Origin of the sequence: Bifidobacterium canis, assembly GCF_009727065.1 — a bacterium.
Lineage (GTDB): Bacteria > Actinomycetota > Actinomycetes > Actinomycetales > Bifidobacteriaceae > Bifidobacterium > Bifidobacterium canis.
The window spans coordinates 1-169,346 of record NZ_WNLP01000004.1 but is presented as its reverse complement, the minus strand read 5'-3'; the positions used below and the strand labels follow the sequence as shown (position 1 = coordinate 169,346).

Below are 169,346 nucleotides of genomic sequence, written 5' to 3'. Positions count from 1 at the left end.
CTCCGCCCGCATATCCCGTCGCTCCTGCAACGGCTACAGAGTATTTCGGCATGTCATCTCCTACCGCATATTGGTATGCATCATATGCATGTGCCATCACTGTACCAAATATACAGTACATTGCATAAACATGCATGTCTATATACCGATACGGTGATGGGCACATGCTACAAATACGCTGGGATTTCAGGCGCTGACTGAATCTCCTCCACTGTTGCCTAGATTCATGGAGTCCAGCATTTGATTCAAATATTCATTAGGTGACACACCTGAGATCAGCAAATACAGCCATGCGATGGTGAAGAGCACGTTGATGACCACTGCGGCGACCGCCAGACCGTAGCCTTTCATGTGGTAGACCTTGGTGCGTCGCATGCTCAGCCAACCGAATATTGCCGGCAACACGGGCAACGGGAAGATCAACGCGAACACGAATGCGATGATGGCGCCCGGATCCCAGTGACCATACAGCGGGTTCTGCGCTGGATCGTCGGGATTCATCGCGTTGAGATTGTTGATGAGGTTCGGATCGTTGAAGTTGAATTGCTGCTGGCCGTTCGGCTGCTGGCTGCTCTGCTGATTCGGTTGACCTTGCTGACCGTACCCGTATGGCTGGTATGGCATGCCGTTGGGTTGGCCCGGCTGATTGCGCGTCTGGTATGGCGCACCCTGCTGAGTATTTCGGGCGTTGTTCGCATTGTGCTGACTGCGCGTTTGCCCGCGTTCCGCTTCGGCGCGAGCAGCGGCTTCGCCAAGCGCGTCATCCGCATCGGGATGCCCGAAAATATATGGGTCATAGGTGGATGGGTATTGGTTGTCCATTGCGCCGTATTCCAAACCGTTGGATGGCTTGGTGCTCGTGGGCACGTCATCAAAGCTCCCGTCGAGCACGAGCCCTTTCACATCGTCCTGCGCAGCATCAGGCGCATTTGAAGACGCCGGCGATGCCTGAGTGGACTGAGCAGCATGGCGCTGATCGTCGTCCGGCGTGTGTGGCGCGGTGTTGTTCGTGTCATGCTGCTCTTGTTCACTCATATGCAGTTCCTACCTTGTTGCTCATCCAATGTCTTATTATCGCAATGGATTTTCCTGGGATTTCATTCCCCGATCCAGCTGATGGCTGCTATGCGCGCAATTGCGCTCCCAGTGCCGCGGCTTGGCTGACGATGCGTGCTCGGATCGCCTCGCTGTCTTGCGATGTCAAGGTGCGGTCCGGTGCGCGGAAGGTCACTGCGTAAGCGAGTGACTTCTTATTATCGCCAACCTGTTCGCCGGTAAACACGTCGAACAGTTCAATGGTTTCAAGCATATCGCCCGCCGCCTTGCGAATGGCCTCGGTCAGTTCGTGGGCCGTAACGCTTGTTGGCACGGTGAACGCGAGATCCTGCTTGACCGGAGGGAACGTTGAAATCGGCTTGGCCTGAACCGGCTTGTTGCTCAACGTGCCGAACAACGCGGTCAGGTCGATTTCGAATGCCGCGCTGTGGTGCGGGAAGCCCAATGCGTCATCGACCTTCGGATGCAATTCACCAACCATGCCGACCTGCATGTCACCGGCCATGATGCGAGCGGAACGCCCCGGATGCCATGCCGCTTCGAACTCCTCCGGCTTCGACTGGTCGAGCTCGATGCTGGCGCCAATACGCCCTGCGATGCGGCGCACCGCTTCGACGGCATCCGTCCAATCAACGGCTCGACGGTCACCGAGCCAACCGTCATCCTGCGCATTTCCCGTGAGAATGGCTGCGACATGCAATGGCTGGTCAGGCAGGCCTGCGTCCAAAGCCGCAAGTTGCTCGTCGCTCGGCTTCACCGCGCCAGGCAGAGCGGGAACGGCCGGCGCATTCGGGTCGGCGAGATACACATGACCGATCTCGTAGCAGCTCACGTTGTCAATGCCGCGGTGAATATTGCGCTGAATCGTCGTGGCGAGCGTCAGCAGCAGTTCACGGCGCAGGAACGGACGATCGCCCGCCAGTGGGTTGACGATCTCCACGCTGACCTTCTCAATCGCCTCCGAATCGATCTGGAAGTTCTTGTAGTCCGCATTCCCGACGAACGGGTAGCTCAATGTCTCCACAAGACCGTATTCGGCGAGCTCGTCGGCCACCTGGCGCTTGTGCAGTTGGTCGGCGGTCAAACCGACGTGGCCTTCGACCGGGGCGTGAGGCACGCGAATCGGAATGCGGTCATAGCCGTAAATGCGTGCGACTTCTTCAACCAAGTCGCATGCCTGCGTCAGATCTGGACGCCAGCTCGGCGCGGTGACGGAGAATTCGCCGTTGCCGCCTCCGGCGACACTGCAACCGATGTCGGTCAGAATGTCGCTGATCTCATTGATGTCGAGATCGAGATTGGTGAGACGCTTTACTTCGCTCGCCTTGAAGACGATCGGGCGGATGCGCTGCACGTTGTTGACGTCGCGTGGCGTGTCGCTTGGCTGAGCTTGACCGTATTTCTCGAGCAGATCGACGGCCATCTGCGCTGCGGCCGGCTGGATCTGGGTGTCGACGCCGCGTTCGAAACGGCGAGACGCTTCCGATGGGATCTTGTGACGACGTGCCGAACGTGCGATGGTCACCTGATCGAAGTGCGCGGCTTCCAGCAAGATGTTGGTCGTCTCATCGGTCACTTCGCCGTATTGGCCGCCCATGACTCCGGCGAGGCCGAGAATACGCGAGCCCTGCTCGCCGTTCGGGGAATCGGTGATGAGCAGATCCTCCGGATCGAGGTCGTGCTTCTTGCCATCGAGTGTCACCAACGTTTCTCCCGCACGGGCGCGGCGCACCACGATCGGGCCGCTGATCTTATCGAGATCGTAGGCGTGCATCGGCTGGCCCAAGTCAAGCATCACATAGTTGGTCACGTCAACCGGCAGGCTCAACGAACGCATGCCTGCGCGGGAAAGACGGTGACGCATCCAATTCGGCGTCGGGCTGCCCGGGTGGTAGCCATGCAGTGCGCGTGCATAGTAGCGGTCGCAACCGACCACACCGTGAATCGGATTGTCGTCGTCGATGATCACATCGATGTCGTGCGAGCCGCCGGCCTGCTCTTCCAGCTGTGGGGCGCGATCGTTGAGATCGGTCACCGGATCGGTGAAAGCCGCACCGGTGGAATTGTGGAATTCGCGGGCGATGCCGCGATACGAGAACGCATAGCCGCGATCAGGGGTCACGTTGATTTCGAGAATCGGCTCGTCCAAGTGCAGCAGGTGCATGGCGTCGTCGCCTGGCTTCAACGCTTCGTATTCCTCCGGAGTGAAACCGTATTCGCGGAGCAGAATGATACCGTCGTGGCTGTCGCCAAGCCCGAGTTCACGTTCCGACGCGCACATGCCGTCGGAGATATGACCGTAGGTTTTACGGGGCTCGATTTTGAAATCACCTGGCAGAACGGCGCCCGGCAATGTGACGACCACTTTCTCGCCGGCCTTCATGTTAGGAGCACCGCAGATGATGCCACGTGGCACCTTGTTGCCCTTCTCGTCGACGGCGTTGTATTTGTCGCCGACATCGATGTGACACCAATTGATGGTCTTGCCGTTCTTCTGTGGCTCAGGCGTCGCATCGACGACATAGCCGACGACGATCGGGCCGGTGACGTCGCTCTTGTGGATCTCTTCCTCTTCGAGTCCGACGCGCACCAGATCGCGTGCCAGCTCCTCATAGGTCATGTTCTCGGGGACTTCGACGTGCTCGCGCAGCCATCCCATATCAACCATTGGCATCGGGTATCACTCCCCCATCACAAACTGTTCGCTGAATCGCACGTCGCCTTCCACGAGGTCGTGCATGTCGTTGATGTCGTGGCGCAGCAGCAGCGTGCGCTCGACGCCGACTCCGAAGGCGAAGCCGGTGTATATGTCAGGGTCGATGCCCGCGGAACGCAGCACGTTCGGGTTCACCATGCCGCAACCGCCCCATTCGATCCAACCCGGGCCACCCTTCTTGTCGGGGAACCATAGATCCAGTTCCGCGCTCGGTTCGGTGAATGGGAAGTAGCTTGGGCGCAGTCGGCTCTTGGCCTCCGGGCCGAACATGGCGACGGCCAGCTTGTCGAGCACGCCTTTGAGGTCGGCCATCGTCAGGCCTTTGTCTACGGCCAAGGCCTCCACCTGGTGGAAGACCGGCGTATGGGTGGCGTCGAGCTCATCGGTGCGGAACACGCGTCCGGGGCAGGCGATGTACAGCGGCACGCCATGCGAGATGAGGCCACGCACCTGATCGGAGGAGGTCTGCGTGCGCATCACCATGTTGGAGCCCACGAAGCCCGCGGCGTCCTTGGCCTGATTGCCTTTGACGTAGAAGGTGTCTTGCATCTGGCGGGCAGGATGGTCGGGGCCGAAGTTCAGTGCATCGAAGTCGAACCATTCGGTCTCCACTTCCGGACCGTCGGAGATCTGCCATCCCATGCCCACGAAGAAGTCTTCAACATCTTCCATGAGCTTCGGCAGCGGGTGGCGAGCACCGAGCGGCTTACGAGTGACAGGCAACGTCATATCAACGGTTTCAGCGGCGAGTTCCCGCGCCTCTTCCTCGGCTTTGACCTGCGCTTCCTTCGTGCCATACGCACGACCGAAGTCGGCGCGCAGCTTGCCCATCACCTTGCCAGCTTCCTTCTTGCTTTCCTTGGGAAGCGAGCCGATGGCTTTGCTGGCCAACGTCATGGGCGACCCTGCGCCTGCGTATTTGGATTTAATGGCCTTCAACTCCTCCATCGAGGAGGCTTGTTCGATAGCGGCGATGCCTTCGGCAACCGAACTGGCCACCGCATCGGCATCAAATGTCATGCCTTCTGCCACGAGAACCCTTTCTGAAGATGAATCACGCAAAATACGCGTCATTTCAACGTTTTACCGACTTTCCATTGTTTCAACACGACTCGACATAGCAATGCTCATCAACATGACGGAAGCGCTTGTGGCGAGGTTCAATGATTCGGCTTTTCCGTAGATCGGAATCGAAACGACCATATCACATTCGTCAAGCAGCCCTGTTTCCAGTCCTCGCGCCTCGTTGCCGAACAGCACCGCTTTCCCTCCGGCCAGCAACTGGCGGTCACGTTCGAGTTCGGGCAGGCTCACCGGCGGCAGTTTCTGCGTGCCATACACGTCCGCGGCGATGATCGACGTCTTCTTCTCATGGCACAGTTCGAAGAACTCGTCTTCGCTCAACGTGAGCACCGGCAAATGGAACAGCGAGCCGGTTGTCGAACGAATCACCTTCGGATTGAACACGTCGACGCAATCGCCGACGAGAATCACCATGTCGCAGCCAGCCGCGTCCGCGCTGCGGATCACCGTGCCCGCGTTGCCCGGGTCGCGCACCTGCCAGAACGCCGCGATGAACGGGTGCGGCGTCTGCGGTACACGTTCGAGACGTTCACGGCACGCGCGCAGATCAGCCACCGCTATGATGCCCTGCGCGTCCTTGCTCATCTTGTGCTCGACGTCACGCGTCATCTTGTGCACATAGATGTTCTCCCGCATGGCCTGCGCCGCGAGCTTGCCGAGCGTCGCCGTGCTGATCGGCGAATCCGGTTCGTCACCGTCGGCGCTCACATACACGTCGCGCACGATCTGCGGCTGCCATGTCAACGCCTCGCGCACGGCCTGCGGTCCTTCTATCAAAAACTGCGAGTTCTTCTCGCGGTGCTTGCGATTCGCCAGCTCCGCCACGCGGCGCACGCGCTCCGCCCGCACATTGCTCATCACTTGCTGTTCGATTGGCATGTCTTCCAGCCTAGCGTGCCTATGGCACAGCACACTCGTCGCATCTCAAGCACGAGTATTTCAGCAAATTCTCAGAATTTGTCTATGTGGTCTGGAGGAACTTCACAATAACCTCTTCAGTTTTCTCCAGCATGATCTCCGGGTTCGCGAACATTCGCCCAATATGCTGGTCATTCATGCGCGGGCGATATGCGCGCGTCATAGTTGAGTATTTTTCTACAAAAGGAGTCTCATGTTCATTGTGAGGAACGCCTTGAAGAACCTGTGGCGAAACAAAGGGCGCAACATTCTGATCATCATCGTTGTGGCCATCATCTCCGCAGCTTCAACAATAAGCTTTGCCATTGTGCAGGCGGCGCAGCATGCGCGAAGCTCGGCGTTGCAGAACACGCAGATCACCGCGCAAATCTCGTTGAACCGCAATGCGCTCATCGCATCGTCGAGCAAATCATCGGATTCGTCGAGCGACAAACCCGATATGAGCGCCGTCAATAAAGCGATGCAGGAGAAGCAACTGACGCTCGCCGATTATCAGAAATACGCGAAATCAGAATATGGTGTCGCTTCGTCGTATTACATCGAGACGAGTTCCGCCGCCGAAGTGAGCGGCAGCATCAGCACGATCGACTCGTCGAGCAGCTCTTCCAACAACTCCTCGAGCAGTGGCTCGTCGAAGAGTTCGGACTCCTCGAATAATTCAGATAAGTCAGGGTCTGGCGAACAGGGAGGCAAAGGTCCCGGCGGTGACGGCGGCGGCATGATGATGACGTCCGGCGACTTCTCACTGGTCGCGTTCTCTTCCGACGAAGCGATTGCGAACGCACCGAATGGAACGTTCACGATGTCGTCCGGCCAGGTGTTCGGCTATTCGCAGACCGACGATAACGAAGTGCTCATTTCGAAGACGCTCGCCGACGCGAACAATCTCAAGGTCGGCAGTACGTTCAAAATCGCGAATGTGAGCGACTCCAGCAAAACGTACACGCTGAAGGTCGTCGGCATCTACGAGAACTCCTCGGACTCGTCGTCTTCGCAGGCGGGCGGTCCGATGGCTTCGGCCGCGAACGATTCGGCGAACGCGATCTACATGTCGGTCGCCACGTTGAAGAAGCTCGGTCTCGACAGCACGAAGACGCTCACCGTCACCGATTCGCAGGGTAATTCGCGCACTACGCAGGCCGCTCAGCTGAGCTACACCTATGTGTTCTCCGGCAAGTCGGATTACGACAAGTTCGTCGCAGACGTCAAGGCGGCTGGATTGAGCAGCGACTACACGGTGTCTTCGATGGACGTCGAGCAATATGAGCAGTCCCTCGTTCCTTTCGACAATCTGGCGAAGTTCGCGAAAACGCTGCTGATAGTCGTGCTGTCGGTGGGCGCGGTAGTGCTGATCATTCTGACTATTTTCAATATTCGCGAGCGCAAATATGAGATCGGCGTGCTCACTGCCATCGGTGTGAAGAAAGTCAAGGTGGCGGCGCAGTTCGCCGTCGAGCTACTCACTGTGGTGTTCGTCGGACTGATCATCGGCACTGGCATTGGTGCAGCGACGTCCGTGCCGGTTTCCAATTCGCTGCTGTCGTCTCAGGTGGCGTCTCAGCAGACGCAGATGGAGCAGCAGCGAGCGCAGTTCGGTCGTGACATGCAGGGCGGCCCTGGTTCGCAGGATTCCTCGTCGAGTTCTTCCTCCGACTCCTCATCGAACTCGTCTCAGAAGGATTCGAAGAGCACGCAGGCGGCTCCTCAGGAACCGGGCGGTTTGCGCGGCGGCATGCAGAAGGCGTCGTCGATGATCTCTCAGGTGAACGCGACGGTGAACTGGGCGACGATAGGCATCATGCTGCTCATCGGTTTGGCGCTCACGCTGTTGGCGTCTCTGACCGCCGCGGTGTTCGTGATGAGATACGAGCCGTTGCAGATTCTCGCTGATCGTTCGTGATATTCGTTATGCAAAGGAACATGTGATATGACCACTACAGAGAAAACCGATGTCGATATTGTTCAGACCGAGCATGCGCAGACCGGAACTCCTATTCTGCGTCTCGACGATGTGAGTTATGCGTATGCGAAGAAAGGTCGCAACGTCATCTCGCATATCTCCCGCGATTTCTACAGTGGTAAGGTGACGGCGATCGTCGGCCCTTCGGGTGCTGGCAAAACCACGTTGCTGTCGTTGATCAGTGGGTTGACCACGCCGACCGAAGGCAAGGTGCTGTTTGAGAACAGCGATCTGGCGAAGATGGATAGATACAGGTACCGGAGCCGTGACATCGGCGTGATTTTCCAGAGCTTCAATCTGCTGCCCGGTTTGACGGTGCTGGAGAACATCATGCTGACGATGGACGCGTCGGGAAAGAAATTCGACCGTCCGAAGAAGGAGATCGCGTTGGATTTGCTCAAGCAGGTGAATCTGCCGGAACGATATGCGAACGAGCGGATTCTTCATCTGTCGGGTGGTGAGCAGCAGCGCGTGGCTATTGCGCGCGCGTTGAGCGCGGATCCGCGCATCATCATCGCCGACGAGCCGACCGGTAATCTCGATCCCGCCACTCAGGAAGACATCATGCGCATCTTCCTCGATTTGGCGCATAAGCAGAATAGGTGCGTGATTATCGTGACGCATTCCCCGCAGATCGCCGAGCGTTCCGACAGCGTGTTCAAACTTGTGCGGGACGAGCATGCCGGTGGCGCGAAGGGAGAATAATTCTCCGTAATGTATGTTTCTCCCAGATACGGGCTTTTGTACGAGAGGAATATACAGTGCGGAGAATTATTCTCTGATTTATTTTAGTGAAGGTTTACTCATACTCACTGATATTGAGATTGTGAGCATAGGTGTGCGGATTATATGCAAGGTGGGTGCTGTGCGGTTATATGCTGCATGCTAGTTGCCCATGAAGCTGAATGTTCCCGCGAAACCGGCACTCACCAACGCAATGACCGGCATGAGCAGGCAGATTACGAGGAATACCCAGTCGCGCGCGTGCACGGTGCTGACGCGCGCGTGACTGCGGGGTGCGTCGGATCCAAATCCGCGCGCCTGCATCGCCACCGCCAATGTGGTGGAGCGTCGAATAGACAGCACCAATAACGCGAATGCCTGCGGGAAGAACGATGCCACGGCGTTGTCGTCGCCCAAGCCGCGTGAACGTCGTGATGCGGTCAGCGCGGCCCAATCGTCTTGCAGCACGGAGAACAGGCGCATACCTGCGAGACCGCCGTACACGAATCTGTCGGGCAAGTGGAGAATCTGGCTGAATCCGTCAGCCAAGTCGGTGGCGTCGATGCCGAGCACCGCTATGATCGCCGGAATGCCAATCGCGAGGATGCGCAGTCCCGTGGCCAACGCGAGTTCGGCGGAACGGTCGGTGATGTTGATCCAACCCCACTGCCACCACGTGTCTCCTCCGGCTTTGCCGTAGAGCAGCACGGCCAGCGCGGAGCCGGGAGCGCCGATGAAGATCGGCCATGTGGAGCGCACGATGCGCCATGGTGTGAAGCCTATGGCCATGAGCACGATGAATTCCAAACCAAGCGCCACGGCCGCCGACACCCAGTCGAGGCTGAGCAGCAATGGCAGCGAGGCGAGGAACGCGCCGAACAACCGATACACCGGATTGATGGAGGCGAGGTAGCGCGAGCGGCTCGCCGGCTTGATCACATCCTCACGTTCATTCACACGGCTCACCGGCACGAGCGTGGCTTCGCCGGCATCTGGAGCCAGCAATTGCGCAGCCACGGTTTCAGCCGTGTTATCGGCAAAATCACGCGGATGTTCGGTCGGCACCAGTTCGATCACGCGAGCGCCCAATGCCGTCACCAGTTCGCGATCGTGCGTGACGACGATGATGCTCACGCCGTCGGAGCGCAGATCGTGGATCAGGTGCACGATCTGCATCCATGTGCGGCGATCCTGCCCGAACGTCGGTTCGTCGAGGATCAGCACGCGTGGCATGGAAGCCAACGCGGCCGCCACGGTGAGCCGGCGTTTCTCGCCGCCTGACAACGTGTATGGGTTCATGTGCGCATACTGGTTGAGGTGGAAACGTCGTAGCAGGTCCATGCCGCGTTCGCGCGCCTTGGCCTCTTCCACGCCGGTGCGCAGCGGTCCGAGCATCACCTCATCGATGACGCTGGAGCAGGCGAATTGGTGTTCCGGGTTCTGGAACACGTAGGAAATTCGGGAGGCGAGCTGGCGGGAGGTCCAATCGATCGGCCACACCTTGGTGAGTGGCGCGGCGAGCTCGTCGGAGGCGACCACTTCCCCGTTCACCGGCTGGAGCAATCCCGCCAGTGTGAGCGACAGCGTGGATTTTCCGGCGCCGTTGGCGCCGACGAGCGCGGTGATCTGCCCGGGGTGGAAGTCGATCGAGATATGCTCCGCGATCGCCGTCCCGTTTCTGCCGATGCCGAGTTCCTTGGTCTGCAGCACGGTTTGCGGCAGACCGGTTTCGGCCGGGTAATCGGGTTCGTCGGCGGTGTGAATGCGCTGAATCTCGTCTTCCGGCGCGCGGAATCGTTGCGGAACCCAGATGCCCAGTTCGTTGAAGTCGATGTTTCGGTCGGTGAACACCTGTTCCGGAGTGCCATCGGCCACGATCACGGTGTTGCGGAAACGGTCGCGGTTGATCTCGTCGTCAAAGCCGTTCTGGTTGATCTTGCGAACATCGTTGTCGGTTTCGAGTCCGAGCACCACCACGCGGTCGATCATGTCGATCCACCGATCGGCCCGGTGCTCCACGAGCACCATCGTCGCTTTCGTCTGGTCGAGCACGTCATGCACTGCGCGCACCACCTGCACCACGCCGTCGGGGTCGAGATTCGCCGTCGGTTCGTCGAGCAGCAGCACGTCCGGCTGCATGGCGAGCGCTCCGGCGAGCGCGAGACGTTGCATCTGCCCTCCGGAGAGGTGCATGACGGAACGGTCGAGCTGCACTCCCGCCATGCCCACGGCGTCGAGTGCCGCGTTGACGCGTTGCCAGGCGATGTCGCGTGGAACGTCGAGGTTTTCGGGGCCGAACACCACGTTATCTCCCAGGCGTTGGAAGATGGCCTGAGCGTCGGGGTCTTGCAGCACGAGTCCGATTCTGCCGCGTGCCTGATGCACGTCGACGTCATCGACGGTGATGCGACCTTCCGTGATGCCGCCGTCGGCGTCTTCCACGGCAACCTGGTGTTGTGGCGTGCCGGCCTGTTCGCCTGCCATGTCTCCGAGCAGGCCGGCTGCGCCTTCGAGTATCGTCGATTTGCCGATGCCCGATGCGCCGAGGAGCAGCACATGTTCGCCGGGGCGAATGGTGAGGTTCAGCCCGCGAACGGCGAAATGGTTGCGGGAGGCGTGCCTGTAGCCCCAATGTTCGAATCGCAATGTGGCATTGCGTTCCTTGTGAACACTGTGATCGCCTTCCTGATCGCCGTGGTCTTCGCTGTGCACTGGGTGTTGTGCATGTGCCGACTTCACCATTGGCTCCTTTGATATGGCTTGTATGTGGCTTGACTGCGTTTGCTCTTGACTGTGGTTGCGGGGTATGTGCGGTCAGCGCTTGACGCGTTTGACCTGCCTGCCGGAGGCGAACTGGTCGAGGGCGCCGGTTTTGGCGATGCCGATGTAGAGGTACCACATGGCCAAGCCCGCGATGAGCGCACCGGAGATGACGGTGGTGATCAGGTAGACGATGCCGTATGAGCCGGTGAGGTCGATGGCCTGCAGGTGGGTGAAGAACGAGTAGCCCCAGCAACCGAGGCCACTCAATGCGCCAGACAGCACGGTGACGCCCAGATTCCATTTCTTGTAGGCGAAGATCATGAATGCGATCTCAGCGAACAGGCCTTGCACCAGCGCCATCAGGAAGGTTTCGACACCGCCCCACATGTTGCCGATGAGCGCTTCGAGCACGCCTGCGACGATTTCGGCGTACAGTGCCGCGCCCGGCTTGCGTACGATGATCGCGGCCAACGGGCCGGCGAAGAGCCACAAACCGTTGATGATTCCCGCGAAGCCTGGCACCACGCTTTCGAGCAGGCTCCATGGCACTGTGCTGATGAACGAGACGAACCAGTAGATGAGCGACGATGCGACGCCGATAACCGATGCGACGGCGATATCTACCACGCGCCATTTGAGGATTGGTTTTGCTTCGACGATGGAAGCTGACATGATGTGCCTTTCTGTCTTCTCTTTGATTTCAGGCACGGGAAGAACGACGTCCGTGCGCCGGCATTGTCCGGATTCACGTTCAATCGGTCGAGGTTTGCCCTCTCTCAGCCGATGCAAGCACCAGCCCCCGTGTCGGTTCCTGATTCTATGGCATGCCGATGACCGCATGCGGGTCGAAGACGCAGGCGCATAACTCCGAGATCAGCAATTCAAGCGGTTTGTCAACGCTGCTTGAACAGTTTGAACAGTTGCGACTGGCGTATGGCCGTTCCGCTGATGATGGATGCCAGCAACGCTCCCGCGAACACGGCAAGGGGTGCTCTTGACGCCGAGGCTATGACGGCGGCGGCATCCGCGGGTGCCATACGCAGGCAATAGGCGTTGATGAGGGCGAATGCACTGAGCGACCCCAAGCCCGCCCATATGATCGTTTCGATGCCGATGGTGAGCAGTTGCGCGCCTTTGGTTTCTCCAGAGTGGAGTGCTCCGGCGTATTCGAGTCTGCGCCTGCGCACGGCGAAGATTCCGATGATGACGCCGAGCATCAGTGCCAAGTATGGGATCCATCGGGTGATGCGCGCCATGTATGCGGCATTCGCGTTGTAGTGCGCATCGAAACCCTTGTTGATCGACATGATGCCGGCACGCTCGTCGCTGCCGTTGCTATTCAACGTCGCATACAGCAACTGGCTGTTGGCTTCCGAACGTGGCCATTGCCGCACCCAGCACTCGGAGAACGTTTTCGCCGACGCCGGTTGCGGAATGAGGAACGTGTAGGCGAAGCGAGTGTCACGCCCGTCGTTGGGCCAGTCGTATATGCCGCTGACAGTGGAGGAACCGTGATCCGTGTGCAGCAAGCTTCCCACGGATAAGCCGAAATCCGTGGCGACATCGGTGGGCACCCAGATGCCGGATGTGTCTACAGTGGCGTCACCTTCATTGGATGCGACAAGCGCGAGCATTCCGGCGGTCACCTCATAGGTCTGCAACGTCTTGCCCGGAGTCGACACCGGAGCCACTTCCGCACCGGCGCGCACTGCGCCGGATTGCTGCAACGCGCCGCCGGTAGACGTGGCGAGCCGATCGCAGGCTGCACCATCCACTTCGGCTCCCACCACCATGTCTACGTCCGCCATCGCCTGCACACGGGTCAGCGCTTCCCGTTCCATGGCGATGACGCTATATGCCTCATAGCCTCCGAACAGCACACCGCACAGCAACACTCCCAGGAACAGTATGAACGCGTGTGCCGTGCCGCTGCCGATGTTTCTCAGGCTCTCCGAAAGAATTGAACGCAATCTCATTCGACCACCTCGCCTTCCACAGGCGCGTATTCGGCCAAGTCGATCACACGGGAGCAGGCGGCACGCGTGTCCGGATCATGCGTGGCGACAAGTACGATCATGCCCTGACCGGCGAGATTACCGAGCACGTGACTGACCGAATGAGCGGTTCGCGTATCCAACTGGGCGGTCGGCTCATCCACCAGCAACATGTCGGGGTGTGAACAGACGGCACGGGCGAGCATCAAGCGTTGCGCCTCACCGCCAGACAAGTCGCTGAAGCGCCTATCGGAGGCGTACTGCAGGTCGAACAATCCCATCGCTTCCAACGCCTGCGGTTCGGCTTCACGCCGTGTCAGACCCTTCGCCAGCAATGGGAGCACCACGTGGTCGAGCGCCGATCGTTCCGGCACGCCATATGGGTTCTGGAACACCCATCCGGTGCGCGTGATCCCCAAACGTTCCACCGTTCCCCGGTATGGCTTCTCCCATCCGGCCAGAATCGACAACAGCGTGGATTTGCCGCAGCCTGATGGCCCGCAGACCGCCACCGTGCTCCCAGGCTGCACAGTGAAGTTCAGGTGTTCGAACAGCACATCCGTTCCGGGGAATCGATGTGCGAGGTCATGCACCACGAGTTCCATCATGCGCCGCATTTCAGATCGTTGAGCCTGCTGCCGATGAGCACCGTGCGCACCTGTTCCGGCTCCCCCGAGTCCGGTTTCACCAAACTGGCGCCGAGTTCGCCGCTGATGATCTCCACCGGTATGACGGAGGCTGTGCCCTGACCATCCACGGCGATGCATCCGCTCGTCCCCTGCACGCCGAACACGGCTGCAGCCGGCACTCGCAACACTTGAATCGCCTCGTTGAGGGAAAGCTGCGCATCCAATCCAGCGACCCTCTCCTCCGGCGTTTTGCTCTGGTATTCCTGTGTTTGCGCGATTTTGTTCAACACCGCCGAATCGGTGATTTCCGTGGATTTCGCCGGCAGAGGCGACGAGACGCCGAACACGGTGATCGTGCGCTCCTTGTCTGATGGCTGCCCTCCACGGATCGCCAGTTTCACCAGTCCGCCCGGCACTTTGCCCAACGTGGTGCCGGCGCTCACGTTCGATCCTTGCGTGGCTGTCCACCCGCTCACCTGAACCACGTCTTCGGGAATCCACATCGTGTCTGTCAGCGCCAGCTCGCCTTTGCTGGTGTTGCCGGAATCGTTCATGAGCTGCTGCCAGCCGTTGGCGGTGTTCCAGTTGAATGTGTCGGAGTCGGGGACGCTGTTGTACCCGAGCGCGTTCAGCATATTGTTGAGCGAACGCACATCTTCCCCCTTATCCCCGTTTTCAGATCACGGTACAGCGGCGTCTGCGTATGTATGGCGATCACCGTGCGATCGTTGACCTGGTACGCGCGGGTTCCCGACCGCAGCTGGGTGTCTGTCCAATTGGCCGTGACGATGCCGCTGGCGTTACCCAGAAGCTCTCTGTCGGAGGAGATGGTGGGCACCACATTGACCTGCTGCTGCCCGGAATACGACTGCACGCTCGCCGGCGCCGACTGCGCCTGCTTTGCAGTGCCGAGTATGCTCGGCGCCCGATCCGGCAGCCACAGCGCGCATGCCCCGACGCTCAATGCCGCCGTCACCACGATGGCCAGCAGCACCCATGTGATCGCCGTCGCCCGCGAGCGCCTCCGCTTCTTCGCTTGCCGTGCCATCCGCCCTTCTCCTTCATCCGTCCGCCTCCCCGTTGAGACGCATGTGTTATCAGCATGCCAGATATTCGAAGAGGTGCCAACCGTTCTACACAACATGCGTATTCCTGTGCATGTTGTGTAGAACGGTTGGCACCTCACAGTATCACCTGTCAACATGGAGGAACACCAGAAGAGATTCCATAACGAGGGCGTTCCAGCATGGAGGGGCGGGTGAACTTCCTCCGTACAAGGGGCAACCACGATACCGAGATCACATTTTCGGTTGATATCACTTGCGAGGAGTCACCATGAAGAATGTTCACAAAGCATTATCACTGCTCGCGGCCATCGCCTGCATCATCGGCATGACGGGCTGCTCGACGAACACCACGGAGACCAGCGATGAGGCCGGCACTGCGGATCAAAGTAAGTTCGCAAGCAGTATGACCGACCTCATCGACTCATATCTCAGTGACAGTCAATACGACGAATCCCAGAAAGAGGTCCTCCGCGCAGCGCTTCAGCACGAGGGAGAGATCCCATATGCGTCATATAGCAAAGCGTGGGAGTCCTATCGGCAATGTTTGGTTGACAAGGGGTACACCAAGCCTCCGCAAAACCTCACCAACGGCATTTATTTCGCACCGGCATACGTCTCATCCGAGGGTATGTCGGATGCTCAGAATCGCAAACTGTACGACGATATCGACGCATGCCGAACGTCACGGGTGGCTGCCGTCGATCATGTATATCGCACGCAGTTGGGAAACCCCGAGTTCTATGGAGATCCGGAAGTGGCGTTGGTCGACTGCCTGCATCGCAAGAATCTGGTATCGCGCAGCTATACGGTGGAGCAATACCGAGAAGAATATGATGCGTATGCGAACAGTGCGACCGAAGACGCCACTCTTGACAACAGCTTCAGCTTCGATTTCAACAACAGCGACGCACTCACCTGCGTTGCGACGAACATCCCCTCGTTGTTGCAGCCTCGATTGGAGATCTGGAAGCCGCTTGGATGATCCCGTTTAGTCGTTCTGCGCAAGTTTGTCGAGCAGAAGGGCTTCCGCCACGACGTCGTTCTTCAATCCCGACACGCTCACCGACTCGTTCGGGCTGTGCGCATTGGAGATCGGGTCTTCAGGGCCTGTGACGAGCACTTGGGCGTGCGGGAAGATCTTCTGCAGCTCGGGGATGAACGGAATGGAGCCGCCTTCGCCCTTGTTCACAGGGTCGACGCCAAAGGCTTCCTTCAATGATTCCAGAGCATCCTGCGTGGCTGTGCAGTTCGGATCCATCGCCCAGCCCATGCCCGCTTCGAGTGGCTCCACGTGCACTTGGGCGCCGAACGGGGCGTTCGATTCGAAGAAGTCAACCATCGCATTCATCGCCTCATGCGGGTCCTGCAATGGGCTGACGCGCAGGCTCACGCGGAACGTCGTCTCAGGACTAATCACGTTGAAAGAACCTTCCACGGGGTGCGCATCGAAGCCGATCACCGTGGCGCTTGGCTTCGTCCACAGGCGCGAAGCCAACGAACCGGTGCCTGCGAGCTTGTATGAGTCAACGACGCCCGCGGCAGCGCGCATGCTCACCTCGTCGAGATCCCGCTGCAAGCCGCCGATCGGCTCGCCTGCCTTCAGCCCTGGAATGTTCAACTCGCCTTGCTCGTCATACATCTTCGCGATGAGCATCGCAGCCGTCGTGTTCGCGTCGAGGATCGGGCCACCGTATTGGCCGGAATGCACCGGATGCTCCAGCACTTTCACGTGCACGTCGCAGGTGGCGTTACCGCGCAGGCTTGTGGTCAGCGACGGCACGTCAGGCGCCCAGTTGCCGGAGTCGGCGACGATGATCACGTCGGATTCGAATTCGTCGTGATGCGCTTCGATGAACGGAATGAAGCTGGCGGAGCCCATCTCCTCCTCGCCCTCGATGAACACTTTGATGTTCACGCGAAGCTGGTCGCCCAACGCCTTGAGCGCGCCGTAGTGGATGGCGATGCCGCCCGCGTCGTCGCATGCGCCGCGTCCGAAAAGACGGTCACCTTGCTGCGTGCCTTCGAACGGCTTCGTGTTCCACTCGTTCTCGTCAGGCACTGGCTGCACATCATGGTGCGCGTACAGCAGCACGGTCGGCGCGTTCTCATCCACAACCGTCGAACCGATGACCTCCCACGCGCTCGGATTGCCTTGGGCGTCATGCGCCTGCACCACTTGCGCGTCAACACCCACCTCGCGCAGCTTGTCGGCAACGTATTGCGCCGAGGCGCGCATGTGCTCCCCCGAGATTCCGTTGGCGGAGATGGGTCGCAACGCGATCCTGTCTTTTACGACGTCCAAAATCGAATCCCAGTCGGCGTTCACACGTGCGCGGATCTGGTCAGCGGACAGCAGCATGGGCATACCCTTTCCTAAGTCTTCACAAAAAACGTTCCAAACGGCCATTGTAACCCGTTTTTGCGCTGCTTCGCGTCTAGAGTTGCCCGTAATCTAACGGGCATGGCTTTGTTCAAGAAGAAAGATCAGGATTCCGCACAGGAGACGGAGCAGCCCGAGCAGAATTCCACTGTCGGCAAGGGGCGTCCAACACCCAAACGCAAGGATGCGCAGGCCAAGAATCTACGTCCGTTGGTTCCGGAGAACACACGTGAGCAGCGTAAGCTCGCCAAGCAGAGGCTGCGTGAGCGCGAGAATCGCGAATATGAGGCGATGCGCACCGGCGATATCAACAACATGCCGAAGGCTGAACGTCTGCCGTGGCGTGTGTATACGCGCGACTACATCGATGCCCGTTTCAACATCGGCGAGTTCTTCATTCCGGTGGCGCTCATCATGCTGTGCGCCTCCGTCGTGTTCACCGTGATCTTCCCTTCACCGCTCGTGTCGATCATCATCATGACACTGCTATATCTGTATTTGTTCGCGATCGTCGTCGACGAAGTGATCATGTGGCGCAAACTCAAGCGACTGCTGATCGCCAAGTTCGGCGAACAGTCCGTGGCGAAGGGCATGCGCACCGGTTCATATGCGTGGAGCCGTTCCATTCAGTTCCGCCGTTGGCGCCTGCCGAAGCCTCGCTATAAGAAGCGCGGTAATTACCCGAAGTAAATCTTCGAATATGCTCACAGATTGAGGGAACGCCTGCCGCGTTCCCTTTTATTTATATTGTTTGTATTCATTTGTCACAGATACTCATAGTGCGCGCTGCAATGCTCCGCGCTGTTGCGAGTAGTCTGGGATTTGTGCGGCACAACTGGATTCACAGCGAATTCTTGGGAGTCGAGCTGCCGACATGGGTAAGCTCAAGGAGTCGATATGGCAACTGAACAATATGATGCGGCGATCATCGGAGCAGGTCCGGGAGGATACGCGGCCGCGTTGCGTCTTGCGGAACTCGGCAAATCCGTGCTGCTCGTCGAGCGAGACAGCGTAGTCGGTGGCACGTGCCTGAACCGCGGGTGCATCCCGTCCAAGGCGCTCATCACTGCCACCCGCACGCTCGACACGATACGACGCGGCGAAGAGGTCGGCATCGTCTCCGCCGTGCAGGAAATAGATTTCGGCAAACTCACCGATTTTAGAGACAACACCGTGGCGACGATGCGTGACGGTCTGCTCGGCCTGCTCACCTACCGAGGCGTGCATATGGTGCAAGGCGAAGCATCCATAGGCGAGGACGGTCTGCTGCACATCGCCCCTTCACAGGATCAAAACACGGTGCGTACGCGCGGTGACGATGGTGAACTGGCTGATGGCGAGCAGTCGATGACGGTGCAAGCCGGCGACATCATCATCGCCACCGGTTCACGCCCGCGTCCGCTTCCCGCGGCGCCGTTCAGCCATGCGATCATCGATTCGACCGCGGCGTTGAACCTCACCTCGTTCCCGCATAGCGCGATCATCGTCGGCTCTGGCGCGACGGCGTTGGAGTTCGCGTCGATGTGGAATTCGGCGGGCACCGACGTCACGTTGATTCTTCGCAACGACATCGTGCTGTCGCATTCCGACAAGCGCGCCGCGAAGATCCTGTTCCGCGAATTGAAGCGACAGGGCATCACCATCATTCCGAAGGCCACGATCACCAGTGTCGACACCGGCGTGAACCTCGGTGCCACGGTGCACTACACCGACGCCGCCGGCGACGCCCAGCAGGTGTTCGCCGAATGGATGCTCGTCGCCGTGGGGCGCATGCCGAACACCGATGAGCCATGGTTCGCGCAGGCGGGCATCGATCTCGATGACGCTGGCATGGTGAAGACGGATGCCTATGGGCGTACAAACCGTGAGCATGTGTGGGCGTTGGGCGACATCACCGTCGGGCATCAGCTCGCCCACCGCGCCTACCAGCAGGGGTATGTGGTCGCCGAGTCGATAGCCGGGTTGAATCCGAAGCCGGTCGACGAACGCACCATTCCCTCCGTCGTGTTTTCCAATCCCGAATTCGCGTCGGTCGGCTACACACTTCGTGAGGCGAAGGAGAACGACCAGTTCACCAATGTGCAGGAGACGCTGATCCCGGTCATGTCGAACGCCCGTATGCTGATGAGCGGTGCTGCCGGCTCCGTTTCGGTGGTCAGTGGCGCCGATGCGAACGATCCGAATGCCATCACACACGTGCTCGGCGTGCATATCGTCGCGCCTGATGCGAGCGATCTGATCGCGGAGGCGCAGCAGATCATCGGCAATGACGTGCCGCTTAGTGACGCCGCCCGCAACATACACCCGCATCCGACGTTCAGCGAGATGCTCGGTGAAACGTTGCTCAAAGCGGATGGCAGGCCGCTGCACAATCGCTAGATGATTTGCGCGTGCGACAGCGCTTGCTGATACAGTAATGAACAGTAATTATTGACCAGCTTCGAGCCTAGTTGAGTTTAGAGAGGAATTCATGGCTGAGAAAGAGAAGTCAGAGAAGCCGAAAAAGCGCGGCATGTTCCGCCAGTTGATCACGATCTTCAAGTTCACGTATGCGGAAGACAAGGCGCTGCCGTGGCTGACCGGTGGCGCGTTCCTCGCGCCGGTCATCGTCGCCGTCATCTGTGGCATCGTGTTCCATTGGGGTTGGCTCACATGGATTCTGACGGTTATTCTCGCGTTGACGATCGGCCTGCTGCTGTTCACGATCGTGCTCACCCGTCGTGCCGACAACGTTGGCTACAAGCGCATGGAAGGTCAGCCGGGTGCGGCCATCAGCATTCTTGGCAACATGAACCGTGCCGGATTCGATTTTCCGCAGGAGCCTGTATGGGTTGATCCTCGCACCCGTGATGCGATCTGGCGCGGCACCGGCTATCAGGGCATTTACCTGATCGGCGAAGGCAATTACGGTCGTGTGATGCAGGCGATGGATCGTCAGGAGCGTCAGATCAAGGGCGTGACCGCCGGATCTCATATTCCGATCTACCGCATTGCGGTCGGCGACGGCCCGAAGCAGGTGAAGCTGCGCGATCTGCGCAATACGGTGATCAAAGAGAAATCGTATGTGCCGAATGATTATTCGAACGCGTTGATGCGCAAGATCCGCCCGCGTCGGCGTTTCGCGCTCACCAAGCAGCAGCTGACGACGTTGAACGAACGTCTGCACACGCTGCAGCGCCGCAGCGGCATGGGCATTCCGAAGGGTGTCGATCCGACACGCGCTCACAAAGTGAGCCGCCGCGCGATGCGTGGTCGCTGACCCATCCAGCTTTCAAGGGGGTTCCGAGCAATCGGAACCCCCTTGTTGTATTCCCACATATTCCCCTTGTATTTGCATTCACACTGCGTGAACAGGTATTCGACGCATGAAACATGTTGTTAACTCAAATTTCGAGTGGGTGAAATCCTTCGTCCTATGCTGATACATCGTAAGCAACATTTTGAAAGGAGCGGTCCCGTGACCCCACTCAAAACCAAGGCAGACGCCGAAGCTCTCATCAATCAGGAAGGCATCGAATACGTTTCCGTGCGCTTCACCGATCTGATTGGCGTTCAGCAGCACTTCACGGTTCCTGCCAGCGAATTCCTCAAGGACGCGTTCGATGAGGGCATGCCATTCGACGGCTCCTCCATCGAAGGTTTCCAGGCCATCAACGAATCCGACATGAAGCTGGTTCCAGACATCGAGACCGCGTTCGTCGACCCGTTCCGCAAGCACAAGACGCTGGATGTCGCCTTCTCGATCGTCGACCCACTCACCGACGAACCGTATTCGCGTGATCCACGCCAGGTGGCAGCCAAGGCCGAAGCCTACCTGAAGGCCACCGGCATCGCCGACACCGCTTCCTTCGCTCCTGAAGCCGAGTTCTTCATCTTCGACAAGGTTCGTTTCGGCAACGACATGCGTGGCTCCTTCTACGAGGTTGATTCCATCGAAGCCCCGTGGAACTCCGGCATCGACGTCGAAGACGACGGCACGCCGAACATTGGTTTCAAGAACCGCGTCAAGCGCGGCTACTTCCCTGTTCCGCCAGCCGATCACACGCAGGATCTGCGTGACGACATGGTTGCCAACCTGCAGAAGGTCGGTCTGATTCTCGAGCGCGCCCACCATGAGGTTGCGGGCGCCGGCCAGCAGGAAATCAACTACCGCTTCAACTCGCTGCAGCATGCAGGCGACGATCTGATGAAATACAAGTACGTCATCCACGAGACCGCTGCACTCGCAGGCAAGGCGGCGACCTTCATGCCGAAGCCGATCGCAGGCGACAACGGCACCGGCATGCACTGCCACCAGTCCCTGTGGAAGGACGGCAAGCCGCTGTTCTACGATGAGAAGAACTACGGTGGTCTGTCTGACATGGCCCGTTGGTACATCGGCGGTCTGATCAAGCACTCCTCCTCGGTGCTCGCATTCACGAACCCGTCGCTCAACTCGTACCACCGCCTGGTTCCGGGCTTCGAAGCTCCGGTCAACCTCGTCTATTCGGCACGCAACCGTTCCGCCGCTATCCGCATTCCACTGGCCGGCACCTCCCCTGCCGCCAAGCGCATCGAATTCCGTGCACCGGATCCGTCGTGCAATCCATTCCTCGCCTTCTCCGCACAGCTCATGGCTGGTCTCGACGGCATTCTCAACCACATCGAGCCGCCGGAGCCGGTCGACAAGGATCTCTATGAGCTTCCTCCGGAGGAGCATGCGGGCATCAAGCAGGTTCCAAGCTCGCTCGACGAGGCTCTGAATGCCCTCGAGGAGGATCACGACTTCCTGACCGCCGGCGACGTGTTCACCGAGGACCTGATCAACACGTGGATTGACCTCAAGCGCGGTGAGATCGACCAGGCTCGTCTGCAGCCGACTCCGCTTGAGTATGAGCTCTACTTCCACATCTGATCTCAACGGTCTGCAAGGTTGACACACTGCAGGCAATGTAGATAAGACTGCAAGACGGTGGGAACAACGAATATTGTTCCCACCGTCTTTTGTTGTACGCGTGATCTATCTGCGTAATGCCTTACGCCTCGTAATATGCGTTGCCCCACACTTCACGCTGCCGGTAGTCTCTCAACGCGTCCACATCAAGCTCGCCATAGTAGATGCCGGGCTTCTCCCCCGCCTCCATGACGAGCATGTCGTCATTCGCATCGTTGAACGCGATGCCATTGAACAGCGTGGAGTGCCCGTTGCAATCCGGCTTGCCTTCCGGATAGTTGCATGTGGCGATCGCCGCCATGCTCTCGAAAGCACGCGCCCGCAATTGGCTGAGCCTGTTGACCTCCATAGGGCAGGCGTTCGGCACGAGCATCAGTTCGGCGCCTTTAAGCATGAGCGTGCGGGCGGATTCGGGGAATTCGCGGTCGAAGCAGATCATGCAGCCCACGCGCACGTCGCCTTTGGCAGTGTGCAATGTGGTCACGGGGAATCTGGTGCCGGCCGTCAGCATGCGCTCATCACCGAACGTGCAGATATGCACTTTCGAATAGTCGAGCACACGTTCGCCCTGCTGGTCGAACAAGGTCACGGTATTGAAATATTTGCCCTGCTCTTCTTTCAAGTAGGTGATCGCGACCGCCATATGCAGTTCGCGTGCCAAGCTTGCGAACCGTGCCACGAACGCGCCGTCGCCGGAGACGGCGAGCGCGCGCAACGCTTCCTCGGATTGCGGAATCTCGTACCCGTCGTTCCACATTTCCGGAAACACGATCAGATCCGCGCCATGTGCTGCGGCGTCACGGCATGCCTGCTCGCCCAAGGCAAGCTGGTCGCTCTGTGGCAGCAACTGGGCGAATGCGATCGTAAGCGGTGCCTTCATATGCTGTTCCTCCTATGCTTGCGCTGGCGTTTCGATCGCCGCGATGAAATCGTCGTCATGACTGACCACGATCAGCGCGCCGCCGTAGTTGGCGAGCGCGCGTGCCAATGCCTGTTTCGAAGAGATGTCAAGATGGTTGGTGGGTTCGTCCATGATGATGAAGTCGATGTCGTCCACCGTGGCCATGGCGAGCAATAATTTGCGCAATTCTCCCGGCGATGGCGCTTGCCCGGCGAGCAGTTTGTCCGGGTCGGCGTTGAGCTGCGCGTAGGCGGAGAGCACGGTGGCGCGATCTTCGCTCGGCAGCGTGTGCAGACGTGTGAGAGCGTCGTCGGCGTCGCGTTGCGTGGTGTCCTGCCGGATGATGAGCGCGCGGGCGAGCGGGTTGATGTGTTCGGCGAGCGCAGCGATGACCGTGCTTTTGCCGAGCCCGTTGTCGCCGGTCAGTCCGATGTGCGAGGTCGGTCCCACGCTGAGTGTGGGGATGCGTATCGCCGTGATGCTCTGGTCTTCCGGCCCGGTGATGGTCCAGGCGTTGCCGGAGATGGTCAGTTCGCTGGTCACGTCGTCCGGCTGCGCGTCGTCGCTCACTTGCGTGCTGCCGGGCCGCAATAGTCCTGCGTCAAGATGGGCGACTTCGTTCAGGTGCGCGTTGACCGGGCGTGTCCAGAAGTCGCCCTCATACCGTTTGGCTGCCGTGGCGATGCCTTGCTGGGCGGCTTGCGCTTGGCTGAGTCGGCCGTTGAGCTGTGCGAGGCTGGATGAGACACCGCTGTCGAGACTGGTGGATTTGGCCATTTTGCGGGCATTGCGCGCATCGTGGTCTTTGGCGTCGATGTGCGCGTTGCCGGCGCGCGCGGCTTCGCGCACCTTGTCTATGCGCTGGGCTTGCACGGCACGCAGCCTGTTCGTTTCCGCTTTCGCACGCGCAAGTTCACGTGAACTGTCTGCATTGCGTTGCGTCATCTGTGCGAAGGCTTCGCTGTAGTTGCCTTGGTATGGCACGGCGACGGTGATGTTATGCCCGTCCACGTGCTGCCGTTCGAAGCTCAGGCAGCGCGTGCAGGTGGCGTCTATCAGTGTCACATCGTGTGAGATCACGATGCCGACGCCGGAGTATGCGCGCATTGCGTCGATGATCGCCGCCCTGGTGTGCGCGTCGACGTGGTTGGTGGGCTCGTCGAGAATCAGCACGTCGGGGTCGCGTTGCAGCGCGCAGGCGATTTGCACACGCTTCGCCTGCCCGCCGGAGAGTGTGTCGAAACGGTAGAGCCACGAATCGTCTATGCCGAGCAAGCGGCGTATTTTCAATGCTTCCGGTGACCAGTCGGCGGCGAAATCGTCGAGATTGGCGGGTGGCTCGTCGAGTTGCTGCACACAGATCGAGATGATGAGACTGCTCGGTTTTGGCGTAATCGTACCGCGTTGCAGTGGCAGTTGCCCGCAGATGAGTTTGACGAGTGTCGTTTTGCCGATGCCGTTGTCGCCTATGATCGCCGTCCAACCTGGCGCGAATGTGGCGTTGATGTCGGTGAACAATGGTTCGGTGGCGTTGTCGTAAGTGAAACCGAGATGAGAAATGGTCAGTTGCATGAAGTCTCTCCTAGCTGATCAGTGATTATTGCCGCTGTCATTGCTGCTGATTACTGAATACGCGCATGGTTACAAAGCATGCGCTTGGCCGGATGTAGCTCGTCGGCGCGCGAAAACGCGCGCACTGTGTTCGTGTACGAGAATCCGACCTGCTAGTTACGCAATGGACTTCTTTCCTTCCGTGTCGCGGCGCTTGGCATATGGGCTCCGCGTTCAAATGACTTGTGCCAATATAACACGCTCCGGCTCATATTTCAAAAGATGGGGCGCTGCTGTGCTCTGGCGCGTTCGCATGGTTTGCAGTACGGTGGATTTTTGTTGCGTATTTGAACACAGCGTGAGGGTGACTATGAGCGAGCAGAAGCAGATCGAAGCGATTGAGTCGGCACTATGGGATCGTCTGGGTCACGTGATCGACCCCGAACTGGGACGCTCGATCACCGATCTGGGCATGATCTCCGACGTGCATGTCACGCAAACCGACACTGATACGTTCGACGTGTCAGTTCAGGTGGAGCTGACTGTTCCCGGTTGCCCGCTCTCGGATCAGATCGCCGCGCAGATCGACGACGCCGTGGCCTCCTACCCGGATGCGACGCTCACGCCGAGCATCACGGTGGGCGCGATGAGCGAAACCAAACTGCACGATCTGGTGGCCGACTTGAAGGCTCAACGTCGCCAGAACCCGTTCAACAAGCCCGGCATCAAGACGCGCGTGTTCGCCGTCGCCTCCGGCAAAGGCGGCGTGGGCAAATCGTCGATCAGCGCGAATCTGGCCGCCACATTCGCCGCGCTTGGCTACGACACGGCGGCGATCGACGCCGACATCTACGGTTTCTCGCTACCCCGGCTGTTCGGCGTGCATTCGCAGCCGACGAATCTGAACGGCATGCTGATGCCGGTGACCGCGTGGGGCGTCAAACTGATGTCGATCGGCATGTTCGCCGGCGCCGATCGTGCGATTCTGTGGCGCGGCCCACGGTTGCAACGTTCGCTTGAACAGTTCCTCGCCGACGTGTGGTGGGGGGATCCCGATGTGCTGGTGCTCGACTTGGCTCCCGGCACCGGCGACATGGCGATCTCCGTGGCGCAGGCGTTGCCGAACGCCGAGCTCGTGGTGGTGACGACACCGCAACCATCCGCTTCCGACATCGCCGTGCGTTCCGGCTTGGTCGCTTTGCAAGTGCCGATGCGTGTGCGCGGCGTTGTGGAGAACATGAGTTATTACGAGCACAAAGGTGAGCGTTTGGAGATCTTCGGCGCAGGCGGCGGCCAGCGTGTCAGCGACCAGCTCACACGGGCGCTTGGCTATGATGTGCCTCTTATGGCGCAACTGCCGTTGGATCCGAATGTGCGCGAAACCTGTGAGGCCGGACGCCCCGCAGTGTTGAACGAAGATGGGTCGCTGCGCGACGATGGTCTGGGTCAGACGTTCCGCGCTCTGGCTGAGCACCTCATGGAGCAGCCTGACCGCCGATAAGCCACGCAGATACTGAATACAACTTGCACTCAATAACTTGGGGCGTGCGAAAACCACGTTTCGCACGCCCCACTATGTTGCACACGCTACAACACCGCGATACTTCTATTGGATGTCTCCGGTGGCGAGCAGGTTGCCGAACTGCTGCTCGTCGAGAATCGGAATGCCCAGCTCCTCGGCTTTCGTGGCCTTGGAGCCCGGATTGGCTCCGACGACAACCCAGTCGGTTTTCTTGCTCACCGAACCAGAGGCCTTGCCGCCGCGACGTTCGATGGCCTCTTTCGCCGATTCCCTCGAATAATGCTCGAGCGTGCCGGTGACCACAACGGTTTTGCCTTCCAATGTCTGCGGCAGATCGTCGGCTTGTGCTTCCATGCCGACTCCGGCCGCCTTCCACGCGTCAAGCACGTTGCCACGCCAATTGCCCGGCATGCGCGCCTCGTCGAACCATTGGGCGATCGATTCGGCGATCTCCGAACCGATGCCACCCACCTGCTCAAAATCCTCGGCGCTCGCTTCGGCGATCGCGTCCAAGGTCTTGAAATGCTTGGCGAGCGCATATGCCGTCGGTGGGCCTACGTGTCGGATCGACAATGCCACCAGCACGCGGCTCAGATCGGTGTGTTTGGCCTTGTCGATCTCGTCGAGCATCTTGCGCGTGTTCTCGGATGGCGTGAGAATGACCGGACGATCGTCTTTGCCGGTGTGTGAAACGACGATCGCATCGTCGGGAACCGTGTAGCCGACGCGCTCGCCGTTCTCCTTGCGGATCGGCGCGGGCTTCGGGCCGGTCCAGAACGCCGGTTCACGATGCCACAGGCCGGATCCTCCCATGTTGTGGCGCACTTTGCGTTTCTTGCCTTGTGCATCCTCGTGCGTGCGCACTTCGATGATCGGCGCCTCACGCCACACATACACGTCTTTGAGATCGGCTGCCGTCAGGCCGAACACGTTCGCCTCACTGGTCAGCACCGGTTGTTGCGCTGGCGGCAGTTCCAGCCCGTCGGGGGCGATGTATGGTTCGGGCTCCTCCCCCGGTTTGACGGTTATCTCGCGAATGTTCGGCGCATACGCCTCCACCGAATCCGGTCGGTTGTCTTCCGGATTCGTCAGGGCGATGGCGCTTTGATCACCCAAATGCTCGATGTCGAATGCCTTGCGTGCCGCCAGATTGATGATGCGTTCCGACAATTGCGCCGGGCAGCTTTCGGAATTCGGGCAACGCAGGTCTTTGTCGCCCTCTTTCTCAGGACGCAAAGGTGTGCCGCATGACGGGCAGTGGGTGGGCATCACGAATTCACGCAATTCGCTTTCATGCCCCACGCGTTTTTCGACCACGGGGCCGACGAGTTCAGGGATCACGTCGCCTGCCTTGCGCACCACCACGGTGTCGCCGATCAGAATGCCTTTGCGTTTGACCTCGTATGCGTTGTGCAATGTGGTGCGGGAGACGGTGGAACCGGCCACATACACCGGTCGCAGTATCGCGACGGGCGTCACGCGTCCGGTGCGCCCCACCTGCACGGCGATGTTGAGCAGTTTCGTGTTGACTTCCTCCGGCGGGTACTTGTAGGCGATCGCCCAACGTGGCGCACGCGATGTGGCGCCCAAGCGGCGTTGCAGCGCGAGATCATCCACTTTGACGACGATGCCGTCCAACGCGTGTTCGATGTCGCCGCGATGCTCGCCGTAGTATTCGATCATGTCGATGATCTGGTTGAAATTCGTGACTTCACGGTTGTGCGGGGAGATCGGCACGCCCCACTTCTGATACATTTCGTAGGCTTCGGACTGGTCGTTCACCTCGTCGGCCACGTCGACAGGCTTGCCGGGCCCCCACTGCAGTTCGCCGATGCCGTGCGCGTAGAAGCTCAAATGACGTTGCGCCGTGATGCGCGGATCCTTCTGACGCAACGATCCCGCGGCGGCGTTGCGCGGATTCGCGAATGGTGGCTTGCCCACGTCTTCGTTCGCCTCGTTCAACGCATGGAAGTCGTCCCAGCGCATGAACACCTCGCCGCGGATCTCGACCATCTGCGGAATATCGCCTTCAGGCCCGGAGAGGTTCGATGGGATCGAGCGGATCGTGCGCACGTTCATCGTGATGTCTTCGCCGGTCACGCCGTCGCCACGTGTCAGTCCTTGCACGAGCACGCCGTTGCGGTAAATGAGGTTCAACGCCAGACCGTCGATCTTCACTTCGCAGGTCATCGGCAACGGTTTGCCCTCCGGCCATTCCAGGTCGCGGCGCACACCGTCGTACCAGTCACGCAGCTCCTCATACGAGAACACGTCGTCGAGGCTCATCATCTGGGATGGGTGGCGCACGGCGGTGAACTCGTTCGAGAACGTGCCGCCGACGCGATGCGTGGGCGACTGCGGGGTGTCAAGCTGAGGGAACTCGGATTCGAGCCGTTGCAGGCAACGCATGCGCGCATCATAGGCGGCATCCGAGGAGACGGGCGCGTCTTTCACATAGTAGGCGATCTGATCGGTCTCCACCCATGCGGCAAGCCTCGACCACAGTCGCACCGCTTGTTCTACGTTGAGCTTCGTCACATCCAGATCGTCAAGATCCATCGCATCGCTGTCATCGTCCCGCAATGAATCGATCCAGGCATCCGAACCGATCGGATACCTGTCGAGCTGCTCATCGGCCATCGTCGTGCTCATACACGCCCTTTCATCACATGCCTCACAAAACTGTTTTCAGTGTATACGCTGTGCACGCACTGCTATATGCTCAGCGAGCGGAGGAACTGCATGGCGTTCATGCCAACGGCTCCCCCGCCGAGCGCATACCAGCTCACGTTGAGCGCCTGCGCCACCGGGAACACCTTGGCGTTCGTCGCGATATAGGCTGCGTCGCGAATGATCGGCGCACATTCCACCTGCGGCCACACCGGCACGCCATTGCGTGTCAACACGTCGACGGCCTGCGCCGCGGTCTGCGGAAGCTCAAGCCCCTGCGACAGTGCGAGCCTGCGGAACCTGTCGAGCTCCGCACGTTGCGAGTCGGGAACATTCAGCGTCAGCGAAACGCTGAGCAAGCCCGCGGAAATGGCGAGCATCGTCTCATCATGCATCCAGCAGGCGCATGCGAGATAGAAGTATGCCGTCGACGCGTCCACCGGATCGGCGGCGACGCGCAACGCGTTCAGGGCAGCGGCTTTCACCGAAGCCCAATCTTCCTGACCGAAGAAGCGTATGGCCTGCTGAATATGCACGCTGGCGGTGGCGGGAGCATACGAGACCAGCCTGTTGAGATGCTCGTTCGCCCTCTCGTTCTTTCCGAGCCTGAACAGCACCTCGCTGATGTCAAGATGCGCTTGGAACAGCGAGTCCGGAATGAGCGTCACATGTTCGTCTGGCGTGGCGAACAGTTTGTTGTACACCACCCTGTCGGTGTATGAGGTGAAATAACGTGGCACGCGATCACCTTGCGCGAACATGGAGTCAAGCTCGTCGATCGTCTGTTCAATGTGTGCAACGGCACCTTCCTCATCGCCGTTGAACGCCATGTCTTGCGCTTTGCGTCGCGCCTCGTCGAGCGTTGAGTCAACAGTGCTGGTGATCTGCGGGATGGGTGTTCCATCGATGATCGCCGTGGTGATCTGCGTCGCTTGGCGCTCGAGTTCGGGGTCGGCGCTCGATTCGATCAGTTCCATGGCATGAGTGGCCTTCTGGTCTGCACGCATGCTCTCGTCATCCTGCATCTGGCGTATGAGGTCCAATGTGCCGGCGAAGAGCTCGTCGCGAGAAATCGACAATCCGCGCACGTTGGAAGCGCCGAGGAACCTGCGTCCGATGGCGTTGAGCGGTTCGTCCCGATGCTCGGGAATCGTATATGAGTCCCCTGCCATGAACCGCCCGTCTTCCAATGTGAACGTCGGTTCGATCGGGCGCAGCCCCTCATGTTCGTCGAAATCGAATGTGGCGTCAAACGCCCGATACACGTCGAACGGGTTCGAGCATGCGTGTGCGCGCATGTAGTCGAGGAACGCGTCTCGCTCGAAAGTCACGGTCAGCAGGTGCTTCATCGACGGGTTTTCCTGCAGCTTGTTCAGCTGCTCCTGCACGTCGATGCCCGAATTCGCGTGATCTGCGTCAACGCCATCCTCGCTCGTGGTCTTGGCGCCATCCTGGGCGAGCAGGTCGCGCAGCTCCTGATCGAGATCCGGTTCCTGCCCGTCGCCTCCAGCGTGATCGTCCTGCTGCGATTCGAATTCGACACCGTTTTTCTTCGAGGTCTTCGCAGTCGACTGCGAAGCGTATTCGATCGGGTTCGTCAGATCGGTGAACTGGTGCAAGGCGTTGTCCATCAACGTTTTGATGGCATTGTCGCGTTCGAACACCGCCTCTTCCAGACCTATCGAATCGGCGCGCAGCGAAACGCGCTGCACATGCTCGTCGGTGGCGAATGCGAGTGCCGTGAAGATCAACCCTACCTGCAGATTGTATTGCGCGCTGATCCGAGCTCGTTGCGCGTCATCGAGCGGCTGCATGCGCCCACTCGCGTTGTCGTACCGGCTTTCCGGCATCAGGGCGCGGCTTGCCGTGGTGAAGGCGAACGCCACGTCGCCTTGCTCGAGGTTGGAGCGGAACACGGTGTCGAATCGGTATGGCAGTCGTAGCGCGTAGATCGAATTCGCCAATGCGTGGCGGTATGTCCATTCGTCTTCGTCGCCGGACGCGCCGTGCCATGTTGCGACGGCGTTCGGCGATTGAGCCGCCCCCTCGTTGAGCGTCGACACCGCCATCGCCTTGCCGAAGGCCATGTAGTCATCAATGCGGAACGCGTTCGGTTCGTCGAGAATATGCACGGGTTGCAACGGTGGGATGGCAGACAATGAGGGGTTGGTGAGCAGTCGTTCGTCGATGCGTGCGACCTGTGCCAGGCTCACATCGTCTTCGATGGGCAGCATGCCTTGACCGGCGTCGTATTCAAGCCATTCGTCGATGAGCAGGAAACGGTTGATGGTGCCTTCGAGCTGCAGGCTGAGCAGCATGTCGTCATACGACATGCGATTCTCCCAGAGCAGGAATCTGGAATGCGAGCCCGGAGCTTCAATCATGTAGAGCGGCTCGCTGCCATGGTCGGCTTCCAACCCCGACAAATCGTGCATCGCACTGATCTGCTGCATCGATTCGGCGAAATAGCGTTCGAGTCCCGACACGTGCATGCCCAGCTCATCGGCACGTTGCGTCTGTGCGATGCTGGCGCGGATGGCGGCCAGCGGTGAGAGTTTGCGAAAGTTCGTCAATATGTTGCGAGCGCCGAATCCTTGCACGCCGCCGTTGGCGATCGTGGTCAAATAGAGTTGGAAGAACGCGATCGTCACGAAATCTCGATACGTCAGATCACCTTGCTGCTCTTCGGAAAGATCGATGCGAGAGTTCACGAACGCGTATCTGTTCGATGATTTGAGGAAGTTGGCGAGCCATGTCATGCCGCCGTTCCCGTCTTTGCCGTAGATGTCGCCCACCAAGCTGTGACCGGTGCCACGCGTCGACGCGGCACGGTGATCGTGCGAGCCGTCGTGGTCGGCGGAATCCTTGGCGAGCAGAATCGAACTCACGTCGAAATGCATGTCTGGTTCGCGCATCTGCACATTGGCGAACAGGTCGCCGGTGATATACACGTCACCGGAGTCGTCGGCTATGGCGAGTGTGGCGAAGCGCTGGCGTGGCATAAAATAGCCGAGCGCGAATCTGCGGACTCCGGGCATCTGCACCCAACCCACCTTGCTGAACGGCAGGTTCGTCAATCGCATCGGCAGCGCTTTGCGGTGCATCAACGGGTTGAGCGTCACCACTTCCGGCGATGGCATTTGCGTGCCGAGCACAGGGTTCGCCGGCGCTGGCTCGAACATGTTGCGTGCAGAAAACGCCGAGGCAGCGATGCTTTGCGCAGTGCCTGAGATCTGGCGCGCATAGTTCCACGCCATTTGCCCGGCGCCGCGCATCGCCGCGGGAATGCCGTGCCTGAACCTGTTGAAGAAGTCCGGATTCGTTCTTGCCATGCTCTCCAATCTACACGTGTTCGCGCGACTTGGGCACATATTACCCGCATGACATTAGAATGAGCACGGTGAGAACACGCACAGCAAACAATCGACGTACCCACCCGCTCGCCGCCGCTTTCGTGGCGGCGCTCATCATCGTGTTGGTGGAGTGCTTCTTCTTCAATGCCGCGAGTTTCGCGTCGCGTTCCGCGAGCCCCACGCAGGCGGGGTTGAAGTTCGGCCCCGGCCTGGAGCAGACGGGCGATGGCCTGTTGCGCGTCAGCGATGCGACGCAGGCATACATCGATGTTTCTTCGAACGGTTCCTCGGATTATGCGCACGTCGATATGATGTCGGCGGGTGAATATCGGAAGACGCTGCCCACGTTGACGCAGGAGCAGCGCAACGAGCAGGTGCGTGAATCGGTGCATGTGCGTCTCGATGACGGCTCGGTGCACAACGTCGATGTGCTGGTGCCGCGCAGCGCATACCTGAGCATGTCTTCGACGAGTGGTGGCACCGTGCGGCTGTGGGTGGAGGAACCGGTTGACTCGTTCATTCCGATCACCGGCCTGGAGGCTAACGTACGCGTGCCATTCCAGTGGAATTGGGGGCAGGTCGCGGTGATGGCGCTGCTCGCCGCCGTGCTGATCGCCTTCGCTCCACGTTCGAGACTGTGGCGCGTTGAACTGAACACGAAGGCGAAATCGCAGCGCGCCGCGTTCTTCATTGTCATGGCGGTGCTCGGCGTGTATACGGCGGTTCAGATTTTCTGGCAGATCGCCGGCGCCGCTCCTATGGCTTTTCACACGGCAGGCAGGTATTCCTACGATTACGACCAATACGACCATGTGGCACAGGCTCTGCTCAACGGTCATGTGTGGCTTGATCTGCCGGTTCCTCAGGAGTTCAGCCAGCTGGCGAACCCGTATGACACCGCGTCGCGCGACGAGTTGCTCAACCAAGGCGTGACCCATATTTACTGGGATTATGCATATCATGACGGGCACTGGTATTCGTACTTCGGCGTTCTGCCCGCATTGTTGCTGTTCCTGCCATACCGTGCCGTCACGTCGCTGTTCGTGCCCGGTGGACTGATGCTGCCGAATGCGAGCGCGGAACTGCTGCTGATGTCCGGTGCCGCCGTGTTCGCCTGCCTGCTCGTCGTACGCGTGCTCAAGCTCACGGTCCCGAAGGTGAGCGTCGCCACCACCTCGTTGTTGTGCTGCGCGTTCGTCATCGGCTCGAACATGCCGTATTTCTGGCATCGCACGAATTTCTATTCGATTCCGTTCTCGTCTTCCATGCTGCTCATATTCCTCGGATTATGGCTGTGGCTGGGTGCGGGAACGGCGAACAAACGTTCCTGTTCGGTAGGCGGTGCTCCGGCGGTGAGCCTGCGCCATGTGGCTGCGGGGGCGCTGTGCATTGCGGCCACCGCCGGATGCCGTCCGACGTTCGCGTTGACAGCGGTGCTGGCGTTTGCGATCTTCGCCCCGCAGATCGGCGCCGTATTCCGCCGTTCGACGTGGCGCTCGCCGGATGCTCGGCGGTCGGCGTGCAAGTTCATCGCCGCCATGCTCATTCCCGCCATTGTGATCATGGTGCCTGTTGTGGGTTACAACTATTTGAGATTCGGCTCGTTCACTGATTTCGGCAACGCGTACCAGATCACCGTCGCCGACATGACTGATTTCCACACATCGCCGAAAAACATGCCTTATGCAGTGTTCTATTACCTGTTCCTGCCGTTGACGTTCAGCTCACGATTCCCGTTCCTGCAATTGACTCCCGCACCCACGCCAACGTGGTTCTTCACCGAGACCACGCCCGGTGGCTTGTTCGTGATGACGCCTCTTGCGGTGCTTGCGTTGGCTGTGCCGTTCCTGCGCAAGCCGATCGGCCGACTGTGGGCCACGTTGACGTCCGCGTTGGCGCTTGGCGTGCTGCTGCTCGTGTTCGACGCGTATGTCGGCGGGTTCGCCTGGCGGTATTTCGCTGATTTCGCATGGTGCTTCATGCTTGGTGCGATCGTTGTGACGGCTTTGATCGTGCAGCGGGCGCGTCACACCACGGTGGTCAGGGTGGTGTTCGTCGCCGTGATGCTTTATGTGGTGATCGTGTGTGTCGCCTCGCATTTCGTCGTCGGACGCGACGATGCGCTTGTCAACAATTTCCCGTCGATGTTCGTGGCCGTCGATTCGTGGTTCTCGCTGCTGCCGTGAGATGGCACTGCGTCGCTTATGGCTGATTGCCTGTTTCCGACGCGTTCCAACGTTTCGGTGCGTACAATGAGCATATGGGTTTGTTCGCATCGCTGTTCAAAGCGGCCAGACCGGTGACGGCGCCGCAGCAGGTCGAGTTTCATTGTGATTCGGTGGGGTACGCTTTCGACCCGCAGAGTATCGGCGTGACCCATATCACCGCCGACATCTCCTGCGATCAAGGCAATGTGGCGATCATCGGGCTCAATGGTTCGGGGAAATCCACGCTGATCGGATTGCTGAACGGCGAACTTCTTCCCACAAGCGGGCATGTGTTCGTCAGTGCGGAGGGCAAACGGTTCGAAGCAGCGCATGGTGGGCGCTCGCAGATTCGTGCCATCGTCGGCACGGTGCAGCGTGAGGCTGATCTCGATAAGCTCAAGCATTCCGTCAGCGTCGAGGAGTCGATGATCGATCTGCTGAAAAATACAGGTTGTCGACTGTGCAGCGGCGGGCCATCACCGGTGACGCTTTGGCGAAATTCGCGCTTGAACCGTGTGCCCACGCCCCTCTCGACGAACTGGATGGCGAGCAATTGCATTTGTTCGCGATCGCACGCGCGTACGCGACCAATCCCGGCATGCTGCTCGCCGATGAACCGATGCGTGGACTCGATGAGATCAGTTCACGGCATGTGGCGCATCGCTTGTTCAACTGCGGCAAACCCGTGGTGTTCGCCACACATAACGTCGATCTCATTCGCAACGACGAATTCAACATCACACGCGTGCTGGTGATGGACGACGGCACGATCGCCTTCGACGGCACACCGGAGCGCGCATCCGAATTCTATGCGCAGTTGATCCGCAGCAAATACCGTCAGATCTCATCGACGAAGTGACGGACCGCTTCGAGCACCACTCGCACGTTCTCGTCGAACTGTTCGGGTTCCGGCAACAGTGATATGGCGAGGTAGCCGTTCGATTCCATGTCGAAGAAGTAGCCGGGCTGCCCCGTGTAGCCGTACTGGTTGATCAAGTAGGTCACGAAATCGTTCTCATCGATGAACGACGGCATACGCAGCAGCACGTTCCAACCGCCTTCCGCCCGCAGCACGTTGACCACGCCGAGATCATCGGCTTCGAGCATCGCATGCAAACTGTCGAGGTTGCGGCTGATGCGCTGCTGCACCAGGTCGTGCTGTGTGTTCAGTTCCGCGAGCATGTCTGGCATGCGTTCGGCGATGAATTCGCTCATCGGCAGGAAGTCGTCGGCGATCACATCGAGCCTGCGCTGGGCTTCCTCCACGTCTTGGCTTGGCCCCGACACTTCGATCCACCCGACCTTGGCGTGCGGCGCCGCGAGACGTTTCGAGAAGCCGTCGAGCGCAAACGTGAGCACCTGCCGTTCACCGGCGAAGCGCCTGTTGCCTTCGAACGGTTCCAACGCGTAGTCGAAGAACACCTCGTCGGCGATGATGGCGATGTCATAACGGCGGCACAGTTCAACGATGCGCTCGCGCTCCTCCGGCTTGACGTATTGCCCGGTCGGATTGTTGGGGTTGATCACGATGAGCGCCTTGATCTTCGAATCGCCATGTGCGTCATCGGCTAGCATACGTTCGATCTGCGCCACGTCCATGGTCCAGGAACCGTCGAAACGCAGATGATAGGTTTCCACGTTGACGCCGCTGAACTGCGCGATCGATTTGATGAGCGGATACCCGGGTTTCGGCGCGAGCACCGCGTCACCCGGATCGCACAGCAGCGCCATCAGCCATGCGTATGCCTGTGATGTGGAACTCAGCAAGTAGAGTCGGCTCGGGTCGGGGCATCCGATGACCTGCGCAAGCTGCTCGCGAGCCGTTTCCTGACCTCTGGGCTGGGCCAAGTAGCGCGTCGGCAACACCTGTGGTGCCAGACCATGTGATGTCGGATTCGAATCGTTGAGTTTGACCAACGACCGTCCCTGCATCTTCGCCTCCCGCTCCCCTCTGGCTATCGGGTTCGGTTCACTGACATCGATTCGATCTGAAAACGCACAAAGGTATTGTAGGGCCGCATACGGAGAACGGGTGCCACAGATTATCTGTGGCACCCGTTGCGAATGCTGCGCGACGCGACTTGCGCCGCTTGGAGTCTGACTACTTGTTGGCCTGCTGGCTCGCGTAGTATGCCGCGCCGACGATGCCGGCCTCGTTGTGCAGCTTGGCTGCGACGATCGGCGTCTTGATGTCGATGTACGGCAGGAACTTCTCGGAAACACGGCTCACGCCGCCGCCGACCACGAACAGCTCAGGGCTGAAATAGAGCTCCATCAAGCTGTAGTACTTGGTCAGGCGCTTCGCCCACTTCTTGTAGCCCATGTCGAGCTTCTCGCGAACCGACGAGGCAGCATATTTCTCGGCGTCGCCCTTGCCCTTGGCGAGCTGGATATGGCCGAGCTCGGTGTTCGGGATCAGCACGCCGTTGTAGATGAGCGCAGTGCCGATGCCGGTGCCGAGCGTCGTGGCGATCACCAGACCGTCCTGCCCTTTTGCCGCACCGTATGCCTGCTCTGCGAGTCCCGCCGCGTCAGCGTCATTGACGACGGTCACCGGACGGCCGCATGCCTCCGAGAATACCTCGGTCACGTCGACGCCAATCCAGGACTGGTCGAGGTTGGCCATGTAGTCGAGCTTCTTGCCCGGCTTGATCGGAGCAGGGAACGCAATGCCGACCGGAACGTCTGCCGGGACTTCGAAATGCTCGAGCTGCTGACGGACGATGTCGCCCACCGCCTTGGGGGTCGAATGCTCTGGGGTGAGGATCTTGAGGCGCGGCTCCGCGAATTCGCCCTTCTCCAAATTAACAGGAGCTGCCTTGATGCCAGACCCTCCAATATCAACGCCGAATGCTTGCGCGGTATCAATCATTGCAATCTCCCTTGCCGTCGTGTTCAGGGGTGCGTTCTCGCCCTCCCCGAATGCCTGTTGTTTTCTGGTCGCCGTAGCGGACATGCGGAACAGTTGTGCCTCGTGCTCCGAGAAGAATGTTCGAACACCCCTCTCGATGACATTCATATGCCGCTATGCATACGTTTGCACATTATACACTGACATACGTCTCTTTGCACGCCATTCGCTCCCGAGCATCATATTAGTACAACGCTTTAACAAACTAGGTTGGGTAGTGTCGGTGCGAGATCATCCATATTGCGGTTCACCCACCCCGTTATCGAGCCGATCGACTATAGATGGAGATGCAAGTTTCAGGGAAGGTGCAATTCCTTACTGGCGGTAGCGCATGGCCTTGCGCCCTATGCGGAGCCCGCAACCCGCGAAAGCGGTGGATCTGGTGCGATTCCAGGGCCAACGGTATAGTCCGGATGAAAGAAACGAGAACACCATGAGTGTATCTTCTACGCCATCGAATCAGCATGGCAATTCCTCCCATTCCACAGGTTCAGGTGATCACGGTCGCTGGTCCACACGTCGCATCGCCATGTATGCGCTGTTCGTCGCATTGGCGATGGCGGTGAGCTTCATCGAGATTCCGCTGATGCCCGCGGCACCGTGGCTCAAATACGACCCTTCGGGCATCGTGTGCATTCTCGCCGCGTTCGCATTCGGCCCATCGGGTGCCGCCATCGTCAGCGTCCTGGGGTTCGTGCCGCATCTGTTCGTCAATCCTCTTGGTGCGCTGATGGCGATTCTCGTGGCACTCGGCGCCTCGCTTCCGGTGGCGTTCATCTTCCGCAAGCATCCCACGCGCGCCGGCGCGGTGACCGGCATTCTCGTCGGTGCGGTCGTCGCCTTGGCCGCCGCCATCATCGGCAACCTGTTCATCACGCCGCTGTATGCACATATGACGATGCAGCAGGTCGCCATGCTGATCGTGCCCGTGCTGCTGCCGTTCAATCTGATCAAATTCGCCATCAACGGCATCGTGAGCTTCCTGTGCTACAAGCCGATATGCTCCCTGCTGAACCGTCAGGGCTGAGCGAATATGACCGATCCCATCGAATTGCATGGTGTGCGCTTCAGCTACGACGGCGGAAGCACATGGGCGCTCGATGACGTCGATCTGACGATTCACGCCGGCGAACGCGTCTGCCTCGTAGGGCCGAACGGTTCGGGCAAATCCACGTTGTCTCGCGTGATCGCCGGCCTTCGTGCTCCCGATGAGGGAACCGTCCGGCTGATGGGGCTCGACGTGTTCAGCACGCAGCACGGGGCGAATGCCGAACTGTATGCCCAGGCGCGACGTTCCATCGGCGCGGTGTTCCAGAATCCCGAAGATCAGATCGTCACGACGGTGGTCGGCGATGACGTCGCGTTCGGCCCGGAGAATCTCAACGTGCCGTCGGAGCGGATCGGCGAACGCGTGCGGGAATCGTTGACGTCGGTGGCCATGGATCATTGCGTCGACGCCGACCCGACTCAGATGAGCGGTGGCGAACAGCAGCGCATCGCCATCGCCGGCATGCTGGCGATGCATAGCGACGTGTTGGTGCTCGACGAGCCGACCGCGATGCTCGACCCGCGTTCCCGACAAGATGTGCTCGACCTGCTCGACCGCATTCAGCAGGCCGGCACCACGGTGGTGATCGTCACCCATCTTCCCGACGATCTCGTGCATGCGGATCGCGTCATTCAGCTTGATCATGGTCGAATAATCGGCGAACACCCCGGCAAGCAGCTTGCTGAACATGGTCATGGCGAACCAGCCGACCTTGAGCAGGTCACCGACGTCGCCACGTTTGCCGACGCGTTCAATCAACGTCACGGCATCGCTCGGGCGCCGCATGATCCCGTCGTCACGTTCGATCATGTCTCGTTCCGCTACTCGTCCGAGGAAGCCAATGTGATCGACGATCTGAGTCTCGGTATCAACCGCGGTTCGGTCACGGCGATCGTCGGCGAGAACGGTGCCGGGAAAACGACGTTCGTCAAACTGCTGTGCGCGCTGTTGCGCCCGCACAGCGGCAGCATCACTGTCGACGGTCTTGATATCACACGGGCGAAGCGGAGGCAGCGCAAACGTCTGCGCAGCATCGTCGGGCTTGTCATGCAACGTCCCGAACGTCAACTGTTTGCCGACAGCGTTGCCGAAGACGTCGCATTCGGCCCGAAGAATCAAGGTCTTGATGAGGCGCATGTTCGTGAACGCGTGCAATGGGCGCTTGAGATCACCGGCACGCAGCATCTGCGTGAACGCAATCCGTTCACGTTGTCGGGCGGCCAGCAACGGCTTGTCGCCATCGCCGGCATCATCGCATGCAAGCCATCGGTTCTTGTGCTCGACGAACCGTGCGCGGGGCTCGACGATGCCGCAACCGCCCGCATCGAGCGGCTACTTCGCGACCTGAACGGGCAAGGGGTCACGATCGTGTTGATCTCGCACGATCTGAGTCAGGTCGAACGCTTGGCCGACCGTGTGATCGCATTCGGAGCCACGGGTGCTCCGCGTGGCCGGAATAAGCGAAGTGAGGGCATCGTAAGCGAATCTGACGCGGAACACGAGCCGGTCTCCACAACCGACCCACGGCATTCCTGGGTGTCGTCGCTGGATCCACGGGTGAAGATCGTGTGCCTGCTGGTGATCATGTGTTCGGCGTTCGCGATGTCGAGTTGGCTGCAATTGGCCATCGGTCTTGCCGCAACCGCCGCACTAACGCTGGCGAGCAGGATCGGCTGGCGCAGGCTCTGGTTGGCGACGCACGGTTTCATCATCATGTTCACGCTCATGGGCGCGCTCAACATCGCGTTCGTCCACACCGGCGAACCATTGTGGCATTTGGGTGCGTTCACCATCACCACCGGCGGGTTGTCGACGGCGGGCATCTATATTCTGCGCTTCCTCATCGTCGTGGTGCTTGGCGCGCTTCTGCTGCAAACGACGACGCCAACGGGGTTGACGAACGCGTTCGCATCCCTGCTCTCCCCCCTGCGCCGCCTGCATTGGCATACGCAGGAGACTGCGCTCGTGCTGTCGCTAGCGTTGCGTTTTCTGCCTACGCTCGGCTCGGAGGCGTTGGCTATACGCGACGCCCAGGCCGCACGAGGAGGCTCGATCGAATCGGGCACGCCGATGAAGCGTGCGGCGGCGATGTGCGCGATCATCATCCCGATGTTCGCCGGCGCGATCCGCCACGCCGACAACCTTTCGCTGGCGTTGCAGGCGCGCGGCTATCAGTCCGACGCGCCGCGGTCGCAATGGCATGTCATGCACGTGCGCCGTCGTGACTATGTGCTGATCGCGTTCACCGTCGCCACGATGCTTGGAATTTTTCTTCCCACAATGTTCACAATGTGAGTCATGTTCGCGATCCGCAGATATTTTCATGGAAAATATTCACAGCGACCGGCGTCGCGCACGGTGACACAATCACCGCAGCAGATGCCGATGACGAAGAAAAGGGTCATGTGAACAGCAGTGACGAACGCGGTTCGACCCATGTCAGCATGTCTGACCACACGGTTCGTCCCACAAGGACCACCATGCCGTTCAACGGTGCGACATGAGTCGTATTCCGGCCATCATCACGATGGCCGGATTTTTATTCCCCACTGCTAGTTCAGCTCGCCTCCAGATGTTCTCATACAGCGCGATACCGCACATCACCCAACAGCGCGCATTACGATGGAGGAAGCATTCATATTCGCTACAGAAACGAGGAACCATGGGATTGCAAGACGGTGAACATACGATCGCATTGAACAACGACGTCATGATGCCGCAGATCGGCCTTGGCGTCTGGCGTGCCGAGGAGGGCGAGCAGACCGTCAACGCAGTGACCACCGCATTGGAGAACGGCTATCGCCTCATCGACACCGCGGCTTTCTACAAGAACGAGAAGTCGGTTGGCGAAGGCATCGCGCGCAGCGGTCTGCCACGCGACCAGATCTTCGTGACGACGAAGGTGTGGAACGACGACATTCGCGCCGAGAAAACCCCTGAAGCCTTCGAGCACAGTCTCGATCTGCTCGGCCTCGACTACATCGACCTGTATCTGCTGCATTGGCCGGTCAAGGGCTGGCAGAAGGCATGGGACGATCTTCAGGAGCTGTACCGCCAGCATCGTGTGCGTGCGATCGGCGTATGCAATTTCGAAGAGGATCATCTCGACGAACTGCTTGCGAACTCCGACGTCAAGCCGGTCGTCAACCAGATTGAGTCCTCCCCCGAGTTCAACAACCAGCAGCTCATCGACTTCTGCCATGGCAAAGACATCGCAGTCGAAGCTTGGAAGCCACTCGGCGGTCAGGGCAGCGACCTGCTCAACAACCGTGAGCTCTTCGACATCGGCGACAAATACGGCAAGTCCCCTGCACAGGTCGTGATCCGCTGGCATCTGCAGCGCAATGTGATCCCGTTGCCGAAGTCGGTGCATGCCACCCGCATCATCCAGAACATCAATGTGTTCGATTTCGAGCTGAGCGACGAAGATATGCAGCGCATCAATGCGATGAACACCGGCAAGCGCAACGGCGCGGACCCGCACCACATCGACTTCTGACGCGCGCCTGTGCCTGCACGATGACCGCGCGCTCGGCTAGCATGGTGGCTGTTATTTCTATTGGTGAACATACGGCATAAGGACAATCATGGCTTTGACGAAACAGCAGATCAAGCAACTGCGCGCTCTGGCGAACCCACTCAACCCGCTCGTGCAGATCGGCAAGAACGATGTGACCGATAATGTGGTCAAGCAGGCGGATGAGACGATCGAGAAACGCGAACTGATCAAATGCCAGGTGCTCGACGGCGCAGGAGTTGACGCAAAGGAGGCGGCACAGGCGCTCGCAGACAAACTGGGTGCCGAAGTCGTGCAGGTGATCGGCAATCGTGCCGTGCTCTACCGTCGTTCGCATCGCGATGACGTCGAGCATATTCGACTCGTACGCGAGTAAGCAATCGCAAATATAAGCGGCGGATGCCAGACCGAATATCGTCTGGTATCCGCCGCTTTCCGTTGTACATAAGACTTCGAGCCACCAACTGCATCACTGCTGTGGCAGCGCCGACCATTCGGGCTTCCATGTCATCTGCTTGTCGTAGGCACTCGCCCAGAACATGTATTCGTATTCGACGCCGCGCACGAACGACTCGATGAGCTCGCGTTTGCGTTCTTCACTCACCTCTTGCACCATCGACTCGATATGTTCGATCAGCCACACAGCCGACTGCCAGAATTCATCGGTGGAATACATGTCGATCCACTCTTTATATGGATTACCGCTCAGCGTGTCCGCGAATTCACGTGCGAGGCGCTGCCCATAGTCGGCGTACACCCATGCGCATGGAAGCACCGCGATCAGAATGTCGAGCAGATCACCGGTGTAGGCGACCGTCATCATATTCGTCGTGTATGCGCGAGCGAACGCTGATTGCCTGCCATTCAGCACCATCTGTTCGCTCAATCCGAAGGATGCCAAATAGTCGCGATGTACTTCGGTCTCCACGTGCAGAATCTGGTTCTGCACCTGCGCCATGAACGCCATGACCTCACGATCGTTCGTTTTCGTGACGGCGAGCGCGTGCACTTTCGCGTAATCGCCCAAATAGAGTTCGTCTTGCATCAGGTAGAACGCGAATTTCGAACGGTCAAGCGTGCCGGCACCGAGTTCGCGAATGAACGGCTGTTCGTAGCCTTCTTGCCAGACGAGATCGGCGGCGTCTCTCATACGGCGTGCGAATGGCGGCAGATCGGTCAATGTGATTGCTTGAGTCATATGTCTCCCTACGTAGGTGTTAACCAACAGGTTCAAAGGGTCAGGCGTTTGCCTTCTCAACTCGGGTGAGTTCCCCTGCACTGCTCATTGTGACATGCCTGAGCGACGTAGCATAACCGCTGATTGTCAGTTACACTTAACTGACATGAGACTGATAGGCAATATTCTTTGGCTGGTTCTGGGCGGTCTGGGGATCGCGTTCGGCTGGCTGGTGGTGGGCTTGGTGTGCTGCATCACGATCGTCGGCATTCCGGTGGGTGTGCAGGCGTTCAAGATGGCGTCGCTCACGTTGACGCCGTTCGGCAAGCAAGTCGTGTATTCGAATTCGGTCGGATCGGTGTTGCTCAACATCATCTGGGTGATCGTCGTTGGCCTGTGGATGGCGATCGCCTATCTGATCGCCGGTGTGCTCAACTGCATCACGGTGATCGGCGTGCCGTTCGGCATCCAATCGTTCAAAATGGCGAAGCTTGCTCTCTGGCCATTCGGCACCACCATCTACTGATTCGCATCGTCTGGTAATACAAAACGGGTCTGCATTCACATGTGAATGCAGACCCGTTTTGGTACGCGGCGAGGCAACACAATGTTCGATCAGTAGCCGTGTGAGTGCAGGTAGGCGTCGTCGAAGCCGAAGTAGTGCCCGAGTTCATGCAGCACCGTTTTGCGGATCTGCGCGACCATCTGTTCGTGTGTGGAGCAGATTCGCTCATGCGGGCCTTTGAAGATCGTGATGCGGTCGGGCAGCACTCCTGCATAGCCGGTGGTGCGCTGGGGCAACGGGATGCCTTGGTAGAGTCCGAGCAGCTCACCGTTGCCGTGGGTCATGTTCACGTATTCCTTGTCGGTCGGCTCGTGCGCCACGGTGATCGCGATGTTCGACAACGCCTGTTTGAACCGTTGGGGAACGGTTGCCAGCGCCTCGGTCACGGTTCGCTCGAATTCAGCGTCAGACATGTGCATCAAGGGCGCTCCTCCAGTTCGACGATCCGGTTCTCGGCCTCGCGCAAACGGTTACGCAAGGCGGATTCGATGTCGATGCCATTCCTGTTCGCTTCGCGCACGATGTTGAGAATACGATCGGCGTAGGCGTCTTCAGGGTTAGCCTGTGCCATGTCGAATGCTTGTTCGAGTTCGGCGGAGTGCTCCGACTTTGCGACGCGCGAGACCACCTTCGCGCTACGAGGCAATGCTCCTTGCGCTTTCGAGATGCCGTCGAGCACCGACTTGCGGTGCTTCTCGCGCTGCTTCATCTTCTCCCACAGTTTGAGCGTATCTTCGCCGCTGAGCAGGGTTTCCTGACCGTCGGGTGCGAACACTTGCGGGTGTCGGGTGATGAGTTTGTCGACCAGCCTGTTGCACACTTCGTCGAGGTCGAACGGGTCGTCAGGATCCTGCGAGCATAGTTGCGCTTGGAAAATCGACTGCAGCAGCATGTCGCCGAGTTCCTCGCGCATGTTCTCGCGGTCGCCGTTCTCCAGCGCGTCGATGTATTCGTAGGTTTCTTCGAGCAGTGGTTTGATCAGCGACTTGTTCGTCTGCTTGCCATCCCACGGGCAGCCATCCGGTCCGGTGAGTATGGCGACGAGCGCTTTGACGCGGTCAAGGGCGCTCGGTGCCTCGTTCACCGGATCGAGTTTGGAGCAGTGCTCGAATCCTTCGGGAATATGGTAATCGTCGTGGGCGGCTTGCGTCATGGCGTGCCCGTCAGCGTCCCAGAGGGTTCACGCCGCCGTTCGCCGGCGACACCTGATTGTCGAACATCAGCGCATGCAGATGGTTGTCGATATTGTCGGCTTCATCATGCACTTCTTTGTCTTCCTGCGGTGTGCGCGGCGCCATAGGCATCTCCTCGCGGCGTGCCATGCCGTTCTCCTCATAGAACGAGTAGTTGCAGCCGGTGTCGGTATACAGGAAGTAGTTCTCGACGTCGTTGGCCTTGAATTCGTCGAGAATCCAGTTGAACAGGTGGGTTCCGATGCCTTTGCCGCGCATGTCTTCGCGCACGAGGAACAAAATGATCTCGCCATCGTAGGCATGGCCTTCCTTCTTGGCCTGATCGATCATGCGGCGATTGGTTTTCTCGGCGTCGAGCATCTCCTGCAATGCCTTGTGTGCCGACTTGTTGAAGAACAGCGGACCCATGATTCGCATCACGTTGCGGTGGTGCTTGTTCAGACCCATGCGGGTCTCCTGGGAGTCGATGCGGCCAAGTACCACACCAACCACTTCATCGTCGCACACAGCCACTTCCGCGGTTGTCGTGCGTGCCAGGCTGTGTTCAAGATCGATTTGCGCGAGCTTCATGCCCAGCTCGTCGTTGATATCTTCGGTTTGCTTGTGCCACGCGTCGCACAGCATCTTCGTCAATGCGGGATAATCGTCGCGTTGCAATGTCCTATAGCTGATCGAATCACTCATAGCTCCAATAGTATCGCAGGCGACGGGCGCGACGCACAGCTTGCGTCTATTGGCGTATGCGGCGACGCCTGCGCTCGTGCCGTTCATCCTGCAATGTGCGCAGGCGATTCAGCAGCTTGAGCAACGTGCCGTTCTCCAAGCACTCGGCAAGGTAGCCGTCACTGCGGCGCTCACGGTAGACGATCATCGAGATCAGCGCAGACACGAGATCGGCCTTAAGCATGTCGATATTGAGAATCTCCAACGGCACGTCGGCGTCAAGCCCGTAGCTGCGCAATGTTTTGAGAAAATCCGGCGATCCATGCGTCAGCACCGCGTCGATGAAGCTCAGCATGAGCTGCTCGTAGATCACGTACGACATGCTGCGCATCGTCATGCCCGGCATGGTCATGAACTCGGTGTGATACAGCTCGCGTGGGTCGCCGCTCAGCGGATCGATGAACACGGTGAGCCAGTCATAATCATCGTCGTTGTCGTGTTCGCGCAGCACGTCGAGCATATTTGCGTAATGACTGAATTGCGAATCCTCGATGGACGTCACTTCGCGGTGCGACACATCCGCTGTTTCCGCATCGAGGTCGATCGAGAAGCGGAACTGCCGGGCGAGCTGCACAATCGTCGCGACTTCATGCGAGCATACGCGTTTGCGTTGCGCATAGTCACACGTGCACATCATGCGCGAGACGAGGTTGTGCCTGATGACGAGATCGACCTGCTGATCTTGCGCGCCGTCACGCACTACACCGTGGAAAATGCCGAACGGCACGAAATCGACGCGCTTCACCGCACCGGCTTCCCACAGCTCTTTTCCAGCGAGCAGTTCGTCGAGCCGTATGAATCGCGCGAGTTCGGCAAGTGGGCGATGCACCATCATCGAATTGTCTACAAGGCGCAGGCGAGCTCGTGTGCCCTCCATCAACAACGCGCGCGTATCGTCACTGATGTCGAGATGCTGACGAGCCTGTTTCACCTCATCAGTGTCGGAACCCTGATGCCGGAGCGGATCGTGGTTGTCTTCGATCACACGGCGCATGTCTGCGTTGAGAATCTCCGTGCCGGGAACGCGATGCCATGCCCCCACCAAGCGAAGAACCTTCGAATTCTCATACAGCACGATGAAATTACGCCCGATCGACGCCTGCCACCATTCGTCGAGCGCCGCGTTCTGCTGGTCTCGCAACGCGTCTTTGACCACTTTCCAGCTCGGCAGATGCTGCGTGTCGGTGCCGAACAATTCCGCCACATCGCTTTTGAAAGGCTCCGAATACATGATGCCGCCGGTGACGCCAGACGACATCAGCGCATGAAACGAATGGTATGTGAGCGGAACGGATTCGATTGCGCACTGTTCATACACAGTGCCCGGCCCGTAGGTGATCAGAGGGTCATCGCCGCGCTTGCCTCCCGTCATCGTCGGGTATTCGCAGAGCACGAGCGCGCCGCAGGTCTCGCATTGTTCGAAGATGCGCCCGCCGGGAAGCGTCACGCCGACGTTGAATTCGCAGTCATAGTTGCAGTGCGCAAGTGACGAGGATGGAATGAAACCGAACATGTTCGGGCCGCTGTGCCCAAGGCCGTGGAGTTGCGCGCCGCAGATGCACTGTCTTCGGACCATGCCTACCTCTTTCCCCGTTCCTCTCCCAATCCCTGCGTCGGTTTCGCGAGAATTCTAAGAATGCTCGCGTATCTGGACTTTGGCGTGAACCGAGCCTGTGTAAGTTATACAGGAGGAACCTTTGCTAGGCCATATGCGGATTATTCCGTTTTGCCTACCTCGCAGTTTAGTTCGCTGTCAGCGAATCAGCAAACTGTTTCGACACGATGTGAGTTTTCTATTCACCTTTTGCGCATTGTTCGACTCGACATGAACAACTTACTTGAGCACGAATGCGAACGGTACGCTCATAGAAACATAGAAACACCTTGTAATCAATTTGTATTCGCAATCGTGTAATTCCTTTAGTTATGAATAGTGAAGTTCACGCAGCACCGCTCGACAGCATGCCGAGCGAAGACGAAGTAGCCAATGCGGGCATCGTCAAGGAATACACAACCCCTCTCAAGCATGAGATCGACCCGGATATCAATCTGTTCGATTTCCTCGAAGGGCGTGTAGAGCGCAACCCCGACGGTTCGATGGTGCAATACAAAGATGATGACGGCGTGTGGCAGACGTTCACGGCGACACAGTTCCGCGACAAGGTGGTGGAGATAGCCAAAGGTCTGATCGGCTGGGGTGCGCGCCCTGGCGAATCCATCGCGATCATCGCGCACACGCGTTGGGAATGGGTGGCGCTCGATCTGGCGATCATGTCGATCGGCTGCGTCACCGTGCCAGTGTATGAAACGAATTCGGCGTCGCAGATCCGCACAGTGTTCAACGACGCCGAAGTGGTGCTCGCCTTCGCCGAAGATGATGCCCAGCGCGACAAGCTCGACACCGTGGCCGACGAGATCCCCTCGCTGCGCGCCACGCTCGTCATCGACTCCGACGCCATCGACGCGATCGTTGCGTTCGGCGAGAACGTGTCGCAGGAACAGTTCGAGGAGCACCGGAAGGCCACACACGGCGATGCGTTGGCGACGATTATCTACACCTCCGGCTCCACCGGCACCCCGAAGGGCGTGGAGATCAGCCACATGAACATGGCCGCCGAATGCATGGACGCGCTGCAATACATGCCACGTGCCATCAACATCCCCGACCGCCGACTGCTGCTCTTCCTGCCGCTGTCGCACGTGTTCGCCAGGTTCATGGCGATCGTGGCGTTCGCCGGCACATTGACGCTTGGCTTGACGAGCAACATGAAGACGATCATCAAAGACTTCGAGGAGTTCGGCCCGACGCTGCTGCTCGCCGTGCCGCGCGTGTTCGAGAAGGTGTATAACGCGGCATCACAGCGTGCAGGCACCGGTCTCGCCGGCCGCATGTTCGCCCGCGGCGTCGTGGCTGCGCGTGACTGGTCGAAGGCGGAGCAGTCGCGTCAGGGCATTCCGCTGGGTGTGCGCATCCGCCACTCGTTCTACAACGCGATCGTCTACAAGAAGATTCGCACGGTGTTCGGCCCGAACGCCGATTTCGCCATCACCGGCGGCGCTCCGATGGATCCGGGTCTCGCCCACTTCTACAACGGCATCGGCATGCCGCTGCTCGAGGGCTACGGCATGACGGAGACGAGCGGACCGGTGTGTGTGTCGTTGCCAGAAAACAACCGCATCGGCACGATCGGCCAGCCACTGTGCGGCACGACGGCCGGTATTGCCGCCGACGGCGAGCTGTGCTTCAAGGGGCGTGATATCTGTTTGGGATACCACAACCAGCCGGAGGTCACCAAGCAGCAGATCGTCGATGGGTGGATTCACACCGGTGATCTCGGCGATATCGACGACGACGGCTTCATTCGTCTGACGGGTCGTAAAAAGACATGATCATCACGGCCGGCGGCAAGAACGTCTCCCCCGGTCATTTGGAGACGACGGTCATGACTTCGCCGGTTGTGGCGCAGTGCCTGGTGATCGGCGACCGCAAGCCGTTCGTCGCAGCGCTTATCACGCTGGATCTTGAGGATGCGAACGCCTGGCTCACCTCGCAAGGTGCCAAACCCGCAGCCGACCTCGAGGAACTGTCGAAGAACCCGATCGTCGCAGCTGAGGTGGAACGCATCGTCAACAAGGCAAACGAGGGCGTTTCCCGCGCCGAATCGATTCGCAAGTTCGAGATTCTGCCCGACGAGTTCACTTCGGAGAACGGCATGTTGACACCGAGCCTCAAAACGCGCCGCAAGCAGATCGTCGACCACTACCAGAAGCTCATCGACACGGTGATCTACGTGCCGCGCAAGAAGAGCCGCCAGTAGTCAGCTACCATTCACTATAAGGCGATGGGTGGGGTGCATGCTCGAGCATGCACCCCACCCCATCGCCTTATCTGTTTATGCTGCTTTCGCAGTGGTGAATATCAAGCAGCATTTACAGCGTGGAACGTCGCGCGTTCATGCGGAAAGCGGCGAACAGCGCGCACCACGACGCCACCACTATGCATAGCATCACACCGAACGTCCACGCTCCGCCGACAGCCGTCGCATGTATGAATGTCGGCGTGCCTTCAGAGCCTGAGCCAGCTTGGGCGATGGCGAAGATCGTGGAGAACAGCGTGGTTCCCGCAGCACCGCCGAACTGGAGTGCGGTGTTGAACACGGCGTTGCCATCTGGCGCGAATTCCTTATGAATGCTGGCTATCGCATCGGTCATGATGTTCGAGAAGCCCAAAGCGTACCCGACGCCGAACACGAAATAGAACGACGCCAATGTAGCGGGCGTCAACTTCATTGAGAACGTGAGCAGTAGCACGAGGGCGAGGATGCAGCAGCTGAATGCGCCGAGAATCGGGCGTGGGGCGCCGTAACGGTCGTAGAGCATACCACCGGCGGGTGCGAAGAACGCTCCGATCAACGCGCCGGGCAACACCAGTAGTCCTGCGGTTAGAGCGGTGGTGTTCAACGACAATTGCGCCAGATTCGTGATCACATAGCCGAACCCGATGCCGACCATCGGCAGCAACGTGTAGGCGAGCAGATGCAGCACAACGCTACGGTCTTTGAGCCAGCCCAAGCGAATGAGCGGAGAGAACGATCTGCGTGACGACCACACGAAGAACACGAGTGCGGCGATTCCTGCCGCAAGACTCACTACGGCGATAACAGTGGGAGCGAGCCAAGCGCCACCGGAGACCGCGTTGCTCACGGCCACGCCGCCTTGGTTGAGGGCGAGGATGAGTCCGGCCAATCCGATGATGATGGCGATGAACTGCAGAGGGTTGAGGCTCACGTCTTCCGTCGGGCGTGTTTGCGTGATGCACGTGAGACCGATGGGAAGCGAGATGAGCAGCACGATCGGTATGACGATCATGAAGATGCTGCGCCAAGGCATCACGCTGGCGATGGCGCCGCCAACCGTGGGCCCGATGGCCGGGGCGACGGTGATGACGAGCGAGCCGACGCCCATGAGACGCCCGACTTTGGAACGTGGAGACTGTTCCAAAATGATGTTGATCATCAACGGCGTCGCGATACCCGAGCCAACGCCTTGAATCACGCGTGCCAGCAGAATGACAGGGAAGCTCGTACCGAAAATCATGATGAGCGAGCCGACGACGGCCAGCACGACGGCAGCCACGAACACCGATTTCATCGTGAAGCGGCGTTTGAGGTATGAGGAGATCGGCATCGTGACGCCGACCACGAGCAGATAGATAGTGGTGATCCACTGCACCGTGGCGGTGTTCACCGAGAACTCGGTCATGAGTTCGGGGAACAGCACCGTCATCACCGTTTCGGTGAGAATACCTATGAACGCCAGAGACCCCACAGAAACGATGGAACCGATGAGCTTCGGCGGTATCCGGTCGTCATTGTTCGTCGTGTGCGTCTGCCGTGTGTTCTGATGCGCCTCCTGCGTCATGGGGCCCTTTCGTATTCGAGCGTCGAGTTTCACCGGTGTGCTCGGTTTGCGTGTCACTCTTTCCGCCGGTGCCTCCCTGATCCGTCCGTTCGGATTCCTGATGTTCGTTTGGCATGGGCTGGCCGTGAATGATGGCGCGTATCCGGTCGAGCCGCGGCCCTATTTCCCGTTCGTAGCCGCGACTGTTGGGATAATAGTATTGGCGTCCGACGAGCTCATCGGGCATGTATTGCTGTTCGGCGATCGCGTTCGGGTAGTCATGCGCGTATTTGTAGCCTTCGTGGTTGCCCCATGATTTCATCAATGCAGTTGGGGCGTTGCGTATCGGCAACGGCACCTGCCCGATATGCCCTGCATAGACGTCGGCGAGCGCTTGGTTGATCGCCATGTAGCTGGCGTTCGATTTGGGTGCAGTGGCGACGGCGATCGTCGCTTCGGCCAGAATGATGCGCGCTTCGGGCATGCCGATCATCTGCACGGCTTGGGCTGCGGCGACGGTGGTTTGCAGTATTTGCGGCGCGGCCATGCCCACTTCCTCGGCGGCAGCGATCATGATGCGGCGGGCGATGAACCGTGGGTCTTCGCCTGCGCGGATCATGCGTGCCAAGTAGTGCAGTGCGGCGTCCACGTCGGAGCCTCGCATCGATTTGATGAACGCCGAGATCACGTCATAGTGGTCGTCGCCGTCTTTGTCGTAGCGCACGTTCGCCACGTCCATCACCGTGGAAACCGTTTGCGTGCTCACCGTGTCGGAAGCGGTGTCGTTTTCCCTCTGTTCGCCGAGCGCGCCGGCTGCCGCTTCCAGGATCGTCAGTGATTTTCGTGCGTCTCCTCCGGAGAGTCTGATGATCTCGTCGATCGCCGCGTCGTCGACGTTCACCTTGCCGTCGAGCCCGCGCGGTCGGTGATGGCGCGTTCGAGCACGGTGCGCAGTTCGTCGGGTTCCAGCGAATCGAGTTTGACGACCACGGAACGGCTGAGCAGTGGTTTGATCACGGAGAAGCTCGGGTTTTCGGTGGTGGCGGCGATGAATGTGACGTCTCGGTTCTCCACGCTGGGTAGCAGCGCGTCTTGCTGCGACTTGGAGAACCGGTGCACTTCGTCGATGAACAGCACAGTCTCTTTTCCTTGGCTCACCAATCGTTCATGTGCACGGCGTAGCACTTCGCGCAGGTCTTTGACACCGGAGGTGACTGCGGAAAGCTCCTCGTATTCTCTGCCTGACTGTTTGGCGACGATGTGCGCGAGCGTCGTCTTGCCCACTCCGGGAGGGCCGAACAGGATCACCGAACTCGGTGCGGTCAGTGAGCCTCGTGATGCAGGGTCGGCGAGTCTACGCAGCGGCGAACCGGCAGTGAGCGCATGGCTCTGCCCCACCACTTCGTCGAGCGTTCTCGGCCGCATGCGCACCGCCAACGGTCGCACCATGCTTTCCGGCGCGTCGCTGGCGGAGAAAAGATCGTTCATGTCGTCGCTCATAGTGCCCAGTGTAGCCAATTGCAACGTTTCGAACAAACGTTCGATATTGGAGTGTCGTGTGTATCTGCGTTCGCTGCCGCGCCTTATATCTGCGCATATCTATCGAATCGTTCGACTAGCCTTACAAGAGGAGTACTACGGGTGCATGGAGTGGAAACGAATATGGCAATGGAAGATGAGCGCACATCATTGATGAGACTGGTGCCGTCGCGCGGTGAGGATGATCTCGCTCTTGACGCCGACGACATTTATGAGCGGTTCTTCGACTGGGTTGTTGAGGAGCGGGGCATCGAACCGTGGCCTCATCAGGAGGAGGCTGTGCTCGATCTGCTGGCCGGCGATCATGTGATTTTGAACACGCCGACCGGCTCGGGCAAGTCGCTGGTGGCGTTGGGCATGCATTTCGCGGCGATGTGCACAGGACGCCGGTCGTACTACACGGCGCCGATCAAGGCGTTGGTCTCCGAAAAGTTCTTCGAGCTGGTGAATGTGTTCGGCCGCGACAACGTGGGCATGATCACCGGAGACACGCACATCAATGCCGACGCGCCGATCATCTGCTGCACCGCCGAGATTCTTGCGAATCAGGCGTTGCGCGAGGGCAGGCATGCCGATATCGGCTGTGTGGCGATGGACGAGTTCCACTATTACGGTGACCCGGAGCGCGGCTGGGCGTGGCAGGTGCCGTTGCTCACGCTGCCGCAGACTCAGTTCCTGCTGATGAGCGCCACGCTCGGCAACGTCGATCAGATCGCAGACTCTCTGGAACGGCAAACCGATGCGGACGTCGACGTGATCGCCGACGCGCAGCGCCCTGTTCCGCTCTCCTACCGCTACACGACCGACCCGCTGGAGAAGACGGTAGAGTTGGCGATCGCCAATGCTCAAACGCCGATCTACATCGTGCACTTCTCGCAGGATGCCGCGCTCGACACCGCACAGTCGCTGTCGAGCGCCGGCGTCTCCACGCGCGAGCAACGCGAGGCGATTGCCAAGGCGATGGCGGGCACGAAGTTCACGACCGGTTTCGGCAAGATTCTGCAACGCTTGCTGCGCACCGGCGTGGGCATTCATCACGCAGGCATGCTACCGCGCTACCGCCGTTTGGTGGAGCAACTCGCACAACAGGGGTTGTTGCCGGTGATCTGTGGCACCGACACGTTGGGTGTGGGCATCAACGTGCCGATTCATTCGGTGGTGCTCACCCAGTTGACGAAATTCGACGGCACGCATATGCGCAGGTTGCGCGCGCGTGAGTTCCACCAGATCGCCGGGCGGGCCGGTCGCAGCGGTTTCGATACCGAGGGGTTGGTGATCGCCGAGGCTCCTGAATTCGAGATCGAGAACGCGCGCGCCGTGGCCAAGGCGGGCAATGATCCGAAGAAGCTCAAGAAGATCAAGCGCAAGAAGCCGCCTGAGGGGTTCGTGACGTGGAATGAGTCGACGTTCGCGAAGCTCATTGACAAGGCTCCGGAAACGCTGGTTCCGCATATGAAGATCACGCATTCGATGGTGCTTAACGAGGTGGCGCAAGGCGGTGACGCGCGTGCCCGCATCGAGCGGCTCATTGAAGACAGCGCGCAGACCGAAGAGCAGAAAGACACGTTGCGCACGCGCGCCGATGAGATTTTCCAGACGTTAATCGACACCGATGTGATCGAGATCGAAACCGATGAGGATGGTCGCCGGCACTATTACACGACGGTTGATCTGCCGGAAGATTTCGCGCTTGACCAGCCGTTGAGCCCGTTCCTGATCGCCGCACTTGAGCTGCTCGACCCGCAGTCCCCCACCTATGCGTTGGATGTGATCTCGATGGCTGAGGCGACTCTTGAGGATCCGAAGCAGATTCTGCGTGCACAGGAACGTCAGGCTCGCGACAAGGCGATGGAGCAGATGAAGGCCGATGGCGTGGATTATGACGAGCGCATGGATCGCTTGCAAGAGATCACATACCCGAAACCGTTGGAGGAATTGCTCACGCAGGCGTTCGACCAGTATCGCCGTGACGTGCCGTGGGCGAATGATTATTGGATCAATCCGAAATCCGTTGTGCGTGACATGGTGGAAACCGCGTCTGATTTCAACAGTTACATCGCCCGTTACAATGTGGCGCGATCCGAAGGCACGCTGTTGCGCTACCTCTCGGACGCCTACCGTGTGCTGTCGCGCACGGTGCCGCCGGAGAAACGCGATGACGAGCTCGATGACGTGATCTCATGGCTGCGTGTGCTGGTGCGGTCGATTGACTCGAGCTTGGTTGACGAATGGGAGAACACGGGCTCACGCTCGCAGGAGGCCGCGAACCTCGCCGCCCCACAGGTAAAGCAGGCTGTTGTGGAGGATCGCCGTGGTCTGATCGTGCTCATTCGCAACGCGATGTTCCGCCGTGTGCAACTGATGGATCTCGACCAGCCGGAGGAGCTTGGCAAACTCGACAAACCGTGGCATTACGACGTGCACACGTGGGAGAATGTGCTCGACGACTACTACGACGAGCATGAGTATGTGAACACCGATATGCAGGCGCGTAGTGGTGAATATTTCATACTTGACACACGACACGAAGAGGATCGTCACGAGTGGACGGTTCGCCAGATCATCGACGATTCGGACGGTGACCACGATTGGGCGATCACCGCTACCGTCGATTTGGATGCCACGCAAAGTGAGGGCGAGGTCATCTTCACTGAGTATTCGGTCAAGAACGTCGTGGACGACGATTAATCAGTGCTCGTTGCCTTCGGCGTTGAGCCGTCTCAACGCTTCGTCACGGTCGGCGTCGAGAGGCGGCCACGTCTGGTTGAAGTTCTTCATCGTGGTGCGAAGGAGCTCGGAAACCGCCATGCGTGAATACCAGCGGTTGTCGGCGGGAATCAGATACCACGGAGCCGCTGATGTGCTCGTTTTCTCGAACACTTCCTGCCATGCCTCCATGTAGTCATCCCACCGTTCTCGGGCGTCCAGATCGGAGGGGTCGAACTTCCAGTAGCGCGTCGGATCGTCGAGGCGTTTGAGGAAGTGCTGACGTTGCGCCTGTTTGCTGGAAACGAGGAAGATCTTGATGATCGCGCATCCTGAGGAGGCTACTTCGGCTTCGAAGTCGTTGATCTGGGCGTAGCGCGCCTTCCACACATCCTCCGGATAAGTGCCATTGATGCGTGGCATCACGATGTCTTCGTATTGCGAACGGTCGAAAATCGAGATCCAGCCCTTTGACGGCAGCTCCTTGCGGATGCGCCACAAGTAGTCGTGCTCGAGTTCTTCGGCGGTCGGCTTACCGAATCCGTGGTAGTGGATGCCCATCGGATCCACTTGGCTGAACACGTGGCGTACTATACCGCCTTTGCCTGAAGCGTCCATGCCTTGCAAAATGATCAGCACGCGATGCGGGTCGCCGTGTATGCCATTCGCATACATGAGACGCTGATAGTTGGCGATTTCGGCGCTGCTGTTCGCGATGAACTTCTCACCGTCATCCTGGTCACCATCGAAACCGGGGCGTGATGCCGGGTCGATGTCGGTGAGACGGGTGTGCGAGTGGAATCTCAACAATTGAGCCGGTGGCAACGACCATACGGCACTGAGTTCCTCACTGCTCTTGGCCTCCTTCGCCAGCCGTTTCGCCACCTTCTTCGCTTTGCGATCTTCTTTTGCGGCGTCATCGCCGTTCTTGCGCGCGGATTTCTTCTTATCACTTGCCATAGTTGCCATTCTATGACAGCCGCATATGTTCACCCAGATCATATTCGTGCAAACAACAGCATTTCAACGTATATGGGTAGGGGCCACACCAAACGGTGTGACCCCTACCTGCGCATACTGCACGTCAACGCATGTGGTTGCCGACCAACTACTGTTTGTCGGAATCGTTGTTCCTATGCGGATGATGCAGATGATGCTCCGTGCGGCGGCGCTGGCTTTGCGGCTGGGTTTCGTCATAGCCCTGCACATACCTGGTGCGGCGCCATTCGTGGATCCTCGCATTCGTGCCACGGTGATGCACGTGGTAGATGCGCTGCGTGCCACCGAGCGGTCGACCTTCCTTCGCGACCGCGATCTGGTTGACGTTCGACGGATCCATGATGGCGATAGGCGCCACAGGTTCGGCCTCGGTCGGAGCCAAGGTGCGCTGCTGCATGCGCTTCGGCAGCCATTCCGCCAGGCGTGAGAGCAACCAGCAGAAGATGAAGTAGATCACTGCGGCCACCACGAGCGTCTGCAGAATGTTGAAATACATCGAGCCGAGTCGACGTGACTCCTGCAGCAGGTCGGTGTACATGATGATCGAACCCAGCGCGGTGTCTTTGAGCACCACGACGAGCTGGGTCACTGCAGCTGGCAGCATGGCGTAGATGGCCTGCGGCACTTCCACGCTCATCAGCGACTGCGTGCGGGTCATGCCCAATGCCACGGCCGCTTCATGCTGTCCGCCCGGCAGGTTGCCGACGCCGGAGCGGATGAGCTCGGCCACAACGGAACCGTTGTAGAGCACGAGCGAAAGCACGACCGACCAGTAGGCGGGGCTCGGCATATCAAGGAAGGCGAACGCACGCCAGAAGAAGATCATCATGATGAGCACTGGCACGGCTCGGCAGAATTCGATGACGACGGCGCACACCGTGGGAATGAGATGCCCTGGCAATAGGCGGCCGATGCCGAAGATCAGGCCGAAGACCACTGCTCCGATGACGGCGAGGAAGGTGGCGCGCAATGTGGCCCAGAGTCCTGGCAGGTAGAAGTCCGACCAGGCTTCGCCGTCCAATGCCGGCTTCCAAAGTTCCCAACTAAGCTGGTTCTCGCCGTTCGGTGGATTGTGCAGTCGCAGCAAAATCAGCAGCAACAGCACGATGAATACCGCTGTGGCGATCCAGTTGATGATGCGGATTCGACGGCGGCCTTTCGGACCCGGTTCGTCGAACAGCAATGAGCTTTCATTCGATTGTTCCATGCGTCACCTCCTGACCGCGAGCTTGTTCGACAGATATGTGGTCAAAATACCGATCGGGATGATCAGGATCACGTAGCCGAATGCGAAGATCAGGAAGATCTGAATGATCACGTCCGGTCGGAATTCGATCATCTCGCTCATCAATGATGACGTTTCGGTGGCCACCGATGCCGCGGCCGCGACGGTGGAGTTCTTGAGCAACGCGATCAACGTGTTGCCAAGAGGTGCCACGGATCCGCGGATGGCTTGCGGCAGAATGATGAGCCGTGCCGATTGCATGAAGTTGAGCCCCATTGCACGGGCGGCTTCCGCCTGCCCTTTCGGCACGGTGTTGATGCCGGAGCGCAACGATTCCTCCACGAAGGCGGCCGTATACAGGCTCAGACCGGTGACCGCGAGCCAGAAGAAGTTCGTCTGGAAGTTGTCGGAGAAACTCAGCTTGAGCTGGGCGAACGCGCCGAGCACCATGAACACCATGATGATCGTCAACGGCATGTTTTGAACAGCTCCACGTAACCGGCAGAAACCTTGCGCAGCGACGAGATCGGCGAAATGCGCATCATGACCAGAATGAGTCCGAGCACGCCGGAGAACAGGGCGGACCATAGCGTCAGCTCGATGTTCACGAGGAACGCGGCGGGAACGTTATAGGTGTGGAACAGTGAGATGAAGCCTTCCATATCACTCTCCCTCGTTCGGCGTCGGAGGATTGTACTTCGAATCCGGCTTGTAGTCGGTGCCTTCGGTGTTCTTCTCGATGGCACGCTCCCATTCGCCGCTCTTGATCATGTCTTCGATCGCATCATTGATCTTCGTGGCGAATTCCTTGCTGTCCGCATCTTTCTTGATGCCCACGCCATATGGTTCCTGTGTGAACGGTTTGCCGATCACACGCAGCTTGCCTCGCGATGCCGCTGCCAAGCCTGCCAGAATGATGTCGTCGGTGGTCACCGCGTCAACGATGCCGGAGAGCAGTGCCGTCGCGCATTCCGCGTAGCCCGGCTGCTCCATGAGCTGCACTTCTTTGGCGAACTTCTCTTTGACGACTTTCGCGGAGGTCGAACCGGTAACCGAGCACAGGCGTTTGCCATTGAGATCCTCAGGGCCGTTAATGCCGGTCTCGTCTTTGCGAACCATCAGATCTTGGCCCGCAATGAAATATGGTCCGGCGAAGTCCACTGCCTTCTTGCGTTCGTCGGTGATCGAATACGATGCGAGGATCATGTCGACGTCACCGTTTTGCAGCATGGCTTCACGCTGCTTCGACGGAGCCTCCTTGAATTCAATCTGCGCATCCGTGTATCCGAGCTGGTTGGCGATGTAACGTGCCACGTCGACGTCGAAGCCCTCATAGGTGCCCGACTTCTTGAAGCCAAGACCCGGCTGGTCGAATTTGATGCCTATTTTGATTTTCTGCTCATCCGAAGATGAGGTCGATCCACAGGCCGCCACGCCTAATGTGGCGCTTACGGCGCATACCATTGCGACGGCTCTGCGCAGCAGCCTTCTCGTTGAATGTTTCTTCATGCTTCTTCTTTGTCTCTCTTATATGTGACCCATTCAGTGTGTGAGGATCTTCGACAGGAACTCCTGTGCACGTTCGGTCTGCGGGTGTTCGAAGAATTCGTCGGGGTTGCCGCGTTCGAGAATCTGGCCATCGGCCATGAACACGATCTTGTCTGCCGCCTTGCGTGCGAAGCCCATCTCGTGCGTCACGCACAGCATCGTCATGCCTTCCTGTGCGAGCTCCACCATGACGTCGAGCACTTCGTTGACCATCTCCGGATCGAGTGCCGACGTCGGTTCGTCGAACAGCATGACCTTGGGGTGCATGGCGAGCGCACGCGCGATGGCGACGCGCTGCTGCTGACCGCCTGACAGCTGGGATGGCATCTTCATGGCCTGCGAGTCCACGCCGACGCGTGCGAGCAGGTCCATGGCCTCTTTTTCGGCTTGGTCTTTGTTCATGTGGCGCACTTTGATCGGTGCGAGCGTCACATTGTCGAGAATCGTCTTGTTGGCGAACAGGTTGAACGATTGGAACACCATGCCCACTTCGGCGCGCAATTGCGCAAGGCCTTTGCCTTCCTGCGGCAGAGGGGTGCCGTCGATGCGGATCTCGCCTGAGTCGATTGTTTCCAAGCGGTTGATTGTGCGGCACATCGTTGACTTGCCGGAGCCGGATGGTCCGACGATGACGAGCACTTCGCCCTTGCTGACTTTGAGGTTGATGTCTTTGAGCACGTGGAGGTTGCCATAGTATTTCTCCACATGCTCAAGTTCGACCAGATATCTGGCCTCGTCGCCTTCCGGCGACAGGTTCTTCGCAATGTTGTTTTCGCTCATAGCGGCATAGTTTATTCGGGCGGGTGTAACGAGCGCTTATCGTCTTACGCTGATCACTGAAAAATCCACACGTTTTTCAAAAAATGTCGGCTTTGCATGCTGACAGCGGACTCTTCATACCCTTCTATGGCTTCTACGGTTTCCTGCCGCTATGCCAATGGTTCACATCTCTTCGTGCTGTGCGGAGAGGAAGGCCACCGCCTCGCCGATGGCGCGCATGCGATCGGCCCCGTTGAACTTATGGTCAAGGTTCGTGTACAGGCTCACCGAGCAGTTGGCCATCGCGTTGCCGTAGTTGCGTGCGCAATTGGCGTCGATCACCGTATCCTGCTCCCCCTGAATGGCGAGGGCGGGTCCTTTGAACATCGCGGCGGTTTCATAGATCGGCACCGTTTTGGCGATGCGGGCATATTTGCCGTCGACCTCATGCTTGCCGTCTGCGAGGGTAATGTGGTTTGGAATGCGGTATGGGTCGAATGGCACGCCGAGCACGCGACCACGCAGCGCATCGTCTTTGATCGATGATGCCGGTGACAGCATAACCAGCGAGTGAAGCTCATCGGCGAACATGCCTGCCGTCATTCCTGCGATGACGCTGCCTTGGGAGTGGCCGAGCAGAGATATTTCGGTCGGTTCGAAGCGGTCGCGCACGAAATCCAGCACCGCGATGGCGTCTTCCACCTGGTTGTAGATGTCGGAATTCGCGAATGCGCCATCGCTGTGGCCGCGCCCGTTGAAGTCGAATCGCACGCATGTGAATCCGGCGTCGACGAGCTGATCGCTTATTTGCTGCATCAAGCTATCAGGCTCATACCCCAAGTCTGCCATGAAGCCATGCATGGCGATCACCACCGGCCCTGCCGGAGCATCTTGCGGGGATTCGATGCGGCCGCTCAGCTTCAATCCGTCGCGTACAACCGTGATATCTTCAACATGCTTCTGCGTTGCCATGACGTCTCCTCCATCTTGCAATGCGTTCGACTTCAGTTCCTGTTTCATCGTAGTGCCCGAATTGTGAAATCCGTTGATTCATGCTGACGGCTATAACATAGTGGCCGTATCTGCATGAGATACGGCCACTATGTCTAAACGGTCTGAACAGCTATGCGCGTCGATTGCATATCGAGACGCAGATCATGCTCACATGATGGCGTTGAGCCATTGTTCCTTGGTCGCCTTTTCTGCTTCCAGCTTGGCTTTCTTCTTCGGGTCGCTTTCGTTGGCGATCTGTTCGTCGAGTGCGGTCAGCTGTGCTTTGAGCTGGACTTCGAAGCTGGACTTGCGGGCATCCGCCTCTGGATCGGTCTGCTTCCAGGCGGCGTCTTCCACGGCCTTGATCTGCTTGTCGACGTTGTCGAGGCGGCTTTCGATGCGGCGCATGTCTTCACGAGGCACATAGCCGATCTGATCCCATTCCTCTTGAATCTCGGCGAGCTTGGCGCGTGCCTGCTTGGCTTCGTCTTCGGTCTTCACCGGCACCAAGGCCTCAGCCTTGACCAGCAGCGCCTCCTTCTTGGCGAGATTGTCTTTCTCCGCGGAGTTGATCTGGTCGCGATCCGCCTGGCGTGCGTTGAAGAACGTGTCGGCGGCTGCGCGGAACTGAGCCCACAGAGCGTCGTCTTCGTTGCGGCCTGCGCGTCCCGCCTTCTTCCAACGATCCATCAGCTCGTTGAACTTGTGCGAGGTTTCGCCCCATGCGGTCGAATCCTTCAACTCGTTGGCTTCGGCGATGATCGCTTCCTTCTCGCTCTTGGCGTGTGCACGTTCGACGTCGCGTGCCTGCGCCCACTTGCGGCGAGCCTGGTTGAACGTGGTGCGGGCGCCGGAGAAACGCTTCCACAGCGCATCGGCATCTGCCTTATCGATGCGGATCGTGGTGCGCTGGTGCTCCTGCCACTGCTCGAACAGCGAACGGAACTTGTCGGCGGTGGAACGCCAGTTGGTGCTGTCGCCCAAACCAGCGGCGAGCGCTTCCGCCTTCTCGACGATGGCGGTGCGTTCGGCGACGGCCTTGGCCATCGCCTCCTTGCGTGCCTTGGAGATCGCCTCTTTCTTGTCGGCGGCCTTCTGCTTGAGCGTTTCCATCTGCTCGCGCAGTGCCGGAATATCTCCCACCACATCCGGATTCTTCACTTCTTCGGTGAGGGTGGTGACGGTTTCATCGATTTCGCGTGGCTTGATGGAGTTCGACTTGAGTCGGTTCGCGAACAGGTCGAGCTTTGCCTTGAGGTCGAGGTAACGGCGTGCATACAAGCTCAGTGCCTCGTCTGCCGAGGCATTGGGGAACTGGCCGACTTCGCGTTCCTCATCGCCGTCTTTGACGAACACGTTGCCCTTGTCGTCAACACGGCCGAAGCTTTCGTCCTTCTTGATGTCTTCTTCGCTGTGTGCGGTGGTTGCCGGCGCGTGCGAAGCCGGCTTCTTCGCAAGGGCCGCCGGTGACGGAGTGTGAGCCTTCATTGCCGCAGGGGTAGGTGCCGCGACGGTCTTCTTTGCCCCATCGTTTGTGGCGTCTTGATTCTGGGATTCAGTGACGTTGGTATCGGCCATGGTCAGCTCCTTTAAGCTTTACGTACAGGAGGGGAAACAAGCGGTGCTTCCCTTCCGCAAACACACAGTATTAGTGTAGACAAGACCCACGATAGCTTGTTGCCGTTGTTTTTCCCCGACCCCACTTATTATATGGACTGTGGCAAAAGGTTCATCTATTTCAGGTTTCCCCGAATGGCTCCCCGCTGAACGCGTGGTTGAGCAGCGTGTTATCGACACGCTTCGTGAAGTGTTCGAACTCAATGGTTTCATCGGCATCGAGACTCGTGCCGTGGAGCAGGGTTCCAGTCTGTTGAAGAAAGGCGAGACGAGCAAGGAGATCTATCTGCTCTCTCGTCTGCAGGAGGTCGGTCACGAATCCGACACCCCTGTCGATCAGCGTATCGGCTTGCATTTCGATTTGACGGTTCCGCTGAGCCGTTATGTCGTCGAGCATTCGGGAGCGTTGCCGTTCCCGTTCAAGCGTTGGCAGATCCAGAAGGTCTGGCGTGGCGAGCGCCCGCAGGAGGGTCGCTTCCGTGAATTCGTGCAGGCAGACATCGATGTCGTAGGCGACGGCACGCTGCCGGAGCATTATGAGGTGGAGCTTCCGCTCGTCATGGTCAACGCGTTGGAGCGTCTGCGTGAGTTCGGGCTGCCGAAGGCCACCGTGCATGCGAATAACCGCAAGTTGTCGGAAGGTTTCTACCGTGGTCTCGGTCTGACCGACATCGAAGGTGTGCTGCGTGAGATCGACAAGCTTGATAAGATCGGCGCCGACGAGGTGAGCAAACTGCTCGTCGAAACCTGTGCGGCAACGCCACAGCAGGCTCAGGCATGCTTGGAGCTGGCACAGATCACCGCTTCGAATGGCGCGGAACTGGTCGAGCGGTTCAACGCCCTGTGCGAGATCCATCACATCGATGTGAACGGCACGGCATATGCAATGGCCAAGGAAGGCCTCGACACGTTGACGATGATCATCGACGAAGCGTATAAGATTCGCCCGGGTTCGGTGATCGCCGACCTGAAGATCGCGCGTGGACTCGACTACTACACCGGTTCCGTCTATGAGACGTTCCTCGATGGCGCCGACGATCTTGGTTCCATCTGCTCCGGTGGCCGTTACGACAATCTGGCCACGCAGGGCAACAGGAAGTACCCGGGTGTCGGCCTGTCGATCGGCTTGTCTCGCCTCGTCTCCTACATGCTGCACCGTGCCGGTGCGACGGCGAACCGCATCTCCCCCGCCTGCGTGCTCGTCGCAGTGTGGAACGAGGAGAACCGCGACGATTCCAATGCGATCGCCAACACGTTGCGTTCCCGTGGCATCGCCGCCGACGTTGCGCCGACCGCCGCCAAGCTCGGCAAGCAGATCAAGTATGCCGACAAGCTCGGCATTCCATACGTGTGGTTCCCGAATGAGAATCCCGCGGACGATGGTTCCGATGAAGTGAAGAACATCGTCACCGGAGATCAGCGTCCCGCCGATGCACAGTCTTGGGAACCCGATACTGTGTATGCCCAGCAAAGCGTTACCGTGAATGCTGAGAATCGTTGAAAAATCAGCACTCCACCAGTATTTCGCGTAACAAACACCAATAACAGAATATGAATAGAGGAAGCATGAGCCAGCAGACGGCTTATCGTACACATCACGCCACCGACGTGAATGAGAATCTGGTCGGCGAGCACGTCACGCTCGCAGGATGGGTGGATCGTCGCCGTGACCATGGCGGCGTCGCCTTCATCGATCTGCGTGACAACACCGGTCTGGTGCAGGTGGTCATCAATGACGAAGAGATGGCGCGCCCACTGCGCAGTGAATACGTGATCGAAGTCGAGGGCAAGGTTCGCCTGCGTCCGGAAGGTAACGAGAACGATCACCTCGCCACCGGCAAGGTCGAGGTCGTTGCCGAGAAGATCACCGAACTCGCCAAGTCTGACGCCCTGCCGTTCCAGGTGTCTACCGCGCTGGAGAACGAGTCCGAGAACAAGCTGCCGGGCGAGGACGTTCGCTTGAAGTACCGTTATCTCGATCTGCGCCGCCCTGCGATGCAACGCAACATCAAGTTGCGCTCCGACATGATGCGTGCGGCTCGCACCGAGCTCGACAAGTTGGGCTTCACCGAGGTTGAGACCCCTACGATGATCAAGTCGACGCCTGAGGGCGCGCGTGATTTCGTGGTGCCGGCCCGCTTGGTGCCGGGTTCGTGGTATGCGCTTCCGCAGTCCCCTCAGCTGCTCAAGCAGCTGTTGATGGTCGCTGGTGTGGAGCGTTACTACCAGTTCGCCCGCTGCTACCGCGACGAGGACTTCCGCGCCGACCGTCAGCCTGAGTTCACGCAGCTCGACATGGAGATGAGCTTCGTCGATCAGGAAGATGTGATCGCGATGGCCGAGCAGGTGATCAAGGCCATCTGGAAGGCCGATGGCTATGAGATCGAAACGCCTATCCGCCGCATTCCATGGAAAGAAGCGATGGATAAGTATGGTTCCGACAAGCCGGATCTTCGTTTCGGCAACGAACTGATCGAGCTCACCGACTACTTCAAGAACACTCCGTTCCGTGTGTTCCAGGCTCCATACGTTGGTGCTGTGCTGTTCAAGGGCGGCGCCGCCACTCCGCGCCGTCAGTTCGACGCGTGGCAGGATTGGGCGAAGCAGCGCGGAGCCAAGGGGCTCGCCTACGTGGTGTTCGGCGAGAACGGCGAACTCAAGGGCCCCGTGGCCAAGAACCTCTCCGAAGAGGAGCGCAATGGTTTGAAGGCCGCCGTTGGTGCCGAAGACGGTGACGCCGTGTTCTTCGCCGCAGGTTCCCGTGAATCGTCGCAGCTGCTGCTTGGTGCCGTCCGCGTGGAGCTCGCCAACCGTGCGGGCTTGCTGGATCCGAAGAAGTTCGCGTTCTGCTGGGTTGTGGACTTCCCGCTGTTCAAGCGCACCGATGATCCAGATGACGATGACGTTGCCGTCGGCCACTCCAAGTGGACGTCGATGCATCATCCGTTCACGATGCCGTCGAAGGATTGGATCGACAAGTTCGACGAAGATCCGGAGCATGCGATGAGCGACTCGTACGACATCGTTTGCAATGGCAATGAGATGGGTGGCGGCTCGGTGCGTATTCACCGTGACGACATTCAGGATCGCGTGCTCAAGGTGCTCGGCATCGAGCCTGATGAGGCGAACGACAAGTTCGGCTTCCTGCTTGAGGCGTTCAAGTATGGTGCCCCGCCGCACGCGGGCATCGCTTTGGGCTGGGATCGTACGGTGGCTTTGCTTGCCGGCGCCGATTCCATTCGCGACGTGATCGCATTCCCGAAGGCCGGTGGCGGTCGCGATCCGCTGACCGGAGCCCCTGCTCCGATCTCCGAAGAGCAGCGCGCCGAAACCGGCGTCGACTACGATCCGGAAGAAGACGAGGATTGATGTTCACGCCCACATGGGTGTGAACTTCATAGATGCATATGAATAATGGGTGGTTGCGCAGTGTATGCGCAACCACCCATTATTTGTCGCGGTAAGGTTCGCGACTTTCGACAACGTTGTCGTCATCGAAGCCACCCCGTCAAGAGTCCTTCCCTGCTCTTGACGTGCAGACCCTCCCGATACCTGATCTTAGACAGAATTCTTCAGGGCGGTGAATAATCTCGTATTTCTTTCACTATTTACGCAAATAGTGGCGGGGCACATACGTGGTATGTGCCCCGCCACTATATGAGGTCAGTTACATGACCGCTTCTGGATGCCGCTTATTCCGCGGTTTCCGAAGCCGCCCCATCACCTGACGCTCCTACGGTCGCCGGCTCTTCGACGATGTCTTTGGAGGCATCTTCCTCACCGGCTGCCGGCAACTCGAACGGCTCCCCCTTGAAGGTGAACTCTCCGAGAATGCCATCGCCTTCGGCATCGACCGTCACGCGCTCGTTGTCGTTGAGCTCGCCCATCAGAATCTTTTCTGAGATGGTGTCTTCGATGTCACGCTGAATCACACGACGCAGAGGGCGTGCACCCAGCAGCGGATCGAAGCCCTTCTCAGCGAGCAGATCCTTCGCCTTGTCGGTCAGATCAAGCTCCATGTGACGCTCGAACAGACGATCGTTGAGCTTGCTGATGTCGAGGTCGACGATCTGGCGCACCTGAGGCTCCGTGAGCTGACGGAACACGATGATGTCGTCGAGGCGGTTCAGGAACTCCGGGCGGAACTGCTGCTTCAGTTCGCTCGACACCTGATCCTTCATGCGCTGATAGCTCGACTCGTTGTTGCTGCCCATCGTGAAGCCGGTGTTCGCGGCTTTGGCGATGTCTCGCGTACCGAGATTCGTGGTCAGAATGATGATCGTGTTCTTGAAATCGACCTTGCGTCCCTGGCCATCAGTCAGATGACCGTCGTCAAGCACCTGTAGCAGCGTATTGAAGATGTCGGGATGCGCCTTTTCGATTTCGTCGAACAGCACGACGGAGAACGGCTTGCGGCGCACCTTCTCGGTGAGCTCGCCACCCTCCTCATAGCCAACGTACCCCGGAGGCGCTCCGAAGAGTCGCGAAGCGGCGTACTTCTCGGAGAACTCCGACATGTCGACGCGAATCAACGCATCTTCGTCATCGAACAGGAACTGAGCCAATGCCTTCGCAAGCTCGGTCTTGCCGACGCCGGTCGGGCCAGCGAAGATGAACGAGCCGGCAGGACGCTTCGGGTCTTTGAGACCGACACGCGTGCGGCGAATCGAACGAGACAACGCCGAAACAGCTTCGTCTTGACCGATGATGCGCTTGTGCAGTTCCTCTTCCATCGACATGAGCTTCTTGGATTCGGCCTGCGTGAGCTTGAACACCGGAATGCCGGTGCTCTGCGAGATGACCTCAGCGATCACATCTTCATCAACGACCATGCGCACATCGGACTCGCCTTCACGCCAGGACTTTTCCTTTTCCTTGCGTTCGGCCTCGAGCTTCTCCTGCTTGTCGCGCAGCTCAGCAGCCTTTTCGAACTGCTGGTCTTTGATCGTCTGATCCTTCTCCTTGGCGATGCGCGCGATGCGGTTGTCGAGCTCCTTGAGCTCCGGCGGAGCGGTGAGACGCTTGATGCGCAAGCGAGCACCAGCCTCGTCGATCAGGTCGATCGCCTTGTCTGGCAGATTGCGATCTTGAATGTAGCGTGCCGAAAGCTCGGCCGCAGCCTGCAAAGCACCATCGGTGATGGTCACATGGTGGTGGTTCTCGTAACGGGCGCGTAACCCCTTGAGAATCTCGATCGTTTCGGCGATCGACGGCTCCGACACCTGGATCGGCTGGAAACGACGTTCCAGAGCCGCATCCTTTTCGATGTACTTGCGGTACTCGTCGGTCGTGGTGGCGCCAATCGTCTGGAGCTCGCCACGGGCCAGCATCGGCTTCAACATGTCGGAGGCGCCAAGAGCGCCATCAGCCGAACCAGCGCCGACGATCGTGTGGATCTCATCGATGAACAGCACGATGTCGCCACGCGTCTTGATCTCCTTGAGCACCTTCTTCAGACGCTCTTCGAAATCGCCACGGTAGCGGGAACCGGCCACCATCGAACCCAAGTCAAGTGAATAGACCTGCTTGTCTTTCAACGTCTCCGGAACGTCTCCGGCGACGATTTTCTGTGCCAGGCCTTCGACGACGGCCGTCTTGCCGACGCCAGGCTCGCCGATCAGAACCGGATTGTTCTTCGTGCGGCGAGACAACACCACCATGACGCGTTCGATTTCGGCGCTACGGCCGATAACCGGATCGAGTTTGCCTTCCTTGGCCTCGGCGGTCAGATTGCGACCGAACTGGTCGAGAATGGCCGAGCCGCTCTGGTTTCGCTTGTCTTGCACCGAGCCGGCATTGGCCATGTCGCCCTTGTCGCCTTCGCCCGTGCCGGAGTTGCCACGGATCATGTCGATCGTGGTGCTACGCAGATCAGACAAATCGACGTCCATCTTGATGAGCACCTGGGTGCCCACGCCTTCGCCTTCACGAATCAGGCCCAGCAGAATGTGCTCGGTACCGATGTAGCTGTGACCGAGCTGCAACGCTTCACGAAGCGAGAGCTCCAGCACTTGCTTGGCGTGTGGGGTGAATGGAATATGGCCGGTTGGAGCCGCGGTTCCTTTGCCGATCATTTCCTCGACCTGCTTGCGCGTGTCTTCCAGCGTCACGCCTTTGGCTTCAAGCGCCTTGGCTGCTACGCCGTCTCCCTCACGGATCAGTCCAAGCAGAAGATGCTCGGTGCCGATGTAGTTGTGCTGGAGGGCACGAGCCTCTTCCTGCGCGAGCACGATGACGCGACGCGCACGGTCGGTAAACCGTTCGAACATGCTTGTCCTTCCATTTCTTTACGAATTCCAACTTTCTCTACAAGAATGCGCCGGCGTTTATTTCCGTTTCTCGCACAATTCTTCGGATCGACGAAGCGCATTCGCTCTCGGCGCGACCATCTTGCTCTCATCGAACACTCATGGGCGACTCGATCGGCATGACAGCTCCATGGCATTCCACTATGCTTGGCAATAGAGTATTTGACCGGCAAGGCCGCAAGGTCTGGCATCACAAAAGGAGTTCTTATGGCCGCTGCTGACACATTCAATCCGCAAGGCGATCTTGTGGTCGGTGTAGACGGTTCGCGCGAGTCATTCAACGCGTTGCGTTGGGCGTTACGAGAGGCCGCGTTGTCTGGGCAAACGGTGAATGCCGTGTATGGATGGTCATATTCATGGGACATGGGTCCGGAACCGACCACCGATGAGGAGCTCGCCACGTTGCGCACCCAGATAGCGGAACGACTGCGTGACTGGGTGAAGCAGGCTTCGCAGGGCATCGACATCAGCTCCGATCATATTCGGCTGACGTCGTTCCGCGCATCGGGCACCTCCGCGCTGCTTGAGATCGGCAGCAATGCGCAGCAGATCATCGTCGGACGTCGCGCGTTGAACCGTGTGGCACGCTGGTTCTCCGGTTCGCTGTCTTCATCGCTGGCTGAGGAATCGCAGATTCCCGTCACGATCATTCGCAGTGGAGAAGATGAAGATCTGTCGGTGCAAGATGAGATTGCCAACGCGCTGACTCCGGGCGAGCAGGAGGTTCACTTCGAAACGCCGCAGTCAGATACGCCGCGTGTGCGCCGTCCGATCGTCGTAGGAGTGGACGGCTCCCCCACATCGCAGCGCGCCCTCGAGTTCGCCGCATGGCTTGCACAGCTCAACAATGCGCCGTTGCATGTGATGTTCTGCTGGCAGTTGAAGGATCTGCGTGATATTCCCGGCTATGAGACGAGTGTTCCGCCGATCGACGTTGCGCAGAAGTATGCGAATAAAGTCGTCGACGATCTCATCGCCGCAACGCCGATGCCCGAAGGGCTCGAAGTGCAGGCGAACGTGTTCCACATCAGTGCTGGGAAAGGTCTCGTCAGCGCGTCCCGATATTGCCGTCACATCGTCGTCGGCTCTCGCGGTCTGACCGGAATCGACGCGCATTTCCTCGGCTCCGTTTCCAAGCAACTGCTCAATCTGGCGGAGTGCAATCTCACCATCGTCCACTGAGTCTGCGGCACATTGTCACGGGTGCGAATCGTGCGTTCGCACCCGTTTTATATTTCTCTTTATATTTCTCCAATATCGCGTTTCACCGTAAGCAACACCATTGTGCACTCGTTCAGGTTACGTTTAAGTTGTATTTGTACAGTATGCGATGAGTATGGCAATCGATAGTGATGGCGAGTGAATATGCGAACGACTCCGAAAGATCCGTCGAATGATGAGTTTGACGACGACGAAAAGAACAAGCTGAGCGAAGAACAAACTGAAACCAACGAATCAGAACGCACAGATCACGACGACGCGGTTGAGCAGCCGGAAACTGCGGATCGAGAGCTTTCGCAGATTCCGCAGGATCTCGAGAACACCAATAAGATGCGCGCGGTAGATGATTCACTACCGTCTTTTCCTCCCGAAGAATCCGCAGCCGACGTCTCTCAGAAACATGGAAAGACGCAGACTTCAAGTACAACCGCTTCCACTGTTCCCGGTAAACCCGCCTCGTCTGCAAAGAGCACGCAGAAGCGTTCGACGCAGCTCATCATCATTATCGTCGCAGTACTTGCACTCATGCTGGCTGGCGTGTACCTGTATGCCAGCGGCACGATATCTGGCACGCCGCGAGCTCAATATATGAGCGACTGCAAAGCAAACGTCGCCACTGCGAACTCCACGAGAAAGCTGCTCACCACCGCGGTCAACGATGCCAAGAGCTATCAGAGCGAACATGTGTCTGACATGTCTGACGAACAGTTGAGGAACCTGACTTCGGCGCTCAACCAAGCAGAGCAGCAGCCTGCGGTCCCCTCATGCCAGTTGTTTGCAGACAATGCGACGCTGCAAACCAACGCCGCAAACGCGAAACAACTGACAAGCAATGCTACGACGCTGACGAAAACGCTGCTGCTGGCGACGAATTCGCAATCCACGCAAGACGACGACGAACAGAGTGCAAGTGACGGTGAGCAGAGCACGCAGCAGCAATCCGAAGCGACGCCTTCACCGACTGCGACAAGTACCACTGATACTTCTGGCACCTCCAGCAATAACACGGACTCCGATTCGTCATCACAATCCACGGATACGAAGAAATCCACAGCATCCACGCCGAGCAGCAAGTCAACGGATTCGAATACGCCGAAAGACGATTCGTCAGACTCTCCAGATTCTTCTTCGGGAGAGGATTCCTCAAAGACGGATTCGAAGCAATCATCTGACGCTAATGCTAATAAGACATCGAAGAACGGTAGTGGCAGCAGCAGCACAGAATGATGAAGGGGGGCGTCACGCAACTTGTTGATATGCGTGACGCCCCTTTTCTACAAACTCTTATAGAACCCCAGGGAGTGTGAGCTCACTGTTCAGTAGCTGAGTCTGCCATATGCTCCTGAGAGACTTCTGTTTCATCGGATGTCGAAGTATTCTCCTCTTCCGCAGTGTTTTCAGTACTTTCATCTTCCGCAGCAGGATTTTCAGATTTTGTAGTGCTCTCAGATTCTTCAGTGAGCACTGCTTCACTCGTCGCGATCGAATCGATCTGCTCAGGCGATTGTGCTCCCTCGGGTTCGTGGGACTCAACGGCATCGTCTGCAGTAGCCTGCGCGGATTCCTGTTCCGCCGATTCCGAATGCTCCGTTTGCTTCATCGTGTCAGATTGCTCTGTGGCATCAGCCTGATCCGCGGCAGTGGCATCGTCCGGCACCTCAAGATCGTTGTCGATGCTCGCATCGTCAAGATTTTCGAGCAGTTCGACGTCTTTGCGGTCATCGCGCCCATGCTGGGCCACGACGTCGATGTGCAGATCGTCATAGGCGGGCTTCGTCTGTATCCACAGACGAGACGGCTCGGGCTGCTGGATCTCGGAGTGTTCACCGCAACCGTGGTCAACCGACACGACCTTGCCGTCGTCCGGGCTCCAACGGTTCGCGCACACGCCGAACATCGTTTTCAGGCTTCCCTGCAGCGGAATGAAGAAGCCGCAGGTGGAGCACAAATGCCCGTCAGCCGTTTTCGTCGACAACGATTTCGGGCCACGTGGTCCTTCGTACCAACGCTGTGCGGTCTGCTCCTGACCGAGCGGCGACAGCACATGGCGTCGCGACAGGTCGAGCTCCTCGACGGCTTCCACAACGTCATCGACAGCCGTCTGCGCAGCCTCAATCCCCTGTTCGCCCTGGCCTTCCTCGGCCTCGGCCGCTGCTGCGGCAGTCCTTTCGGCGTTGGTCTCCTCCGTAGCGGAAACGGCTTCGTCAACGCTGATTCCCGCTTCGAGGCGTTCGTCATCTTCGGGCGTGCCGATGGAATCGGTGACGGAGAGGTCGCTGGGTAGCAGGCGATCCTTCCACGGCACCCATTTCGGCGGGAGCAAGGCCTGATCAGTCGGAGCCAAAGTGGATTCGTCGATCGTCCAATGGTCGAGTTCCTCGTCATGATACAACGTGACGGACCACTGCCACCCCTCATACCCTTTCATCAGAGCTTCGAATCTGAAATCGGTAACGCCGTCATCAGTTGTGACACTGGTGACGTAGTCGCCCACCTCATCCGGGGCATGAGCCGTGTCAATAGCTACCGCTCGAGCGAGAGCGATCGGATCGAATTCACTTGTTGCCATATCAGTCCTGTACGTCGAAATCATCGGCCACAGCGCGTAGCAATGTGGCAAGTTTGCGGCTTTCAGCCTGCGACGGGTAATGGTGCCGACGCAAGCCGTTTCCTGCGGAATCCAACAGTTTGATGAGGTCTTCCACAATCGCCGCCATGTCATCGGGCTTCGGTCGCGTCGCCTTCACCAACGACGGTGCCGACGCGACTAGGGTCAATCCCATGGCGACCGGGCCACGATTTCCCTCAACCACCGAATATTCGACTTTGGCGCCCTTGCGAAGTGTCTTCACTCCGCTGGGAAGGGCGGTCTGCGGCAGGAACACATCCTTGCCGTCGTCTCCTGCAATGAATCCGAAGCCTTTCTTCGTGTCAAACCAACGAATGCGTCCGCTGGGCATGTTCACCTCATATCATCGAAACTGTTTGCGGTCACCCGCACACAACCAAATGCTCATTCTACCGCACGGCAAGCCAAACTAAGCTTACCCTCCGCCGCAATATGCCATTGCAACGGAGGGTAAGCCTTCAAACCGTGTTCACTGTACGCAACTGATGCGGGGAGAAAACTATTCCCTTCCGGTCTCCATCGGCAGAATAATCGTGAACGTCAAACCGTGTTCGGGCGTCTGGCTCGCATAAATGCGACCGTGATGCGCGCTGACGATCGACAGTACGATTGCCAAGCCGAGTCCTGTGCCGCCCTTCTGACGCGCACGCGACGGATCGGCCGTGTAGAACCGTTCGAAGATGCTGTGCAACGATTTCTCCGGAACGCCTGGGCCGTGGTCACGCAAAACAGCCACCGCATACATGTTGTTCAATGTGCGCGAGTTATTTCGGCGTGCTCCCTTGAGCAACGCCTCCATCATGTTGTCATCCTGCGGCAAAGCCGCCAGCTGTTCGGCGCTCACGTTAGATTCGATGGCACCCAAACCGATGTCGACTGGGGAATCCGCCGGCGTGTATCGGTGAATATTGCCGACGATGTTCGTGATCACCTGATGGAGTCGTGTGGCATCACCGTTCAGCGCGATCTTCGGCAACTCCCCCGGCGTCTCTTTCAACTCCGGATGCTTGGTGTTGGCGGCATCGACGCTGAGTTGCATCGTCGTGATCTGCCGTTCCGGGTCGAGCACCTGCAGGTCGTCGATGGAGTCTTGAATCACCTGTGTGAAGTCCACACGCTGATTCATTGCGACGCCACGCCCCTCGTCAAGACGTGCGAGCGAAAGCAAGTCTTCCACCAGAACGGTCATGCGTGAACTCGAGGCCTCGATGTGGGAGATCGCGTCATCGGCGCGTTCCAGTGCGCCCGGCGCGTCGCGTTGCATCTTATAGAGTTCGGCATATCCGTGGATTGCCGCCAACGGCGTTCGCAGCTCATGGCTGGCGTCGGAAACGAATTGCCGCATTTTCTGCGTGGTGGCCTGTTGCTCCCTGAAACTTCGTTCGATCTGCGCAAGCATGCTGTTCAAGGATTTGGCAAGGGAACCGATCTCCGTCGACTCGCCGCTGCTGGGAACGCGCTGGGAGAGATCTCCCGCCGCAATCTTCGCCGCGGTTTTCTCGATGCGTTTGAGCGGGCTCAACGTGCGTTGCACCACAAGAGCTCCGATCGAACCGCCCAGCAGCACCACCGCGATGCTCACCATCACGCAGAATTTCGTCAGCGTGTTGATCACGTCGATCTGATCGCTCAACGATATGCCGATGTAGACGATGCCGAGGTCTTCGACCTTGCCGGAATCCGTTTGCGTCACATTGAATGCGACGACGCGCCACGGGCATTCCGCCTGCTGCAGCGTCGAATGGTCGGGCACACTTGACGCGCTCTTCGTGTCTACCACCGCACTCGTGGTGAACGGCACGCCTATTTCATGGCCGTTGAGCGAACCGTCATCCGGCAACTGCGGACTCGAGATCACGCCGTCTTTGAACACCGGTTGCAGCATGACCGTCGAGGTCTTGGTTTTGGTGTTGTAGATCTTGACGTAGTAACTCGTCAACCCGTTCTGGGTGTTCGCATTGTTTTGCAACGATCTTGTGTTCTTGAACACAAGATCCGCCTGCTCGATCAACTGCTGATCGGCTCGTTCGATCAGATAGCTCGTCACCAGCCATCTGATCGACAGCGTGATCGTGATCGTGCCGATCGAGAGCACGATCACGACGATCGACATCAGCCTGACACTCAACGGCACACGTTCATTGACGGAATCAAAGAAACGGCGTCTATTCGCGAACCATTGCGAGCGCCTGCTCGTATTGCTTTGCGGAGCTGCGTTCTTGCCGCCCTGCCCGTCAGGCTGGTTTTGCCCGGGCTGCGAACCGCTATTCTTGCCCGCCGACTGTTTGGCGTCACGAGTCGCATCATCAGCCGCCTGCGCAAGGGCGGAATCAACGACGCCCGTTTGCGAAAAAGAACCTGAGTCTTGCTTGCCTCTCACGGTTTTCCTCGTTCACTGCACCTAGTTCTGATTCTTTGGGGCACGAATCATGTATCCGATTCCACGCTTCGTCTCGATGAGCGGCTGCACCTTATGCGTCGTACCGTCTTCATCGGTGACGGTGACGTCATCGACTTTCTTGCGCAGATACGAGATGTATGATTCGACGATCGCCGCGTCACCGCCCCAGTCATATTGCCAAACATGGTCGAGAATCTGCGCCTTGGAGAGCACTCGTCCCTCGTTGTCCATCAGGTAGCGCAGCAACTTGTATTCAGTCGGACTCAGATCGATCGACTGGCCGGCTCGCGTCACATCATGGGAGTCTTCGTTGATCTCCAGATCGCCGACGCGAATAATCGGATCGTCTTCCACCTGCTCGCGCGTGCGGCGCAGAATGGCGCGAATCCTCGCCACTACTTCTTCCAAGCTGAACGGCTTGGTGACGTAATCGTCTCCGCCTACGGTCAAACCCATGACCTTGTCTTGCGTATCGTCTCGCGCGGTGAGGAACAGTACGGGCGCGTCAATGCCTTCCTGACGGATGCGGCGGGTCACCGTAAAGCCATCGATGTCAGGGAGCATCACATCAAGCAGGATCATGTCGGGCTTGGTTCGGCTGATCACTTCGATCGCCTCCGAACCGGAGGAAGCGGTCTCCACCTCGTATCCTGCGAAATGCAAGGAAGCCACCAGTAGCTCGCGGATGGATGGCTCATCATCTACAACGACGATTGTTGCTTCAGTTGCTTTACTCATGCCACCATATTCACGCAGCTATCTGAAAGTTTTCTGAATGCTCACTGAGAACTTAATTCGGGCGTTTGAACAGGCCCTTCTTGCGAGCATGCGAGGCATGCCTGCGTCGTGGTGTTGGCGATGGTTCTGGCTTGGTGTCATCACTCTTGGTATCATCGCCATTGTCGTTATCCGCGCCTCCACCGTCGCTGTTTTCATCTTCGTCGGAATTGTCCGCCGATGCATCATCAGTGGTCTGCGTAATAGTGGTTGGGATGTTCGTTTCAGGCGCTTTCTCGTCGGCCTGTGCATGCTCGGCACTTTTCTCGGCTTGCTTTGAATCATTGTCTACTTCGCGCTTGCGACGCACGAAGATCATGACGATGACCACGACTATCAGGGCGACCAATACCACGGCCATGATAATGATGCTCACGATGCTCACTTTTGATGTGGTAGAAGTGCTTTTCGCGCTGCGCACCGCTTCCATCATGTCGATGGCGGATTGAGACCAGTTCGGATCTTGCCCGCTTTTCTGCTCAAGCAGAGGCTTGCTTGCGGCTTCCGACAGTTGGTCGACCGTGCTTTGGCGGCGAAGCCATTCATCGGAGTTCGGTGAGACGACGACCACCAAATTGCCGTCGTGCGAGGCAACGGCCAGCATCACGGTGTTGGCGGCCGGATTGAGGGATTCAAGAAGGTTCGCCGCCCATTTTTCGGGTTGTTCCTTTGTGTTGAACGATTCGAGGTACAGCAATCGTACGGTGACGCCGGTGTCTTGCTTCGTTGTGTTGATGGCGTCGATCACCTTCGTCAGATTGTCTCCGAGCAGATTCTGGGGATCGGTGATGTATTGGCTGCTGTCGAGTTGCGCCTCGGTTTCCTCCTCCTGCGCATCCGTGCTCGACTGGCTCGACTGACTTGTTGATGCGGATGGCGAAGGGCTTTCGTCGGCCAGAGCCTGCAACGGCATCATGCATGCAAGCGCCACCGTCAGCACGAAAGCAAGAACCACGGCGATGATGCGGTTATCCACAGTGTGCCTGTTATGCAGAGTTCCTCCGACCACAAGTCGTGATTGTGCTTTCCATTCGCTTCGCTTTGTCATAGATTCCACATTAGCGGGAGAGCATCACGTTTTCTCGTCATTTAGACATCAATGAACAGATATCCATCCGTTCCACACAGCAAAGGAGCAATAATGTCACAGTTTCAAGTGGATTCCGAACGAATCAGTGCCTCAAGTGCGGCCGTCTGCTCGTCGATCGGCGCCATTCGCGACGCGGTGAATGGCATGTATGCCAATCTCAATGCGTTGCAGGAGGCATGGCGTGGTTCCGCAGCGACGCAGTTCAATGCGGTGGCTGCGCAATGGAGGAATGCCCAGCAACAGATGGAGCAGTCGTTGGAGGCCATGCAACACGCTTTGACGCAGGCTTCGACGTTGTATGCCGACGCAGAAATGCAGGCTTCGAGGTTGTTCACTGCATCATAGGCAGTTCCTGCCCGAATCGGCCATCAAAAAGGAATGTGGTGGGATCCTCACATCAAGGATCCCACCACATTCCGTATGAGAGCTTGTACCGGTGTGACTGGCGTCTAACGCCTATCGATCACACGTCAGAGGCTCAGTAGCCCATGTCTTGGCCTGCAGCCGGAGCCGGGGTCGGCTCAGGCTTGTTAGCCACGACGGCTTCGGTCGTCAGGAACAGGCCGGCGATGGAGGCTGCGTTCTGCAATGCGGAACGAGTCACCTTAACCGGGTCGGTGACGCCTGCGGCCATCAGATCTTCATAGGTGTCGGTTGCAGCGTTGAAGCCTTCGCCCTCAGGCAGCGAACGCACCTTGTCGATCACCACGTCACCGGAAAGTCCAGCGTTGTCGGCGATCTGCTTGATCGGGGCTTCGATGCCGGAGAACACGATCGCGGCACCGGTGGCCTCGTCGCCCTCAAGCTTGAAGTCCTTCTGAACCTTCTCGGCAGCCTGCACCAAAGCGACGCCGCCGCCTGGAACCAGGCCTTCCTCGATGGCAGCCTTGGCGTTGCGCACTGCATCTTCGATGCGGTGCTTGCGTTCCTTGGCCTCAACTTCGGTTGCGGCGCCGACCTTGATCACGGCAACGCCACCGGCGAGCTTTGCGAGGCGTTCCTGCAGCTTCTCGCGATCGTAGTCGGAATCGGTCTTCTCGATTTCGGCGCGAATCTGAGCCACGCGAGCGGCAACGTCTTCCTTGGAGCCGCCACCGGAGACGATCGTCGTCTCGTCCTTGGAGACGATGACCTTCTTGGCGGTGCCAAACACCGACAGGTCGATGGAGTCGAGCTTCAGGCCGAGGTCTTCCGACACAACCTGGCCGCCGGTCAGAATGGCCATATCCTGCAGCATGGCCTTGCGGCGATCGCCGAAGCCCGGAGCCTTGACTGCGCAAGACTTGAACGTGCCACGAATGTTGTTGAGAATGAGCGTCGGCAGTGCTTCGCCGTCGACATCTTCAGCGACGATCAGCAGCGGCTTGCCGGTCTTCATCACGAGTTCTGCGATATGCACCACATCTTGCTGCGAGGAGACCTTGCTCGAGGTGAGCAGGATGTATGGGTCGTCAAGCACAGCGGTCTGATCTTCTGCATTCGTCACGAAATACGGGGAAATATAGCCCTTGTCGAAGCGCATGCCTTCGGTGAAGTCCAGATCGAGGCCGAAGCGGTTGTTGTCTTCAACGGTGACCACGCCGTCCTGACCAACCTTATCGAGAGCCTCTGCGATCTTCTCGCCGACTTCCGGATCGCCTGCCGAGATCGTTGCCGTGGCAGCGATCTGATCCTTGGTTTCCACAGGCTTTGCGGAAGAAACGAGTTCCTTAACCAGCGCGTCCGAAGCCTTCTCGATGCCGCGGCGCAGCGCGATCGGGTTCGAACCGGCAACGACGTTCCTCAGACCTTCATGAACGAGGGACTGTGCCAGAACGGTTGCGGTGGTGGTGCCGTCGCCTGCGACGTCATCAGTGCGCTTGGCGACTTCCTTGACCAGCTCGGCGCCGATGCGCTCGAACGGATCTTCCAAATCGATTTCCTTGGCGATCGACACGCCATCGTTGGTGATGGTCGGTGCGCCATAGGTCTTGTCGAGCACCACGTTGCGGCCCTTAGGACCGAGCGTCACCTTGACGGTGTCTGCCAGCTTATCCAAGCCGGCGAGCATGCCCTGACGAGCTTCCTCATCGTATTCAATGATCTTTGCCATTGTACCTCCACGCAAATTCATGCTTACCCACTTGAGGTGCACGGCCAGCAGGCGTCAGCTCCAGCTCGCCGATATCTCAAGTGCTACGTGGCAGATTAGCACTCTCGGTGGTCGAGTGCCAACTCCGGCATGACGGTTTTGCGCTATAGGCTAGATGCGGCGAAAACGGGAATAACTCACGAACGCTTTATTTTCACCACTTTCGTGGCCAATTCACCCTTCTCGGTGGTTTTGCTTTCGAACTCGACGGTGTCCACCTTGACGCAGTGCTTTGAACCCTTCTGCTTCGATGGCGGAATAATGGACGAACACGTCCGGACCGCCTTCCTCGGGTTCGATGAACCCATATCCGCGTCCGACGTTGAAAAACTTGACTGTTCCCCTTGGCATAACCCTCGTTTCTTCTCTCGTAAAAACCAATGCGGTAACAGCGACCTGGAGGGAACGCATCGCAAACTTCCCCGATTTTGCGGCTCCATATCACCTTACGGCTCATAATAGTATGTAGTACCCCCCCCCGGCGTTTTCAAGGGTTTCGGATTCTCTTGCGAACCACCACAATGTGCTGATATAGCTGCTTATTCCTCGAGCTGATTCTCGATATCAAATGTTTCAACAGCCTGTTCCCGCTGTTGCACGGCACTGTTTGCGCACAGTGCAGGTTGCCGTATGCAGAAATCTCGCAGTCAACAAGAAAACCTAAGATAATCAACGTAAAGCGAAGGGCCAGTCGATAGTATCGACTGGCCCTTCGCTGCAACAATGAGATGCGTTGATATGCATTCAGCTCATAAGAACGACGGCGACTGGAACCGAGATTCCGGTGGCTTTCACCACGGAGCTGATATTCAATGTCTGCGCGACCTGCTGTGCTGTGGCAAGATCGGCGTCGTTTTGATACCACACGACACTTTGTGCGGGCAACTGCATGTTGTTCGGGTTGCTCGCGGCGACATTCGTGAATCCGGCGCTCTGCAGCCTCTGCGCCTCCTGCGCGGCATAGCCGGTGGTCGACGTGCCGTTGATCACACTGATCGAGGTATTGAGATTGACCGTGGACGTGTCTTGCGTGGATTCGGATGCGCTCGCGGATTGCGACGGACTCGCCGAACTTTCGCTCGGCGTGGACGACGCGCTTTGCGAAGCCGACGTGCTTGCCGACGACGAAGACGATGACGCCGATGCCGAAGTCGACGTGCTTGCTGAAGTGGTGGCCGACGCCGACTGAGACGCGTTCCTCTTGAACAGGTTCGCCGCCTCGCCGGAATACACGCCCCAGAACAGCACGCCAACCAAAGCCGCGATAACAATGACTATGAGATATGGCATGAGTCGCACCGCCCATGAGCGACGTCCGTTGTGCACGCCGACCGGACCGCTCGGCGGATTGTCAAAGGAATCCTTCGGATAGGATTCGTATTTCTGGTCGTCGTTACGCGCCATGCTCATCCCTTCACCAACTAACACCGAATAATCAACTGGCTTTTATAGTACCAAGATGGGGCTAAATCCGGCAGCTTAGACGCTGGGCACGCTACAGTATGGATATGACCCAAGTGCACATCAAACCTTTGGAAGAGCTCATGGACCCGGGTTGGGCGCAGGCTTTGCGACCCGTGGAACCCCAGATCCGTCACATGGGAAGGATTCTGAGGGACCGCATCGAGCATGGCGAGCGCATCGCCCCCGCCAGCAAGAACATTCTGCGAGCCTTCACCATCCCGTTCGATTCGATCAAAGTGCTGATCGTCGGGCAGGATCCATACCCGACTCCCGGGTACGCCGTTGGATTAAGCTTCTCGGTCGCCCCGAACGTCAGGCCGTTGCCGAAAAGCCTCATCAACATCTACAAGGAGCTTGAAGACGATCTGCATATCGCGTCTCCCATCAACGGTGATCTGACCCCGTGGACGCACCGTGGCGTGGAACTGCTCAACAGATGCTTGACCGTGCAGATCGGAAGGCCGAACAGCCATCAGAACCTTGGTTGGGAAGCCGTGACGGATTGTGCGGTCAAGGCGTTGAACGCCAGAACCGACGAGAACGGCAGGCCAAAGCCACTTGTGGCTATTCTCTGGGGGCGTAACGCTCAAACATTGGAACCGTTGTTGACCAATGCGGCGATCATCAAATCACCGCATCCGAGTCCTCTTTCAGCTTCTCGTGGATTTTTCGGCTCGCATCCGTTCTCCAGAGCCAACGCCGCGCTTGAATCGATGGGTGCGCAGCCCATCGACTGGTCATTGCCATCCGTATCGGGTACAGGTGGAGAAAGCGTGAATTGACGCTTTTCATGCGCCTGTGTCACTACTATTGATCAACTGAACATCAAATAACTGCAGTAACCAACCAATCCTAGGTGGTATTTTTCATGACTTTCTTCCCTCCACAACCCACTGCGTCCCCTATCCCCTCCCCTGTGGGTGCCAGCACTTTGCCAGCGCAGCTTTCGAAAGCCGATGCCGCGCGAGCGCAGGAGCTGGTTGGGCGCATCCGTTCACGTTTCGCGCAGACCCTTGTCGGTCAGAGCAATCTTCGCGAATCGTTGATCACCACGATGGTCGCGGGAGGCCATATTCTCATCGAATCCGTTCCGGGCCTCGCTAAGACGACCGCCGCACAGACGCTGGCCACATCCGTTTCAGGTACGTTCAAGCGCGTGCAGTGCACGCCGGATCTGATGCCTTCCGACTTGGTTGGAACGCAGGTGTTCGACTTCTCCACACAACGTTTTTCCACGCAGATCGGCCCGATCCACGCGAACTTCGTGTTGCTCGACGAGATCAACCGCGCAAACGCGAAAACGCAGTCCGCAATGCTTGAAGCGATGGCGGAAGGTGCCACGACGATCGGCGGTCAGCGCATCACATTGCCGAAACCGTTCATGGTGATCGCAACGCAGAATCCCATCGAAGAAGAGGGCACGTTCAATCTTCCGGAAGCGCAGATGGATCGTTTCATGATGAAGGCGGTCATGACGTATCCGAGTGCGCAGGAGGAGCAAGACATGCTGCAGCTGCTGGTGAACAGGGGTTCCGATGCGTTGGATCCGACGAAACTGGCCGCCGATGTCGTGTCCATTCAAGATGTGGATTGGCTGTGCTCCGCGGCGCGGCGCGTGCACGTGTCGGATGCGATCATGCGCTATGCGGTCGCGTTGTCTGACACTTCTCGCGGCGCAGGCCCCAAGCCGATTCAAGGACTTTCTTCGCTCGTCCGCCTCGGCGCCTCTCCTCGCGCCTCGATCGCCTTGATCCGCATCGGGCAGGCCGCGGCGTTGATGGCTGGCCGTGACTATGTGATCCCCGAAGACGTCAAGGGATTTGCCCACGAAGTGTTCCGTCACCGCATTCTGTTGACATTCGAAGCGCTGGCAGATGGCGTGACCAGTGACCAGATCGTAGACCAGATCGTTCAGGTGGTTCCGGTTCCATGAGTTCCTCTCCGACTTCCGCCCACGACTCGGTTCGACGCAAGATCGAGAAAATGGGCACGTCGCTGTCGTTGCCAACGGTGCGTAAAGCTCTGGGCATCCTCGAGGGCGAGCATTCCTCGCAACGCCGCGGCGGTAACGATGATCTGCTTGACATTCGACCATATGAGGTTGGCGACGAGGCTCGTCAGATCGACTGGAAGATCAGCGCGAAGAACGGTCGTGCGATGATCGCCCAACGCGAGCGCCTGTCGAGCGCGCACGTCTATCTGTTGCTTGATGCCGGCATGCAGATGAGCGAGGTGTGCGCTTCCGATGAACGTGCATATCAGATCGCGGCGAATGCTTTGTGCATGTTCGCTGCCTTGAGCTTGCGCCGCAGTGATGACATCTCGCTGGTGTTCGGTGACTCCGATCGCATCACGCGAGTGCCGTTCCATGGCGGGCTCGCCCAGTTTGAGATCACGCTTGACAAAGCGCTTGACCGAGATTGGGATGCGCCGCGCAATATTTCCGCGTTGCTGGACTATGCGTCGGGTTTGCGCGACCGCAATGCCTTGATCGTGCTGGCCACTGATGATCACGCGCTGAACGGCACGCACTTGCCGGCGATCAGGCGCATCGCGCAGACGCATCCTCTGGTGCTCATCGATGTGAAGACGATCAATCCGTTCGACTACCAGCCGATCGCTTCCCGCCCGAAGGCAAAGATCGTCGACGGCATGTCGGGCAGACGTGTTCCCGCGTTCCTTCGCAATGCGGCATCGGCTCAGGAGATCGACACTCATCGAGCATATGCGTTGCAGGCGCTTGAACGTGAACTCACCCGTTGCGGATCGCGCATGATCCATGCCGATTCGAGCGAGGGAATGTTCCACGCTTTCGTACGCCTGCTGTCGGCCGGCCATGTTTCCGAATCGCTCTCGTACCTCAAAGGAATGCCAATACAGCAATGATTCTGGCAATAGACACAACAGATCTTCATCCGCAGGAAGCTTTGCAGATCGCTCAGCCGTTGTGGGTCACGCTTGCCTGCGCACTCGTGCTCGCCGTGGCGCTTGGCGTCGCCTGCATCATGCTTTCCGGCAGAAAACGTGCCAAACAGGTGCAGCATGACGATGAGGAACAGCATGCTCTGCCGAATTCCACGGATGGTTGGATCGCCCGCGTCAACGAGGTGGCCGGCCAATACGATTCCGGCAAACTTTCTCGTGATGATGCGTTCACGGCATTGGCTGCGATAGCCCGCAGCTATGCGTCGCATATGTCGGGCAGGGCACTCGCTTCGAACACGCTTGTCGATCTGCGGCGTCAACCCCGCACAGGGCATGCGCAGAACTGGGATCTGCTACGCCAAACGGTGGCGGCATTGTATCCCCCGGAATTCGCGAACGAAGATCACCCCGCTGCTCGCGATGTGAGCGTGCGGCAAGCTTCCGACTGGGTGATCACATTGATTGAAAGGTGGAAATGATGCTGCGCTGGCAATGGCCCTGGGCCATCTTGATCGCCGCACTGGCGTCGGCCATCTGCATTCTGATCATCGCTTGGGTGTCGAAACGAAGGAACTCGCGCCAAGACCAGGTCACTGTGTATAACATCGAGGATGATCTGCACACCGAGCATGCGCAAGCCGCGCTGAAATTCTGGCGAATCGCGAACCGGGTGGCCGTCGGCATGCTCATGATCGCATTGGTGCTCGCCTGCGTTCTGGTGGGCAGGCCAGCTCACGTAGACGCGCAGGACGAACGTTCATCGAACCGCGATATTGTGCTGTGCCTCGACGTCTCCGGCTCCACGCTCCCCTACGATCATCAGGTGATCACCACGTATCTTGACCTGCTTCAGCATTTCAAGGGCGAACGAATTGGTCTGAGCATCTTCAACTCGTCGTCGCGCACCGTGTTCCCGTTGACCGATGATTATTCGATGGTCACCGAACAGCTGACGAAGGCGAATGAGTTGCTCAAAGGCGTGCAGACGCAAGATGACATCGACAAATGAGTGACTCGCAATACCAGCAGATTGCCGACTGGCTGGAAGGTACGCAGAATCGCAAGAATGCCACATCGCTCATTGGCGACGGATTGGTAGGCTGCGCCGCCATGCTCCCCGGTTTCACCTATTCGAAGGCAGACACGAGTCAGGCACGTAATCGTCAGGCGTCCATTGTGCTTGCCACCGACAACGTGGTGTCGGGCTCTCCCACATATTCGTTGCAACAGGCGCTTGATCTGACCTCTCAGGCCGGCATCACCGTCGACGGACTGTATTCCGGACCGAAGGAGTCGGAGCAGGATGAGGCGACCAAGCAGATGGAGCAGCTGATCGAACAGCATGGCGGCTTGTTCCTCGTGCAATCCGACAGTTCGTCGATCGACGAGCTTGTTCGTGAGATCGATGGCCGCCAGTCGCATGAGGCCGACGAGCAGTCGCAGACGGCGTTGAGTGACGCTCCGGGCTGGTGGACGTTGGCGATTGCCGTGCTGGTGATGGTGTGGCTCGTATTGGCATGGAGGTTGAAGCGATGAATGGCGTGAGCTTCGTTCCCGCTCTGGGCTGGATCGCCGGTTCGGTGATCGCCGTGCTGATGGTTGCGTTCGCGGTTGTCGGCATCGTGCTGCATGTGCGCCGTGGTGCCGATGGCAGTGATGAAACGTTGGGGTCGTGCATTCGGCGTACGGCGATCTGCTTGGTCGTCGCATTGATGGCGCTCACTCCCAGTGTCGTCACGAAAACGACGAGCAGGGTGACCAGTGCAACCGATGTCGTGATCGTTTCCGATATCACCGGTTCGATGGGCGTTGAAGACGCACACTATGGTTCCGAGCAGCAGATCTCCCGACTCGATGCGGCGAAACTTGCCATAACCGACATCGTCAACGCCTACCCGAATTCGAGTTTTGCGGCGTTGAGCACGGGCGCGTCGGCCGCCGTTGACGTTCCGCTCACACCCGACACTGGTGCGGTGCGCAATTGGGCTGACTCGCTGCACACTGAGAATTCATCGAATTCCGCGGGTTCTTCGCTTGACGTGGTGATCGACCCGTTGCTGCGCACACTGAAGTCGATACGTGACGCACACCCCGATGACAGGATCGTGCTGTATATGGTCACCGATGGGGAGCAGACCGTGTCGAATACTCGACGCACGTTCTCGTCGTTGCGTCACTACATCAACGATGCGTGCGTGATAGGCGTCGGCTCCACCACAGGAGGCAAGGTTCCTTCATCTACTGCCGGGCAGTGGGTGATCGACCCATCCACCGGCCAGCCGGGTGTCTCGATCATGGATGAGGGGCAGATCAAGGCGCTCGCCGATGAGCTCGGCGGTACTGCTCTCATCACGTCGTCGACGAGCACTGTTGCGAATGCGCAGATCACGAAGCAGGCGCAGCAATGGCGCGAAAGCGACACGCAGAAGGAACGCACACGAGTCAACCCAGTTGTCTGGCCGCTGGCGATTCTTCTCGTTGTGCTGCTCGCTTGGGAAGCAGGTGCATGGGTGGCGATGTCAAGGAGGCTGCTATGAGCAAGCGCACACGATCTGAACAGACGTCGACTCCGGCGCAAACGCGCAAACGCGCACCATTGGCAGTGCGCATCATCATCGGCGTGCTTGCCGTTCTCTCACTCGCCGTCGCAGTTCTCGCGGGCATCAATATCGCGGCGCAACGTCAGTATGATGCCGCTACCCAAGCATTGCAGGAGAATATTGCGAAGGCAAGCAAGGATGACGCAGACTTCAAGAAGTTGCTGAGTTCGCAACGCTCCGTGAACGAGCAGTTCGCGAAGGTGAGCGCGCAGTCGCATATTCTGCTGCCGCAGATCAATGAGGCCGTGGATCATAACGCGCAGGTATCGTCTCAGTTGACGTCGAAGTTGCAAGATCAGATCGATAGCACGCAAGCGCAACAGAACAGTGACGATACCACCGAGCAGCAGCCGAAATCGTTGTCGTCGCTCAGCGACGAGCAACGTCAGCAGGTCGAGGATATGCTCAAAAGCAACGAGGAGCTTGGCAAAGACCAAGAGTCCTCGTCTGCCAATGATCAGAATAATTCGACCGACACGAAGCAGCAGTCATCTTCGTCGGTTAAACCTTGGTAGTCAAGCCTGCTTGGTGGTTGTGGTTTGTTGACGCAGTTACTTGATTAACTGCGTCAACAAACCACAATCACGCGTTCCGCTGGATTTTCCCGCTGCACTACGTTGCAATGGGAATCATGAATACTACATATGGTTTCTCGAATGCCGCACAGTGCATATGCGTGAGGAATGCACGCGAATGCGCTGGATCGTTGTCCCCACTCACCCGAACGACGCACACCGTGCTCGATCAGCTTCGCCAGGCTGGTGCGCTTACCGTCACCGGGTGGGCCGGCACTGCGGCGCAATTGTTTCATGACCGGCTCTCAGAGCTATCAACTGATTCCGTGGCATGCGCGGACTGCGTGAATACCGTGTCGACGACACTTGCAGCCAGTGAGGTGATGTCACCATGACGAAGATGGTGAAAAGCTCACTGTATGGCGGTGCCTCATATTCAACTGCCACCATTGAAGAAGTGCAACGAATCTGCACGTATCTCACTGACTGTGCGTCATCTTTGCGGGCACAGGCGACCAGCTGGCTCAACTCGGTTATGCGTATTGTCACGCTGTCGAACTCCACGACGAGCTGGTGTGCGAAAACGGCTGGCTCAGTCGGCGGTCTGGGTGTTTCCGGCTCAGGCTTGGGGCCCAATCAGCAGATGCATTGCTCATTGGATTATTCGGCTCTTCGCGCGAGCTGCGAACATGCGGGAGCACAGTTGAACAATGCGGCGCAACGTTGCCAAACGCTCTGTGACATGCTCTCCCGCGCCTATAGCATCTATGCGGATGCTGAGATTCGTAGCCGTCAGGTGACGAATGAAGCAGTGCAACTGGCGACCAGACTCGCACCCATGACCGTTGCCAAACTGACGTTCGCGCAGGCTCTTGGCGGTTGGGTGTATGGCATCGTCACCGAAGGTAATTTCGGAGCGGCCCATGCGTTGAATGCGATCTCCTGGCAGCAGGAGGGTCTGATGCGCGGCGTGGGCTCATTGGTTGCTCCGAGCTCCGACGCGCTCGGCGGCGCTTCCGTCGCACAGGGCGCAAGCGTCGTCGGCTCATTGGGGGCTGGCGTGATGAACCTCGTGCAGGGCAACCAAGTGTCGGTTCAGCGTGTGGAACCGGCCGCTGCAACCGTCACCGCCGCGCATGGGACCGCGGATGCCATAGCGAATCTTCGTGCTCTTTCGGGGGCGAACGCCAATGCCGGCGACTATGCCACGATCGCCATCTCGCAATACGTCGATGCCGATGGCCAACGTTCATGGCTGGTGACGATTCCCGGCACTGATGGGCATGGTGATTCTCCACTGGGTTGGGAGCAGAACGTCGAACTCATGAGTTCGCAGAGTGTGCAACGACGCAATGCCGACAGTGCCCGCATGGTCGTGGAGGCCATGAGGCAAGCGGGTGTTGGGGCTGAAGACAACGTTGCGGTGATAGGTCATTCACAAGGCGGGATCGTCGCGGCGACATTGGCGAGTGATTATGCCGACGAGTTTCGTTTCGAACACATCGTGACGGCCGGCTCCCCCATTGCCAATCACCCGATCGGCGAGAACACATGGGTGACGAGCGTTGAAATGGAAGATGAACTGGTAGCGGCATTGGATGGCGACGTGAATCCACGCAATGAGCAGTGGCTCACCATTCGCGCCCAAGTGGTCAATGTGCCGTCTGATGATTCTGCGGATGTATCGTCGATGACCTGTGTGGACGATGCTCATCAGGGCAAATACGAATTAACGCATGACCTCGCCTACCATCAGGCGGCCTACGAGAACGCTGCGCAACTAGGCTCGCCCGCACTACAGGCGCACGACGAGCACTTCCAATCGGCGATTCGCGGCGACTATGCCGGCACCACGTATTGGCAGGGTCGCATGAGCCATGCCTGGCAAGACGGATCCACGACGAATGGCGATGCAACGCCGTAGCGTCAGGGCTTGCGGTTGAACAATGTGGACATGCCCTGCGGTGTTTCATGGGTCTGGGATAGTGTGAAGCTATGAACCTTTCTGAGATTTCACCAGCCATTGCCCTCACCCCTCTTGATGGACGCTATCACGCGCAGACCGCCGCCTTGGTGGACTATCTGAGCGAACCGGCGTTGAACCGCGAACGCATGCGCGTCGAAGTCGAGTGGATGATTCTGCTCGCCAACGGTTTCGCAGGCAATGATTGGCAGCCGATCGTCACCGGCGTCAAGCCGTTGACCGAGCAGGAGCAGGCCTTCCTGCGCTCCATCCCCGAAGAATTCGGTGCCGAGGGCATCGCCCGCCATGCCGCGCATGAAGCGGTGACGCATCACGACGTGAAAGCCGTTGAATACTACATCGACGACTATCTCGACACCGCCGAGCAGGTGCTAGGCGCACCTACACAGCTGACCGATCTCAAGACGTTGGTGCACTTCGCCTGCACCAGTGAAGACATCAACAATCTTTCCATCGCCCGCTGCGTGAAGAACGCCATCGAACACGTGTGGCTTCCAGATGCCGAAGCGATCGTCGAGTTGCTGGCCGCCCGCGCCGACGAGTTCAAAGACATGCCGTTGCTGTCGCTGACCCATGGGCAGCCGGCCACACCTACGACGCTCGGCAAGGAGCTTGCCGTCTACGTGTATAGGCTCAACCGTCAGCTCAACCACGTGCGTTCGCAGGAGTATCTGGGCAAGATCAACGGTGCCACCGGCACGTTCGGCGCGCATGTGGCCGCTCTTCCCAATGTGGATTGGATCGCCGTTTCACGCGAATTCGTCGAGAATCGCATGGGCTTGACGTGGAATCCGTTGACGACCCAGATCGAATCTCATGATTGGCAGGCGGAACTCTTCGACACGATTTCGCATGCGAACCGCATCATGCACAATCTGTGCGTTGACACGTGGATGTATATCTCGCGTGGCGTGTTCGCTCAGGTGCCGGTCAAGGGTGCAACCGGTTCTTCGACGATGCCGCATAAGGTCAATCCGATTCGTTTCGAGAATGCGGAAGCGAATTTCGAGATTTCCTGCTCGCTGCTCGACACGTTGGCCACGACTCTCGTGGAATCGCGTTGGCAGCGTGATCTGACGGATTCGACGACCCAGCGCAACATCGGTTCGGCATTGGGCTACTCCGTGCTGGCGCTCAGCAACCTGCTGGGCGGCCTGAAGTCGATTCACCCGAATGCGCAGGTCATGCAGCGTGAGCTCGATGAGAACTGGGAGGTGCTCGGCGAGCCCATTCAAACCGCGATGCGCGCACAGGAACTGGCGGGACGCCCAGGCATGGAACGCCCTTACGAGAAAGTGAAGGAGCTGATGCGCGGGCATTCGATTTCGAAAGACGATGTCGAGCGTTTCATCGATTCGCTTGATTTCGATGAGGCGACAGCGGCTCGTCTCAAAGCGTTGACTCCGAGCACCTACGTCGGGTTGGCGTCGACGCTTGTGAAATACGACCAGCAGTGAAGCCTACGCGTTCAGATCATCACGTAGAATAGTCGTGTATTGTGCGATGCTCATGCCAAGGGCGCAGCGCCTGCGGCATGAGCATCTTTCGTATGCGAAGGATTGTCATGACATCGTCCACCCCACCGGAAGATCGGCATTCGGCCGCGGAGGCCTCTACCGACCACCGCGACGAGCACACGATCACCACCCAGGAGCAGAATCCTGATGTGAGGATCAACGACCGGCTCTCACCGCATGCGCTGGCCGATAGGTTCCCCAACGTGCAGGTCACCGATGTGGCGCCGAAACGCAATCGTGTGACCAGTGACCTGTTCCATGCACTGGCCGCATTGATCAGCGGTGTGCTGGTGATTCTGATCGCCTTGTATCTGCGTGGCTTGACCACCGGCGTCGAGAACGACGCGCATTCGGCATCGCAGGCCTTCGACTGGCTGGTAGATTTGCCGTCGTCGTTGCTGCAGCAGATCATCGTGCTCTGCATTGTGGTAGGCGTGCTCATCCAGTTGATTCTCAACCGTGAGTGGATGCAGTCGGCGTGCACGGTCGGAGCTCTGCTCTTGGGCTTCCTCGCCTGTTGGGGTGTGTCTGCGCTGATCTCGTACCACAGCACGGCAATACTGGTGAACACATTGCTGTCGAACGGCACCCGACTGGGAGCCTCCCTCCTACCCGATTTCTATGCGGCCATCGCAGCGTTCCTCACGATGGCGGGGCCGCGTGACACCAGATCGTCGGTGAAGTGGAGCTGGAACGCGCTGTTGATCGGTGCCGCCATCTTCATCATCACGTCATGGAGTTCACTACCCGGCGTGATCGTCGCCATCTGCATCGGCCGCGTTGTGGGTCTCATCATGCGTTTCGCCGTCGGCACGAAGAACTCCGGCGCGTGGGGATATCAGATCGTGCAGGCGCTCAGTTCCATTGGCTTGCATCCGGCTTCTCTTACGCGTCGCGACGAGCAGGCCGACCATATGCCCGTGCTCGACGACGATCTGACGGCTCATTCAAGGTTGTACGATCTGACTGATGAGGCCGGTTGCCACTATGTTGTGTCGGTTCTCGACAACCAAGTGCAGATCTCGGGGTATTTCACCCAGCTCTGGCAGCTCATCAGGCTCAACGGCGTTGCCGTGCGGCATGACCGATCCGCGGTGAGCGCCACGCATCATCATTATTCGATGCTGCTCGGTTTGCACGATATTCATCTCACCAGTGTGCACCCGTATGGCGTGTGCGACTATGGCGAGTCTTCGATTCTGGTGTTCGAACGCCATTCCGGTGTCGAACAGGTCGATGTGAGCAAACTGAGTGATGATCAGGCTCTTTCGCTGATGAACTACCTGCTTCGTGCACACCAGCGCGGCTATACGCACCGGCAGATCACTCTTGACACAATCGCCCGCACCGCCTCCGGAGATATGTATATCGCCGGCTGGCAGAACGGTGACTACGCTTCCGGCACATCGAACATCGTCATCGACAAAGTGCAACTGCTCACATTGTTCGCCGCGAAGCTCGGCGTCGATCGCACCGTCGAGCTCGCACGCCGCGCCTGGGGCGATGACCTGCTCATCTCGCTGATTCCGTTCGTGCAGAAGGCGGCTTTGCCTACTGCAACCAGGCAGATGGAGGGATGGGACAAGCATCTGGTGGAACAGCTGCGTCAGGCGTTGAACGCGTTGGCTCCCGAAGAGGTGAGCGAAACGATGGAGCAGGTGACGCTCACCCGATTCAATGCACGCTCGTTCTTCGGTTTGGTGCTGCTCATCGTCGCCGTCTACGTGGTGCTCACGCAGATGCGACCGGACGAGATGATCGCGGCGGTCAAACAGGCGAATCTGTGGTGGGCGCTTGTCTGCTTCGCGTTCGGGTTCCTCGCCTGGGTCGGCTCGGCGTTGGCGTTGGGTGCGTTCATGGACAGCGACAAGCGTTCGCCTTTCGGCTTGCTGTGCTCGCAGATCGCCGCCGGATTCACCGCCGTGTCGATGCCAGCTGGCATTGGACCCGCGTTTGTGAACCTGCAGTATCTGCGCAAGAATGGGTACCGCAACACGACAGCCACGGCTATCATGAGTGCCGTGCTCGCCGTGCAAGCGGTGGTCACTGTGCTGTTGCTGTTGCTGATCGGCATTTTCACCGGACGCAACACACTTTCGGGCATGATTCCAACGAACACGCTGATTCTGGTGATCGCGGCGGTTGCGCTGGCGGTCAGCATACTCATGGCGATTCCCTCCGTACGGCGCAAACTCACCGACAAGTATCTGCCTCTGGTGAAGTCGTATGCGCGTTCGTTGCTGGAGACGCTGACGCAGCCGCGCAAACTGTTCGGCAGCATCACCGGCTCGTTGATTCTCAACCTGTCTACCGGCTTCGGATTCTGGGCAGCATTGCTCGCATTCGGCTTCAACATGAATCCGATCGAGACGACGTTCATCTTCCTGCTCGCCAATACGCTGGGTTCCGCAGTGCCTACGCCTGGCGGTCTCGGCGCGGTCGAAGCTGCGCTGTCCGTCGCTTTCTCGGCAGTCGGCGTGCCCGCTGCGTTGGCGCTTTCCGCCACACTGCTCTACCGCATCGTCTTCTACTGGATTCGTATTCCGCTCGGCGCACTCGCTATGAAGTGGCTGGATAAGCACAATTTGATCTAATTTGTTAGGTTTTGTTAGATTTTGTGTCAACTCCGTAGCCGAATGCGAAAAAAGATGATAAATCGTTGAAAATCAGCGGTTTTGACCGAATCTTGAGGTAAGATTCATATGAACATGTGGTTATCCGCAATGAGGATTACCCCTGACAAAGAAGGACGCTTCTATGGCATACAATAAGTCTGATCTCGTTGCAAAGATCTCTCAGAAGTCCGGTCTGACCAAGGCTCAGGCTGAGGCTGCTGTCAACGCATTCCGCGACGTCTTCATCGAAGCAATGAAGAACGGCGAAGGCATCAAGCTCACCGGTCTGCTCTCTGCAGAGCGCGTGAAGCGTGCTGCTCGCACCGGTCGTAATCCTCGCACTGGCGAGACCATCGAGATCCCGGCAACCTACGGCGTTCGCATCTCGGCTGGCTCCCTGCTGAAGAAGGCTGTCAGCGAGTGATTTAACCCGCGAAACAGAAATCCCGACCAATGCTGGTCGGGATTTTTATTGCTGTATCTGCGATTTGCCGCCACTACCATGTTTGCATGTGTCGAACGGAGCATCACACCGGCATATCAACGGAATCGTGTCCACTCAAATGTTCGAGATAGTCCATAATATGCGTGACTTGCTCGTTCGGCACGTCGGAGAACGGGTCAAGCATGGTCGCTTCCATGCGCACCGGTTGCAGTAATCTCAATTGCGTCCAATCACAGTCATACCGAGCATTCGCAGCTTTCGCCTCGCGCACGAACGCGCCACGGAGTTGTGCGCGGGTATGTGCCGGCGGAGTGTGTGTCGCCGTGCTGATCTGCTGATCGGTTGCGAATGTGCGCATGTATCCGTGTGAGCACAGTGAATTGTACAGCTTGCCGTTGGCCACGTCGTGATAGTCCATGTCAAGCTGTTGCAATCGCGCCGGCGCAACCGATCCTCTCTCTTCCAAACGGGTGAAGAACATGCGTTTGGCGGCCCAGTCCACAACATGAGACAACGCTTCGATATTGTTGTCGCCCAGCATGTCAAGCGCCCATTCCCACTGTTCGGCGATCCAAGCGGGGGAACACAGCGGGTCGGTACGTAATGTGAGTTCGACGGCTGTGGCATGTGTGGAGAGGAACTCGTTCGCATGGTCGAGGAACCACCGCTGAATTTCGAGTGCGCTGAGCGTCTTGCCGTTGGCGAGCGCGATATTCGCATATGCGCCATGCTCATTGACGGCGTGATTTGCCGCAATGGGGTCTGCGAGAGCCATTGCACTCAGCTCGGAAAGCGTGTTGTGTCGCGCGGCATCTTCCATAGCGCACAGCACCAGATGTGTGGTGGCGCATTTCATCAGGATGGCCCATTGTGAACGGTTCGAATCGCCTATGATCACGTGGAGTCTGCGAAATTCCTCAGGATTCGCATGCGGTTCGTCACGCGTGTTGACCATCGGGCGTGATCTGGTGGTTGCCGAAGAAACCGTTTCGTCAACGAATGATGCTCGTTGCGTGATGAGCAACCGTTCGCCGTCGAAGCGACCTGCGCCTGTGTAGATCTGCCGTGTGATCAGGAATGGCAGCAATATGTGTTCAATCGCGTCGATGCCGATGAAGCGACGTACCAAATAGTTTTCATGGCAACCGAACGAATGCCCTGCACTGTCTGCGTTGTTCTTGTAGAGGTGAATGGTCGCATTGCTTGTCGCGGGGTTGTTACGGAGCCGCTTCTGTGCGTCCAATGCCATGGTGCGCATGATTCGTTCACCGGCGAGGTCGTTGGTGAGCGCGTCAAACGGGCAGATGGCTTCGGCTGTGGCATATTCCGGATGAGCTCCGACGTCCAGGTAGAGCCTTGCGCCATTGTCGAGGTAGGTGTTCGTCGAACGGGCTTGGCGCACGACCGGCTGGAACATCGTCATGGCCACTTGCCCGGCGTCGACTGGCGTGTAGACGCCGGTGACGCTCACACCGTATTCGGTTTCCAAACCGAATATGCGTGCGAAGTCATCATGATGCATTGATGGTTGCGCCTGTGCATCGAGTCGCGAGCCGCTGTCGTGCAGCTGTGGCATCACTGGCCGCCTTTTTGCACGAAGCTGTTCACGTATTCTTCGGCGTTGGTCTCAAGCACCGTTTCGATGTCGTCGAGAATGGAATCGAGATCGTCGCTTTGCGCCTGTGCCGCCTCGCCCTGCCCCTGTTGGCTTGCAACATGTTCGTCAGATTGCGTGTTTTCTTGGGCCTGCGGTGTGATGCGCTGCGATTCCTGTGGCATATGCTGCTCCTCAAATATCAACTATATCGGCGTTGAGCAGGAGCTGGTTCAGCTCTGCTGATCACCGTTTGAATTGTTGTGGTAGGGCTCCGGGCAATGCGTGTCGAGCAGATATGGGCGCAATTCGTCGATGATTTGCCCGTTTGTGGCGACGAGATCGTTTTCACTGCGCCAGTGAACCAAGTCTCCGTTCCATGTGCTCAACTGGCCTTGCGCCTCCCACAGCACAACCGCCGCCGCGGAGATGGCGGGAACGTCGCGTTCGTGCAAGTGCGGCTCGAAATATGCGTCATATGTGCCGTCAGCGACCTTGCACACGTCCAGTGAAACGGGGCCAATGCGTTTGATGTCGGCTGGCTTTCCTGCAATGCTGCCGACTACGTTCAACGCGTGCTGTGCTTCCTGCGGTATGTATGACATGCCGAAACTCACCACGGAGCCTTCCAGGTGGCTGACGGTGGACGGCATGATCTTCTCGCGCTTCTCCCCTATCGGAGTCTGACGCATGCGAATGGACCCCTGCCCACGTGCGGCGAGATAGGTCAGGTTGAGGGCGGGCGCATGGATGACGCCGAGAATGGGTTGCGCCGAGCCGAACTCGTTGAACTCGAACAGCGAAATGGTCACTGTCCATTCGGCCATGTTGCGTGAATAGTTGATAACGCCATCGATTCCGCCGACACACCAATACCTGTCTCCTGGAGCCCACTCATCGGTGCGGTCTTCCCACCTGCCTTTGAATGGGTCGATGTATGTGAGTCGATTGTAGATGAACTGCGACAGGCGGTCATCCACTTTCAGGCCATTCGAGTAATCTCGCTGCGCCGTGCTCAACACCGTCAGATCCTTTGGCATGAGCTGGTCGTTGAGCGCGTGTTTGCCGGCGTCAGCGGCAATGCGGCTCACCTGAACCGCGAGATCACGTAATCCCATCGACATGACGATTTCCTTCTTTCACAGCTTCGCGTTATACGAAACCTGTCTATAAGCCTAACAAATAATAGTGCACCCACCTGCACTCTCGCCGAAAGTGTTGTTCAATGTGCCTGCTCCGACGTACCACCGAGTGCGGCAATGAGTTCTGCAGCGGTTTGCGCTTCGCTGACTTTTTCCTCGCACTGCTGCTGGTTGAACGCCGTCGGCGAACTCATATCCAACGTCCAACACAACCCGTCGGCATAAGCGATCGTGGTGATGTGCGTCCATGATACTGCACGGATCTGTTCCGGGAATCTTCTGAGCATCGCCGCACGCAGCCACGCGCGCGTGTCATTCGGCGCTGTTCGCGCGGCGTCGGCAATATCGTCGTCAGACACCACTTTCTCAGCGTTGGCGCGCGCTTTCGCGAACACACGCTCATTATCTGGTGCCAGAGATGCCCAGCGTAGCTCCAGCGCGCCGAGTCGCGCATCATCCCAGCCACCGGATTCCGCATGCAGTCTGCGTCTCATTTTCTCCAACAGCTGCCATTTGAGCAGCCATTCGAGTCGTGACGCTTCTCCAGCCATGCTCAATCGCTCGTCATCGTTGGCATGACGCACGGCCGCGACGTCGAGCAGCGCCTGCTGCCACATGGCCATGATGGAGCGGGTCTGCGCATCCGGCCACAATGGTTCGCCCCTCACATCGGTGTCGTATTGTTCGCAGGCGATGTGGTACACGAGTTCGCGGAGCATGATCTGCAGCTGCCATGCCGTCGTTTGGCCGCCGTTCAACAATGCAAGCGGTTGCGACAGGCTCAGGTCATGCGACACCGTGTGCATCGCCTCCACCGGATCAGCCAGCGTGTATTGCGCAAGCATCTGTTCGAGCACCTGCCGTGATTCGCCTTCCTGCTCAGCGCACCACAACAGCAGACTCGTCGTTCCCAATTTCAGCGCGTCGGGGAATTGCAAGCGGTTGGCGTCACCGACGATCACGTGCAGGCGGCGCATGGCTTGCGGCGCATGTGCCTCATCTCGCGTATTGATGATCGGTCTGTCGAACGTGGTCTGCAAGCCGATTTTCATATGCACGTAGTCGGCGCGCTGGCTCAACTGGAAGCCGGCCGTTTCGCTGTGCTCGCCAATGCCGAGACGCCCGGCGCCCGTGTATATCTGCCGACTGACGAAGTGCAGCGTCATGAGTGATGCCAGCAAGTCGAACGGCACGTCGCGCCGCACCTGATAATTCTCATGCGATCCCCACGCAGCGCCTTTGCCGTCGACGTTGTTGCGAAACAGTTCGAACGTGTCGTCACACGCCTCGCTGGCCTCGTGCGCAGCCTGCCGCATCAGCAGGTCACCGGCGAAATCGAATCGCACCGCTTCAAACGGGTCGGTGGTTTCGGGAGCGGAATACTCCGGATGCGCATGATCCACGTACATGCGACCGCCATTGGGGGCGAACGCATTTGTGATGTTGCGTTGCGGCTCGTCGGTGAGCATATCGGGGCGTGCCGCCGCACGTTCGAGCGTGATGCCACGAAGATCTTGAATCGGGCTCTCCTGCCGGTAGTCCCAACGGATATGCCGTGTCTGTGCAAGTCCGGCATGCGCTATGACGTCAAACGACGATTGCACCGGGTTCGCGTTCGACCTGTTGCGAACCGATACGGCGTATTCCGTTTCGGTGCCCATCACTCTGCGTACGCTCATAGTTCTCCAATCGATTGACGTGCTCGCATGTTTATGTTCCTTACGATCATCGACCGCTCATGGTCTCCGGCGGCTACCAAATGTAGTGCACGAATCTCATTCGCCGTTCGCCGGCATATTCAGCGCATTGATGGCGAGCCACTGCGCCGGATCCGTCTCGTTGATCGCCGCACGGTTCTGCTCATATTCGTCGTTCACCGCCTCATGGATCATATTCCGTGTGATGGCGGGAGCGCACCCCTCCTCGATCACCGCTTTGACGGCTTTTGTTTTCGCACGGTCGACGATATTGCGCAGCATGGCGCCGCTCACGATGTCGGCGAGATACACGCCTCTGTCGCCGATCTCTTCATGCAGAACGGCCAGCAAGCGGCTTTCATCGCGATGGAATACGTCGGATGCGAGCGCGTTGACGAGTTCCTGCGCATTGACGTTCTTCTCAAACGGCAGTCCACTGGTCAGATAGTGCCTGATGATGGATTTCGCCTGCGTTTCATCGGGTCTGCCGACGTGAATCTTCACATCGAGGCGTCCCGGGCGCAGCACGGCCGGATCTATCATGTCAACGCGGTTCGAAGCGCCTATCACGATGACGTCATCGAGTTGTTCCACACCGTCGAGCTCCGTCAGGAACTGCGGCACGATCGTCGTTTCCACGTCGGACGACACGCCGGATCCGCGGGTACGCAGCAGCGAGTCCATCTCATCGATGAACACGATGACGGGCCTGCCATCCCCCGCCAACTCTTTCGCCCGTTCGAATATGCGTCGGATGAGCCGTTCGGATTCGCCAACGTATTTGTTGAGCAGTTCAGGGCCTTTGACCGAGAGGAACACACCTTTGCTTGCTCCATCTGCCGCCAACTCATGTGCGATCGCCTTGGCGATCAGCGTCTTTCCATTGCCGGGAGGCCCGTAGAGCAGAACGCCTTTGGGTGCTTTCAGGTCGAAACGGGCGAACAGTTCACGATGTTGGAACGGCAGTTGCACAGCATCGTGGATTTGGGCTATCTGCTCATCCAACCCGCCGATGTCGTTGAAGGTCACGTCAGGGGTTTCCTCCAGCAGCAGGTCATCATCGTGTTCCTGCGCCAACACCGCGAGCGCATAGGTGCCTGAAGGATCGATGATGAGACGGTCGTCTACGTCGATGGAAGTGTTGGCAAGCGTGCTCGCACGCAGCACAACGCTGCGGTTACCGCTTGCATCACCGACGATGAGACGCCCATCGTCCAGCACCTCACTCACTTGCCTCATCTGGCCATGATTCACCGTGGCATGAGAGTCGACGAGCACCATATTGCCGTCGAGCAACACGCTCTGCCCTGCTTGCAACCGTGCGGGATTGACGGTGGACGATATCGCTACGATCTGACGGCGGTGCCCGTTGACGATCTCCGCACTGGCATGCCTCACACCGTGTTCATCGGTGAAGCACCGTTCCACCCGCACCATCGTCGCCACAGTTAACGGCGGGTTCGTGAACTGTTCCAGCTGGCTTTTCGCTTTCTTCAGCTCTTCGCTGGCCCTCGTCAATGCTTGCGCCAGCGCATGATTGCGTTGCTGCAGCCTGTCGTTCATCGCGGCGAGTTCGTCCATGGATGCGTCGGTGGGTGTCTCGCTCATATCAACTCCAAATTTTGGCATCGGCATTCGTCGTCTTCGTATTCTAGCTCTGAACGACTATTTTCCACCCATATTTTCCAGCGAATACGCCGGCGTTCCAAGCTATGCCGACGCCCACACTCACTGTCTTGCATCAACGAACAGTACGGAAAATATAAAACAGGTTCGTGCTGCGAGTGGCAGACACGAACCTGCATTGACTTCAGCGCTTGTACGCGCACCGTTATTTTACTGTGCGGAATCCGTGCCACGGCGTTCGCGTATCAGATTGCGAACCCAGCGAACGCCGAAGAAGACGAGCACGGCGACGAACACCACGATGATGACGTCTTCGAACACGTTGAGTACTCCCAGAATGGAGCACCATTGGTCGCCCAGCAAATATCCGGCTGTCACGAGCACCGTGTTCCATATGGCGGAACCGATGAACGTCCAACCGGAGAACTTGGCGAAATTCATCTGGTTGAAGCCGGCGGGAATGGAGATCAACGAGCGTACAACAGGAATCACACGGCCGATGAGCACAGACCATGTGCCGTATTTGTTGAACCATTCGTTCGCCTTGTTCACGTCTTTGCGGCTGACTCCCGGAATCTTGTCGACCGCTTTGTGGATGCGGTGCAATCCGAACCAACGAGCGATGCCATACAGCGCCCATGCGCCGAGCAGCGAGCCCATCGTCGCCCACAGAATGGCTCCGATCAGGCTCATGGTGCCTCGTGCCGCGGTGAATCCAGCCAATGGCAGAATGATTTCGCTTGGAATTGGCGGGAAAATCGATTCCAGTGCAATGGCGAGTGATACGCCGACGCCGCCGACGTGCTCCATAAGCGAGACGAGCCATGCCGTCATCGAACCGATCAAACCGTCTGAACTCGTGGCACATTGCAATTGTGCTTGTGCAAGTGTCATGGAAAGATGCATATGCCGATTGTCCCAGCGTTTTTCGACAATCAGAAGCATGAGCGTTCACTTTCCGCAATATCTTGACGACACCCCCACACTTCGCGAACCCGGTTTGCTGGTCATGGATGTCGATTCCACATTGATTGATGAGGAAGTGATCGACGAGCTCGGTGAAGAAGCCGGCGTCGGTGAACGCATTGCGCGGATCACCGAACGTGCGATGAACGGTGAACTTGATTTTCGTCAGGCGCTCAATGAACGTGTTGCGCTTCTTAAGGGCATGCCCGTCAGCATATTCGACCGCGTGTATGCGCGACTCCATTTCACGAATGGTGCACTCGCACTGATCGATGAGTTGCATGCGCATGATTGGAAGGTGGGTGTGGTCTCTGGCGGATTCCACGAGATCGTTGACCGTCTGGCAGCCGACGCTGGCCTTGATTACTACATCGCCAACCGTCTTGGAGTTGATGAGGCACACCATGTGCTGACCGGTGATGTGATCGACCCCATTGTGACCAAAGATGTGAAGCTGGCTCATCTGCATGCTTGGGCAGACGAGAATGGCATTCCACGCGATCAGACCGTGGCTGTGGGAGATGGCGCGAACGATCTTCCTATGATCGGTGCCGCAGGGCTAGGCATCGCGTTCTGCGCGAAGCCCGTTGTCCGTGCCGCTGCCCCCCACTCGGTTGACGAACGTGACTTGCGTAAGGTTCTGGACTTCATTCAACGCTGAACGATTCTTACATTACTTACATGGGTTGGGCATCGGAAACTGAAGTTTCCGATGCCCCAACCCATGTTCAGCACTGTTGAAGTCAGTCGCAGTATGCCCCTTGTGCCAAATGCGCGCCGCGAGCCCATTCGGGCGCACCCATCTCGCGTTTGCCGGCAGCCTTCACAATGAGCAGTTCGAGCGGATCGGTGGCCGTCCCCACCCACACATGATGCTTGGTGACAAGCAATTCGCCGGGGTTGAGACGTTGTGGAGCCTGATCATCGGTCATGTCTGCGGGAATGGCCTTGCTCACATGCAGGGTTTCCGATGTTTCGTCGGCGTTCGGGTGCAGATTCGCCCAAGCACCCGGATTCGGTGTGCATGCACGGATCTGCCTGTCGATGGCGAACGCCGGCACATCGAAACGCAAGTGTGCGTCATCCTGGGTGATTTTATCGGCCACCTCATATGAGCCTTCAGGCTGGTCGACGGCGTTGATCACACCTTCGTCAAGCGCCTGCAGCGATGCTGCAAGGAGTCCTGCACCATCTTCCGCGAGCCTGCCAAGCAACTCGCCGGCGTTCTCGTGAGCCCCGATCGTCACTGTGCTCTGCGCCAGAACCGGCCCACGATCCATACCTTTCGTGATGCGGAACACCGATGCGCCGGTCACCTCGTCACCAGCCCAGATGGCACGCTGAACCGGTGCGGCGCCACGCCACTGCGGCAGCAGCGAGAAGTGGAGGTTATACCAGCCCAGAGGCAATGCTTCCAACACGGATTCCTTGAGAATCTGGCCGTAGGCTACGACGGCGGCGCATTGCGCTCCGGTGGCCTTCAGCGCGGAGAGGAAGCATTCGTCGCTTGGATCGCATTCAATAACGTTCAAGCCCAATTCCTGAGCCGCCAGCTTCACGGGGCTGGGGGTGATTTTACGTCCTCGACCGGTCGGCGCATCAGGGCGCGTCAAAACGGCGACCACTTCGAAGTGCTCGCTGTCTTTGGCAAGCATGCGCAACGACGGCACTGCCGCTTCAGGGGTTCCGGCAAATAACACTCGTAACATATGTTCTCCGTTCTCTCTCGTGCTGAAAGTTCTTCTAGACATCCTAGTCGCGTCGGTCTGCTCTTCTAACAATGAACGCGACCGATACTTTTTGCTACAGCAGATCTTTTGGATCCATTTTGAACCGTAGTTCTCCGCTTTCGCGTGAGGCCACGTGACGGGCAACCTCCGTGCGCAATCGTATCGCCAATTGCGCACGATGCGCAGGCGTCGCCAGTACCACGGCTTTGACTCGATCTCCCATCTCGTCGAGTTCGCGCGCATCCACTGTGCGAGCCAGAGGAATCGGGGCGGGACCCAGCACCGAGGGGAATTCCTCTCCCCCGCTCTGCACGCTTGCCCAATCCCCCTCATAGACGCCTATGTTGCGCAATGCCTGTTCCACCACGTCACGACGCCCCCACACGCATGCCGCGGAAACCGATGGAGGGAAGCCAGTTTCAACGCGGTCCTCCAATTCGTCTCGCGCGAGAACACGCGGATCCCACAGCATAAGCGATCTTGCGATCACCGGGTCGGTCTCACCGATCAGCAACCCGCGGCCGCCGTCCGTGCGCGATTTACACTGTGCCATCGCACGCATCCAATTGTTCAGCACATCGATACGCGCATCGAGACGTTGATCATACAGACTCGTCCACGCGTCCAAAATGGCAACGGCTTCGAAAGCACCCACTGTTCCATCGGCATTGCGCACCTGTGGCTCGGCACCGGGAGTGGCAACGACGATGAGCGGGCGTGAATCCACCGTCTCTATGACGCCTCGGGGCTGCTTCGGGCTAGACACCAGCATGGGCACCCCGCGGAACAAACCATGTAGTTCATGCATGGTTCCCGTCGCTCCGACGCGAATGACGCGCAGTCGCTCTCCGCCACAGTTCGTGCAATGCCAGCCCACGGCCGAGGCGCCGCACCAACTGCATCGCGGCGCCTCTGAGCCTGGAACACGTTCAAGCGGCCCCGTGCAACGAAGGCATCTGGCCAGTTTCAGGCATTGCGCACAGCTCAGCGATTCCGTCACGCCATCCGCCGGTATCGAGAACAGTATCGGCCCACGTTCCAGAGCCTTACTCAACACTCGTACGGCGGTATGCGGAACGCGAGCACCTATGCTCGGATCCGCCAAACGATTCAATTCGTCTCTGTTCAACCAGCGGATCGGTGGCGCCTGCGCTTTGAGCACATCCGCAAACCCGTGTATGGCGACGCTTGGGCCGGCTATGCGCAGTGTCACCGATGTGGTTTGACTTTCCCATTCGCTGAGCACACTGCGAGCGCGCCCGCAGGCGATGAACACGCCATCGTGCAGCTGAGCTCGCAACCGACACACCCCTCGTGCATTCGCGTACGGCATCATGCCATCCGCATATTGGTAGGCGTCATCGTCGAATATTGCGAACAACGCCCTGTCGGGGACCGGAGCATACATGGCGGCTCTCGTGCCGACGACGCAGGTGGCTCGTCCCTCGCTGATCGCCAGATATGCGCGGTAGCGGTCGGCTGGAGCGAGCGATGCACTGAGCACCACGACATCCCCCCGATATATGCCGTCGTCATCAGGAGCAAATGTTCGCAGTCCCGATTGCTCCAACGCATGCACGACATCCCATACTTCACGCATTCCGGGCATGACGAGCACAGCCGACGTGCCTGCTGCCATGGCCGTCACAGCCATCCATGCCACATTACGCGCCCACATCTGTGCTCCCGGCAGCATATCGATGACGAAGGCGCCGAAACCTTGATGCTGCATCAAGGCTGCACGCAGCTGTCTGGACTGCTCATATGTTTTCGATATCGATGCGAACTCGGAGTCCGATCGCGCCAGCAGACCCGCTCTGCGTCGCTCCATCACCGAGTCGCGATACCCGTCATCGTTGTCAACATGTTCGCCGGCATGCATCGACTGTGTTGTTGCCAACGGTTCCTTTTCCACGGAGGCGACACGTCCCGGCATCGCCACTCGTAGAATATTCGCAATCGTCCCCCCATAGGTGTCGGCGATGGCCGTGATGTCTCGACGCATCTGCTTGGGCACCAGCACACGAGGAGACACAATGCGTTCGATGTAGCGGATCGCATTCATGGGCGTGTCACTCGTATCGGCACGCTCCCAAATGATGCCATTGACGCGCTGACCGCCGAACCGTACACGCACCATGACGCCAGGCTGTGCCGCATCACTGTGTTTCTCCTCGAGAAGATAGTCGAACAGCTGCCCTAGATGCGTCGCCTGAATGTCGAGCACGACTCTGGCGATCGGCAGATGCGAGGCGGCCTTTTTCGGCGTCGTCTTGCGTGGGGCTCGCTTCCGAGGCCCCATGCCATCAAACGACGGCTGCATCGCTTCATCCATTGTGCTGCTCATAGGCTTCCAGTGTACTGAAACAGTCAATCGGGGCAAGCCTCGCGCGATTTGCGCGAGGCTTGCCCCGATTGACTGTGATATTTTCTTATTATTCAGTATCCGATCGCGATCAGTGGTTCGGCCACCATGGACGCAACGGATACGTGTCGGTGCCCTCGTCATTCGGCTTGATGCACAGGAACTGATGCACCTGAATGTTGTTCATTTCGAAGTTGTAGGCGCACCCTGCCATGTAGAGACCCCACAGGCGGGCCTTCGGCTCACCGACCAGCTTGACGGCCTCGTCCCAATGCGCAACGAGGTTCTCGTTCCACCTGTGCAGCGTCAATGCGTAATGCTGACGCAGATTCTCCTGATTGATGACCTCGAAACCGGTGTCTTGAATCACCATTTCTATCTCGGCGGGCGACGACAGCTCACCATCCGGGAAGATGTAGCGGTCGATGAACTGACCGGCCTTCTTGCCCTGATGCGAATTGCAACGTGTGATCTGGTGGTTGAGCAGCTTCGCACCCGGCTTCAGCTTGTCGTAGATCTCCTTGAAATACGACGGATAGTGCGTGTGGCCCACGTGCTCCATCATGCCGATCGAGCAGATGCCGTCGAAATCACCTTCCGGCACGTCGCGATAGTCCATCAGACGCACTTCGGCAAGATCTTCGAGACCTTCCTCCTTGATCCAACGCTGCGCCCACTCCACCTGTTCCTCGGAGAGTGTGACGCCGAGCGCCTTGATGCCGCGTTTGGCCGCTTCGATCACCATCGAGCCCCAGCCGCAGCCGATGTCGAGCAGTCGTTCGCCGGGCTGCAATGCCAGTTTGTCGAGCACGAGGTCGATTTTCGCTTTCTGTGCCGTTTCCAGCGAAGTGAGCGGCGAATCAAACACTGCGCACGTGTAGGTCATCGACGGGCCGAGGAACAGGGAATAGAATTCGTTCGACTGGTCGTAGTGGTAGCTCACAGTCGCCTCGTCACCATTCTTGGAGTGAGGCAGCAATCCTTCGCTGATGCGGCGGGCACGGCTCGGCCCCTCGATGGCCGGCGGTGCAGGACGATGGATGCCGTGTGAGGCGACAGCCGCCAATGCGCGCATGAGCTGTGCTGCGTTCGGCGTGCGGAGATATGGTTTCAAATCCACCAGTTTCCCGAACAACGCGTATGGGTTTCCGGGAATCATTTGCGGGGAATCGATGTCTCCCTGCAGGTATGCGCGCGCCAACCCCAGTTCGCTGGGAGCGTTCACCATGTAGTAGATCGCTCGTGAGTTTTTGATCTGCAAAGTCACTGGAGCGTTGTCGGGACCATATGTGGAACCGTCGAATGCTTCAATGCGTACCGGCGCGCCTGGCTTGAGGAACATCTCAACCATCTGCGCCACAGTCATAGCAGCCATGCTGCCTCCTTGGAACAATCGCCGACTTTTCAACCGTGTCGGCAAAGAACAATGAATACCTATAGTGAGAACCGCTCACAGATGTCGTTGAACCTCATGCGAGCGGTATGAGCAAGTAATCGGATTACTCGTTGATCTGGGCGATGGCGTCTTTCAACGCGTCGACCTTGTTGGTCTTCTCCCAAGTGAAATCGTCGTTTTCACGGCCGAAGTGACCATATGCGGCGGTCTTCGAGTAGATCGGGCGCAACAAGTCGAGCTCGTCAACGATGGCGGCTGGTCGCAGGTCGAACACCTTGCGCACCGCATCCTGAATCTGCTCCCTCGTCACACCGTTCTCTTCGGTGCCGAACGTCTCAACATTGATGCTCACCGGTTCCGCAACGCCGATGGCGTAGGCCACCTGCACCTCGACTTTGTGAGCGAGTCCGGCAGCCACGATGTTTTTGGCAACCCAGCGTGCGGCGTATGCAGCGGAACGATCGACCTTGCTAGGATCCTTGCCGGAGAACGCGCCACCACCGTGGTGAGCAGCGCCGCCGTATGTGTCAACGATGATCTTGCGTCCGGTCAGACCAGCGTCTGCTGCCGGTCCTCCCATGATGAACGAGCCGGTCGGGTTGACGAGCACGCGGTAATCATCGTGCTCTACCTTGTCTGCAAGCACTTCATCAAGCACAGGTTCGATCACATGTTCACGCAGATCCTCACGCAAGGCCTCCTGCGAAACCTCCGGATCGTGCTGTGTGGAAACGAGCACCGTGTCAACACGCAATGGCTTGTCGTTTTCGTCGTATTCGATGGTCACCTGCACCTTGCCGTCAGGACGCAGGAACTTCACTTCACCGGTCTTGCGAACCTGCGCCAAACGGTATGCCAGGCGATGTGCAAGATGAATCGGCAATGGCATCAACACATCGGTTTCGTCGCTGGCGTAACCGAACATCACACCTTGGTCGCCCGCGCCCTGCGCTTCATAGCGTTCCTCGCGAGATGCGATGCTCTCCTCCTGCTCGTCCAAGCGGGAAACACCCTGATTGATCTCGGGGCTTTGTTCGCTCAACGACACGAGCACGCCACAGGAATCCGCGTCCAAGCCGATCGTCGAACTGGTGTATCCGATACGGCGCACAACGTCGCGCACAATACTTTGAATATCGGAATACCCTTTGCTGGTCACTTCGCCGAACACCCAGAATTGACCTTTCGTCGCCGAAGTCTCGACGGCGACGTGCGAATGCGGGTCCTGACGGAGCATGTCATCCAAAATGGCATCTGAAATCTGATCGCAGATCTTATCCGGGTGTCCTTCGGTGACGGACTCGGCGGAGATCAGCTTCACTTCGGCCATTACTTCCTCCTTAGTGGATAGCTCGTGCTTGGTTGTGACATATGCGTTCACAATTCAATCACAACTTCGCTACCGACAGTCTATCCCTCCCTCCCACATGAGATATGCGAACGCCCCGTCGATGTCCACAGTGTGTGGCTCGACGGGGCGTTCGTCTGAAAACAATCAGAATAAAGATCGGACTCAGTTGCCTTCGCTCAAGTCGTCTTCACCGAGCGTTTCTTCGAGCAATCCCTCGTTGATCTCACGGAAGGCGATCGAAAGCGGCTTCTCCTGATTCTTGTATTCCACGAGCGGACCGACGTTCTGCAGCAGACCTTCGTTCAGCTGCGTGAAATACGAGTTGATCTGGCGAGCGCGTTTCGCGGCGAAAATAGCCAAAGCATACTTGGAATCCGCGTGCTGCATCAAATCATCGATTGGCGGATCCGCAAGACCGGTTGGTGTAGGCTCAGTGCCGAATGCCATTTGAAATCTCCAAACCACTAACAACAAATATGTGTATGTGCAAATTCTCAGTATATCTCAGCTTCTAGATTTACCGCAAGGTCTTATATTTGTTTCTTTTCCTGCATATCACTATTTGACAATATGAACGATTCCGCTGGCATGTTCGGGTTGAATAGGGCACATGGAAATGCGATCTGCGAAATCATGAATGGACGAATCTTCGCCGGCGCACGCGCATTGTATCGTGCGGCCGGTGTCGATGGCAAAGACTTCGGCAAGCCGATCGTCGCCATCGCCAACTCTTTCGACGAGTTCGTGCCCGGTCACGTGCACCTCAACAAGGTGGGCCGTCTCGTCTCGGAAGCCGTGAAAAAGGCTGGCGGCATTCCGCGCGAGTTCAACACGATGGCCGTTGACGACGGCATCGCGATGGGTCACACCGGCATGCTGTATTCACTGCCGAGTCGTGAGATCATCGCCGACACCGTGGAATATCAGGTAAATGCGCACTGTGCCGACGCGCTCATCTGCATTTCGAACTGCGACAAGATCACGCCGGGCATGCTGATGGCCGCACTTCGCCTCAATATTCCGACCGTGTTCGTCTCCGGTGGCCCGATGGAAGCCGGTACGACCGTTCTTCCCGATGGTACGGTCAAGGAGAACACCGATCTGATCGACGTGATGTATGCGTCCGCAGACGACAACATGACCGATGAGGACCTGCTCGCCTATGAGCGCACCGTCTGCCCGACCTGCGGCTCGTGCGCCGGTATGTTCACCGCGAACTCGATGAACTGTCTGACTGAGGCGATCGGTCTCGCACTGCCTGGCAACGGCACCGTGCTCGCTTCGCATGGCTACCGCAAGAAGCTGTTCGAACGTGCCGCGCAAACCGTTGTGGAGATCGCGAACAAGTATTACCAGAACGACGACGATTCCGTGCTCCCCCGTTCGATCGCCACGAAGCATGCGTTCGAGAACGCGATGACGATGGACGTGGCGATGGGCGGTTCCACCAACACGGTGCTGCATATTCTCGCAATGGCACAGTCCGCCGACGTTGATTTCACGCTCGACGACATCGAACGCATCAGCCACACCGTGCCGTGCATCTGCAAGGCCTCCCCCTCCGGCGAATGGGAGATCTCCGATGTGCACCGCGCCGGCGGCATCACCGGCATCCTCGGCGAACTCGATCGCGCTGGCAAGCTGCACCGCGACGTGCATTCCATCGATTACCCGTCGCTTGAGGCCAAGCTTGACGATTGGGACATCATGCGCGATTCCTGCCTGCCTGAGGCGAAAGACCTGTATCGCGCAGCCCCAGGCCATATCGTCTCCCCTGAGCCATGGACGCATGAAACGCTGTTCGACACGCTTGACACCGACCGCGTGAACGGTGCGATCCACGACATCGACCACCCGGCCGTCACCGAAGGTGGTTTGGCCATTCTGCGCGGCAACATCGCTCCCGATGGATGCGTTGTGAAAACCGCCGGCGTGCCGAAGGAGATCTGGACGTTCCGTGGCCCCGCGTTGGTAGTTGAATCGCAGGAGCAGGCCATCGAGGTCATTCTCAATGACACGTTGAAGCCAGGTCAGGCGTTGATCATCCGTTATGAGGGGCCGAAGGGTGGTCCTGGCATGCAGGAGATGCTCTACCCCACCTCGTTCGTCAAGGGCAAGGGCATCGGCAAGGAAGTGGCGCTCATCACCGATGGTCGTTATTCCGGTGGTTCCTCTGGCCTGTCCATCGGCCATGTGGCTCCGGAAGCCGCCAGCGGTGGCCCTATCGCTTTGATCGAGAACGGCGACATCATCACCATCGACATTCCGAACCGCACCATCAACGTTGAGGTGAGCGATGAAGAGCTCGCTGAACGTCGTGCGAAGTTGGAAGCCGGTGACGGCTACAAGGCGCATCGTGACCGCAAGGTGAGCCAGGCGCTTAAGGCGTTCGCCGCGTTCGCTCGTTCGGCAGACAAGGGCGCCACCCGTGACCCTGAGCTCATTGACAGGCTCTCCGGCCTCGCCTGATTTTTCACAGAATAATGTGAATGCCCGCGAAATCTTTGATGATTCCGCGGGCATTCACATTGTTTATGGGCAAATATATTGCCTGCTCTAGCGGTCGGCTAGTTGAGACCGTATTCTTCTGCGATCACATCCCAGAGTTCCTTCGCAGCCTGATCGACCTCGTTATTGACGATCGTCACATCGAATTCGGGCTCTGCGGCGAGCTCGACCTTTGCGGTTTCCAAACGCTTCGCCTGCTGCTCCGGTGTTTCCGTGCCTCGCCCGACAAGTCGACGCTTGAGTTCGTCGAAACTCGGCGGGGCGATAAACACATACACCACATCGAGGCCAAGTTCACGAGCACGTTCCTTGACTCGGCGAGCGCCCTGCAAATCAATTTCGAGAATCGTCGGCGTATTGCTCGCCAAATGCTCTTCGACCGGCTTCAATGGCGTGCCATAATGTGCCATGCCATGCACGACGGCGGTTTCGAGGAATTCTCCGGCTGCCTTGCGACGCAGAAACTCGTCTTCCGGCATGAACCAATAGTTGACGCCATTCTGCTCGCCCGGACGTGGATCTCGCGTTGTGGCAGACACCGACACCCAGATCTCCGGGTGCTTGTGCAGTAACGCCGCCTCAACCGTTCCCTTGCCGACTGCGGTAGGGCCGGTGAGCACGATCAAACGTCCATGTTTCTCCGGCATATTCATGTGAATTCAACTCCTACTTGGATTGCAAAGCTGCTTGCGAAGACTCATCAGACGCTTCCTTCAATGCTTTGCGCACATCAGCCGCAATGGTCTGCGTGCTTTCGATGAGCGACGCCATGTCGGGACCGTCTTTGGAGATGGCTCGTGAAACGGTGACGAGCACGTTGCCGTTGGTGCCATGGAACACGTTTTTCAAATCGTCGGCTTCAGCGCCCTGCCAGCCGTAGCCTGGCGAAAGGATTGGACCGGTGAAGTCGACCGGCTCGATGCCGCTGTCTCGCAACCATTGGCTGATGGTGGCGCCGATGATCAGACCGACCGAACCGAGACCCGGCGTGCTCTTGTTGTATTTCTGCGCGGTGGCTGCAATGCCATAGGCAACTGTCTTGCCTTTGTATTCGCCGTTCTGACGGATGGCTGTCTGCAGGCTTGCGCCTTCTGGATTCGACGTGAGTGATGCCACGAACACGCCACGCCCGTTGTCGAGGGCGGTGTTGATGACTCCTCCGAGCGAACGCGCGCCATAATACGGCAGCAATGTGATCGCATCGGCGAGCATCGGCGCATCCGGCTCGAAGTAGGCGTCGGAGATGGCGGAGATCGTCGTCGGCAAACCACCGTGGAGGCAGTCGACGATTGTGATCAGATCCATCTGCCGTGCGGCATACAGGGCGCGCTCGAGTGCCGCGAATCCTCGTGACCCGTAGCGTTCGAACATGGAGACTTGGAATTTCACCGCGGCGGCGCGACCGTTTGCGGCTTGGAGCATGCGCATGGCGAACAATTCGGCGCCCTCGGCGTCGACATCGTATCCCCAGTTTTCCAGCACGGATTTATGCGGGTCGATGCCGACGCATAGTGGTCCGTGCTGTTTCATGGAATTGCTCAGTCGCAGTCCAAAATCGGAACGCATTGCCGCGCGTTCCTTGTCGTTCCGTGCCTGAGTCATCAGACCCTTGTCTCCTCGCTTTCTTCCTTGTGCTTACGCTCCATGTTGTAGAGCTCGCGTGAATGTTCCTGAATGCTCATCACTTCGTAGTCGTTCTTTTTGACGGCTTCAATGGCGAGCAGCACTGCCGAGAATTCCGTCATCGTCGTGTATTGCGGAATGTCGGCTGCGATGGCGGCCGCACGAATCGAATAGCCGTCGGAACGGGAGCCTCGCGAATTCGGCGTGTTGAGAATCAGGTCGATGTCGCCGTTTTCGATGAGCTGCACCACGTTCTTGCCGATGCTACCCTGCGCGTGCTGGATTTCGGCGCCGCGTTCGGGATCCGAGTCCACACGGCTGTGAATCTTGTCGACGATCTTCGATTCGATGCCGTAACGACGCAGAACCGATGCCGTGCCTTCCGTCGCCCAGATGCTGAATCCGAGTTCGACCAGACGCACTGCGAACAATGGGAGTTGACGCTTATCGGTGTCGTTCACCGAGAGGAACACGTTGCCGCTGGTCGGCAGGCCGCCTTCATAGGCAGAGAGCTGGCTCTTGGCGAAGGCGTGCGGGAAGTCGCGGTCGAAGCCCATGACTTCGCCGGTGGAACGCATTTCCGGCCCGAGCAGAATGTCGACGGTTTTGCCGACAGGTGTGCGGAAGCGTTTGAATGGCAGCACCGATTCCTTGACGGCGACCTGCTGGCCGACGCGTATGTCTCCACCATCGCCGTATGGCAACAGCAATCCGTTGGCACGCTGCTGTTCGATGGTTTCACCGACCATGATGCGCGCCGCGGCCTTCGCCAAGGCGACGCCGGTGGCCTTGGATGCGAACGGCACGGTTCGCGAAGCACGTGGGTTGGCTTCGATCACATACAGCGTGTTCGCCATGAACGCGTATTGCACGTTCATCAGGCCGCGCACCTGGCAACCCTTCGCGATGGCGAGTGTCGCTTCGCGCAGACGGCGGATCTGGTCGTCGCTCAACGTGCTTGGAGGCAGTGTGCAGGCGGCGTCGCCGGAGTGAACGCCTGCCTCTTCGATGTGTTCCATGATGCCGCCGATGTAGAGTTCCTCGCCGTCGAACAATGCGTCGACGTCGATTTCGATGGCGTCTTGCAGGAACTTGTCGATGAGCAATGGCGAGGGAAGTCGGCCAGACACCACTGTGTCGGCTTTGGCTTCGCTCAATGCGCGGTTCACATAGGTTTCCAGCTGTGCGTCATCGTAGACGATCTCCATGCCTCGGCCGCCGAGCACGTAGCTTGGGCGCACGAGCACCGGATACCCGATGTTGTGTGCCGCCTCGCGAGCCTCGTCGAGGCTCAACGCGGTGCCGAAGCGTGGAGCGTTCAGATGCTCCTGGCGTAGCACTTCGCCGAAGAGTTCACGGTTTTCAGCCAAGTCGATGGCTTCCGGGGTGGTGCCGAGAATTGGCACGCCTGCGGCTTTGAGGCGTGCGGCGAGCGACAGTGGCGTCTGGCCGCCGAGCTGCACGATGACGCCCTTGATCGGCCCCATCTTTTCTCGGACTCGTAGATCTCGAGCACGTCTTCGAACGTCAATGGTTCGAAATACAGGCGATCCGACATGTCGTAGTCGGTCGACACGGTTTCGGGGTTGCAGTTGACCATGATCGTGTCGTAGTCTTTGCCGAGCTCCTGCACCGCGTGCACGCAGGTGTAGTCGAACTCGATGCCTTGGCCGATGCGGTTCGGGCCGGAGCCGAGAATGATCACGGCTTCACGGTCGCGCTTGCGCACCTCGGTTTCGTCGGCGTAGCACGAGTAGTAGTACGGCGTCTGCGCGGCGAATTCCGCGGCGCAGGTGTCAACCGTCTTGAACACCGGATGCAGGCCGTAGTTCCAGCGCAACTCACGCACGGTGTTCTCGCCTTCATCGCCCAGATTGCGCAGATGCGCGATCTGCACGTCGGAGAGTCCGGCGAGCTTGGCCTTCTTGAGCAGCTTTCTCGACAACGTTTCGGCTTCGCGAACCTGCATAGCCGTGGCATTGATCTGGAAGAACTGGTTGATGAACCACGGGTCGATCTTCGTGGCGTCGAAGATCTGCTCAGGGGTGGCACCACCCCAAATGGCACGCATCACCTGCAGGTAACGGTGCTCGGTCGGGGTGTGCATCTGCTCGAGCAGTTCGTTGACTTCCTGCTCGCTCGGCTTGTTGCCGTCCCAGTTGAAGCCCATGTGACGCTTGTCGATGGAACGCATCGCTTTGCCGAGGGATTCCTGGAAGTTGCCGGCGAGAGCCATGGCCTCACCCACGGATTTCATAGACGTGGTGAGGGTCGGGTCTGCTCCCGGGAACTTTTCGAACGCGAAACGAGGAACCTTGGTGACCACGTAGTCGATCGTCGGTTCGAAGCTGGCTGGCGTCGACTTGGTGATGTCGTTCTGAATCTCGTCGAGCGTGTAGCCCAATGCGAGCTTCGTGGCGATCTTCGCGATCGGGAAGCCGGTGGCCTTCGAAGCGAGTGCCGACGAGCGGGAGACGCGTGGGTTCATTTCGATGACGATGATGCGTCCGGTTTCCGGATGGATGGCGAACTGAATGTTGCAGCCGCCGGTATCGACGCCCACGCCACGAATGATCGCGATGCCGATGTCACGAAGCTTCTGGTATTCACGGTCGGTCAGTGTGAACACCGGAGCCACGGTGATCGAATCGCCGGTGTGCACGCCGACGGGGTCGACGTTTTCGATCGGGCACACGACCACAACGTTGTCGTTGCGATCGCGCATCAGTTCAAGCTCGTATTCCTTCCAGCCCTCAATACCCTCTTCGATGAGCACTTCATCGGTCGGAGAATAGTGGATGCCTGCGCCTGCGATGCGGTGCAGTTCCTCGGTGTTGTGTGCGATGCCGGAGCCGAGGCCGCCCATCGTGAACGACGGGCGCACAACCAGCGGGAAGCCGAAGCGTTCCGCGATCGCATCCACTTCCTCGATGGTGTGGGCGATGTCGGAACGAGCGGATTCAGCGCCTGCCGCTTCGACGACCTTCTTGAACGATTCACGGTCTTCGCCACGGTCGATGGCTTCAAGTGAGGCGCCGATCAGTTCGACGTTGTATTTCTTGAGCACGCCTGCCTCGCCCAAGGCGACGGCGGCGTTCAGAGCGGTCTGGCCGCCAAGCGTCGGCAGCAACGCGTCAGGGCGTTCCTTGGCGATGATCTTCTCGAGAATCGGCGTGGAAATAGGCTCGATGTAGGTGGCGTCGGCCATCTCCGGGTCGGTCATGATCGTCGCAGGGTTCGAGTTGACGAGAATAACGCGCACGCCTTCTTCGCGTAGCACTCGGCATGCCTGTGTGCCTGAATAGTCGAATTCGGCGGCCTGGCCGATCACGATCGGGCCGGAACCGATGACCATGACCGACTTGATGTCTGTGCGCTTAGGCATTCGCGTTCTCCTCCTTGGAAGTCTTGGAGCTCTCCATCAATGAAACGAAACGGTCGAACAGGTAGGCGGCGTCATGCGGACCAGCTGCGGCCTCCGGATGGTATTGCACCGAGAACGCCGGAATATCGACGCACTGCAGGCCTTCCACCACGTTGTCGTTCAGATCGACGTGGCTGACGAACACCTTGCCGTATTTGCCGTTTTCGAATGGCGCGTCAACGGTTTCGCCGATTGGCGCGTCGACTGCGAAACCGTGGTTGTGTGCAGTGACCTCGACTTTGCCGGTGGTCACGTCTTTCACCGGCTGGTTGATGCCACGGTGACCGAATTTGAGTTTGTATGTGCCGAAGCCGAGTGCGCGGCCTAGCAGCTGGTTGCCGAAGCAAATGCCGAAGAACGGATAGCCTGCGTCGAGCACCTGGCGCAGCAGATCGACCATCTGCTGTGCCTGTTCGGGGTCGCCTGGGCCGTTCGAGAAGAACACGCCATCGGGGTTGAGTTCTTCGATCTGCTCGAACGTCGTGGTGGAGGGCAGCACCACGACGCGGCAGCCGCGTTCGGCCATGCGGTGCGGCGTCATCGATTTGATGCCCAGATCGATGGCGGCCACGGTGAACAACGGTTCCTTGCCTGCGAAATCACCGGTCGGCTCGACCACATAGCGTTCCTGCGTGCTCACTTCGTCGTAGAGTCGCATGCCCTGCATCGGCGCAGTGCGCTTGACCTCTTCGAGCATGTCTGCGATGCTGCGCAACTCGCCGTTTGCATTTAGCAGGGCGGCACCAGAGAAGATTCCTGCGCGCATCACACCTGCGGAGCGCAGGTGACGCACGAGTTTACGGGTGTCGATATGGCTGATGCCCACGATGCCTTCAGCGATCAGCGCGTCATCGAGGGCGCCGTCCGCACGCCAATTGCTGACCGTCATGCTGGGGTCTCGAACCACATAGCCAGCAACCCAGATGCGTGACGATTCCGGATCCTCATCGTTGACGCCGGTGTCGCCGATGTGCGGGAAGGTCTGAACGACGATCTGCTTGCAGTAGCTCGGATCCGTGAGCGTTTCCTGATAGCCGGTCATCGCGGTGTTGAACACGATTTCGGCGCAGGTGGAACCCGTGGCGCCGAATGGTTCGCCAACATACACTTGGCCGTCTTCAAGAACGAGAACCGCATCTTGTGCGGTATATTGCGTATTTGCCGGATCTGACTGATTCACCATACCCCCATTTCATCAAGGTTTTGAGGAAAGCGGCCGGTTGTGAGTCGCGATCCGGCCGAACGCGATTCACTAATTGGTTTGGTCGGTTTCGTCCGATTCAACGCTTGTTGGAGAAACTGGATCCGCTTGCGATGATTGCGAGGGCGAAGGAGCCTCCGAAGAATCAGATGGAGAAGCCTGCGGAGCTGCCGACGTCTTCTGCTCGTTCTGTGTGGCGATTGCGCTCAACACCCCGTGAATGAACGAGGGGGCCGCATCGTCGGAAAGAGTCTTGGCGAGATTCAAAGCCTCATCAATGGCAACTTTGTCGGGCACGTCGTCGTTGTAGAGAATCTCCCATGTGCCGATGCGCAGAATGTTGCGGTCAATGGCGTGCATACGCTTGACCTTCCACCCTTTGGAATGCGCATTCAACTGGGAGTCGATCGCCTTGCGATGCTCGTTCACACCGCGCACGATTTCGATCGCATATTCGGGAAGCGGTGTTTGAGCGCCGGGCTCGGCGATGCGCTCATCAAGAAGGGACAGGAAATCCTGCCCCTTCTCGTCCGCCTCATACAACGTGTTCAGAGCCCTGCGACGAGCGGTTGAACGTGCCATATAAGATTCTTATCCTTCACCTAATGTTGCAGATACCGGAAAGCCTGACGGATCAGTTTTCACGACCCAGGTATGAGCCGTCTTCGGTGCTGACCTTGACCTTCTCGCCTTCACCAATGAACAGCGGAACCTGAATTTCGGCGCCGGTCTCGACGGTCGCCGGCTTGGTGCCCGCGTTCGAACGGTTGCCCTGCAGTCCCGGCTCGGTGTGCGTGACGGTCAGCACAACGGAGGCCGGCAGTTCCACCGACAGCGGGGTGCCGTCGTGGAAGGAGACGATGCAGTCGGTGCCCTCGAGCAGGTACTTCGCCTTGTCGCCGACGAGCGTCTTCGGGATCATGATCTGATCGTACGTGGTCATGTCCATGAACACGAAGTTGTCGCCGTCATCGTAGGAATACTGCAACGTGCGGTTGTCGACGGTCTCGAACTCCATCTTCATGCCAGCGTTGAACGTCTTGTCGACGATCTTGCCGGAGAGCACGTTCTTGATCGTCGTGCGGACGAAGGCTGGGCCCTTGCCCGGCTTGACGTGCTGGAACTTGACGACCTGCCACAGCTGGCCATCGAGGTTGAGAATGGAACCGTTCTTGATGTCGTTAGTAGTCTGTGCCAAAATAACTCACCTATTCATTCGACGTATACAGCTATATAAAGAGCCTTCGCAATTATGCCAGCACCTCTATACAGTCCTATGTTCCGTTGTACACGATTCGGCTGGCGAATACTCGCGCATGTCCACTTTCGTGCGATCACCGCCGTGCGAATCTTTGTGAATATTGTGCATATGTTTGTTCGCTGTTTGGCAACAAGCGCATTTGCGGGAACTATGGCCAAGCTCGTTGAGGTATACCGATTCGTAGCAATGTAAGTTCATCATGAGTAAGGACTACCTATGGCAAATGTGAACGAGGTCTCTGACCCGCGTTTGAGCAAGGCTCTGGAAGCGCGTCGCTCGATCATCATCGTCGGGCGCGCCACGATCGCAGCAAAACTCGCACTGTTCGAATCTCTGATCCACGCGCTGCCGCAATCCGCGAAGCTGGGCGTGATCGACGAGAACAATGCACTGCCGAACGTGCCGAGCAACGCCACCGTCATCGAGGCGAAGCTCAAAGGTGTCGACGCAATCCACCGCACGATTCGTGAGGATGGCCTCAACACGATCGCGTACCCGAGCATGCACCGCGGCGATATCGTACGCATGCTGATGGATGTCTCCGGTCAGGAGAACGGCCAGGTGCTGATGATCAACGAGAACGTGTCTGATGCAACGCAGACACTGACCTCCGATCTGCCGATGATTCTGCTGAAGAGCTCGCCATCTGGTCACACCGAGTTCTCTGACGCGGCGATCAAGGCGATGAACCCGGTGGTCGTCGAACTGTCTGCGGACGATTCGATTCGTGCGATCACCGAAGTCGATCTGCACGCCGAGGGATTGCATACGCTCGATGTGAAGTAATTGTGCGAAAACTCGCATAGAACATGTCTTGTACGCGGTGGTCGGTTTTCTTCCGGTCACCGCGTTTTTCATAGGCGAGGTCATATCTGCGAACTGTGTGTGCGCACATGTTTTCGCGTTGAGTTTTGTGCGGATTCACATAGATGTGTTCGCATATGAGCACATAGAATAGCCGAGTTGTTTATGAGAATGCAGAAAGGTCATCATGGTACGGAGCAGAACAGCTCAGCTTATTTTTCAATCGTTCTATTGCGCGCTCGGCATTGTGGGCATCATCGGCAGTTTCGGTTTCTACGAGCACAGTTTCGACAACGTGTTCTATGTGTATTTCACGAATCTTTCGAATTATCTGTGCATCGCGATCATGTTCTTCGAACTCGTGCAAACCGCGAACCGTAAGAGCGATGGCTTTGTGAAGCTCTCCCCCGCATTGAAGTTCATCGCGGTAACCGCGATTCTGCTCACGTTCTTCGTGTTCAATCTGCTGTTGGCAGGCGCTCCCGACCGTGACCCTGCGCAGAACTACACGATCACGAGCATCACGTTCCACGTTGTGCTTCCGCTGATGTTCGTCGCCGATTGGCTGCTCTTCTACGAGCATCGCAAGGTCAAGTGGACGTATCCGCTGTATTCCACGATTTTCCCGCTCACTTATTTGGCGCTCGTCTATGTGCGTGCATGGCTGGTCAACTGGGACGCCAATGTTCCCAAGCTGTACCCGTACTTCTTCATCGATCTTAACCAGCAGGGTGTCGGCGGTGTTGTGCGCTGGTGTGTGATTCTTCTGGCCGCGTTCATTATTCTCGGCTATATTCTCATGGCGATCGATCGCATGCTCCCAGCCGCTTCTGGCAAGCAGACAAACGTCGCGGTTGAAGCCGAGCGCGCATAACACGCTCTATTTCGTATAAAACTGCGCATAGTAAACGGCACGAATTCAAAAATCCGTGCCGTTTACTATGCGCTTTTTCATATGCTTATGTGTTCACAACCGGTTCCTGCGCACTATCGCTACGTCAAAGCTGCCAAAACCCCGATCCTACTGTTTCATACTGCGCCAAACATGGTCAGTACACTCTCATTTTGCTGGTGGGGATATGAAACTCGAAGATGCTTGTGTACGCAAACTGAAGAACGGCTATTTTCCAACGAAAAATTCTGCGATATCTGACTGTTGGAAAGTTTTGTATCCCCGCCAGCAAACATGTTGCATGCGGCGGTTGAAAGAGGATATACAAAAGAGGTTCCACAGACAAATCTGTGGAACCTCTTCGCTACGCTAGTTCAGCGTGTCAGATTCGACTGAGAGGAATCTCAGGCGAGGATCTTGGTGACACGGCCCGAGCCGACGGTGTGGCCGCCTTCACGCACTGCGAAGGTCAGGCCCTCTTCCATAGCGATTGGCTGGATCAGCTCAACCGTGAAGGTTGCGTGATCGCCAGGCTGAACCATCTCGACGCCTTCTGGCAGGGAGATGACGCCGGTGACGTCGGTGGTGCGGAAGTAGAACTGCGGACGGTAGTTCGAGAAGAACGGCGAGTGACGGCCACCCTCATCCTTGGTGAGGACGTAGACTTCGCCTTCGAACTTGGTGTGTGGGGTCACGGTGCCTGGAGCAGCCACGACCTGGCCACGCTCAACGTCGGTACGGTTGATGCCGCGGAGCAGCAGACCGGTGTTGTCGCCAGCCTCGGCCTCATCCATCTGCTTGTGGAAGGTCTCGATGGAGGTGACGGTGGTGGACTGGGTCGGACGGATGCCGACGATTTCGACTGGGCTGTTGATTGCCAGACGGCCACGCTCAACACGGCCGGTGACGACGGTGCCACGACCGGAGATCGTGAAGACGTCTTCGATTGGCATCAGGAACGGCTTGTCGAGATCGTGGACAGGGGTCGGGATGTACTCATCGACATCGTCCATGAGTTCCTTGACGGTCTCAACCCACTTCTCGTGATCCGGAGCGTCGTCGTGCAGTGCGCCGTAAGCGGAGGTGCGGACGACTGGGCAATCGCGGTCATAGCCGTTCTCGTCGAGGAGGTCGCGGACCTCTTCTTCAACGAGGTCGATGAGCTCTTCGTCGTCGACCATATCGCACTTGTTCAGAGCGACGAGGATCTTCGGGACGCCAACCTGACGAGCGAGCAGAACGTGCTCGCGGGTCTGGGCCATCGGGCCGTCGGTGGCGGCCACAACGAGGATAGCGCCATCCATCTGGGCAGCGCCGGTGATCATGTTCTTGACGTAATCGGCGTGGCCTGGGGCGTCGACGTGTGCATAGTGACGCTTGGCGGTCTGGTACTCGATGTGAGCAATGTTGATGGTGATACCACGCTGCTGCTCTTCAGGAGCGGAATCGATCTGGTTGAAGTCGTACTCAGGGTTCAGATCCGGGTACTCTTCGTGCAGAACCTTGGAGATTGCTGCAGTCAGGGTCGTCTTACCGTGATCGACGTGGCCGATGGTACCAATGTTAACGTGCGGCTTAGTACGCTCGTACTTTTCCTTTGCCATGTGTTTTGTCCTCCTGGACGTTCTCGTAGTAAGCCTCTTGCGAGGCACTTGCTACATATTACTGGGTTTCTGGGTTTTTGCCACTATTGGACCCGAACCCAGTCAGCGCTACAAAATTTTAGCGCTGACTGGAGACAGGTTCAAGTTATTTTGTAGGCGTGTCACTCACCACGCTGGGCCTTGATGATTTCGTCTGCGACGGCCTTCGGGACCTCCGCGTACGAATCCATCTGCATGGTGAACATTGCACGACCCTGCGTCTTGGAACGCAGGTCGCCGATGTAGCCGAACATCTCCGACAGCGGCACCTTCGCGTCGATGACCTTGACGCCGGTGGCGTCGTTCATCGACTGGATGGAGCCACGGCGGGAGTTCAGATCGCCCATGACGTCGCCCATGTACTCTTCTGGGGTACGGACTTCGACGGCCATGATCGGCTCGAGGATGACCGGCTTCGCCTTAGGAGCAGCTTCCTTGAAGCACATGGAGCCTGCGATCTTGAAGGCCATTTCCGAGGAATCGACGTCGTGCACCTGACCGTCGGTGACGGTGGCCTTGACGCCAACAACCGGGAAGCCTGCAAGAATGCCGGATTCCATTGCTTCCTGAACGCCAGCATCGATCGAAGGAATGAATTCCTTGGTGATGTGGCCGCCGGTGACCTCGTTCACGAACTCGTAGACTTCGCCGCTCTCGGTGTCGAGAGGCTCGAAGTTCATGAGCACCTTTGCGAACTGGCCGGAACCACCGGTCTGCTTCTTGTGCGTGTATTCCTGGTTCATGACGGCCTTGCGGATCGTCTCGCGGTATGCAACCTGCGGCTTGCCGACGTTGCACTCCACCTTGAACTCACGGCGCATGCGGTCGATGATGATGTCGAGCTGGAGCTCGCCCATGCCCGAGATCAGCGTCTGGCCGGACTCTTCGTCGGTCTTGACCTGGAAGGTCGGATCTTCGTCGGAGAGCTTCGCCAGAGCGATGCTCATCTTCTCCTGATCGGCCTTGGTCTTCGGCTCGACGGCGACCTCGATCACAGGATCCGGGAAGGTCATGGATTCGAGGGAGATCGGGTGCTTCTCGTCGCAGAGCGTGTCACCGGTGGTGACGTTCTTCAGGCCAACGAAGGTGTAGATGTTGCCTGCTTCTGCGGCGTCGACCGGGTTCTCCTTGTCGGCGTGCATCTGGAAGATCTTGCCGACGCGTTCCTTCTTGCCCTTCGTGGAGTCGAGCACGTTGTCGCCCGGCTTGACGGAGCCGGAGTAGACGCGCACGAACACGAGCTTGCCGTAGAACGGGTGGGTCGAGATCTTGAAGACGAGTGCCGCGAACGGATCGTCCATGGTTGGCTTGCGGTCGATCTCGATGGATTCATCGGACGGATCGAAGCCGACGATGGAAGGAACGTCTTCAGGGCTCGGCAGGTAGTCGACAACGGCGTCCAGCATCGGCTGCACACCCTTATCCTTGAATGCGGAGCCGCACAGAACCGGGTAGGCCTCACGAGCGATCGTGAGCTTACGGATGCCGCGACGGATCTCCTCTTCGGTCAGGTCGCCCTCTTCGAGGTACTTCTCGATGAGGTCTTCGTCGGATTCGGCAACCTGGTCGAGCAGCTGGGAACGGTATTCCTCTGCGCGATCCTTGAGATCGTCCGGGATGTCAACGGTGTCGTAGTGAGCGCCCATGTCGTCCTTGACGTCGTTCCAGACGTAGGCCTTCATGCGAATCAGGTCGACAACGCCGACGAAGTCGTTCTCAGCGCCGATCGGCAGCTGCACGACGAGCGGGGTTGCGCCCAGCTTTTCCTTGATCGTGTCGACGGAGTAGTAGAAGTCGGCACCGAGCTTGTCCATCTTGTTGATGAAGCAGATGCGCGGAACGCCGTACTTGTCGGCCTGACGCCACACGGTCTCGGACTGAGGCTCAACGCCTTCCTTGCCGTCGAAGACGGCGACAGCACCGTCGAGCACGCGCAGCGAACGCTCCACCTCAGCGGTGAAGTCGACGTGGCCTGGCGTGTCGATGATGTTGATCTGGAACTGATCCTCAGGATCGTGGGTCTGGCGGTTCCAGAAGCAGGTGGTTGCTGCGGACTGAATGGTGATGCCGCGCTCCTGCTCCTGAGCCATGAAGTCCATCGTCGAAGCGCCGTCGTGGGTTTCGCCGATCTTGTAGTTCTTACCGGTGTAGTAGAGAATACGCTCGGTAGTAGTGGTCTTGCCGGCATCGATGTGTGCCATGATGCCGATGTTACGAACCATGTTGAGGTTGGTAAGCACGTCCAGTGCCATGTATTTTCCTTAACTCTTCGTTACTACTAATTACCAGCGGTAATGAGCGAAGGCCTTGTTGGCCTCTGCCATCTTGTGGGTGTCTTCACGACGCTTGACGGAAGCACCGAGACCATTGGATGCGTCGAGGATCTCGTTGGCGAGACGCTCGGCCATCGTCTTCTCGCGACGAGCGCGGGAGAAGTCGGTCAGCCAGCGCAGCGACAGCGTGTTTGCGCGAGCAGGCTTGACTTCGACAGGCACCTGATAGGTGGCGCCACCGACGCGGCGGGAGCGGACTTCGAGAGACGGACGGATGTTGTCGAGCGCGCGCTTGAGCACGGCGACTGGCTCCTGGTCGGTCTTCTCCTTGACCATATCGAGTGCGGAGTAGACGATGTCTTCCGCGATCGACTTCTTGCCGTCAAGCAAGATCTTGTTGATGAGCTGTGCCACCACGATCGAGCCGTAGATCGGATCTGGAAGCACCTGGTGTTTCTTGGAAGGTCCTTTACGTGACATATCTCTTACTTCGCCTTCTTTGCTCCGTACAGGGAACGACCCTGCTTGCGGTCCTTGACGCCCTGGGTATCGAGTGCACCACGAACGATGTGGTAACGAACACCTGGCAGATCCTTGACACGGCCGCCGCGCACGAGCACGATGGAGTGCTCCTGCAGGTTGTGGCCTTCACCTGGGATGTATGCGGTGACTTCGATGCCGGAGCTCAGACGAACACGAGCGACCTTACGCAGTGCCGAGTTCGGCTTCCTCGGGGTGGTGGTGTAAACACGCGTGCACACGCCGCGACGCAGCGGGCTGCCCTTGAGTGCCAAAGTCTTGGACTTCTTCGGCTTTGCCTTGCGTCCCTTGCGGACAAGCTGTTCAATAGTAGGCAACTTGATTCTCCGATTCAGTTTGTTATGTTCTTCTTCGTGAGGCCGCATCATCGTGACCCACTTGTCCGAATCGGAAAAGTCAGCCAACGTTCACCGGCCCGATGACCCCATGTTCTCTCACTGCCGCATTGCTGCGCGTGATGCAAGCGAATCCATGAGGATATCCCAGCAAGCGCTCCTGTCACATAAGGTGCACTGCTGGCACACACAAAGATTCAATATATCACGCCCTCAGACAAAAGACGACCCTCGGAGTGTCTAGGAACCTCCGGGGGTCGTCTAGCTTCTCTTCTGTGACACAACAGCCATGCGAGCCATCTATTCCCGCGCTTCTGTGCGCGTCGCATGCCGTCACGGAATTCCATATATTCGATCACCCATCCGTCATCACCGCCGCCTTGCGGTGACCAGTTCGCCAGCCTCGTTCCAACCTCGTCGCGCCCAACCTGAATCCCTGAATCATCCTGTGCTACCAGCGCGACTCGCGTCCCAACTCTCTCGCCACTGTCATTAATACCGACACTCAATATTGATATATTGATCAGCTGATCGATCATCCATTACACCTGCATACATCTGCATTGATCATCTGCATATCATCGGCGCACCCTGCGCCATACGCACCTTTGCGTATCTGTTAGCCTGTGAAATTTTCTCTGAAATTATCTCTTGAGTCTGTCTTAAGCATTGCCTCGAACTATGTTTAATTATAGTCTGTATGCGCTTGAGATGCATCCGACACGCCGCACCCGCGTTTCGGGAGTGCCTCGTGTATAGTTTTCATCTGTTGCGTGTAGCGAAAGCGAGCACGTGAACATGGTGGCTATAGCTCAGTTGGTAGAGCATCTGATTGTGGTTCAGAAGGTCGCGCGTTCGAGCCGCGTTAGCCACCCCACCAAACCCGGGATTCCTTTGGTTTCTCGGGTTTTCTGTTTTCGCATGAATTCTCTGGCTACCCTGCCGCGCGTAACAACCATGTGCGCGGTATCCATGCAGGTTCACCGTTGCCGCAATTCTCAGGTATGGCATCATTTCGCGCGCTAGACTGTCACACGAATACGCAAACGTCAGGAGAAACACATGCTGTCTTTCGTCAATGACTATTCCTCCACCGCCGCACCTCAGATTCTCGAGAAGATGCAGCAGCTCGGCAATGAGCATAATCCCGGCTACGGCGCCGACAAATACTGCGATTCCGCCGCAACGAAGATCCGTAAGGCTTGCGACGATCCCAAGGCTAACATCTGGTTCCTTGTGGGCGGCACGCAGACGAATCAGACGGTGTTGAGCGCGATCACCCCGCAATACGCGGGCGTGGTCTGCGCAAGCAACGGCCACATCAACGTGCACGAGGCGGGGGCCATCGAAGCGACCGGTCACAAGGTGCTCGCCCTCCCCCAGCACAACGGCAAGATCACCGCCGAACAGCTCGACGAATACTGCCAGAGCTTCGAGCGCGATGCCAACCACGAGCACATGGTCTATCCGGGCGTCGTGTATATTTCGCAGCCCACCGAATACGGCACCGTCTACACGCGCGAGGAGCTGGCCGCGATCTCGCAGGTCTCGCATGACCACGATCTGCCATTGTTCGTTGACGGCGCGCGTCTTGGCATGGCATTGACGGCTGACGATAACGATGTGGCGCTGCCCGATATCGCCCGTCTGGCTGACGTGTTCACGATCGGCGGCACGAAGTGTGGTGCGATATTCGGCGAAGCGGTCGTGTTCCCGCGCGGCAATTCTCCGAAGAACTTCACAACGCTCGTCAAGCAGCATGGCGCATTGCTGGCGAAGGGGTGGCTGCTCGGACTGCAGTTCGACGCGCTGTTCACCGACGACCTGTACCTCAAACTCGCCAAGCACGCGAACGAAGAAGCCGACAAAATTCGCAAAGTGTTGTTCGAGAAGAACTACGACGTCGAATTCGTGTCGCAGACCAATCAGATCTTCATTGTGCTCACCAACGAGCAGGCGAAGAAGCTTGAGAAGAACGTGCAGCTCGGCTATATGGAGGAAGTGGACGCAGACCATGTGATGATGCGCATCTGCACGAGCTGGGCGACCACGGATGAAGAAGTGGATGAGCTCATCAAACTGCTGTGAATCGGCACAATAACTAACAGTCATATGAATGCAGTGTGGGTGCAGACAAAATATAGTATTTGTCTGCACCCACACGTTTTCTAATGTATTTGAATTTGCGTCACCGAGTTACTGGATCACCTGATAATTCGCAGAAATCGAACAATACTCTCAGCGAGTATCACGGTGATTCTCTATTACCTGACGTTCCATCGCAACGAATTTGCGCACTGATGACTCCACCGAGTAATGCTCTTTTGTATGCTCGGCGTATTGCGCTCCCCACTTGTTGAGTTCAGCTGGATGGTCGAGCCACCAGTCGATGCTATTGGCGAGCGCGTCCACGTCTTTCACCGGATACGACGATTCAGGGCAGAGCGAGAACTGACCTGCCGCACTCAACGTGGAGTCGGCGATCACCGGCACCAATCCGGAGGCCATGCCTTCGATGACGCTCACCGACTCCAAGTCAGCGATCGACGGGTGCACCAGCAGATCGTTGGAGCGCAGCAGCGCGGGCATCGTGGCGTTCTTGTGGAAACCTATCGATGCGGGATTCTTCAGCTTCTTTTTGGCGAGACGTTCGAGTTTATGGCGAATGGGTCCGGTTCCGGCGATCGTCAGTTCGATGTCATCAGCATGCGAGCAACGCGAAATGGCCTCGATGAGCTCGACGTGGTTTTCTCGTTCGACAGGCGCCCGGAGGCGATCACGCGAATCGGCTTGCCCGGCGCCTCATCACCTGCACGTTGCGTTTTGGGCACGAATCGTGGCTCGTAGCCGTTCGAAATGACGAAAATAGGTTCGTTGTAATTGTGATCGAGCAACAGCTCCCGCCCGAGTTTCGTCGGGATGTGAATGGCGTCCACATTGCGGTAGAGCCAGTGATGGAACAGCCAGTAGATGAACTTGGCCATGCCGGGAACGTAGCGCAACGGTCCGGCGGAATACATGATGTTCTCCGGCTGCACATGGAATCCGGCGGTCACCGGCAGTCCCTTTTCACGCGCCGCCGCCAACGCGTACCGCCCGAATTTGAACGGCGTGTAGATGTGCACGATGTCAACGCCGTCGAATGCGCGGTCGAACAATGTGGCACTAGGTTGGGCGAACTGCATCTGCTGCTTGGATGCGATCCAGCTGACCAGAGGAATCCTGTTGATGCGTGCCGGGTATTCGGGGGCGCCTATGCCCAGCAGACGCACCGTGTGCCCTTGGCGCTCGAGTTCCTGAGCCCATTGCAATGCCGAATTCGAGGTGCCGTTGCCCCGATTCCCGGAAGTGTCCATCACCATGGCGATGGTCAATGGCTTCTGCGCCGCAGTCTCCCTCGGAGTCGCCTGCGCCGTGTTCTTCTCTTCACTCTGTGCGCCCATAGTCATAATCTAACCCGTTGCACTGTATAAATTTTCTCGACTATGCGCATATTGATTCGCATATCGCACGCTCTCACCACACGCGGGCACGCACGGTGGCACAATAAAACCATGCATAATGGAATCATGACGAATAGCGAAACATCAGCACATTCCACCACTTCTCTTCTTTTCACTCCTCTGGGCACTCCCCTTGGCTCGCATCCGACGCGCATTCTCATGCTCGGCTCCGGCGAGCTTGGCAAAGAGGTGACGATTTCGCTGATGAGACTCGGCGCATGGGTGTGCGCGGCGGATTCCTACTCCGGCGCGCCGGCAGCTCAGGTCGCCCACGAGTCGCGCGTGCTCGACATGGCGAACGCCGACGCGCTGCGCACACTGATCGGTGATGTCAAGCCGGACATCATCATTCCTGAAATAGAGGCGATCGCACCGACGTGCTGTTCGAAGCGGAACAGGCCGGCATCCATGTGGTGCCGAGTGCGTCGATCGCGGCGATCTGCATGGATCGCGAGAAACTGCGTACGCTCGCCGCCGAAGAGCTCGGGTTGCCGACGACGAAATATGAGTTCGCCGGCTCGCTTGACGAGCTGCGCGCGGCCGCCTCCCGCATCGGCTTCCCATGCGTGGTCAAGCCGGTGATGAGCTCCTCCGGCCACGGCCAGTCCGTGGTGCGCAAGGCGAGCGGCATCGACGCCGCATGGCAGGAGGCGCAGCAGGGTCGCCGCGCCCACGATGAGGGAGACGTGTCGCGTGTGATCGTCGAGCAGCTCGTCGATCTGGACTACGAGTTGACGATGCTCACGGTGAGCTCGTCGCACGGCATCGTCACCTGTGAGCCGATCGGCCAGCGTCAGGAACAGGGCGATTATCGTGAATCCTGGCAGCCTGCGGCCGTTGAGCCGGATCGCAAGCAGGAGATTCACCGCATCGCCATCGAAGCTGTGCAAGGATTAGTGGATCATGCCGGCACGAACAATGCCTGGGGCGTGTTCGGCGTCGAACTGTTCGTGCTCAAAGACGGCACTGTGCTGTTCAACGAAGTCTCGCCACGCCCGCACGACACCGGCATGGTGACGATGATCAGCCAGTATTTGAGCGAGTTCGACCTGCACGCGCGCGCCGTGCTCGGCATTCCGGTCACCCAAGATCACGTTCAGCTTGATCTGCCGAAGTACGCGGGTGCTGCGAGCCGCGCGATCGTCGTCGAAGGTCACGGCGAGGTCGAGTTCTCCGATCTCAACACCGCGCTCGCCTCCGCCGGCACCGATCTGCGCATCTTCGCGAAACCGCGCGTCGACGGTCACAGGCGCATGGGCGTGGCGTTGGCGATCGGTTCAGACATCGACGAGGCACGCATCAAAGCGAACGAAGTCGCGCAGACTCTACGCATCAGTGTGAATTGACATATGTTTGCACTCGCACACGCGAATGAATAGTGGTCATTGCGCAACAGTTGACGCGATGGATTGCTAGTCTGAACGTGTCCACTCAATGGTGACAACGGAAGGCAGGACATGCAGAAACTGGACAAGCTCTACGAGGGCAAGGCCAAGAAACTGTACGCAACCGATGACCCCGATATTCTGTGGGTCGAATACATGAATCAGGCGACCGCCGGAAACGGCGCGAAGAAAGCGCAGATCGAGGGCAAGGGTGAGCTCAACAACCACATCACCTCCGTCATCTTCGACCTGCTCAAGGCGCGTGGCATCGACTCGCATTTCGTCAAGCGCATCTCCGACACCGAGCAGCTCGTGCGCAAGATGGATATGTATCCACTCGAGATCATCATGCGCAACACGGCGGCCGGCTCGTTCGCCAAGAGGTACGGCGTGAAGGAGGGCACGAAGCTCAACAAGCCGATCCTCGAATTCTGCGTGAAGTCCGATGAGCTCGGCGACCCGTTCATCAACGATGACGGCATCATCGCGCTGGGCATCGCCTCCGAAGACGAACTCGCTGAGATCTCCCGTCAGGCTCGTGCGATCAATGATGCGCTCAAAGACATCTTCTCGAAGATCGACGTGCAGCTCGTCGACTTCAAGATCGAAGAGGGCAAGACGAGCGACGGCAAGATCCTGCTCGCCGACGAGATCACCCCCGACACCTGCCGTCTGTGGGATCTCAAGGATGGTTCCGGTCAGATCGAGCATCTCGACAAAGACCTGTTCCGCCGTGATCTCGGCAATATCATTCCTGCTTATGAAGAGATTTACGACCGCTTGGTCAAACTCGCTGAAGACGAAGGCGTAGAACGCGCCGAATGATTGCTTGGGGCTTGCATTGCAGCATATGCACAATGCAAGCCCCATCTTCGTTGTTTTGAACCCCACCCAACATTCTTATACGAAAGAGCAAGGAATACAGTGGTTTTTCGCGTCCATGTAGAGAAGAAACCTGGCTTTGACGTCGAGGCAACGCAACTGACCAACGAGTTGCGCACCATTCTCGGCATCGAATCGCTGGATAACGTGCGCATCATCAATCGCTACGACGTGGAGGGAATCAGTCAGGAGCTGTTCGAGCAGACGATTCCCACCGTGTTCAGCGAGCCGCAGGTAGACGATGTGTCTATTGATCTGCCTGATACTGCGGGTAGCACCGTGTTCGCGGTCGAGTCGTTGCCTGGCCAGTTCGACCAGCGCGCGGATTCGGCAAGCGAATGCATTCAGCTGATTTCGCAAGGCGAACGCCCGACCGTTCGTTCGGCGCGCGTGTATGTGCTTGACGGTGATCTGAGCGACGACGACGTTGCACAGATCAAAAGTATGTGATCAATCCTGTGGAGACTCGTGAGGCTTCGCTGGAACCGAAGGAGACGCTGGCGACGTATGCGCCGGTGCCGAAGCCGGTTGAGGTGATCGACGGATTCCGCGAGATGGATGATCAGCAGCTCGCTGATTTCATCGATGCACGCGGATTGGCCATGGATGAGGCCGACCTTGCGTTCGTGCGCGACTATTTCACGAAGGAACAGCGTGACCCGACGATCACCGAGATCAAGGTGATCGACACGTATTGGTCCGACCACTGCCGTCACACGACGTTCGGCACGCAGCTCGACAACGTGGCGATCGACGATGCCGTGGTGCGTCGCGCATTCGACAAATACATGGCGATGCGCCATGAGCTCGGCCGTGACGAGAAGCCGGTGTGCCTTATGGACGTCGGCACGATCGGCGCGAAGTGGCTCAAGAAAAATGGCGTGCTCACCGGCCTTGATGAGTCGGAGGAGATCAACGCCTGCACCGTCAAGGTGAAGGTCGACGTCAATGGCGAAGACGAGGATTGGCTCTTCCTGTTCAAGAACGAGACGCACAATCACCCGACCGAGATCGAACCGTTCGGTGGTGCGGCCACCTGCATCGGCGGCTGCATCCGTGACCCGCTGTCGGGTCGTTCCTACGTGTATCAGGCGATGCGCGTCACCGGCGCGGCGGATCCTCGCGTGCCGATAAGCGAGACGTTGGAAGGTAAGCTCCCCCAGCGCAAGATCGTGACGACGGCTGCGCACGGTTATTCGTCGTATGGAAATCAGATCGGTTTAGCCACCGGTCAGGTCGATGAGATCTACCATCCGGGGTATGTGGCCAAGCGTATGGAGATCGGCGCCGTGGTTGGCGCGACTCCGGCGAGCCATGTGCGTCGCGAAACGCCGGCTCCGGGCGACAAGATCATTCTGCTCGGCGGACGCACTGGTCGCGATGGCATCGGTGGCGCAACCGGCTCTTCAAAGGCGCATAACGTTGAGTCTCTTGAACTCGATGGTGCCGAAGTGCAGAAGGGCAATGCTCCGGTGGAGCGCAAACTGCAAAGGCTGTTCCGCCGTGGCGACGCATGCCGGCTGATCAAACGCTGCAACGATTTCGGTGCCGGTGGCGTTTCGGTTGCCGTTGGTGAGATCGCCGACGGCCTGCACGTGGACCTGAACCAGGTGCCGAAGAAATACGATGGCTTGGATGGCACCGAGCTGGCGATTTCTGAATCTCAGGAACGCATGGCCGTTGACGTTGCCGCCGAGGATGTTGACGAATTCCTGAAGTACGCTCGCGAAGAGAACCTTGAGGCGACCGTAATCGCCACGGTGACCGAGGAACCTCGCATGGTCATGGAGTGGAATGGCGATCCGATCGTCAATCTGTCTCGTGAATTCCTCGCCTCCAATGGTGCCGCCAAGCATCAAGATGCGCATATCGCCGAGCAGGAAGCGTATCAGGCTCCGTTCTCGACCGGTTCGTTGAACGAGCGCATGCACGAGATGCTCTCCGACATCAACATCGCCTCCAACAAGGGGCTTTCGGAGCGTTTCGACTCCACGATCGGCGCAGCCACCGTGCTGATGCCGTTCGGCGGCAGGAAGCAGCTCACGCCGACCGAGGCGATGGTCGCCAAGCTCCCCGTGTTCGGTGAGACCACCACAGCTTCGGCTATGGCCTGGGGCTTCAATCCGTTCCTGATGGAGAAGAACCAGTTCACTGGTGCCTACATGTCGGTGGTCGAATCGCTTTCGAAGCTGGTGGCCGCCGGTTTCGAGCATGAGAAGGCCTACCTGACCTTCCAGGAATATTTCGAGAAGCTGCGCGATGAACCGGATCGCTGGGGCAAGCCTCTTGCCGCCGTGCTCGGCGCATTGATGGCGCAGGTGGATCTGGGCGTCGGCGCGATCGGCGGCAAGGATTCGATGTCTGGCTCCTTCGAGGATCTCGACGTGCCACCGACCCTTGTCTCCTTCGCCGTGGCAGTCGGCAACATGAACCGTGCCACGTCTCCTGAGTTCAAGAAGGCCGGGCATCGTGTTGTGCGCATCGCACCACGCTACATGGCTGATGGCATCACGCCGGATAAGGATTCGTTGCTCGAAGTCTTCACTGCGATCGAGAACATGGTGGATGACGGCGACGCTGTGGCCGTGTCTACACCTGGCTATGGCGGCACCGCCGAAGCATTGTTCAAGATGTGCGTGGGCAATCAGATCGGCGTGAGCCTCGATGATTCGATCAGCGTGGACGATCTGTTCGCTCCGGCGTATGGTTCGTTCATCGTCGAACTGTCTGACACTGCGAACCTGCCGACCGTCTCCAACCTCGTCGAATGCGGGCAGATCGGTGAGACGACCTCCGACTACACGTTCCATGCCGCAGGCCAGACCTTGGATCTGAACGAGTTGCAGAATGTGTGGGAGAACGGCATCGCCTCCGTGTTCCCCTACCGCAGCGAAGGTACGGATGCCGATGATGCAGTCGATGCGATCTCCTTCGAAACGACCTCCCCCACCACCTACAAAGGCGCGAAGATCGCCAAGCCTCGTGTGATCATTCCGGTGTTCCCCGGCAACAATTGCGAATACGACACCGCGACCGCCTTCGAGCGTGCCGGCGCCGAAACGCAAACACTGATCGTCAACAATCTGACGCCATCCGCGGTCGCCGAATCCACGCAGGCTCTTGTGGACGCCATTCACAACAGCCAGATCATCATGATCCCTGGCGGTTTCTCCGGTGGCGATGAGCCAGATGGTTCCGCGAAGTTCATCACAGCGTTCTTCCGCGCACCGGCCGTCACCGATGCCGTGCGTGACCTGTTGAACAACCGTGATGGTCTGATGCTCGGCATCTGCAACGGCTTCCAAGCGCTCATCAAACTCGGCTTGGTGCCGTTCGGAGACATCGTACCGATGAATGCGGATTGCCCGACATTGACGTTCAACACGATCGGCCGTCACCAGAGCCGCTTGGTGCGTACGCGCGTCGCGTCGAACCTCTCCCCTTGGCTGTCGAAGACGCAGGTCGGCGACATGCACACGATTGCCATCTCCCATGGTGAGGGCCGATTCGTCGCATCCGACGATATGCTCGACCAGTTGATCGCCAACGGTCAGATTGCCACGCAGTATGTCGATGAGAACGGTCAACCAAGCATGAATCTGGATGTGAACCCGAACGGCTCCCTGCTCGCCATCGAAGGCATCACCAGCCCCGATGGCCGCGTGTTTGGCAAGATGGGTCATTCCGAGCGTTCGGGCGAAGGCCTGTACAAGAACGTGCCCGGCAACACCTACCAGCCGATCTTCGAAGCAGGCGTGGAATACTTCACCGCTTGATTCTCTGCTCTAGGTAATGCCAATAACAATTGTGGCCGACGATATATCGTCGGCCACAACCATATGCGCACGTATTCTGCGCGCTGCTCACAATCCTAGAATCTGTTTCTTCTTCGCGTTGAACTCCTCTTGTGTCAAAATCCCCGCGTCGAGCAACTCCTTGAGACTCTTAAGCGTCTCCACTTTCTCGCTCATCGACTGCGGTGCCTGCGCAGATGGAGTGGAAGCTTGTTCAATTGGAGCAGCAGGAGAGGTAGTCTGAGTTGCCGGTGCTGGTGCCGTAGGTTCGGGCTGCGTTGAAGCCACGTTCTGCCCCGGCATCGCGCCAGTCATCGGATTGATGCCACCTGCGAATCCCATGCCAAGCATCATGCCACCCGCGTCACCGAAACCGTGCTCCTGCACGCCTTCCGCGATCTTCTGTTGAGCGGCAATATTCGAAGCTTTCATCGAGATGTCTTCATACGCCATCAAGTTCATCTTGTTCTTGGAGAATTGTTTCACCAATTCGCGCGATTCCGGCGTGAACTCGATGCTTTCAATGCCGATGCCAGCCAAATGGATGCCGAAACGTGACTCCCATGTTCCGGCATTCGATGTGTCTTCGCTCACTTCTTTCGCGATTGCGTTCGCCTGTGCCGGCAGTTGCGAGATGCGGTACTCATTAGACAGTGAATTGAGCGCCACCGAGAATGATTGCATGAATTCACTGAGCAGCTGCGATTTCGTCTTCGGATCGTCGAAACTGATGTAGTCGACATTCGGCGGCACGAATTGACGGATGAATGCGGTCGGGTTGACGATGCGCAACGACATCATACCGCGAGCGCGAATCTCCAGATCAGTGCCGTAGAACTTGTCGTGGTAGATCAGCGGCGCTGGTGTACCGAACTTGATGCCACGGATCTCGCGCAGGTTCACGAAGGCGACGCGTTTGTTCGCTACCGGCTCTCCGCCGTATTTGAAGCGCTCACCGATCTGCCCGAAAATCGACTTGCCTATGCCATCGCCAGCGAACACGCTGTCGGTGCCGTTGCGATACTCGTAGCCACCTGCTTGCGTGATGACATTCTCGATACCGGACTGGTCAAAGATGAACGCCGCAGTGTTCTCCGGAACGTAGATGTGCGAACCGTTCGAGATGACGGCATCCGAATGCTTGGTGTTGGAGCCGCGACCGTCGTTCGTCTCACGATATACGCCCGGCATCACCGCCGTATGCTCATCGAACGCACCAACGGTGATGATGTCGAGCCATTGGTCGGCGAACGTGCCGCTCAGCGCTCCGGCAAAAGCCTTGATCAAAGCCATGTTCTACCTTCTTTCAGTTCACAGCTGCCACGCAGTGGAACAGTATTCACAGATGACGGTCTTTCCTTTTCGACCAGTCAGTGTTGCCCCGCAGCCCGGGCATGATATAGAAACCTTTTGGGGCTTCGTATTTATTGCCGCCGGCTTTGCGACCTTTCCTACGCCAAAAGCTCTTGCAAATTCATCTTTTGCTGTGCCCAATGTGCCAGCTATGCCGGAAAATACCGTTTGCTGAGGTCCCACAATGTCGTCGTCGTTACCTGTGGTCTCATAGTGAAGAGCGTTGACGAAACGAGCAAATTCGTCGTAGTCATAGATATGCACATCAATCGTGCGCGTTTGAAGTGTCAATTGACATTCATGGTCGAGGTACGCATTGCGTTTACCCAAGCTCGGCTTCTGCATGTTCACGACATGTATATCAGTGATTTCATCCAGTGAATATGCGTAATACGTCGTGTCTGACTTGGAAAAGATGTGGGTATCTGTTTGAGGAAAGATGATTCGTTGTGAAGTAACCGTAACCTGTCCACCGTCACCAACACCAAGAATATTGTCTTTCCATCTCACACCGTCGTATTGAGCGACGATCTCCTCGCCAGGTCCCATCGAGATTTTCTTCAACATTTTCATTTCCTGCCCCTTCACATGCAGCTTTCCAGTAAAGATCAGGCTTTCTTTAGCTGGTGTTTGGCAACGATCATCCAAATGCCACCGAGCACCGTGATGATTGCTGCAATGTAGAAAAGGTAGTAACCAAATCCGTAGTTGTACGGGCTACTAGGCACAAAACTGCTGTTGAATGAGATGAACACAAGCAACGTCGCGATGGCAAAGATGGTCGTTGGAATTGCTTTACGTGCAATGGCAAAATCAATGTAAGTACTGCGAGCGTAGCAATAGCAATTACCAATACCATAATGATTTCCGCTGCGCCCATACTCACGCCGATGGCATTCTGCAGCTGTTTCCAACGCTGGGCAATAGTGACAACTGACATAGAGTCATGCTTCGATGACGCATATGGCAACAACATCGCAATTAGCATGACAATGGATCCAATGATGGAAAGGGCAACCGATGGCGCTAGGCTCGATTTTTCGATGGCATTTTTGTTCCTTCAACATGATTATTTATACGAGAAATAACTAATTAATGGTGTTGAATCATGCACCAAACCGAATTTGTACGATGATCTCAGCTACGAGTATCAGGACTGACGCCACTATGGAGATTGCCGCAGCGATCAACGCGTGCTGGCGTCCGGAAACTTTTCCTCTCGGCCCCGTCACAAAAATAGATGCGGCCGACAGTGACAGCATTGCCACGATTCCGACAATCGACACACCCCATTCAGTGTGATCTTCCGTGAATGACACGAGGCTTATGAGCAAGAAGAAGACCGACATATACATCGTCCAAGTGGCCAGCTGTGACTTCGGACCATGGTTGTCTGCGAGCAGGCCATGCAAAAATCGTTGTTGTGCCGTTTGATGCTGACCTTCAGGAGACAGAACCGCATGCTGAACAGACAGTTGTTCCTGCAATTCACGGTACAGGCGGCTGCATTGCACACTGATGTCACCGCTGCCGACCGGCGCTTCAATGACCACAACACTCGACGTGTCATCAGCTCCATCTTGCACTCGGGCAACGAACGTTCCATTCATTTCAGGCAACGCAAAGCTCACTGACCGGTCTGCATCATTTCGAGAGATCAGATCAAATGCCACACTGAAATCGATTATCTGAGTCAAAGCCGAATATGTTTCCGATATCGGCGCATTGAAGCTCTGTCGTGCTGCAGGAATGAGAGGCGTTGCCGTTGATGCTGTGTCACTCATAATAAAATCCTTTCCATGTTTCGCATCGACGTTGATGTATGAGCTCTTAAAATCGAGCGAACCGTCTTCGTCACGCTGTCAGTAAAAACAGTGCGTGACGAAGACGGCATGACTCGGTACGGAGCATTCTGAACAATTAGATTTGAGCGAGTTTCGTGTTGACCCTGTTCATGACCTCGAGGTAATACTGCATATCGGCTTCAGTCCACGAAGCCTGATCCATATCATTAATCTTCTTGGTCATCTCCGTGTATTCGTTCATCATCTTCAGATAATCGTTGAGCATGCTGGCAGGAGAACCGTCATCCTGATACTTCTTCATGAAGTCGCAATACTTGTTCATATACGACTCATAAGAGTCCATCGCATCTTTAACTTCTTTGGAGACGCCAGAAGAGCTATTCTGATTCTGAGATTCAGCCTCTTTTGGGCTTCCTCTTCCTGAACTTTCTTCTGCTCTTCCTCTTGCTTCTTTTGCTCCTCTTCGGCTTTCTTTTTCTCTTCTTCGGCCTTCTTCTGCTCTTCGGCCTGCTTATCGGCATCATTGGTTTCAGTTGCAGATGGTGAGGAGGATTCACTCTCCTCTTTCTCACTATTAAGTCGCTGAACATATTCAGCGGTGTCATAATCGACGCTCATTCTCTTATCGCTTTTGTTATAAGAGACATGGACTCTTCCACCCGCAGTATTATTCGCACTAAAACCAGTTGACCACTTGTCATAGTCCTGATTGAAGCCCTTTTTCTTGAGCTGTTCGGTATATGCATTGAATTCTTCAAGAGATACACCACATGCATAGATACGGACCCCGTCCGACGAATCGCTTGAGATATATCCTCTATTCTTCTTCATCGATGGAATATCAGCAGCTGCGCCGCTGGTCGGCCATGAGAAACCTTTTTCACAATAAGATGACTGACCTGATTCTCCCGCCCCGCCGATAATCGACAGCACAAGCGCAATCACAGTAATCACGGTTGCGATGCACGTCTGCATTCGACCATGTTTCTTGCCGGGCTGCGTCTTCAGGAACGCGAGCACATCAAACACAGCAACAATCACCCCGAATACAATGCTCACGGCAATCGGAGCGTGAGATGCCAATGCAATAAAGCCATACAACAGATAGATGCAGCTCAGCACCAGCGCAGTAACCGCCATCTTGGAGAGTTTTCCAGTGTTGGCATCAGTGATGAACGCCTTGAATTTGTTTGGCTTGGCGGCATGCGTGCCCTGTGAGTTTGCGTCATTCTGCGTAGGCACATTACCAAGTGGCATCGTTTGTGTCGGCGTTTCAGTTTGTGAAGCCAGCACTGTGGTCGGCGCTCCCATTTGTGCAGTCTGTGCGCTGATCTGGTCAGCTAGTTCCTTGTAGAACTGCCCGATAGTCTGCTGACCGGTATTTCCAGCATCGAGCGGAACAGTAAGCTCCACGACGCTTGAGGCACCGTCTGCACCATTGAACACTTTCGCCGTGAACAGTCCCGCGGTTCCGGGAGTGCTGAACGTTATGGTGTGAGCAGAGTCGTCATGCTGCACCATGTCGAAGCTCGCACTGAAATCGATCATCTGCAGCATAGCCGCATATACCGCGTCCGGCGTAACAGCAAACGTTTGCCGTGGCATGTTTGGCATGTTATTCGGGGTGGTCATCTTGTCTCTCTTTCTTCAGTCTCTTCTAACAAATGTGTGGATGTACGGTCTGACCGCACATCCACACGTTCCAACCATTCAGTTGTCGTGGCGAGAATCTTGCTCAGCGTCTCCTTCACCTGTCGCATTTTCATTGACCGATTCACCGGAGCTACGATTGTCACTGGCTGTTTCGCGAGCCGCCTCGTCGAACTCTCGCACGCCGCGCAGAATCATGCTTGCCAATTGAGCGAACATGTCTGCACTCCTTTCTGACGAGACAGTTTTCCTCAGCCGAACTTCAGCCTGCGCATGGCAGCCGCCATGAATCTCGTCAGTAAGGGGCATGTTTTTCGCGAGCTCTCCTCCTCCGATTCCCCGTGATTGCAAGTGTTTATGACGAGACACATGCCTTTGTCTATTCTCGAAGCCCAAAGTTATAGTGTCAATGACATAACACGTTATAAATTCTTAAAAAGAAGAGTATTTTTATAGCATGGATGATATTTCTGAAGAACGCGCTGCCTGCTGGCGGCAGAGACTACACCAATGCATGAGTGACCGCGGGCTCACGCAACTCGGCTTGGTGAGCGCACTGAACAAGCAGTACCTCACGAAGTTCCATCAAAAAGACGTGAGCAGATGGCTCAACACCGGCTCGAAAACGGCGACCGGCACGATCGGATTCCCCAAATATGAGACGATGCTCATCATCGCCGATTTCTTCAACGTCGACGTCGGCTATCTCACCGGCGAAACGAGCGAAAGCACTTTCGATCTCACCAAGGCATGCGCATACACCGGACTCGCCCCCACATCCGTCCTTGCCATCCGCAAGTGGATCAAAGCGCCGGGAGGCTCACCGGACGACGCCCTTCACGACTACCGCGCCGCCACTCTCAACGGAATGCTCTCGTCGAACCAGTTCAGTGAACTGGCTGCGAAGATGCTGACGGTATACGAGATGTCAGAGATCTGGCGAACGAATCCGGAGCGATTCAGCGGACTGATGGGATCGTTGGCCGCGAGCAGCGACCTGCCGGATGATTTGACGTTCCAGCTGATCATCAGCGCGTTCTATGGCATGGCCAGCGAAACGTTCTCCTCACTGCTGCGCAACGCGTTCCCGACGCCGAGCGAAACGGAGTTCGCGCGCTCGCAGCATGCTGAAGCATAATAGAATTCATTGGTTGTTGACTACATTATTCAGCCGAGTTTTCGTGCTCTCTGATATCGAGCTGCACGATGTTGTCACATGAGATTTCAGCACCGTCCTGCATGACGAGAGCACGGGCGGACTGCCTATATCCGGTGACTTCGCCATCAACGCTGCGGTACGCTCCGCCATCTGCATCTTCGCGCGCGTCATCCGGCTGGAAATAACTGATTGAGATGCGCGTTCGCTGTGGAAGACGCGAGATGACGGTATTCAATCGGCGGTTGAGCAACTCCTGCGCGTCGGATTCAAGCTCCGTTCTCGACTCGAGCGTGCGCGCAGTCTCCCGCAGGATGTCTTCATAGCCGCTCAACGCGGCGAACGGCATGAACTGCGCCGCACGCTGGTGCATTGATAGCGGCGGATGCGTGCGCGAACGGTGATGGTGAAGATCGATGATGTCGTCATAGCGATCGGTTGTATGCAAACTCATGCGGCATGCCCTCCGATCTGCTTGTTGCGTTGCCTGCCGGTAGCACCCTCTTCGAGATTCGTTCCCGTGAGTATGGCATTGCCGCCAAATCTTGTTTTGACATCGATCAACGCCCGTTGCACAGCTAGGTCCTTCTCTTCCTGAACGGCGTTCTCCTGCATGGCGGCACGCTCGCCTCCCTCTGCGCCACACTCCCCTGCATCTTCGTTTTCAGTCTGCTCGAAGAGGTCAAGCTGCTCGTATTGCTCGCCCCGCACCTCGCCGACCTCTTTTGAATCCACGGTGCCCACGGTGATTCTACGCACATACAGCTCAGGATTCGCTATCTTGTCGAACAGCTTGCCGAATGTGTCGCGTATGATGCGCGCGGACGACGTCCATGAGCCCAAGTGAGCCGAGGAATGCGCGCTTTTCGGCCGGGTTCTGCCGTAATAATCCTTGGCAAGCGGCCCATTGTAGGCAGTACCGGCCGAAGAATCGTACCCTATGGCGAGCGCCACCTGTTCGGCAACCAGATTCTGCTTCATCATGTCGTAGGCCAGTTGGTCAGCCATCTCGAGCACGACCACGCGAGCGCGCGCATGGTCATATGGCTCCATCAGTACTTGACCGGAGCTCAGACTGGCATGTTCCGGCCTATACGCTTTGATGTCGGCGATGGTGCATGGTTCCCAACCCCAGGCATGGTCTATGAGCAGTTCCGCGTTCACCCCGAACAGTCTGTAGAGCAGATTCTCGTTGTAGTAGTCGCTGGCCGAGCCCAACGAGCAGCGCGCGACGTCGCCCATCGTCAGCATTCCGTGCGTCTCCAACGTGCGCGCAATGGATCGCCCCACTCGCCAGAAGTCGGTCAGGGGCTGATGCGACCACAACGTTCTGCGGTAGCTCGACTCGTCGAGTTGCGCAATGCGCACGCCGTCTTCATCGGCGGGAATGTGTTTGGCCACGATGTCCATCGCGACTTTTGCCAGATACATGTTCGTGCCGATGCCACCCGTCGCCGTGATGCCGGTCTGCGCTTTGATGTCGGCGATGATGCGTCTGGTGAGTTCGTGCGCGCTGCACCCGAAGTATTTCAAATACCGTGTCGCGTCGATGAACACTTCGTCGACGGAATACACATGAATGTCTTCCTGCGAAGCGTATTTCAAGTAGATGCCGTAGATTTTCGCGCTCATGCGCAGGTAATATGCCATGCGCGGCTTGGCCGCTATGAAATCCACCGACAGCAGTGGATCATCGTGCAGGCGCGCCGCACTGGTGGATGAGCCGACGAGTCTATGGTTCGGTGCGCGAAGGCGGCGCTCCTCGTTGACCTGACCGACCCGTTGCTCCACTTCGAACAAACGCGCGCGACCGCCTATGCCGTATGCCTTCAGCGACGGAGACACGGCAAGGCAAATCGTTTTGCTGGTGCGGCTCACATCGGCGACGACCAGATTCGCATCAAGCGGATCCAACCCCCGCGCAACGCATTCCGCAGACGCATAGAACGATTTGAGATCTATGGCCAGATACGTGCGTTCACTCATAGCCACCATTATCGAACAGATGTTCGATAATGTCCAGTCGGCAAGTGAGCGGCGTTGCGCGCGGCGGGCAGCGAGCGCGCAGGCCGCGCCGTCCGCATCGTGGATGCCACAACACCTATGGAATCCGTGCGATATCAATGGTTTTCCGTTATTCCAAGTGCCGCTATGTAGCCGGCGGTTGGTAGTGTTTTACTGGTAGCGAATCCTCGGTATTCACGTTCCGGAAGGAGCTTTGGCTTGTCAGCTGAACTCGAAGACATCCATGAGGAATGCGGTATTTTCGGTGTCTGGGGACACCCCGATGCGGCACGACTCACTTACTTCGGATTACACGCATTGCAACATCGTGGTCAAGAGGGAGCGGGCATCGTCTCCAACGACCACGGTCATTTGATCGGACACCGCGGGCTTGGACTGCTCACGCAGGTGTTCTCTGACGAAAAAGACATTCAACGACTTCAGGGCGACAGGGCCATTGGCCACGTGCGCTATGCCACCGCCGGTTCCGGTGGCATCGATAACATTCAACCGTTCGTGTTCCGCTTCCATGACGGCGATATGGCGTTGTGCCACAACGGTAATTTGACCAATGGCTTCTCGCTGCGCCGCGCGTTGGAAGACGAGGGTGCGATCTTCCATTCGAATTCCGACACCGAGGTGCTCATGCACCTGATCCGCCGCTCCATGCGTACCACGCTCACCGACAAGCTGCAGGAAGCGCTGAACACCGTGCACGGCGGGTTCGCCTACCTGATCATGTCGGAGAACGAGATGATCGGCGCGCTCGACCCGAACGGCTTCCGCCCGCTTTCGCTTGGCCAGATGACGAACGGCGCCTATGTGCTTGCCTCCGAGACCTGTGCGCTCGACGTGGTGGGTGCCGAACGTATCTGCGACATTCGCCGGGCGAGATGATCGTCATCAACGACGACGGATACCGCATCACTACTTATACGAGTCAGACGCAGCTGTCGATCTGCTCGATGGAATACATCTATTTCGCACGCCCCGATTCCGACATCTACGGTGTGAACGTGCATTCCGCGCGCAAGAGGATGGGCGCGCGCCTCGCTCAGGAATCGCCGGTGGACGCCGACATGGTGATCGGTGTTCCGAACTCGTCGCTGTCTGCCGCTTCCGGCTATTCGGAAGAGGCTGGGTTGCCGAACGAGATGGGTCTGATCAAGAACCAGTATGTCGCGAGAACGTTCATTCAGCCGACACAGGCACTGCGTGAGCAGGGTGTGCGTATGAAGCTTTCCGCCGTCAAGTCGGTGGTCAAGGGCAAGCGCATCATCGTCATCGACGATTCGATCGTGCGTGGCACCACTTCGAAACGCATCGTGCAGTTGCTCAAAGAGGCCGGCGCGAAGGAAGTGCATATGCGCATCAGCTCGCCGCCACTCAAATACCCGTGCTTCTATGGCATCGACATCTCCACGACACAGGAGCTCATCGCAGCGAAGAAGTCGGTCGAGGAGATCCGCGAATACATCGGCGCGGATTCACTCGCGTTCCTCTCTTTGGACGGTCTGATCGAGTCGATCGGACTGCATGCAGACGCTCCGTATGGTGGCCTGTGCGTCGCATACTTCAACGGCGACTACCCCACTGCCCTTGACGATTACGAGAAGGATTTCCTCAACTCGCTGAGCCCGCAGGATCGAGTGAAACTGCCTGGGTACAACGGCAAGGAAACCCTGTATGAGGGTACTGAATACACGAAGCCGCGCGGTGAGCACGCTTCCACCGAACCTACGGATTACTGCATTCCCAATACTTGATTTGTTGAGCCCCGTCACACGTCGTTACGTGTGACGGGGCTCATCGTTGAACTCAATCCACATATTCGGCACAACACGTTTGCAAAACAACAATGAGAAAGGTCAACCATGCCACAAGCATATGAGAACGCCGGAGTCAGCGTCGAAGCGGGCTACGAGGTTGTCAAGCGCATCAAATCGCATGTCGCTCGCACGAACCGCCCGGGCGTCGTTAGCGGCATCGGCGGGTTCGGAGGCCTCTTTGACCTCGCATCGCTGAACTACAAGGAGCCGGTGCTCATCTCAGGCACCGATGGCGTCGGCACGAAACTCGTCATTGCGAAGATGATGAACAAGCACGACACCATCGGCGTGGACTGCGTGGCCATGTGCGTCAACGATGTGGTGGCGCAGGGCGCTCAGCCGCTGTTCTTCCTCGACTACATCGCATGCGGCAAAAACGATCCCGCCGTGCTTGAACAGGTTGTTTCCGGCGTGGCGGATGGTTGCGTGCAGGCCGGTGCCGCATTGATCGGCGGTGAAACCGCTGAGATGCCGGGCATGTATGACGAAGATGAATACGATCTGGCCGGCTTCACCGTCGGGGCGGTGGAACGCTCGAAGATCGTCGACGGCTCCACCATCGAAGCCGGTGATGTGCTGATCGGCCTCCCCTCCACCGGCGTGCATTCCAACGGCTTCTCCCTGGTGCGCAAGGCCTTGTTTGAACAGGCTGGCTACACCGTCGACACAACGCTGCCGGAGCTTGGCGGCAAAACGCTCGGCGAGGTGCTGCTCACCCCGACCAAAATCTATGTGAAGGCTCTCATGCCGCTGTTCGAAGCGGATCTGGTACGCGGTGTCGCCCACATCACCGGCGGTGGTTTCATCGAGAATGTGCCACGCATGCTCCCGGAGGGGCTCGCGGCATCGATCCAGCTCGGCTCCTGGCCTGTGCCACCGATCTTCGATGTGATCGAAAAGGCCGGCGACGTTGATCACATGGAGATGTTCAACATCTTCAACATGGGCATCGGCATGGTCGTCGCCATCCGCCCTGATCGCGTGGACGAGGCGATGAACCTGCTTGACCATGCTGGCGAGAAAGCCTACCGCATCGGCACGGTGATCGAGCAGATCAACGATCGCGTTGATCTGGCCTGACAGCAGCTGTGCATGACTCTTATACCAACAGATATTCACCAACAAGAAAAGAAGAGAAATACATGAAGGTTCTTGTTATTGGCTCAGGTGCCCGCGAGCATGCGATAGCATACACATTGCTCCGTGGCGAGAGCGTTGAAGAAGTCACCGTGGCTCCCGGAAACCCGGGTATGGAACTCGATGGCATCCGCACGCTGTCGCTCAACCCATCCAATCAGGCCGCACTCATCGACTTCGTGCGCAACAACGACTACGACTGGGTGTTCGTCGGCCCCGAAGTGCCGCTCATCGAAGGCATTGTGGACGCCTTCCATGAAGCCGGCATCCCCGCCTTCGGCCCGAACAAGGCCGCGGCGCAGATCGAAGGCTCCAAGGATTTCGCCAAGAGACTCATGGAACGTCACGGCATTCCCACGGCCTCATACCAAACGTTCGAAGACCTTGATTCCGCTACCGCATATGTGCACGAGCATGGTGCTCCCATCGTCGTCAAAGCCGATGGTCTGGCAGCAGGCAAAGGCGTCACCGTGGCGATGGACGAAGGCACCGCCGTCAGCGCGTTGGAAGACATTTTCGTCGATCACCGCTTCGGCGCGGCAGGCGCTCGCGTGGTGATCGAAGACTTCTTGGAAGGTCAGGAGTTCTCGCTGATGAGCTTCGTGAGCGGCACCAAGTTCTGGCCAATGCCGATCTCACAGGATCACAAGCGCGCATATGATGGCGATAAAGGACCGAATACCGGAGGCATGGGAGCATACAGCCCTGTTCCGCAAATCGGCCAAGACGTTATCGACACCGCCATCGAAACGATCGTCAAGCCGACAGTGGAAGCCATGGCCGCTGAGGGCACGCCGTTCACCGGCATTCTCTACGCCGGTCTGATCGCCACTGCGGATGGCCCGAAGGTCATTGAATTCAATGCTCGCTTCGGGGATCCGGAAACCGAAGTGATCCTGCCGCGTTTGACGAGCGACTTGGGTGCCGGCATTCAGGCGATTCTTGACGGCGACGAGCCTGAATTCTCTTGGGAAAGCGACACCACCACGCTTGGCGTGGTGCTTGCCGCAGATGGCTACCCGACCAACGTGGTCAAAGGCGCCAAGGTTCCCGTGCTCCCAACCGATGCCGACTCGCATGTGTTCTATGCAGGTGTGAAGAAGGATGGTGACGATCTCGTCGCCAGCTCCGGCCGCGTGCTGCTGCTCGAAGTGAGCGCCGCAGACATTCCTGCCGCCCAGCAGAAGGTGTATGGCATTCTCGATGCCGCCGACACCACCGGCATGTTCTACCGCCACGACATCGGTGCGAAGGCTCTCAACGCCTGACACATTCTGCCAACTACTAAGCAGATATATGAGTGTGGGCTCCACCCATTTGGGTGGCCCACACTCATATATCTCTATCTCCTATATCAAACTGTTAACTCAGGAAATCATCGGATCGACTCACTCCTCTGGTTTCGGAATGAGGAACGAGCAGGCGAACGCGAGCGCGACGAGTATGATGCCGCCGACCATTGACATCATATAGCCCGACGTCGCACCGGCACTCTGCGTGAATGCCTTCTGCACTGCATACAGCACCGCATAGCTCAATCCTGCGCCCAAGTTGAACGCGCCAGCGTTCAAACCAGGTAGGTAACCGGGGTTGTCTTGCGGAGAAAGCACGATGCCCAAGCCGTTGAGCATGATGTTCGCCGTGCCTGCATACGAGACGCCCACAAGGAGCGAGAATACGATGAGATCCCACATATTCGGCACCTTGCACACGAATACGCCGAACAGCATGCTCACAGCCGTGACGAGCAAACCGCCGCGCAATACCATGCGGTAACCGAATTTAGATGCGAGCACGCCCGCCACAGGTCCGAACACCAAACCGACCAAGGCATATGGCGTCAGCGTGAAGAACGAGACGACATCGGTGGCAATGCCGGCACCGGCTTCAGTATCCTGCCCAAGGGCAGGGATGATGCCGTTCATGATGGCGAACACGCCCGTCATCGTCAGCAAAGTGGTGAGCAGCAAGCCCCACGTGCGACGCTGCTTGAGATACTTGGTGGCCACCATCGGGTCTTTCTTATGCTTCTCAACATTCCAGAACGCCACGAACAGCACTGCGGCAACGATCAGTTCTACAACCACGAGCCACCAATTCGCGTCTGCGAGCTTCTGAATCTCGTTGATGGCCAGATACGCGGCAAGGAAGGCGACGGAGAGCAGAATGACGCCGAGCCAATCCATCTTCGGGGTTTCCTCTGCGGTCGAGTTCTCGCTGAAGCATGCCACCAGCACAATGGCCAGTACGCATACGCCGACCATCACCCAGAAAATGGAACGGAAGCCGAAGTGACCGGCAAGCCAACCGCCGAGCAACGCGTCGACGCCGCCGATGCCGCCATTGACGGAGGTCAGAATCGCCATCAGTTTCGCATACTGTGCGTCGTCGGTGACGCGGGCATGCAACATCAGCAATGTCATCGGTACGATCGGGCCGGCGACGCCCTGCACCACACGGCCGATCATCAGCATCGGCACATTGACGGCCAATGCAGATAGCACGCAGCCGACAGCCGTCAGCGTGAGCATGCCGAGCAGCACCTTCTTGCGTCCTGCGAGATCACCGAGTCGTGGCAGGAACAGCGAGAACACGGCGCATGCGGTGAAAAACACCGTTTGCGTCAACCCGATTTGAGCATCGGTTGTGTTGAGTTCGCGAGCCATTGTGGTCAATGCCGGCGAAAGCATTGAGGCGTTGAGCTGGAACGCGAAGATGGCGGCCATCAATGCCACCATCAAGGCGACGATCGAGCTTTTCTTTTGTTCCGGAGCAGTGCCACGTGGCACTGTGGAGGTATTCGCGGTCATATGAATCACCTGATTCCCTTGCTTCTTCTCTTTCGGTCAGCCCAAACGTTGCAGGGCGTCTACGATGAGGTCCCAGAACTTCTTGTGGTCGAGTTTGACTGCGACTTGCGTATGGCATTCCTCTGGCGCCGGCTCTGGGCCTCGAAGATCCGCCACCGTCATGCCAAGTGTCAGATCACCGTGGATTTCAACGTCCAACGGGCAACGACGTGTGGTGATGACCGTCGGATCGATCAAATAAGCCACCGTGCATGGATCATGCACCGGCGGATCCACGAAGTCTTGATTCTCCTGATACGACTTGCGGAAGAAGTCCATCAGGCCGCTGACGAACATGGCCAGATCGGTGCCGACTCCCTCCACCTGACGTTGCACGGCCGGCGTGCATAGCGCTTGGTGGGTCAGATCCAAGCCCACCATGGTGAGTGGCCATGCCTCGTTGAACACGATGTGTGCGGCTTCCGGATCAACTTTGATGTTGAATTCCGCCACTGCGCTCCAATTGCCCACATGGTAGCCGCCGCCCATCAGCACCACTTCTTTGACGCGATCCACGATGCGCGGTTCGAGTCGTGCGGCCAACGCGATATTCGTCAATGGGCCGGTCGGCACCAGTGTGATCGTCTCCGGTGGATTGTTCATGATCGTGTCGATGATCCAGTTCACCGCGTGCCCCGGGTCAAGCGGACGCGATGGCACTGGCAGTTCCACGCCGTCCAGACCGCTCTCACCGTGGATGCTGGCAGCTGCTTCCGGTTCGCGGATGAGCGGACGTCCGCATCCCGCATGCACTGGAACGTCGGTGGCGCCAGCTTTTTCGAGCACTGCACGAGCATTGTATGTGACTTTCTCAAGACTTTGGTTGCCGCCCACTGTGGTCACGCCAAGCAAGTCGATGGTCGGATTGCCAAGCGCCAGCAAAATAGCCACTGCATCATCATGGCCTGGATCGCAATCGAGAATGATTTTCTTCGTCATGGTGTTCTCCTTTGAACGCCTGTGAATAATTGACGGCATAACATCACGAACTGAGCTGTCGATCACTGAACCCGATATTCTGCCGACATATTCGTTGTAACAGAAACATCTCGTCTTCGCAAAAGCGGGCATGGTATTCAACCTTGAGGAAAAAGCGCGGCAGCTGAACCCCAGTTGAGGTATCGCCAGATACGCAGACAAGTAATTTCAACACGGATTCCCGCTGTTTTCAAGGTTCTTCGAACGGGCTGCTTACAACTTTTCAGCGCATTAAAGAATCCTAGTGCACGCAACTTCACCCTCACTAAGGTAGGGGAAGGTACATGGCAGACCAAAGAGAGGACGCATGGCGTACGTATGGGCTGGTTCTATTCGATAGACATCATTGAGGGGTGGCTTCCCGCAACCATATGGGCGTTGGTCGCCATCGCAATGGTCGTGCTATTGGTTGCACAGCGCAAGTCGTTGAAACGGGCGGGATTGCAGATCGGCATCGGTTTGCTCTCCGGAGCACTCGGATTGCTGGCCACATGGCTCGTGTCGAACGTGTTCGTCGTATTCGGCGTTTCGCTCGGCTGGCCCGTCATCTTCGCCGTTGCCGCAGGATTCGCTTTGCTCGGGTTCGCCATCAGTGCCGCCGTCATGACGCATACATGGCGCAGAGTGGTCGCCATAGTGTTGATTCCGCTGGCTCTGCTCGCCACGACGATGCGCGTCAACGCCATCTACGGCGAATACCAGACCGTTGGCAGTCTGTTCGATTACTCCCCCTACCCGCATATTTCGACGCTCAATCTTTCATTGAACACGATCAGCGTGAAGGATTGGAACGAGCAGGTGAAAGTCAAGAGCAGGAACACTTCGAACATTCCGAAGTCAGGCAAGCTCGTGCACGTCGATATTCCGAACACCGCGTCTGGCTTCCAGGCACGCGAGGCGTTGGTGTGGCTGCCGCCTGCCGCTTTCGCCAAGCACCCGCCACGTCTGCCGGTTATGGTGATGCTCGCCGGCCAACCGGGAAGCCCCACGCGCTTCTTCACGGCCAGCGACACAGTGAAGATTCTCGCCGAATTCGCGAACAAGCATCATGGGCTCGCACCCATCGTCGTCTCCCCCGATCAGAACACGGAGGCCACGCGCAACAGCCTGTGTGCGAATACGACGAAGTGGGGCAACGCCGAAACCTATTTGACGCAGGATGTGCCCGACTGGATCACAGAGAATCTTCCTGTGAGCACACAGGCCGACGAATGGACCATCGGCGGATTCTCGCAGGGAGGCACCTGCTCCACGCAGCTCGCGCCGAATCACCCGAACATCTATGGCAACGTGCTTGCCGTGGATGGTGAGATCGCTCCGACCGACGGCAGCGTAGACCACATGGTCAAGGAGTATTTCAATGGCAGCAAAAGCGCTTACGAACGTCAGGTGCCGCGCAATGCCATCGTGAACAACGCGCCTTCGCATCAGCTGATGATTCTCGGCGCCGGTGAGCGAGATGCCGAGTCCGTGAGCAACATCAAGAAGATAGGAGACACCGCCGAAAAGAACGGGTGGACGGTGTTCCGCTTCACCGTGAAGAACTGGGGGCATGACTGGCATGCCGTCAACGCGGTGTTCAAAGTGGCGTTGCCATATTTGTGCGAGCGCATGGGACTCGGCAATGCGAACGTTGATTTTCCGACTGATTCAAAGATAAGGGAACTAGCATGACCGCGAACGATTCCACACCGCCGCACAAACCGGCGGCGTCGTCGAAGATTGCACAACAATACCAATCGCAGTCCGCAAGCGCACAGTTGCTGGCGGATCTGCACCGGTGGGCGCATGAACAGAGTTTCGCGCTCACGGTGACTCTGGGATTCATCGTCATCAATCTGTGCTGGTGGGTGGCATATGGCGTCGAGCATAAGGCGATGCCGCACCATGCGCTCACTACGAGCCTGCATGAGTTCAACTTCGTGCCATTGCTCGCATCGTTGTTCCTGACTCGCTCGGTATTCCAGCTCATAGTCGATTCCCTGCTGATTCTTCTCGTGCTCTGCTTGGCTGAGCCGTACCTGGGCAAGGCTCGCACCACGTTGGTGAGTTTGGGCAGTGCGGTCGGCGGCACTGTGGTCGGCTTGCTGATTTGCGAGGGCATGAGCGTGCTGCTCGGCGAGCGCAAGGAAGTGTTCCACCTCAATTTCACGCTCTCCCCCGTTGTGTTGGTGATCGGCGCACTGATGGCCGCGACCGCGTTCTCATACCAGCTGTGGCGCAGGCGCATTCGCATCATTGGGTACACCGCGATTCTCGTGGTGGTGCTCTATGGCGGTAATCCCGGCGACTACTGCTTGCTGTTCGCCGCTATTCTCGGTCAGATTATCGGTCGCCTGATCGCAGGTCCACCCGTTGAGACCGAGCAGTGGCATTGGCAATATAGTTCGACGCAGGAGATTCGTCGTATTTTCGGCGCAATCGGCGTGGTGTTGGCGTTGGGGCCGATTGTGGCGACCACTTCTCGCTCCCATGCCGGCCCGCTCGTGTCGATGGCTTTGGTGCTCAGCCCTAAGTCCGTGGATTCCGGCATGCTCGCGGCTTGCATGCACGGGCAGATGCTGGAGGGTTGCGGTGCGCAATACGCGTTGCTGCGCGCGAGCATGCCGGGCGATATCGTCAGATCGGTGCTTCCGTTGCTGGTGATGCTCGCTTTGGCTTGGGGCATGTATTTGGGACGTCGCACTGCGGCGGTGTGCAGCATTATTTTCTACACGGCGAGCGCGTTCTTCGCAGTTATCTATTATCTGATGCCATACACGTGGAATTCGCGGTTACTGGTGCCGGTGATTTCGAAGATCACACTGGCGAACGCGCTTATTCCGCTGCTGTACGCGATTGCCGTGGCGATAGAACTTCCGCACTTCTCCATGCGCACGAAACCGCGTATTCTCAAGCGTTGCATCGCTGCGATCGTCGGCAGTTTCGTGGCGTGCTCGGCCATCTACCTGTTGTTCGCGTGCCTGCGCCCGCAGGATTTCAACCCGCAGCCGACTGTCGGCATGGTGTTCCGTGATTGGCTGGCGCAATTCCTGCCTATCGGTTACCTGACGCACTCGAAGGTGTCGTTCATCGCCACCACTCCACTCGCCTCGCTCGTGTTGCAGGGTGTGGGCATCGTGTTCTGGCTTGTGCTGGTGATCGTGTCGTTCGCTTGGTTGAACGCCACCGTTGACTACGACAAGCAGGCGCATGATCGTGCCGAACGGTTGGCGGAAGACGGCGGGGAATCGATGAGTTTCATGACGACGTGGGAGGGCAATGAGTATTGGCTCTCCGCCACAGGCCGTTCCGCCGTTGCGTATCGTGTGCTCAATGGCATTGCCTTGACCACCACCGGCCCGTTCGGTGATCCGGAGGAATGGGATAGCGATATGGATGAGTTCTCGAGATATTGCTTGGATCATTCGTGGTCGCCGGTGTTCTATGCCGTTCATGAGGAGGGCAAGGATCATTTGGAGCGTCTCGGCTGGCATTCGATCATGGTGGGCGATGAGATGCTCATCGACCCGCAGGCTTGGAAGACGACCGGCAAGAAGTGGCAGGATATTCGCACGGCCATCAATAAGGCGAAACGTGAGGGTATCACCGATCATATGTGCACATTCAATGATGCTCCGCGTGACGTGCAGGTGCAGATCGAGGAGATTTCGGAGCAGTGGTCGCAGGGCAAGGCGTTGCCTGAGATGAAGTTCACGCTCGGTGGCGTGGAGGAGCTCAAGGATCCGCGTGTGCAAGTGCTGTATGCGATCGACTCGAACGGCGTCGTGCAGGCGGTCACCAGCTGGTTGCCGACGTGGAACAATGGGCGTGTGATCGGCTGGACGCTTGATTTCATGCGCTACCGCAGCGGCAGTTACAACGGCATCATGGAGTTCCTGATCGCGCGTATGGCGCAACGTATGCACGATCAAGGCGTTGAGAATCCCGATGATCAAGTGCAGTTCGTCAGTTTGTCTGCCGCACCGTTGACCGGTTTGCAGAACTACACCGATGCCAAATCCGACGATACGTCGAACATCGATGGCACGACGATGCTGCAGCATTCGCTCGCATTGGTGGCGAATCTGCTGGAACCGGCGTATGGGTTCAAGTCACTCTACAATTTCAAGAAGAAGTTCCAGCCTCTTGAACGCCCGGTGTATATCTGCTATCAGGATTCCGCGCTGTTGGCGAATCTCGGCATCGCGATCGTGCGCGCATACTTGCCGACGCTCACGTTCAAGGAAGCACTCGGCATGCTCTCCGCATTCAAACCACAGAGCACAAAAGAGCGTGAGTCAAAGGGCAACGCTTCCTCGAATTCCACCGCGAGTCACGCTGAAAGCACGCAATCAGGTATCTGAGCGCTCGGCTTGCGCACGGCAGTCCGCGCATAATCCGAACACTTCCAACGTATGCGACTCGATCGTGAAATCGTGTTGCTGCGCCACGGATTGCAACCATTGCTCGCTCGGCGGGTCGATCTCCACGGTTTTGCCGCATGAGACGCAGACGAGGTGGTGATGATGTCGGTCGGCATTGCACAGGCGGAACAGCTGCTGCCCGTTCAATCTCACGGTGTCGACCTGACCGGCGTCGGCCATGGCATTGAGGCGACGGTACACGGTGGCCAGCGAAATATGCTCGCCACCGTCTTCCAGCCGCTGGTGCAACTGCTGGGCCGAGACGAACTCACTCGCATGGCTCAATGCTTCGTGAATAACGTCTTTCTGCCTTGTGTTGCGCATCGTGCGATCGCTCATAGTCTCCTCAATGCCGTTGCTTCGCCCACCGTGTTCCGTGGAACACTACTCATCCCAACAATGTGTGGCCTCCAGCAATTCCGCCGCACATGCCGGGTCGTCGCACAGCACGGTGATGTGCCCCATCTTGCGGTTGTGCTTCACCACGGCCTTGCCGTAATCGTGCACATGCCATTCCGGATGTTCGGGAGCGGCGGCGCGCGTCGGTTCTACGTGTTGGCCGAGCACGTTCACCATGACGGCCGGGCTGAGCAGCTTCGGCTGTGGCAGCGACCAACCGCAGATGCCGAGAATATGCATGTCGAACTGGTCGAAATCGCAGGCTTCAATCGTGTAATGGCCGGAATTGTGCGGGCGTGGGGCGAGTTCGTTGACGATCACCTTGCCCTCCGGCGTCACGAACAGTTCGATCGCCAACGTGCCCGCCAGTTCGAATCCGCGAGCGAGTTCGATCGCCAGCTCATGTGCGGTGCGCGCCACGTTCTCGCTCACTTTGGCGGGGGCGAGTGTCATGTGCAGAATGTTGTTGCGGTGAATGTTGTGCACGATCGGGAACGTGCGGTAATCCTTGCCGTTGCCCGACACGAGAATCGACGCCTCGAACGCGAAGTTCACGAATCCTTCCAAAATGGCGGGCGGGAACGCGTCGTCAGGCCATACGTCGGCGAGATCCGCGGGCTCGCGCAGTACGATCTGCCCGTGACCGTCGTAGCCGCCTTCGCAGGTCTTGAGCACTGCGGGGAATCCGATCTCCTCGAGTGCGGCGTCCAGCTCTTCACGCGAGTTCACTGCACGCCAAGGCGCGGTTTCGATGCCGTGTTCGTTAATGAACGTCTTTCGGCGATGCGGTTCTGCGTCACGCGCAACAGGTCGGTGCCCTGCGGAATCGCCACGATGTCGCGCACCGCATCGAGCGCGTCCGCGTCCACGTTCTCGAACTCGTAGGTGAGCACGTCGCTGCGTTCGGCGAGTTCGCGGATCGCCTCCTTGTCGTCATAGTCGGCGACGATCTGGAAGTCACCCACCTGCGCGGTCGGGCAATCTTCGGTCGGGTCGAGCACTCCGACGCGCAAACCCATGTATTTTGCCGACAGCGCCATCATGCGACCGAGCTGGCCGCCGCCGACGATGCCGATCACGTCACCGGGAAGCAAACGTTCGCGTGCGCCGCCGGTTTCCTCAGATAAGCTCGGCATTGGACTGCTCCACCTTCTTCTTGAGTTCGTCGCGGTATTCCTGCAACGCATCGGCCAAATGCTTGTCGGTTGTGCTCAGAATGCTCACGGCGAGCAGTCCGGCGTTCGTCGCACCGGAATTGCCGACAGCGGTGGTCGCCACCGGAATGCCGCCTGGCATCTGCACGATCGACAGTAGCGAATCCCAGCCGGAAAGCGCGTGCGAGCGAACCGGCACACCGATAACCGGCAGCGTCGTCTGCGCGGCCACCATGCCGGGCAGATGAGCGGCACCACCAGCACCGGCGATGATCACCTTCAGCCCATTTTCGCGAGCCTCATGCGCGAACTGCCCCATGAGCTCGGGTGTGCGATGCGCAGAAATCACCTGCTTCATGTATGGCACTTCGAAACGGTCGAGCATCTCGCAAGCATGCCTCATGGTCTCCCAATCACTGGCAGAGCCCATGATCACTGCCACCTGCGGCTTATTCGCTGTCATTGTTACCTCCGCAACGCATTTTTTATGTGACGACTTCACTCTACGCCGAAAGCATGTCGTGCATATCCGCGCTTGTTTTGCGAAAGCTTTTGCCGGTATACAAACACACTTTTTATGTCACACACTATAATATGTGCATGAAGTCGACCATCGCCGGCGCATATGCTGGAATGCACGCGATGCTGACCAGCTAAAAGAGAGGGATTACTGACACTCATGACCCACGACATTCTGTCTGAGGTGCTTTCGCCTTCCGATGTGAAGCTGCTCACCACCGACCAACTGACGGAGCTGTGCGCGCAGATACGCGGCACGCTCGTCGACTTCGGCAAACAATACGGCGGCCATATCGGTTCGAACCTCGGTTTGGTGGAAGCATGCGTGGCCATGCATTATGTGTTCGATTCGCCGTTCGACAAAATCGTGTTCGACGTGTCTCATCAAAGCTACGTGCACAAGATGCTCACCGGTCGTGCGGACGCATTCCGCAAAGCCGAACTGTTCGGCACGGTGACGGGTTTCACGAATCCCGACGAAAGCGAGCACGATCACTTTGTGCTCGGTCACACCGGCACGTCGATCTCACTGGCCTGTGGCCTGGCTAAGGAACGCGATATGGTTCGCGCCGCCGGTCGCACCAGCCAGACGAACAATGTGGTCGCGGTTATCGGCGATGGCGCGTTGAGCTCCGCAATCGCATTCGAGGGGTTGAACAACGCCGCTGAACAAGGCGGCAACCTGATCATCGTCGTCAACGACAACGAGATGTCGATCGCGAACAATCACGGTGGCATGTATGCGACGCTTGCGAAGATGCGTGAAACGCATGGGAATTGCGAGAACAATCTGTTCCGCGCATTCGGTCTTGACTATCGGTATGTGGAAGACGGCAACGATGTGACCGCGATGATCGACGCGTTCCGCGAGGTCAAAGACACGGATCATCCGATCGTCTTGCACATCCACACGCTCAAAGGCTTGGGACTCGACGAGGAAGACGCCACCTATGGTCTGCACGCCGGCCAGTGCGAGTCGAACCATTGGCAGAACCCCCTCGCGCAGGCGGATGCACCACTCGGCGCACGCAAATACTATGGCGGGCTGGCCATGCAACAGCTGGAGCAGCGTTTTGGCAGCGAGCCAGGTCTGGTTGTCATCTCCCCCGCCACACCTGGTTCCAATGGCATCACCGAGGATTTCCGTGCACGCGCCGGAGCGCACTACGTCGACACTGGCATCACCGAGGAGCATGCCGTCGCATTCGCATCGGGCATCGCCAAAGCCGGTGGACGCCCGGTGGTCGCCACGTCTGCCACGTTCTTCCAGCGCACATTCGACCAATTACAGCAGGAACTCGCATTGAACGACACTCCCGTGACGTTGCTCTCATTCGGCGCGGGGCTTTCTGACGCCGACAACACGCATTCCGGCGCCTTCGACGTTCCGATGTTCGGCAACGTGCCCGGACTCACCTGCCTGGCACCCACTTCCCAGCAGATGTTCCTCGACATGCTCGCATGGTCCACATCGGAACGCAACGAACATCCGGTGATGATCCGCGTGCCCGGCAATACGATTCTCGATGCCGAGCGCTCCGGCGACCTTGACCCGAATGCCACAATGCCGGCTCAACGCACGGACTTGACACCACCATGGTTCGGCTATGACGTGGCACGAAGCGGCAACACCGTCGCCGTGCTCGGTTTGAGCAACGCCTACCCCACCGCCTGCTCCGTGGTCGACCGTCTTGCTCGCGGCGGTGATGGAGAGCAACCCATTCAGGCCACACTCATCAATCCTCTGCAGTTCTCGTCGCTCGACGAGCAGACCTTGCGAGCGCTTGCCGATGACCATACGCTCGTCGTCACTCTCGAAGATGCCCAGCTTGAAGGCGGTTGGGGTGAGAAGATCACCGCGTTCTACCAGAACATGATGCCGCATGCGAACATGCATGTGTTGAATTTCGGCGCAGACAAAGAGTTCACTGACCGCACTCCTCTCGCCGAGCTCAACGCCCGCTACGGTCTGACCACGCAAACCATAGTCTCCCGCATTCGTGAAATACTGCAATAAGCAACAGCGGGTGAGAAAAGTGCATGTGTATCAGTGCGAAGTTATCGGCATGGAAGATGCAGTCAAATCCACACTCAATGCACTTGATCTGCATCAGCACAGTGTTTGCATTCGACAAAGCCTTGTGCCTCCGGCCGGACTCGAACCGGCAACCTGCGGATTAGAAGGCCGATGCTCTATCCATTGAGCTACGGAGGCCAACAAGCACTACGCTAGACGTTGCGAGGGACTATTCCACACGTAACGTGTTGGCAGATATGCTTTGTGACCAAGATTAGAAGTCACATGCTGTTACATGTGATGAGATCAGCATATCGGGTCTCATCACATGAATCCTTTCTAAATAGATTGGATTTCCTATTTCAACCTGCCCGCTATCAGCAACAGTGTGTTTTCTGTTTCCTGACGACGTGTATGCAACAGTCCATAGGCGTTACTTCCCGGCTAACCACCGGTAGATATTGCTTGACTCTCATAGGTCCTGATATTCACTTGCATCCCGTAGATTCAATGCAGCGTTCAGGTCACGGTCATGAAGCGTGCCACAGACAGGGCACCTCCATTCATATTGCCCTAACACGAGAGATGTGTTCTTCCGGTGACATACATGGCAAAGCCTACTAGATGGATACCACGCGGATACCCGCCGAAGTTCAATGCCATGCTTATGGCATACTTGTTCAACGAGCTCAAGAAATACCGATAAACCTTGTTTATGTAAGGCTGGCGCAAGATGCCGATTCTTCATCATGCCTTTCACATTAAGATGTTCGATGGTTAGTGAGCTTGGCTGTCGCCTCACTACCTGTGCGCACACCCATTTCATGTATTCGACTCGCCTGTTGTTCAACCGTCGCTCAATGCGCCACTTCTCCATTATTGCCTTGCGATAATTATGCCATCCGTGCACTTTGTCCTTTCCTTTGTTCGCAAGATACCGACGTGTAATCATGCGCTCAATACGTCGCTTGCGTTTCTCCAACTTACGCAAGCGATTCGTTTTGTTGATATTCATAAACACTGTGCCATCTGAAAGAACAGCAAGATTTTTCAAACCGACATCCATACCAAGTGGTTCACCTGTTGGTTGTATGGGTGCAGGGTCCTGTGCCTCGTAAAGAACGCTCACATAATAGCGTCCGTTCACAATGCTTATAGTTGCGCTTTTCGGTTCTTGTCGTGTAGGTACATAACCTTTCTCCTTGAGCTTGACCCATCCAAGTTTCGGCAGTCGAATACGATGCCGTTCAACGTGAATGGAGCAAATCACATAGAATGAGTCACGATTTGTGTTACGTCGTTTATATCTAGGAAAACCGCTCTGCCGTTTGAAAAACCTTCTGTATGCCCGTTCTGCACACATGATCGCATGCTTAACCGATTTACTGGGAGCCTCAGTGAACCACTCTGGACGTTTTGAGTTATTAAGAGCTTTGGAGAAAGCATAGCCGGTCAAGAATAGACCACATTCAGCATAATATGCTTTGGCTGCATCCAAATACCAGTTATAAGCAAAACGCACTGTACCGCAATATTGATGGATAAGACCAATCTGCTTGTTTGTTGGATTGAGTTCCGTACGATATGCCATCACTTCCATATACTTCTCCCTGGCACACAAAATTAGTCAATAATCTGCAATTAGATTCACAGTATCTTTCAACAGATCAAGAGCAACTGCTTATACTCTTTTCTCAGTTGGTTAGCGTTTGCGGATGCGAGAGGCCAACCAATGCTCGATGGCGCTGCGCTGATATAAAGCCCCTTGTTTCAGACGTATCACCGGTTTGGGAAAGTCTTTAATCTCGGGAAACATACGAGCCCGCTGGCGAGAGACTCCAGCCATACGAGCAATTTCCGCATATCCAACTACTTCCGGATACTGGAAAAGTCCAGCCACCTCAATGGATGCATCTGAACGGACTGCCTCAACGCCAACTACCGTCAGATCATGACCTTGAAATGCTTGCCGTATAATTCCATCAGCTATATCAACCGCATCTATTGCATTTACGGCATCGACAGTTAACGTTACGCTGTGACTCGCACATCCCATGTCTGATGTTGCGGTAGCTCCATACTCTCCAAGTTCTGATACCGCACTGAGCACTGTTTCCTCAGCGAGATTCTCTTCAGAGGTAAATACGATTGCGATTCGCCAAGCCGACATCCGATCACCAACCCATACATCCAACTGCACCGTTCCGCAAAGTTTACGTTGATAGATTAATCATAACAAAAATGTTGTCATTGACAACAGTATGGTGATGTCGTCAATGACAACATTGAATCAATCGGGCGAAATGCCGTCATTTCAGCATTGCTGCCGACGCTTGAGCTGCGCGTTCATCTTGCGCACATCCCCCGGAATACATATCCGCAGATTATGGAAATGATCAGCGTCAGCACAAGCATGATGGCGATAAAGCTCAGTACCGCCCATATGCCATATTGCCGCGGAATCCAGCCCATCCACCACGCAGCAAACGTGTATATGACGGTTCCGGGAACGAGCGCTATGACGAGCTTCGCCCATGTGGCCATGCGCTCGTTGAGCCAAACGATCGCCGGCGCTCCATAGCCAACGCCAACGGCGAGCATGACTATGAACTGCCTTGCCAACATCCGCCCCGTGTCTCCTCCCATGGCGAGCCCTGCGATGGCTGAGAAGAACATTGAGATGAACGCCGCAATGCCAATGCCCACGGCAGTATATCTGAACAATGCCTTTTCATGATGTCTCCTTAGAAATCTGTGCTACATGCCCAGCGCGTGTTTAAACGAAGTCAGAAATCGGCGTGAAATCCATTCGACCGTACCGTCGATGAGCTTCACACTCACCGCACCGCCGAATCCCGGATCAATACGATCTATAGCGTTGAGATTGACGATCGCGGATTTGCTGATGCGAATAAAATCTGCGCCAAGCATTTGCTCCAGCTCATATAGCCGGTTGTTGGTGCGCAAATCGCCTTTGCTGGTGAGCAGCTGCACGTGACCATCTTCGGCCCGTGCAAGGTATATGCTGCGCAACGGCACGACCACCATGCTCTTCCCCTGCGTGGCGACGATCGCGTTGCGTGGGCCGCTGCGTTCGGTCACCGTGGCGTCGTCACCAATAGAAGCGAGCAATTCCACCGCATGCCTGAGTGTGTCGTCCATCTGTTGCGCGGCGATGTTCGCGTGGCCGGTGGTGGTCGGCAGAATAGAAAGTTCCACTCTCACGGGCGCCTCCAATCCTTGAATGATCTCATAATTCAAAGGTAGCGTGGCGCGGCATGTGCCGTCTCGTCTAAGCAGATAAGCGGTCGGTTTGGTTCGTCAAGCGGTCCACGACCTTGGGCAGGAACTTCGCCGGGAAAAGTATCGTACGCGTATTGCCATCTTCAGGAAAGCCGATATCGCCGTCTACTTCCCCACAATCAAGGAAAACGGTCACCTCTTGGGCGTGTGGATTATTGAGCAGATCAAATAGCGACGCGCTGCCTGGCTCAGAGCCCAATACTTCCGTCATGGTCTGCGGCGAGGCGAAACTCAGTCTTGAGCAGCCGAGTTTATGGGCGATTCCTTTAAGATCAAGCCGGGCGTCGCCCAGAGCCACTATAAGAACCAACCTGCCATGCGTGTCCTGCAACAGCAGATTCTTGACCAAATGCTCCATCGGCACGCCCATGAGCTCGGGGAGTCCCAAATCAATGCCGTCCTGCACGCTGTAAATCGGCGGATGGCTCACGCTGCGGTGCGGCACACCGAGTCCATCTAGAAAACTGGCAGGAGACTTTGGCATGTTTTGAGTATAGATACTCCCCACAACACGACCGCACCCACACATAGTGGGGACTAGCTAAAAAGTGCGCACTAGAGCGTGCGAATGCCGAGACTTTCGGCGAAAGCGGCTGCGAGGTCTGCGATCTGATCGAGCGACATCGTAGTGCCACGCAAGTATTCGACGCCTTCTATGCGTGCGAGTCGAGCGTCGCGCAGGTCCACGTTGCTCACCGTGGCATGCTGCAGATTGATCGAGTTGATCTGGCAGCCGGCGAACGACAGCCGCGTCAATTGCGCGCCCACACCGTCGAATTCGTCTATAGCACAGTTCTCGAAGCGCACATCGCGCCACTTCGCGTCACGCAGATTCAAATAACCGATGCGGCAGTCCTTGAACTCGACCGAGCGCAGCACCGACTCCATCGCGTCCACTGAACCCAGCCGGCAACCGGTCAGCGAGCAGTCCGCGAGCAGCGCGCCCACCATGTGCAGGCGCGCGAGTCCGCAACCGGAGAGTGAGGTTTCGCTCACATGCGCTTGATCGAGCACGAGAGCGCCAGCACTCATGTCTTCGAACGAGCAGTCCAGGAATGTGCCTAGCGTGGCATCGAGCGTCTCACCGTCGGCGTGCTGGTCGAAGAAGCGGCGGGAATCATAATTCCCTTCACTCTCCAGCGCGAACAATCGCGTTTCCGCCAGTTTCGGTGTGCGCGTGCGCGGAGTGATCTTCGGGGCTGCCGTTCTGGTGGTTCTAGTGCGCGATTTCGGCGCTGTGCTCTGCATGCTCATGCTGCCAGTGTAGTCCCTTGCGTAGCAGCATCACGAAGTTGCAGATCACCGGCACGAGCAGTCCACACATCATGCCGATGTTCGAATCGCGCAGCAGCACCATGAGCACGCCGCCGATGACCAGCGACACGGCGGAGATAATGCCGTCGTTGAGAGTGAAAGCGAGGTCGTTGAAATAGTACCCGCTGTTCGCGTAGATCGAGATGTAGAACACGGCGAGCGCGCAGATGGTCAGCAATGCGACGAACATGCGGTTCGACTCGCTGTTGTTGAGCAGTTCGAACCCGACCGTCACCAAGTTGATGGCGATGACGATGAAATAGTGCGTGAACATGAGCCGCAGCGCGCGGTCGACGCGATGGTGGTTGCACAGCACATGCATCTGGATGACGTAGCAGCCGAACATCAGCAGCATGACCGCGAAAATGAGAATGGGCAGCAACGAGAGCTGATGCACGTCGAAGAAGCGCGTCATGCCGACCACGCTCTCGCCGAACGTGATGATGGTGAGCAGTTCGAACCGTTCCGCAAGGTGCGGGAAACTGATGATGCTCGCGTCGAAGTCACCGCGAATGAAGAACGGCAGGAACATGCCGACGACGGTGGTGAACGCGCCGAAGCCGACGATCATCCAATGCACATGGTTGATGGCGCCCACATAGGTGACGGCATACAAGGCAATGACGATGGCGAGGATGATGCACGAGTTGCGTGCGGCGCGCGCATCACGACACCCTACGCGCGTGCGGATGAAATACATCGCCCACACACAGGCCAGCGACACGACCATCGCGAGGTTGTATGTGCCGGCCACGCCGTCCCAGTCGGAGGCTACCGACAACGTATTGACCAAGTAGAGCGTGGCCAACATGTCTATTGACGTGAACAAGTACTCCCACCATGTCCACGTGCCGTAGCGGTTCACATAATTCGTCAAATAAAGCCACGACTGGATGATGACGCAGGCGACGACTATGTAGCTGTAGAACGCGGAGGGGCGATCACCCCGTGCTCCGGCTCTTCGATGAGCAGGGTCATGCGTGAGATCGCATACACATAGATCAGATCGTAGAACAGTTCGATCAGTTCCACGTGCTGTTCTCTGACTTGGCCGACCGCTTCGGCCGCTCTCTTCTCACTCATGCGAGCCTCCCGTACCATTTTCTCCATTGTTCAGCAAAGCACAATGCAGCACAGCGTGGGGAAAATCTTCTCCATTGGCGAGTTGCCCACGCCAATTTTTCGACAAAGCTGCATTACTTTGTCTAATGAGAGCTTACGTTGACTATTCGCCGATTATTCGATGATGCAGCTCAACCCGAACAGCACGGCCACGAACAGGAAGCAGAAGGCGGTGTATTCGGTCAGGTACTTGCCTTTGCGGTCGGGATACATCTTCGTGAAGTTCTTGTAAGTGACAAGCGACGCCATCGATGCGATGAGCGTACCCATGCCGCCGATGTTCGTGCCGATGATGAGCGGCACGTATTGGTTCGAGAATCCGGCGAGCAGCAGCGAGGTCGGCACGTTGGAGATGATCTGGCTGAAGCCGATCGCCACGCCGAGCGGATGACTGCCGACGCACTGCTGTGCGAGCGCGGCGAATTCCGGCACGCGGCGCATGTTGCCGATGAAGATGAAGAACATGATGAACGTGAGCGGCAGACCCCAGTCACAGTGGCGGAACGACTTGCGGTCGCACACGAGCATGACGATGAACACGATCACGCACATCACCCAGATCGGGATCAGATCGCTGACCGCGAGCACGCAGACGAGGAAGGTGATGGCGTAGACGACGACTCGCCAACCGCCATAACCGGCGCCGTAGCCGGTCACATGGATCTCGTCCGGCTGCGGTTTGGAGGCGTCAGGGGCGAGCACGCCGTGTTCGATCGACTTGCTGTCCATGCCGCGGATGCCTTCGATCTTGCGACCGCGGAACACGATGCAGGTGATCGCGACGAGCATGACCGCAGACAACGCGCTATAAGGCCCCATCACCGCGAGGAAGTGCCCTGTTGACATGCCGGTCAGCGCTTTGAAATACAGATTGTGCGCGTTGCCGATAGGCGTGAGCATACTGCCGGTGTTCGCGCCGATCGTCATCAACGTGCACACGAGGATCGCGCGGTCTTCCATGCGCGCCATCTTGAGCACGGCGAGCGCGAACGGCACGAACGTGAGCAGTGCGACGTCGTTGGTGATGAGCATCGACGAGAAGAATGTGAGTGATATCAGTGTGAGCACCAACCCGCGCGCTGTGCTCACATGCTCGAGCAGCTTCGCGCCGATGATGCGGAACACGCCCACGCGTTGCAGTCCGCACACCACGAGCATCAGGCAGATGAGCTGCGCGATGGTGCTCACATGCACGTATTCGCGGTAGTGCCAGTCGGGCGGGATGATGATACAGGAGATCAACGCGAGTATTGTGGCGACCACGAGAATAGTCTCGCCGCGCAGGAATGCTACCACTCGATGTCGCATTCACTCCTCCGAAATCACTTGGAAAACTCTATTAGTTTACACTACGTACGCTTACCATTGCGGCGATAGTGTGCCGTTTTGCCGACCATTTCCAAGTGTTTCGGTGATTTCAGCTTGCAAACACTGCGCTTTGCTCCCGACCTTTTTCGAAATATTATTTCCGTCAGCACTCATCCTGCTGCTGAGCCGAAGATCTGCGATTGCAGATTCTTGCGCTCGAGCTCAACATCGGTGATCGCTCCGAGCAGTTCGATCTTGTCGTGCGTGTTCGTGGCACGGTTCGCCTTGTGCTTGAGCATGCCGATGCGACGCATGTAGCCGGTGTCGATCAGGCTGGCGGTCAGCTGGTTCGCATACTGGCGTTGCGCGGCACTCGCCTCCGGCATCGGGGCGGCCGCCTGGTTGTTTTGCTCGCCGGCTGCCGTGCGTCCGGAGTCGTTCTGCCCGCTATTCGGCGTCTTCTCGTTCAAGGGCAGAGTCATGACGGCCAGTTCGGTGATGACCGGAGCGAGCATCGGACCTCCCGCCTTGGTCAGTGCGTGGATCCACTGCCCCGGCGACGTGGGTTCCTGCGGCAGACCTCCGATTGATTCGACCGCTTCGAACAGCGTTTGAAACACGGGGGTGGCGAAGCAGTGCACTGTCAGCGCATTGAACAGTTCGGTGTTGATGGCGCGCGGCATTTGCACGAGCACCGCCATGAACTGCATTTCGGTGATGAACACGCGGTCGTCAATGCGGAAGAAACTTTGTGATTGTGCGTTGTTGTGCTCGATCTGCCGGACTCGTGACTCGTCCATGCGTGGCTCCTCGGGAGCACGCTCATAGGTGCGCTGGCGAGACACATAGGCGTCTTCGCTGCGCACATGTTGGGCGCGGCGAGCGGATCGCACTTCACGCTGCATGATGTCGAGGTCGACGCCGATCTGCCGTGCCGCCTTACGCGAATAAATGTCGAGCAGACTCTCGTCTTTGATGCGCGCGATCAGCGGCGCAACCGCTTTGACGGCGCCCATCTGACCGGTGGTGTATGAGGTGTCGAACCGGCGTATGGCCACGTTGATCACGAAGTCGAACAATGGCACGGCGTTGGCGACGAGCGCACGCAACGCATCATCGCCGCGTTCGATGCGCAGATCGCATGGATCCAGGTTGTTGTCTGCCACTGCCACGAAGGTTTGCGTCTGGAACGACGAGTCGAGACCGAAAGCGTGCAGGGCGGCTTTCTGCCCTGCCGCATCGCCGTCGAACGTGAACACGATGCGCGAGCTCAACGGCTGGCCTTCCACATGCAATGGGCCGGTCAGGTTCACGGCTCCCAATGAGTCGTCGGCGATCAGGCGGCGCACGATCTTCGCGTGTTCCGCGCCGAATGCGGTGCCGCAGGTGGCGACGGCGGTGTCGACGCCGGCCAAATGCATGGCCATCACGTCGGTGTAACCCTCGACGATCACCACCTGACGTTTCTTGACGATCTGCGGTTTGGCCAGATCGATGCCGTAGAGCACTTGGTTCTTGTGGTAGAGCTGCGTGTCGGGCGTGTTGATGTATTTGGCGTTGATCGAATCGTCATCGTAGAGCTTGCGTGCGCCGAAGCCGAGCGTGCGGCCGGTTGAATCGCGGATGGGCCATGTGGCACGGCCGCGGAAGTAGTCGTAAACGCCGCGCGCACCTTGACGTGCAAGCCCGGCGTCGAGCATCTCCTGCTGGGTGAAGCCTTTGTCGGCTAGGTGGCGCACGAGGTTATCCCAGCCTTGCGGCGCGTAGCCGCAGCCGAAGTGTGCGCAATCCTGCTGCGAGAAGTTGCGGCCGGCGAGCAGTTTGCGTGCGGGCAGAGCCTCCTCGGTGAGGATCTGGCTTTCGAAGAAGCGCTGCGCCTCCTCGTTGGCTTCCAGCAAACGAGCGCGTTTCGTGCCCTTGTGCTGCTTGGAGTCATTGCCGTTGTTCTCGTAATGCAGCTCGATATGGTATTTGTCGGCAAGCAGTTCCACTGCCTCGCGGAAGTCGATGTTCTCCTCTTCCTCCACGAATTTGAACACGTCACCGCCGCGGCCGCAGCCGAAGCAGTGCCAGGAGCCGACGGAGGGGCGCACGTTGAAACTCGGCGTGCGCTCGTCATGGAATGGGCATAAACCCACGTATGCGCCTACGCCAGAAGGCTTGAGGGCGACTGTGGCGGAGACGATGTCATAGAGATCCGCTGCGTTTCGTACTCGTTCTATGTCTTCTTTCTTAATCATCCCGGCCATGAGCGGTATCTTATCAGCAGCGGTCGGTTTTGAATAGAGCGGTTGCGGGAAAATCCATGCATACGTTAGCGGCGCACGGCGATTCCCGCGCGCCGCCTCAGTCAGCTATGCAGCGTTGCTCTGTTGCGCGCCCGCTCACCGGTGACGAACCGTGCGGAAACGCACGAGTTTACAGCAGCGTGGATTGGTCGAGCTTGGCTATGTCTTCGTCGCTCAACGTCTCGTAGGCGTTGAGGTAGAGATGTGGGATGCGGTTGCGCAGGCAGGTGAAGATCTCATAGCTGATCGTGTCGGCGGCCTGAGCCCAGTCGTCGGCGTTCGGTTCCAAATAGTCGGCGCCGCGGCCCGGGCCGAACAGTTCCACCGTGTCGCCGATGTGCACGTTCAGCCGTTCGGCATCGTCGTGCAGGTCGATGATGAACTGGTCCATGCACACGCGTCCGCTCACGTGCATGATCTTCGCGCCGTCCGCGGTCATCACGCGAACCGGCCCGCCGAGCTTGTTCACGTGCTTGGCGCCGAGTTCGTTGAATCCGGAAGCGGAGCGGTGGATGCCGTCCGCGTAGCCGACCGGAATGATAGCCGCGCTCGTGCGCTTGTCGGTCACGTAGACGCGGCCGTATGAGAGCCCCTCGCCTGCATCGACTGTCTTCACCGAGCTCAACTGCGCCTGCAGCGTCATGGCCGGCTTGAGCTGGTATTGCGACGGCGTGCCCATCGCGGGGTCTGCTTCGTAGCCGTACAGCGCGACGCCGGGGCGCACCAAGTCATAGTGGATCTGCGGTCTGCTCAGTGTGGCAGCCGTGTTCGCCAAGTGGCGGATCTGCGGGGTGATGCCACGCGCGTTGAGCCGTTCGGTGAACTCTTCGAATGTGGCGATCTGGGTGTCGGTTTCGTCAACGAATTCGCTGACGTCGGGAGCGTCGGCGACGGCGAGATGGCTCCATTGGCCGACGATCTCGAACACGCCCTCCTGTGCCAGCGGAAGCAGGGCGTCGATGGCCTCGTCGATCTGCTCGAGTGTGAACCCGTTCCTGCCGAAGCCGGTGTCGACCTTGATGTGCACGCGAGCAGGCTTGCCCACTGCGCGGGCGGCCTGCTCAATGCGGTGCAATGCGGTCATCGTGGCAACCGACAGATCAACGTCCTGCTCAATAAGCTCTTCGTAGGGTGCGCGCAGAGGATTGTTCACCCATGTGAGAATGCGGGCGCGGTCGACGCCGATGCCCGCGGCGCGCAATGCGAGCGCCTCGCGAGCCTGAGCCACGCCAAGCCATGTGGCGCCACCGGCGAGAGCCGCCAACGCCGTTGGTATGAGTCCGTGCCCGTAGGCGTCCGCCTTCACCACGCCCATCACCTGAGTGGGGCCGCCCTCCTGATTCACCACGTTCACCAAGTGGCGCATGTTGTCTCGCAGCGTCGCCAAGTCCACGATGATCTGCGCGGGGTATTCGCGTAGCGCCTGAAGATAGTTTCGTTCGCCTTGTTCGGAAGAAAATTGCCACTGTGGCAGTGCACTCAAGCTCATGGCTCCATTGTGTACCGCTCGCATGACTTCATGGCGTCGCTTTCGTAGGTATGGGGGCTTGGATCCGGACTCAAATCACCATTCGTGACGCTGGTAGGCGATGCGCGTCGTGTCTGTGTCGCGGTCGAGCAGCTGAATGAGACCGCACCGTGCGAAACCGCAACTGGTGAGCACGTGTTGCATGGCCTTGTTGTTCGGGTGTGTGTCGACGCGCACGTTGCCGTAGTGTTTGAGCGCCCATTCGATGCATTCGCGTGCCGCGTGGCGCACCACGCCGGCGGACGCGATGCGGTGGATGGTCACATAGGCGTCATCGTCGAGCCACGCGCCCTCGATGTGCTTGTATGTGGGGTCTTCGCCTGGGCACAACGCGAATTGTGCCAGAATGCGCTCTTTGCCATTGGCTTTGTCGACGAGCAGCATCGCACGATGGTTCACGATGTCGTCTTTGACCACTTCGGGTCGAGGGAACGTGTGCCCCCACTGCGTGGGATTGCCATTGCGCGCCATGAGCTCACGTGCATGTTCATAGATGCGTTCCATTTGAGGGTAATCCCTCATCGTTGCATGGCGAAAACGCCTTCCGGCAGTTTCTTGCATCTTTGACTCCTCGACAATATGCGATGTTGCAGAATAAGTAATTCAATAAATAATTCGTGTACGTAACCAATTTGTCAGAATCTTTGCCAGAACGGCAAATCTATCTGACAAATCAGCAAAACCAATAGTAAAAACGGCAAATAAGCAGTAGTTTCGCCGCTTTGTCAGATTATTTTGCTGTTATTACTCATATAACAGGTGAAATATGTGATAAAACAGCAAATCTGTTGGTCAAAACGGCGAAACGGTATGCTCGCGAATACTCAGACCAGCTTACGCTCGAACGGGTCGGAGCTGATGCCCTTGGCAAGAATGTCTTTTGCCCATTCCTTCGCAGTGAACAGGCTGTGATCGCGGTAGTTGCCGCAGCTCTCGATCGTCGTGGCAGGAACGTCATCCCACGTCGCTTCATAAGCGATGAATTCCAAGGACTCCCTGAGTGCTTTCGCCACTTCTTCGGTGGAGTGCTCGCCCCAGGTCAGCAGGTGGAATCCGGTGCGGCAGCCGAACGGCGAGCAATCAATATAACCGGGGACGCGTTCGCGCAGCAACACGGCGATGGTATGTTCGATGGTGTGCAGGCCGCCGGTCGGGATCGCGTTCTCGTTCGGCTGCACAAGTCGCAGGTCATAGTTGGAGATCACGTCACCGTGAGGACCGGTCTCAGTGTCGATATAGCGAACGTAAGGCGCCTTTACCTTGGTGTGGTCGAGTTGGAAACTTTCAACGACTGGTTTGTTCTGCTGTTCTTCAGCCATGTGCTCTCCCCTTTCAGGCGGTGCATGCAATAGGCAATGTTCGCGCTGGTATGTTGCGCAGTACATAGTGTATCGCCGCGCCTGACGAGGAACGCGTTCACGCCTTCGTCTGCTGCTCCGCCATGTCGTTCATCATCGAGATCGTGGCAGCCGAGTTCATCGTGGTGACCGGCACGCCGGTGGCCGCGGAGTCGAAACCGAGGATCATCTTCAAGATACCCATTGTTATTCCTTTCATTCCAACGTTTTTTCGTTGCTTTCTTCTGATGGTTTTCAGATTACGAAGAAACGCCGGTGCTGCACATACGGCGTCGGAATGAATCTCTGAGTATTTCTTGAGTTGCCTCCACCCTGAGAATGAGTTTTTCTCTACTTCAAGAATGATCTGTTGGAATTGTCACGATGCAATATCCTCGGCATATCTGATATTGCTATCGGCCACGTGAACAACAGCGTTGTTGCCGCGCGGCTTGCCGATTACTTATTCGTCATGTTCGGGGAATTCCACCCACATCAACCAAACCTCATATAGCCGCAACTCAGAGGTTGTCATACACATCATCCTCGGGATCATCCCAGTCGGACGGCAAAATTATGCGACCAGTTTCAGGATTTCTAGGCATTTTCTTGACTGTCACGCTCTTCCCCGATGCATACACTGCATCAGCACGATACTTACCCACAGAAGGAGTAAATGGCATTCCTCCATCACGAATGGACTGTTTAAGAAACATGTTGACCGCAGAACTGAGACTCAACCCCATCTCTTCATACAGAGCAGATGCGCGCTTTTTAACGTCATCATCAACGTTTGCGACTACTTTCGCCATTCCATCCACCTTTCTCAATACACTAGATGCAACCTATTTGATATATGATTGTGACTATTTATCACCAAATGACATATTCCAATACTATAGGTTTGATTGTAGTCCCATCATTTCCGCCCCAGAGAAAACACTCACTGGCTGACATGATCAATCAAGTCTGCAATCGCGCACGACC

At 57.8% G+C, this 169,346-nt stretch carries 129 protein-coding genes, 2 tRNA genes, 13 pseudogenes and 2 riboswitches; of the genes and pseudogenes, 52 read left to right on the top strand and 92 right to left on the bottom strand.

The window, feature by feature from the left end:
* Window positions 1-186: 186 nt before the first annotated feature.
* From GSD1FS_RS05420 to GSD1FS_RS05405, 4 genes are all read right to left on the bottom strand, one after another.
* Window positions 187-1,035, bottom strand: coding sequence for a DUF4190 domain-containing protein (locus GSD1FS_RS05420; RefSeq protein WP_155588730.1), 849 nt, complete (start codon window positions 1,033-1,035; stop codon window positions 187-189).
* 88 nt (window positions 1,036-1,123) lie between these two features.
* The gene (gene pheT / locus GSD1FS_RS05415) at window positions 1,124-3,730 is read right to left on the bottom strand and encodes a phenylalanine--tRNA ligase subunit beta (RefSeq protein WP_155588729.1); all 2,607 of its coding nucleotides are present in this window, start codon (window positions 3,728-3,730) and stop codon (window positions 1,124-1,126) included.
* 6 nt (window positions 3,731-3,736) lie between these two features.
* Window positions 3,737-4,792: a phenylalanine--tRNA ligase subunit alpha gene (gene pheS / locus GSD1FS_RS05410; protein WP_196425036.1), complete on the bottom strand. Its 1,056-nt coding sequence runs from the start codon at window positions 4,790-4,792 to the stop codon at window positions 3,737-3,739.
* Between the two features lie 63 nt (window positions 4,793-4,855).
* Window positions 4,856-5,734: a TrmH family RNA methyltransferase gene (locus tag GSD1FS_RS05405; RefSeq protein WP_155588727.1), complete on the bottom strand. Its 879-nt coding sequence runs from the start codon at window positions 5,732-5,734 to the stop codon at window positions 4,856-4,858.
* 232 nt (window positions 5,735-5,966) lie between these two features.
* Here GSD1FS_RS05405 and GSD1FS_RS05400 point away from each other — a divergent pair, with 232 nt between their 5' ends.
* Both GSD1FS_RS05400 and GSD1FS_RS05395 read left to right on the top strand, forming a co-directional pair.
* A complete protein-coding gene (locus GSD1FS_RS05400; RefSeq protein ID WP_155588726.1) occupies window positions 5,967-7,673 on the top strand; it encodes an ABC transporter permease in 1,707 nt (568 codons plus the stop codon).
* Window positions 7,674-7,700: 27 nt separating this feature from the next.
* Window positions 7,701-8,438, top strand: coding sequence for an ABC transporter ATP-binding protein (locus tag GSD1FS_RS05395; RefSeq protein WP_155588725.1), 738 nt, complete (start codon window positions 7,701-7,703; stop codon window positions 8,436-8,438).
* Window positions 8,439-8,618: 180 nt separating this feature from the next.
* Here GSD1FS_RS05395 and GSD1FS_RS05390 read toward each other — a convergent pair whose 3' ends face one another.
* The 6 genes from GSD1FS_RS05390 to GSD1FS_RS09775 all read right to left on the bottom strand — a co-directional run bounded on the left by GSD1FS_RS05390 (window position 8,619) and on the right by GSD1FS_RS09775 (window position 14,890).
* The gene (locus GSD1FS_RS05390; RefSeq protein WP_155588724.1) at window positions 8,619-11,198 is read right to left on the bottom strand and encodes an ATP-binding cassette domain-containing protein; all 2,580 of its coding nucleotides are present in this window, start codon (window positions 11,196-11,198) and stop codon (window positions 8,619-8,621) included.
* Between the two features lie 72 nt (window positions 11,199-11,270).
* The gene (locus tag GSD1FS_RS05385) at window positions 11,271-11,891 is read right to left on the bottom strand and encodes an ECF transporter S component (protein ID WP_155588723.1); all 621 of its coding nucleotides are present in this window, start codon (window positions 11,889-11,891) and stop codon (window positions 11,271-11,273) included.
* Window positions 11,892-11,922: 31 nt separating this feature from the next.
* A riboswitch (TPP riboswitch) is annotated at window positions 11,923-12,032 on the bottom strand.
* An 80-nt stretch (window positions 12,033-12,112) separates the two neighbouring features.
* Window positions 12,113-13,195 (bottom strand): hypothetical protein, encoded by a 1,083-nt coding sequence (locus GSD1FS_RS05380; RefSeq protein WP_155588722.1) that lies wholly within the window; start codon window positions 13,193-13,195, stop codon window positions 12,113-12,115.
* A complete protein-coding gene (locus GSD1FS_RS05375) occupies window positions 13,192-13,830 on the bottom strand; it encodes an ATP-binding cassette domain-containing protein (RefSeq protein WP_155588721.1) in 639 nt (212 codons plus the stop codon). Before GSD1FS_RS05375 ends, GSD1FS_RS05380 begins: the two co-directional genes overlap by 4 nt.
* A complete protein-coding gene (locus GSD1FS_RS09780; protein ID WP_246165852.1) occupies window positions 13,818-14,495 on the bottom strand; it encodes a hypothetical protein in 678 nt (225 codons plus the stop codon). The genes GSD1FS_RS05375 and GSD1FS_RS09780 overlap by 13 nt, the downstream gene beginning before the upstream one ends.
* On the bottom strand, window positions 14,471-14,890 hold the full coding sequence (locus GSD1FS_RS09775) for a hypothetical protein (protein WP_246165850.1): 420 nt from the start codon (window positions 14,888-14,890) through the stop codon (window positions 14,471-14,473). The genes GSD1FS_RS09780 and GSD1FS_RS09775 overlap by 25 nt, the downstream gene beginning before the upstream one ends.
* Before the next feature lie 287 nt (window positions 14,891-15,177).
* On the opposite strand from GSD1FS_RS09775, the gene GSD1FS_RS09770 reads away from it, so the two are divergent.
* Window positions 15,178-15,891 carry a hypothetical protein gene (locus GSD1FS_RS09770; protein WP_246165848.1) on the top strand — a complete coding sequence of 238 codons (714 nt, stop codon included), beginning with the start codon at window positions 15,178-15,180 and terminating at the stop codon, window positions 15,889-15,891.
* Between the two features lie 6 nt (window positions 15,892-15,897).
* Here the strand turns inward: GSD1FS_RS09770 and GSD1FS_RS05360 are convergent, their stop codons facing one another.
* On the bottom strand, window positions 15,898-17,268 hold the full coding sequence (locus tag GSD1FS_RS05360) for a dipeptidase (RefSeq protein ID WP_155588738.1): 1,371 nt from the start codon (window positions 17,266-17,268) through the stop codon (window positions 15,898-15,900).
* Between the two features lie 102 nt (window positions 17,269-17,370).
* Between GSD1FS_RS05360 and GSD1FS_RS05355 the strand changes: the two genes are divergently transcribed.
* From GSD1FS_RS05355 to glnA, 4 genes are all read left to right on the top strand, one after another.
* Entirely contained in the window at window positions 17,371-17,979 is a 609-nt protein-coding gene (locus tag GSD1FS_RS05355) for a DUF3043 domain-containing protein (RefSeq protein ID WP_155588720.1), read from the top strand.
* Between the two features lie 207 nt (window positions 17,980-18,186).
* Entirely contained in the window at window positions 18,187-19,668 is a 1,482-nt protein-coding gene (gene lpdA, locus GSD1FS_RS05350; RefSeq protein ID WP_155588719.1) for a dihydrolipoyl dehydrogenase, read from the top strand.
* A 91-nt stretch (window positions 19,669-19,759) separates the two neighbouring features.
* On the top strand, window positions 19,760-20,548 hold the full coding sequence (locus GSD1FS_RS05345) for a DUF4191 domain-containing protein (RefSeq protein WP_155588718.1): 789 nt from the start codon (window positions 19,760-19,762) through the stop codon (window positions 20,546-20,548).
* A gap of 198 nt (window positions 20,549-20,746) precedes the next feature.
* Window positions 20,747-22,183: a type I glutamate--ammonia ligase gene (gene glnA, locus GSD1FS_RS05340; protein WP_343030210.1), complete on the top strand. Its 1,437-nt coding sequence runs from the start codon at window positions 20,747-20,749 to the stop codon at window positions 22,181-22,183.
* A gap of 121 nt (window positions 22,184-22,304) precedes the next feature.
* Here the strand turns inward: glnA and GSD1FS_RS05335 are convergent, their stop codons facing one another.
* Window positions 22,305-23,102 (bottom strand): carbon-nitrogen hydrolase family protein, encoded by a 798-nt coding sequence (locus tag GSD1FS_RS05335; protein ID WP_155588716.1) that lies wholly within the window; start codon window positions 23,100-23,102, stop codon window positions 22,305-22,307.
* Window positions 23,103-23,114: 12 nt separating this feature from the next.
* The gene (locus tag GSD1FS_RS05330; RefSeq protein WP_155588715.1) at window positions 23,115-24,695 is read right to left on the bottom strand and encodes an ATP-binding cassette domain-containing protein; all 1,581 of its coding nucleotides are present in this window, start codon (window positions 24,693-24,695) and stop codon (window positions 23,115-23,117) included.
* Window positions 24,696-25,044: 349 nt separating this feature from the next.
* Between GSD1FS_RS05330 and GSD1FS_RS05325 the strand changes: the two genes are divergently transcribed.
* Window positions 25,045-26,175, top strand: a complete 1,131-nt coding sequence (locus GSD1FS_RS05325) for a P-loop NTPase (protein ID WP_155588714.1) — start codon at window positions 25,045-25,047, stop codon at window positions 26,173-26,175.
* A 105-nt stretch (window positions 26,176-26,280) separates the two neighbouring features.
* Here GSD1FS_RS05325 and ligA read toward each other — a convergent pair whose 3' ends face one another.
* The gene (gene ligA, locus GSD1FS_RS05320; protein WP_155588713.1) at window positions 26,281-28,848 is read right to left on the bottom strand and encodes an NAD-dependent DNA ligase LigA; all 2,568 of its coding nucleotides are present in this window, start codon (window positions 28,846-28,848) and stop codon (window positions 26,281-26,283) included.
* Between the two features lie 62 nt (window positions 28,849-28,910).
* The gene (locus GSD1FS_RS05315; RefSeq protein ID WP_155588712.1) at window positions 28,911-32,198 is read right to left on the bottom strand and encodes a hypothetical protein; all 3,288 of its coding nucleotides are present in this window, start codon (window positions 32,196-32,198) and stop codon (window positions 28,911-28,913) included.
* Between the two features lie 59 nt (window positions 32,199-32,257).
* Between GSD1FS_RS05315 and GSD1FS_RS05310 the strand changes: the two genes are divergently transcribed.
* From GSD1FS_RS05310 to GSD1FS_RS09760, 3 genes and pseudogenes are all read left to right on the top strand, one after another.
* Window positions 32,258-34,405: a transporter gene (locus GSD1FS_RS05310; protein ID WP_155588711.1), complete on the top strand. Its 2,148-nt coding sequence runs from the start codon at window positions 32,258-32,260 to the stop codon at window positions 34,403-34,405.
* A 74-nt stretch (window positions 34,406-34,479) separates the two neighbouring features.
* Window positions 34,480-34,791, top strand: a pseudogene (locus tag GSD1FS_RS09765) (ATP-binding cassette domain-containing protein); the annotation flags it as partial.
* 86 nt (window positions 34,792-34,877) lie between these two features.
* A complete protein-coding gene (locus GSD1FS_RS09760) occupies window positions 34,878-35,285 on the top strand; it encodes an ATP-binding cassette domain-containing protein (RefSeq protein WP_246165865.1) in 408 nt (135 codons plus the stop codon).
* On the opposite strand, the gene GSD1FS_RS05300 is transcribed toward GSD1FS_RS09760, so the two are convergent.
* A complete protein-coding gene (locus tag GSD1FS_RS05300) occupies window positions 35,264-36,358 on the bottom strand; it encodes a pyridoxal phosphate-dependent aminotransferase (protein ID WP_155588710.1) in 1,095 nt (364 codons plus the stop codon). The genes GSD1FS_RS09760 and GSD1FS_RS05300 overlap by 22 nt on opposite strands.
* Before the next feature lie 169 nt (window positions 36,359-36,527).
* On the bottom strand, window positions 36,528-37,298 hold the full coding sequence (ppgK, locus tag GSD1FS_RS05295; protein WP_155588709.1) for a polyphosphate--glucose phosphotransferase: 771 nt from the start codon (window positions 37,296-37,298) through the stop codon (window positions 36,528-36,530).
* Between the two features lie 327 nt (window positions 37,299-37,625).
* A riboswitch (FMN riboswitch) is annotated at window positions 37,626-37,766 on the top strand.
* A 4-nt stretch (window positions 37,767-37,770) separates the two neighbouring features.
* Between ppgK and GSD1FS_RS05290 the strand changes: the two genes are divergently transcribed.
* The 5 genes from GSD1FS_RS05290 (at window position 37,771) to GSD1FS_RS05270 (ending at window position 42,278) form a co-directional block, all read left to right on the top strand.
* A complete protein-coding gene (locus GSD1FS_RS05290; protein WP_155588708.1) occupies window positions 37,771-38,364 on the top strand; it encodes an ECF transporter S component in 594 nt (197 codons plus the stop codon).
* A gap of 6 nt (window positions 38,365-38,370) precedes the next feature.
* The gene (locus GSD1FS_RS05285; protein ID WP_155588707.1) at window positions 38,371-40,680 is read left to right on the top strand and encodes an energy-coupling factor transporter ATPase; all 2,310 of its coding nucleotides are present in this window, start codon (window positions 38,371-38,373) and stop codon (window positions 40,678-40,680) included.
* Window positions 40,677-40,889, top strand: coding sequence for a hypothetical protein (locus tag GSD1FS_RS05280; protein WP_155588706.1), 213 nt, complete (start codon window positions 40,677-40,679; stop codon window positions 40,887-40,889). Before GSD1FS_RS05285 ends, GSD1FS_RS05280 begins: the two co-directional genes overlap by 4 nt.
* Before the next feature lie 158 nt (window positions 40,890-41,047).
* Entirely contained in the window at window positions 41,048-41,884 is an 837-nt protein-coding gene (locus GSD1FS_RS05275; protein ID WP_155588705.1) for an aldo/keto reductase, read from the top strand.
* 88 nt (window positions 41,885-41,972) lie between these two features.
* On the top strand, window positions 41,973-42,278 hold the full coding sequence (locus GSD1FS_RS05270) for a YhbY family RNA-binding protein (protein WP_155588704.1): 306 nt from the start codon (window positions 41,973-41,975) through the stop codon (window positions 42,276-42,278).
* 93 nt (window positions 42,279-42,371) lie between these two features.
* Here GSD1FS_RS05270 and tenA read toward each other — a convergent pair whose 3' ends face one another.
* Window positions 42,372-43,100 carry a thiaminase II gene (tenA, locus tag GSD1FS_RS05265; RefSeq protein WP_155588703.1) on the bottom strand — a complete coding sequence of 243 codons (729 nt, stop codon included), beginning with the start codon at window positions 43,098-43,100 and terminating at the stop codon, window positions 42,372-42,374.
* 145 nt (window positions 43,101-43,245) lie between these two features.
* On the opposite strand from tenA, the gene GSD1FS_RS05260 reads away from it, so the two are divergent.
* On the top strand, window positions 43,246-43,605 hold the full coding sequence (locus GSD1FS_RS05260) for a YccF domain-containing protein (protein WP_155588702.1): 360 nt from the start codon (window positions 43,246-43,248) through the stop codon (window positions 43,603-43,605).
* An 89-nt stretch (window positions 43,606-43,694) separates the two neighbouring features.
* Here the strand turns inward: GSD1FS_RS05260 and GSD1FS_RS05255 are convergent, their stop codons facing one another.
* From GSD1FS_RS05255 to GSD1FS_RS05240, 4 genes are read right to left on the bottom strand one after another with little or no spacing between them, the layout of a single operon-like run.
* Window positions 43,695-44,063: a metallopeptidase family protein gene (locus GSD1FS_RS05255; protein WP_155588737.1), complete on the bottom strand. Its 369-nt coding sequence runs from the start codon at window positions 44,061-44,063 to the stop codon at window positions 43,695-43,697.
* Window positions 44,063-44,797 (bottom strand): MazG nucleotide pyrophosphohydrolase domain-containing protein, encoded by a 735-nt coding sequence (locus GSD1FS_RS05250; RefSeq protein WP_155588701.1) that lies wholly within the window; start codon window positions 44,795-44,797, stop codon window positions 44,063-44,065. The genes GSD1FS_RS05255 and GSD1FS_RS05250 overlap by 1 nt, the downstream gene beginning before the upstream one ends.
* 10 nt (window positions 44,798-44,807) lie before the next feature.
* On the bottom strand, window positions 44,808-45,521 hold the full coding sequence (locus GSD1FS_RS05245; protein ID WP_246165843.1) for a GNAT family N-acetyltransferase: 714 nt from the start codon (window positions 45,519-45,521) through the stop codon (window positions 44,808-44,810).
* A 46-nt stretch (window positions 45,522-45,567) separates the two neighbouring features.
* Window positions 45,568-47,136 (bottom strand): DUF6508 domain-containing protein, encoded by a 1,569-nt coding sequence (locus GSD1FS_RS05240; RefSeq protein WP_155588700.1) that lies wholly within the window; start codon window positions 47,134-47,136, stop codon window positions 45,568-45,570.
* 386 nt (window positions 47,137-47,522) lie between these two features.
* Here GSD1FS_RS05240 and GSD1FS_RS05235 point away from each other — a divergent pair.
* A pseudogene (locus GSD1FS_RS05235) lies at window positions 47,523-49,378 on the top strand (AMP-dependent synthetase/ligase).
* Between the two features lie 112 nt (window positions 49,379-49,490).
* Here the strand turns inward: GSD1FS_RS05235 and GSD1FS_RS05230 are convergent.
* Window positions 49,491-50,981: an MFS transporter gene (locus GSD1FS_RS05230; protein ID WP_155588699.1), complete on the bottom strand. Its 1,491-nt coding sequence runs from the start codon at window positions 50,979-50,981 to the stop codon at window positions 49,491-49,493.
* A pseudogene (locus tag GSD1FS_RS05225) lies at window positions 50,929-52,448 on the bottom strand (replication-associated recombination protein A). The gene GSD1FS_RS05230 and the pseudogene GSD1FS_RS05225 overlap by 53 nt, the downstream one beginning before the upstream one ends.
* A gap of 174 nt (window positions 52,449-52,622) precedes the next feature.
* On the opposite strand from GSD1FS_RS05225, the gene GSD1FS_RS05220 reads away from it, so the two are divergent.
* Window positions 52,623-55,187, top strand: coding sequence for a DEAD/DEAH box helicase (locus GSD1FS_RS05220; protein WP_155588698.1), 2,565 nt, complete (start codon window positions 52,623-52,625; stop codon window positions 55,185-55,187).
* Here GSD1FS_RS05220 and GSD1FS_RS05215 read toward each other — a convergent pair whose 3' ends face one another.
* From GSD1FS_RS05215 to GSD1FS_RS05185, 7 genes and pseudogenes are all read right to left on the bottom strand, one after another.
* Window positions 55,188-56,165: a PPK2 family polyphosphate kinase gene (locus GSD1FS_RS05215; protein WP_155588697.1), complete on the bottom strand. Its 978-nt coding sequence runs from the start codon at window positions 56,163-56,165 to the stop codon at window positions 55,188-55,190. It abuts the gene before it with no gap.
* A gap of 148 nt (window positions 56,166-56,313) precedes the next feature.
* Window positions 56,314-57,411, bottom strand: coding sequence for an amino acid ABC transporter permease (locus GSD1FS_RS05210; protein ID WP_155588696.1), 1,098 nt, complete (start codon window positions 57,409-57,411; stop codon window positions 56,314-56,316).
* 3 nt (window positions 57,412-57,414) lie between these two features.
* Window positions 57,415-58,091, bottom strand: a pseudogene (locus GSD1FS_RS05205) (amino acid ABC transporter permease).
* Between the two features lies 1 nt (window position 58,092).
* The gene (locus tag GSD1FS_RS05200) at window positions 58,093-58,893 is read right to left on the bottom strand and encodes a glutamate ABC transporter substrate-binding protein (protein WP_425481784.1); all 801 of its coding nucleotides are present in this window, start codon (window positions 58,891-58,893) and stop codon (window positions 58,093-58,095) included.
* A gap of 78 nt (window positions 58,894-58,971) precedes the next feature.
* On the bottom strand, window positions 58,972-59,757 hold the full coding sequence (locus GSD1FS_RS05195) for an amino acid ABC transporter ATP-binding protein (RefSeq protein WP_155588694.1): 786 nt from the start codon (window positions 59,755-59,757) through the stop codon (window positions 58,972-58,974).
* Between the two features lie 162 nt (window positions 59,758-59,919).
* Window positions 59,920-60,708, bottom strand: coding sequence for an alpha/beta hydrolase (locus tag GSD1FS_RS05190; RefSeq protein WP_155588693.1), 789 nt, complete (start codon window positions 60,706-60,708; stop codon window positions 59,920-59,922).
* A 189-nt stretch (window positions 60,709-60,897) separates the two neighbouring features.
* On the bottom strand, window positions 60,898-62,307 hold the full coding sequence (locus GSD1FS_RS05185; RefSeq protein WP_155588692.1) for a DUF349 domain-containing protein: 1,410 nt from the start codon (window positions 62,305-62,307) through the stop codon (window positions 60,898-60,900).
* 139 nt (window positions 62,308-62,446) lie between these two features.
* Between GSD1FS_RS05185 and hisS the strand changes: the two genes are divergently transcribed.
* On the top strand, window positions 62,447-63,847 hold the full coding sequence (gene hisS / locus GSD1FS_RS05180) for a histidine--tRNA ligase (RefSeq protein WP_343030209.1): 1,401 nt from the start codon (window positions 62,447-62,449) through the stop codon (window positions 63,845-63,847).
* 65 nt (window positions 63,848-63,912) lie between these two features.
* Window positions 63,913-65,715, top strand: coding sequence for an aspartate--tRNA ligase (gene aspS, locus GSD1FS_RS05175; RefSeq protein WP_155588691.1), 1,803 nt, complete (start codon window positions 63,913-63,915; stop codon window positions 65,713-65,715).
* A gap of 323 nt (window positions 65,716-66,038) precedes the next feature.
* Here the strand turns inward: aspS and GSD1FS_RS05170 are convergent, their stop codons facing one another.
* Window positions 66,039-68,615, bottom strand: coding sequence for an ATP-dependent Clp protease ATP-binding subunit (locus GSD1FS_RS05170; RefSeq protein WP_155588690.1), 2,577 nt, complete (start codon window positions 68,613-68,615; stop codon window positions 66,039-66,041).
* Window positions 68,616-68,861: 246 nt separating this feature from the next.
* On the opposite strand from GSD1FS_RS05170, the gene GSD1FS_RS05165 reads away from it, so the two are divergent.
* Together GSD1FS_RS05165 and GSD1FS_RS05160 are read left to right on the top strand one after the other, a co-directional pair.
* On the top strand, window positions 68,862-69,836 hold the full coding sequence (locus GSD1FS_RS05165; RefSeq protein ID WP_155588689.1) for a universal stress protein: 975 nt from the start codon (window positions 68,862-68,864) through the stop codon (window positions 69,834-69,836).
* A gap of 183 nt (window positions 69,837-70,019) precedes the next feature.
* Window positions 70,020-71,102, top strand: a complete 1,083-nt coding sequence (locus GSD1FS_RS05160) for a hypothetical protein (RefSeq protein ID WP_155588688.1) — start codon at window positions 70,020-70,022, stop codon at window positions 71,100-71,102.
* An 82-nt stretch (window positions 71,103-71,184) separates the two neighbouring features.
* On the opposite strand, the gene GSD1FS_RS05155 is transcribed toward GSD1FS_RS05160, so the two are convergent.
* From GSD1FS_RS05155 to GSD1FS_RS05135, 5 genes are all read right to left on the bottom strand, one after another.
* Window positions 71,185-72,444 carry a DUF3027 domain-containing protein gene (locus GSD1FS_RS05155; protein WP_155588687.1) on the bottom strand — a complete coding sequence of 420 codons (1,260 nt, stop codon included), beginning with the start codon at window positions 72,442-72,444 and terminating at the stop codon, window positions 71,185-71,187.
* Between the two features lies 1 nt (window position 72,445).
* Entirely contained in the window at window positions 72,446-72,835 is a 390-nt protein-coding gene (locus GSD1FS_RS05150; RefSeq protein ID WP_155588686.1) for a cold-shock protein, read from the bottom strand.
* A 168-nt stretch (window positions 72,836-73,003) separates the two neighbouring features.
* Window positions 73,004-74,884, bottom strand: a complete 1,881-nt coding sequence (locus tag GSD1FS_RS05145; protein ID WP_343030208.1) for a sensor histidine kinase — start codon at window positions 74,882-74,884, stop codon at window positions 73,004-73,006.
* 21 nt (window positions 74,885-74,905) lie between these two features.
* Entirely contained in the window at window positions 74,906-75,643 is a 738-nt protein-coding gene (locus GSD1FS_RS05140) for a response regulator transcription factor (protein WP_155588685.1), read from the bottom strand.
* Window positions 75,644-75,695: 52 nt separating this feature from the next.
* Window positions 75,696-76,691 carry a hypothetical protein gene (locus GSD1FS_RS05135; RefSeq protein ID WP_343030207.1) on the bottom strand — a complete coding sequence of 332 codons (996 nt, stop codon included), beginning with the start codon at window positions 76,689-76,691 and terminating at the stop codon, window positions 75,696-75,698.
* A gap of 132 nt (window positions 76,692-76,823) precedes the next feature.
* Here GSD1FS_RS05135 and GSD1FS_RS05130 point away from each other — a divergent pair, with 132 nt between their 5' ends.
* Window positions 76,824-77,117 carry a WXG100 family type VII secretion target gene (locus GSD1FS_RS05130; RefSeq protein WP_155588683.1) on the top strand — a complete coding sequence of 98 codons (294 nt, stop codon included), beginning with the start codon at window positions 76,824-76,826 and terminating at the stop codon, window positions 77,115-77,117.
* Window positions 77,118-77,250: 133 nt separating this feature from the next.
* On the opposite strand, the gene groL is transcribed toward GSD1FS_RS05130, so the two are convergent.
* The 3 genes from groL to GSD1FS_RS05115 all read right to left on the bottom strand — a co-directional run bounded on the left by groL (window position 77,251) and on the right by GSD1FS_RS05115 (window position 80,307).
* On the bottom strand, window positions 77,251-78,864 hold the full coding sequence (gene groL / locus GSD1FS_RS05125) for a chaperonin GroEL (RefSeq protein ID WP_155588682.1): 1,614 nt from the start codon (window positions 78,862-78,864) through the stop codon (window positions 77,251-77,253).
* Window positions 78,865-79,077: 213 nt separating this feature from the next.
* A complete protein-coding gene (locus GSD1FS_RS05120) occupies window positions 79,078-79,254 on the bottom strand; it encodes a cold-shock protein (RefSeq protein WP_155588681.1) in 177 nt (58 codons plus the stop codon).
* 393 nt (window positions 79,255-79,647) lie between these two features.
* Window positions 79,648-80,307, bottom strand: coding sequence for a LytR C-terminal domain-containing protein (locus tag GSD1FS_RS05115; protein ID WP_155588680.1), 660 nt, complete (start codon window positions 80,305-80,307; stop codon window positions 79,648-79,650).
* 104 nt (window positions 80,308-80,411) lie between these two features.
* Here GSD1FS_RS05115 and GSD1FS_RS05110 point away from each other — a divergent pair, with 104 nt between their 5' ends.
* From GSD1FS_RS05110 to GSD1FS_RS05055, 12 genes and pseudogenes are all read left to right on the top strand, one after another.
* Window positions 80,412-81,149 carry a uracil-DNA glycosylase gene (locus GSD1FS_RS05110; protein ID WP_155588679.1) on the top strand — a complete coding sequence of 246 codons (738 nt, stop codon included), beginning with the start codon at window positions 80,412-80,414 and terminating at the stop codon, window positions 81,147-81,149.
* 86 nt (window positions 81,150-81,235) lie between these two features.
* Window positions 81,236-82,300: an AAA family ATPase gene (locus GSD1FS_RS05105; protein ID WP_155588678.1), complete on the top strand. Its 1,065-nt coding sequence runs from the start codon at window positions 81,236-81,238 to the stop codon at window positions 82,298-82,300.
* Window positions 82,297-83,253, top strand: a complete 957-nt coding sequence (locus GSD1FS_RS05100; protein ID WP_155588677.1) for a DUF58 domain-containing protein — start codon at window positions 82,297-82,299, stop codon at window positions 83,251-83,253. Before GSD1FS_RS05105 ends, GSD1FS_RS05100 begins: the two co-directional genes overlap by 4 nt.
* Window positions 83,250-83,771, top strand: coding sequence for a hypothetical protein (locus tag GSD1FS_RS05095; protein WP_155588676.1), 522 nt, complete (start codon window positions 83,250-83,252; stop codon window positions 83,769-83,771). The genes GSD1FS_RS05100 and GSD1FS_RS05095 overlap by 4 nt, the downstream gene beginning before the upstream one ends.
* Window positions 83,768-84,828: pseudogene (locus GSD1FS_RS05090) on the top strand (vWA domain-containing protein). The gene GSD1FS_RS05095 and the pseudogene GSD1FS_RS05090 overlap by 4 nt, the downstream one beginning before the upstream one ends.
* Complete coding sequence (locus GSD1FS_RS05085) at window positions 84,825-85,829, top strand: vWA domain-containing protein (RefSeq protein WP_155588734.1); 1,005 nt, start codon at window positions 84,825-84,827, stop codon at window positions 85,827-85,829. The pseudogene GSD1FS_RS05090 and the gene GSD1FS_RS05085 overlap by 4 nt, the downstream one beginning before the upstream one ends.
* The gene (locus tag GSD1FS_RS05080) at window positions 85,826-86,407 is read left to right on the top strand and encodes a DUF6466 family protein (RefSeq protein WP_155588675.1); all 582 of its coding nucleotides are present in this window, start codon (window positions 85,826-85,828) and stop codon (window positions 86,405-86,407) included. The genes GSD1FS_RS05085 and GSD1FS_RS05080 overlap by 4 nt, the downstream gene beginning before the upstream one ends.
* A 116-nt stretch (window positions 86,408-86,523) precedes the next feature.
* On the top strand, window positions 86,524-86,802 hold the full coding sequence (locus GSD1FS_RS05075) for a hypothetical protein (protein ID WP_155588674.1): 279 nt from the start codon (window positions 86,524-86,526) through the stop codon (window positions 86,800-86,802).
* On the top strand, window positions 86,799-88,331 hold the full coding sequence (locus GSD1FS_RS05070; protein ID WP_155588673.1) for a PGAP1-like alpha/beta domain-containing protein: 1,533 nt from the start codon (window positions 86,799-86,801) through the stop codon (window positions 88,329-88,331). The genes GSD1FS_RS05075 and GSD1FS_RS05070 overlap by 4 nt, the downstream gene beginning before the upstream one ends.
* 71 nt (window positions 88,332-88,402) lie before the next feature.
* Window positions 88,403-89,848 (top strand): adenylosuccinate lyase, encoded by a 1,446-nt coding sequence (purB, locus tag GSD1FS_RS05065; protein WP_155588672.1) that lies wholly within the window; start codon window positions 88,403-88,405, stop codon window positions 89,846-89,848.
* 107 nt (window positions 89,849-89,955) lie between these two features.
* Window positions 89,956-92,502, top strand: coding sequence for a lysylphosphatidylglycerol synthase transmembrane domain-containing protein (locus tag GSD1FS_RS05060; RefSeq protein ID WP_155588671.1), 2,547 nt, complete (start codon window positions 89,956-89,958; stop codon window positions 92,500-92,502).
* A gap of 163 nt (window positions 92,503-92,665) precedes the next feature.
* Window positions 92,666-92,947, top strand: coding sequence for an HU family DNA-binding protein (locus tag GSD1FS_RS05055; protein ID WP_155588670.1), 282 nt, complete (start codon window positions 92,666-92,668; stop codon window positions 92,945-92,947).
* A 103-nt stretch (window positions 92,948-93,050) separates the two neighbouring features.
* Here GSD1FS_RS05055 and GSD1FS_RS05050 read toward each other — a convergent pair whose 3' ends face one another.
* The 6 genes from GSD1FS_RS05050 to GSD1FS_RS05025 form a co-directional block, all read right to left on the bottom strand.
* Window positions 93,051-94,544, bottom strand: a complete 1,494-nt coding sequence (locus tag GSD1FS_RS05050; protein WP_155588669.1) for a proteasome accessory factor PafA2 family protein — start codon at window positions 94,542-94,544, stop codon at window positions 93,051-93,053.
* Window positions 94,544-94,747, bottom strand: a complete 204-nt coding sequence (locus GSD1FS_RS05045; RefSeq protein WP_155588668.1) for a ubiquitin-like protein Pup — start codon at window positions 94,745-94,747, stop codon at window positions 94,544-94,546. The genes GSD1FS_RS05050 and GSD1FS_RS05045 overlap by 1 nt, the downstream gene beginning before the upstream one ends.
* A gap of 48 nt (window positions 94,748-94,795) precedes the next feature.
* Window positions 94,796-95,686, bottom strand: a complete 891-nt coding sequence (locus tag GSD1FS_RS05040; RefSeq protein ID WP_155588667.1) for an inositol monophosphatase family protein — start codon at window positions 95,684-95,686, stop codon at window positions 94,796-94,798.
* 98 nt (window positions 95,687-95,784) lie between these two features.
* The gene (dop, locus tag GSD1FS_RS05035) at window positions 95,785-97,383 is read right to left on the bottom strand and encodes a depupylase/deamidase Dop (RefSeq protein ID WP_155588666.1); all 1,599 of its coding nucleotides are present in this window, start codon (window positions 97,381-97,383) and stop codon (window positions 95,785-95,787) included.
* Window positions 97,384-97,479: 96 nt separating this feature from the next.
* Window positions 97,480-99,009, bottom strand: coding sequence for a proteasome ATPase (gene arc / locus GSD1FS_RS05030; RefSeq protein ID WP_155588665.1), 1,530 nt, complete (start codon window positions 99,007-99,009; stop codon window positions 97,480-97,482).
* 228 nt (window positions 99,010-99,237) lie between these two features.
* On the bottom strand, window positions 99,238-99,861 hold the full coding sequence (locus GSD1FS_RS05025) for a DedA family protein (RefSeq protein WP_246165860.1): 624 nt from the start codon (window positions 99,859-99,861) through the stop codon (window positions 99,238-99,240).
* A gap of 109 nt (window positions 99,862-99,970) precedes the next feature.
* Between GSD1FS_RS05025 and serB the strand changes: the two genes are divergently transcribed.
* On the top strand, window positions 99,971-100,654 hold the full coding sequence (gene serB / locus GSD1FS_RS05020; RefSeq protein WP_155588663.1) for a phosphoserine phosphatase SerB: 684 nt from the start codon (window positions 99,971-99,973) through the stop codon (window positions 100,652-100,654).
* 82 nt (window positions 100,655-100,736) lie between these two features.
* Here serB and fmt read toward each other — a convergent pair whose 3' ends face one another.
* The 5 genes from fmt to rpoZ form a co-directional block, all read right to left on the bottom strand.
* A complete protein-coding gene (gene fmt / locus GSD1FS_RS05015) occupies window positions 100,737-101,702 on the bottom strand; it encodes a methionyl-tRNA formyltransferase (protein WP_155588662.1) in 966 nt (321 codons plus the stop codon).
* A gap of 94 nt (window positions 101,703-101,796) precedes the next feature.
* Entirely contained in the window at window positions 101,797-104,046 is a 2,250-nt protein-coding gene (locus GSD1FS_RS05010) for a primosomal protein N' (RefSeq protein WP_155588733.1), read from the bottom strand.
* Between the two features lie 133 nt (window positions 104,047-104,179).
* Window positions 104,180-105,463 carry an SAM-dependent methyltransferase gene (locus tag GSD1FS_RS05005; protein ID WP_155588661.1) on the bottom strand — a complete coding sequence of 428 codons (1,284 nt, stop codon included), beginning with the start codon at window positions 105,461-105,463 and terminating at the stop codon, window positions 104,180-104,182.
* A 124-nt stretch (window positions 105,464-105,587) separates the two neighbouring features.
* Window positions 105,588-106,814, bottom strand: a complete 1,227-nt coding sequence (metK, locus tag GSD1FS_RS05000) for a methionine adenosyltransferase (protein WP_155588660.1) — start codon at window positions 106,812-106,814, stop codon at window positions 105,588-105,590.
* Window positions 106,815-106,997: 183 nt separating this feature from the next.
* The gene (gene rpoZ, locus GSD1FS_RS04995; RefSeq protein ID WP_155588659.1) at window positions 106,998-107,282 is read right to left on the bottom strand and encodes a DNA-directed RNA polymerase subunit omega; all 285 of its coding nucleotides are present in this window, start codon (window positions 107,280-107,282) and stop codon (window positions 106,998-107,000) included.
* 163 nt (window positions 107,283-107,445) lie between these two features.
* Here rpoZ and ilvD point away from each other — a divergent pair.
* Window positions 107,446-109,304 (top strand): annotated as a pseudogene (ilvD, locus tag GSD1FS_RS04990) (dihydroxy-acid dehydratase).
* A 98-nt stretch (window positions 109,305-109,402) separates the two neighbouring features.
* On the opposite strand, the gene gmk reads toward ilvD, so the two are convergent.
* From gmk to efp, 6 genes and pseudogenes are all read right to left on the bottom strand, one after another.
* A complete protein-coding gene (gene gmk, locus GSD1FS_RS04985) occupies window positions 109,403-109,990 on the bottom strand; it encodes a guanylate kinase (protein ID WP_246165840.1) in 588 nt (195 codons plus the stop codon).
* Between the two features lie 19 nt (window positions 109,991-110,009).
* The gene (gene pyrF / locus GSD1FS_RS04980) at window positions 110,010-110,945 is read right to left on the bottom strand and encodes an orotidine-5'-phosphate decarboxylase (protein ID WP_155588657.1); all 936 of its coding nucleotides are present in this window, start codon (window positions 110,943-110,945) and stop codon (window positions 110,010-110,012) included.
* Window positions 110,945-114,351 (bottom strand): annotated as a pseudogene (gene carB, locus GSD1FS_RS04975) (carbamoyl-phosphate synthase large subunit). Before carB ends, pyrF begins: the two are co-directional and overlap by 1 nt.
* Window positions 114,344-115,573, bottom strand: a complete 1,230-nt coding sequence (carA, locus tag GSD1FS_RS04970; protein ID WP_155588656.1) for a glutamine-hydrolyzing carbamoyl-phosphate synthase small subunit — start codon at window positions 115,571-115,573, stop codon at window positions 114,344-114,346. Before carA ends, carB begins: the two are co-directional and overlap by 8 nt.
* 69 nt (window positions 115,574-115,642) lie before the next feature.
* Entirely contained in the window at window positions 115,643-116,173 is a 531-nt protein-coding gene (gene nusB / locus GSD1FS_RS04965) for a transcription antitermination factor NusB (protein ID WP_155588655.1), read from the bottom strand.
* 52 nt (window positions 116,174-116,225) lie between these two features.
* Window positions 116,226-116,789 carry an elongation factor P gene (efp, locus tag GSD1FS_RS04960; RefSeq protein WP_155588654.1) on the bottom strand — a complete coding sequence of 188 codons (564 nt, stop codon included), beginning with the start codon at window positions 116,787-116,789 and terminating at the stop codon, window positions 116,226-116,228.
* A 279-nt stretch (window positions 116,790-117,068) separates the two neighbouring features.
* On the opposite strand from efp, the gene GSD1FS_RS04955 reads away from it, so the two are divergent.
* The gene (locus GSD1FS_RS04955; protein WP_155588653.1) at window positions 117,069-117,638 is read left to right on the top strand and encodes a hypothetical protein; all 570 of its coding nucleotides are present in this window, start codon (window positions 117,069-117,071) and stop codon (window positions 117,636-117,638) included.
* A gap of 205 nt (window positions 117,639-117,843) precedes the next feature.
* Window positions 117,844-118,530 (top strand): Pr6Pr family membrane protein, encoded by a 687-nt coding sequence (locus GSD1FS_RS04950; RefSeq protein ID WP_155588652.1) that lies wholly within the window; start codon window positions 117,844-117,846, stop codon window positions 118,528-118,530.
* 422 nt (window positions 118,531-118,952) lie between these two features.
* On the opposite strand, the gene tuf is transcribed toward GSD1FS_RS04950, so the two are convergent.
* The 4 genes from tuf to rpsL all read right to left on the bottom strand — a co-directional run bounded on the left by tuf (window position 118,953) and on the right by rpsL (window position 123,321).
* A complete protein-coding gene (tuf, locus tag GSD1FS_RS04945) occupies window positions 118,953-120,152 on the bottom strand; it encodes an elongation factor Tu (protein WP_155588651.1) in 1,200 nt (399 codons plus the stop codon).
* Window positions 120,153-120,313: 161 nt separating this feature from the next.
* Complete coding sequence (gene fusA, locus GSD1FS_RS04940; protein WP_155588650.1) at window positions 120,314-122,443, bottom strand: elongation factor G; 2,130 nt, start codon at window positions 122,441-122,443, stop codon at window positions 120,314-120,316.
* Window positions 122,444-122,473: 30 nt separating this feature from the next.
* Window positions 122,474-122,944, bottom strand: coding sequence for a 30S ribosomal protein S7 (gene rpsG, locus GSD1FS_RS04935; protein WP_155588649.1), 471 nt, complete (start codon window positions 122,942-122,944; stop codon window positions 122,474-122,476).
* A 5-nt stretch (window positions 122,945-122,949) separates the two neighbouring features.
* Window positions 122,950-123,321: a 30S ribosomal protein S12 gene (gene rpsL / locus GSD1FS_RS04930; RefSeq protein ID WP_101441637.1), complete on the bottom strand. Its 372-nt coding sequence runs from the start codon at window positions 123,319-123,321 to the stop codon at window positions 122,950-122,952.
* Window positions 123,322-124,140: 819 nt separating this feature from the next.
* Here rpsL and GSD1FS_RS04925 point away from each other — a divergent pair.
* Window positions 124,141-124,216, top strand: a tRNA-His gene (locus tag GSD1FS_RS04925).
* 185 nt (window positions 124,217-124,401) lie between these two features.
* Entirely contained in the window at window positions 124,402-125,427 is a 1,026-nt protein-coding gene (locus GSD1FS_RS04920; RefSeq protein ID WP_155588648.1) for a threonine aldolase family protein, read from the top strand.
* A 150-nt stretch (window positions 125,428-125,577) separates the two neighbouring features.
* Here GSD1FS_RS04920 and GSD1FS_RS04915 read toward each other — a convergent pair.
* A pseudogene (locus GSD1FS_RS04915) lies at window positions 125,578-126,782 on the bottom strand (glycosyltransferase).
* Window positions 126,783-126,908: 126 nt separating this feature from the next.
* On the opposite strand from GSD1FS_RS04915, the pseudogene purT reads away from it, so the two are divergent.
* The 3 genes and pseudogenes from purT (at window position 126,909) to GSD1FS_RS04900 (ending at window position 132,885) form a co-directional block, all read left to right on the top strand.
* A pseudogene (purT, locus tag GSD1FS_RS04910) lies at window positions 126,909-128,188 on the top strand (formate-dependent phosphoribosylglycinamide formyltransferase).
* 111 nt (window positions 128,189-128,299) lie between these two features.
* Window positions 128,300-129,052: a phosphoribosylaminoimidazolesuccinocarboxamide synthase gene (gene purC / locus GSD1FS_RS04905; RefSeq protein ID WP_155588647.1), complete on the top strand. Its 753-nt coding sequence runs from the start codon at window positions 128,300-128,302 to the stop codon at window positions 129,050-129,052.
* A 99-nt stretch (window positions 129,053-129,151) separates the two neighbouring features.
* A pseudogene (locus GSD1FS_RS04900) lies at window positions 129,152-132,885 on the top strand (phosphoribosylformylglycinamidine synthase).
* 87 nt (window positions 132,886-132,972) lie between these two features.
* Here GSD1FS_RS04900 and GSD1FS_RS04895 read toward each other — a convergent pair.
* The 7 genes and pseudogenes from GSD1FS_RS04895 to GSD1FS_RS04865 all read right to left on the bottom strand — a co-directional run bounded on the left by GSD1FS_RS04895 (window position 132,973) and on the right by GSD1FS_RS04865 (window position 137,930).
* Window positions 132,973-134,196 carry an SPFH domain-containing protein gene (locus GSD1FS_RS04895; protein WP_155588646.1) on the bottom strand — a complete coding sequence of 408 codons (1,224 nt, stop codon included), beginning with the start codon at window positions 134,194-134,196 and terminating at the stop codon, window positions 132,973-132,975.
* 18 nt (window positions 134,197-134,214) lie between these two features.
* Window positions 134,215-134,904, bottom strand: a complete 690-nt coding sequence (locus tag GSD1FS_RS04890) for a hypothetical protein (protein WP_155588645.1) — start codon at window positions 134,902-134,904, stop codon at window positions 134,215-134,217.
* The gene (locus GSD1FS_RS04885) at window positions 134,865-135,170 is read right to left on the bottom strand and encodes a hypothetical protein (RefSeq protein ID WP_246165839.1); all 306 of its coding nucleotides are present in this window, start codon (window positions 135,168-135,170) and stop codon (window positions 134,865-134,867) included. Before GSD1FS_RS04885 ends, GSD1FS_RS04890 begins: the two co-directional genes overlap by 40 nt.
* Before the next feature lie 192 nt (window positions 135,171-135,362).
* On the bottom strand, window positions 135,363-136,040 hold the full coding sequence (locus GSD1FS_RS04880; protein ID WP_155588644.1) for a hypothetical protein: 678 nt from the start codon (window positions 136,038-136,040) through the stop codon (window positions 135,363-135,365).
* A gap of 136 nt (window positions 136,041-136,176) precedes the next feature.
* Window positions 136,177-136,473: pseudogene (locus GSD1FS_RS04875) on the bottom strand (DUF6591 domain-containing protein); the annotation flags it as partial.
* A complete protein-coding gene (locus GSD1FS_RS10280; RefSeq protein ID WP_343030212.1) occupies window positions 136,380-137,036 on the bottom strand; it encodes a DUF6591 domain-containing protein in 657 nt (218 codons plus the stop codon). The gene GSD1FS_RS10280 and the pseudogene GSD1FS_RS04875, both read right to left, overlap by 94 nt.
* Before the next feature lie 735 nt (window positions 137,037-137,771).
* Complete coding sequence (locus GSD1FS_RS04865) at window positions 137,772-137,930, bottom strand: hypothetical protein (RefSeq protein ID WP_155588641.1); 159 nt, start codon at window positions 137,928-137,930, stop codon at window positions 137,772-137,774.
* A 295-nt stretch (window positions 137,931-138,225) separates the two neighbouring features.
* Here GSD1FS_RS04865 and GSD1FS_RS04860 point away from each other — a divergent pair, with 295 nt between their 5' ends.
* Window positions 138,226-138,849: an XRE family transcriptional regulator gene (locus tag GSD1FS_RS04860; protein ID WP_155588640.1), complete on the top strand. Its 624-nt coding sequence runs from the start codon at window positions 138,226-138,228 to the stop codon at window positions 138,847-138,849.
* A gap of 25 nt (window positions 138,850-138,874) precedes the next feature.
* Here GSD1FS_RS04860 and GSD1FS_RS04855 read toward each other — a convergent pair whose 3' ends face one another.
* Together GSD1FS_RS04855 and GSD1FS_RS04850 are read right to left on the bottom strand one after the other, a co-directional pair.
* Complete coding sequence (locus GSD1FS_RS04855) at window positions 138,875-139,321, bottom strand: hypothetical protein (protein WP_155588639.1); 447 nt, start codon at window positions 139,319-139,321, stop codon at window positions 138,875-138,877.
* Window positions 139,318-140,853, bottom strand: coding sequence for a Y-family DNA polymerase (locus GSD1FS_RS04850; protein ID WP_155588638.1), 1,536 nt, complete (start codon window positions 140,851-140,853; stop codon window positions 139,318-139,320). The genes GSD1FS_RS04855 and GSD1FS_RS04850 overlap by 4 nt, the downstream gene beginning before the upstream one ends.
* A 237-nt stretch (window positions 140,854-141,090) precedes the next feature.
* Between GSD1FS_RS04850 and purF the strand changes: the two are divergent.
* The 3 genes and pseudogenes from purF to purD all read left to right on the top strand — a co-directional run bounded on the left by purF (window position 141,091) and on the right by purD (window position 145,105).
* Window positions 141,091-142,637 (top strand): annotated as a pseudogene (purF, locus tag GSD1FS_RS04845) (amidophosphoribosyltransferase).
* A gap of 108 nt (window positions 142,638-142,745) precedes the next feature.
* Complete coding sequence (gene purM / locus GSD1FS_RS04840) at window positions 142,746-143,780, top strand: phosphoribosylformylglycinamidine cyclo-ligase (protein ID WP_155588637.1); 1,035 nt, start codon at window positions 142,746-142,748, stop codon at window positions 143,778-143,780.
* A 62-nt stretch (window positions 143,781-143,842) separates the two neighbouring features.
* Window positions 143,843-145,105, top strand: a complete 1,263-nt coding sequence (gene purD, locus GSD1FS_RS04835) for a phosphoribosylamine--glycine ligase (protein ID WP_155588636.1) — start codon at window positions 143,843-143,845, stop codon at window positions 145,103-145,105.
* 120 nt (window positions 145,106-145,225) lie between these two features.
* On the opposite strand, the gene uriT is transcribed toward purD, so the two are convergent.
* A complete protein-coding gene (gene uriT, locus GSD1FS_RS04830; protein ID WP_155588635.1) occupies window positions 145,226-146,647 on the bottom strand; it encodes a uridine transporter UriT in 1,422 nt (473 codons plus the stop codon).
* Between the two features lie 36 nt (window positions 146,648-146,683).
* The gene (uriH, locus tag GSD1FS_RS04825; RefSeq protein ID WP_155588634.1) at window positions 146,684-147,625 is read right to left on the bottom strand and encodes a uridine-preferring nucleoside hydrolase UriH; all 942 of its coding nucleotides are present in this window, start codon (window positions 147,623-147,625) and stop codon (window positions 146,684-146,686) included.
* Between the two features lie 357 nt (window positions 147,626-147,982).
* Here uriH and GSD1FS_RS04820 point away from each other — a divergent pair, with 357 nt between their 5' ends.
* Window positions 147,983-149,338 (top strand): alpha/beta hydrolase, encoded by a 1,356-nt coding sequence (locus GSD1FS_RS04820; RefSeq protein ID WP_155588633.1) that lies wholly within the window; start codon window positions 147,983-147,985, stop codon window positions 149,336-149,338.
* The gene (locus GSD1FS_RS04815; RefSeq protein WP_155588632.1) at window positions 149,335-152,010 is read left to right on the top strand and encodes a bifunctional lysylphosphatidylglycerol flippase/synthetase MprF; all 2,676 of its coding nucleotides are present in this window, start codon (window positions 149,335-149,337) and stop codon (window positions 152,008-152,010) included. Before GSD1FS_RS04820 ends, GSD1FS_RS04815 begins: the two co-directional genes overlap by 4 nt.
* Here the strand turns inward: GSD1FS_RS04815 and GSD1FS_RS04810 are convergent.
* The 3 genes and pseudogenes from GSD1FS_RS04810 to purE form a co-directional block, all read right to left on the bottom strand.
* Window positions 151,999-152,409 (bottom strand): Fur family transcriptional regulator, encoded by a 411-nt coding sequence (locus GSD1FS_RS04810; protein WP_155588631.1) that lies wholly within the window; start codon window positions 152,407-152,409, stop codon window positions 151,999-152,001. The two genes, GSD1FS_RS04815 and GSD1FS_RS04810, sit on opposite strands and share 12 nt — an antisense overlap.
* 45 nt (window positions 152,410-152,454) lie before the next feature.
* A pseudogene (purK, locus tag GSD1FS_RS04805) lies at window positions 152,455-153,605 on the bottom strand (5-(carboxyamino)imidazole ribonucleotide synthase).
* On the bottom strand, window positions 153,589-154,086 hold the full coding sequence (gene purE, locus GSD1FS_RS04800; protein WP_155588630.1) for a 5-(carboxyamino)imidazole ribonucleotide mutase: 498 nt from the start codon (window positions 154,084-154,086) through the stop codon (window positions 153,589-153,591). Before purE ends, purK begins: the two are co-directional and overlap by 17 nt.
* 216 nt (window positions 154,087-154,302) lie before the next feature.
* Here purE and GSD1FS_RS04795 point away from each other — a divergent pair, with 216 nt between their 5' ends.
* On the top strand, window positions 154,303-156,159 hold the full coding sequence (locus tag GSD1FS_RS04795) for a 1-deoxy-D-xylulose-5-phosphate synthase (protein ID WP_155588629.1): 1,857 nt from the start codon (window positions 154,303-154,305) through the stop codon (window positions 156,157-156,159).
* Between the two features lie 125 nt (window positions 156,160-156,284).
* Here the strand turns inward: GSD1FS_RS04795 and GSD1FS_RS04790 are convergent.
* The 16 genes from GSD1FS_RS04790 to GSD1FS_RS04720 all read right to left on the bottom strand — a co-directional run bounded on the left by GSD1FS_RS04790 (window position 156,285) and on the right by GSD1FS_RS04720 (window position 169,171).
* Window positions 156,285-156,357, bottom strand: a tRNA-Arg gene (locus GSD1FS_RS04790).
* A 274-nt stretch (window positions 156,358-156,631) separates the two neighbouring features.
* Window positions 156,632-157,759, bottom strand: coding sequence for an RNA-guided endonuclease InsQ/TnpB family protein (locus GSD1FS_RS04785; RefSeq protein WP_155588628.1), 1,128 nt, complete (start codon window positions 157,757-157,759; stop codon window positions 156,632-156,634).
* A 102-nt stretch (window positions 157,760-157,861) separates the two neighbouring features.
* Window positions 157,862-158,359 carry a hypothetical protein gene (locus GSD1FS_RS09755; protein WP_343030206.1) on the bottom strand — a complete coding sequence of 166 codons (498 nt, stop codon included), beginning with the start codon at window positions 158,357-158,359 and terminating at the stop codon, window positions 157,862-157,864.
* A gap of 146 nt (window positions 158,360-158,505) precedes the next feature.
* Window positions 158,506-158,883: a DUF3021 family protein gene (locus GSD1FS_RS04775; RefSeq protein ID WP_155588627.1), complete on the bottom strand. Its 378-nt coding sequence runs from the start codon at window positions 158,881-158,883 to the stop codon at window positions 158,506-158,508.
* A 33-nt stretch (window positions 158,884-158,916) separates the two neighbouring features.
* The gene (locus GSD1FS_RS04770) at window positions 158,917-159,384 is read right to left on the bottom strand and encodes a LytTR family DNA-binding domain-containing protein (RefSeq protein WP_343030205.1); all 468 of its coding nucleotides are present in this window, start codon (window positions 159,382-159,384) and stop codon (window positions 158,917-158,919) included.
* Between the two features lie 67 nt (window positions 159,385-159,451).
* Window positions 159,452-159,946, bottom strand: coding sequence for a YbaK/EbsC family protein (locus GSD1FS_RS04765; RefSeq protein ID WP_196425035.1), 495 nt, complete (start codon window positions 159,944-159,946; stop codon window positions 159,452-159,454).
* 71 nt (window positions 159,947-160,017) lie between these two features.
* On the bottom strand, window positions 160,018-160,716 hold the full coding sequence (locus tag GSD1FS_RS04760; RefSeq protein ID WP_155588625.1) for a pentapeptide repeat-containing protein: 699 nt from the start codon (window positions 160,714-160,716) through the stop codon (window positions 160,018-160,020).
* Complete coding sequence (locus GSD1FS_RS04755; RefSeq protein WP_484478969.1) at window positions 160,679-161,692, bottom strand: low temperature requirement protein A; 1,014 nt, start codon at window positions 161,690-161,692, stop codon at window positions 160,679-160,681. Before GSD1FS_RS04755 ends, GSD1FS_RS04760 begins: the two co-directional genes overlap by 38 nt.
* Window positions 161,689-161,859, bottom strand: coding sequence for a hypothetical protein (locus GSD1FS_RS04750; protein ID WP_155588623.1), 171 nt, complete (start codon window positions 161,857-161,859; stop codon window positions 161,689-161,691). The genes GSD1FS_RS04755 and GSD1FS_RS04750 overlap by 4 nt, the downstream gene beginning before the upstream one ends.
* Before the next feature lie 153 nt (window positions 161,860-162,012).
* Window positions 162,013-163,206, bottom strand: coding sequence for an SLC13 family permease (locus tag GSD1FS_RS04745; RefSeq protein ID WP_155588622.1), 1,194 nt, complete (start codon window positions 163,204-163,206; stop codon window positions 162,013-162,015).
* Window positions 163,207-163,376: 170 nt separating this feature from the next.
* Complete coding sequence (gene dnaG / locus GSD1FS_RS04740; protein WP_155588621.1) at window positions 163,377-165,455, bottom strand: DNA primase; 2,079 nt, start codon at window positions 165,453-165,455, stop codon at window positions 163,377-163,379.
* Window positions 165,456-165,624: 169 nt separating this feature from the next.
* On the bottom strand, window positions 165,625-166,983 hold the full coding sequence (gene alr, locus GSD1FS_RS04735; protein WP_155588620.1) for an alanine racemase: 1,359 nt from the start codon (window positions 166,981-166,983) through the stop codon (window positions 165,625-165,627).
* Between the two features lie 75 nt (window positions 166,984-167,058).
* Window positions 167,059-167,583, bottom strand: a complete 525-nt coding sequence (locus tag GSD1FS_RS04730; RefSeq protein ID WP_155588619.1) for a GNAT family N-acetyltransferase — start codon at window positions 167,581-167,583, stop codon at window positions 167,059-167,061.
* A gap of 263 nt (window positions 167,584-167,846) precedes the next feature.
* On the bottom strand, window positions 167,847-168,341 hold the full coding sequence (locus GSD1FS_RS04725; RefSeq protein ID WP_155588618.1) for an S-ribosylhomocysteine lyase: 495 nt from the start codon (window positions 168,339-168,341) through the stop codon (window positions 167,847-167,849).
* A gap of 97 nt (window positions 168,342-168,438) precedes the next feature.
* Complete coding sequence (locus tag GSD1FS_RS10140) at window positions 168,439-168,564, bottom strand: hypothetical protein (RefSeq protein ID WP_281349833.1); 126 nt, start codon at window positions 168,562-168,564, stop codon at window positions 168,439-168,441.
* Window positions 168,565-168,880: 316 nt separating this feature from the next.
* Window positions 168,881-169,171 carry a type II toxin-antitoxin system RelB/DinJ family antitoxin gene (locus GSD1FS_RS04720; protein WP_155588617.1) on the bottom strand — a complete coding sequence of 97 codons (291 nt, stop codon included), beginning with the start codon at window positions 169,169-169,171 and terminating at the stop codon, window positions 168,881-168,883.
* Between the last annotated feature and the right edge of the window lie 175 nt (window positions 169,172-169,346).

Coding starts and splice junctions, on each gene's coding strand:
- GSD1FS_RS04725 (WP_155588618.1), bottom strand. CDS start 168,341: ATGGCTGAAGAACAGCAGAACAAACCAGTCGTTGAAAGTTTCCAACTC.
- GSD1FS_RS04750 (WP_155588623.1), bottom strand. CDS start 161,859: ATGAGTGAGAAGAGAGCGGCCGAAGCGGTCGGCCAAGTCAGAGAACAG.
- GSD1FS_RS05240 (WP_155588700.1), bottom strand. CDS start 47,136: ATGGTCCGAAGACAGTGCATCTGCGGCGCGCAACTCCACGGCCTTGGG.
- nusB (WP_155588655.1), bottom strand. CDS start 116,173: ATGGCACGTTCAACCGCTCGTCGCAGGGCTCTGAACACGTTGTATGAG.
- GSD1FS_RS05160 (WP_155588688.1), top strand. CDS start 70,020: ATGCGAACGACTCCGAAAGATCCGTCGAATGATGAGTTTGACGACGAC.
- GSD1FS_RS04810 (WP_155588631.1), bottom strand. CDS start 152,409: ATGAGCGATCGCACGATGCGCAACACAAGGCAGAAAGACGTTATTCAC.
- GSD1FS_RS05165 (WP_155588689.1), top strand. CDS start 68,862: ATGGCCGCTGCTGACACATTCAATCCGCAAGGCGATCTTGTGGTCGGT.
- serB (WP_155588663.1), top strand. CDS start 99,971: ATGAGCGTTCACTTTCCGCAATATCTTGACGACACCCCCACACTTCGC.
- GSD1FS_RS04815 (WP_155588632.1), top strand. CDS start 149,335: ATGACCGCGAACGATTCCACACCGCCGCACAAACCGGCGGCGTCGTCG.
- GSD1FS_RS05025 (WP_246165860.1), bottom strand. CDS start 99,861: ATGACGGCATGGCTCGTCTCGCTTATGGAGCACGTCGGCGGCGTCGGC.
- GSD1FS_RS04880 (WP_155588644.1), bottom strand. CDS start 136,040: ATGAGTGACACAGCATCAACGGCAACGCCTCTCATTCCTGCAGCACGA.
- GSD1FS_RS05115 (WP_155588680.1), bottom strand. CDS start 80,307: ATGGCGCGTAACGACGACCAGAAATACGAATCCTATCCGAAGGATTCC.
- rpoZ (WP_155588659.1), bottom strand. CDS start 107,282: ATGGCATTCGGCACTGAGCCTACACCAACCGGTCTTGCGGATCCGCCA.
- GSD1FS_RS04745 (WP_155588622.1), bottom strand. CDS start 163,206: ATGCGACATCGAGTGGTAGCATTCCTGCGCGGCGAGACTATTCTCGTG.
- GSD1FS_RS05070 (WP_155588673.1), top strand. CDS start 86,799: ATGACGAAGATGGTGAAAAGCTCACTGTATGGCGGTGCCTCATATTCA.
- GSD1FS_RS05190 (WP_155588693.1), bottom strand. CDS start 60,708: ATGGCAACGCAGAAGCATGTTGAAGATATCACGGTTGTACGCGACGGA.
- GSD1FS_RS05010 (WP_155588733.1), bottom strand. CDS start 104,046: ATGCAGCCGTCGTTTGATGGCATGGGGCCTCGGAAGCGAGCCCCACGC.
- GSD1FS_RS04895 (WP_155588646.1), bottom strand. CDS start 134,196: ATGGCTTTGATCAAGGCTTTTGCCGGAGCGCTGAGCGGCACGTTCGCC.
- GSD1FS_RS05395 (WP_155588725.1), top strand. CDS start 7,701: ATGACCACTACAGAGAAAACCGATGTCGATATTGTTCAGACCGAGCAT.
- GSD1FS_RS05055 (WP_155588670.1), top strand. CDS start 92,666: ATGGCATACAATAAGTCTGATCTCGTTGCAAAGATCTCTCAGAAGTCC.
- dnaG (WP_155588621.1), bottom strand. CDS start 165,455: ATGGCCGGGATGATTAAGAAAGAAGACATAGAACGAGTACGAAACGCA.
- tenA (WP_155588703.1), bottom strand. CDS start 43,100: ATGACTCAAGCAATCACATTGACCGATCTGCCGCCATTCGCACGCCGT.
- GSD1FS_RS05400 (WP_155588726.1), top strand. CDS start 5,967: ATGTTCATTGTGAGGAACGCCTTGAAGAACCTGTGGCGAAACAAAGGG.
- GSD1FS_RS05105 (WP_155588678.1), top strand. CDS start 81,236: ATGACTTTCTTCCCTCCACAACCCACTGCGTCCCCTATCCCCTCCCCT.
- GSD1FS_RS05260 (WP_155588702.1), top strand. CDS start 43,246: ATGAGACTGATAGGCAATATTCTTTGGCTGGTTCTGGGCGGTCTGGGG.
- GSD1FS_RS05110 (WP_155588679.1), top strand. CDS start 80,412: ATGACCCAAGTGCACATCAAACCTTTGGAAGAGCTCATGGACCCGGGT.
- GSD1FS_RS05130 (WP_155588683.1), top strand. CDS start 76,824: ATGTCACAGTTTCAAGTGGATTCCGAACGAATCAGTGCCTCAAGTGCG.
- GSD1FS_RS05120 (WP_155588681.1), bottom strand. CDS start 79,254: ATGCCAAGGGGAACAGTCAAGTTTTTCAACGTCGGACGCGGATATGGG.
- pyrF (WP_155588657.1), bottom strand. CDS start 110,945: ATGACTCAGGCACGGAACGACAAGGAACGCGCGGCAATGCGTTCCGAT.
- GSD1FS_RS05310 (WP_155588711.1), top strand. CDS start 32,258: ATGAGCACGGTGAGAACACGCACAGCAAACAATCGACGTACCCACCCG.
- purM (WP_155588637.1), top strand. CDS start 142,746: ATGCCACAAGCATATGAGAACGCCGGAGTCAGCGTCGAAGCGGGCTAC.
- GSD1FS_RS04920 (WP_155588648.1), top strand. CDS start 124,402: ATGCTGTCTTTCGTCAATGACTATTCCTCCACCGCCGCACCTCAGATT.
- GSD1FS_RS04785 (WP_155588628.1), bottom strand. CDS start 157,759: ATGGAAGTGATGGCATATCGTACGGAACTCAATCCAACAAACAAGCAG.
- arc (WP_155588665.1), bottom strand. CDS start 99,009: ATGAGCGAGACACCCACCGACGCATCCATGGACGAACTCGCCGCGATG.
- GSD1FS_RS05380 (WP_155588722.1), bottom strand. CDS start 13,195: ATGAGATTGCGTTCAATTCTTTCGGAGAGCCTGAGAAACATCGGCAGC.
- GSD1FS_RS05390 (WP_155588724.1), bottom strand. CDS start 11,198: ATGGTGAAGTCGGCACATGCACAACACCCAGTGCACAGCGAAGACCAC.
- purD (WP_155588636.1), top strand. CDS start 143,843: ATGAAGGTTCTTGTTATTGGCTCAGGTGCCCGCGAGCATGCGATAGCA.
- GSD1FS_RS05290 (WP_155588708.1), top strand. CDS start 37,771: ATGAGTGTATCTTCTACGCCATCGAATCAGCATGGCAATTCCTCCCAT.
- GSD1FS_RS04950 (WP_155588652.1), top strand. CDS start 117,844: ATGGTACGGAGCAGAACAGCTCAGCTTATTTTTCAATCGTTCTATTGC.
- GSD1FS_RS04850 (WP_155588638.1), bottom strand. CDS start 140,853: ATGAGTGAACGCACGTATCTGGCCATAGATCTCAAATCGTTCTATGCG.
- GSD1FS_RS05300 (WP_155588710.1), bottom strand. CDS start 36,358: ATGCAGGGACGGTCGTTGGTCAAACTCAACGATTCGAATCCGACATCA.
- GSD1FS_RS05315 (WP_155588712.1), bottom strand. CDS start 32,198: ATGGCAAGAACGAATCCGGACTTCTTCAACAGGTTCAGGCACGGCATT.
- fusA (WP_155588650.1), bottom strand. CDS start 122,443: ATGGCACTGGACGTGCTTACCAACCTCAACATGGTTCGTAACATCGGC.
- GSD1FS_RS05275 (WP_155588705.1), top strand. CDS start 41,048: ATGGGATTGCAAGACGGTGAACATACGATCGCATTGAACAACGACGTC.
- GSD1FS_RS05270 (WP_155588704.1), top strand. CDS start 41,973: ATGGCTTTGACGAAACAGCAGATCAAGCAACTGCGCGCTCTGGCGAAC.
- tuf (WP_155588651.1), bottom strand. CDS start 120,152: ATGGCAAAGGAAAAGTACGAGCGTACTAAGCCGCACGTTAACATTGGT.
- ligA (WP_155588713.1), bottom strand. CDS start 28,848: ATGAGCACGACGATGGCCGATGAGCAGCTCGACAGGTATCCGATCGGT.
- GSD1FS_RS04765 (WP_196425035.1), bottom strand. CDS start 159,946: ATGCCAAAGTCTCCTGCCAGTTTTCTAGATGGACTCGGTGTGCCGCAC.
- GSD1FS_RS04730 (WP_155588619.1), bottom strand. CDS start 167,583: ATGCAAGAAACTGCCGGAAGGCGTTTTCGCCATGCAACGATGAGGGAT.
- purC (WP_155588647.1), top strand. CDS start 128,300: ATGCAGAAACTGGACAAGCTCTACGAGGGCAAGGCCAAGAAACTGTAC.
- metK (WP_155588660.1), bottom strand. CDS start 106,814: ATGGCCGAAGTGAAGCTGATCTCCGCCGAGTCCGTCACCGAAGGACAC.
- GSD1FS_RS05375 (WP_155588721.1), bottom strand. CDS start 13,830: ATGCGGCGCATGATGGAACTCGTGGTGCATGACCTCGCACATCGATTC.
- GSD1FS_RS05075 (WP_155588674.1), top strand. CDS start 86,524: ATGAATACTACATATGGTTTCTCGAATGCCGCACAGTGCATATGCGTG.
- GSD1FS_RS05095 (WP_155588676.1), top strand. CDS start 83,250: ATGATTCTGGCAATAGACACAACAGATCTTCATCCGCAGGAAGCTTTG.
- GSD1FS_RS05255 (WP_155588737.1), bottom strand. CDS start 44,063: ATGCACATGTCTGACGCTGAATTCGAGCGAACCGTGACCGAGGCGCTG.
- GSD1FS_RS05230 (WP_155588699.1), bottom strand. CDS start 50,981: ATGACGCAGGAGGCGCATCAGAACACACGGCAGACGCACACGACGAAC.
- GSD1FS_RS05200 (WP_425481784.1), bottom strand. CDS start 58,893: ATGGTATGCGCCGTAAGCGCCACATTAGGCGTGGCGGCCTGTGGATCG.
- lpdA (WP_155588719.1), top strand. CDS start 18,187: ATGGCAACTGAACAATATGATGCGGCGATCATCGGAGCAGGTCCGGGA.
- GSD1FS_RS10140 (WP_281349833.1), bottom strand. CDS start 168,564: ATGGGTATCTTGAAGATGATCCTCGGTTTCGACTCCGCGGCCACCGGC.
- GSD1FS_RS05325 (WP_155588714.1), top strand. CDS start 25,045: ATGAGCGAGCAGAAGCAGATCGAAGCGATTGAGTCGGCACTATGGGAT.
- GSD1FS_RS05245 (WP_246165843.1), bottom strand. CDS start 45,521: ATGAGTGATTCGATCAGCTATAGGACATTGCAACGCGACGATTATCCC.
- alr (WP_155588620.1), bottom strand. CDS start 166,983: ATGAGCTTGAGTGCACTGCCACAGTGGCAATTTTCTTCCGAACAAGGC.
- GSD1FS_RS05170 (WP_155588690.1), bottom strand. CDS start 68,615: ATGTTCGAACGGTTTACCGACCGTGCGCGTCGCGTCATCGTGCTCGCG.
- GSD1FS_RS05335 (WP_155588716.1), bottom strand. CDS start 23,102: ATGAAGGCACCGCTTACGATCGCATTCGCCCAGTTGCTGCCACAGAGC.
- GSD1FS_RS05250 (WP_155588701.1), bottom strand. CDS start 44,797: ATGACGCAAGCCGCCCACGACGATTACCATATTCCCGAAGGATTCGAG.
- GSD1FS_RS05385 (WP_155588723.1), bottom strand. CDS start 11,891: ATGTCAGCTTCCATCGTCGAAGCAAAACCAATCCTCAAATGGCGCGTG.
- GSD1FS_RS04820 (WP_155588633.1), top strand. CDS start 147,983: ATGGGCTGGTTCTATTCGATAGACATCATTGAGGGGTGGCTTCCCGCA.
- GSD1FS_RS09775 (WP_246165850.1), bottom strand. CDS start 14,890: ATGGCACGGCAAGCGAAGAAGCGGAGGCGCTCGCGGGCGACGGCGATC.
- pheT (WP_155588729.1), bottom strand. CDS start 3,730: ATGCCAATGGTTGATATGGGATGGCTGCGCGAGCACGTCGAAGTCCCC.
- gmk (WP_246165840.1), bottom strand. CDS start 109,990: ATGCCGGAGAAACATGGACGTTTGATCGTGCTCACCGGCCCTACCGCA.
- ppgK (WP_155588709.1), bottom strand. CDS start 37,298: ATGATTGATACCGCGCAAGCATTCGGCGTTGATATTGGAGGGTCTGGC.
- pheS (WP_196425036.1), bottom strand. CDS start 4,792: ATGACATTTGATGCCGATGCGGTGGCCAGTTCGGTTGCCGAAGGCATC.
- groL (WP_155588682.1), bottom strand. CDS start 78,864: ATGGCAAAGATCATTGAATACGATGAGGAAGCTCGTCAGGGCATGCTC.
- GSD1FS_RS05195 (WP_155588694.1), bottom strand. CDS start 59,757: ATGAGCGAAAACAACATTGCGAAGAACCTGTCGCCGGAAGGCGACGAG.
- GSD1FS_RS05100 (WP_155588677.1), top strand. CDS start 82,297: ATGAGTTCCTCTCCGACTTCCGCCCACGACTCGGTTCGACGCAAGATC.
- GSD1FS_RS05005 (WP_155588661.1), bottom strand. CDS start 105,463: ATGGCTGCTATGACTGTGGCGCAGATGGTTGAGATGTTCCTCAAGCCA.
- purB (WP_155588672.1), top strand. CDS start 88,403: ATGAACCTTTCTGAGATTTCACCAGCCATTGCCCTCACCCCTCTTGAT.
- dop (WP_155588666.1), bottom strand. CDS start 97,383: ATGAGCGTACGCAGAGTGATGGGCACCGAAACGGAATACGCCGTATCG.
- GSD1FS_RS05045 (WP_155588668.1), bottom strand. CDS start 94,747: ATGCCACAGGAATCGCAGCGCATCACACCGCAGGCCCAAGAAAACACG.
- aspS (WP_155588691.1), top strand. CDS start 63,913: ATGAGCCAGCAGACGGCTTATCGTACACATCACGCCACCGACGTGAAT.
- uriT (WP_155588635.1), bottom strand. CDS start 146,647: ATGACCGCGAATACCTCCACAGTGCCACGTGGCACTGCTCCGGAACAA.
- rpsG (WP_155588649.1), bottom strand. CDS start 122,944: ATGTCACGTAAAGGACCTTCCAAGAAACACCAGGTGCTTCCAGATCCG.
- GSD1FS_RS05085 (WP_155588734.1), top strand. CDS start 84,825: ATGAATGGCGTGAGCTTCGTTCCCGCTCTGGGCTGGATCGCCGGTTCG.
- fmt (WP_155588662.1), bottom strand. CDS start 101,702: ATGTTACGAGTGTTATTTGCCGGAACCCCTGAAGCGGCAGTGCCGTCG.
- GSD1FS_RS05345 (WP_155588718.1), top strand. CDS start 19,760: ATGGCTGAGAAAGAGAAGTCAGAGAAGCCGAAAAAGCGCGGCATGTTC.
- GSD1FS_RS05210 (WP_155588696.1), bottom strand. CDS start 57,411: ATGGAACAATCGAATGAAAGCTCATTGCTGTTCGACGAACCGGGTCCG.
- GSD1FS_RS04855 (WP_155588639.1), bottom strand. CDS start 139,321: ATGAGTTTGCATACAACCGATCGCTATGACGACATCATCGATCTTCAC.
- GSD1FS_RS05040 (WP_155588667.1), bottom strand. CDS start 95,686: ATGTCGATGGGATTACGTGATCTCGCGGTTCAGGTGAGCCGCATTGCC.
- GSD1FS_RS05215 (WP_155588697.1), bottom strand. CDS start 56,165: ATGGCAAGTGATAAGAAGAAATCCGCGCGCAAGAACGGCGATGACGCC.
- GSD1FS_RS05150 (WP_155588686.1), bottom strand. CDS start 72,835: ATGCCCAGCGGACGCATTCGTTGGTTTGACACGAAGAAAGGCTTCGGA.
- GSD1FS_RS05220 (WP_155588698.1), top strand. CDS start 52,623: ATGGCAATGGAAGATGAGCGCACATCATTGATGAGACTGGTGCCGTCG.
- GSD1FS_RS05355 (WP_155588720.1), top strand. CDS start 17,371: ATGGCTTTGTTCAAGAAGAAAGATCAGGATTCCGCACAGGAGACGGAG.
- GSD1FS_RS10280 (WP_343030212.1), bottom strand. CDS start 137,036: ATGCAGACGTGCATCGCAACCGTGATTACTGTGATTGCGCTTGTGCTG.
- GSD1FS_RS05405 (WP_155588727.1), bottom strand. CDS start 5,734: ATGCCAATCGAACAGCAAGTGATGAGCAATGTGCGGGCGGAGCGCGTG.
- carA (WP_155588656.1), bottom strand. CDS start 115,573: ATGGTGAATCAGTCAGATCCGGCAAATACGCAATATACCGCACAAGAT.
- GSD1FS_RS04795 (WP_155588629.1), top strand. CDS start 154,303: ATGACCCACGACATTCTGTCTGAGGTGCTTTCGCCTTCCGATGTGAAG.
- GSD1FS_RS05185 (WP_155588692.1), bottom strand. CDS start 62,307: ATGGCCGATACCAACGTCACTGAATCCCAGAATCAAGACGCCACAAAC.
- GSD1FS_RS04860 (WP_155588640.1), top strand. CDS start 138,226: ATGAGTGACCGCGGGCTCACGCAACTCGGCTTGGTGAGCGCACTGAAC.
- GSD1FS_RS09770 (WP_246165848.1), top strand. CDS start 15,178: ATGAAGAATGTTCACAAAGCATTATCACTGCTCGCGGCCATCGCCTGC.
- GSD1FS_RS04760 (WP_155588625.1), bottom strand. CDS start 160,716: ATGAGCATGCAGAGCACAGCGCCGAAATCGCGCACTAGAACCACCAGA.
- GSD1FS_RS05285 (WP_155588707.1), top strand. CDS start 38,371: ATGACCGATCCCATCGAATTGCATGGTGTGCGCTTCAGCTACGACGGC.
- GSD1FS_RS05155 (WP_155588687.1), bottom strand. CDS start 72,444: ATGGCAACAAGTGAATTCGATCCGATCGCTCTCGCTCGAGCGGTAGCT.
- GSD1FS_RS05050 (WP_155588669.1), bottom strand. CDS start 94,544: ATGCCACAGCTGCACGACAGCGGCTCGCGACTCGATGCACAGGCGCAA.
- GSD1FS_RS05080 (WP_155588675.1), top strand. CDS start 85,826: ATGAGCAAGCGCACACGATCTGAACAGACGTCGACTCCGGCGCAAACG.
- GSD1FS_RS04865 (WP_155588641.1), bottom strand. CDS start 137,930: ATGTTCGCTCAATTGGCAAGCATGATTCTGCGCGGCGTGCGAGAGTTC.
- GSD1FS_RS04955 (WP_155588653.1), top strand. CDS start 117,069: ATGGCAAATGTGAACGAGGTCTCTGACCCGCGTTTGAGCAAGGCTCTG.
- uriH (WP_155588634.1), bottom strand. CDS start 147,625: ATGACGAAGAAAATCATTCTCGATTGCGATCCAGGCCATGATGATGCA.
- GSD1FS_RS05420 (WP_155588730.1), bottom strand. CDS start 1,035: ATGAGTGAACAAGAGCAGCATGACACGAACAACACCGCGCCACACACG.
- GSD1FS_RS05360 (WP_155588738.1), bottom strand. CDS start 17,268: ATGCTGCTGTCCGCTGACCAGATCCGCGCACGTGTGAACGCCGACTGG.
- GSD1FS_RS05330 (WP_155588715.1), bottom strand. CDS start 24,695: ATGCAACTGACCATTTCTCATCTCGGTTTCACTTACGACAACGCCACC.
- GSD1FS_RS05140 (WP_155588685.1), bottom strand. CDS start 75,643: ATGAGTAAAGCAACTGAAGCAACAATCGTCGTTGTAGATGATGAGCCA.
- purE (WP_155588630.1), bottom strand. CDS start 154,086: ATGACAGCGAATAAGCCGCAGGTGGCAGTGATCATGGGCTCTGCCAGT.
- GSD1FS_RS05060 (WP_155588671.1), top strand. CDS start 89,956: ATGACATCGTCCACCCCACCGGAAGATCGGCATTCGGCCGCGGAGGCC.
- GSD1FS_RS04720 (WP_155588617.1), bottom strand. CDS start 169,171: ATGGCGAAAGTAGTCGCAAACGTTGATGATGACGTTAAAAAGCGCGCA.